Source organism: Microbispora catharanthi (assembly GCF_006334915.2).
Taxonomy (GTDB): Bacteria; Actinomycetota; Actinomycetes; order Streptosporangiales; family Streptosporangiaceae; genus Microbispora; species Microbispora catharanthi.
Genome location: NZ_VDMA02000002.1, coordinates 286,755 through 517,440 on the forward strand (window position 1 = coordinate 286,755; position 230,686 = coordinate 517,440).

General features: G+C 72.2%; 202 protein-coding genes and 1 pseudogene (1 of these 203 running past the window's edge). 81 read left to right on the plus strand and 122 right to left on the minus strand.

Annotated features, from left to right (window positions below):
- Positions 1-98: 98 nt before the first annotated feature.
- Positions 99-716 carry a hypothetical protein gene (locus FH610_RS42715; RefSeq protein ID WP_161627912.1) on the minus strand — a complete coding sequence of 206 codons (618 nt, stop codon included), beginning with the start codon at positions 714-716 and terminating at the stop codon, positions 99-101.
- 113 nt (positions 717-829) lie between these two features.
- On the opposite strand from FH610_RS42715, the gene FH610_RS04530 reads away from it, so the two are divergent.
- Both FH610_RS04530 and FH610_RS04535 read left to right on the plus strand, forming a co-directional pair.
- A complete protein-coding gene (locus FH610_RS04530; protein ID WP_276607628.1) occupies positions 830-1,543 on the plus strand; it encodes a response regulator transcription factor in 714 nt (237 codons plus the stop codon).
- 1 nt (position 1,544) lies between these two features.
- Positions 1,545-2,870 (plus strand): sensor histidine kinase, encoded by a 1,326-nt coding sequence (locus tag FH610_RS04535; protein ID WP_139572984.1) that lies wholly within the window; start codon positions 1,545-1,547, stop codon positions 2,868-2,870.
- 84 nt (positions 2,871-2,954) lie between these two features.
- Here the strand turns inward: FH610_RS04535 and FH610_RS04540 are convergent, their stop codons facing one another.
- The 7 genes from FH610_RS04540 to FH610_RS04570 form a co-directional block, all read right to left on the minus strand.
- Positions 2,955-3,332 carry a GntR family transcriptional regulator gene (locus FH610_RS04540; RefSeq protein WP_139572985.1) on the minus strand — a complete coding sequence of 126 codons (378 nt, stop codon included), beginning with the start codon at positions 3,330-3,332 and terminating at the stop codon, positions 2,955-2,957.
- Complete coding sequence (locus FH610_RS04545; protein ID WP_139572986.1) at positions 3,329-4,144, minus strand: hypothetical protein; 816 nt, start codon at positions 4,142-4,144, stop codon at positions 3,329-3,331. Before FH610_RS04545 ends, FH610_RS04540 begins: the two co-directional genes overlap by 4 nt.
- 411 nt (positions 4,145-4,555) lie before the next feature.
- Positions 4,556-4,756 (minus strand): response regulator, encoded by a 201-nt coding sequence (locus FH610_RS04550; RefSeq protein WP_338104515.1) that lies wholly within the window; start codon positions 4,754-4,756, stop codon positions 4,556-4,558.
- A gap of 76 nt (positions 4,757-4,832) precedes the next feature.
- Entirely contained in the window at positions 4,833-6,350 is a 1,518-nt protein-coding gene (gene dop / locus FH610_RS04555; RefSeq protein ID WP_139573226.1) for a depupylase/deamidase Dop, read from the minus strand.
- Between the two features lie 76 nt (positions 6,351-6,426).
- Positions 6,427-7,671, minus strand: coding sequence for an acyltransferase family protein (locus tag FH610_RS04560; RefSeq protein ID WP_205825549.1), 1,245 nt, complete (start codon positions 7,669-7,671; stop codon positions 6,427-6,429).
- A 222-nt stretch (positions 7,672-7,893) separates the two neighbouring features.
- A complete protein-coding gene (gene arc, locus FH610_RS04565; protein ID WP_139572987.1) occupies positions 7,894-9,657 on the minus strand; it encodes a proteasome ATPase in 1,764 nt (587 codons plus the stop codon).
- Positions 9,658-9,862: 205 nt separating this feature from the next.
- Complete coding sequence (locus FH610_RS04570) at positions 9,863-10,726, minus strand: tRNA (adenine-N1)-methyltransferase (RefSeq protein WP_139572988.1); 864 nt, start codon at positions 10,724-10,726, stop codon at positions 9,863-9,865.
- Positions 10,727-10,832: 106 nt separating this feature from the next.
- On the opposite strand from FH610_RS04570, the gene FH610_RS04575 reads away from it, so the two are divergent.
- The gene (locus tag FH610_RS04575) at positions 10,833-11,945 is read left to right on the plus strand and encodes a GNAT family N-acetyltransferase (RefSeq protein WP_139572989.1); all 1,113 of its coding nucleotides are present in this window, start codon (positions 10,833-10,835) and stop codon (positions 11,943-11,945) included.
- A 113-nt stretch (positions 11,946-12,058) separates the two neighbouring features.
- On the opposite strand, the gene FH610_RS04580 is transcribed toward FH610_RS04575, so the two are convergent.
- Both FH610_RS04580 and FH610_RS04585 read right to left on the minus strand, forming a co-directional pair.
- A complete protein-coding gene (locus FH610_RS04580) occupies positions 12,059-13,282 on the minus strand; it encodes an aminotransferase class III-fold pyridoxal phosphate-dependent enzyme (RefSeq protein WP_139572990.1) in 1,224 nt (407 codons plus the stop codon).
- 49 nt (positions 13,283-13,331) lie between these two features.
- Positions 13,332-14,252, minus strand: a complete 921-nt coding sequence (locus FH610_RS04585) for a carbohydrate kinase family protein (protein ID WP_139572991.1) — start codon at positions 14,250-14,252, stop codon at positions 13,332-13,334.
- 52 nt (positions 14,253-14,304) lie between these two features.
- Between FH610_RS04585 and FH610_RS04590 the strand changes: the two genes are divergently transcribed.
- Positions 14,305-14,895 carry a TetR/AcrR family transcriptional regulator gene (locus tag FH610_RS04590; protein WP_139572992.1) on the plus strand — a complete coding sequence of 197 codons (591 nt, stop codon included), beginning with the start codon at positions 14,305-14,307 and terminating at the stop codon, positions 14,893-14,895.
- A 41-nt stretch (positions 14,896-14,936) separates the two neighbouring features.
- On the opposite strand, the gene FH610_RS04595 is transcribed toward FH610_RS04590, so the two are convergent.
- Together FH610_RS04595 and FH610_RS04600 are read right to left on the minus strand one after the other, a co-directional pair.
- Positions 14,937-16,481, minus strand: a complete 1,545-nt coding sequence (locus FH610_RS04595; RefSeq protein ID WP_139572993.1) for an FHA domain-containing protein — start codon at positions 16,479-16,481, stop codon at positions 14,937-14,939.
- A gap of 187 nt (positions 16,482-16,668) precedes the next feature.
- Positions 16,669-17,838 (minus strand): site-2 protease family protein, encoded by a 1,170-nt coding sequence (locus tag FH610_RS04600; RefSeq protein WP_139572994.1) that lies wholly within the window; start codon positions 17,836-17,838, stop codon positions 16,669-16,671.
- Between the two features lie 232 nt (positions 17,839-18,070).
- On the opposite strand from FH610_RS04600, the gene FH610_RS04605 reads away from it, so the two are divergent.
- The 4 genes from FH610_RS04605 (at position 18,071) to FH610_RS04620 (ending at position 22,090) form a co-directional block, all read left to right on the plus strand.
- Entirely contained in the window at positions 18,071-19,015 is a 945-nt protein-coding gene (locus FH610_RS04605; protein ID WP_139572995.1) for a sensor histidine kinase, read from the plus strand.
- Positions 19,016-19,081: 66 nt separating this feature from the next.
- On the plus strand, positions 19,082-19,942 hold the full coding sequence (locus FH610_RS04610) for a RecB family exonuclease (protein WP_139572996.1): 861 nt from the start codon (positions 19,082-19,084) through the stop codon (positions 19,940-19,942).
- Positions 19,943-20,094: 152 nt separating this feature from the next.
- On the plus strand, positions 20,095-21,309 hold the full coding sequence (locus FH610_RS04615) for a sensor histidine kinase (protein WP_139572997.1): 1,215 nt from the start codon (positions 20,095-20,097) through the stop codon (positions 21,307-21,309).
- A gap of 97 nt (positions 21,310-21,406) precedes the next feature.
- Positions 21,407-22,090, plus strand: a complete 684-nt coding sequence (locus FH610_RS04620) for a response regulator (protein WP_139572998.1) — start codon at positions 21,407-21,409, stop codon at positions 22,088-22,090.
- A 211-nt stretch (positions 22,091-22,301) separates the two neighbouring features.
- On the opposite strand, the gene FH610_RS04625 is transcribed toward FH610_RS04620, so the two are convergent.
- The 8 genes from FH610_RS04625 to metH all read right to left on the minus strand — a co-directional run bounded on the left by FH610_RS04625 (position 22,302) and on the right by metH (position 33,421).
- Positions 22,302-23,339, minus strand: coding sequence for an ABC transporter ATP-binding protein (locus FH610_RS04625; protein ID WP_205825550.1), 1,038 nt, complete (start codon positions 23,337-23,339; stop codon positions 22,302-22,304).
- Positions 23,336-24,361 (minus strand): ABC transporter ATP-binding protein, encoded by a 1,026-nt coding sequence (locus FH610_RS04630; RefSeq protein ID WP_139572999.1) that lies wholly within the window; start codon positions 24,359-24,361, stop codon positions 23,336-23,338. The genes FH610_RS04625 and FH610_RS04630 overlap by 4 nt, the downstream gene beginning before the upstream one ends.
- Positions 24,358-25,377, minus strand: coding sequence for an ABC transporter permease (locus FH610_RS04635; protein ID WP_139573000.1), 1,020 nt, complete (start codon positions 25,375-25,377; stop codon positions 24,358-24,360). The genes FH610_RS04630 and FH610_RS04635 overlap by 4 nt, the downstream gene beginning before the upstream one ends.
- A gap of 90 nt (positions 25,378-25,467) precedes the next feature.
- A complete protein-coding gene (locus FH610_RS04640; RefSeq protein WP_139573001.1) occupies positions 25,468-27,243 on the minus strand; it encodes an ABC transporter substrate-binding protein in 1,776 nt (591 codons plus the stop codon).
- Between the two features lie 52 nt (positions 27,244-27,295).
- The gene (locus tag FH610_RS04645) at positions 27,296-28,288 is read right to left on the minus strand and encodes an ABC transporter permease (protein ID WP_139573002.1); all 993 of its coding nucleotides are present in this window, start codon (positions 28,286-28,288) and stop codon (positions 27,296-27,298) included.
- A 366-nt stretch (positions 28,289-28,654) separates the two neighbouring features.
- Positions 28,655-29,164, minus strand: coding sequence for a cellulose synthase (locus tag FH610_RS04650; protein WP_139573003.1), 510 nt, complete (start codon positions 29,162-29,164; stop codon positions 28,655-28,657).
- Between the two features lie 69 nt (positions 29,165-29,233).
- Positions 29,234-29,875, minus strand: a complete 642-nt coding sequence (locus tag FH610_RS04655) for an HAD family hydrolase (protein WP_139573004.1) — start codon at positions 29,873-29,875, stop codon at positions 29,234-29,236.
- Between the two features lie 81 nt (positions 29,876-29,956).
- Positions 29,957-33,421 (minus strand): methionine synthase, encoded by a 3,465-nt coding sequence (gene metH / locus FH610_RS04660; protein ID WP_139573005.1) that lies wholly within the window; start codon positions 33,419-33,421, stop codon positions 29,957-29,959.
- Between the two features lie 218 nt (positions 33,422-33,639).
- Here metH and FH610_RS04665 point away from each other — a divergent pair, with 218 nt between their 5' ends.
- Entirely contained in the window at positions 33,640-34,494 is an 855-nt protein-coding gene (locus FH610_RS04665; RefSeq protein ID WP_139573006.1) for a PAC2 family protein, read from the plus strand.
- A gap of 23 nt (positions 34,495-34,517) precedes the next feature.
- Here FH610_RS04665 and FH610_RS04670 read toward each other — a convergent pair whose 3' ends face one another.
- From FH610_RS04670 to FH610_RS04730, 12 genes are all read right to left on the minus strand, one after another.
- Entirely contained in the window at positions 34,518-35,453 is a 936-nt protein-coding gene (locus FH610_RS04670; RefSeq protein ID WP_139573007.1) for a PLP-dependent cysteine synthase family protein, read from the minus strand.
- Positions 35,450-36,127 carry a TRM11 family SAM-dependent methyltransferase gene (locus FH610_RS04675; protein ID WP_139573008.1) on the minus strand — a complete coding sequence of 226 codons (678 nt, stop codon included), beginning with the start codon at positions 36,125-36,127 and terminating at the stop codon, positions 35,450-35,452. Before FH610_RS04675 ends, FH610_RS04670 begins: the two co-directional genes overlap by 4 nt.
- The gene (locus FH610_RS04680; protein ID WP_205825551.1) at positions 36,127-37,440 is read right to left on the minus strand and encodes an MFS transporter; all 1,314 of its coding nucleotides are present in this window, start codon (positions 37,438-37,440) and stop codon (positions 36,127-36,129) included. Before FH610_RS04680 ends, FH610_RS04675 begins: the two co-directional genes overlap by 1 nt.
- On the minus strand, positions 37,437-38,711 hold the full coding sequence (locus FH610_RS04685; protein ID WP_139573009.1) for an ATP-binding protein: 1,275 nt from the start codon (positions 38,709-38,711) through the stop codon (positions 37,437-37,439). The genes FH610_RS04680 and FH610_RS04685 overlap by 4 nt, the downstream gene beginning before the upstream one ends.
- Positions 38,708-40,678, minus strand: coding sequence for an ATP-grasp domain-containing protein (locus FH610_RS04690; protein WP_205825552.1), 1,971 nt, complete (start codon positions 40,676-40,678; stop codon positions 38,708-38,710). Before FH610_RS04690 ends, FH610_RS04685 begins: the two co-directional genes overlap by 4 nt.
- 359 nt (positions 40,679-41,037) lie before the next feature.
- Positions 41,038-41,769: a sirohydrochlorin chelatase gene (locus FH610_RS04700; protein ID WP_240808763.1), complete on the minus strand. Its 732-nt coding sequence runs from the start codon at positions 41,767-41,769 to the stop codon at positions 41,038-41,040.
- On the minus strand, positions 41,766-42,929 hold the full coding sequence (locus FH610_RS04705; protein ID WP_139573010.1) for a uroporphyrinogen-III synthase: 1,164 nt from the start codon (positions 42,927-42,929) through the stop codon (positions 41,766-41,768). Before FH610_RS04705 ends, FH610_RS04700 begins: the two co-directional genes overlap by 4 nt.
- Complete coding sequence (gene nirD / locus FH610_RS04710; RefSeq protein WP_139573011.1) at positions 42,926-43,282, minus strand: nitrite reductase small subunit NirD; 357 nt, start codon at positions 43,280-43,282, stop codon at positions 42,926-42,928. Before nirD ends, FH610_RS04705 begins: the two co-directional genes overlap by 4 nt.
- Positions 43,279-45,732 (minus strand): nitrite reductase large subunit NirB, encoded by a 2,454-nt coding sequence (gene nirB / locus FH610_RS04715; protein ID WP_139573012.1) that lies wholly within the window; start codon positions 45,730-45,732, stop codon positions 43,279-43,281. The genes nirD and nirB overlap by 4 nt, the downstream gene beginning before the upstream one ends.
- A 14-nt stretch (positions 45,733-45,746) precedes the next feature.
- On the minus strand, positions 45,747-47,156 hold the full coding sequence (locus FH610_RS04720; RefSeq protein ID WP_139573013.1) for an FAD-dependent oxidoreductase: 1,410 nt from the start codon (positions 47,154-47,156) through the stop codon (positions 45,747-45,749).
- Positions 47,153-49,240: a molybdopterin oxidoreductase family protein gene (locus tag FH610_RS04725; RefSeq protein WP_167538683.1), complete on the minus strand. Its 2,088-nt coding sequence runs from the start codon at positions 49,238-49,240 to the stop codon at positions 47,153-47,155. The genes FH610_RS04720 and FH610_RS04725 overlap by 4 nt, the downstream gene beginning before the upstream one ends.
- Before the next feature lie 236 nt (positions 49,241-49,476).
- Positions 49,477-50,832, minus strand: a complete 1,356-nt coding sequence (locus FH610_RS04730) for an MFS transporter (RefSeq protein ID WP_139573015.1) — start codon at positions 50,830-50,832, stop codon at positions 49,477-49,479.
- A 469-nt stretch (positions 50,833-51,301) separates the two neighbouring features.
- Between FH610_RS04730 and FH610_RS04735 the strand changes: the two genes are divergently transcribed.
- Positions 51,302-52,117, plus strand: a complete 816-nt coding sequence (locus tag FH610_RS04735) for a peptidoglycan recognition protein family protein (protein ID WP_240808764.1) — start codon at positions 51,302-51,304, stop codon at positions 52,115-52,117.
- 94 nt (positions 52,118-52,211) lie between these two features.
- On the opposite strand, the gene FH610_RS04740 is transcribed toward FH610_RS04735, so the two are convergent.
- From FH610_RS04740 to FH610_RS04755, 4 genes are read right to left on the minus strand one after another with little or no spacing between them, the layout of a single operon-like run.
- Complete coding sequence (locus tag FH610_RS04740; RefSeq protein WP_139573016.1) at positions 52,212-53,468, minus strand: nucleotide sugar dehydrogenase; 1,257 nt, start codon at positions 53,466-53,468, stop codon at positions 52,212-52,214.
- A 38-nt stretch (positions 53,469-53,506) separates the two neighbouring features.
- Positions 53,507-54,484 carry a dTDP-glucose 4,6-dehydratase gene (gene rfbB, locus FH610_RS04745; RefSeq protein ID WP_139573017.1) on the minus strand — a complete coding sequence of 326 codons (978 nt, stop codon included), beginning with the start codon at positions 54,482-54,484 and terminating at the stop codon, positions 53,507-53,509.
- Positions 54,481-55,548 (minus strand): glucose-1-phosphate thymidylyltransferase, encoded by a 1,068-nt coding sequence (locus tag FH610_RS04750; RefSeq protein ID WP_139573018.1) that lies wholly within the window; start codon positions 55,546-55,548, stop codon positions 54,481-54,483. The genes rfbB and FH610_RS04750 overlap by 4 nt, the downstream gene beginning before the upstream one ends.
- 37 nt (positions 55,549-55,585) lie before the next feature.
- Complete coding sequence (locus FH610_RS04755; protein ID WP_139573019.1) at positions 55,586-56,101, minus strand: GNAT family N-acetyltransferase; 516 nt, start codon at positions 56,099-56,101, stop codon at positions 55,586-55,588.
- Between the two features lie 248 nt (positions 56,102-56,349).
- Between FH610_RS04755 and FH610_RS04760 the strand changes: the two genes are divergently transcribed.
- Together FH610_RS04760 and FH610_RS04765 are read left to right on the plus strand one after the other, a co-directional pair.
- Positions 56,350-57,324: a glycosyltransferase family 2 protein gene (locus FH610_RS04760; protein ID WP_139573020.1), complete on the plus strand. Its 975-nt coding sequence runs from the start codon at positions 56,350-56,352 to the stop codon at positions 57,322-57,324.
- Positions 57,321-58,055 (plus strand): WbqC family protein, encoded by a 735-nt coding sequence (locus tag FH610_RS04765; protein WP_139573021.1) that lies wholly within the window; start codon positions 57,321-57,323, stop codon positions 58,053-58,055. Before FH610_RS04760 ends, FH610_RS04765 begins: the two co-directional genes overlap by 4 nt.
- Here FH610_RS04765 and FH610_RS04770 read toward each other — a convergent pair.
- The 7 genes from FH610_RS04770 to FH610_RS04800 form a co-directional block, all read right to left on the minus strand.
- The gene (locus FH610_RS04770) at positions 58,022-60,319 is read right to left on the minus strand and encodes a hypothetical protein (protein ID WP_139573022.1); all 2,298 of its coding nucleotides are present in this window, start codon (positions 60,317-60,319) and stop codon (positions 58,022-58,024) included. The genes FH610_RS04765 and FH610_RS04770 overlap by 34 nt on opposite strands.
- Positions 60,320-60,607: 288 nt before the next feature.
- Positions 60,608-61,306 carry a class I SAM-dependent methyltransferase gene (locus FH610_RS04775; RefSeq protein ID WP_139573023.1) on the minus strand — a complete coding sequence of 233 codons (699 nt, stop codon included), beginning with the start codon at positions 61,304-61,306 and terminating at the stop codon, positions 60,608-60,610.
- A 19-nt stretch (positions 61,307-61,325) separates the two neighbouring features.
- Positions 61,326-61,808: a GtrA family protein gene (locus tag FH610_RS04780; protein ID WP_139573024.1), complete on the minus strand. Its 483-nt coding sequence runs from the start codon at positions 61,806-61,808 to the stop codon at positions 61,326-61,328.
- A 113-nt stretch (positions 61,809-61,921) separates the two neighbouring features.
- A complete protein-coding gene (gene rffA / locus FH610_RS04785; RefSeq protein ID WP_240808765.1) occupies positions 61,922-63,076 on the minus strand; it encodes a dTDP-4-amino-4,6-dideoxygalactose transaminase in 1,155 nt (384 codons plus the stop codon).
- Between the two features lie 101 nt (positions 63,077-63,177).
- On the minus strand, positions 63,178-64,305 hold the full coding sequence (locus tag FH610_RS04790) for an ice-binding family protein (RefSeq protein ID WP_139573025.1): 1,128 nt from the start codon (positions 64,303-64,305) through the stop codon (positions 63,178-63,180).
- A gap of 181 nt (positions 64,306-64,486) precedes the next feature.
- A complete protein-coding gene (locus FH610_RS04795) occupies positions 64,487-66,547 on the minus strand; it encodes a DUF4082 domain-containing protein (protein WP_139573026.1) in 2,061 nt (686 codons plus the stop codon).
- A 359-nt stretch (positions 66,548-66,906) separates the two neighbouring features.
- Positions 66,907-68,094: a hypothetical protein gene (locus FH610_RS04800; protein WP_205825555.1), complete on the minus strand. Its 1,188-nt coding sequence runs from the start codon at positions 68,092-68,094 to the stop codon at positions 66,907-66,909.
- 423 nt (positions 68,095-68,517) lie between these two features.
- On the opposite strand from FH610_RS04800, the gene FH610_RS04805 reads away from it, so the two are divergent.
- Entirely contained in the window at positions 68,518-71,817 is a 3,300-nt protein-coding gene (locus FH610_RS04805) for a DUF4082 domain-containing protein (RefSeq protein WP_240808766.1), read from the plus strand.
- Here FH610_RS04805 and FH610_RS04810 read toward each other — a convergent pair.
- The 7 genes from FH610_RS04810 to FH610_RS04840 all read right to left on the minus strand — a co-directional run bounded on the left by FH610_RS04810 (position 71,809) and on the right by FH610_RS04840 (position 80,919).
- Positions 71,809-72,888 (minus strand): glycosyltransferase family 4 protein, encoded by a 1,080-nt coding sequence (locus FH610_RS04810; protein ID WP_139573028.1) that lies wholly within the window; start codon positions 72,886-72,888, stop codon positions 71,809-71,811. The two genes, FH610_RS04805 and FH610_RS04810, sit on opposite strands and share 9 nt — an antisense overlap.
- 53 nt (positions 72,889-72,941) lie before the next feature.
- Entirely contained in the window at positions 72,942-74,234 is a 1,293-nt protein-coding gene (locus tag FH610_RS04815; RefSeq protein ID WP_139573029.1) for a lipopolysaccharide biosynthesis protein, read from the minus strand.
- Between the two features lie 3 nt (positions 74,235-74,237).
- The gene (locus FH610_RS04820) at positions 74,238-75,377 is read right to left on the minus strand and encodes a glycosyltransferase (protein WP_139573030.1); all 1,140 of its coding nucleotides are present in this window, start codon (positions 75,375-75,377) and stop codon (positions 74,238-74,240) included.
- A 9-nt stretch (positions 75,378-75,386) separates the two neighbouring features.
- Entirely contained in the window at positions 75,387-76,667 is a 1,281-nt protein-coding gene (locus tag FH610_RS04825) for a hypothetical protein (protein ID WP_161627913.1), read from the minus strand.
- Entirely contained in the window at positions 76,646-77,749 is a 1,104-nt protein-coding gene (locus FH610_RS04830) for a glycosyltransferase (RefSeq protein ID WP_161627914.1), read from the minus strand. Before FH610_RS04830 ends, FH610_RS04825 begins: the two co-directional genes overlap by 22 nt.
- A gap of 37 nt (positions 77,750-77,786) precedes the next feature.
- Positions 77,787-78,518 carry a class I SAM-dependent methyltransferase gene (locus FH610_RS04835; protein ID WP_152313693.1) on the minus strand — a complete coding sequence of 244 codons (732 nt, stop codon included), beginning with the start codon at positions 78,516-78,518 and terminating at the stop codon, positions 77,787-77,789.
- 142 nt (positions 78,519-78,660) lie between these two features.
- The gene (locus tag FH610_RS04840; protein ID WP_139573034.1) at positions 78,661-80,919 is read right to left on the minus strand and encodes a hypothetical protein; all 2,259 of its coding nucleotides are present in this window, start codon (positions 80,917-80,919) and stop codon (positions 78,661-78,663) included.
- A 240-nt stretch (positions 80,920-81,159) separates the two neighbouring features.
- On the opposite strand from FH610_RS04840, the gene FH610_RS04845 reads away from it, so the two are divergent.
- The 5 genes from FH610_RS04845 to FH610_RS04865 all read left to right on the plus strand — a co-directional run bounded on the left by FH610_RS04845 (position 81,160) and on the right by FH610_RS04865 (position 86,795).
- The gene (locus FH610_RS04845) at positions 81,160-82,359 is read left to right on the plus strand and encodes a glycosyltransferase (protein WP_240808767.1); all 1,200 of its coding nucleotides are present in this window, start codon (positions 81,160-81,162) and stop codon (positions 82,357-82,359) included.
- Positions 82,356-83,300: an NAD-dependent epimerase/dehydratase family protein gene (locus FH610_RS04850; RefSeq protein ID WP_139573035.1), complete on the plus strand. Its 945-nt coding sequence runs from the start codon at positions 82,356-82,358 to the stop codon at positions 83,298-83,300. Before FH610_RS04845 ends, FH610_RS04850 begins: the two co-directional genes overlap by 4 nt.
- A gap of 65 nt (positions 83,301-83,365) precedes the next feature.
- Positions 83,366-84,364 carry an NAD-dependent epimerase/dehydratase family protein gene (locus tag FH610_RS04855; RefSeq protein ID WP_139573036.1) on the plus strand — a complete coding sequence of 333 codons (999 nt, stop codon included), beginning with the start codon at positions 83,366-83,368 and terminating at the stop codon, positions 84,362-84,364.
- Positions 84,361-85,389 (plus strand): glycosyltransferase family 4 protein, encoded by a 1,029-nt coding sequence (locus FH610_RS04860; protein WP_139573037.1) that lies wholly within the window; start codon positions 84,361-84,363, stop codon positions 85,387-85,389. The genes FH610_RS04855 and FH610_RS04860 overlap by 4 nt, the downstream gene beginning before the upstream one ends.
- 5 nt (positions 85,390-85,394) lie before the next feature.
- A complete protein-coding gene (locus FH610_RS04865) occupies positions 85,395-86,795 on the plus strand; it encodes a tyrosine-protein kinase domain-containing protein (RefSeq protein ID WP_139573038.1) in 1,401 nt (466 codons plus the stop codon).
- Positions 86,796-86,867: 72 nt separating this feature from the next.
- Here the strand turns inward: FH610_RS04865 and FH610_RS04870 are convergent, their stop codons facing one another.
- The 3 genes from FH610_RS04870 to FH610_RS04880 form a co-directional block, all read right to left on the minus strand.
- A complete protein-coding gene (locus FH610_RS04870) occupies positions 86,868-87,551 on the minus strand; it encodes an arsenate reductase/protein-tyrosine-phosphatase family protein (protein WP_139573039.1) in 684 nt (227 codons plus the stop codon).
- A gap of 125 nt (positions 87,552-87,676) precedes the next feature.
- Positions 87,677-89,449 (minus strand): DUF4012 domain-containing protein, encoded by a 1,773-nt coding sequence (locus tag FH610_RS04875; protein ID WP_139573040.1) that lies wholly within the window; start codon positions 89,447-89,449, stop codon positions 87,677-87,679.
- A 19-nt stretch (positions 89,450-89,468) separates the two neighbouring features.
- Positions 89,469-90,338 carry a hypothetical protein gene (locus FH610_RS04880; RefSeq protein ID WP_139573041.1) on the minus strand — a complete coding sequence of 290 codons (870 nt, stop codon included), beginning with the start codon at positions 90,336-90,338 and terminating at the stop codon, positions 89,469-89,471.
- Between the two features lie 393 nt (positions 90,339-90,731).
- On the opposite strand from FH610_RS04880, the gene FH610_RS04885 reads away from it, so the two are divergent.
- The 3 genes from FH610_RS04885 (at position 90,732) to FH610_RS04890 (ending at position 92,320) form a co-directional block, all read left to right on the plus strand.
- Positions 90,732-91,364, plus strand: coding sequence for a class E sortase (locus FH610_RS04885; RefSeq protein WP_139573042.1), 633 nt, complete (start codon positions 90,732-90,734; stop codon positions 91,362-91,364).
- 16 nt (positions 91,365-91,380) lie between these two features.
- Positions 91,381-91,521: a hypothetical protein gene (locus FH610_RS43220; protein WP_167538677.1), complete on the plus strand. Its 141-nt coding sequence runs from the start codon at positions 91,381-91,383 to the stop codon at positions 91,519-91,521.
- A 193-nt stretch (positions 91,522-91,714) separates the two neighbouring features.
- Positions 91,715-92,320, plus strand: coding sequence for a snapalysin family zinc-dependent metalloprotease (locus FH610_RS04890; protein WP_240808768.1), 606 nt, complete (start codon positions 91,715-91,717; stop codon positions 92,318-92,320).
- Positions 92,321-92,423: 103 nt separating this feature from the next.
- On the opposite strand, the gene mshC is transcribed toward FH610_RS04890, so the two are convergent.
- From mshC to FH610_RS04920, 6 genes are all read right to left on the minus strand, one after another.
- A complete protein-coding gene (gene mshC / locus FH610_RS04895) occupies positions 92,424-93,635 on the minus strand; it encodes a cysteine--1-D-myo-inosityl 2-amino-2-deoxy-alpha-D-glucopyranoside ligase (protein ID WP_139573043.1) in 1,212 nt (403 codons plus the stop codon).
- 10 nt (positions 93,636-93,645) lie between these two features.
- Positions 93,646-94,410 carry an NRDE family protein gene (locus FH610_RS04900; protein ID WP_240808769.1) on the minus strand — a complete coding sequence of 255 codons (765 nt, stop codon included), beginning with the start codon at positions 94,408-94,410 and terminating at the stop codon, positions 93,646-93,648.
- A 94-nt stretch (positions 94,411-94,504) separates the two neighbouring features.
- Positions 94,505-95,266: an SCO1664 family protein gene (locus FH610_RS04905; RefSeq protein ID WP_139573045.1), complete on the minus strand. Its 762-nt coding sequence runs from the start codon at positions 95,264-95,266 to the stop codon at positions 94,505-94,507.
- 57 nt (positions 95,267-95,323) lie between these two features.
- Positions 95,324-95,890 (minus strand): DUF3090 domain-containing protein, encoded by a 567-nt coding sequence (locus tag FH610_RS04910; RefSeq protein WP_139573046.1) that lies wholly within the window; start codon positions 95,888-95,890, stop codon positions 95,324-95,326.
- Positions 95,891-95,900: 10 nt separating this feature from the next.
- Positions 95,901-96,602: a histidine phosphatase family protein gene (locus FH610_RS04915; RefSeq protein ID WP_139573047.1), complete on the minus strand. Its 702-nt coding sequence runs from the start codon at positions 96,600-96,602 to the stop codon at positions 95,901-95,903.
- Positions 96,599-97,417, minus strand: a complete 819-nt coding sequence (locus FH610_RS04920; RefSeq protein WP_139573048.1) for an undecaprenyl-diphosphate phosphatase — start codon at positions 97,415-97,417, stop codon at positions 96,599-96,601. The genes FH610_RS04915 and FH610_RS04920 overlap by 4 nt, the downstream gene beginning before the upstream one ends.
- A 35-nt stretch (positions 97,418-97,452) precedes the next feature.
- Between FH610_RS04920 and FH610_RS04925 the strand changes: the two genes are divergently transcribed.
- The 3 genes from FH610_RS04925 to FH610_RS04940 all read left to right on the plus strand — a co-directional run bounded on the left by FH610_RS04925 (position 97,453) and on the right by FH610_RS04940 (position 100,352).
- A complete protein-coding gene (locus FH610_RS04925) occupies positions 97,453-98,391 on the plus strand; it encodes an aldo/keto reductase (protein WP_139573049.1) in 939 nt (312 codons plus the stop codon).
- 151 nt (positions 98,392-98,542) lie between these two features.
- Complete coding sequence (locus FH610_RS04930) at positions 98,543-99,553, plus strand: hypothetical protein (protein WP_139573050.1); 1,011 nt, start codon at positions 98,543-98,545, stop codon at positions 99,551-99,553.
- Positions 99,554-99,707: 154 nt separating this feature from the next.
- A complete protein-coding gene (locus FH610_RS04940) occupies positions 99,708-100,352 on the plus strand; it encodes a DUF2690 domain-containing protein (protein WP_161627915.1) in 645 nt (214 codons plus the stop codon).
- 163 nt (positions 100,353-100,515) lie between these two features.
- Here FH610_RS04940 and FH610_RS42720 read toward each other — a convergent pair whose 3' ends face one another.
- From FH610_RS42720 to fabG, 3 genes are all read right to left on the minus strand, one after another.
- A complete protein-coding gene (locus FH610_RS42720) occupies positions 100,516-101,463 on the minus strand; it encodes a helix-turn-helix domain-containing protein (protein ID WP_161627916.1) in 948 nt (315 codons plus the stop codon).
- 240 nt (positions 101,464-101,703) lie between these two features.
- Positions 101,704-102,468 (minus strand): enoyl-ACP reductase FabI, encoded by a 765-nt coding sequence (gene fabI, locus FH610_RS04950; RefSeq protein WP_139573053.1) that lies wholly within the window; start codon positions 102,466-102,468, stop codon positions 101,704-101,706.
- A gap of 29 nt (positions 102,469-102,497) precedes the next feature.
- Positions 102,498-103,202, minus strand: coding sequence for a 3-oxoacyl-[acyl-carrier-protein] reductase (gene fabG / locus FH610_RS04955; RefSeq protein WP_139573054.1), 705 nt, complete (start codon positions 103,200-103,202; stop codon positions 102,498-102,500).
- A gap of 77 nt (positions 103,203-103,279) precedes the next feature.
- On the opposite strand from fabG, the gene FH610_RS04960 reads away from it, so the two are divergent.
- Both FH610_RS04960 and FH610_RS04965 read left to right on the plus strand, forming a co-directional pair.
- A complete protein-coding gene (locus FH610_RS04960; RefSeq protein WP_139573055.1) occupies positions 103,280-104,773 on the plus strand; it encodes a TldD/PmbA family protein in 1,494 nt (497 codons plus the stop codon).
- A 5-nt stretch (positions 104,774-104,778) separates the two neighbouring features.
- The gene (locus FH610_RS04965; protein ID WP_139573237.1) at positions 104,779-106,152 is read left to right on the plus strand and encodes a metallopeptidase TldD-related protein; all 1,374 of its coding nucleotides are present in this window, start codon (positions 104,779-104,781) and stop codon (positions 106,150-106,152) included.
- A 248-nt stretch (positions 106,153-106,400) separates the two neighbouring features.
- On the opposite strand, the gene FH610_RS04970 is transcribed toward FH610_RS04965, so the two are convergent.
- Complete coding sequence (locus tag FH610_RS04970) at positions 106,401-106,616, minus strand: dodecin (protein ID WP_139573056.1); 216 nt, start codon at positions 106,614-106,616, stop codon at positions 106,401-106,403.
- 85 nt (positions 106,617-106,701) lie between these two features.
- Here FH610_RS04970 and FH610_RS04975 point away from each other — a divergent pair, with 85 nt between their 5' ends.
- Positions 106,702-107,025 carry a DUF3099 domain-containing protein gene (locus FH610_RS04975; RefSeq protein WP_240808770.1) on the plus strand — a complete coding sequence of 108 codons (324 nt, stop codon included), beginning with the start codon at positions 106,702-106,704 and terminating at the stop codon, positions 107,023-107,025.
- Between the two features lie 306 nt (positions 107,026-107,331).
- On the opposite strand, the gene FH610_RS04980 is transcribed toward FH610_RS04975, so the two are convergent.
- From FH610_RS04980 to FH610_RS04995, 4 genes are all read right to left on the minus strand, one after another.
- On the minus strand, positions 107,332-107,604 hold the full coding sequence (locus tag FH610_RS04980; RefSeq protein ID WP_139573058.1) for a DUF6457 domain-containing protein: 273 nt from the start codon (positions 107,602-107,604) through the stop codon (positions 107,332-107,334).
- An 11-nt stretch (positions 107,605-107,615) separates the two neighbouring features.
- The gene (mobA, locus tag FH610_RS04985; RefSeq protein ID WP_205825557.1) at positions 107,616-108,236 is read right to left on the minus strand and encodes a molybdenum cofactor guanylyltransferase; all 621 of its coding nucleotides are present in this window, start codon (positions 108,234-108,236) and stop codon (positions 107,616-107,618) included.
- 66 nt (positions 108,237-108,302) lie between these two features.
- Positions 108,303-109,292, minus strand: a complete 990-nt coding sequence (moaA, locus tag FH610_RS04990) for a GTP 3',8-cyclase MoaA (RefSeq protein WP_139573059.1) — start codon at positions 109,290-109,292, stop codon at positions 108,303-108,305.
- Positions 109,293-109,523: 231 nt separating this feature from the next.
- Positions 109,524-109,946: a YjdF family protein gene (locus tag FH610_RS04995; protein ID WP_205825558.1), complete on the minus strand. Its 423-nt coding sequence runs from the start codon at positions 109,944-109,946 to the stop codon at positions 109,524-109,526.
- Positions 109,947-110,214: 268 nt separating this feature from the next.
- On the opposite strand from FH610_RS04995, the gene FH610_RS05000 reads away from it, so the two are divergent.
- Positions 110,215-110,544, plus strand: a complete 330-nt coding sequence (locus tag FH610_RS05000; RefSeq protein WP_139573060.1) for a cupin domain-containing protein — start codon at positions 110,215-110,217, stop codon at positions 110,542-110,544.
- 98 nt (positions 110,545-110,642) lie between these two features.
- Here the strand turns inward: FH610_RS05000 and FH610_RS05005 are convergent, their stop codons facing one another.
- Both FH610_RS05005 and FH610_RS05010 read right to left on the minus strand, forming a co-directional pair.
- Positions 110,643-111,077 carry a hypothetical protein gene (locus FH610_RS05005; protein ID WP_139573061.1) on the minus strand — a complete coding sequence of 145 codons (435 nt, stop codon included), beginning with the start codon at positions 111,075-111,077 and terminating at the stop codon, positions 110,643-110,645.
- 277 nt (positions 111,078-111,354) lie between these two features.
- Positions 111,355-112,383 carry an aminoglycoside phosphotransferase family protein gene (locus tag FH610_RS05010; RefSeq protein ID WP_139573062.1) on the minus strand — a complete coding sequence of 343 codons (1,029 nt, stop codon included), beginning with the start codon at positions 112,381-112,383 and terminating at the stop codon, positions 111,355-111,357.
- A gap of 116 nt (positions 112,384-112,499) precedes the next feature.
- Between FH610_RS05010 and FH610_RS05015 the strand changes: the two genes are divergently transcribed.
- A complete protein-coding gene (locus FH610_RS05015; RefSeq protein ID WP_139573063.1) occupies positions 112,500-113,654 on the plus strand; it encodes an RtcB family protein in 1,155 nt (384 codons plus the stop codon).
- Here the strand turns inward: FH610_RS05015 and FH610_RS05020 are convergent.
- Together FH610_RS05020 and FH610_RS05025 are read right to left on the minus strand one after the other, a co-directional pair.
- Positions 113,642-114,937, minus strand: coding sequence for a cytochrome P450 (locus FH610_RS05020; RefSeq protein WP_139573064.1), 1,296 nt, complete (start codon positions 114,935-114,937; stop codon positions 113,642-113,644). The two genes, FH610_RS05015 and FH610_RS05020, sit on opposite strands and share 13 nt — an antisense overlap.
- Positions 114,938-114,995: 58 nt before the next feature.
- Positions 114,996-116,138 carry a cellulose-binding domain-containing protein gene (locus tag FH610_RS05025; protein WP_161627917.1) on the minus strand — a complete coding sequence of 381 codons (1,143 nt, stop codon included), beginning with the start codon at positions 116,136-116,138 and terminating at the stop codon, positions 114,996-114,998.
- A 151-nt stretch (positions 116,139-116,289) separates the two neighbouring features.
- Here FH610_RS05025 and FH610_RS05030 point away from each other — a divergent pair, with 151 nt between their 5' ends.
- Positions 116,290-117,303, plus strand: coding sequence for an NAD-dependent epimerase/dehydratase family protein (locus FH610_RS05030; RefSeq protein ID WP_139573066.1), 1,014 nt, complete (start codon positions 116,290-116,292; stop codon positions 117,301-117,303).
- Between the two features lie 12 nt (positions 117,304-117,315).
- Here FH610_RS05030 and FH610_RS05035 read toward each other — a convergent pair whose 3' ends face one another.
- A complete protein-coding gene (locus FH610_RS05035) occupies positions 117,316-118,581 on the minus strand; it encodes a hypothetical protein (RefSeq protein ID WP_139573067.1) in 1,266 nt (421 codons plus the stop codon).
- 104 nt (positions 118,582-118,685) lie between these two features.
- Here FH610_RS05035 and FH610_RS05040 point away from each other — a divergent pair, with 104 nt between their 5' ends.
- The 4 genes from FH610_RS05040 (at position 118,686) to FH610_RS05055 (ending at position 122,314) form a co-directional block, all read left to right on the plus strand.
- Positions 118,686-119,330, plus strand: coding sequence for a glycosyltransferase family 2 protein (locus tag FH610_RS05040; protein WP_139573068.1), 645 nt, complete (start codon positions 118,686-118,688; stop codon positions 119,328-119,330).
- Entirely contained in the window at positions 119,327-119,989 is a 663-nt protein-coding gene (locus FH610_RS05045; RefSeq protein ID WP_139573069.1) for a TIGR04282 family arsenosugar biosynthesis glycosyltransferase, read from the plus strand. The genes FH610_RS05040 and FH610_RS05045 overlap by 4 nt, the downstream gene beginning before the upstream one ends.
- The gene (locus FH610_RS05050) at positions 119,986-120,606 is read left to right on the plus strand and encodes a methyltransferase domain-containing protein (protein WP_205825559.1); all 621 of its coding nucleotides are present in this window, start codon (positions 119,986-119,988) and stop codon (positions 120,604-120,606) included. Before FH610_RS05045 ends, FH610_RS05050 begins: the two co-directional genes overlap by 4 nt.
- A gap of 169 nt (positions 120,607-120,775) precedes the next feature.
- Positions 120,776-122,314: a DUF2079 domain-containing protein gene (locus FH610_RS05055; protein WP_161627918.1), complete on the plus strand. Its 1,539-nt coding sequence runs from the start codon at positions 120,776-120,778 to the stop codon at positions 122,312-122,314.
- A gap of 9 nt (positions 122,315-122,323) precedes the next feature.
- Here FH610_RS05055 and FH610_RS05060 read toward each other — a convergent pair whose 3' ends face one another.
- Positions 122,324-123,067 carry an AraC family transcriptional regulator gene (locus tag FH610_RS05060; protein ID WP_139573071.1) on the minus strand — a complete coding sequence of 248 codons (744 nt, stop codon included), beginning with the start codon at positions 123,065-123,067 and terminating at the stop codon, positions 122,324-122,326.
- 75 nt (positions 123,068-123,142) lie between these two features.
- Here FH610_RS05060 and FH610_RS05065 point away from each other — a divergent pair, with 75 nt between their 5' ends.
- Entirely contained in the window at positions 123,143-124,300 is a 1,158-nt protein-coding gene (locus FH610_RS05065) for an MFS transporter (protein ID WP_240808771.1), read from the plus strand.
- A gap of 23 nt (positions 124,301-124,323) precedes the next feature.
- Here the strand turns inward: FH610_RS05065 and FH610_RS42725 are convergent, their stop codons facing one another.
- The gene (locus FH610_RS42725) at positions 124,324-124,476 is read right to left on the minus strand and encodes a hypothetical protein (RefSeq protein WP_161627919.1); all 153 of its coding nucleotides are present in this window, start codon (positions 124,474-124,476) and stop codon (positions 124,324-124,326) included.
- A 261-nt stretch (positions 124,477-124,737) separates the two neighbouring features.
- Positions 124,738-125,244, minus strand: coding sequence for a hypothetical protein (locus tag FH610_RS05070; RefSeq protein ID WP_139573072.1), 507 nt, complete (start codon positions 125,242-125,244; stop codon positions 124,738-124,740).
- A gap of 708 nt (positions 125,245-125,952) precedes the next feature.
- Here FH610_RS05070 and FH610_RS42730 point away from each other — a divergent pair.
- Complete coding sequence (locus tag FH610_RS42730; protein ID WP_161627920.1) at positions 125,953-126,129, plus strand: hypothetical protein; 177 nt, start codon at positions 125,953-125,955, stop codon at positions 126,127-126,129.
- A gap of 226 nt (positions 126,130-126,355) precedes the next feature.
- Here the strand turns inward: FH610_RS42730 and FH610_RS05075 are convergent, their stop codons facing one another.
- Positions 126,356-127,534: a serine hydrolase domain-containing protein gene (locus FH610_RS05075; protein WP_161627921.1), complete on the minus strand. Its 1,179-nt coding sequence runs from the start codon at positions 127,532-127,534 to the stop codon at positions 126,356-126,358.
- 43 nt (positions 127,535-127,577) lie between these two features.
- Between FH610_RS05075 and FH610_RS05080 the strand changes: the two genes are divergently transcribed.
- Complete coding sequence (locus FH610_RS05080; RefSeq protein ID WP_161627922.1) at positions 127,578-128,168, plus strand: TetR/AcrR family transcriptional regulator; 591 nt, start codon at positions 127,578-127,580, stop codon at positions 128,166-128,168.
- Positions 128,165-128,332: pseudogene (locus tag FH610_RS44210) on the plus strand (nucleotidyltransferase domain-containing protein); the annotation flags it as partial. The gene FH610_RS05080 and the pseudogene FH610_RS44210, both read left to right, overlap by 4 nt.
- A 400-nt stretch (positions 128,333-128,732) precedes the next feature.
- Here the strand turns inward: FH610_RS44210 and FH610_RS05090 are convergent.
- The 4 genes from FH610_RS05090 to FH610_RS05105 all read right to left on the minus strand — a co-directional run bounded on the left by FH610_RS05090 (position 128,733) and on the right by FH610_RS05105 (position 131,882).
- Complete coding sequence (locus FH610_RS05090; RefSeq protein ID WP_139573075.1) at positions 128,733-129,266, minus strand: hypothetical protein; 534 nt, start codon at positions 129,264-129,266, stop codon at positions 128,733-128,735.
- A 491-nt stretch (positions 129,267-129,757) separates the two neighbouring features.
- Positions 129,758-130,153: a DUF899 family protein gene (locus FH610_RS05095; RefSeq protein WP_139573076.1), complete on the minus strand. Its 396-nt coding sequence runs from the start codon at positions 130,151-130,153 to the stop codon at positions 129,758-129,760.
- Between the two features lie 191 nt (positions 130,154-130,344).
- Positions 130,345-130,986: an isocitrate lyase/PEP mutase family protein gene (locus tag FH610_RS05100; protein WP_205825560.1), complete on the minus strand. Its 642-nt coding sequence runs from the start codon at positions 130,984-130,986 to the stop codon at positions 130,345-130,347.
- Between the two features lie 323 nt (positions 130,987-131,309).
- Positions 131,310-131,882 (minus strand): sigma factor-like helix-turn-helix DNA-binding protein, encoded by a 573-nt coding sequence (locus FH610_RS05105; RefSeq protein WP_205825561.1) that lies wholly within the window; start codon positions 131,880-131,882, stop codon positions 131,310-131,312.
- Positions 131,883-132,012: 130 nt separating this feature from the next.
- On the opposite strand from FH610_RS05105, the gene FH610_RS05110 reads away from it, so the two are divergent.
- Positions 132,013-132,360, plus strand: coding sequence for an MFS transporter (locus FH610_RS05110; protein ID WP_167538673.1), 348 nt, complete (start codon positions 132,013-132,015; stop codon positions 132,358-132,360).
- Positions 132,357-132,908, plus strand: a complete 552-nt coding sequence (locus FH610_RS05115) for an MFS transporter (RefSeq protein ID WP_139573078.1) — start codon at positions 132,357-132,359, stop codon at positions 132,906-132,908. Before FH610_RS05110 ends, FH610_RS05115 begins: the two co-directional genes overlap by 4 nt.
- Before the next feature lie 614 nt (positions 132,909-133,522).
- Here the strand turns inward: FH610_RS05115 and FH610_RS05120 are convergent.
- Positions 133,523-134,527, minus strand: a complete 1,005-nt coding sequence (locus FH610_RS05120) for a UbiA family prenyltransferase (protein ID WP_139573079.1) — start codon at positions 134,525-134,527, stop codon at positions 133,523-133,525.
- A gap of 118 nt (positions 134,528-134,645) precedes the next feature.
- On the opposite strand from FH610_RS05120, the gene FH610_RS05125 reads away from it, so the two are divergent.
- From FH610_RS05125 to FH610_RS05165, 9 genes are all read left to right on the plus strand, one after another.
- Positions 134,646-135,713 (plus strand): type III polyketide synthase, encoded by a 1,068-nt coding sequence (locus tag FH610_RS05125; protein WP_139573080.1) that lies wholly within the window; start codon positions 134,646-134,648, stop codon positions 135,711-135,713.
- A 12-nt stretch (positions 135,714-135,725) separates the two neighbouring features.
- Positions 135,726-136,301, plus strand: a complete 576-nt coding sequence (locus FH610_RS05130; RefSeq protein WP_240808773.1) for an isoprenylcysteine carboxyl methyltransferase family protein — start codon at positions 135,726-135,728, stop codon at positions 136,299-136,301.
- On the plus strand, positions 136,298-137,362 hold the full coding sequence (locus FH610_RS05135) for an NAD(P)/FAD-dependent oxidoreductase (protein ID WP_139573081.1): 1,065 nt from the start codon (positions 136,298-136,300) through the stop codon (positions 137,360-137,362). The genes FH610_RS05130 and FH610_RS05135 overlap by 4 nt, the downstream gene beginning before the upstream one ends.
- A 269-nt stretch (positions 137,363-137,631) precedes the next feature.
- The gene (locus FH610_RS05140; RefSeq protein ID WP_139573082.1) at positions 137,632-138,354 is read left to right on the plus strand and encodes a sensor histidine kinase; all 723 of its coding nucleotides are present in this window, start codon (positions 137,632-137,634) and stop codon (positions 138,352-138,354) included.
- 372 nt (positions 138,355-138,726) lie between these two features.
- The gene (gene lanKC / locus FH610_RS05145) at positions 138,727-141,354 is read left to right on the plus strand and encodes a class III lanthionine synthetase LanKC (protein WP_139573083.1); all 2,628 of its coding nucleotides are present in this window, start codon (positions 138,727-138,729) and stop codon (positions 141,352-141,354) included.
- Positions 141,355-141,361: 7 nt separating this feature from the next.
- Positions 141,362-141,490 (plus strand): SapB/AmfS family lanthipeptide, encoded by a 129-nt coding sequence (locus FH610_RS05150; protein WP_139573084.1) that lies wholly within the window; start codon positions 141,362-141,364, stop codon positions 141,488-141,490.
- Positions 141,491-141,560: 70 nt separating this feature from the next.
- On the plus strand, positions 141,561-141,692 hold the full coding sequence (locus FH610_RS05155) for a SapB/AmfS family lanthipeptide (protein ID WP_139573085.1): 132 nt from the start codon (positions 141,561-141,563) through the stop codon (positions 141,690-141,692).
- A 126-nt stretch (positions 141,693-141,818) separates the two neighbouring features.
- On the plus strand, positions 141,819-143,558 hold the full coding sequence (locus tag FH610_RS05160; protein ID WP_139573086.1) for an ABC transporter ATP-binding protein: 1,740 nt from the start codon (positions 141,819-141,821) through the stop codon (positions 143,556-143,558).
- The gene (locus tag FH610_RS05165) at positions 143,555-145,363 is read left to right on the plus strand and encodes an ATP-binding cassette domain-containing protein (protein ID WP_139573087.1); all 1,809 of its coding nucleotides are present in this window, start codon (positions 143,555-143,557) and stop codon (positions 145,361-145,363) included. Before FH610_RS05160 ends, FH610_RS05165 begins: the two co-directional genes overlap by 4 nt.
- On the opposite strand, the gene FH610_RS05170 is transcribed toward FH610_RS05165, so the two are convergent.
- From FH610_RS05170 to FH610_RS05185, 4 genes are all read right to left on the minus strand, one after another.
- Entirely contained in the window at positions 145,265-145,921 is a 657-nt protein-coding gene (locus tag FH610_RS05170) for a response regulator transcription factor (RefSeq protein WP_139573088.1), read from the minus strand. The two genes, FH610_RS05165 and FH610_RS05170, sit on opposite strands and share 99 nt — an antisense overlap.
- Positions 145,922-146,110: 189 nt before the next feature.
- Positions 146,111-147,031 carry a hypothetical protein gene (locus FH610_RS05175; RefSeq protein WP_139573089.1) on the minus strand — a complete coding sequence of 307 codons (921 nt, stop codon included), beginning with the start codon at positions 147,029-147,031 and terminating at the stop codon, positions 146,111-146,113.
- 169 nt (positions 147,032-147,200) lie between these two features.
- Complete coding sequence (locus FH610_RS05180; protein ID WP_139573090.1) at positions 147,201-148,097, minus strand: hypothetical protein; 897 nt, start codon at positions 148,095-148,097, stop codon at positions 147,201-147,203.
- A 106-nt stretch (positions 148,098-148,203) separates the two neighbouring features.
- Positions 148,204-150,045, minus strand: coding sequence for an AMP-dependent synthetase/ligase (locus FH610_RS05185; protein ID WP_139573091.1), 1,842 nt, complete (start codon positions 150,043-150,045; stop codon positions 148,204-148,206).
- Positions 150,046-150,757: 712 nt separating this feature from the next.
- Here FH610_RS05185 and FH610_RS05195 point away from each other — a divergent pair.
- The gene (locus FH610_RS05195; protein WP_139573092.1) at positions 150,758-152,263 is read left to right on the plus strand and encodes a peptide MFS transporter; all 1,506 of its coding nucleotides are present in this window, start codon (positions 150,758-150,760) and stop codon (positions 152,261-152,263) included.
- Positions 152,264-152,320: 57 nt separating this feature from the next.
- Here FH610_RS05195 and yczR read toward each other — a convergent pair whose 3' ends face one another.
- Positions 152,321-153,766, minus strand: a complete 1,446-nt coding sequence (gene yczR / locus FH610_RS05200) for a MocR-like transcription factor YczR (RefSeq protein WP_139573093.1) — start codon at positions 153,764-153,766, stop codon at positions 152,321-152,323.
- A gap of 64 nt (positions 153,767-153,830) precedes the next feature.
- On the opposite strand from yczR, the gene yczE reads away from it, so the two are divergent.
- The 3 genes from yczE to FH610_RS05215 all read left to right on the plus strand — a co-directional run bounded on the left by yczE (position 153,831) and on the right by FH610_RS05215 (position 158,303).
- Positions 153,831-154,469: a membrane protein YczE gene (gene yczE, locus FH610_RS05205; protein ID WP_139573094.1), complete on the plus strand. Its 639-nt coding sequence runs from the start codon at positions 153,831-153,833 to the stop codon at positions 154,467-154,469.
- 216 nt (positions 154,470-154,685) lie between these two features.
- Entirely contained in the window at positions 154,686-156,479 is a 1,794-nt protein-coding gene (locus FH610_RS05210) for a glycoside hydrolase family 15 protein (RefSeq protein WP_139573095.1), read from the plus strand.
- Between the two features lie 51 nt (positions 156,480-156,530).
- A complete protein-coding gene (locus FH610_RS05215; RefSeq protein WP_139573096.1) occupies positions 156,531-158,303 on the plus strand; it encodes a glycoside hydrolase family 15 protein in 1,773 nt (590 codons plus the stop codon).
- 96 nt (positions 158,304-158,399) lie between these two features.
- Here FH610_RS05215 and FH610_RS05220 read toward each other — a convergent pair whose 3' ends face one another.
- Positions 158,400-159,383: a LacI family DNA-binding transcriptional regulator gene (locus FH610_RS05220; RefSeq protein WP_139573097.1), complete on the minus strand. Its 984-nt coding sequence runs from the start codon at positions 159,381-159,383 to the stop codon at positions 158,400-158,402.
- Between the two features lie 135 nt (positions 159,384-159,518).
- Here FH610_RS05220 and FH610_RS05225 point away from each other — a divergent pair, with 135 nt between their 5' ends.
- Together FH610_RS05225 and add are read left to right on the plus strand one after the other, a co-directional pair.
- Complete coding sequence (locus FH610_RS05225; protein WP_139573098.1) at positions 159,519-160,472, plus strand: nucleoside hydrolase; 954 nt, start codon at positions 159,519-159,521, stop codon at positions 160,470-160,472.
- Positions 160,469-161,476 carry an adenosine deaminase gene (add, locus tag FH610_RS05230; protein ID WP_139573099.1) on the plus strand — a complete coding sequence of 336 codons (1,008 nt, stop codon included), beginning with the start codon at positions 160,469-160,471 and terminating at the stop codon, positions 161,474-161,476. The genes FH610_RS05225 and add overlap by 4 nt, the downstream gene beginning before the upstream one ends.
- Before the next feature lie 65 nt (positions 161,477-161,541).
- Here the strand turns inward: add and FH610_RS05235 are convergent, their stop codons facing one another.
- Entirely contained in the window at positions 161,542-162,447 is a 906-nt protein-coding gene (locus FH610_RS05235; RefSeq protein ID WP_240808774.1) for a hypothetical protein, read from the minus strand.
- Between the two features lie 43 nt (positions 162,448-162,490).
- Positions 162,491-163,453 (minus strand): S66 peptidase family protein, encoded by a 963-nt coding sequence (locus FH610_RS05240; RefSeq protein WP_139573100.1) that lies wholly within the window; start codon positions 163,451-163,453, stop codon positions 162,491-162,493.
- Between the two features lie 31 nt (positions 163,454-163,484).
- On the opposite strand from FH610_RS05240, the gene FH610_RS05245 reads away from it, so the two are divergent.
- Positions 163,485-164,363: a sulfotransferase family protein gene (locus tag FH610_RS05245; RefSeq protein WP_139573101.1), complete on the plus strand. Its 879-nt coding sequence runs from the start codon at positions 163,485-163,487 to the stop codon at positions 164,361-164,363.
- 76 nt (positions 164,364-164,439) lie between these two features.
- Here the strand turns inward: FH610_RS05245 and FH610_RS05250 are convergent, their stop codons facing one another.
- The 5 genes from FH610_RS05250 to FH610_RS05270 all read right to left on the minus strand — a co-directional run bounded on the left by FH610_RS05250 (position 164,440) and on the right by FH610_RS05270 (position 170,254).
- The gene (locus tag FH610_RS05250; RefSeq protein WP_139573102.1) at positions 164,440-166,326 is read right to left on the minus strand and encodes an ABC transporter ATP-binding protein; all 1,887 of its coding nucleotides are present in this window, start codon (positions 166,324-166,326) and stop codon (positions 164,440-164,442) included.
- A 103-nt stretch (positions 166,327-166,429) separates the two neighbouring features.
- Positions 166,430-167,284 (minus strand): enoyl-CoA hydratase/isomerase family protein, encoded by an 855-nt coding sequence (locus tag FH610_RS05255; RefSeq protein WP_139573103.1) that lies wholly within the window; start codon positions 167,282-167,284, stop codon positions 166,430-166,432.
- 199 nt (positions 167,285-167,483) lie between these two features.
- Positions 167,484-167,699, minus strand: a complete 216-nt coding sequence (locus FH610_RS05260) for a helix-turn-helix domain-containing protein (RefSeq protein WP_030507271.1) — start codon at positions 167,697-167,699, stop codon at positions 167,484-167,486.
- Between the two features lie 115 nt (positions 167,700-167,814).
- Positions 167,815-169,413 (minus strand): ABC-F family ATP-binding cassette domain-containing protein, encoded by a 1,599-nt coding sequence (locus FH610_RS05265; RefSeq protein WP_139573104.1) that lies wholly within the window; start codon positions 169,411-169,413, stop codon positions 167,815-167,817.
- A gap of 145 nt (positions 169,414-169,558) precedes the next feature.
- Positions 169,559-170,254 (minus strand): acVLRF1 family peptidyl-tRNA hydrolase, encoded by a 696-nt coding sequence (locus FH610_RS05270; RefSeq protein ID WP_139573105.1) that lies wholly within the window; start codon positions 170,252-170,254, stop codon positions 169,559-169,561.
- 117 nt (positions 170,255-170,371) lie between these two features.
- On the opposite strand from FH610_RS05270, the gene FH610_RS05275 reads away from it, so the two are divergent.
- Entirely contained in the window at positions 170,372-171,715 is a 1,344-nt protein-coding gene (locus tag FH610_RS05275; RefSeq protein WP_240808775.1) for an EAL domain-containing protein, read from the plus strand.
- 163 nt (positions 171,716-171,878) lie between these two features.
- Positions 171,879-172,871: an aldo/keto reductase gene (locus FH610_RS05280; RefSeq protein WP_139573106.1), complete on the plus strand. Its 993-nt coding sequence runs from the start codon at positions 171,879-171,881 to the stop codon at positions 172,869-172,871.
- 24 nt (positions 172,872-172,895) lie between these two features.
- On the opposite strand, the gene FH610_RS05285 is transcribed toward FH610_RS05280, so the two are convergent.
- From FH610_RS05285 to FH610_RS05320, 8 genes are all read right to left on the minus strand, one after another.
- The gene (locus FH610_RS05285) at positions 172,896-173,501 is read right to left on the minus strand and encodes a response regulator transcription factor (RefSeq protein ID WP_139573107.1); all 606 of its coding nucleotides are present in this window, start codon (positions 173,499-173,501) and stop codon (positions 172,896-172,898) included.
- Positions 173,498-174,667, minus strand: a complete 1,170-nt coding sequence (locus FH610_RS05290) for a sensor histidine kinase (protein ID WP_139573108.1) — start codon at positions 174,665-174,667, stop codon at positions 173,498-173,500. The genes FH610_RS05285 and FH610_RS05290 overlap by 4 nt, the downstream gene beginning before the upstream one ends.
- A 113-nt stretch (positions 174,668-174,780) precedes the next feature.
- Complete coding sequence (locus tag FH610_RS05295) at positions 174,781-175,518, minus strand: ABC transporter permease (protein ID WP_139573109.1); 738 nt, start codon at positions 175,516-175,518, stop codon at positions 174,781-174,783.
- Between the two features lie 2 nt (positions 175,519-175,520).
- Positions 175,521-176,405 carry an ABC transporter ATP-binding protein gene (locus tag FH610_RS05300; RefSeq protein WP_139573110.1) on the minus strand — a complete coding sequence of 295 codons (885 nt, stop codon included), beginning with the start codon at positions 176,403-176,405 and terminating at the stop codon, positions 175,521-175,523.
- 120 nt (positions 176,406-176,525) lie between these two features.
- Positions 176,526-177,092, minus strand: coding sequence for a hypothetical protein (locus FH610_RS05305; protein ID WP_139573111.1), 567 nt, complete (start codon positions 177,090-177,092; stop codon positions 176,526-176,528).
- A 55-nt stretch (positions 177,093-177,147) separates the two neighbouring features.
- Positions 177,148-177,993 carry an ATP phosphoribosyltransferase gene (gene hisG, locus FH610_RS05310; RefSeq protein ID WP_139573112.1) on the minus strand — a complete coding sequence of 282 codons (846 nt, stop codon included), beginning with the start codon at positions 177,991-177,993 and terminating at the stop codon, positions 177,148-177,150.
- 61 nt (positions 177,994-178,054) lie between these two features.
- Positions 178,055-178,318, minus strand: coding sequence for a phosphoribosyl-ATP diphosphatase (locus FH610_RS05315; protein ID WP_030507281.1), 264 nt, complete (start codon positions 178,316-178,318; stop codon positions 178,055-178,057).
- Between the two features lie 129 nt (positions 178,319-178,447).
- Complete coding sequence (locus tag FH610_RS05320) at positions 178,448-179,413, minus strand: acetylxylan esterase (protein ID WP_139573113.1); 966 nt, start codon at positions 179,411-179,413, stop codon at positions 178,448-178,450.
- Positions 179,414-179,744: 331 nt separating this feature from the next.
- Between FH610_RS05320 and FH610_RS05325 the strand changes: the two genes are divergently transcribed.
- The 3 genes from FH610_RS05325 (at position 179,745) to FH610_RS05335 (ending at position 183,015) form a co-directional block, all read left to right on the plus strand.
- On the plus strand, positions 179,745-181,001 hold the full coding sequence (locus FH610_RS05325) for an extracellular solute-binding protein (RefSeq protein WP_139573114.1): 1,257 nt from the start codon (positions 179,745-179,747) through the stop codon (positions 180,999-181,001).
- A gap of 140 nt (positions 181,002-181,141) precedes the next feature.
- Positions 181,142-182,056 (plus strand): carbohydrate ABC transporter permease, encoded by a 915-nt coding sequence (locus FH610_RS05330; protein WP_161627923.1) that lies wholly within the window; start codon positions 181,142-181,144, stop codon positions 182,054-182,056.
- The gene (locus FH610_RS05335) at positions 182,056-183,015 is read left to right on the plus strand and encodes a carbohydrate ABC transporter permease (RefSeq protein ID WP_139573116.1); all 960 of its coding nucleotides are present in this window, start codon (positions 182,056-182,058) and stop codon (positions 183,013-183,015) included. The genes FH610_RS05330 and FH610_RS05335 overlap by 1 nt, the downstream gene beginning before the upstream one ends.
- On the opposite strand, the gene FH610_RS05340 is transcribed toward FH610_RS05335, so the two are convergent.
- From FH610_RS05340 to FH610_RS05385, 10 genes are all read right to left on the minus strand, one after another.
- Positions 182,978-184,801, minus strand: a complete 1,824-nt coding sequence (locus FH610_RS05340) for an alpha/beta fold hydrolase (protein WP_139573117.1) — start codon at positions 184,799-184,801, stop codon at positions 182,978-182,980. The two genes, FH610_RS05335 and FH610_RS05340, sit on opposite strands and share 38 nt — an antisense overlap.
- A 543-nt stretch (positions 184,802-185,344) precedes the next feature.
- Entirely contained in the window at positions 185,345-186,922 is a 1,578-nt protein-coding gene (locus FH610_RS05345) for a DEAD/DEAH box helicase (RefSeq protein ID WP_139573245.1), read from the minus strand.
- Between the two features lie 433 nt (positions 186,923-187,355).
- The gene (locus tag FH610_RS05350) at positions 187,356-187,745 is read right to left on the minus strand and encodes a metal-sulfur cluster assembly factor (RefSeq protein WP_139573118.1); all 390 of its coding nucleotides are present in this window, start codon (positions 187,743-187,745) and stop codon (positions 187,356-187,358) included.
- 67 nt (positions 187,746-187,812) lie between these two features.
- The gene (gene sufU / locus FH610_RS05355; RefSeq protein WP_139573119.1) at positions 187,813-188,250 is read right to left on the minus strand and encodes a Fe-S cluster assembly sulfur transfer protein SufU; all 438 of its coding nucleotides are present in this window, start codon (positions 188,248-188,250) and stop codon (positions 187,813-187,815) included.
- 3 nt (positions 188,251-188,253) lie between these two features.
- Positions 188,254-189,516, minus strand: coding sequence for a cysteine desulfurase (locus tag FH610_RS05360; protein ID WP_139573120.1), 1,263 nt, complete (start codon positions 189,514-189,516; stop codon positions 188,254-188,256).
- Positions 189,516-190,265 carry a Fe-S cluster assembly ATPase SufC gene (gene sufC, locus FH610_RS05365; RefSeq protein ID WP_139573121.1) on the minus strand — a complete coding sequence of 250 codons (750 nt, stop codon included), beginning with the start codon at positions 190,263-190,265 and terminating at the stop codon, positions 189,516-189,518. Before sufC ends, FH610_RS05360 begins: the two co-directional genes overlap by 1 nt.
- A 6-nt stretch (positions 190,266-190,271) precedes the next feature.
- Positions 190,272-190,601 (minus strand): non-heme iron oxygenase ferredoxin subunit, encoded by a 330-nt coding sequence (locus FH610_RS05370; RefSeq protein WP_139573122.1) that lies wholly within the window; start codon positions 190,599-190,601, stop codon positions 190,272-190,274.
- Entirely contained in the window at positions 190,598-191,722 is a 1,125-nt protein-coding gene (gene sufD / locus FH610_RS05375; protein ID WP_139573123.1) for a Fe-S cluster assembly protein SufD, read from the minus strand. The genes FH610_RS05370 and sufD overlap by 4 nt, the downstream gene beginning before the upstream one ends.
- A complete protein-coding gene (sufB, locus tag FH610_RS05380; RefSeq protein WP_030507291.1) occupies positions 191,722-193,134 on the minus strand; it encodes a Fe-S cluster assembly protein SufB in 1,413 nt (470 codons plus the stop codon). The genes sufD and sufB overlap by 1 nt, the downstream gene beginning before the upstream one ends.
- A complete protein-coding gene (locus FH610_RS05385) occupies positions 193,131-193,883 on the minus strand; it encodes a helix-turn-helix transcriptional regulator (RefSeq protein WP_139573246.1) in 753 nt (250 codons plus the stop codon). Before FH610_RS05385 ends, sufB begins: the two co-directional genes overlap by 4 nt.
- A gap of 336 nt (positions 193,884-194,219) precedes the next feature.
- Between FH610_RS05385 and FH610_RS05390 the strand changes: the two genes are divergently transcribed.
- The 3 genes from FH610_RS05390 (at position 194,220) to FH610_RS05400 (ending at position 197,032) form a co-directional block, all read left to right on the plus strand.
- A complete protein-coding gene (locus FH610_RS05390; RefSeq protein ID WP_139573124.1) occupies positions 194,220-195,176 on the plus strand; it encodes an ABC transporter ATP-binding protein in 957 nt (318 codons plus the stop codon).
- A gap of 56 nt (positions 195,177-195,232) precedes the next feature.
- Complete coding sequence (locus tag FH610_RS05395; RefSeq protein ID WP_139573247.1) at positions 195,233-195,949, plus strand: ABC transporter permease; 717 nt, start codon at positions 195,233-195,235, stop codon at positions 195,947-195,949.
- A gap of 171 nt (positions 195,950-196,120) precedes the next feature.
- Positions 196,121-197,032 (plus strand): EamA family transporter, encoded by a 912-nt coding sequence (locus FH610_RS05400; RefSeq protein WP_139573125.1) that lies wholly within the window; start codon positions 196,121-196,123, stop codon positions 197,030-197,032.
- A gap of 23 nt (positions 197,033-197,055) precedes the next feature.
- On the opposite strand, the gene FH610_RS05405 is transcribed toward FH610_RS05400, so the two are convergent.
- Positions 197,056-198,003, minus strand: a complete 948-nt coding sequence (locus FH610_RS05405; protein ID WP_139573126.1) for a GNAT family N-acetyltransferase — start codon at positions 198,001-198,003, stop codon at positions 197,056-197,058.
- 71 nt (positions 198,004-198,074) lie between these two features.
- Positions 198,075-198,800: a GntR family transcriptional regulator gene (locus FH610_RS05410; RefSeq protein ID WP_139573127.1), complete on the minus strand. Its 726-nt coding sequence runs from the start codon at positions 198,798-198,800 to the stop codon at positions 198,075-198,077.
- Between the two features lie 162 nt (positions 198,801-198,962).
- On the opposite strand from FH610_RS05410, the gene FH610_RS05415 reads away from it, so the two are divergent.
- Together FH610_RS05415 and FH610_RS05420 are read left to right on the plus strand one after the other, a co-directional pair.
- Positions 198,963-199,970, plus strand: coding sequence for a COX15/CtaA family protein (locus tag FH610_RS05415; protein WP_139573128.1), 1,008 nt, complete (start codon positions 198,963-198,965; stop codon positions 199,968-199,970).
- A gap of 6 nt (positions 199,971-199,976) precedes the next feature.
- Positions 199,977-200,717 (plus strand): SanA/YdcF family protein, encoded by a 741-nt coding sequence (locus FH610_RS05420; protein ID WP_240808776.1) that lies wholly within the window; start codon positions 199,977-199,979, stop codon positions 200,715-200,717.
- 366 nt (positions 200,718-201,083) lie between these two features.
- On the opposite strand, the gene FH610_RS05425 is transcribed toward FH610_RS05420, so the two are convergent.
- Together FH610_RS05425 and FH610_RS05430 are read right to left on the minus strand one after the other, a co-directional pair.
- Positions 201,084-202,175, minus strand: coding sequence for a lytic polysaccharide monooxygenase auxiliary activity family 9 protein (locus FH610_RS05425; protein WP_139573129.1), 1,092 nt, complete (start codon positions 202,173-202,175; stop codon positions 201,084-201,086).
- A 201-nt stretch (positions 202,176-202,376) separates the two neighbouring features.
- Positions 202,377-203,786: a PrsW family intramembrane metalloprotease gene (locus FH610_RS05430; RefSeq protein WP_139573130.1), complete on the minus strand. Its 1,410-nt coding sequence runs from the start codon at positions 203,784-203,786 to the stop codon at positions 202,377-202,379.
- A gap of 140 nt (positions 203,787-203,926) precedes the next feature.
- Between FH610_RS05430 and FH610_RS05435 the strand changes: the two genes are divergently transcribed.
- The 4 genes from FH610_RS05435 (at position 203,927) to FH610_RS05450 (ending at position 209,294) form a co-directional block, all read left to right on the plus strand.
- Entirely contained in the window at positions 203,927-205,480 is a 1,554-nt protein-coding gene (locus tag FH610_RS05435) for a N,N-dimethylformamidase beta subunit family domain-containing protein (RefSeq protein WP_139573131.1), read from the plus strand.
- A gap of 105 nt (positions 205,481-205,585) precedes the next feature.
- Positions 205,586-205,984 carry a nuclear transport factor 2 family protein gene (locus FH610_RS05440; protein WP_139573132.1) on the plus strand — a complete coding sequence of 133 codons (399 nt, stop codon included), beginning with the start codon at positions 205,586-205,588 and terminating at the stop codon, positions 205,982-205,984.
- Between the two features lie 2 nt (positions 205,985-205,986).
- Positions 205,987-206,988 (plus strand): zinc-dependent alcohol dehydrogenase family protein, encoded by a 1,002-nt coding sequence (locus tag FH610_RS05445; RefSeq protein WP_139573133.1) that lies wholly within the window; start codon positions 205,987-205,989, stop codon positions 206,986-206,988.
- A 203-nt stretch (positions 206,989-207,191) separates the two neighbouring features.
- Positions 207,192-209,294 (plus strand): MMPL family transporter, encoded by a 2,103-nt coding sequence (locus FH610_RS05450; RefSeq protein ID WP_139573134.1) that lies wholly within the window; start codon positions 207,192-207,194, stop codon positions 209,292-209,294.
- On the opposite strand, the gene FH610_RS05455 is transcribed toward FH610_RS05450, so the two are convergent.
- The 3 genes from FH610_RS05455 to FH610_RS05465 form a co-directional block, all read right to left on the minus strand.
- On the minus strand, positions 209,261-209,947 hold the full coding sequence (locus FH610_RS05455; protein ID WP_139573135.1) for a response regulator: 687 nt from the start codon (positions 209,945-209,947) through the stop codon (positions 209,261-209,263). The two genes, FH610_RS05450 and FH610_RS05455, sit on opposite strands and share 34 nt — an antisense overlap.
- Positions 209,944-211,155, minus strand: coding sequence for a sensor histidine kinase (locus FH610_RS05460; protein ID WP_205825562.1), 1,212 nt, complete (start codon positions 211,153-211,155; stop codon positions 209,944-209,946). The genes FH610_RS05455 and FH610_RS05460 overlap by 4 nt, the downstream gene beginning before the upstream one ends.
- Positions 211,156-211,248: 93 nt before the next feature.
- Positions 211,249-212,202: a heme o synthase gene (locus FH610_RS05465; RefSeq protein WP_139573136.1), complete on the minus strand. Its 954-nt coding sequence runs from the start codon at positions 212,200-212,202 to the stop codon at positions 211,249-211,251.
- Between the two features lie 213 nt (positions 212,203-212,415).
- Between FH610_RS05465 and tkt the strand changes: the two genes are divergently transcribed.
- From tkt to pgl, 6 genes are all read left to right on the plus strand, one after another.
- Positions 212,416-214,557 carry a transketolase gene (tkt, locus tag FH610_RS05470; protein WP_205825563.1) on the plus strand — a complete coding sequence of 714 codons (2,142 nt, stop codon included), beginning with the start codon at positions 212,416-212,418 and terminating at the stop codon, positions 214,555-214,557.
- A 10-nt stretch (positions 214,558-214,567) separates the two neighbouring features.
- Positions 214,568-215,671 carry a transaldolase gene (tal, locus tag FH610_RS05475; RefSeq protein WP_139573137.1) on the plus strand — a complete coding sequence of 368 codons (1,104 nt, stop codon included), beginning with the start codon at positions 214,568-214,570 and terminating at the stop codon, positions 215,669-215,671.
- A 7-nt stretch (positions 215,672-215,678) separates the two neighbouring features.
- Positions 215,679-217,304: a glucose-6-phosphate isomerase gene (locus FH610_RS05480; protein ID WP_139573138.1), complete on the plus strand. Its 1,626-nt coding sequence runs from the start codon at positions 215,679-215,681 to the stop codon at positions 217,302-217,304.
- Positions 217,305-217,509: 205 nt separating this feature from the next.
- The gene (gene zwf / locus FH610_RS05485; RefSeq protein WP_139573251.1) at positions 217,510-219,030 is read left to right on the plus strand and encodes a glucose-6-phosphate dehydrogenase; all 1,521 of its coding nucleotides are present in this window, start codon (positions 217,510-217,512) and stop codon (positions 219,028-219,030) included.
- A 49-nt stretch (positions 219,031-219,079) separates the two neighbouring features.
- Positions 219,080-220,003 carry a glucose-6-phosphate dehydrogenase assembly protein OpcA gene (locus FH610_RS05490; protein WP_139573139.1) on the plus strand — a complete coding sequence of 308 codons (924 nt, stop codon included), beginning with the start codon at positions 219,080-219,082 and terminating at the stop codon, positions 220,001-220,003.
- Positions 220,000-220,779, plus strand: a complete 780-nt coding sequence (gene pgl, locus FH610_RS05495; protein WP_139573140.1) for a 6-phosphogluconolactonase — start codon at positions 220,000-220,002, stop codon at positions 220,777-220,779. Before FH610_RS05490 ends, pgl begins: the two co-directional genes overlap by 4 nt.
- Positions 220,780-221,018: 239 nt before the next feature.
- Here the strand turns inward: pgl and FH610_RS05500 are convergent, their stop codons facing one another.
- Positions 221,019-221,984, minus strand: a complete 966-nt coding sequence (locus tag FH610_RS05500; RefSeq protein ID WP_139573141.1) for a hypothetical protein — start codon at positions 221,982-221,984, stop codon at positions 221,019-221,021.
- 16 nt (positions 221,985-222,000) lie between these two features.
- Between FH610_RS05500 and FH610_RS05505 the strand changes: the two genes are divergently transcribed.
- Positions 222,001-222,549, plus strand: a complete 549-nt coding sequence (locus FH610_RS05505; protein ID WP_139573142.1) for a YciI family protein — start codon at positions 222,001-222,003, stop codon at positions 222,547-222,549.
- Between the two features lie 71 nt (positions 222,550-222,620).
- On the opposite strand, the gene FH610_RS05510 is transcribed toward FH610_RS05505, so the two are convergent.
- Entirely contained in the window at positions 222,621-223,697 is a 1,077-nt protein-coding gene (locus FH610_RS05510) for a GNAT family N-acetyltransferase (protein WP_139573143.1), read from the minus strand.
- 196 nt (positions 223,698-223,893) lie between these two features.
- On the opposite strand from FH610_RS05510, the gene FH610_RS05515 reads away from it, so the two are divergent.
- Together FH610_RS05515 and FH610_RS05520 are read left to right on the plus strand one after the other, a co-directional pair.
- Complete coding sequence (locus tag FH610_RS05515) at positions 223,894-225,309, plus strand: NAD(P)/FAD-dependent oxidoreductase (protein WP_139573144.1); 1,416 nt, start codon at positions 223,894-223,896, stop codon at positions 225,307-225,309.
- A 10-nt stretch (positions 225,310-225,319) separates the two neighbouring features.
- A complete protein-coding gene (locus tag FH610_RS05520) occupies positions 225,320-226,924 on the plus strand; it encodes an amidohydrolase (protein ID WP_139573145.1) in 1,605 nt (534 codons plus the stop codon).
- A gap of 101 nt (positions 226,925-227,025) precedes the next feature.
- Here the strand turns inward: FH610_RS05520 and FH610_RS05525 are convergent, their stop codons facing one another.
- Positions 227,026-227,919: an MBL fold metallo-hydrolase gene (locus FH610_RS05525; protein ID WP_139573146.1), complete on the minus strand. Its 894-nt coding sequence runs from the start codon at positions 227,917-227,919 to the stop codon at positions 227,026-227,028.
- A gap of 116 nt (positions 227,920-228,035) precedes the next feature.
- Here FH610_RS05525 and FH610_RS05530 point away from each other — a divergent pair, with 116 nt between their 5' ends.
- Positions 228,036-228,923: a LysR family transcriptional regulator gene (locus FH610_RS05530; RefSeq protein ID WP_139573147.1), complete on the plus strand. Its 888-nt coding sequence runs from the start codon at positions 228,036-228,038 to the stop codon at positions 228,921-228,923.
- Between the two features lie 117 nt (positions 228,924-229,040).
- Positions 229,041-230,686, plus strand: the 5' portion of a protein-coding gene (locus tag FH610_RS05535; RefSeq protein WP_139573148.1) for a serine/threonine-protein kinase. It continues 7 nt past the right edge of the window; the window shows 1,646 of its 1,653 coding nt (coding positions 1-1,646); its start codon is at positions 229,041-229,043; its stop codon lies beyond the right edge, outside the window.

Below are 230,686 nucleotides of genomic sequence, written 5' to 3' on the forward strand. Positions count from 1 at the left end.
GAACTGCTCGCACGCGCTGACCGGCGGAAAGGTCCCGCCGGTGAGGTGGCCGACGGGACGTTCGCATGGAGTGGTCAGCGCCTGCGGCGAGTCGTGTGTCAGTTCGGCGTGACGGTCACCGGGGCGTCGTCCCCGAGGTGCACGTCATCCATGCCCTCACCGAGCTCCTTGGGCAGGGGGCACTTGAAGCGCGCCTTACCCTCCGGGGCCGGCTTGCCGCCGACGTAGACCTTCTCGTCGCTCGTGCCGAACTCGCCGCTCCCGTCGCCCTTGACGTGCACGATGCAGACGACGCCCTTGCCGGGCAGCGGAGGCTGCTTGCAGAGGGTGCGCAGCTTGCTCTTCGGGACCTCCTTGCCGTCCACGAAGACCTTGCCGCCCCTGAACTTGTCCTCCCAGAACTTGCCGCCCTTGTCGGCCCTGTCGCCCTTGGCCTTCATGATGCAGGCGACGCCCTTTCCGGGCAGCGGAGGTCGCTTGCAGAAGGTGCGCAGCTTGCTCTTCGGGACCTCCTTGCCGTCCACGAAGACCTTGCCGTCCTGGTCGACCTTGACGGTGGTCTTGCCCTCCCCCATGGCCGTCGGCCCACCCTTCACGGCGCAGCCGACCCCCGGCTTCGGGGCGCCGGTGGAGGTCGCGGACGCGGCCGTGGCGCCGCCGATGCCGAGGCCCACCGTCATGACGACCCCCGCGAGGATCATGCTCCTCTTCTTCATTCTGCTGGTCACTCCCCTAGATCGGCTGCCCGTGGGGGGCTGCCCGTGATCGGTTGACGGAACGCTCAGCAGTTTGGGCCCCTACACCTGAAGCGAGCCTGAAGAGGTAAGCGATGATCTTCATGTTCACCTTAGGTTCTTACCTTCACCCTGTTGCCGTGCGCCTACTTCTGGTGGAAGACGAACGCAGGCTGACCGAGCTGCTCAAAGACGGCCTGACCAAAGAGGGCTTCGCGGTCGATCTCGCCTACGACGGGCGCGAGGGCCTGTGGATGGCGACCGAGCATTCGTACGACGTGATCGTGCTGGATGTGATGCTGCCGTTGCTGCACGGCTATGGGGTCTGCGCGAAGCTGCGGAAGGCCGGGAACTGGACGCCGATCCTCATGCTGACCGCGAAGGACGGAGAGTACGACGAGGCGGAGGCACTGGACATCGGCGCGGACGATTATCTGACCAAGCCATTTTCGTACGTCGTACTGCTGGCGCGACTCAGGGCACTGGCCCGGCGCAAGGTGCGGGAGCGGCCGACGGTGCTGACCATCGGGGATCTCCGGGTCGATCCGGCGGGGCTGAGGTGCAGTCGCGGGGACGTACAGATCGCGTTGACACCCAAGGAGTTCGCGATCCTGCACTGCCTGACCCGGCACGCGGGCGAGGTGGTGACCAAGTCCGAGCTGCTCGCCCGGGCGTGGGACTTCGCGTACGACGGCGATTCGAACGTCGTCGAGGTCTACATCAGCGCGCTGCGCCGCAAGATCGACAAACCGTTCGGACGGACGACGCTGAAGACCGTGCGGGGCGTGGGCTACCGGCTGGAGGGCTGACATGGGCGTACGTCTACGCACGACGCTGACGGCCACCGCCGCGGTGGCGGCGGCGCTCTGCCTGGCCTCGATCGCGCTGTTCGCCGCGCTGGACTCGAGCCTGACGGCCTCCACCAAGGAGTTGGCGGCGAACGACGCCAAGAAACAGATGCAACATCTGAAGGCGGAGTCGGAGCCGGGCGACCCGGGGTACGGAAAGGGAATGGTGCCACCGCTTGGAAAGGGAGCGGTGCCGCCGGGCGGGAAGGGACCGTTGCCGGGCTCGGCTGCCACCGGCGAAGACGACGGCCCCCCGTTACCCGACGAGGCCGTGCTCGTGGTCAGACGGACGTTCGAGACCGAGGACGGCCCGGTCACCGTCCTCGGAAAGGCCTCCAAGGGACCCGCCCTGGCGGCGATGACCACGCTGAGGAACCTGCTGATCCCGGGGGTTCCGGCGCTCCTCACGGTGGTCGCGCTGTTCACCTGGCTGGCGGTCGGCCGCGTGCTACGGCCGGTCTCCGCGATCAGGGCGAAGGTCGCCGACATCACCGCGTACGGCCTGCACGAACGCGTGCCGGAACCGGACACCCGAGACGAGATCGCGGCACTGGCCCGTACCGTCAACGCGACCCTCGACCGGCTGCAGACCGCCGTCGACGCGCAGCGACAGTTCGTCGCCGACGCCGCACACGAACTCCGCAGCCCACTGGCGATCCTGCGAACCCGACTGGAGCTGGCCCTGCCCGCCGAGAAGCCGCTGGCGACTGCGGCACTGGACGATGTCGCACGCCTCCAGTCCCTTTCCGCCGACCTCCTCCTGCTGGCCCGGCTCGACGCCGGCGAACCCCTGTCGCGGGCCGAGGAACTGGACCTGGCCCAGGTCGTCGCCGAGGAGGCCGTCCGCAAACGCCCTCGTCCGGACGTCCACGTGTACCTCGACCTCACCCCCGACCTGCTCGTCAACGGCTCCGCCGACCAACTCCGCCGCCTTGTGGCGAACCTCGTCGACAACGCGGTCCGCCACGCCTCCACGTCAGTCCACGTCACCCTCACGTCTCCGGACGACCACGCCGTCCTCGACGTCGTGGACGACGGCCCCGGCATCCCCCCGGAACACCACACCATCGTCTTCGACCGATTCACCCGCCTGGACCACGCCCGCACCCGGGACACGGGAGGCTCGGGGTTGGGGCTGCCGATCGCCCGGGATATCGCGCGGGCTCACGGGGGGACCCTCCATGTCGTCCCGCACAGCCCGGGCGCACGGCTACGCGCGGTCTTCCCGTTGTCCGGACGGTCTGTTGCGTACCCGCTGGGTGACCTTGCGGTGCGGGCCCGCGTGTAGGAGGCGCAGCCGCGGGGGGTACTGACTTCTCGCCCCATGCGCTCGCCGGCATCGCCGCCCGACGCGCCCGCGGCCGGGTCGCGGTCACGACGAGGCCGGTGTCACCGTGCCGGATGTCAGAGCCGCCTGCACGATGCGGATCGCCTCGCCCGTATCGATGCCGACGCTGGCGACCACGGCCGCGTAGTCGGCGGCGGCCCGGCGGGCCCGCTCCAGGCCATCCTCGCCGGCGGCCGACACGAACGAGCCCGCCCGCCCGCGCGTCTCGATCAGTCCTGCCTCCTCCAGCTCCCGGTACGCCCGGCCGACCGTGTTCACGGCCAGGCCAAGGTCGGCCGCGAGCTGGCGGATGGTCGGAAGGCGGGTGCCCACGGCCAGCGTGCGATCCTGAATCTGCCGGGCGAGCTGGGCCCGCAGCTGCTCGAACGGCGGCACCGGCGAGGCCGCGTCGATGACGATCATCGGACGCTCATCACCCGCCGGGCCACCGTCGCGCTCGACGGCGTCCTGACGCGGAGCGCGACGCACGCGACCACGCCCAAGATGACGTTGGCGACCGCAGCGGCGCTCAACCAGCCGGGCGCGGTGCCGAACAGCAGCACCATGGGCAGCGACCACTGCACGCTCGGCGTGGTGAGGTCGCGGGCGTCCTCGACGCGCATGATGACGTCGGCGATCAGCGACTCCTCGTCCTCCGCCACGACCGGGCGCCGCAGCAGGTGGCGCAGTTGCATGGCGCTGATGGCTGTCACGCCGAGCAGGCCGATCAGCAGGACGACGGCCAGTTGCCGCACGGTGGGGTCGGGAACGGCCAGGGCGCTCCCGGCCAGCACCATCGCGCCGGCGAACGTGGCGACCGCGAAGACGGCGTACGGCAGGCCGAGCACGGCCCGCCAGCCGGGCTGGATCGGATGGGCGGCCCTGCGGGACAGCGACGCGCCCGCCCGCTGATCGACGCGTCGCACCCACCAGTCGAGCAGCGACTGTGCGAGCAGCAGCCCGGCCACCAACGCGGTCAGGGCCAGCAGCGGCAGCGGGCGATGCGACTGGAAGCCACCGAAGGCGGAAGTGGCGGCGAGCGCACTCGCGATGATCAGCACGGCCAGGATGAGGTGAGCGGCGAGGCGGGCGCGTCCCCGGACCGCCAGCCGGCTGGCCAGCAGCGGGGTCGGGCGGGCACCGGACAGGCCGTGCCGGGAAAGCCACTCGCCCGCCAGTCGCAGATCGGCGGCACGCGCCGACGGGCCGGCGTCCGGTAACGGTTCATGGGCCATAACCCCTCCTTTGTCGCAAGATTTGTAGCAACATCATGAGACATACCTTGAGACAAAGTCAACGCCCCGTGAGCTCCTCATCGGGACGTGGCCGTTCGGCCGGTGCGTGAATGCAGCGTCGGCGCGGAGGCGGGTTGTCGCGAGAGCCCTCACGCGCCGTACTCGTCGGTGTCGGCGATCTCGGCTATCCGTACGCGGTCCAGCTGCAGACCCCACCAACGGCCGACGTCCGCGGGGTACGGCAACGTCTCACGCCTCTGCCGACACCACCAGTTCCACGGCAGCGCATCGGCGGCGGATGCACGGTCATCATGGGTCACCCACGCCGGTCGGCGTCGTTGTCGTCCTCGGCAGGCAGGGCGCCGCAGTGCCCGCACTCGCCCCTTCCGCGCTGGGCTTCGCGGCACGTGGTCAGCTCGGCTGTACAAGCGCGGCCAGCCACGCGGCGCTGTAGGGCTTGACCACGTAACGGTCGGTACCGGCGTCGAGCAGGCGGACCATGTCGGCCTTCCCGTCCCTGGCGGTGGCGACGATGACCGGGCCACGGCTCGCCGCGCGGAGCATGCGCAGCAGGTCGGCGCCGTCCATGTCGGGCAGACCGAGGTCGAGCACGATCGCCGGCGGGGTGCCGGTCCCCCCGGATCACCCGGCACGGCTGATCGGGGTCACCGGCCGGCGCCGGTCTCGCTCAGCCCTCGCCGGTGAGGGCGGCGACGAGGTCGGCGGCCGTACGGCACCGGTCGAGCAGGTCGCCCACATGCGCCTTGGTGCCGCGCAGCGGCTCCAAGGTCGGCACGCGCTGCAGTGACTCGCGGCCCGGGATGTCGAAGATGACCGAGTCCCAGGAGGCGGCGGCGACCGACTCGCTGTACTGCCGCAGGCACCGGCCGCGGAAGTAGGCCCGGGTGTCGGTGGGCGGCATCTCGACCGCGCGGTCGACGTCCTCGTCGGTCACCAGACGCTGCATCCGGCCCCTGGCGACCAGCCGGTTGTACAGGCCGCGGTCGGGGCGGATGTCGGAGTACTGCAGGTCGACCAGTTGCAGCCGCGGATGCGACCACGGCAGGTTGTCGCGGGTGCGGTAGCCCTCAAGGATCTCCAGCTTGGCGACCCAGTCGAGCTCCCGGGACAACTGCATCGGGTCCTCCGCGAGCCGGGTGAGCACCGACTCCCAGCGGTTGAGCACGTCCTTGGTGAGGTCGTCCACGCCCGAGCCGAAGCGGTCCTCGACGTACTTGCGGGCCTGCTCCAGGTACTCCATCTGCAACTGCACGGCGGTCATCTTCCGCCCGTTGCGCAGCGCGATCTCGTACTTGCAGGTCGGGTCGTGGGAGACCGCGCGCAGCGCCGCGACCGGCGACTCGGGGGTCAGATCGATGGTGAGGAACCCCTCCTCGATCATCGCCAGGACCAGCGCCGTCGTGCCCAGCTTCAAATATGTCGAAATTTCCGACATGTTGGCGTCGCCGATGATCACGTGCAGCCGCCGGTACTTCTCCGGGTCGGCGTGCGGCTCGTCGCGGGTGTTGATGATCGGCCGCTTGAGCGTGGTCTCCAGCCCGACCTCGACCTCGAAGAAGTCGGCCCGCTGGCTGATCTGGAAGCCCTCGCCGCGCGAGTCCTGGCCGATCCCGACCTTGCCCGCGCCGCAGACGACCTGCCGCGACACGAAGAACGGCGTCAGGTGCCTGACGATGTCGGCGAACGGCGTCGCGCGGCGCATGAGGTAGTTCTCGTGGCAGCCGTACGACGCGCCCTTGGCGTCGGTGTTGTTCTTGTACAGCTGGATGGGGGCGTTGCCGGGCACGGCGGACGCCCGCACGGCGGCGTCGTACATCACCCGCTCGCCCGCCTTGTCCCAGAGCACCGCGGCCCGGGGGTTGGTGCACTCGGGTGTGGAGTACTCCGGGTGGGCGTGGTCGACGTAGAGGCGCGCGCCGTTGGTGAGGATCACGTTGGCGAGCCCGAGGTCCTCGTCGGTGAGCTGGCTCTGGTCGGCCACCTCACGGGCCAGGTCGAACCCTCGGGCATCGCGGAGCGGGTTCTCCTCCTCGAAGTCCCACCGGGCCCGGCGAGCCCGGGCGGCCGACGCCGCCAGGTACGCGTTGACGACCTGTGAGGAGGTCACCATCGCGTTCGCTCCCGGTTGACCGGGCACGGCGATGCCGTACTCGGTCTCGATGCCCATCACCCGCCGAACCGTCATTCGCACCCCGCCTGCTTCAGGCCGTCGTAGTCCATATCCGAGCCTAGCCCTTTCTCTATGCCCTGCTACCGAACAGTTACGGCACAGATGCCTCGGGACTTTGCGCCGGAATGGCCGTCGCAGTCCGGGAGGCACCCCCACGGCCCCGGGGATGGGACCTCCGGGACCGGTCGAGCAGGGCCCCCAGCCTGGCACGAAGCCAGCGCTGACCGGGCTTGTCCACCATACGGTAGATCAGGTACGCGAGCCCGATCGAGACCGCCATCGTGATCGCGACCAGCGGCCACGGGTCGATCACGTCCCGGTACGCGGGGATCACGACGGCCGAGACCGTCTGGTGCAGGAGATAGAGCGGATACGTGAGGGCCCCCAGGGTGACGAGGCGGCGCCAGCGCACCCACCGCAGCCAGCCGAGGGCGACCGCGGCCATCAGAAGGTAGACGACCGTGATCGCGACGACGACGGCCTCAGGGGGCGCGGGGTAATGCTTGATGCCGACCAGGCGCACCCGCTCCCCTACGCGCTCCATGGCGGCGTACAGGGACATTCCGTAGCCCGCGGCCACGAGCAGCCACGGGATGAAAGCCCCCGAACGCACCCCGAAGCGATGGATCAGGAAGAAGGCCATGCCCGCGATGAAGTACGGCGCCTGCCGCGGCATGAAGACGAAGACCAGCGTCTCGTTCTGGGTGAACTCGGCCAGCAGCGCCAGGCCGAACCAGGCCGCCAGGAACACCAGGCAGCGCCGCAGCGTGATCCCCACGAGAGAGAACAGCGCCACGAGGACGTAGAACCGCAGCTCCACCCAGAGTGACCAGAAGACGCCGCCGGCGTGGCCCACGCCGAAGGCCCCCTGGAACATGGTCAGGTTGAGCAGGTACTCACCGTCGCTGAGCTTGGGGTCGAACCCGGCGACCCCGCTGAAGCGGTACATGATGAAGATCACGAGCACGGCGAACCAGTACGCCGGATACAGCCGCGACACCCGGGAGACGGCGAACTCCCCGATCGTGTGCCCCCAGACGCTCATCAGGATGACGAACCCGCTGATGAGGAAGAACAGCTCGACGCCGAGGATGCCCAGCGTGGTCAGGCGGGCGACCGGCTCGAACAGCTTGGTGGGGAACTCGTCCCACAGCGACTTGCTGGCCGCCATGAAGTGGAAGGCCATGACGGCGAAGGCGGCCACGAAGCGCAGGACGTCGAGCTCGACCAGGCGGCGGCTCCCGACGGCCGCGGCGGCGGCCCGGACGGGGACCGCGTCCGGCGCGGCCGAGGCCGGATCGGACCGGCGCACCGGCTGTCTTACAGGCTGTCCCACAGCGGTCACCCGCGCGAGCCAAGGAAGATCATGCCTTCTTTGACGTGATCACTCAGGGTTTCGGTTCCCTCGGATCACGATCGTCACGAAAGGTCACTTTTGTCCCGCCTGCTGCCGCCTGTCTGCGTGCCGACGCCGGAAAGGGCCCGGAAAGCCGGAGGAGCGGCGCGACCCGGGGTCGCGCCGCTCCTCGATGGCACCGGTCCGGCCGGAGCCGGGGTGTTACAGGTACTGGCCGGTGTTGGCGACCGTGTCGATCGACCGCCCGGCCTCGGTGCCCTGCTTGCCCTGCACGAGGGTGCGGATGTAGACGATCCGCTCGCCCTTCTTGCCGGAGATGCGGGCCCAGTCGTCGGGGTTGGTGGTGTTGGGCAGGTCCTCGTTCTCGGAGAACTCGTCCACGCAGGCGGCCAGCAGGTGCGAGATCCGCAGGCCCTTCTGCCCGGTGTCGAGGAACTCCTTGATGGCCATCTTCTTGCCCCGGTCCACGATGTTCTGGATCATGGCGCCGGAGTTGAAGTCCTTGAAGTAGAGGACTTCCTTGTCGCCGTTGGCGTAGGTCACCTCGAGGAAGCGGTTCTCCTCGCTCTCGGCGTACATCCGCTCGACGACCCGCTGGATCATCGCGGCGATCGTGCCGTCGCGGCTGTCGCCGTGCTCGGCCAGGTCGTCCGGGTGCAGCGGCAGGTCGCTGACGATGTACTTCGAGAAGATGTCCTTGGCCGCCTCGGCGTCGGGCCGCTCGATCTTGATCTTGACGTCCAGGCGGCCGGGCCGCAGGATCGCCGGGTCGATCATGTCCTCGCGGTTGGAGGCGCCGATGACGATGACGTTCTCCAGGCCCTCGACACCGTCGATCTCCGAGAGGAGCTGGGGGACGATGGTGTTCTCGACGTCGGAGGACACACCGGAGCCGCGGGTGCGGAAGATCGAGTCCATCTCGTCGAAGAACACGATCACCGGGGTGCCCTCGGACGCCTTCTCACGCGCCCGCTGGAAGACCAGGCGGATGTGCCGCTCGGTCTCACCGACGTACTTGTTGAGAAGCTCGGGGCCCTTGATGTTGAGGAAGAAGCTCTTGCCGGACTGGCCGGTCTTCTCCGCGACCTGCTTGGCCAGGGAGTTGGCCACCGCCTTGGCGATGAGCGTCTTGCCGCAGCCGGGCGGGCCGTACAGCAGCACGCCCTTCGGCGGCCGGAGCTTGTGCTCGCGGAACAGGTCGGCGTGCAGGTAGGGCAGCTCGATGGCGTCCCTGATCTGCTCGATCTGCCGGCCGAGGCCGCCGATCTCCTCGTAGGAGATGTCGGGGACCTCCTCGAGGACGAGCTCCTCCACCTCGGACTTGGGGATGCGTTCGTAGACGTAGTTGGAACGGGGTTCGAGCAGGAGGGAGTCGCCGGCCCGCAGCGGCTGGTCCAGCAGCGAGTGGGCGAGCTTGACGACCCGCTCCTCGTCGGCGTGCGAGATGACGAGCGCGCGGTCGCCGCTCTCCAGCAACTCCTTGAGCATCACGATCTCGCCGACGTCCTCGTAGCCGAGGGCCTCGACGACGTTGAGCGCCTCGTTCAGCATGACCTCCTGGCCACGCTTGAGCGAGTCGACGTCGACCGCCGGACTGACGTTCACACGGAGCTTGCGCCCGCCCGTGAACACCTCGATCGTGCCGTCATCCCTGGCCTCGAGGAAAACGCCGAATCCGGACGGCGGCTGTGCCAGCCGGTCGACCTCCTCCTTGAGGGCGACGATCTGATCCCTGGCCTCCTTGAGGGTGGAGACCACACGCTCGTTCTGGCTTGTGAGGGCGGCCACCTGTGCCTGCGCCTCGTGGAGACGCTCCTCGATGACCCTGGCCTGCCGGGGAGACTCGGCCAGCTTCCGGCGCAACGCGGTGATCTCCTCTTGCAGGAAGGAGACCTGTGTTGTGAGATCCGCGACCTCCCGTTCGCGCTGCGCGGCTCGAGCCTCAGCGTCGTCGCGAGCTGCCACGCCCCGTCACCTCCTTCCCCGTCGAGAACGACTACTCAAGACCCTACCTATCTTGGCGCTGTACGTAACCTGGCCGGGCAGTGTTCGTGTAGTTACGTTGGGTGTTCGGCGTTTGATACCTTATGGACCGATTGTTCGGTTCACCATTAGGAACACACCCATATGTTCCCGTGTCACGCGGCTTTGCCGGGTTGTGGCTGAATCGTCACACTTGTTCGATCCCCTCTCCATACGCCCCCTTGGCGGGACGCCTGCGCCGCGGCGGGGGCGTGACGCCGTCCGCCATGCGACGGGCCATGACGAGAAATCCCGTGTGGCCGACCATCCGGTGGTCGGGCCGTACGGCGAGACCTTCGACATGCCAGTCGCGAACCAGGGTCTCCCACGCGTGAGGCTCGGTGAAACTCCCGTGCTCCCGCAGGGTTTCCACCGTTCTGGACATCTGGGTCGTTGTCGCAACATAGCAGCAGATAACTCCCCCGGGGGTAAGGGACTTCGCCGCCGCGTCAACACACTCCCAAGGCGCGAGCATGTCGAGGATGACGCGGTCGACGTCCGCCTCGTCCAGCGCGTCGACGAAGTCACCGACCACCAGGCGCCACTGCCCCATCGGGCCGCCGAAGAACTTCTCCACGTTCTTGGTGGCCACCTCGGCGAAGTCCGCGCGCCGCTCGTAGGAGGTGACCTTCCCCTCCTGGCCGACCGCGCGCAGCAGGAAACAGGTGAGCGCGCCGGACCCCACGCCGGCCTCGACCACCCGGGCGCCGGGGAAGATGTCGGCCATGGCGACGATCTGGGCCGCGTCCTTCGGGTAGACCACCGCGGCGCCGCGCGGCATCGACACCGCGTAGTCGGCGAGCAGGTGCCGGAACGCCAGGTAGGCCGTGCCGCCTGAGGACCGCACCACGGACCCCTCGGGCTGTCCGATCAGGTCGTCGTGCGGGATCGACCCCTTGTGCGTGTGGAAGACGCCGCCCTCTTTCAGCGTCACCGTGTGCCGCTTGTTCTTGGGGTCGGTGAGCTGGACCTGATCTCCGGCCCGGAAGGGGCCGTGCCTGCGAAAACCCATGCGGAAAAGGCTAGTGCCGCGACCGACGAGATTCGCCCGGACGGGGAGCGGCGACGGCCGGGAAAACACCTGGCCGGTGCGGTGTCACTGCTGGTAACAATGGGACATGTTGCCCCAAGAGGCGATCCCCGCCGGGCCGGCCGTTCTGCGCCTGCCGGTCGAGGGGGACGCCGACCAGATCGCCCGAGCCTGCGCCGACCCCGAGATCGCGAGGTTCATCCCCTTCGTTCCCTCGCCGTACACGCGTGACGACGCGCTGGCGTGGATCACGAAGGTCGTCCCCGCCACCTGGGAGAACGGCGGCGCCGACTTCCTCATCGCCGACGCCGCCACCGACCAGGTGCTCGGCACCGCCGGGCTCAAGCCGCCGGACCGGTTCGGCGCGACGGAGGTGGGCTACTGGCTCGCGCCCTGGGCTCGCGGGCGCGGCGTCGTCACGGCCGCCGTGCGGGTGCTCGCCGAGCGGGCCTTCGCCCGGGGTGTCCCCCGCATCTCGCTGATCGCCGAGGTGGACAACGTCCCGAGCCAGCAGGTCGCCCACCGGTGCGGTTTCACGCACGAGGGCGTGCTGCGCGCGGCCGGCTCCACCGGTGGGGAGGTCCGCGTCGACCTGGCGGTGTTCGGGCGGCTGAGCACCGACCCCGGCGACCCGATCGCGCCCTTCCTGCCGTTCTTCCCCGGAGGGTTCCCCGGCGGCTCGCTCACCGACGGCGTCGTCCGGCTCACGCCGCTGACCACCGCCGACGCGGCGGACTATTTCGCGCTGGCTTCGGTGCCCGACGTGATGGACTCGCACGTGCCGCCCACGCAGCCGGAGTACGCGGACACCGAGGTCGTCTGCCGGTACGCCGGGCACCGGTGGCTGACCGGCCAGCGGGCGGACATCGCCATCAGGGACGCGGCGACCGGCGAGTTCGCCGGGGACATCCAGCTCACCGGCGTCATCCCGCCGCTCGGCCAGGCGATGCTCGGCTACAGCCTCCGTCCCGACTTCCGCGGCAGGGGCCTGGTGACGCGGGCGGCGAACCTGCTGGTCGAGTGGGCGTTCGCGAACACGCCGCTGAGAAGAATCGTCGCCGGGACCTCGCCCGGCAACACGGCCTCCCACCGCGTGCTCGAACGGGCGGGATTCACCCGGGAGCACCTCGTCAAGGGGCTGCTGCCCGGCCCCGGAGGCACCCGCCTGGACGACATCCAGTGGGCCAGGACACGCCCCTGAGCGGAACGGACCTCCCGCGCTCGGGCGCCGCCCGGAACCCGGCGCCCGAGCGCGGGGGCGTCCGCGGCACGGCACGCCCGTCGGGCGTCCCGGCCACGCCGGTGCAGGCCGCCTCAGTCGGCTCCGTACGCGGCCCTCAGCTTGGCGAAGGCGGCGTCGGCGCCCTGGAGGGCCCGGTCGATCTCCTCGTCGGTGTGCGCGGCCGACAGGAACCAGTTGTGCCAGGGATGGAGATAGACCCCCTCCTCCAGGCAGGCTCCGGCCCAGGCGATGCCCTTCTCCAGGGTGTCGTCGCCCTCGAACGACAGCCACGGCACCTGCACCGGGCCGGTCTGGCGGACCACGAAGCCGTGCGCGGCCGCCTGGGCGGCGAGCCCCTCGCGCAGCCGGGTCCCGGCCCGGTGCATGAGCGCGACGCCGTCGGTCTCGCGCAGGATCTCGATCGTCGCCTTGGCGGCGGCCATGGCCGTGGCCGAGAACCAGAAGGAGCCGGTCGAGTACAGCGTCTGGGCCGCCCCGCGCAGCGCGTCGGTCCCGGTGAGCGCCGCGATGGGGAAGCCGTTGGCCATCGCCTTGCTCCAGGCCGTCAGGTCGGGACGCACGCCGAGCGGCTCCCACGAGCCGCGCAGGTCCAGCCGCCACCCGGCGCGTACGTCGTCGATGACCAGCGCCGCGCCGATCCGGTCGGCCAGCGCCCGCACGCCCCGGGCGAAGTCCGCGTCGGCGTGCTCCTGGTCCTCGAACGAGTCGTGCTTGAACGGGGTGACCAGGATGGCGGCGACGTCGCCGTCCGCCTGGGCCGCGGCGGCCTCGGCGCCGGCGAGGTCGTTGTAGGTGAACTCGATCGTGTCCGCCCGCTGGTCGGGGGTGACCCCCGACAGACCGGGCGTGCACCAGGGGTCGGCGCCGTGGTAGGCGCCGTGGGCGACCAGCGCCTTGGTCCTGCCCGTCGCCGCCCTGGCCACCATCAGGGCCTGGGTGGTGGCGTCGGTGCCGTTCTTGGAGAACATGGCCCAGTCGGCGGAGGGGATGAGGTCCACAAGCAGCTCGGCGAGCTCCACCATGACCGGGCCGGGGCCGTTCAGGCAGTCGCCCTCCGCCTGCTGCGCCGCGGCGGCGGCCTCCACCCGCGGGTTGCGGTGGCCGACGATCATCGGTCCCCAGCTGCACATCAGGTCGACGTACTCACGGCCGTCGGCGTCCCACTGCCGGGCGCCCTCGGCCCGCACGAAGAACTGGGGGTAGCGGTCCCCGTGCAGGGCCGCGTTGAGGTGGCCGTACATGCCACCGGGGATGACCTTCGCGGCACGGGCCCGCAGGGAGGCGTCGAGGGACATGGGCGGCACTCCTGAGATCGGGGGAATCGGGGAGGTGGGGAGCCGGGGATCAGGCGTCCGGGCCGGGGTCGTCAGCCACGAAGCCGTCCAGCCCGGCGTCGGAGCCGAGCCCGCCCGCGACCCGCGCGGCGACGGCCGTGCCGAGGCGGGCGGCGCCGAGGACGTCCCGGCCGCGCAGCAGTCCCGCGGCGAATCCGGCGCAGTACGCGTCGCCGCAGCCCGTGGTGTCGACCACCGGCACGTCCAGGGCGGGCACACGGGTGAGCCCCGCGGCGGTGGCCACGAGGCTGCCGGCCGCCCCGAGAGTGACGATCACGCCCTTCGGGCCCTCGGCGAGCAGCGCGGTCGCGGCCTCCTCCGGCGTCGACGCCCCGCTGAGCATGAGCGCCTGCTCCTCGTTCGGCAGAAGGTAGTCGACGTGGGGCAGGAACGCGCGGACGCCGGGCATGAGGTCGGGCATGTTCGACAGCAGGTCCAGCGTGACGGCCGTGCCGCCCTCGCGGGCCTTGTCGAGCAGCGCGAAGAAAGCGGGGTCGTGCAGGCCCCAGGTGACGTCCATGCCGCCGAGGTGCACCACCTGCGCGCCGGTGAGACGGTCCGCGTCGAGGTCGGCGGTCGCCAGGCCCAGGTTGGCCCCGGGCACGTGGAACGACGGCCGTCCGCCGTCGGGGCGGATGGGCAGGATCGAGGCCGCCGTCTGCTCCCCCGCCCTGCGCACCACGCCGCTCACGTCGACGCCGCGCCGCGCCATGATCATCAGGAGGAAGTCGCCGAGCTCGTCGTCGCCGACGGCGCCCATCGAGGCGACCGGCACGCCGATCTTCGCCAGGGCCACGGCCGTGCCCGCGGCCGCACCGGCCGCGGTGATGCGGATCTGCTCCAGCAAGTGGGTGTCCTGACCGGCCGGGATGGACTCGACCGGGCGGGCCAGGACGTCGACGATATGCACGCCGACCGTCACTACCGTCATGAGCGGATAATAGACGGGCGCCCGACTAAAATGTCAACCGAGGTGGTGGACCATGCCGAAGATCGTCAATCACGAGGAGCGCAGGGGTGAGGTCGTCGCGGCGGCCCGCCGGATCATCCTGCGCGAGGGCATCGAGGCCGCGACGACGCGGGCCATCGCCAAGGAGGCCGGCTACTCCAACGGGGTGCTCACGCACTACTTCGCCGACAAGGACGAGATCCTGCTGTCGGCCCTGGAGGCCTCCCATCGCCGGATCGCCGACCGGCTGCGGGAGAAGCTGTCGGGCCGCACCGGCCTGGCGGCGCTGCGCGAACTGCTGCTCGACAACGTGCCCCTCGACGAGGAGCGGGCCGGGGAGACCGGGCTGGAGGTGGGCTTCTGGGGCCGCAGCCTGACCAGCCCCGCGCTGCTGGAGGTCCAGCGGCGGGAGGCCGCCGAGCTCCGCTATCTGGTGACGAGCCTGCTCAGGTCCGCCGCCGAGGCCGGTGAGATCCGTACGGACGAGGACCTGGAGGACGTGGCGGAACGGCTGCTTGCGCTCGTGGACGGGCTGAGCGTGCACCGGCTGCTGTATCCCGCGCACGTCACAGGCGAGCGGCTGGAACGGCTGATCCTGAGCGAGATCGACCGGCTACGCCCCTGATCCGGCCGCCGGAGCCGGTGGCCCCGGCGGCCTCGGGATCGTCAGGCGTTGCGGTGGGGCTCGTACCTCATCGTGCGCGAGACGCCGACACGCACGGTCGTGCCGGGCAGGATCGGCACCGGCTCGTTCGGCGGGATGTCGTAGAAGTTGGGGTCGCCGGGCGGCTGGATCTGGGTGCCGTTCACCGAGCCCAGATCGAGCAGGTTGACGTCCCAGTTGTCCAGGAAGACCCGCAGGTGGCGGCGCGACACCGAGCCGTCGGGGCTGGTGACCCTGGCCGGCCTGGCCTCGCCCGACTGCACCTCGGGCGCGCGCTCGGGGTCGCGGCCCAGCAGGTAGTCGGCCTCCAGCGGCAGCGCCATGCCGTCGTCGAGCAGCAGCACGCCGAGCAGCGGCCGCGGACCCTTGTACGGCACCACCGCCCGCTGGTCGATAGGGATGCCGCAGACCGCGCAGTAGGGCGCGCGCGGGTCGTTGAAGTGGTCGTTCTTGCAGTCGACTCCGTAGACCATCGGCCGCTGCTCCAGCTCGGGCGCCGCGTCCATCTGGGTCGCCTCGCCCGGCTCCTCGTCGGCGGGTGCGTGCGGCACCGGCTCGAACGGCCCGCTCGGCGGGCCGTCCGGCCCGCCCAGATCATGCGGCCCACCCAGGTCGTGTGGCCCGCCCAGGTCGTGCTGGAGGTTCAGGTCGTGCGGCGGGTTGAGGTCGTGCGGAGCGCCCCGATCCTCGGCGGGTTCGGGCAGCGGGGGCAACGGCTGCGGCCCCGAGTGGTGCAGCGGATTCGGGTCGGAGAGGGCGGGCGGCAGCGGCGGCAGCGGCTGGGAGACGTGGGACGGCGGCTGGACGGGCGGCGGCGCGAGCGGCTGGGAGGATCCCGGGGACGGCGCCCCCTGCTCGGCCGACGGCCCGCCGCCCGGCATGGGACCGGACGGGAACGGCGACACGGGCGGCGGCGGCACTGGCGACGGCACTACGGGCCCGCGCGGGGCGATCGGCTCAGGAGCACCGATGGGCGGGGGCTGCACGCCCTGCTGCTGCCCCTGCTGCTGTGGCTGGGGCGGGCGCGGAGGCAGCGGCGGGAAGGCGAGGTCGCCGTGCCGGGTGAGGTCGCACTCCAGCCCCGCCCCGGTGACCACACCGCCGTCCAGCCTGGCGTACGGGCTCGACGGGCCCGCTCCGGGCAGGCGCAACTCGACCCGGGACACCGGGCCGTTGACGAGACGGTCGGTCCAGGTCAGCGCGTCGTGCCCGGCGAGGCGGACCTCGCCGTCGGGGCCGCCCGACACGGTCGCGTACGCGGCCCCGCTGACCAGCACGGCCACGCCGCCCCCGGCCGGCCCGGCGACCGCGCAGGCCACCGGCTCACCGCCGATCGACCTGTCCATGGCGCGCGCGAGGACCTGGGCCACCCGCCGGGCCAGCGCCCGGCCGTCCCCGCCCGTCGTGGCGGTCTCGCTCAGCGCGCCCAGCAGGTCGTCGACCGGCTGGTCGCCGCCGGTGGCGCACACGAGCAGCAAACCGTTCAGATGGGCGACCACGCCCTCCCCCGGCAGCGGGCGGACCACCCCCACGCCCTGTTCCGTCACAGAAGTTCTCCCTCCGGAAACGCCACCGGATGACCGGCACCATCGCCGGCACGCCATGTGCCGGATCGATCACCCCAGAAAGTAGCAAAAAAGAGTGATGAACCGGCCTGCCGGAGTCCGCGGCGGGCGGCCGGACGGCGCCCGGCCCCGGTCTCGATCAGCACCCTAGTCCCCGGCGACGCCGCGCTCACACACCGCTGAACATGCGGTTGACGTCGGCCGTGGCGAGCACTCCGTAGATCTCGCCGCCCCGCTCGACGAGCAGGTACTCCGGCGCGGGGGTGTCCCGCATGGCGTCCAGCAGGGGCTCCCCCTCCAGGTCGGCGCCGAGCACGAGCGAGGGCTCCAGGGCGCGTGACAGGGCGCCGACGTTCACCCACGGCCTGCGCTGCTCGGGAGTGGCGTTGACCGCCGCCTCGTTGACGATGCCGACCGGCCTCCCGTCGTGGTCGACCACCACCATGGCCCCCGCCCCCGCCTCGCGCGCCCGGCGCAAGCCCTCCGACAGCGGCACCTCGGCGGTGACCGGGATCGCCCGGCGGGCCAGCACCCGGGCCCGCAACTGCGGCAGCCGGGCCCGTACGCGGGCCACCCGCAGCGACTGGGAGGCCCCGAGCCAGATGAACGACGCCAGCACCACCGTCCAGAGCATGCTCCCGATGCCGGGCTCCTGCCCGGCCATGAGGTTCATGAGGAGCGGCACCACGACCACCGCGACCGCGACGCCGCGGCCGACCCAGGCGGCGGCCATCGTGCCCGTGCCCGCGTCACGCCTGATCTTCCACACGGCCGCCCGCAGCATCCGCCCGCCGTCGAGCGGCAGCCCGGGCAGCAGATTGAAGATCCCCACAATCAGGTTGGACGACCAAAGCTGCCAGATCAGCACCGGCACGAGCCCGTCGGGCGGGTGCAGGAACATCGACAGCGGGTCGACGGGACCGGTCACGAACGCGACTGCGGACACCAGGTAACCGATCGTCGCAAGGCCCAGCGAGAGCAGGGGCCCGGCGAGCGCGACGTTGAACTCCCGGCCCGCCGTCTCGGGCTCACGTTCGATCTCCGAGACGCCGCCGAGCATGTAGAGGGTGATCCGGCGCACCGGCAGGCCGTAGTACTTGGCGACGACGCAGTGCGCCAGTTCATGGAGAAGGACCGAGGCGTAGAGCAGGACGGCGAAGACGAGCGCCACCGCGGAGCTGCCTATGAGCCCGTATCCGGGAAGACTGGCGGCGAAAACCGGCTGGAAGCTGAACGTGATGAACGCCGCCACGATGAGCCAGGTGGGTGAGACGTAAACCGGGATGCCGAACGGCCGTCCCATCCGAAGTCCGGTGGACTCCTTGACCGGTGTGCTCATGTGGCCGCCTTCCCCTCCCACGCCCCTCGATGCTACGCGCCGGGCCGTGAGGTCAGCCTAAGAGCTCGCCCGCCCCTCGCGCACCGTGTGATCGTCTCGGCGCGCGGGTCTGGGCGGCGGCCGGCGGACCGGCGCGGCGGCCGATACGGATTCCCGCGTGCCGCGGGTAAAAATTCGCACACACTTTCGCGCCGTGTGGGTCACTCCCGCTCTCCTGGGTAGGCGGGCGCACATGGGCCTGCGCGCGCGCCTGTCCGACAGCATGACCAGCGCCCTGACGTCGGCGCTGCTCGTGCGCGTGGGGTGGCTGGCGCATCGGCTCGTCCGGCCCGAACCCGTCCTCGTCGAGCGGTTCCGCCGACGCCTCGACGAGATCAACAGCGGTGACGGCAGCGGGCGGATCCAGAAGCCGGAGCACCGCACGGGAATGGCCCCGCTGGCCGAGGGCATCAACGCCGCGCTCGACCACGCCGCTCGGTGCTCCCGGTTCGCCTCCGACGTCTCGCACGAGCTCCGCGGCCCCCTCACCGCCCTCCGGGTGAGATTCGAGGAGGCGCAGCTTCACATTCCGGAGACCGAGCTGGATGAACTGCTCCGCGAGGGCTTGCGGGACATCGACCGGCTGGAATCCATCATCGACGACCTCCTCACGTCGTGCCGGCTGCGGGCGGGGATCTCGATCACCCGGCCGCGCCCGGTCGACGTCTCCGAGGTGGTGAAGGAGGACGTCTCCCGGCAGAGCGGACCCGTCCCGGTCCTGCTCCGGCTCCAGCCCGGCGTGTACGTGAACGGCGTGCCTACACAGCTCGGCCGGATCCTGCTCAACCTGCTGAGCAACGCCCAGCGGCACGCCAGGCGATCGATCGTCGTCACCGTGCGGCGTGATCGTGACATCGCCGAGATGGCCGTCGACGACGACGGGGACGGGGTGCCGCCCGCCGATCGGGAGCGGCTCTTCGAGCGGTTCTTCAGGTCGGAGAAGTCGCTCCGAGTCGATCCTCACGGCGCCGGGCTCGGTCTGGCGATCTGCCGGGAGATAGCCTCGGCGCACGGCGGCACCATACACATCGAGGACTCCGCCGCCGGCGGCGCGCGCTTCGTGGTCCGGCTGCCCGCCATCGATCCGGTGAGGCGTGATGTGCCGGTCCTCGCCGCCGCGGGGTCGGGCTCGGCCTGAGCTCGCCACGGCGCGCGTGGAGAGGGGCGGGAGCGTTCTGTCGGCCCGGTGTCCTACAGTTCCGGCATGACCCTCGCCGAAGAGCGCGCCGTCATCGGGGCGCTTTCCCCCTCCCGGGCCGGTGACTTCATGACCTGCCCCCTGCTCTACCGGTTCAGGGTGATCGACCAGCTCCCCGAGCGGCCCTCGGCCGCCGCGGTCAGGGGCACGCTCGTTCACGCCGTGCTGGAACGGCTGTACGACCTGCCGGCGGAGGCGCGGACGGTCGCCGCCGCCCAGGATCTGCTGGAGCCCCAGTGGCGGCGGCTGCTCGCCGAGGAACCCGACTACGCGGGGCTGTTCGAGGACGACGGGGAGCGGGACGCCTGGCTGGCGCAGGCCCGTGGCATGGTCGACCGTTACTTCACGCTGGAGGACCCGCAGCGGCTGGAGCCCGCCCAGCGCGAGATGTACGTCGAGGTCGTGCTCGACAGCGGGCTGCTGCTGCGCGGCTACATCGACAGGCTCGACGTGGCCCCGACCGGCGAGATGCGGGTCGTGGACTACAAGACGGGCACGGCGCCGGGTCGCGACTGGGAGGCCAAGGCGCTGTTCCAGATGAAGTTCTACGCGCTGGCGCTGTGGCGGCGCAGCGGCCAGGTCCCCCGGATGCTCCAGCTCATGTACCTGGGCAACGGCGAGATCGTCCGTTACGTCCCCGACGAGGCGGACCTACGGGCGACCGAGCGCAAGGTCGAGGCGCTCTGGGCGGCCATCGAGCGCGCCGTGCGCACCCGCGAGTGGCGCGCCCGCCGCTCGCGGCTGTGCGACTGGTGCGACCACCAGGCGCTGTGCCCGGAGTTCGGCGGCACCCCGCCGCCCGTACCCGACCGCGAGCCCGGGCTGTCCGCCCGCGTGAGCAGAAGGTCGGCCAGCGACGAGCTGTGACTGTGTCTCCCGCTTCGCTCATCGGGCGCTCACATCCGCCGATCGTGTCGAAGGCTCGCTCGGACTCCTCCTTTGGGCTCCTTCGTGGGGAGGAGGGGGGATATCCCTCCCGGGCAGGGTGGACGCGGGCGGCGAACGCCTAGATTTGGTACGTGCGCACCACCCCCGGCAGTACGCGGTCCTGGCTTCGGGCTCATCCCCTGATCTACGACTCGATCCTCGCGGTGGTGCTGACGACCGCGTCCCTGTGGTGGATCGCCTCGGCCGCCCCCGGGCAGGAGGCCGGTTGGCTGCGCTCCGCATCGCCGCGCCCGACGGACGCGCTGAACCTGATCCTGGCGGCGGCCTGCACGCTGCCCGTGGCCCTGCGGCGTAGCCGGCCCTTCGTGCTGCTGGTGGCCACCTGCGTCCCTCAGGCGGCGCTCGACACGCTCCACTACGACCCCGGCCTGAGCGAGTTCGGCGGGCTCGTGCTGCTCTATTCGGTGGCCGCCTGCCGGGGGCTGGCGCTGAGCCTGGCCGCCCTCGTCGTCTCCTTCGCCTCCTACGTCGCCAGCGCCGTCGCCGGGGTCATCACCCCGTCCTGGACCGACCACGTCGTCGTCACCGCCGTCCTGCTGCTGTGCTGGGTGTGCGGCCGGGCGCTGCGGCTGCGCCGCGCCTACCTCGCGGAGCTGGTCCAGCGGGCCGACCGGCTGGAGCGGGCGCGGGAGGCCGACACCAGGGCCGCCCGGGCCGAGGAGCGCTCCCGCATCGCCCGGGAGCTGCACGACGTCGTGGCCCACCACGTCAGCGTGATGACGGTCCAGGCCGCCGCCGCCCGCAGGATGCTCGACACCAAGCCCGACGTGGCGCGGGACGCCCTCACCGCCATCGAGGAGATGGGCCGTACGGCGATGGCGGAGATGCGCAGCATCGTCGGCGTGCTGCGCACCGACGGCCCGGCCGAGCGGGGGCCGCAGCCGGGCATGCACGACCTGCCGGCGCTGGTGGAGCAGATGCGCGAGGCGGGGCTGCGGACCCAGCTGTGGATCGAGGGCGAACGGCGCGGCCTGCCGCCAGGGGTGGATCTGGCCGCCTACCGGCTCGTGCAGGAGGCGCTGACCAACAGCCTGCGGCACGCCGGGCCCGCCGCCCGCGCCTGGGTGACCGTACGGCACGAGCCGAACGAGCTGAGCATCCACGTGGAGGACGACGGGCGCGGCGCGGCGGAGGAGTCGGCGCGGATCGGAGGCAAGGGACACGGCCTCGTCGGCATCCGCGAGCGTGTGGCGCTCTATGGTGGAGTTCTGCGGATCGGTCCCCGCGCCGGGGGCGGGTTCGAGGTCCGCGCACACTTCCCCCTCAATCACAGCCCCCTCAAGTAGAGCCCCCTCAAGCAGAGCCCCTTCAAGGACAGACCATGACGATCAGGGTGTCCCCCTCCACCCGGCGGCCCGCCGCCCCTCTCAGGACGGACGCATCATGACGATCCGGGTGTTGCTGGTCGACGACCAGCCGCTGCTGCGCACCGGGTTCCGGTTCATCCTGGAGGCGGAGCCGGACGTCACCGTCGTGGGCGAGGCGGGTGACGGCGCGGTGGCCATGGAGCAGTCCCGGGCCCTGCTGCCCGACGTGGTGCTCATGGACGTCCGCATGCCCGGCACCGACGGCATCGAGGCGACCCGTCGCATCGTGCGGGAGGCCGCGCCCAGCGCCCACGTGCCGAAGGTGCTCGTGCTGACCACGTTCGACCTGGACGAGTACATCGTGGAGGCGCTGCGCGCGGGCGCGAGCGGGTTCCTCCTCAAGGACGTGCCGCCGGACGAGCTGGTCCAGGCGATCCGCGTGGTGGCGGCCGGCGACGCGATCGTGGCGCCGAGTGTCACCCGGCGGCTGCTGGACAAGTTCGCCACCCGGCTGCCCTCCGCCCACCAGCAGGCCACCCCCGCGCGGCTCGACCGGCTCACCGAGCGCGAGCTCGAGGTGCTGCGCCTGATTGCGAAGGGCATGTCGAACGCCGAGATCGCCGCCCAGCTCGTGGTCAGCGAGACGACCGTGAAGACCCACGTGGGCAACGTGCTGACCAAGCTGGGGTTGCGCGACCGGGTCCAGGCGGTCGTGCTCGCGTACGAGACCGGCCTGATCGTCCCCGGCGCCTTCTCCTGACCTTCGGTCTACGACCACGGGAGTAGCGAGGCGGGCCCCGGTCCTCCCACGGTCGCGGGCGAGAGCCGTACGGGAGGCCGATGCCGGGTGGAGGCACGCCCCGATACCGTCGTAACAGGGGCGTGGCCGAGGTGGCGGAACACGCCCCGCCGGTACGGCTCCCGCGGACCGTCTGGGGGGAAGACGGCGGGGGCCGTACCGGCGGAAAGACTCAGTCCGCGGGAGCGGCGGCCGTCTCCGGCGAGGCCGCGGACCCGCCGCCCGAGGGGGCGTTCTCCGGGAAGTGGCAGGCCACCTGGTGGCCGGGGGCGAGCGTCTCCAGCGGCGGCTCGACCTGCTTGCAGATCTCCTGCGCCTTCCAGCAGCGGGTGTGGAACCGGCAGGCGGGCGGCGGGTTGAGCGGAGAGGGCACGTCGCCCTGCAGCCGGATCCGCTCCCGTTCCTTGCGCCGCTTCGGGTCCGGGATCGGGACCGCCGACAGCAGCGCGTTGGTGTACGGGTGCATCGGCGCGTCGTACAGGCCCTTGCGGTCGGAGATCTCGACGATCTTGCCGAGGTACATCACCGCGACGCGGTCGCTGATGTGCCGCACCACCGACAGGTCGTGCGCGATCACCACGTAGGTGAGGTCGAGCTCCTTCTGCAGGTCCTCGAGCAGGTTGACGACCTGGGCCTGGATCGACACGTCGAGGGCCGACACCGGCTCGTCCGCGATGATCAGCTTGGGCTTGAGCGCGAGCGTCCTGGCGATGCCGATGCGCTGCCGCTGACCGCCGGAGAACTCGTGCGGGTAGCGGTTGTAGTGCTCGGGGTTGAGGCCGACCAGTTCCAGGATCTCCTGGACCGCCTTCTTGGTGCCCTGCTCGGTCTTGATGCCCTGGATCCGGAACGGCGCGCCCACGATGGCGCCGACCGTGTGCCGGGGGTTGAGCGAGCTGTAGGGGTCCTGGAAGATGATCTGCACGTCCCGGCGGAGCGGACGCATCCGGCCCTGGGACATGTGCGTGATGTCGTTGCCCTCGAACAGGATCTTCCCGCCGGTCGGCTCGATCAGCCGCGTGATGAGGCGTCCGGTGGTGGTCTTGCCGCATCCCGACTCGCCGACCAGGCCGAGGGTCTCGCCCTTCTGCACGTCGAAGCTGATGCCGTCGACGGCCCTGACCGCGCCGACCTGCCGCTTGAGCAGGCCCTTCGTGACCGGGAAGTGCTTTTCCAGCCCCTGTACGGACAGCAAGGGCTCCTCGTTCACGAAGCCTCCAGGTTCGGCTTGATCTCGTTCTCCCAGATGGCGCGCCGCCGCTCGCGCGGCAGGTGACAGCGCACGAGGTGGCCGCCCTCGGTCTCCAGCAGCTCGGGGACCTCCGCCTTGGCCCGGCCGCCCGTACGCTCCTCGAACACGCAGCGCGGGTGGAAGGCGCAGCCGGACGGCACGTTGATCAGCGAGGGCGGCGAGCCCTTGATCGGCATCAGCCGCTCGGTCGGCTCGCGGTCCAGGCGCGGCATCGAGCCGAGCAGGCCCCAGGTGTAGGGATGCTCGGGCCGCTCGAAGATGTCCTCGGACGTGCCGTACTCGATGCACTTGCCGCCGTACATCACGAGGATGTCGTCGGACAGCTCGGCGACGACGCCGAGGTCGTGCGTGATGATGATCAGCGCGGCGTTGAAGTCGCGCTGCAGGTCGCGCATCAGGTCGAGGATCTGCGCCTGCACGGTCACGTCGAGCGCGGTCGTCGGCTCGTCGGCGATCAGCAGCTCGGGGTCGCAGCTCAGCGCCATCGCGATCATGGCGCGCTGCCGCATGCCGCCGGAGAACTCGTGCGGGTAGCTGTCCACCCGCCGGTCCGGCTGCGGGATGCCCACCCGGCCCAGCATGTCGATCGCGTGCTTGCGCGCGACCTTCTTGCTGACGTCGTTGTGGATGCGGTAGGCCTCGATGATCTGGTCGCCGACCGTGTAGAACGGGTGCATCGCCGACAGCGGGTCCTGGAAGATCATCGCCATCTTCTTGCCGCGCAGCGTCCGGACGTGCTCCAGGCTGGCGCCGACGAGTTCCTCGCCGTCGAGCCAGATCTCCCCGGAGATGCGGGCGCGGCCGCCCTTGTGCAGGCCGAGGATGCCGAGGCTGGTCACGCTCTTGCCGGAGCCGGACTCGCCGACGATGCCGAGCGTCTTGCCCCGCTCCAGCGTGAACGACAGCCCGTCGACCGACTTGACCAGGCCGTCGTCGGTCGGGAAGTGGATGCGCAGGTCCTTCAGTTCCAGGAAGCTCATCCCAGCCTCACCCTCGGGTCCACGACGGCGTACAGGAGGTCGACGATCAGGTTCGCGAAGACCACGAAGAACGCGGCGACGAGCGTCACGCCCATGACCTTCGGCAGGTCCTGGGCGAGGATCGCGTCGATCGCGTACTTGCCCATGCCGGGCAGCGAGTAGGTGCTCTCGGTGAGCACGGCGCCGCCGAGCAGCAGGCCGAGGTCGAGGCCGAAGATCGTGAGAATCGGGGTCAGCGCGCCGCGCAGGCCGTGCTTGACCACGACCGCCCGCTCGTTCAGGCCCTTGGCCCGTGCGGTGCGGATGTAGTCCTCGTTCATCGTCTCCAGCATGCCCGCCCGGGTGAGCCGCGCGTACCCGGCGGCATACAGGAAGGCCAGCGTGATCCACGGCAGGATCAGGTTGTAGGCCCACATGGCCGGGTTCTCCTCGAACGGCGTGAAGCTGCCGCCCGGGGCGGTGATGCGGAACGGATTGCCGTAGCTGAAGACGACGAGCGAGACGATGCCGGTGAAGAAGATGGGCAGCGAGACGCCGGCCAGGGCGACGCCCATCGCGGCCCGGTCGAACAGGCTGCCGCGTTTCAGCGCGGACAGCACGCCGGTCGCCACACCGGCTATCACCCAGATGACGGCGGCCCCGATGGCCAGTGAGATCGTCACGGGCAGCCGGTTGAGCAGGTCCGGCCAGACCGGGAGCCGGGTGAGGAAGGAGTAGCCGAAGCAGGGCGCGGGGCAGTGCTCCACGCCGGGGCCGTAGTCGTAGTCGGCGCCGGCGACGATGCCCTTGGCGAACCGCCCGTACTGCACGACCAGCGGATCGTTGAAGCCGAGCTTCTCAGCCGCGATCTTCACCTGTTCCGCCGAGGCGGTGCGCCCCACGTAGCGCGCGGCCAGGCTCTCCGAGGTGGCGCCCGCCAGGCGGGGCACCAGGAAGAAGATGGCGAACGTGGCGATGCTCACGATGGTGAGCATCACGACCGCCCAGATCAGCCGCCGGATGATGTATGTGACCACAGTCCCCCCGGCTCCGGGGGCCGGCCCGGTCGGACCGGCCCCCTTGCCGCGTTCACGCGTCTATCGGATCTGTCTGGTCTCGGCGGGCGCTTACTTGACGCCCATGCCGAGGTAGTCGTACATGCCGTACGCCTCGTTGACGAAGATGTTCGTGGCGTTCTTGCTGCGCACGAGCAGGGTCTTCGTCCAGACGTTCGGCAGGATGAAGGAGTCCTCCATGACCTTCTTGTCGATCTGGGTCCAGATCGCGTTGCGGGCGTTGGTGTCGGTCTCCTTCATCGCCTGGTCGATGAGCTTGTCGACCTCGGGGTCGCGGACGCTGATGTTGGAGGAGCCGCCGGTGTCGCGGATGACGCGGCTGTCGACGATCTGCTGCAGGAAGCCGAAGCCGTCGGGCCAGTCGGACATCCAGCCGTTCATGGCCAGGCCGATCTTGTTGTCCTTGGCGTAGCCCGGCTTGCCGGCGTACAGCGCGAAGTAGTCGGCCTGCGGGAACGGCTTGAGCGTGAGCTTGATGCCGACCCGGCCGAGGGACTGCTGCAGCGCCTCGGCGGCCTGCTTCTCCTTCGGCCGCTCGGCGCGGTAGGAGATGTTGGTCTCGAAGCCGTTGGGCTGGCCGCAGGCGGTCAGCGCCTCCTTGGCCTTGGTCAGGTCGCCCTTGTTGTCGGCGCCCGGCGGGTAGAGGTTGAAGTCCTCGTGGCCGGGGATCGCCGGCGGCAGCAGGCTGGTCGCGATCTGGCCGCCGGAGAACTCGCCGCCCCAGGCGGTCTGGAGGGCCACCTTGTCCGTCGCGTACTGGACGGCCTTGCGGCAGTCGATGTTGTCGAGCGGCGGGACGTTGCCGTTGATCGAGGTGTACCAGAGGCGGGTGCTGGTCGGGTTGTCGGAGTTGGCCTTCATCGCGGGGTCGGGCAGGACCCGGCCGAGGGCCGCCGACTGCACGCCGATGCCCGCGACGTCGACGTCGAGGTCGCCGGCGATGATCCGGTTGTCGATGTCATCGGCGTTGACGTTGGTGGAGACCTCGTAGCCGTCCGGCAGCGCCTTGCGGTTGGGGTCGGTCGCCGGGTCCCACTGGTCGTTGCGGACCAGCGTGAAGCCCTTGCCGATCTCGTTCTTCTCGAACTTGTACGGCCCGGTGGAGATGATGTGCTCCTTGTACTTCGCGCCGGTGTCCTTGTCCTTGGGGACCGGGATCGTGGCGGGAAGCTGGGCGAAGTAGTCGAAGTTGCTCAGCGGCTGCTTCAGGTGGAAGACGATCGTGCTGTCGTCGGGCGTCTCGATCGCGCTGTCGGTGTTGACGTCCTTGGACTTGTACGCGCCCTTGTAGTCCTTCGGCCAGGCGAGGAAGTCGTTGAAGTAGGTGTACCCGTCGGGGAACACCTCCTTGTCGAACGACCGCTCCACGGCGTACTTCACGTCCTTGGACGTGACCGGGGTGCCGTCCTCGAACTTGATGCCCTGCTTGAGCTTGTACGTCCAGGTCTTGGCGTCGTCGCTCGGCTTGCCCATGTCCTCGGCGAGGTCGGGGACGAGCTGGTTGCCTTCCTTGCCCACGCCGGACTTGAACATCAGCAGCGAGCGGCCGTACAGGCGGATGAAGTTCCAGGAGTAGCCGTAGTAGGTGTCGCCCGGGTCGAGGGAGTCCCAGTCACCGCCGTTGGCGAACTTGAGGATGCCGCCCTTCTTGTCCGACGGGTTGACCACCTGCGTCAGGGCGGCGTTGAACTCGCTCTTGGTGTCGGAGCCGGCGGCGGCGCCGCCGGAGGACGACGGCGCGCTACTGCCCGAACCGCCGCCGCAGGCGGCCACGGCGAGGGCGAGCACGGCGCCGGTGGCCGCCACACCCAGTCTTCTTCTTAGCATTGCAAACCCCTTGGTGATAGGAGCCGGGGGACTTTACGGGGAAGGGAGGGGCTCAGCGGGCCTTCGGGTCGAGAGCGTCCCGCAGGCCGTCGCCGAACAGGTTGAACGCCAGGACCGTGATGAAGATCGCCATGCCGGGGAAGAACATGAAGTGCGGGATCGTGTAGAACCGCACCGCGTCCGACAGCATGCCGCCCCAGGTGGGGGTGGGCGGGCGCACGCCGACGCCGAGGAACGACAGCGCCGCCTCGAACAGGACGTTCGTGGGGATCAGCAGCGTCGCGTAGACGAGGATCGGCGCGACCAGGTTCGGCAGCAGCTCGCGGAAGATGATGTACGGCCCGCGCGCCCCGAGGCTGCGCGCCGCGTCCACGAACTCCCGCTCGCGCAGCGACAGCGTCTGCCCCCGGATGATGCGCCCGATGTACGGCCAGTTGAAGAAACCGATGATGAACACCAGCAGCGAGACGCGCAGCGTGTCGCCGGTCAGGCCGAACGCCGAGTCGGGGACGATGCCCGCCAGCGCGATCGCGAAGACCAGGATCGGGAACGCCAGGAAGACGTCCATGGTCTTGCTGATGATCGAGTCGACCAGACCGCCGAAGTATCCGGCGGTGACCCCGAGCAGGGTCCCGATGACCACCGAGAGCAGCGTGGCCAGGAAGGCGATGAGCAGCGAGATCCGGGCGCCGTACACGACCCGGCTGAAGATGTCGCGTCCGTTGACCGGCTCGATGCCGAACAGATGGTCGGCGCTGATGCCGGTGCCCGTCTTGGGCGCCATCGTGGAGGAGTCGATGAGGTCGGAGTTGAACTGCGTCGGGTCCTGTCCGAACGCCCCGGCGATCACCGGCGCGAAGACCGCGACCAGGATCAGGAAGATGACGATCAGACCGCCGGCCAGGGCGACCTTGTCGCGCTTGAGCCGCATCCATGCGATCTGACCGAGGGACCGGCCCTGGATCGCCTTGCCGCCCGACGCGTCGACGACGGCCTCCGGCGTGGCCTGCGCGTCCCCACCGGTGACGTCCATCGGCGCGGTCATCGATCCTCCTTCGCCCTGCCCGAGCGGACCGCGCCCGCGGTGACGCGCTCGGGGTAGCCCGGGATCGATCCGGCGACAGAGAAGCGGCGGCCGCTCACGACCTTGCCTCGCACGGCCATTTGGTGCAGGCCCCCTGGATCCCAGACGACATTGTCCGAAGGGGCCGCGTGGTGTGCGACCCCCGGAGGCAGAATCTATGGTCTGAGCTGGGCTGACCAGTCCCCAGAGGCGCCCTGTGGCTCAACTGTGATTCACGCGAAACTCATTCGTGTTGATCTTGAAGGGTTTGTCCGCGTCCGGTTTCGATTATGTCGTGGAACTGTAACATTGCACTGGCCGGTAACTTCGTCCCACGATGTGGGATGATCAGCTGATTCCCCGGCGCTTGAGAATGGCCTCGATGTCGGAGAAATCATCCCCTGCGGGCTGTTCCACCTGTCGTGGTGCCGTCTTCCCGGTCTGTGCCGTTTTAGGCGTGGCCGTTTGAGACGTGGCCGCTTTAGGCGCGGCAGGCCGCTCAGGCGTCGCGGCGGCGCCGCCCGGCTCCGGCCGTGCCGTACGGGTCCGGGACAGGGCACGGCCGCGCAGCGTGCCGGAGACGACGAACAGCAGCGCCGACAGCCCGGCCAGGACCACCCCGGCCCACACCGCGGGCGACAGGACCAGGCCGGTCACGAAGCCCACCGCCGCCGCGCCGATGTTCCAGAGCGTCTGCAGCGCGCCGGTGAGGTAGGCCGCCAGCGGCAGCAGGGACCATGCGGTGGCCCGCAGGCCGGCCGTCACCCCCCTACGCCGGAAGGTCAGGTAACTGAGCCCGACGCCCACCGCGGTGAGGCCGGCGCACAGCGGCAGCCAGGCGATGTCGTTGAATGTCATGGCGGGTCCCCTTCGTCCACGGCGTACCCCCATCCTGGCACCCCGAAGGCGGGGACGCGGGGGCCCGCGCTACCGGACGAGCGACCGCAGGAAGTCCACGTCGACGTCGAGCAGCGAGGGCATGACGACCCGCCCGGGCGCCTGGGCGATCGGCAGGACGCCCGGCACGGCGACGACGCGGCAGCCCGCGGCGGTCGCCGAGGCGACGCCGTTCGGCGAGTCCTCCAGCGCCACGCACCGCTCCGGGTCCACCGACAGCAGGCCGGCCGCGGTCAGGTACGGCTCCGGGTGCGGCTTGGTGCGCGTGACGTCGTCGGCCGTCACGACGATCTCGAAGTGCTCCCGGCCGACGGCCTTGAGCACGGCGTCGGCGATGATCCGCAGCGACGAGGTGACCAGCGCCGTGCGCACGCCCTGGTCGCCGAGCCCGCGCAGTAGGTCGAGGGCTCCCGGCATGGGCTCGACGCCTCTCGACAGCCGGCTCTCCATGCCGTCGATCAACCACTCCCCCACGACCATGGGGTCGACGTCGGCCTGCGTCAGCTCCAGCATGTACGCGACGGTGCGGTCCCAGGAGCCGCCCACGAGCTGCTCCTGATGCTCAGGGCCCCAGGCCCCGCCGAGGCGGGTGACCACCTCGGTCTCGACCTCGAACCACACCCCTTCGGTGTCGACGAGCAACCCGTCCATGTCGAACAGCACGGCGTCCACGTGGCCCCTTCCCCCGGTGAGACCCCCGATCAGGGGGGGACCAACATGGTAAGGGGGGCACGTGAACGCCCATGCGGCCGGTCAGACGTTGAAGTACTTCGCCTCGGGGTGGTGGACGACCAGGGCGGAGGTCGCCTGCTCCGGGTGGAGCTGGAACTCCTCCGACAGCGTCACGCCGATGCGCGCGGGGTCGAGCAGCTCCACGACCTGCACCTGGTCCTCCAGGTTGGGGCAGGCCGGGTAGCCGAAGGAGTAGCGGCAGCCGGCGATGTTCACCTTGAGCATGTCGGCCAGCGACTCGTCGCCGCCGATGCCGAGCTCCGACCGCACCCGCGCGTGCCAGTATTCGGCCAGCGCCTCGGTGAGCTGCACCGACAGACCGTGGAGCTCCAGGTATTCGCGGTAGGCGTCCTTGGCGAAAAGCTCGGCCGTGGCCTCGCTGATCCGGTTGCCCATCGTGACCACCTGGAAGGCGACGACGTCGGTCTCCCCGGACTCGCGGGAGCGGAAGAAGTCGGCAAGGCACAGGTGCCGGTCGCGCCGCTGCCGCGGGAAGGTGAAGCGGGTCCGCTCCTTCCCGTCGTCGTCCAGGATGATGAGGTTGTCGCCCTCGCTGACGCAGCGGAAGTAGCCGTAGGCGACCGCCGCCTCCAGCAGGTTCTCCGTCTGCAGCCGCTCCAGCCACATCCGCAGCCGTGGCCTGCCCTCGGTCTCGACCAGTTCCTCGTACGACGGGCCCTCGCCGCCCCGGGCGGCCTTGAGGCCCCACTGGCCCATGAACGTCGCCCGCTCGTCGAGGAAGGCGGCGTAGTCGGCCAGCGGGATGCCCTTCACGATCCGGTCGCCGAGGAACGGCGGGGCGGGCACCGGGTTGTCGGCCGCGACGTCGGAGCGGGCCGGCAGGTCCTCCTCGGCGGTCCGCTTCAGCACGGCGCCGGTCTTCACCCGCCGCGCGCGCAGCGGCGGCAGCGTCGCGCCGTCCTCACCTCGCTTGACCGCCATGAAGGCGTCCATGAGGCGCAGGCCCTCGAACGCGTCACGCGCGTACCGGACCTCGCCCCGGTAGAGGTCGGCCAGGTCCTGCTCGACGTACGCCCTGGTCAGGGCGGCGCCGCCGAGCAGCACGGGATACCTGTCCGCGATGCCCCGGGAGTTCATCTCCTCGAGGTTCTCCTTCATGACCACCGTGGACTTGACCAGGAGCCCGGACATGCCGACCACGTCGGCGCGGTGCTCCTCGGCGGCCTCCAGGATCGCCGACACCGGCTGCTTGATGCCGAGGTTCACCACGTCGTAGCCGTTGTTGGACAGGATGATGTCCACGAGGTTCTTGCCGATGTCGTGGACGTCGCCCTTGACCGTGGCCAGCACGATGCGGCCCTTGCTGCTGCCCTCGACCTTCTCCATGTGCGGTTCGAGGTAGGCCACGGCGGTCTTCATCACCTCGGCCGACTGCAGCACGAAGGGAAGCTGCATCTCGCCGGAGCCGAACAGGTCGCCGACGACCTTCATGCCGTCGAGCAGCACGTCGTTGATGATCTCCAGGGCCGGCCGCTGCGCCAGGCCCTCGTCGAGGTCGGCCTCCAGGCCCTTGCGCTCGCCGTCGATGATCCGCCGCTTCAGCCGCTCCCACAGGGGCAGCCCGGCCAGCTCGGCCGCCTTGCCGGCCTTCATGGACGCCGCGTCCACGCCCTCGTACAGCTCCATGAACCGCTGCAGCGGGTCGTAGCCCTCGCGCCTGCGGTCGTACACGAGGTCGAGCGCGACCTGCCGCTGCTCGTCCGGGATCCGGTTCATCGGCAGGATCTTGGAGGCGTGCACGATCGCGGAGTCGAGCCCCGCGTTGACGCACTCGTTGAGGAAGACGCTGTTCAGCACCATGCGGGCCGCCGGGTTGAGGCCGAACGACACGTTGGAGACGCCCAGCGTGGTCTGCACGCCCGGGTAGCGGCGCTTGAGCTCGCGGATCGCCTCGATCGTCTCGATGCCGTCGCGCCGGGTCTCCTCCTGACCGGTCGCGATCGGGAACGTCAGGCAGTCGACGATGATGTCCTCGACCCGCATGCCCCAGGTGTTCACCAGGTCCTCGATGAGCCGGGTGGCGATGCGCACCTTCCCCTCGGCGGTGCGGGCCTGGCCCTCCTCGTCGATGGTCAGCGCGACCACGGCCGCGCCGTGCTCCTTCACCAGGCGCATGATCTTCTGGTAGCGCGAGTCCGGGCCGTCGCCGTCCTCGTAGTTCACCGAGTTGACCACGGCCCGGCCGCCGAGCATCTCCAGCCCGGCCTCCAGCACGGCGGGCTCGGTGGAGTCGATCACGATCGGCAGCGTCGAGGCGGTGGCGAACCGGAACGCCAGCTCCTTCATGTCGGCGACCCCGTCGCGGCCGACGTAGTCGACGCACAGGTCGAGCATGTGCGCGCCGTCGCGGGCCTGCGCCCTGGCGATCTCCACGCACTCCTCGTAGTCGCCGGCCAGCATCGCCTCGCGGAACGCCTTGGAGCCGTTGGCGTTGGTCCGCTCGCCGATGGCGAGGTAGGAGGTGTCCTGCCGGAACGGCACGTGCTGGTAGAGCGACGCCGCCCCCGCCTCCGGGCGGGGCCGCCGCTCGCCGCGGGCGCGCCCGCCCACCCGCTCGACCACCTGGCGCAGGTGCTCGGGCGTGGTGCCGCAGCAGCCGCCCACGAGCGCGAGCCCGTAGTCGCGGGTGAACGCCTCGTGCGCGTCCGCCAGCTCCCCCGGGCTCAGCGGGTAGTACGCGCCGTCGGACGTGAGCTGCGGCAGCCCGGCGTTCGGCATGCAGGAGATCGGGATCCGCGAGTGCCTGGCCAGGTAGCGCAGGTGCTCGCTCATCTCGGTCGGGCCGGTGGCGCAGTTGAGGCCGATCAGGTCGACGCCGAGCGGCTCGATCGCGGTCAGCGCGGCGCCGATCTCGGAGCCGAGCAGCATCGCGCCGTTGGTCTCGATGGTGACCTGCGTGATGATCGGCACGTCCCGCCCGGCGGCCTCGACCGCCCGCTTCGCGCCGACGACCGCCGCCCGCACCTGCAGCAGGTCCTGGCAGGTCTCGATGATCAGGGCGTCGGCCCCGCCCGCGATCAGGCCGGCGGCGTTGTCGCGGTAGGCGTCGCGCAGCGTCTCGTACGGCAGGTGGCCGAGCGTGGGGAGCTTCGTGCCGGGGCCCATCGAGCCGAGGACGAACCGGGGCCTGTCCGGCGTCGACCAGTGGTCGGCGCGCTCCCTGGCCAGCCGCGCGCCGGCCTCGGAGAGCTCGAAGATGCGGTCCGCGATGCCGTACTCGCCCAGGGCCGCACGGTTGGCGTTGAAGGTGTTGGTCTCGACGCAGTCGACGCCCACCTCCAGATACGCGTCGTGCACGGCCCGCACGATGTCGGGACGGCTCACGTTGAGCACGTCGTTGCAGCCCTCGTGGCCCTGGAAGTCGTCAAGGGTGGGGTCGTAGGACTGCAGCATCGTCCCCATGGCTCCGTCGGCGATCAGAACTCGCTCGGACAGCACTTTTCGGAACGACGGTCTGCTGGTCATGGAGGCAAGCCTATCGGCCCCGCCGGATGGAATATCGTCCGCGCGCGCGAAACGGGAATACCGGTTGCGTGAGGGACGGCGGGCCCACGTCCGCCGGCGCGGCGCCGCAGGTCGGCGCAGCGCGACGGGCCGGTGCCCGGCGGAGGTGACGTACGGGGCCCCTCACCGAATAGTCTTGGACTGAGCCATACTGCACAAGGCCAGTGAGGAGGCGGCGCGTGATCGAGTTCGAAGGGCTCCCCGAGCTCGTCGACCCGGTGCTGATCGCCGCGTTCGAGGGATGGAACGACGCCGGCGAGGCGTCCAGCGGTGTGCTCGCGCACCTCGAGTCCGAGTGGAAGGCCACCCCGCTCGTCGAGCTGGACCCCGAGGACTACTACGACTTCCAGGTGACCCGGCCGGTGGTCGAGCTCGGCGACGGCGTGACCCGCTCCATCGTCTGGCCGACGACCCGGCTGCTGCTGGCCCGCCCGCCGGGCGGCAAGCGCGACGTGGTGCTGCTGCGCGGCATCGAGCCCAACATGCGGTGGCGGTCGTTCTGCGCCGAGATCGTCGGGCTCTGCCACGATCTCGGCATCGAGCTGGCCATCCTGCTCGGCGCGCTGCTCAACGACTCGCCGCATACCCGCCCGGTGCCGATCACCGGCTCGGTCAGCGACCCCGGCATGGCCCGCGCGCTCAACCTGGAGCTGACCAAGTACGAGGGCCCGACGGGCATCGTGGGCGTGCTGCAGCACACCCTCGGCACCGCCGGGCTGCGGACGGTGTCCCTGTGGGCGTCGGTCCCGCACTACGTCGCCCAGCCGCCCAACCCCAAGGCCACCCTGGCGCTGCTGCGCCGCATCGAGGACATGCTCGACATCCCGATGCCGTACGGCGACCTGGCCGAGGAGGCGCGGGCCTGGGAGCACGGCGTGGACGAGCTGGCGGCTCAGGACAGCGAGGTGGCCGAGTACGTGCGGGAGCTTGAGGAGCGGAAGGACGCGGCCGAGCTGCCGGAGGCCAGCGGCGACGCCATCGCGGCGGAGTTCGAGCGCTACCTGCGCCGCCGCGACCGCGGCACCGACCGCTGACCTACTGGGACATCGTCGACGGGTCAGGCCGGCCACCAGCTGAGGTAGCGCTCACCGGTGTCCGGGAAGATCGTCACGATCGTCCGCCCCGACAGGTCCTCGCGGCGGGCCAGTTCCGCGCAGCCGTACGCCGCCGCGCCCGAGGAGACCCCGACCAGCAGCCCGGTCGTAGCCGCGATGAGCCGGGTCATGGCGGCCGCCTCGCCGTCCGGCACCCTGATCACGTCGTCGACGAGGGTGACGTCGGTGACGGGGCTGGTGAAGCCGCCGTTGAGGCCGGGGATCCGGTGCGGCCCGGGGGCGCCTCCCGACAGCAGGGGGGAGCCCTCCGGCTCGACCGCGACGACGCGCAGGCGGGGGTTGCGCTCGCGGAGGTAGCGGGCCGTGCCGGTGAGGGTGCCGCCGGTCCCGACTCCACACACCAGCACGTCGACCTCGCCGCCGGTGCCGGCCCAGATCTCCGGCCCCGTGGTCGTGTAGTGGGCCATGACGTTGGCGGGGTTCTCGTGCTGGCGGGCGTACCAGGACCCGGGAACGGCGGCGTGCAGCTCCGTCGCCCGGTCGACGCATCCCTGGAAGCCGAGGACGTGGTCGGTGAACTCGACCCGGGCGCCCAGCATGCGCAGGATCAGCGTGCGCTCCCGCGACGCGTTGTCCGGCATCACGACGACGCACGGGTATCCCCGGCTGACGGCGAGCGCCGCCAGGGCGATTCCGGTGTTGCCCGACGTCGACTCGATCACCGTCGCGCCGGGGGTCAGGGCCCCGGACGCCTCGGCCTCCTCGATCATGCGCAGCGCCACCCGGTCCTTGATGCTCGACAGCGGGTTGGCCGCCTCCAGCTTGGCGAGCACGGTGGCGGACGGGGGCAGGCCGTCGAGGGCGAGGCGGAGCAGGGGCGTGTCGCCGATGAGATCGTCGATTCTGGCCGCTATGTCACGGCCGATCAGGGGGATCATGCCTGCTCCTTCGCGGCCACCAGCAGGTATTCGTGCGAGCGGTTGGTCAGCATCGGGTCGTCGTCGCTCACCGGCCGGTCGTAGCAGTGGATCCGCTCGTCGCCGAGGGTCAGGTGCCGGCCGAGCACCCGGGCGACGTCCCAGGCCAGCGGCACGAATCTGCCGGCCAGGCGGCGGTTCTGCACGGCCAGCACCGCCCGCGCGCCGGGCCGCATGACCCTCGTCACCGCGGCGAAGGCCTCGTCGAGCGCGCTCAGGTAATCGTCGTAGTCCCGCAGCGCGTAGAACTGGCCCTCCACGGAGGAGTCGGTGTCGAGGTCGGTGCCGAAATAGGGCAGGTCCGCCAGGACGAAGTCCACCGACTCCTCCGGCAGCGGCGGCGTGCGGGCGTCGGCGCACAGCATCGTCTGGCCGGGATACTCCTCCAGGCGCTTTCGCGCCTGCTCCGCGCGCTCCGGCGAGACCTCCAAGCCGATCCCCTTCCGGGACTCGACCGCGCACGCCACCAGCGTCGTCCCCCAGCCGGCGAACGGGTCGAGCACGACGTCGCCCGGCCGGCTCATCTCGACGATCAAGGGCCGCAACTGGCTCACCCAGCCGCACTGGCCGGCGGCCTCCGGCAGCGCGTACGCGGGGTCCTCTCCCTGCAGCACATGCCAACTCGATCTGCCCATCAGTCCACACCAGCCTTCTGTGTCGCCGTCGCATCGGGACGGATGTCTGTCTCTTCCGGGTCTTCGGGGTCTTCTGTGTCTTCGGGGTCTTCGGGGATCCGCGCGTGGACGGCCCGGGCGGGCAACCGTGACTCCAGGCGGAGCATGGTGAGCGCCGAGCAGGAGACGCCTCCCGCGAGCAGCAGCCACATGGAGACCGGCGACAGGCTCAGCAGCGCGGTCAGCACGGCCGGAGCCAGCGTGATCGGGATCGCCCAGGAGAACTGGTAGACCGCCATGTACCTGCCGCGGGTCTCCTCGGGAGCCGCGCTCGACACGAGCGCGGACAGCGGCGCGCCGTGCAGCATCTCCCCCAGTGTGAACAGCGCCGTCGCGGCGAAGACCCCGGCCAGGGCGACCGGCCGCGCGGGGACCCCGGCCAGCAGGGCGAACGCCGCGAACGACGCCGCGAACGTGGCGGCGCCCGCCGCGACGGTGCGGGTGCGCCGATAGCGGATCAGCCGCCGCGTCACCGGGATCTGCAGCAGCGCGATGCCGACGGTGTTGACCGCGTACAGCACGCCGACCAGCGACGCGGGGACGTCCAGTTCCTGGGTGACGTAGACGGGCAGCGCCACCGACAGCACCATGTAGCCGAAGGCGGTCGGCACGTTCTGCAGGGTCAGCGCGAGGAACGTGCGATCGCGCAGGACGAGCCGGTATCCCCCGCTCCGCCGATCCGTCGCCGCCCGCGGGACCGTAGGAGCCCGGCCGCCGGGAACAGGGATCGTGCGGAGGATCAGCGCGGCGCCGACGAACGCGACGGCGCTGACGAGGACGATCACCCGGTAGGCGGCGTCGCTGCCCAGGCCGAGCGCGGCGCCCGCGATGAGGCCGCCCGCGCCGAGTCCGGCGTTGCGCAGGCTGCGCTGCGCGGCGAGGAGCCTGTCGCGGTCCGCGCCCCGCGCGATCGAGGCGACGAACGATTGGATCGACGGCGGGTAGGAGCCGTCGCCGAGCGCCACCAGCGCCACCGCGAGGAACATCGTCAGCGGCGAGTCCACCAGCGGGTAGGCGGCGAACCCCACGGCGCGCACCAGGTAGCCGCCCACGACGACGGCCCGCGCGCCGAAGCGGTCGACGAGCACGCCCGCGATCGGGTTGCCGACCAGGCTGAACAGCGCCGCCCCGGTCATGATGACGCCGACCCGCTCGATCGGCAGCCCGGTGACGTGGTGGAAGAACAGCAGGGACAGGGGCAGGTACATGCCGCTGCCGGTGGCGTCGACCACCATTCCGGCCATGTAGCGCGCCTGCGTCGACGGACGGGTCACGACGGCACCGCCCCGATCCGCACCTGCTCCTCCAGCCGCGCGCCGAGCGAGCGCAGCCTGCGCTCGCACTCCGCCCGGGAGGGGGCCGAGGCGATGGCCACGGTCAGGAAGTCGGCCGAGCCCGAGGCGGGCGGGACCACCTGGCCCGGCTTCGCGTAGAGCCAGAAGCGCTCCACCCAGGGCTCCCGCGGGACGTCGGGCAGCGCGTGGATGAATCCCGGCCGCTTCATCATCAGCACCTGACCGGCCATCCGCGCCGGCTCCGGCCGCCGCCCGGGGCGTACGGCCCGCTCCACGTCGGGCAGCGGCAGGCCGAGCTGGGCCCGGATGGAGCACTCGGCGAGGTTGACCCCGAACAGGGTGTGGAAGACCTCGCGGATCTTCCCGCCGCCGGACCGGCAGGCGATCTCACACAGCACCAGCCGGTCGTCGGGCGTGTGGAAGATCTCCGCGTGGAAGGCGTGGTCGCGCAGCCGGCCGCCGGGCCGCCGCAGCGCCGCCAGCGTCCGCCCGGTCAGCTCCAGCAGGCGGCCGGTGAGCGGGTCGCCGGGGTCGAGCGCCAGGTCGACCCGGGAGCCTAGGTCGGTGCCGAACGACGCCAGCTCGTACTGGTACTGCGAGGGCCAGGCCAGCACGACCTCGCCGTCCACCACCAGCCCGTCGACGTGGCACATGCGGCCGGGCACGTACGCCTCCAGCAGCAGGTCGTCGCGCTGCTCGTCCCGCTGCGAGCCGTACGCCTCGGCGAGGAAGGCCGTCAGCGCGTCCCGGTCGCGCAGGATGCGCAGGCCGATGGAGTTGAAGCCGGCCCTGTTCTTGACCACGAGGGGGAACCCGTGGACGCCGGCGAAGGCCAGCACGTCCGCCGCGGTCCGCGGCACGGCGTGCGGGGCGACCTCCACGCCGGCCCGCGCCGCGTGCTCCTTCATCAGGGCCTTGTCCCGGAACGGCAGCACGTCGGCGGCCCGCGCGCCGGGCAGTCCGAGCTCCTCGCGCAGGGCTGCCACGCGCAGCACGTCGGCCTCGTGCTCCCCGATGAGGTGCGTGGCGCCGTACTCGGCGGCGAGGCGCGCGACCCGCCCGGCCACCTCGTCGTCGTGGTCGAAGAGCTCCAGGTGCGTGTAGCCGAGGTTCCCTTCGGGGATCCGCTCGCCGAACGGCTCGAACCTGTCACGGGCGGCGAGGATCACCACCGGGCCCTCGTGGTCGCGCAGCCAGCGGTCGTACGGGAACGGCTCCAGCGGGTTGCGGTGCACAATAACAACGCTCATGCCGGCACCTCCGCCAGGGATCGGGCCTCGGCCGCGTGCGCGAGCCAGGTCCGCCCGTCCTCGCCCACGATCCGGATCCGGATGGCGTCGTCGATGACCTCCGCGCCGCGGCGGACGGCCGCGTCCGTGTCGGGGCCGGTCACCGCCACCAGGCCGAGCCGGTCCCAGTTGTCGCGCAACGCGTGCACGGTGTCGCCGGGCTTGGCGGTGACGCGCACGTCGAGGACGCCGTCCCGCGCCGCGGCGTCGGCGACGCCCTCCACCGACTCGACCCGGCCCGGCTCGCTCACCAGAGAGCGGACGCTGGCCCCGGCGTGCGCCTCCGGCCGGTCCGGCAGCTCGGGGACCAGCCCGAACGGCCAGCCCAGGGCATATTCGACCAGGTCGATGCCGTACGCGCCGCGCACGAGCTCCGGAATCATGTCGCCGGCGACGCGGTTGTGGCTCTCGATGATCACCGGGCCGTGCGGGCCGAGCCGCAGCTCGGTGTGCGTGACGCCGTCCCTGAGACCGATCAGGTCGAGGAAGCGGCGCACGCTCGCGCGGATCCGCTCCCGGACCGGCTCGTCCAGCCGGGCGGGCACGGCGTGGCCGAGCTCCGCGAACCGGTCGGCGTGCACGAACTTCTCGGTGATCGCCACGACGACGTGGCGGCCCGCGAAGCTGAACGCCTCGACGCTGAACTCCGGTCCCTCGACGTACTCCTCGATGAGGAAGTCCCGCAGGAGGTACATGGTCGAGACCCGGTCGGTCCGGGTGCCGCGCAGCCCTTCCACCGTGGCCCAGACCTGCTCGGCGTCCTCCGGCCCCCCGACCCGGAAGACGCCGATGCTCGCGGTCGCGTCGGTCGGCTTGACGATGAACGGGTAGCCGTGGACGGCGCCGAAGTAGTCCAGGTCCTCTCGCCGCAGGAGCGGCGCGGCGGCCACCGCGGAGGGGTCGAGCTCCGCGCCCGGAACCGACGCGAGATGGCGGCGCATGGCCAGTTTGTCGCGGAACCTCCTGGTGACCTGGTAGCCGGTGCCGCCCAGGCCGAACAGGTCGTTGACCCGTCCCGCGTTCTCCAGCCCCGGCTCGGTGATGGACAGCGCGACGCGGAACCCCGGCTCCTGCCACAGTTCCCTCGCGACGGGCTCGACGGCCGCCCAGTCGGTGTAGTCCAGGACGCGCAGGACGTCGGCGAGCTCCTCCTGCTCGGGGCTGACCTTGGTGGGGTGCTGGAGCAGCAGGACGGTCAGGCCCAGCTCCTTGGCCTTGCGCACGGTTTCGTCCGTGGCGCCGACTATCAGGACCGTGCTGTCCGGATTCATCGATCCATTCCTTTCTTCGGGGGGTCGGGGCAGGCCGGCTCGGGCCGTACGGGAGGCCGTGCCGGCGCGAGGCGGTGACACGGTCCCGGCGGAGGCGAGGACGCGCGCGCCGGCGGGCACGTCGCCGAGGACGAGCGCCCGCGCCCCGATGACGGCGTCGTCTCGCACGCGCACCGGGCCGAGAACGGTCGCGCCGACGCCCAGCACCACGCGGGCTCCGATGACCGGGTGCCGCCGTTCCCCTTCCGCGCGCAGGTTGTCGCGCCACCAGCCGACCGCCCCCAGGGTCACCTGGTGGTAGATGGTCACGTCGTCGCCCACGACCGCGGTCTCCCCGATCACCACGGCCGCGCCGTGGTCGACGAAGACCCTGCGCCCGAGCACCGCACCCGGGTGGATCTCCACCCCGGTGGCGCACCGGGCGAGGAGCATCAGCAGCCGGGCCGGCAGTCGCCTGCCGTGCCGGTGCAGCCGGTGGGCGACCCGGTGCAGCCACAGCGCCGGGAGCGCCGGGTGCAGCAACGCCTCCTTCCGGTCGCGCACGGACGGGTCCCGCTCGACGATCGTCCGCAGGTCCTCGGCCAGGAGGCGCAGCAGTCCCTCCTGCCGTTCGCTTCCCGGGGGCGGCGGAGAAGACCTGAAATCGGCATGCGGCATCTTCGCCTCCTCACATTCACCTCGGCGAATAAACCATGAATGAAAGCCCGGATCGATTGAATGGCAGACCGCCACTGGCCTGGGGTACCCCACGGCCATTTCCGGGGCAGTGAATTACGGACCCTTTTTCCTCGGTTATTGGGTAAGCGTGAGGGCCCTGGAACCACAGGTCAACCCCTACCCGACCGGCCTTCGACCGGTAATCAGCGGGCCGACAACCCCAACCGGACAGGCGTCCTACCGAATTCTCCGAGCCCAAGGGGGTGAATTCTCCGGGCGACGGAGTCGCAGAATGCGCACGCGCCGGCCTGCGAACAGACCGGCGCGGCAAAAAAGAGAAAGGCGCGGACGCGGTCCGCTCAGGCCCGGGTGCCGGCGGGGTGCGGCGCGCGGGCGGGCGGGACGGCCGCGGCGGGCCGGGCGAGGGCCTCGTCGAAGCGGGCCCAGACGAGGGCGGCCAGGTCGTCGTCCACGCCGAGGGGCGCGCTGACCAGGTCGGCGCCGCTGCTCACCACCCGGTCGTGGAAGAAGCCGGGCGCGAGCAGGTAGGAGGCGACGGCCACGCGCGGGGCGAGGCCGGCCCTGGTGCGCTCAAGCGCCTCGGCGAGCGTGGGCGTCCCGGCCGAGGCGAAGGCGGCGGTGACGGGACGCGAGAGCCGTACGGACAGCAGCCGGGCGGCGGCGCGGACGTCGTCGAGCGCGACGGGGTCGGACGAACCGGCCGCGCCCAGGATCACGGCATCGCAGGGCCGCAGGCCGGCCTCGGCCAGGCGGCGCGCCAGCACCGAGGTCAGCAGCGGGTGCGGCCCGAGTTGCCCGGCGACGACCGCGTCGGGCCGGGTGCGGGCGACGACGGCCGGCAGGTCGATGTGCGCGTGGTATCCCCCGGCGAGCAGCATGGGGACCACCACGACCGGCCCGGCCACCCGTGACAGCACGTCGGACAGCAGCGGCGCGCTGATCTCCAGGAACCCGAGTTCGACCGGCGCGCCGGGCCTGCCGCGGCGCACCCGGGCCGCCAGGGAGTCCATGACCGACTCCCAGTGGCCGCTGCGCGCCCCGTGCGCCGCCATCACGAGGGTCGGGGTCACCGCTCGTCCCGGCCGCAGGCGAGGCGGTAGCCGCGCTTGACGACGGTCTCGACGATGCCCGAGGGGCCGAGCGCCCGGCGCAGGCGGGTGATGGCCATCTCGACCGCGTGCTCGGCCGAGTCGCGGGAGGGACCGCCGGGCAGCACGACCCGCAGGTCGGCCCGGTTCACGACGTGCCCTGGGCGCTCCGCGAGCCGCTTGAGCACGGCCATAGGGGCGGGCGGCAGCGGCTTGAGCTCGCCGTCGACCACCACGGCGTGGCCACGGATCTCCAGCTCGTGCCCGCCGGCGACGAGCCGCGTGACGCCGCTTTCCGGCAGGTGGCGGGCGAGGGTCCGGGCGAGCGCGCCGAGGCGGGCCCGGTCGGGCTGGACGACCGGCACCCCGCGCTGGGTCAGCGGCCCGGCCGTGACCGGGCCCACGCAGGCCGCCACCACGCGGGTGCCGAACGCGGCGAGCAGCGCGTCCTCCAGCCCGTCGGCGCGGGCGGCGCCGAGCATGGCCAGCACTGCGGGGGCACTGGTGAAGGCCACCGCGTCCACCGAGCCGGTGATCGCCTGGCTGATCAGGCGGCGCAGCGGCGAGGTGTCGCGGTAGGGCAGCCACCGGTAGACCGGCACCTCGATCACCTCGGCGCCCGCCTCCCGCAGCGACGCGACGAAGCCGTCTAGCGGCTCGCCGTGCAGCTGCACGGCGATGCGGCGGCCGTGCAGGTCCTGCGCGAGCAGGTACTCCTTGACCTCCTCGCACGACTCCGTGGCCGGAGTCCAGAAGTCCACCAGGCCGGCCGCGCGGACGGCCCCGCGCGCCTTGGGGCCGCGGGCGAGCAGCCGCGCGCGGCCCAGGTGCGCGTTCAGGTCGGCGGACAGGCCCCAGCCCTCCGCCGCCGCCATCCACCCGCGGAACCCCACGCCCGTGGTGATGACCACGTCGTCGACGGGCGCCTCCAGGCAGGCCCGGGTCGCGGCGAGCAGCCCGGCGTCCTCCGCGAGCGGCACGATGCGGATCGCGGGCGCCCGCACGACCCGGGCGCCCCGCCGTTCGAGGAGCGCGGCCAGCTCCTCGCTGCGGCGGGTCGCCGTCACCCCGATCGTGAACCCGGCCAGCGCGTCCGGCGCCGTCTCCAGGCTCATCGGGGTCTCGTCCACCAGCGCGGTCATACCACGCTCACCTCCACGGTTCCGTCGGTGACTCGGATGGGGTAGGTCGGCACGGCGACGCCGGAGCCGTCCGCGCACACACCGGTCACCAGCGAGAACACCTGCTTGTGCATGGGCGAGGCCACGGTCGGCTCACCGTTCCTGGTGCCGACGATGCCCCGGGACATCACGTACGCCCCGCTGAACGGGTCGAGGTTGCCCAGGGCGTACAGGGCGCCGTCGAAGGTGCGGAAGACCGCCACCTGCCGGTCGCCGACGAGCACCGCCGCGCCCTGCTCGGGCAGCAGGTCGGTGTAGGAGCAGACCGGGGTCCAATGGCCGGCAAGGGCCGGCGTCGCGTCGAGGATGGTCATCTGCGGGTCACCTCCAGTGAGATTGGCATCGGCTTGATCTGGTCGCGCTCGGTCTCGAAGGAGATCGAGGGGTCGGGCACGCCGGGGGCGTTGACGAAGCTGACGAAGCGGCGCAGCTTGTCGGGGTCCTCGATGGTGGCGCGCCACTCGTCGACGTACGTGGACACGTGCCGCTCCATCTGCGCGTCGAGTTCGGCGCAGATGCCGAGCGAGTCCTCCATGATCACCTCACGGAGGTAGTCGAGCCCGCCGTCCAGGTTCTCCAGCCACGCGGCGGTGCGCTGGAGCCGGTCGGCGGTGCGGATGTAGAACATCAGGAACCTGTCGATCGTCCTGACCAGGTCGTCGGTGGACAGGTCGGACGCGAGCAGGTCGGCGTGGCGGGGAGTGAAACCGCCGTTGCCGCCCACGTAGAGGTTCCAGCCCTGCTCGGTCGCGATGATGCCGAAGTCCTTCGACCGGGCCTCGGCGCACTCCCTGGCGCAGCCGGACACGGCCGACTTCAGCTTGTGCGGCGAGCGCAGCCCCCGGTAGCGCAGCTCCAGGGCGATGGCCAGGCCCACCGAGTCCTGCACGCCGTACCGGCACCAGGTGGACCCGACGCAGGACTTCACCGTCCGCAGCGCCTTGCCGTACGCGTGGCCGGACTCGAAGCCGGCGTCGACGAGGCGGCGCCAGATGGCGGGCAGCTGCTCGACCCGGGCCCCGAGCAGGTCGATGCGCTGCGCTCCGGTGATCTTCGTGTAGAGCCCGAAGTCGCGGGCCACCTCTCCGATCACGATGAGCTTGTCCGGGGTGATCTCGCCGCCGGGGATCCGCGGGACGACCGAGTAGGTGCCGTTCTTCTGGATGTTGGCCAGGAACTGGTCGTTGGTGTCCTGCAGCGCGGCCTGCTCGCCGTCGAGGATGTGGCCGCGGCCCAGGGAGGCGAGGATCGAGGCGACCGCGGGCTTGCAGATGTCGCAGCCGCGGCCGGTCCCGTGCTCGGCGATGAGCTGGGAGAACGTCGTGATCCCCCGGACGTTGACGATGTCGAACAGCTCGGCCCTGCTGTGCGTGAAGTGCTCGCACAGCGCCTTGCCGACGTCGACGCCCGACTTCACCAGGATCTGCTTGAGCATCGGCACGCAGCTTCCGCAGGTGGTGCCGGCCCGGGTGCAGTCCTTGATGCCCTGCACGTCGGTCAGGCCCTTGTCGGCGATGGCCGCGCAGATCTTCCCCTTGGTGACGTTGTTGCAGGAGCAGACCTGCGCGTCGTCGGGCAGGTCGACCGACGCCTTGCCCGCGCCGGCGAACAGCAGATCGCTCGGCGCGCCGGGCAGCGGCTTGCCGACGAACGGCCGCAGCGCGTTGTACGGCGCGGCGTCGCCGACGCAGATGCCGCCGAGCAGGGTCTTGGCGTCGTCGCTGATGAACAGCCGCTTGTAGACGCCGCCCACGGGGTCCATGTAGGTGACGTCGAGCGCGCCCGACATGGCGCCGAACTGGGCCACGTCCACGCCGAGCAGCTTGAGCTTGGTGGACATGTCGGCGCCGGTGAAGGCGGCCGGCCCGTCAAGGATCCGCTCGGCGGCCACCTCCGCCTGCGTGTTGCAGGGCCCGACGAGGCCGTAGACCATGCCCCCGGCCAGGGCGCACTCGCCGATCGCGTAGATGTGCTCGTCGGAGGTGCGCATGCCCGCGTCGACCACGATGCCGCCGCGCTCGCCGACCTCCAGGCCGCAGGCGCGGGCGAGCTCGTCCCGCGGCCGGATGCCGGCGGAGAAGACCACGACCTGCGCGTCGATCGCCTCGCCGTCGGGCTTCACGAGCGAGGTGACCCGGCCGTCCGGGCCGGCCTCGATCGACCGCACGCCCGCGCCCGTGTGGATCGTCAGCCCGAGCCCCTCGATGTGCCCGCGCAGCACCGAGCCGCCGCCCTCGTCCACCTGGCGCGGCATGAGCCAGCCGCTCATCTCGATGACGTGCGTGTCGAGGCCGAGCCCGCGCAGGGCGTCGGCCGCCTCCAGGCCGAGCAGGCCGCCGCCGATGACCACGCCCGCGCGGGCGTCCCGCGACGCGTCCCTGATGGCGTCCAGGTCGTCGATCGTCCGGTACACGAAGCAGCCCGGCAGGTCCCGGCCCGGCACCGGCGGCACGAACGGCGCCGACCCGGTGGCCAGCACCAGCACGTCGTACGGCTCGCTGTCGCCGGCGTCGGTGGTGACGGTGCGGTTCGCGCGGTCGATCGCGGTGACGCGGACGCCGGTCCTGAGCGTGACGCCGTCCGGCACCGGATAGGTGAGGTCCTCGACGCTCTTGCCGCTGAGATAGGAGGTCAGCGCCACCCGGTCGTAGGCCGGGCGGGGCTCCTCCCCGAAAACGGTGACCGTCCCGTCGAAGCCCCGGCCGGCGAGCGTCTCGATCAGGCGGTGTGCCGTCGGGCCGTGTCCTACAACGACGAGTCTCATCCGCTTACGGTCCTTCATGCGCTCACGCCTTCCTGCTCACACAGCCAGCCGACGATGCCCTCGACCGCGTCGCGGCAGCTCCCGCAACCGGTGGTGGCCCTCGTCGCGGTGGCCACGGCCTCCACGTTCCGCGCGCCGGATTCCCAGCACGCCCTGATCTGGCCCTTCGTCACGTTGTTGCACTGGCAGACCCGGGCCGAGTCCGGCATCCGGGTGGGGCTGTCGGCCACCGCGGCGCCGCCCACGCCCGCGAGATCGGGGAACAGCAGCCCGGTGCGGTCGCCGGGCAGGGGACCTCCCCGGTCGAAGAGCTGGGTCAGCGTGCCCACCGCGGAGGTCTCGCCCAGCAGGATCGCGCCGACCAGCCGGCCGTCCCGGATGACGAGTTTGCGGTAGGTGCCGTTGTGCCGGTGGGAGAAGCGGACGATCTCCGCCTCGTCCTCCGTCAGCTGGGTCTCCCCCATCGCCGCGAGCTCCACGCTCCTGGCCTTCAGCCGGGTGACCAGCCGCGAGCCCCGGTAACGCGCGCCCTTGTCGGCGCCGGTGACGAGGTCGGCCACGACCGACGCCTGCTCCCAGCCGGGGGCGACCAGTCCGTAGACGCGGCCGGCGTGCTGGGCGCACTCCCCGATCGCGAAGATCGACGGGTCGTCGGTGCGCAACTCGTCGTCCACGACGACGCCGCGCTCGACCTCCAGCCCCGCGTCGCGGGCGAGCCCGACGACCGGGCGCACGCCGCAGGCCAGCACGACCAGGTCGGCATCGATCAGCTCACCGCCGGCCAGCTCCACGTGCCGCTCCCGGATCGCGCTCACGGTGATGCCCGTGCGGATGGCGACGCCGAGCGCGCCGAGCGTCTCGCGGAGGATGAGCCCGGCCTCCTCGTCGAGCTGGCGCTCCATCAGGTGCCCGGCCAGGTGCAGCAGCGTCACCGGGACGCCCCGGCCCGCCAGGCCCCGCGCCGCCTCGATGCCGAGCAGCCCGCCGCCGACCACGACCGCGCTGCGCGCGCTCGCGGCGGCCTCCCTGATCCGCTCGCAGTCGTCCAGCGTGCGGAACGCCGTCGCCCGCTCCACGCCGGGGATCGGCGGGACGACCGGCTCGCTGCCCGTGGCCAGCACGAGCACGTCGTACGGCTCGCGCGTCCCGTCGGCGGCGACCACCGTCTGGCAGTCCCGGTCGATCGCGGTGACCTCGACGCCGAGGCGGACGGTCACGCCGTGGTCGGCGTACCAGCGGGGGTCGAGGAGCCGGACCTGGTCCGGGCTCGACGTGCCGGCCACCACGTTCGACAGCAGGACCCGGTTGTACGGCTGCCACGCCTCGGCGCCGAACACCGTGATCTTCGCGTCCTTGTCCCGGGCGCGGACCTCGCTCACCAGGCGCGAGCCCGCCATCCCGTTCCCCACCACGACGAGCCTCACGCGACACGCTCCCCGTCTTCGGCGCACCGCTCGATCGCGGCGGCGCAGACCTTGAACTCCGGCATCCGCGACGTGGGGTCGAGCGCCGGGTTGGTGAGCAGGTTGACGCCCTCCCAGTGGAACGGCATGAACAGCGTGTCCGGCCGGATCGAGGCGTTCACGCGCGCCACGCCCTCGGCGGCGCCCCGGCGGCTGCGCACCCGGACGCGGTCGCCGGGGGCGACGCCGAGCCGCTCGGCGAGGTCCGGGTGCAGCTCCACGAACACCTCGGGCGACGCCTGCGTGAGCGGGCGGATGCGGCGCGTCTGCGCCCCCGACTGGTAGTGGGCGAGCACCCGCCCCGACGTCAGGTAGAGCGGGAACTCCTCGTCCACGTCCTCGGCGGGCGGGCGGTGGTCCACCGGCACCAGGCGGGCCCGGCCGTCCGGGGTGGCGAAGCCGTCGAGGAACGGCCGCGGCGTTCCCGGGTGTGGCTCCCCCGCCGTCTCCGGACACGGCCAGAACACGCCGGTCTCGGCCGCGATGCGCTCGTAGGTGATGCCGGAGTAGTCGGCGACGCCCCCGGCGGAGGCCCGGCGCAGCTCGTCGAAGACCGTGCGCGGGTCGGCGGGGAACTTCTCGCCGCAGCCGAGCCGCTCGGCGAGGCCCCGCAGGATCTCCAGGTCGCTGCGCGCGCCCGGCGGCGGCGCGGCGGCCTGGCGGCGCAGCAGGACCCGGCCCTCCAGGTTGGTCATCGTGCCCGCCTCCTCCGCCCACTGGGTCGTGGGGAGCACGACGTCGGCCATGGCCGCGGTCTCCGACAGCACGAAGTCGGAGACCACGAGCAGGTCGAGCGCGTCCAGCCGCCGGGCGACGTGCCCGGCGCGCGGCGCGGAGACGACGGGGTTGGAGCCGAACAGCAGCAGCGCCCTCGGTCCCTCCGCCGTGCCGAGGGCGTCCAGCAGCTCGTACGCGGACCGGCCGGGGCCGGGCAGGTCGGCCGGGTCGATCCCCCACACGGCCGCGACGTGCGCCCGCGCCGCCGGGTCGTCGATCTTGCGGTAGCCGGGAAGCTGGTCGGCCTTCTGGCCGTGCTCCCTGCCGCCCTGGCCGTTGCCCTGGCCGGTCACGCAGCCGTAGCCGGAGCCCTCACGGCCGGGCAGCCCGAGGGTGAGCGCCAGGTTGACGAACGCCGTGACCGTGTCGGTGCCCTTGGCGTGCTGCTCGGCGCCCCGGCCGGTCAGCACCATCGCGCGCTCGGCCTCGCCGAGGATCCGTACGGCCTCGCGCATCCGCGCGACCGGGACGCCGGTGACGCGCTCCACCCGCTCGGGCCACCAGGCCGACACCGAGGTGCACACCTCCTCGAAGCCGGTCGTGCGGGCGGCCAGGTAGTCCAGGTCGGCGTACCCTTCGGCGATCGCGATGTGCAGCAGGCCGAGCGCGAGCGCGAGGTCGGTGCCCGGGGTGACCTGCAGGTGCAGGTCGGCCATCTTGGCGGTCTGGGTGAGGCGCGGGTCGACGACGACGAGCCGGCCGCCTCCGGACCGCATCGCGATCAGGTGGCGCACGAAGGGGGGCATGGTCTCGGCGACGTTGCCCCCGGCGAGCAGGACGGCGTCGGCGCGGGCGATGTCGGTGATGGGGAACGGCAGCCCCCGGTCCATGCCGAAGGCCCGGTTGACCGCGGCCGCCGCCGAGGACATGCAGAACCTGCCGTTGTAGTCGATCTGGCTGGTCCGCAGCGCGACCCTGGCGAACTTGCCGAGCTGGTAGGCCTTCTCGTTGGTCAGCCCGCCGCCGCCGAACACCGCCACGGCGTCCGGTCCGTGCGCGGCCCCGATGGCCTCGATCCGGGCGGCGACGTAGTCGAGCGCCTCGTCCCAGCTCACCGGGCTGCCGTGCAGCAGCGGGGCGGTGAGCCGTTCCGGCGAGGTCAGCAGCTCGGCCGCCGTCCAGCCCTTCTGGCACAGGCCGCCGGCGTTGGCCGGGATGTCCTCCCGTGGACTGATCTCGCCCTTCGCGACGTACATGCCGCACTGGAGCGCGCAGTACGGGCAGTGCGTGGCGGAGCCCACGGCGGTGCCCGCGGAGGCCTGTGACATCACAGGACCGGGAGCGTGCAGTGAGATCGGCATGGATCCGATGGTGCTGACAGGCGGTTTCACCGCTGGGTCCCTTCTGTTACCGCTGTGCTACAAGGCGCCAACCGCGCTAACTTCGGCGAGCGCCGCGTGTGAGAGACCCCGTCGTCTCGAAAGCTCACTTGTGCTGTCGCCGCTTGTGAGTCATGAGCCCGGAAAAGGCGGGCGCCGCGTGGGCGCCCGCGAAAGGCCGCGTCTCAGACCCGGGCGGCCGCCAGGCTCGGCGCCGACTTCGCTCCGAGGGTGCGCATGTAGCAGAACCAGGTGAGCGCGAAGCAGACGGCGTAGAAGGCGGCGAAGGCCACCAGCGCCGCCCCCGCGCCGCCGGTGGCGGATATGGAGCTGCCGAACCCGCGGTTGATGAAGAACCCGCCGAAGGCGCCCACCGCGGAGATGAACCCGATGGCCGCCGAGGCGTCGCGCTTGCCGGTCGCCAGCGCCTCCTCGTACGCGGGGGTGCCGTGCTCGACGCCGGCCACCGCCTTCGCCCGGAAGATCGCCGGGATCATCCGGTACGTGGAGCCGTTGCCGACGCCCGCGGTGCCGATCAGCAGCATGAACGCGGCGAAGAACAGCACGATGCTGTGGGCCGACATGGCCCGCCAGACGAGCAGGACCGAGGCGATCATCGCGGCGAAGTTCCAGAACGTCACCGAGGCGCCGCCGAGGCGGTCCGCCAGCCAGCCGCCGACCGGCCGGATGAGCGACCCGACCAGCGGGCCGAGGAACGCCAGCGAGGTGAGCGAGGCGTGCTCGGGGAACTGCGACTTGATGAGCAGCGGGAACGCGGTCGAGTAGCCGATGAACGAGCCGAACGTGCCGATGTAGAGGACCGACATGATCCAGGTCTGCGCCCGGCCGGCCGCCTTGGCCATCTCCCTCGGCTCGGCCTTGGCCGAGGTGAGGTTGTCCATGCAGAAGTACGCCCCGGCGGCGGCGGCCAGGACGAAGGGCACCCAGAACAACCCGGCCGCGGCCAGCCCGAACCCGGCGATGACCAGCGGCATCAGCAACTGCACGGAGCTGACGCCGATGTTGCCGCCGGCCGCGTTCAGGCCGAGGGCGGCGCCCTGCCTGTTCTGGGGGTAGAAGTAGGTGATGTTGGCCATGCTGGAGGCGAAGTTTCCGCCGCCGAGCCCGGCCGTCGCCGCGATCAGCAGGAAGGCCCAGTAGGGCGTGCCCGGGTCGTTCACCGCCACCGCGAGCAGGACGGCGGGCACCAGCAGCAGCGTCGCGCTGACCACCGTCCAGTTCCGGCCGCCGAACCGGGCGGGCGCGAAGGTGTAGGGGATGCGCAGCGCGGAGCCCACGAGGTTGGGCAGCGAGACGATCCAGAACAGCTGGTCGGTGGAGAACTTGTAGGCGCCGAGCTTGACCGCGACGATGCTCCAGACGGTCCACAGCGTGAAGCCCAGATGCTCGGCCAGGATCGAGAACGCCAGGTTCCGCCGGGCCACCTTCTTGCCGGTGCTCTCCCAGAAAGCGGGATCGTCCGGTCGCCAGTCACCGATCCAGCGGCCCTTCCCGTGTGTCGCCGCCTGCGTCGCCGTCATCGTTCCTCCTGCGTCCTCATCAGCTGGGGCCGGTAACAGAAGCTAGGAAGAGCGCGTTACGCACTTTGACCATGCGTGACCGTGCGGCCGTTACATGTGCCGCACCCGCGAAACATGCAATCCACACGCATAACGGACGCAACATCGAGTTAACACGGGCGCGCCCCTCACGCGGCCCGCGTTTCATCCGTGTGTCGTCCTTCGTGCCGTCCCCGGCCGGTCGCCGTCACACAAGGTCAGCAGCCCCACCGCGACCCGTACGCGGGTATTTCGGGAAATTCCCGCGATCGCAGTAGTGCCATTCCATGACCGGACTACGGCATTTTCCGCTGTGGCATGGCGCGGACATTTCGGTTGACATGTGACCGGTTTTCCGCTCGCAGGAATATCGCGGCGGGGAAAGGGGATATCGATGCCGCCTCCCGCCGTACGAGGGCCCCCGAGGGCCCCGCGCACTCGGGGAGGACGGATGCCAGCGGTCTCGCGCCGCGCGTTTCTTTCGACGGGGCTCCTCTGGTCGGCGTGCCTGCCCGCGGCGATGCTGACCGCGCAGGGCGGGCTCGTCGCCACGGCCACGCCCGTCTGGGCCGGGAACCGCCCGCGGCGGCCGCGTGTGTACACCCGGTCCGACTGGAAGGCCGATCCGCCCAGGAGCAAGGCCGAGGTGCTCGACCGTGCGCCCGACCGGCTCGTCGTCCACCACACGGCGACGGCGAACACGGGCGCGACCGACCTCGATGCGGCCTTCCGGCTGTCGCGGACGATCCAGCGCTACCACATGAAGCACAACGGCTGGGAGGACATCGGCGAGCAGTTCACCGTCAGCCGGGGCGGATACGTCATGGAGGGCCGCAACCGCTCGCTGCCGGCCGTCGAGGCGGGCAAGCACGTGATGGGCGCGCAGGCCGCCGACCACAACGACCACACGCTGGGCATCGAGACCGAGGGGACGTACACGTCCTGCCTGCCCTCGGACCGCCAGCTGTCCGCGCTGACCGCCCTGCTGGCCTGGCTGTGCGACGCCTACGAGCTCGACCCGCACGAGGCCATCGTCGGACACCGTGACCTCAACAGGACCGCCTGCCCCGGCGACCGCCTCTACGCGTACCTGCCTCGGTTGCGCGACGACGTCGCGCGCCGCCTGGGCGGGCGCGGGGACGGGCGGGCCGAGCCCCCGCCGCCGCGGCTGGCGCTGCCCGACGGTCCGTACGAGGGGGCCGCTCTCATCGGCGACCTGCCGTTGGAGCACGGTCCCGCCGTCGGCCCGCACGACCTGTCCCGCTGAAACGGCCCTACTCAAACGGCCTCGCTGAAACGGCCCTACTCAAGCGGCACGGGCGGTCCCCTCCGAGAGGGGACCGCCCGAGTGGCGCCTTGCGTCAGATCCGCTCGACGTTCGGCCCCCGGCAGCGGTTGCGCGTGTCGAACACGAAGGCGCTCTCGCGCTGGACCAGGGCGTAGTCGAAACAGTCGTGGTCGGTGAGGACCACGACGGCGTCGGCCGCCGCGATCTCCCGCGGCGACGCCTCGGCGATCGCCACGCCCTCGGGCACGAGGGCGAGGTCGACGTGCGGATCGGCCGCACGCACGTCCGCGCCCAGCTTGCGCAGGTGCCTGGCCACCTCGAGCGCCGGGGACTCGCGGCAGTCGCCGGTGTTCTTCTTGTACGACAGGCCGAGCAGGAGCACCCGGCTGCCGTTCAGGGCCTTGCGCCGGTCGTTCAGCGCCAGCACCAGCCGGTCGACGACGTGCGCGGGCATGTGGTCGTTGACGTCGTTGGCCAGCTCCACGAACCGGAAGTTGTGCCCCAGGCTGCGCTTGACCTTCCAGGACAGGTACGACGGGTCGATCGGCAGGCAGTGGCCGCCGACGCCGGGCCCCGGGGTGAAGCGCATGTAGCCGAACGGCTTGGTGGAGGCGGCGTCGATGGCCTCCCACACGTCGATGCCGAGCTGCCCGGCGAAGACCGACAGCTCGTTGACCAGGGCGATGTTGACGTGCCTGAAGGTGTTCTCCAGGAGCTTGCACAACTCGGCCACCTGCGGCGAGGACACCGGGACGACCCGCTCGACGACGGCCTCGTAGAAGGCGCGGACCCGCGCGAGGGCGGCGGCGTCGAGGCCGGAGACGACCTTCGGCGTGTTCTCCAGGCGCCACCGCGCGTTGCCGGGGTCGATCCGCTCGGGGCTGTAGCCGAGGTGGAAGTCGCCGGGGGCGCGCAGGCCCGATCCCTCCTCCAGGATCGGGCGCAGGTACTCCTCCGTCGTCCCCGGATAGGTGGTCGACTCCAGCACCACGGTCGCGCCCGCCCGCAGGCGCGGGGCGAGCGACCGGCCGGCCGCCGCGATGTGGCTGAGGTCGGGCACGCCGTCGGTCAGCGGCGTCGGCACGGTGATCACGCAGACGTCGAAGCCCTCGGCGTCGGCGTAGTCCGCGCTGGCCCGGTAACGACCCGTCGCGTGCGCCGCCGCGAGCGCGTCGTCGCCGATGTCCTCGACGTACGACTGGGCGGCGTTGAGACGCTTGACCCGCCACTCGTCCACCTCGACGCCCACCACGTCGAACCCGGCGTGCACGGCGCGCACGGCCAGCGGCAGGCCGACGTAGCCCTGCCCCACCACGACCAGCTTCTCCATCAAGGACCCCCGTCCCTTGTCTGTCACGATGTGCCGTCTCAGCCGCGGCGGTTCACGAGCGGGCGCCACCAGTCCTGGTGGTCCCGGTACCAGCGCACGACGCCGGCGAGTCCCTCGTCGAAGTCCACCCGGGGCGCGTAGCCGATCGCCCGGATCTTGCCGCTGTCCAGCGCGTAGCGCCGGTCGTGCCCCGGCCTGTCGGGCACCTGCTCGACCATCTCCCATCCCGCGCCGAAGGCGTCGAGGATGCGGCGGGTGAGGTCGAGGTTGCTCAGCTCGACCCCGCCGCCGATGTTGTAGACCTCGCCGGGCTCTCCCTTGTCCAGCACGAGCTGGATGCCCCGGCAGTGGTCGTCCACGTGCAGCCACTCCCGCACGTTGCGCCCGTCGCCGTACAGGGGCACGGGCCGCCCGTCGATCAGGTTGGTGACGAACAGCGGGACGACCTTCTCCGGGTACTGGTACGGCCCGTAGTTGTTGGAGCACCGGGTCACCCGGACGTCCAGTCCGTACGTGCGGTGGTAGGCGCGGCAGAGCAGGTCGGCCCCGGCCTTGGCGGCCGAGTAGGGCGAGTTCGGCAGCAGCGGCTCCGCCTCCGTCCACGTCCCCTCGTCGATCGAGCCGTACACCTCGTCGGTGGACACCTGGACGAACGTGCGGACGTCCGCCTCCAGAGCGGCCTGCAGCAGCCGCTGCGTGCCCAGCACGTTGGTCGTCACGAAGTCGCCCGCACCGGTGATCGAGCGGTCGACGTGGGTCTCGGCGGCGAAGTTCACCACCACGTCGTGTCCGGGGACCAGCTCGCGCAGCAGCTCCGCGTCGCACACGTCGCCGTACGCGAACGTGAAGGCGGGGTCGCTCTCCACGGGGGCGAGATTGGCCGGGTTGCCGGCGTAGGTGAGCGTGTCCAGCACCGTGACCCGGGCGTCCTCATATCCGGGGTAGGCGCCCGACAGCAGCGAGCGGACGTAGTGGGAGCCGATGAAGCCGGCCGCGCCGGCGACGAGGAGCTTCATGCGCGAACCTGCACCTTGCTGTGGTCTCCGATCATGAGCTGGTAGGCGTTGGGCACCCCGGTCGCCTTCGTGACCTCCGCGTTGCGGCCGATCAGCGAGTGGGTCATGCCGCGGACGCCGCGGATGGCCGAGTCGGCGAGCACGATGCTGTAGTCCACCTCGGCGTCCTCGATCACGCAGCCCTCGCCGATCGAGGTGTACGGCCCGACGTACGACCCGATGATCTTGGTGTCGGCGCCGATCACCGCCGGGCCGCGGATGACCGAGCCCTCGACCACGGCGCCGGGGGCGATCACCACGCGCCCGCTCACCTCCGACAGCCCGTCCACGGTCCCCGCGACGTCGGGCTCGACCGCCTCCAGCACGATGCGGTTGCACTCCAGCATGTCCTGGAGGCGGCCGGTGTCGCGCCAGTAGCCGGTGACGAAGTGCGACCGCACGCGGTGCCCGGTGTCGATGAGCCACTTGATCGCGTCGGTGATCTCCAGCTCGCCCCGCGCGGACGGCCTGATCGCGCGGACGGCCTCGTGGATGGCCGGGGAGAACGTGTAGACCCCGACGATCGCCAGGTCGCTGCGCGGGTGCTCGGGCTTCTCCTCCAGCGCGACGATCTCCCCGTCCGGGCCGAGCTCGGCCACGCCGTAGAACTGCGGCTCGGCCACCCGGGTGAGCAGGATGCGGGCGTCGCACTCCTCGGCGCGGAAGGCGTCGACGAGGCCGCGGATGCCGCCGACCAGGAAGTTGTCGCCCAGGTACATGACGAACGGGTCGCCGGCCAGGAACTCCCGCGCGACGAGGACGCAGTGAGCCAGCCCGAGCGGCGCCTCCTGGGGGATGTAGGTGACGTCGAGCCCGAACGCCGAGCCGTCGCCGACGGCCTCGCGGACCTCCCGGCCCGTGTCGCCGACGATGATCCCGACGTCGGTGATGCCGGCGTCCCTGATCGCCTCCAGCCCGTAGAAGAGCACCGGCTTGTTGGCGACCGGGACGAGCTGCTTGGCCGAGGTATGGGTCAGCGGGCGCAGCCTCGTGCCCTTGCCGCCCGCCAGGACGAGTGCCTTCACCGCTGTTCGCGTCCTTCCCCGATATCCGGTGGGCGGCTCATCGCGGCTCACCGCGGAGCAGCGAGTAGAGGACCTGGTCGTGCCAGCCGCCGTCGCGCCACTGGGCTCGCCGCAGGACTCCCTCACGCACGAACCCGATCTTCTCCACCGCGCGCTGCTCGCCGATGTTGGCCACGTCGGTGAAGCACTGGAGGCGCTCGGCCCGGGTGTGCGCGAACAGGTAGTCCGCCAGCAGGCGCTGCGCCTCGGTGCCGATGCCGCGGTTGCGGAAGCCCGTGAAGACGCAGATTCCGATCGCCCAGCACCAGCACGTCGTCTCGGGTCCCCAGGCCGTCTTCCACCAGGCCACCCATCCGGCGGTGTCCCCGCCGGAGTCGATGGCCAGCCGCCCGTAGTCGTCGCCGAGCAGGCCGTTGTCCGCGAACTGACGGCGCAGTGCCCCGGAGTGGCGATATCCGTACCACTGGAATTCGCCCCGCGCCTCGGGCGTCGCCCGTTCCGCTTCGAAAACGTCGAGGTCCGCCTCGCGGACCGGCCTCAATGTGACGTCCATGATCTCCCCTCATCGGGCATGCGGGAGCCGCGCAGAGGGAACGGAATCGTCCCGCGCCTTTTCTCCCCGGCGGGGCCGCGGAATTCCGTTCGGCCGCCCGCCAGTCGCCAATGCTATGCGCGGATCCGCGCGGACCCGGCGGGCCACATTGCGAACGAGCGTGAAAGGTGCGGATCGGGTTTCTCAATATCCCGCAAATTCGGATGTGCGACATGAGGAGGCCGACAGCCGCTCATCACAATGACGCCATGACCAACGTATCCGTTGTGATCCCCTGTTACCGATCCGCCCGGACGCTGCCGGCCCTGGTGGAACGCCTTCTCGCCGTTCTGCCCGCCGCCGCGAACCTCTTCGAGGTCGTGCTCGTCGTGGACGGCTCGCCCGACGACACGTGGGAGGTGGCCCAGGGCCTCGTCGAGCGGCACGACAGCGTCCGCGCCGTGCTGCTGGCCCGCAACTACGGGCAGCACAACGCCCTGGTCGCGGGCATCCGATGCGCGCGTTACGAGGTCATGGTGACGATGGACGACGACCTGCAGCATCCGCCGGAGGAGATTCCCCGGCTCCTGGCGGGCCTGGGGCCCGACCTCGACATCGTGTACGGAGTGCCGAGCGGCGGAACCCACGGGCGAATCCGCGATTTCGCCTCCAAATCGCTGAAGTCTGGCCTTTCCGGGCGGTTCGGCGCGGAAAACGGCGCGGACATCTCCGCGTTCCGCGCCTTCCGGAGTTTCCTGCGGGAGTCGCTGGACGGCGTCGGGGGTCCGCACACGCAGATCGACATCGCCTTCTCCTGGGCGACCACCCGGGTCGGCACCGTAGAGGTGCGGATGCAGAGCCGGCTCGTCGGCCGCTCCAACTACACGCCCGCGATGCTCGTCCGCCACGCGATCGGCGTGTTCGTCGGATACAGCACGCTCCCGCTGCGCCTGGTGACCTATTTCGGCCTGCTGACCGGGGCGTTCGGCATCGTCCTGCTGACGGTCTTCCTGTGGACATACTGGTCGGGCGACAGCACGGTCAAGGGCTTCACCTCGACCGCGTCGATGATCGCGTTGTTCGCGTCCGCCCAGATGATCGCGCTGGGCATCATCGGGGAGTACCTCGGCAGGATCCACGTCGAGAGGATGGGACGCCCCACCTACATCGTCCGCACCCGGGTGGAGAGCGGTGCGGCGCAGCCGATGACGGTGACGGGCGGGCCTGAGGGGTGGAGCGCGTGAAGCGGGTCGCCATCGTGCAGTCGAACTACATCCCCTGGAAGGGGTACTTCGACCTGATCGCGCACGTCGACGAGTTCATCCTGTTCGACGACGTGCAGTACACCGACAGGGACTGGCGCAACCGCAACCTGATCAAGACGGCGGCCGGCCCGAAGTGGCTGTCGATCCCGGTACGGCGGGGCCCGCGCAGCCGCCTGATCAACGAGGTGGTCGCGAGCGACATGGAGTGGCCCCGCGCGCACTGGCTCCTGCTCGCGCAGACCTACCGCAAGGCCCCCTGCTTCGAGGAGGTCGCACCGGCGGTCGAACGGCTCTACCTCGACTGCCGGGGAGACCGGCTGTCGGACATCAACCGGCACTTCCTGGAAGGATTGCTGGGTCTGCTCGACATCCCGGCGACCCTCAGCAGCGCCGAGGACTACGGCGCGGCGGGCGCCAAGACCGAGCGTCTTGTGGACCTGTGCCGCAAGGCGGGCGCCGACGAGTACCTCACCGGCCCGGCCGCCCGCGCGTACCTGGACGAGAGTCTGTTCGACCGGGCCGGGATCGGGGTCCGGTGGTTCGACTACTCCGGCTATCCGGAGTATCCGCAGGCGCACCCGCCGTTCGACCACCACGTCAGCGTGCTCGACCTGATCTTCAACACCGGGCCTGCCGCCGCCCGATATCTCAAGAGCGCGCAGTGTCTCAAGAGCGCTCAGCGCTCCACGGCCGGGCCGGCGATCTCGTAGACGGTGAAGTCCCCGGCGCGGAACCGCGGGGCGGCGACGTCTCCGAGCCTCGCGCCGGGGACCGTGAGCCGCTCGTCCACGAACAGCCAGCGCACCCCGTAACGGTCCCGCAGCGACCGGGCCGCCTGCGCCGAGGGCGCGGCGAACAGCGCCTCGTTCGCCCGGAGCCGCTCGCGGTCCCAGAACGGCAGATACCAGAGCACCTGGCCCGGACTCCACCGGTCCAGGTTCGCCGTCGCATACGCCCATCCCTCGACGAGCATCCGCCGCTCGGTCAGCGCCGACACCCAGGCCGCCCGGCTGTCGCAGGGGCCGTCGACGCCGAGGCGGCAGTGCAGGTTCGTGGCGACGACGTCGCCGGGACGGGAATGGTCGCGCAGCCACCGTGCGGCGGTGACGACGCCCTGCGGCATCGCCTCGGCCCGCGCCCCGCGCTCGGCGTCCTCCGCCGCGACCACCGGGGCCTTGTAGGTCACCGGAAGCACCCGGGTGAACCAGGCGGCCGGCGCGGCGAACGCCGAGGTCACGGCCAGCGTGAGAGCGAACGAGCGCGGCCCGCCGCGCCGCGCGGCCACCAGCCCGACCGCGGTCAACCCCACGAAGACCAGCAGGGCGGCGTACGGCAGGGCGAGCACCCCGAGCGGCTCGCCCGCGGGCAGCGGGACCCGGACGTCGCACAGGATCCGGACGCAGTAGGCGGCGACGGCTCCGGCGCCGGCGGCGCACACCATGGACAGCGGCGACGTCCCCGACCGTCGTGTGACGACGACGAGGCCGTAGACCGAGACGATCGCCAGGTAGGGATAGGGCGCCTGCAGGAAGTAGATCTCCGACAGACCGGGATGCCCGAAGAGCAGCGCCACGCCGAGCCCGGCCAGGCCCAGGCCGAGGGACAGCACGACGGCGGGCCGCGTGAGCGTCCTGGGCCGGCTGAGCAGGCCGAGCGTCCCGCACCAGGCGACGGCTCCGGACAGGACGCACAGCAGGGTGAGCCCGCAGACCGCGGCCACGGACGCCTCGAGCGGCCCTCCGTCGCCGACCACGCCGCCCCAGGTCACCCGCATGAGGGACAGCGGGGCGACCGTCGTCCCCCCGCGCACCCCGCCGTACAGGACGAACTGGGCGTACATCAGGAAGGCGGCGCTCATGCCGACAGCCGCCAGAGCCGGGCCCGGCGGGCGGCGGCGCCGCACCGCCTCGACGACGGCCACCGCCGCCAGGCCAGCTGTCAGCAGGGGCAGGTAGGTCGCCTTGGCCCCCATGACGGCCGCCAGGAAGACCCCCAGCAGGAGCCACTCCCGCGGATTCCGCCGCCGGTTCTCCAGCAGATCGGTCAGCAGGAGGAAGACCGGGACGAACAGCAGCGCGCCGAAGGTCTGAGTCGGGCTCGACCACGACTGCACGGGCTTCCAGACCAGAGCCCCGCCCACCGAGCCGAGGTAGAGGTTGGGCGCCGCGACGAGGAAGACGGCGGCGAGGGCGATCAGCGCCGCGGCCCGCGACCCGGTCACGCGCCGGGCGGCCATGCCCAGCAGGACCACGAGCGCCGCGATCATCGGCAGCATGCCGAGGCGGAACAGCAGCACCAGCGGCTCGACGCCGGTCACCCAGCTCGCCGCGGCGTAGTGGGCGTAGACGAACCAGTGGTATGGCAGGGACTCCCCCGCGACGATCGGCATCGTCGGAGGCACGTGGTGCCGCATCTCGCCGATGAACGCCAGGTGCAGGGGCATGTCGGGGTAGGACGCCCCGAGCGCCGGCCAGGTGAGGGCCTGTGTCCGGAAGAAGTTGACGGCGCTCCAGATCACGAGATAGGCGACGACGAGGGCCAGCGACCAGGACCACCAGACCGGCGAGCGGGCCGTGGCGGGGGCGCTCCTCCAGTGCCGCCGCAGGCGGGGCACGAGGAGGAAGGCGGCGTACGTCGCGACCGGCCACGCGAGGACGAGCAGCGGCGCCCCCACGGCGCGGGCCGCGACGTAGGCGAACACCTCCAGCGCGTATCCGAGGGCCAGGCCGAGCGCGACCTCCTCGGCCCGGGAGCGGTCACCTCGGTAGAGGGCCCGGACCAGCAGCGTTCCCGGCACCGCGAGACAGGCGACGACGTAGCCGCAGAAACGGGCCATGTCGGAGACGCGGACGCCGTAGCGGCTCAGCGCGACCGCTGTCAGCGCGAGCACCACGACGGCCGGCGCCCATCTCCTCAGCGTTCGCCGCGCCGGTGCGCCGTTCGTCGGCGCGGCGTTCATCGCCGCACCGGTCATCGATTCTTCCGGGGATTCAATCGGGTTCCGGGTCCGCGGACCTCCCCCGGTCGCGCTCCTCGCGACCGAATCGAACAGCGCTTTCCCATTCGATCGGGACGGGCCCGTCGCAGGGATTTCCCGAGGCGAGGTGTCAGCCATGCGTGCGATTCTCGCGGCGGCGGCACCGCGAATTCGCCCGCGACCTCGTCCCGGGCGGAATCCTGGACATTCTTTTGCGGGTGTCCCGCTCACCGGCGGCGAATGCGGAAATCGCGGATCGCCTTTCCGGCGTCCCGCGAACCTCCGTCACGAAGGACGGTGCGCCCGCACGACCAGGGTGACTCCCGGAAGCGATTTGACGGGCAGATATCTCTCGGCCGCGACCACGGCGCCCAGACCCAGGTTGACCAGGCGCGGCACGTCCGTGACGTCGGAGCCGCTGGTGCGCTTCCTGCGCCAGGCGACGATCGGCCGCATCAGCACGTTCCAGTTCCACATGCGGTCGACGACCAGTCCGGCCCCGCGTAGCAGGGCGGTCAGCTCCTCCCGGGCGTACCTGCGGAAGTGGAAGGACGCCACGTCGTGCGCCGACCACAGCGCCATGTCGCACGGGACCGTGATCAGCGCGCGACCACCCGGCCGCAGCACGCGCACCAGCTCACGGGCGGCCGTGTGGTCGTCCTCGATGTGCTCGAGCACGTCGAACGCGAGCACGAGGTCGAAGGACTCGCCGGGCAGCGGCAGGTCGCACGCGTCGGCGTGGATCGCCCGCAGGCCCCGCCGGACGGCCAGCTCGACCGCGGTCTCGGAGTAGTCGGCCGCCAGCGCGTCCCACCCGTGCGCGACCAGCACGCGCGTGTTGCCGCCGCCCGCGGCGCCGATGTCGAGTGCCCTGCCGGGCGGGCCGAGCCGCCGCAGCTCCCGGGCGAGCATGGCGCGCCGCTCCCGGTACCACCAGTGCCGGTCCTCCAGCTCGACCGTACGGCGGATGTCAGTGGCCTCCATGGGCAGCCTTCCCTGTTGATCAGTTCTTACGGCGGGCCGGAAACGTCCAGAGTCCGTGCACGAGATAGCTCAGCGGCACGTTCACGACGATGACCACCGCCTGCGCCACCATGATCGGAACCCCGGCGAGCTCCACCAGGAGCGGAACACCCGTGACCGACGCCGCGAGAAAGCCCAGCCCGACGGCGTAGAACCGCAGGTGGCCCAGCACCCAGGACGATCCGGACACGCGGAAGACCATCAGCCGATACCACGGATAGACGACGACCGAGGCGGCGAACTGGCTGGTCACGAGCAGGATGAGGTAAGGGACCCGGTGCCCGAGCGCGGCCAGTTGGACGCCGAGGATCGCGTAGTAGACCACGGCCGACATCGCGCCGCCGCCCAGGTAGAGCACGCGCCGCCGGTCGAGCGCCACGGACAGGACCCGCCGCGCGAGATTACGGCGCGCCGCAGGCGGGCGGCCTCCGGCGTCCGTGCCGCGCCGATCGTCGAAGGGCACGGCCGGCCGGCGATCGTGACGCGGACCGGGACCAGGGCCGTGACGCCGGGTGGATCCCGGCGCGTGCCCTGACGTGGATTTCGGGGCGAACCCGGCGGCGTTCCGTCCCACTGTCAGCGCACCTCGTAGCCACGCACCACGTCGACGACACGAGCCGCGCCGGCCTCGCCGAGACCCGCGAACAGCGGCAGCCGTACGAGCCGGTCCGCGACGTTCTCGGTGACCGGGCAGCCGCCGGGGGCGGTCCTGCCGTGCCGCAGGCCGGCCGGGGAGCTGTGCAGCGGCTGGTAGTGGAACGCCGCCTGCACGCCGTGCGCCGCGAGGTGGGCGATGAACGCCTGCCGGTTGCGCAGGTCGGGCAGGAGCAGGTGATAGAGGTGCGCCGGATGCGCGCGGTCGCCGGGAACGGCCGGCTGCGCCACCCCGTTCTCGGCCGCCCAGTCCGCCAGGCCCTCGTGGTAGTCGCGCCAGACCGCCTGGCGCAGCCGCTGAATCGTGCCGAACGACTCCAGCTGGGCGGTCAGCATGGCGGCCAGGACGTCCGAGGGCAGATAGCTCGACCCGATGTCGACCCACTGGTACTTGTCGACCTGTCCCCGGAAGAACCGGCTGCGGTCCGTGCCCTTCTCCCGGATGATCTCGGCGCGGGCGGCGAGGGCGGCGTCGTTGACGAGCAGGGCGCCCCCCTCCCCGCACTGCACGTTCTTCGTCGCGTGGAAGCTCTGCGCCGCCATGCACCCGAACGACCCGAGGGGCCGCCCCCGGTAGGAGCCGCCCAGCCCGTGCGCGTTGTCCTCGATCAGGGCCAGGCCGTGGCGGCGCGCCACCGCGCCGATCGCGTCCATCTCGCAGCCCACCCCGGCGTAGTGGACGACCACCACGGCCCTGGTCCGCTCGGTGATCGCGGCCTCGATCAGGCGTTCGTCGATGTTCAGGGTGTCGGGCCTGCTGTCCACGAACACCGGCACCGCCCCGCGCAGGGCGTAGGCGTTGGCGGTCGACACGAACGTGAACGACGGCATGAGGACCTCGTCGCCGGGCCGCAGGTCCAGCAGGATCGCCGACATCTCCAGGGCGTGCGTGCACGAGGTCGTCAGCAGGGCGTGGCCGGCGCCGGTCAGTTCGCACAGGAGCCGGCCGGCCCGCTCGGTGAACGGCCCGTCCCCGCAGGTGGACCCTCGGCGTATCGCCTCAGAGAGGTAGGCGAGTTCGTTGTCCGCGACGTGGGTCCGGTTGAAGGGGACAGCCTTCAGGCTGGTTGTGCTCACCGCCGTAGTGAACAACGGCCCCGCACCCCCGCCCCGCCGCCGCCGCGCGTGGTTGGCCAATCATGGCGCAAGCCTTACGACGGGGGCGGGGGCCGGCCGGGCTACCTGGCGTTGACGACCTGCACCACCTCGTTCGAGGTGCTGGGTGCGAAGCGCACCCACGCCTCGGCCTGCGCCGTGAGACCGCCGAGGTAGACGGCGGTGATGTGGTGCTCCCCCACCGACAGCGCCGAGGTCGTGAACGTGGCGGGCGTGTCGGCGCCGGTCTGCATTCCCGAGCCGATGACGACGCCGTCGTCCTTGAAGACCACCCTTCCTGCGGGCACCAGCGTGCCGCTGCGGGGACGCACCCGCGCGGTGAACGTGACCGGGAACTTCGCCTGGGAGGGGTTCGGCGAGGAGGTCAGCTCGGTCGTGGTGGCGGGGTGGAACGGCAGCGTGACGCGGGTCGGCGGCGGGACGACCGCGTTGATCTCGTTCGCGCCGTCACCGACGTTGTCGGCCTCGGTGGTGCCCTCGATCGTGACCGTGTTGTCGAGGAGGAGGGTCCGTCCGTCGGCGACGGCGCCCTCCGCGACCTTGATCGAGCCGCGGGCCAGGACGGTGCCGCGGAAGGTGGAGTAGGTCCCGAGGGTGGCGCCCTCGGTGGCCTGCCAGAAGATGTTGTCCGCCTGTGCCCCGCCCACGAGCATGACGTTGCTGACCCTGGCCGTGGTCAGCGTGCTCGCGCGGAAGATGAAGACCGCGTCCGGGTTCCCCCCGGCGTCGATGGTGAGCGTCCCGTCGATGCGGAACGTCCCGTCCGCAGAATCGTAGACGCCCGGGGTCCTGCGGGTTCCGCCGAGCTCGGCGGGCACGGTGACGGAGGGGCCCCGATCGGAGACGTCGTCGTACGCGGCGGTCGCGTCGGCCATCACCTGCGCCGCCTCGGCGTCACCGGTGTGGATCTCCCCCTCGACCACGCCCGGCGGGAAACCGGTGACGGTGGTGCCTGGGCTCACGTCGACGTCGCCGGTGATCAGGGTCGCGTTCGCGCTGATGACCGTGCCCGCCGCCAGCACCGCCGTGTGCTCGGCGGCGCCGAGGTCGACCGGGGGCTGGTCCGCGCTCGCGCGGCCGTCCATCACGACGAGGACGCCCGCGATCAGGGCGGCGACGAGGGCCGCGTACAACCACACCGCGGTGGCGCCGCGTGGGAGAAACCGGCGGTGACCGGCGACTGCCGCCATGAGAGGACTCCTCCTTCTCGGGATCCGGCCGTGCCGCGTGATCGGCCCGGACGGGTCGATCGGCGGGACGCGGCGGCCTGCCCGCGGGTAAGCATTGGGTAAGGGACCCGGCAGGGGCGCGGCCGGACACCGGGCGGAGGCGTTTCGTTGCCCGTTCTTTGCCCGGCGCCGGCCGTTCCGTTCAGCCCTGCTGGAACACGACGTCGACCCAGTAGTTCGACGAGCGGAAGCTGCTGGCCGGGAAGGTGTCGGTGGCGCTGTAGGCGTACACCCCGTTGCCGCCCGACGCGCTGTCGGAGGGCGCGGTCAGGGGTCCGTTGCTGCGCGGCGAGGTGAAGTACGGCCTGGTCAGCGAGTAGCGCCCCGAGGTGTGGTACGAGACGACATAGGTGGTGCCCGCGGTGATGGGAACGGGATCGGGGAAGTCGACCTGCTGCCACCCGCTGGCGGTCTCGTTCGTGAAGGTCGCGGTCGCCAGTTGCGTGCCGCCGGCCGTCCACAGGCTGCCGACGTGGGTCCCGGTGTTCTGCGGGCCCTTGTAGAACCGGACGCCGGTGACCAGGCCGCCGGTCGCGGAGGTGAACTTCACGCCGAGCACCGCGTCCTGGTCGTCGGGCTGGTTGGCGACCGCGGGGGTATCGGTGTTGTCCCAGAGCGTCTGCGAGGGAGTGAACATCACGTCGACCCAGTAGTTCGACGCCCGGTAGCTGCTGGTCGGGAAGGTGTCGGTGGCGCTGTAGGCGTACACCCCGTTGCCGCCCGACGCGCTGTCGGAGGGCGCGGTCAGGGGTCCGTTGGTGTACTGCACGGCGAAGTACGGCCGGTTCATCGCGTAGAAGCCGGACGTGGTGTGGTACGACGCGATGTACGTGGTGCCGGAGCTGATGGCGACGGGGTTGGGGAAGTCCATCCGCTGCCACCCGGTGGCCGTCTCGTTCGTGAAGGTCACGGTGGCGAGCTTCTGGCCGCCGGCCGTCCATAAGCTGCCGGTGTGGGTCCCGGTGTTCTGCGGGCCCTTGTAGAACCGGATGCCCGTGATCACGCCGTCCACCGCCGGCTGGAACTTCACGCCGACCACCACGGCCTGCGGATCGTTCCGTGACGCCTGGTCGGGGGTCACGCTGTCGCTCCACAGACTGACGCTGGACACGCTCTGCACCAGTTCCGGCGATGTGCTCGGGGCGAAGTGGATGACCTCCTCGCCGTTGAAGGTGTCGCCGCCGAGGTAGACGGCCGTGATCCGGTGCTGCCCGGCGGCGAGGCTCGACGTGGTGAGCCTGGCGGGATGCCCGTCGTCGTGGTAGTCGGTGCCGATGACCGTCGTCCCGTCCTTGAACGCCACGTAGCCCGCGGGGACGATCGACCCGGACTGCGCCTGGACGTTGGCCGTGAAGGTCACCGCGTCACCCGTGTCGGACGGGTTGAGCGAGGAGGTCAGGGTCGTGGTCGTGGGCGGGTTGTTCGGCACCGTCACGCGGGTGGCCGGGGGGCTCGTGGTGCCCTGCAGGCCGATCGTGTTGTTGAGCGAGAACAGCCGTCCGTACACCGCGGCGCCCGAGCTCACCGACACCGCGCCGGAGGCGAGTACGTTCCCGCGGAAGGTGCAGAACGTGCCCAGCGACGCGGTGCCCGTGAGCTGCCAGTACACGTTGTCTTCCTGGGCGCCGTTGATCAGGGCGATGTTGCTCACCCCGGCGGCGGTGAGGGTGGAGCCCCGGAAGACGAAGACGGCGCCGGGGTCGGCCTGCGCGTCGAGCGTGAGCGTGCCGTTGATCGTGAAGGGGCCGCTGCTGGAGTCGTAGACGCCGGGGGTCCTGGTCGTCCCGCCGAGGGCGGGCGGGATCGTGGCGTCCGAGGACATGGCGGCGATGGCGTTGTACGCGTCGACCACGTCGGCCTTCGCACCCGCGGCGGCGGCGCCGGTCCGGATGGAGCCGCTCACGGTGCCCGGCGGGAAGCCGGTCACCGTGGTCCCCGGGCTCACCCCGAGGTCTCCGGTGATCGAGGTGAGGTTCGTGTTCGTCACCGACGTCCCCGCCAGCACCGCGTAGGTGTCGGCGTCGCCGACGGTCAGGGACGGGTCGGCGCTCGCGCCTCCGGGGATCGCGACCCCCAGTGCGAGGACGGCGAGCAGAGCCGTGAGGGTGGCCGAGAGGCGGCGCCGGACGGTTCCGCCGCGGCGTCCGCCACCCGTCTTCCGCGGGGCGGGCTCCCGCCCGCGTTTCATCGCGTTGCCATTCATTTTCCGACCTTTCTCGCGTAACCGGACGAATGCCACATAACCATGCGCGTCGCAGCGGACTTTCTATGCGAATCGACTCGCGGAGCCGACAGATGCGATGCGCAAACGATGACGCGAAGAAGGCCGTCACGGAATGGGTGATTGCCTCGCCGATGAAGAGGATCTATGCGCGGGCGAAAAAGATCTACGAAATGCCCGCTCGGGTTGGATAGTACTCCAGGGCCTTCGGAGTTTCCATACGGTGCGCTCCCTTTGCTGCGTCCGCCTCGCCTTTCATCGCATTTCCAGATAAGCGAATCGCCTTTTCCGCCCTCGACGTTCCGACGGGCCGAGCGGGAGCGCCGCCCGGCCCCGGACGGTCAGGACAGGACGGTGAACGGACGGCAGTTGCCCGGCCAGGCGGGGACACCGCCGGTGCCCGGCGCCGGGAAGACCGTGCACCGGGTCTGCGCCACCCGATCCGCGGCGGCCACGGTCACGTACAGGTCGTTGCCCGTGCCCGCGAGCTCGGCGTCCACCGAGACGGCCAGCACGCCGCCGGGGTAGCCCGCGACGTGGGACAGGTCGTACCAGGTGTTCGTACGGGGATCCCGGACCAGGGTCCTGCCGTCACCGGGGACGCGGCCGAGGAACGTCAGGAGCGAGCCTGGATTGCCGACGAACGAGCTCGAGTCCACGCTCGTCGTGGGGCCGGCGGGCCCCGCGGGGCCGGGCGGCCCGGCCTGTCCCGCCGGTCCGGCCGGTCCCTGAGGTCCTGCGGGACCCGCGGGCCCGGGTGGTCCTTCCGGCCCGGTCTTTCCCTCGGGTCCTTCCGGTCCTGCGGGTCCGGCCTTTCCCTCCGGTCCTTCCGGACCTCTCTGCCCTTCCGGCCCGGGTGGCCCCTGCGGCCCCCGCTCGCCGGTCTCCCCCGCCGGCCCGGCCGGGCCCGCGGCTCCCCGCTCGCCGGACGAGCCGAACGGCACGAACGGACCGGCAGGCCCGCCGGCTCCGGACAGCCAGGGCGGCGCGGACATGAAGGGCCCGGCGACTCCACTCGATTCGCGGGGCCCGCCGTCGTCGTCCCCCAGAGGTACGGCTGCCGCGGGGCCGGCCGGCCGCACCGGCGCGGCGGCCTTCGTCGCCCCCGGCGGCGCTGACGGCGGAGCGGCGGCGACGCCTTCTCCGGCCTCGTCGTCCCACGGCCAGGGCGGCGCGGCGAACGTGTCGGTGGTCCCTCCCCGTGCGCCCCGCCCGCCCGTCGCGCGTGCGCCCCGCGGCGCGCACGACCGCTTCTTCGCCTTCTTCGCGCCGCGGTTCGCCGACCCGTGCGGACGCCCGGACCCGGGACCGCATTCCGTGTCCGCCTTCGGCCCTCGCGGGCCGTGGCCGAGGGTCGCGGACGCGGTCACGCTCGCCGTGACGCCCGCGCCGGCCGGAGCGGACAGCGCCATGACTCCGCCGGCGACCACCCCGGCGACCACCGTGGCGACCACCGTGGCGACGGCACGGCGCAGTGCGCCCGTCCCGCCGGGCGACCGCCACGTCGCCCCACTTTCCCGAGGATTCACGCGAACCCGTCCTTCCAGTGAGAAATCCAGCTTCTGATGCCCACTCCCGGGCCGGCGCGAAATCCCGGCGGAATCTTTTCCCGGGTAAACCGCCACGCGGGTGTTCCGGCCGCCGGACGGCCGGGGCGCGCCGATTTCACACGCATCCCTCGCCCCGCTCTTTGACGGCGGTTTACCCGGCCCCGCGCCGGCGGCGCGCACAGAGCGCGCGAAATGCGAAACGGCATCCGCCCTGCAGGGAACTCTCCGCTTCTGCGCATGTCGCCGGGCGAAATTCGGTCACCGCTATCCTTCGCTAGCCGTCCTCAGCTTAAGGCGTTCCGTCGCGCGAACCAGAGGTTGTACATGCCAGGCGAATGGAAAACAATCGGCGCTGCCCGGAAAACAGGATTTCCCCGCACCGCGCGTATCTTCGGCACCGTCATGACGGCCGCGACCGTCCTGCTCGCCACAGCCTGGGCGCCGGTGTCCGCCGAAGACTCCGCCGAAGACCTGGGCCAGAGCGATGTGAAGATCGTAGGCACGCACCCCTCCGGCTCGCCGCAGGGCACGCCCACGCCCGACGCCAAGGTTTCCCCGCAGCACACCACAGACGCCACCACGAGCGGCCCCACGCGGGCCCCGCGCCTCGGCGGCTGGCGGCGCCTGCGTCTCGGCCACGGCCGGGCATCCCGTCAGACGTGCCCGCCGGGGTCGATCATCTGCGTCGAGAACAGCCTGCCGGGCAGTCCGCCCTCCGAGTGGGACGTGCCCGGTGCGGGCAGCCCGACGATCACCGGCTACGCCACCCAGATGAGCGTCAACGCGGGACAGACCCAGCAGTTCAAGGTGAACGCCCCCTCGATCACCTCCTACCGGATCGACATCTACCGGGTCGGTTACTACAGCGGCCTGGGCGCGCGGAAGATCGCCACCGTCAACCCCTCGGTCCCGCTGCCGCAGTCGCAGCCGGCCTGCCTCAACGACACGGCGACGGGACTGGTCGACTGCGACAACTGGAGCGTCTCGGCGTCCTGGGCCGTCCCGGCCGACGCCGTCTCCGGCGTCTACCTCGCGAACTTCGTCCGTACGGACGGCACAAGCGGCGTCAGCCAGAACATCTTCGTCGTCAGGAACGACGCGCGTAATTCCGACATCCTCGTGCAGACCTCCGACGCGACCTGGCAGGCGTACAACACCTACGGCGGCAACAGCCTGTACAAGGGCCTGCCCGTGGGCCGCGCCTTCAAGGTCAGCTACAACCGCCCGGTCATCACCCGCGCCGGATGGCCGGAGACCTATTTCTTCAACGCCGAATACCCGATGATCAGATGGCTGGAGTCCAACAGCTACGACGTGAGCTACACCAGCAGCGTCGACACGGTGACCAGCGGCTCCCAACTGCTCAACCACAAGGTGTTCTTCTCCTCGGGGCACGCGGAGTACTGGTCGTCGGAGATGCGCGACAACGTCGTCAACGCCAAGAACAAGGGCGTGAGCATCGCCTTTTTCACCGGCAACGAGATGTTCTGGAAGACGAGGTGGGAAAGCAGCATCGCCCCCTCGGCGACCCCGAACCGGACGCTGGTCTGCTACAAGGAGACCGTCGCCAACATGAAGATCGACCCGAGTCCCACCTGGACCGGGACCTGGCGGGATCCGCGATTCGCCCAGCCGCCCAACGGCGGTTATCCGGAGAACGCCCTGACCGGGACGCTCTTCATGATCAACGGCAACGTCAACAACGCGATCACCGTTCCGGCGGAGTACGCCCCGATGCGCCTGTGGCGCAACACCTCGGTCGCGAACCTGCAGCCCGGGCAGGTCGCCACGTTCCCCAACGGGACGCTCGGCTACGAGTGGGACGAGGCGCCCGACAACGACTTCGCTCCGGCGGGGCTGGTGCTGCTCTCCCGCACCACTCTGGCCAGCCCCAACAAGTTCCTGCTCGACTTCGGCGCGACGTACGGCGCCGGGGTCGCCACGCACAGCCTCGTCCTCTACCGCGACCCGAGCGGCGCGTACGTCTTCGGCGCGGGGACCATCCAGTGGTCGTGGGGGCTGGACGCCGTCCACGACCGGCCGGGCACGCCGACCGACATCCGGATGCAGCAGGCGACCGTCAACCTGCTCGCCGACATGCGGGTGCAGCCGGCCACCCTGCAGGCGGGTCTGGTGCCGGCCACGCCGTCGGCCGACACCTCTCCCCCGACCTCGACGATCACCACCCCGTCGAGCGGCGCCTCGGTGCCGGGCGGCACCACCGTGACGATCTCGGGGACCGCCTCCGACACCGGAGGCGGCGTCGTGGCGGGCGTCGAGGTGTCGGTCGACGGCGGCACCACGTGGCATCGGGCGACCGGCCGGACCAACTGGCAGTACGCGTGGACGACGACCAGCAACCAGGGCCCGGTCACGATCCAGTCCCGTGCCGTCGACGACATCGGCAACGTCCAGCGCACCCCGGCCAGCAGGTCGGCGACCGTCAACGCGGGATGCCCGTGCTCCATCTGGTCCCCGGACACCGTGCCCGCCACCATCACCAAGGACGACAGGCAGCCCGTCGAGCTCGGCGTCCGGTTCCGCGTGCGGACCCCCGGCTACATCTCCGGGATCAGGTTCTACAAGGGACCGCTGAACACGGGGACGCACGTCGGCAGCCTGTGGACCAACACCGGTCAGTTGCTGGCGCAGGCGACCTTCACCGACGAGACGGCGAGCGGGTGGCAGCAGGTCAGCTTCTCGACGCCCGTGCCGGTGAACAACGACGTCACCTACGTCGCCTCTTATCACACCAACACCGGGAACTACTCCGTCAACCGGGACTACTTCGTCACGCAGTACTCCAACGGCCTCATCACCGGACTGGCGGACGGCGCCGACGGCGGCAACGGGCTCTACACCTACAGCAAGACGAGCACGTTCCCGACCAGCACCTACCGGGCCAGCAACGCATGGGTCGACGTGGTCTACTCGCAGGCGACCACGCTGTGGGACGAGTCGGCGACGCCGGACGTCATCGCCCAGCCCGACAACAAGGCGGTCACGCTCGGCGTCAAGTTCCAGTCCTCCGTCTCGGGCGCCATCCGGGGGATCCGGTTCTACAAGAGCACCCAGAACACGGGTGTCCACGTCGGCAGCCTGTGGACGACCGACGGCCAGCTGCTGGCGAGCGTGACGTTCACCAACGAGACGCCGTCCGGGTGGCAGCAGGCCCTCTTCTCCACACCCGTGAACGTCACGCCGGGCACCACCTACATCGCGTCGTACTTCACCCCGACGGGGTTCTACGCGCTGAACCGGGACTATTTCACCACCCAGTACAGCCGCGGCCCGCTCACCGCTCCGTCCAGCACCGCGTCCGGGGGCAACGGCGTCTACACCTACGCCGGGACGAACACGTTCCCGACCGCCACCTACCGGGCCTCCAACTACTGGGTGGACGTGCTGTTCGACCCCGCCCAGATACAGGCCGCCGCCCGCCGGGCCCTGCGCTACGGAGTGGACCGGGCGTACGGGAACCCGGGGCCGCAGTCGGTTCCGCACTCGCTTCCGCACTCGCTTCCGGGGCGACGGCCCGCGGCGCCGTACGCACCGGCACCGCTCGCCCGCAGGATCGGCCGGCCGCAGCACGGCACCGCGCGGGCGCCGATGCTGGAGAGGCTCCCGTATCTGGTCTCCGGTCCGGTGAAGGACAGGAAAGGTCACAGGGCCCGCCCGCGATCGATCACCCGATCACGGTGACCCGTACCAGTCCTCGATGCGGGCCGCCACAAGCGGCCAGTCGAGGCCGGCGACGGCCGCCCTGGCGCGCCCGGTCATCCGGGCGCGGGCCTCGTCCCCGTCCAGCACCGAGAGCAGGCAGGTGAGGAGGTCGTCGGCCGATCCGCTGCGGAAGACGCGGTAGGCCTCGCGGTCGGCCACCACCGGGTCCAGCGTGGCGTCGGAGGAGACGACGACCGCGGTGCCCAGGGCGAGCGCCTCCAGCGCGGCCGTGGGCACCCCCTCCCCGAGGGAGGAGAGCCTGCGTGAGGAGAGCACGAACACCTGCGCCCGGCTCACCAGCGCGTAGACCTCGTCGCCCGGAAGATGCCCGGTGAACTCCACGCCCGGTTCCGGGCCTGCGAGACGCTCGAGGCGGGCGCGCTCGGGTCCCTCGCCGACGATGACGAGGCGCACCCCGGGCCGTGCGGCCCGCAGCCGGCGGAACGCCTCGATCGTCAGGGCGTGGTTCTTCACCGGGACGAGGCTGCCCACGCTGACGATCAGTCCGGGCTCCGGGGTGGCCCGCGACCGGAACGCCTCGAGCCGGGGCAGGTCCACCCCGCTGGAGATCGTGAGGATCGCGTGCGCCGGCACGCCGGCTCTGCGCAGGTCGGCTGTGGGCCGGGTGCCCAGCGCGGTGAACCCGGCGACGTGGCGGAAGGCCCACGGCATGATCGCCCGATGCCGCATCGCCAGCGCGCCGTGCACGGTGACCAGCAGCGGCACCCCCAGCCTCCGGGCGACCGGGCCGAGGAAGAGCGCCTCACGGTGGTCCCCGTGCAGGTGCACGACGTCCAGCGGCCCCAGGCGCGGGAGCGCGCGGGCGCAGTCCATGGCGAACGCGAGGGGGTCCGACCTTCTGGCGACGGCGCGGGTCACGCGGCTACGCGCCGGCGTCACCGCCGCGACGCCCGGTGGGACCCCTCCGTGCCGGAGGGCCACCAGCACCCGGTGCCCCCGGAGCGCCTGCTCCTGGGCGACACGCGCGGTGTGGCGTTCCTTGCCTCCCGGCTCCGGAGGCATCCGGTATGAGATATGGAGAATCCTCACGTCATCCTCTCCGATGGATTCCGCGCCCGCCCTCGGCGTGCGCGGGTCGGCTCCTACGCGGATCCGCGCGCGCTCACCGGATCGCGGGCCGCACGCCCGCGCCCGCGCAGCGAGGCCGCGACCCACCGCACATCGGCGGCGCGCGGCAGCAGATCCCCCGCGCCGAGTCCGGCGACCCTGGCGAACCACCCGACCTCCACCGCGGCCATGGCGCCGTAGCTCAGGGTCGAGGCGAGGGCCGCCCCGGCCGCTCCCCACAGCGGTATGAGCACGGTGTTCAGCGCGACGTTCGCCGCGAGGGCGCACACGGCGACGGCGGTCATCGTCATCGGACGGCCCAGCCGCACCAGGTACTGCTCCACCGGCCGCAGCAGAGACCAGGCCACCGTGCCCGGGGCGAGGGCGAGCAGCGGCGTGAGGCTCCCCGAGAACGCCGCGCCGTACAGGGTGGGGATCAGCAGGGGCGAGACGCACGCCAGCGAGCAGACGACGGCCGACCCGAGCATGAGGTTGAGCCGGACGGTCCGGGCCGTGACGGCCCGGGCCTCGGCCTCGTCCCTGACCGCCTGGCGGGCGACCACGACCTGCGCCAGCGCGTCGGTGGGCACCCTCGACAGGGACAGGAACGAGGTCGCGACGGTATACAGGCCCACCTCGGCCGGCGTCACCCAGACGTTCAGGAGCAGCACGTCGACGGTGAGCAGGAGATGAAACGCGACCGCGCCCAGGTGGTAGCGGCCCGACAGCGCGAGCTGGCGGCGGGCGAGCGCCGCCTCCCCTCGCGCCGGCAGCCCGAGCGGCCGGACGTACAACGCGAAGGGGAGGATCGTGGAGACGGCCCAGCAGGCGACCACCGCCGTCAGCGTGAGCGTCCCCGTGACCGCGAGCAGCAGGATCGGGACGTACAGCACCACGGCGGACAGCACGGTGGCCCTGTTGGCCAGGCCGACCCGGGACTGGAGCAGCAGGACGCCCTTCAGGTTGAGCGCCGCGACACCGAACGGCACGGCGAGCAGGGCCATGACCATGAGCTGGGGGGCGACCGGCAGACCCATGACGGTCACCACGCAGAAGGTCGCCGCCCCGGCGGCGGCACCGAGGACCAGCCCGAGGACCATGGCGTTGCCGACGAGAGTCCGATGGCGGTCGAGGACCGGCCACAGCGCCGTCTGCGACCTCCCGACCGACAGGTGGCCCACGACCGTGGCGATCCCCGCGGTCGTGGTGACGGTCGCGTAGACGCCCCGCCCCTCAGGCTGCAGGCCGCGGGCGAGGAAGACGCCCGCCACGGCGGCCATGGCCAGCGGGAACGCCTGGCTGGCCATGGTCTGCAGGAAACTCCGCACGTCCTAGCTCCGCCGGCGAGCCGTGAGCAGCCGCTGGTACAGGTCGAGGTGTTCGTCGGCCACGGTCTCGATGTCGAGGTTCTTCCACGCCCAGGCGCGGGCCGACGCGCCCAGCGAGGCCGCGAGCACCGGGTCGTCGACCAGCCGGGCGATGCCGTCCGCCAGGGCGCGCGGCGCCCGGGAGGGCACCAGGACGCCCCGGTCCCGCAGCAGCTCGGGGGTGCCTCCGACCTCGGTGGCGACGATCGGCCTGCCCGCCGCCATCGCCTCCATGACCGCGTTGCTCAGGCCCTCCGCCGTCGAGGGCAGGGCCACCACGTCGGCGCGGGCCAGCAGTCCCGCGGTGTCCTGGCGGAAACCGAGGAATCGGACGTCGACCCCCGCCTCGGCGGCCTGCCGCTCGAGCCGCTCGCGCTCCGGGCCGTCCCCGGCGAGCACGAACGTGCAGGGGCGGCCCCGGCGGGCGAGGAGCGCGGCGGCCTCGACGAGGAAACGCTGCCCCTTGTTCTCGCTCAGGCGGGCCACGCACAGGACCACGGGCAGCGCGGTGTCGACGGGCTCGGGCGCGGCCCGATCGAAGGCCGAGGGCGGAAGCCCGTTGTAGATCACACTCACCTTGCGGCCCGCAACGGCCTCGACCTCGCGCGTGCCCTGGGCGATCACCGCCGAGTTGGCCACGATGTGGTCGGTCATCCGGTTCACCACCCGCTCGATCGCCGCCGTCCACGGCTTCTTCGGCCGCAGGTAGCCCTGGGTGCGCCGGGCGGTGACGACCACAGGCACCCGCGCCAGCCGGGCCGCGGGAGTCCCCAGGAGGTAGCACTCCCACAGGTAGCCGTGCAGGACCTCGGGACGGAGGTCCCGCAGCAGCCCGACCAGGCGGGCGAACGCCCGCACGTTGCCGGGCGGCGGGACGACGCCCCTCGGATTGCGGGAGAAGCCCAGGCGGTGCACGTCGATCCCGGCCGCGCGCAGGTCCTCGGCGTGCGGGCCGCCCCTGGACATGACGAACACGTGGACCTCTACTCCCCTGTCCCGCAGCCGCTCCGCGAGCAGGCACAGTTGCCGCTGGGCGCCTCCGAGGCCGAGGTGCCCGATGAAGAGCACGACGCGCCGCACTTTGCCTTCGTCTGTCGGTGGCATCGGACGACCTCACGTTCCGCGTACGAGTGAGCCGGAGGCTTCGGGATCGGCGGCGCGCTCCTCCGGTGGCCCGCCGTAGGTCGGCGTCCTGGTCCACGCGATCGCCGACAGCAGGCTCGTCACCATCACGATCGGGATGCGCTGCCGGAACATCAGGCCGATGTTCGACATGGTCGTCGCGTACGCGATGGAGGCGGGGACCAGGAACAGCAGCAGGATCAGGAGCGTCCTGCGGTCGTGGCGCCACAGGCGGCGCGCGCCCTGGACGGCGCAGAAGAGCAGCCAGTACCAGATCAGCGTGTCGATCTTGCCGAGCTGGAGCGCCATGCTCCCGCTCGCCCACGGGAAGGGCGACAGCAGCGTGTAGGCGAGCTTCGGTCCCAGGTCGCTCCACGCGTTGCCGCCGTCGTCGAAGACGACGCCCGACCCGCCCTCGGCGTTCGCCAGCCGGGTGTGCTGCGACTGCCCGCGGTCGAGTTGCGCCTGCATCGTGCCGAGCGGCCCGTCGCTCTGGTCGACGCCCTGCAGCAGGACGAGGACCGGGATCAGCACGACGGCGAAGACGACGAGGCTCCGGCCCGACAGCGCGCGTCTGACCCGGAAGACCCCGGCGAGCAGCGGCAGGCTGCACATGAACACCATGTAGGGGCGCACGTTCCACAGCGCCCAGAGCAGCGGGCCGAGCGCGACGACCTTGAGCGGGTCGAAGCGCCGCAGGTTGGACACGGCGAGGCCCAGGCACGCCACCACGAGGAACGCGTTGAAGCCGTCCTTGAACATGTCGGAGGTGTGCAGCAGGAACCCCGGCAGGAACGCCGTGAGCACGAGGAGCCGGAACGCCGCCCGCTCGTCGGCGCCGAGGAGCCGGGCGAACCTGTACAGGACGACGCACAGCGCGCAGCCGAGCAACGCCACGACCGCGGTGCAGGCCAGGGGCGCCTTCCCGCCGCACAGGTACATGATCAGCGCGAAGACGTGGCACGGGACCGCCACACCGTAGACCGAGCCCAGTTCGTCGGAGGTGACGTAGTGCACGCCGTTCCGGTGCCACAGCTCGACGATGCCGAGCGCTCTCGCCTCGTAGGAGTAGTTGTCACCGCCGTATCCGAGGCCCGACCGCATCAGCAGGACGTGGACGGCCAGCCGCAGGGCGAAGGCGGCAAGCAGCACGGGGAGCGCCCGCCAGGCCACCTGCGGCTTGAGGCCGGCGTGCACGACGACGACGAGCAGCACCGCGGCGGCGATGACGACGATGTACTCCACCGGCGTCACCTCGCGTCCCTCGGACACGCCTCGGCGTACAGCGCGTCGAACCACTCCGCGGCCCGCCTGATGTCCACCAGGTCGGCGCTCTCCCGGGCGCCCGCCCTGAGCCGGGCCAGCGTGCCGGGCCGCATCGCCCGCAGGATGCCCTCGGCGAGCGCGTCCGCGCTGCCCGGCGGGGTGAGGATGCCGTTGCGCCCGGTCTCGATCAGGTCGGGCACGCCCCCGACGGCGGTGGAGACCACGGGGACCCCGGCGGCCAGGGCCTCCATGACGACGACCGGCAGCCCCTCCCAGGAGGAGCTGAGGACGAGCAGGTCGGCGGCGGCGATCAGCCCGGCCGCGTCGGACACGTGGCCGGCGATCCGGACCGCGGCGTCGAGCCCGAGCGCCGCGATGCGGCGGCCCGTCGGCTCCAGTTCCGGGCCCGACCCGGCGAGCAGGAACACGGCGCGCGGCTCGGCCGCGACGACCCTGGCGGCGGCGTCGACCAGCAGCCCGTGGTTCTTCTGCGGCCGGAAGTTGGCGACGTTCACGACGAGGAAGGCGTCGTCGGGGACACCCCACTTCCGACGGGTGACGGCGGCCAGCGCGGCCCTGTTCCGCTGCTCCGCCACGCGCACCCCGTGCACGCAGGTGGCCGGGGCGCGACCGCGCCTGCCGGTACGCGCCCTGGCGACCTGGGGCGAGACCGCCACGGTCCGGCTGTCCAGCCATCCGGTCAGCCGGTCGAGCAGCATGGTCACCGGTCGGTAGCGCACGTTGTGCACCGTCGAGACCAGGACCGGCCGGGGCCGCCACAACCGGGACACCGGCCGCAGCAGCGCCCCCGGCAGCGGCGAGTGCAGGTTGACGACGTCCGGCCGAAGGCGCCTGACCTCGTGGAGCAGGCGCGCGAGCCGCAGCGGCCGTGGGCGGGCGGTGAGGTCGACGACCTCGATCCCCGCCGACCTGAGCCGCCCGGTCAGCTCGGAGGTGGAGGCGCTCAGGCACACGACCGTGTAGCGGTGCGCCTGCCTCGAGGCGGCCAGCAACCGCTCCACGAGGAGCACCTCCGCGCCTCCGACGTCGAGCGTCTTGATCACTTCACAGACATGGACACCGCGCATCGCGCTCGATCCCCTCGAAAGGCGTTCCATCGGGGTGCTAGCGGCGCTCGACGGCCCGCAGCCCCGAGCCCGTGACGCCGATGTACTTGCCCTCGTAGGCGAAGACGCGGAAGAGCGGCTGCCGCTCGGCGTACTCCCGGAAGACCAGGTTGTCCTGGATGTCGTCCATCACGAGCACGTGCCTGCCGGTCAGGTGGGACCGCACCCGCCGGATGAAGAATTCCCGCCCGTGCCTGGTCTTGTCCGAGTCGTAGTGGACGAGATCGACCATCGTGTCCGGGGACAGGAAATCCTCGAGATTGCGACGGTCGCCCTTTATCCGCAAGGTCCATCGGCTTTTCAGGTCGTTCGGCACGACATATCCGATAAAACGCTCCGGGTTGGCAAGCCGGAAGAACGGGAAATCGCTGGACATCAATCGGCCGGCTCCGTTGACCCGCATCGCGGCGAGCATCGCCGCGGTGGACCAGCCGGCCGCCACCCCCGTCTCCAGGGCGAGCGCGGGCCGGACGACCCTGGTCAGCAGGTAGAGCAACTCCATGCCGCCCGCGCCGCCCAGGTGCACCCCCGCCGCGGCGAGCGCCTCCATGCGCGGCCGGGCGAGGTCCGCGAGGGACTCGGCGAACTCCTTGCCCTCCCGCCACAGGACCGGGTCGACGCCGTTGCCCCAGGCGTCCATGTCCTGCGCGTGTTTCGCGGCCCAGGCGCGCGCGGCCTTCCTCTCCCGGTCGTGTCCATGGCTCAGCCGAGACCATATTTTCCGCGTCATCACGGGGAGATAAGCGGGGCGGGCGGCATTTCTGGCGACGACGCGAATATTCATGATCGAAGGATACGCGGGCGCTTTATTCGAGAGCCGGAACGCCACCGGAATATCTCGGGAAAACAAGCGAGCGGCGGTGTCCGGGAATTCACCCGACACGGTAGATCGTGTAATCGCCCGCGCGATATGCGGGGGCGCCGCCCGGATTTCCGCCCAGCCGCTCGAAGACGAGCCAGCGCACGCCGTAACGGTCGCGCAGGTGCCTGCTCGCGGCCGGAGAGGGAGTGAGGAACGCGGCGTCGTTGTCCCGCAGCCGCTCGCGATCCCAGAACGGGATGCTCTGCACCGGCAGGCCGGGACGCCAGCGCGCCATGTTCGACGAGGTGTACGTCCAGCCCTCGACCAGCACCCGTCGTTCGGCCAGCGCGGCCAGCCAGAGATGGCGGCTGTCGCAGGGGTTCCGATATCCCCACCGGCAGTGGGCGTTCGTGGCGACCAGGTCGCCGGGGTCCGAGTGCGCCCGCAGCCACCGCGCCGCCGCCATGGTCCCGGCGGGCACCGCCTCGGCGGAGGCCCCGGCCCGGTGAGCGGCGGCGCCCGCGCCCCCGCCGTACGGGACGGCCCTCGCGATCCACGCGCCGGGCAGGCCGACGGCGCTGACCATGAAGACGACGAAGGCCCAGACCCGCGCGCGGCCCCATCCCCTGACGAGGAGCACGAGGGCGGCCGACGCGACGGCGACCGCCAGCGCGACGTACGGCCGGAAGAGGAGGACCTCCGGACGGCCGGGCTCCAGCGGGACCACGACACCGAAGACGACCCGGAGCACGACCTCCACCAGCACCCCGGTGCCGACGGCCACCGCCGCCGCCGTCTTCGTGAGCCTCGCCCGGCGCCGCACCTCGGACAGCCCGCGGACCGCGACGATCGCCAGGTAGGGGATCGCCCCCGCCAGGAAGTAGATCTGGCTCATCTGGCAGTGCCCGAACACGACCACCGCCCCCAGGCCCGACACCCCCATGCCGGTCAACAGCAGCGGCCCCGGGCCCATCGGCGCCCGCGACCGGCGCACCAGCCCGGCGGCCCCGAACCAGACGGCCGTCCAGCACAGCGCGTAGAGAAGCGCGCCCCCGAGCGGCGCCGTGCCGCTCCCCGGCCGGCCGGTCAGCTCTCCCCAGGTGAAGCGCATGAGCGAGAGCGGATCCACGACCATCCCGTTGCGCGCGCCGCCGAACAGCACGAACTGCGCGTAGAGGAGGCACGCCCCGGTCATCGCCGCCGCGCCGAGCAGCGCCGGGGGAAGGCGGCGCCGCCTGACCGCCTCCACCGCGCCCACCGCCGCCAGCCCGGCGGCGAGCAGCGGCAGTTGCGTGGCCTTGGCGCCCATGACTCCGACGAGGAAGGCGCCCAGCAGGACCCACCGGCCGGCGCCGCCGCGGCGTTCCAGAAGATCGGCCACCAGCAGGACGACGGGCGCGAACAGCAGCGCCCCGAACGTCTGCGACGGGCTCGTCCACGACAGGACCCGCCAGGTGAACACCCCTGTGGACGCACCCAGGTACAGGCTCGGGGCCGCGACGAAGAACGTGCCCGCGACGGCGGCGAGCGCGCCCGCCCGGGAACCGGTGACGCGTCGCGCGATCATCGTGAGCAGGACGACGAGCGCGGCGAGCACGGGAAGCATGCCGAGGCGGAACAGCAGCACCACCGGCTCGATTCCGGTCACCCAGCTCGCCGCCGCGAAGTGCGCGTACACGAACCAGTGGTAGAGCAGCGGCTCTCCAGCGACCATGGGCACGGTGGGCGGCATGTGGTGCTTCAGCTCGCCGATCAGCGCCAGGTGGTACGGCAGGTCGACGTTGGCGGCCGCCATGAGCGGCCAGGTGAGCGCCGCCTGCCGGTAGAAGGTGACCGCGCTCCAGGCGACCAGGACCACGACGGCCAGCGACAGGGCCCACGACCACCACAGCGGCGCCCGTGTCCTCGGCGCGCGTGACACGCGCCGGCGCAGCCGCGCCGACGCGGCGACGGCCGCGTAGGTGGCGGCCGGCCACGCCAGGACGAGCAGCGGCGCCCCGGCGGCCCGGGCGGCGGCGTAGACGACGACCTCGGCGACGTAGCCGAGCGCGACGCCCAGCGCGATCTCCTCGGCCAGGGTGCGGCGGCCCCGATACAGGGCACGCACCAGCAGCGTCCCCGGCAACGCCACGCAGGCGGCGAGGTAGGCCGCGAAGACGAGCAGGTCCCGCGTGGACACTCCGTAGAACATCGCCACGCCTGCCGTGAACGCGGTCGCCGTCGCCGCCGGCAGCCATCTGCCGAGACGGCCCGGCCTCCCGTCGCGCTCGCGGACAGGGGCGGTGTCCCCCGCCCGTGGCGGCAGTGTGGCGAGCGCTGTCTTGGCCATGGGGGCAAGCCTGACGAGCGCGGGCGCGATGCCGTGGCCGCGGCGCGGGCGGCCGGTGGACTCCTTGCCACTCTTTTGTACGGGCTCCCGGTTCGGACCGTCGCTTTACTTTTCCGTCGAAGCGCCTCGGGACGGGCTCCGGAGGTCCTCGATCATGCCTCGGTAGGGAATGCGAAAAGGCTTCGCCGCCGCCGTGACGGTGTCGGCGAAAAGCTCAAATCGCGGGTTAGCTTCTCCGTCGTGAACAGGCTCATCACCGAGGAGCCCGTGATGAGACCGGTCGGCCGAATTCGGGTCATGGAAATCATCGCGCGCATGAACATCGGCGGCCCGGCGACCCAGATCCTGGGGCTGTACGAACGGCTGAACACCGAGGAGTTCGACCACCGCCTCTACACCGGGCAGGTCGAGGAGGCCGAGGGCGACCGGCTCAGGGAGACGGCGGCGCGGGTGCACCGCGTCCCCGGCCTCGGCCGCTCGATCCGGCCGGGCGACGACTGCCGCGCGCTGCTGCGACTGGCCGCCGAGATGCGGGCCTTCCGGCCGCACATCGTGCACACCCGGACGGCCAAGGCGGGCGCGCTCGGCCGGGTGGCCGCGCGCCTCGCCCGGGTCGGTTCTGCTCGGGTGCACGTCTTCCACGGCCACCTGCTGGACGGCTACTTCTCGCCGGCCAAGCGTCGCCTCTACGTATGGACGGAGCGGCGGCTGGCCGCCATGACCGACCGGCTGGTGACGGTGGGCGCCAACGTGCGCGACGACCTGCTCGCGGCCGGGATCGGCCGGCCCGGGCAGTACGTCGTGATCCCGCCGGGCGTACGGCTGGGCCGGGTGCCCGGCCGGGAGGCCGCCCGCGCGGAGCTGGGCCTTCCCCAGGACGCGCCGGTCGTCGCCTTCGTCGGCCGGCTGACCGGGGTGAAGCGGCCCGACCGGTTCCTCGCGGTGGCGCGGGCCGTGCTCTCCCGCCTGCCCGCCTGCCGGTTCGTCGTCTGCGGCGGCGGCGAGCTCACGGACGAGGTGGAGCGGGCCGCATCCGCCACGCCGGGCGCCTTCCATCTGCTGGGGTGGCGGGCGGACGTCGAGGCCGTCTACGCGGCGGCCGACGTCGTCCTGCTCACCTCCGACAACGAGGGCACGCCACTGACGTTGATCGAGGCCGGCATGGCGGGCACTCCCGTCGTCGCCACCCGCGTGGGCAGCGTCGAGGAGGTCGTCCGGCACGGGGTCACCGGCCTGCTGGCGGCCCCGGACGCGGGCGAACTGGCCGAGCACGTCTTCCGGCTGCTGACCGACCCGGTGCTCGCCTGCCGCATGGGCGAGTCCGCCCGCCGCTGGACGACGGAGTCCTTCGCGGTCGAGCGCCTGGTGGCCGACACCGAGGCGCTCTACCGGTCGCTGTACGCCGCGTCCCGCCCGTCGTTCCCAAGGAGCATCGCATGAGAGTCCTCGTCACCGGAGGCGCCGGGTTCATCGGCGCCAACCTCTGCCGGGCGCTGACCACCCGGCCCGAGGTCGAGAGCGTCACCGTGCTGGACGACCTGAGCAGCGGGGACGCCGCCAACCTCGCCGACGTCGGGGCCGACCTCGTGACCGGCAGCATCCTCGACCGGGACCTGCTGGCCGAGCTCGTGCCCGGCGCGACGCACGTGATCCACCTCGCCGCGCGGCCCTCGGTGCCCCGGTCGGTGAAGGACCCGCTCGCCTCGCACGCCGTCAACGCGACGGGGACGCTGCACGTCCTGGAGGCGTGCCGGGCCACCCGCCCGCACGTGATCCTGGCGTCGTCCTCCTCGGTGTACGGCGACAGCGACGAGGCGTGCAAGCACGAGGACCTGCCGACCCGGCCATTGAGCCCGTACGGCGCCAGCAAGCTCGCCACCGAGGCGTACGCGCTGGCGTACGCCGCCAGCTACGGCCTGCCGGTGCTGCCGTTCCGCTTCTTCAACGTGTACGGCCCGCTCCAGCCGGCCGGGCACGCCTACGCCGCGGTGATCCCGGCGTTCGTCAGCGCCGCGCTGGCGGGCCGGCCGGTCCCGATCAACGGCGACGGGCGGCAGGCGCGCGACTTCACCTACGTGGGCTCGGTGGTGGACGTCATCACCGACGCCGCCGTCCGCCGGGTCACCGGCGACACGCCGGTGAACCTGGCCTTCGGCACCCGCGTGTCCCTGCTCCACCTCAAGGACGCCCTGGCCGCCGTACTCGGCCGGCCGGTCGAGGCGGAGTTCCTGCCGCCCCGCGCGGGCGACATCCGCGAGTCGCAGGCGTCGGCCCGCCTGCTGCTCGACCGGTTCCCCGGCGTCCGGCCGGTGCCGCTGGAGGAGGGCCTGCGCCTCACCGTGACCTGGTTCGAGAAGACGTCCGGCGCCTGGGGTGCCTGACATACCACCTTTGCGCACGAAGTCCTATTGCGATCCTGTCAACCTCCACTTGCTGGGAGAAGGCCTTGACCACGTCAAGCGGGAACACCTATCTGATCACGGGCGGGAGCGGCTTCGTCGGATCCCACCTGACCGATGCCCTGCTCGCTCGCGGCGACTCGGTCGTCGTCCTGGACAACATGTCGACCGGCCGCCCGGCCAACCTCGCGCACCACGCGGGTGACCCGCGGCTGCGCGTGGTCCGGGGCTCGGTCCTGGACGAACTCGTGGTGGACGAGCTCGTGCACGAGTGCGACGTGGTGGTCCACCTTGCCGCCGCCGTGGGGGTGAAGCTGATCGTCGAGCAGCCGTTGCGCTCGCTCACCACCAACGTCCGCGGCTCGGAGATCGTCATCGAGGCGGCGCACCGCTACCGGCGGAAGATCCTGGTGACCAGCACGAGCGAGATCTACGGGAAGAACTCGGCCGGCCCGCTCCCCGAGTGGTCCGACCGGATCCTGGGCAGCCCGGACGTCGTCCGCTGGGCCTACAGCACGGCCAAGGCGGTGGAGGAGATCCTGGCCAACGCCTACCACGGTGAGCGCGGCCTGCCGACGGTCGTCGTCCGGCTGTTCAACACGGTGGGGCCGCGGCAGAGCCCGGCGTACGGCATGGTCATCCCGCGGCTCGTCCGGCAGGCGCTGACGGGCGTGCCGCTCACCGTGCACGGCGACGGCACGCAGACCCGTTGCTTCGCGCACGTACGCGACGTCGTGCGGGCCCTTCTCCTGCTGCTCGACGACGACCGCGCGGTCGGCGGGACGTTCAACGTCGGCTCCAGCGACGAGGTGAGCATCCTGGAGCTGGCCAAGCTGATCGTCGAGCTCACGGGGAGCACGTCCGGCGTCGATCTCGTTCCGTACGCCGAGGCGTACGGCAAGGGCTTCGAGGACATGACGCGCCGGGTTCCCCACACCGGCAGGCTGCGCGCGCTCACCGGGTGGACACCGGCCCTGTCGCTGGACGACATCCTGCTGGAGACCATCGCCGACGCCCGCGCCGAACTCGCGGCCCCGGGCCGGTGAACGGCACCACCGCCCTGGTCACCGCGATCAGCGCCTTCGCCGGCTGCGCGACGGCGACCCCCGTGGTGCGGCGCCTCGCGCTGCGCTGGGGACTCACGGACAGGCCCGGTGGGCACAAGTCGCACCGGCGGCCGACGCCCTATCTGGGCGGGATCGCCATCATGCTGTGCACCGTCGTCCCCCCGGTGGCGCTCGCCGGCGCGGCCGGCCAGCGGATCGCCGGCATCCTCGTCGGCGCCGTGGCCATGGCCCTGCTCGGGCTGATCGACGACGTCGCGCCCCTGCCCCCGCCGACCCGGCTGGCCGTACAGGCGCTGGCGGCCGGGGTGGCCGTGACGAGCGGGGTCGTCGCGCCGGTGACCGGATCCTGGCCCGACGTGCCGATCACCCTGCTGTGGATCGTCGTGGTGACCAACTCGTTCAACCTGCTCGACAACATGGACGGCGCCCTGGGCGCGGTCACCGTGGTCAGCACCGCGCTCCTGGCCGCCGCCGCCTTCGTGTCCGGGCGTCCGGAGCTCGGCCTGCTCCTGGCCGCCCTGTCCGCCGCCGCCCTGGGGTTCCTGTTGTACAACTGGGCGCCGGCACGGATCTTCATGGGGGACGCCGGTTCGCTGTTCATCGGGTTCGTACTGGCCTCCTCGGCGGCACTGGTGATCACCGGCACCGGAACCGGAACGGCGGTCGCGGGCCTGCTCCTGCCGACCTTCGTCGCGACCGTCGACACCGGGATCGTGCTGCTGTCGAGGCGCAGGGCGGGCCGGCCGCTGCTGCAGGGCGGCAGCGACCACCTCTCACATCGACTGCACCGGCTCGGTCTCGGCAAGCGGCTCACGGCCCTCGCGCTCGCCGTGCTCGCGGCCGCCGCCGGCCTGGTCGACCTGGCGATGACGCTGGGCTGGATCGCGCCGGTCGGCGCGGCGATCGGCGGCGTCGCCGCCGCCTGCGTCGCCGTCGTGCTGCCGCAGCGCGTGCCGGTCTACCCGCCGACCCGTCCCCGGACCTCTATCCCTGTAAGGGGCTGACACCGATGGAACTGCTCTATTACGCGCGACTGATGCGCAGATACTGGCCGCTCCTGCTGCTGTCCGTGCTGGCAGGAGTGGGAACCGCCCACCTCGTGACCGTCAACACCCCGCCGAGGTACCTCGCGTCGATCACGATGCTGGTGTCCGCCGACGCCAGGGATGGCGGTCTTTCGACCGCGCTCCAGGCGGGGGCGCTGTCCCAGCAGCGGGTGCAGTCGTACGCCACCCTGCTGACCAGCCGCCAGGTGGTCGGCCGGGTCGCCCGCGGGGAGGACGTCGCCGACCTGCAGGCCAGGATCACGGCCGAGGCGATCCCCGACACCGCGTTGCTGCGGGCCACGGTCGCCGACAGCGTCCCGGTGCGGGCGGCCGCCCGCGCGAACGCGCTGGGCGCCGTGTTCGCCCGGCTGATCGACCAGATCGAGCGGCCCACGCCGAAGAGCCCGCCCACGATCCGGGTCACGGTGGTCGACGAGGCCGAGGTCCCCAAGGAGCCGGTCGCCCCGCAGCCCCTGACCGACATGGTGCTCGGCGCCCTCATCGCGCTGTTCGCGGCCGTCGCCGGCCTCGTTCTGCGCGACCGTCTCGACACCACCGTCAAGACGGCGGAGATGCTGCAGCGGGTCGCGGAGAGCTCGGTCCTCGGGGTCATCGGCTACGAACGGGACGCCAAGCGGCATCCGCTGGTCCTGCGCGACCAGGGCCGGTCGTCGCGGGCGGAGGCGTTCCGGTCGTTGCGGACGAACCTCCAGTTCATCGGCGTGGACAGGCAGCCCAAGTCGCTCGTCGTGACCAGTTGCCTGCCGGGCGAGGGCAAGTCGTCCACGTCCGCCAACCTCGCGATCACCATGGCCCAGGCGGGCTGGCGGGTGGTCCTGGTCGACGCCGACCTGCGGCGTCCCAGTGTCCCCCGCTACCTCGGCATCGAAGGCGGCACCGGGCTCACCGACGTGCTCATCGAGCGGGCGCGGCTGCACGACGTCATCCAGACGTGGGGGCAGCCGGGCCTTTCCGTGCTGCCCAGCGGCCGGATCCCGCCGAACCCCAGCGAGCTGCTCGGCTCGCGGGGCATGCGCTCGGTGCTGGCTCAGCTCACCGAGGAGTACGACATGGTGATCATCGACGCGCCGCCGCTGCTGCCCGTCACCGACGCCGCCGCCCTCGGGGCGATCTGCGACGGCGCGCTGCTCGTCGTGCGGCACGGCAAGACCCGGCGCGAGCAGGTGCTGCGGGCCGGTGAGCTGCTGTCGTCGATCAACGCCCGCCTCGTCGGCACCGTGCTGAACTTCGTGCCCGCCAAGCAGGGCTCCTACTACGGCTACGGGTACGGATACGGGTACGACTCGGCGGGCCAGGAGACCGCGTCGGAGACGCCGCAGCCCCAGGCGCCCATGCCGGTGTAGCGGACGAACCACGTGCGTGGGGCCGCGTCAGGTGACGCGGCCCCACGCGTTCGTGTGCGGCGACCGGCCGCGTCAGGCCGGCGCGTGCGTCAGCAGGCGGATCGGGACGGCGAGCGCGTCCGCGATGCGGCGGGCCGCCTCCCGGTAGGCCCTGCGCGGGCCTCCGTAGGGGTCGGCGATGTCGGGCCGCTCCACCCGGACCAGCCCGCGCAGCGCTCCGGTCTCCTCCAGCAGAGCCCGCGCCCGGCGCACGGGATCCCCGTGGCCCAGCACTCGTCCGGCGGGGACGGCGCGGGCCAGCGCGCCGAACTCGACGATGGTGAACGCGCGCGCGGCCGCGACGGGATGCAGGGCCACCGCCCCGGCGCGGTGCTCGGACGAGGCGGCCAGCACGAGATCGGCGCGGGCCACCTCCTCGGCCGTGAGAGGCCGTGAGGCGAAGTTGTCGGGATCGCCGCCGAGCCGCAGCAGCACCGCGCAGGCCCGCTCGGCCATCGGGAGCCCCGCCCGGGCGTGGGTGCCCGCGCTGCCCACGAGGATCGGCGAGCCCGGCCCGAGCGCGGCCAGGGTGAGCCGCTCGGCCATGGCCGACCTGCAGATGTTCCCCGTGCACACGAACAGGATGCGGAAGCCGGCCCCGGGAACGGAGCCGGCACGGTCATGAGAGTCATGGGCAGGGTCACGAGTGTGCTCACACGCAGGGTCATGAGCGGCAGCACAGTCCGGGACACGGTCACAGTCACGCGTACGCTCCATGTAGCGGGACGCTAGGACGCGGCGGGCAGCGCGACCGCGCACGGCACGCCGCTCTTTACGGTCTCTGGCCCGTCACCGGTCTCCGCGGCGGAAGGCGCGGACCGCCCCATGCGGCCCGCGCCTCGTCACCTCGCGGGGCAGCCCTCGTCGTTTCGCCGGATCACGGTGTCCTGCGGGCGGACGAGCGGCTGCACCGGAACCACCGGCGCGGCCGCGGAGTAGGGCTCGAGCAGGTCGAGCTCCACCGTCCTCGTCTGCCGGGGGGCGAACTCCAGCACCGACGAGAAGATCGGATGCGACCGCTCGTACTCGGTGTAGAACCCGGAGGGGCGGCCGTCCACCCGCATGCCGGTCGCCTCCGCGCCGACGGCGCCGTACAGCGACACCCACAGCAGGTTCGACCCGGGGACGTGGGGCCGTCGCGGAGAGTCGAGCCGGTCGGTGACGTAGCCGGGCAGTTGCCCGCGCGGCACGTCGTTGGCGAGCCCGATCCGCACGGTCGCCTGGCGCATCCCGTCAGGGCGGCAGGGCCCCAGCTCATAGGTGAGCGACCGGCCCAGGTAGTAGTCGAGCTTGGTCCCGGCCGAGTTGTTGACGACGAGCGCCGCGTACGGCCCCGGCCGCTCGGGCAGCACACCCCCGAGCGGGGTCGCCGCGAGCCGCCGCTCCTCGTCCTCCCTGCGGTTCCAGATCTGGACCCTGCGTTCGGCCGCCAGCCGGGACAAGACCGGCAGCAGCCGGGCCGGCTGAGGATCCGACCCGATCAGCGCCTCGCTCACGGCGGCGGCGATCCTGATCAGGTACTTCTTGCGCTCCGCCGGATCGGGATAGCGCTCGTACGCCACCCGCTCGGTGAGGTCGACGACGTTGCCGGCGGTGACGGTCTCGCCTCCCGGCAGCCGGACCGGCCCGACGATCTCCAGCATGCGGGCAAGACCTACCGGGTCGGTGGCGATGGCGCCGTCCACCGACTGGCCCGTCTGCCGCCGCCACAGGCCCGCCCAGGTGCTCGCGGCGTACGGGAAGTGCGGCGACAGGTTCGACACCGACAGCAGGGTGGTCGCGCCCGGCCCGTAGCGCGCCAGGAAGCGCGGCCCGTAGTCGGCCACGGGCTTCGAACTACTCGCGAGACCGTTGTTGGCCGACAGCCGCGCGATCGCGAGCTTGCCTCGGTCGGCGGTGAGGATGCCGAACGCGCCGACCAAGCCGCCCGTCCCGCGTGCCTCGGCGTTGGTCTGGAACGCCAGGAAGTACCGGCGCGGGCCGTCGCGGCCGAGCATGGGCGGCGCGAGCGCCGCGACGTTCGCCGCCGCGCCCACCCAGCCCTCGATCCTTCCGGTCTCCCTCAACAGCGTGTCGCGTGCCCGGTTCACGGCCTCCAGGCCGGTCCTGGCCGGAGTGTGCGCCAGTTGCGACCGCGCCGCCGCGATGCGCACGCCGGCGCGGTCGAGGACCGGCGCCAGGGCGTCGAGAACCTCCAGCGTCCGGCTCTGGTCGCCCCCGGCGAGGGCGCCGCCCCCCGGCATGAGCGGCGCGGCCGCCCGCTGGACCCCGGCCAGCACGTCGGTGAACTCCGCGGCCGCCCATGCCAGGCCGCGGATCGTCGTCGCCGCGTCCCCCACCAGCGGCACGTGTGTGAGCAGAGCCCAGTCGGGACCGCTGGTGAGCCGCCACGCCTCCGCCGCGTGCCGCCGGGCGTCCGCGAGTGTCACGCCCAGCGAATCGCCCGGCGACGCGAGGCGGGCGGTACGCAGCCGGAGCAGAGCGTCCCGCGTCGCCTCCAGGTGGTCGCGCACGCTCAGCCCGAGATGCACGGACCAGCCCCCGGCCAGCACGAGGCCGAGGGCCAGCGACGGCAGGCCGGCGACGACCAGCCTGCGCTTCCTCCTCCTTGGCACCGGTCTGCTCGACACCTGTCTACTTGGCGTCGGTGGACCGGCGGCGCCGTGCGGAGAGCAGGGTGCAGCCGAGCGCGACGGCCAAAAGGCCCGCGCCCGCCGCGGCGATCCCCATCGGCGCGCCCGTGAACGGCAGCTGAGGGCCTTCGGCGGCCGCAGCCGGTGCGGGGCCACCGCCGCCCATGGTCTCCTCAGGTCCCATGCCGGCGGGCGCCCCCTCGTCGGAGCTCTCCTCCTCGATGCCCTCCTCGGGCTCCTCCTCCGGCTCCTCCTCGGAGAGGTTCTCGCCGGGGGCCCCGGCGACGCCGGCCGGCGCCCCGTCGGCGCTCTGCACGGCGTTCTGCACCGGGACGACCCCGCCGTTGCCGCCCGCGCCGACCGGCGCGACGACGGGCTGGCTCGGCTCGTTCTTCGTCTCGTTGGTGGTCCAGGCGCCGGGCCCGGTGTTGTTCCACCCCGGGCTGCCCCACCACATCGGCCCGTTGTTGTTGCAGTTGCCGTTGGGGCAGTTGTTGTTGGTCGACGTCTCCGGCTCCGCGACCTGCACCTGCTCGGCCGGAACCACGCCGGCCACGACCGGCTCGACGACCTGGTCGACGCCGTCCGCGCCGCGACCGCCCCTGCCGTCCGCACCGCCACCGCCCGCGCCGCGACCGCCCGAACCCCTGCCGTCCACGCCTGGAAGGCCGCCACCGAGCAGCTCGCCCTCCCTGGCGAGACCGGTCAGGGCATCGAAGGGATCATCCGCGAACGAGCCCAGGAACACCAAGGCGTACGGGTCGAAGGGCCTGGGCGGGTACGGCTTCATGGCGACCTTCGGCGCCGCCGCGTAGGTCTGTGCAGCGGCCACCCCGGCGCTGCCGAGCGTCAGGCCGCCCGCGACCGTCACCGCCAGAAGAATAGGTACTGTATTTTTTCGCGCCACTTTGGACTCCCGATAACGGCCGCTCAATTATTTGAGCATTTGCCCGGATTGCCAGCGATATTTCGCTGCTCGACTGTTATATGCGCCCGGCGAAGAGCCGCCCCATCGCGGCGCACGGTGCTTACCGAAGGATCGTCCAGGTTTTCGCTTCGTTGACCGCGGTCACGTCGCCCCAGGTGATCGGGCATATGAGCCAACCGTACGGGCCTGCGCGGGCGATTGCGGGGCGGGACACGCACCACGCCCATGCCCCTGTGTCCGGCGAGCCAAAGAGTTCGCCAACACCTCCTGCGGGACCGCCGCCGGCGGATGGCCGAAGGCCATACTCGGTCCGTGCGCGGAGCAGACGACGGAGCCGTGAGAACGGTCACGCGGGCCATCGGCGAGCTGTGCCTGCCCGTGGGGCTGGTCCTGCTGCTGTTCTACGCGTACCTGCTGTGGGGCACCGGCGCGGAGACCGAGCGGGAGCAGCGCGTCCTGCAGCGACGGCTCGGCGAGGTCTTCGGCAGGCACGACGGGCACGCGGGTTCGGGCGTGGGTGCGGTGCGGCTCGGCGACGCCCTGGCGCTGCTGCGCATCCCGAGGCTGGGCGCTCATTACCGGTTCGCCGTCGTCGAGGGCGTCGGCTCGGCGGAGCTGCGCAAGGGCCCCGGCCACTTCCCCGGCACGGCGCTGCCCGGCCAGGTGGGCAACTTCGTGCTCTCCGGCCACCGCACCACCTACGCCGCGCCGTTCAACCGGATCGACGAGTTGCGGCGCGGCGACGACATCGTGGTGGACGCGCGGGACGCCCGCTACACCTACCAGGTGACGCGCAAGGAGGTCGTGGACCCTGCCGAGGTCGACGTCGTCGATCCCGTCCCCGGCCACCCCGGGCAGCGGCCCACGACCGCGTTCATGACCATGACCACCTGCCACCCCAAGTTCTCCGCGGCGCAGCGCCTGGTCGTCCAGAGCGTGCTCGTGCGCCGCGAGGAACGCCAGGACTGACCGAGGGAGATCCGGCGTGTACAGGTTCCTCTGGCGGCGGCTGCCCGGCGGCACCGCGCTCCGGCTGTCCGTCGTGCTGCTGCTGACCGGCGTCGCCGTGGCCGTGCTGTGGTACGTCGTGTTCCCCTGGCTGGCGCCGCGGGTGCCGCTCGGGTAGCGAAGCCGTCTGCGGCTGTCCCCTGTGCCCCATAACTCGGAAGTAGGGGAAAAGTGACCTGTCCCCTGCCGGGCCCGCCGGACGTACGTTTGCGGGTGCCTCACCCGGGACTCCACCGATCACCGGCGTGCCAGTGCCGTCGGTCCTTCCGGTGCGCCTCGTGGTGGTCATCCCCCGACCGAGGAGACTCCGAATGCACATGTCCCCGATGCGATTGTCACGGTTCCTTCGGACCGTCTCGGCCCTGCTCCTGGGACTGGCCGTGCTGTTCACGGTGTCGCCGGCCAGGGCGGCCGCGCCGGCCGGCGAATCGGCGGCGAGCGCCGTGCGCGTGCTGCGATACGACGCGAGCCGGGCCGCCGAGTTCCGCGCGGTGATGGACCAGGCCGCACAGGTCTGGAACGCCGGCGTCGCCAACGTCCGGCTCGTGGCGGGCACGCCCGCCGACTTCGTGGTGCTCGCCGACAACGGCTGGCCCCGCACGAGCGTCACCAGGCTCGGCCGGGGCACCGTCTGGATGGGCAGGGAGGCGACCGCCCAGGGGTACTACCCGCTGCGCATCGCCACTCATGAGATCGGCCACATCCTCGGCCTGCCCGACCGGCGCACCGGCCGCTGCACCGACCTGATGTCCGGTCACAGCGCCCCGGTGAGCTGCACCAACGCCAACCCCAGCGCGGCCGAGCGCGGCGAGGTCGACGCGAACTTCGCCAGCTCCGCCCTCGCCGCCGGCGAACGCGCAGGCCGACTCTTCGTCGACCGCGCGGACGCCGCCGGCGACCTGGTCCCCGCGCCGTAACGGGCTCCAGGGGAGCGCCGTCCGAGGGGGCGGTTCAGAGGTTCGGTTTCGAGGGGCACCGTTCGAGGGTTCGGTTGACAGGGTGCCGTTCAGGGAAGCGCGGTCAGAGGGCGACACCGAGGAGCGCGTCGGCGACGTCGCGCACCAGCGCCGGAGAGGAGGCGTCGTCGCCCTCCTCCGCCGCCCAGGCGTCGATCGCCGCGAGCGCGCCCGGGGCATCGAGATCGTCGGCGAGGCGCTCGCGCACCGCCGCCAGCACCGGGGCGCCCGCGGGGCCCGCCGGGCGGGCCACCGCCGCCCGCCACCGCGCCAGCCTGTCCTCGGCCGCGGCGAGCTGGTCCGGTGTCCACTCCCAGTCCGCGCGATAGTGGTGCGCCAGCAGGGCCAGCCGTATGGCGACGGGGTCGGCGGTCTGCCGCAACCTGGAGACGAACACGAGGTTGCCCCTGGACTTCGACATCTTCTCGCCGTCCAGGCCGACCATGCCCGCGTGGACGTACGCCCGCGCGAACGGCCACTCGCCGGTGGCCACGTGGCCCTCGCACGCGCCCATCTCGTGGTGGGGGAAGATCAGGTCCGAGCCGCCGCCGGCGACGTCGAAGCCGCTGCCCAGGTTGCGCAGGGCGATGGCCGTGCACTCGATGTGCCAGCCGGGCCTGCCGCGGCCGAACGGCGACTCCCAGGACGGCTCTCCCGGCCGTTCCGCCCGCCACAGCAGCCAGTCGAGCGGATGGCGCTTGCCCTCCCTGCCGGGGTCGCCCCCGCGCTCGCCGAACAGCTCCAGCATGGTCTCCTCGGTGTAGCCGGAGACCGCGCCGAACTTGGGCGCGGACGCGACCGAGAAGTAGACGTCCCCGTCGATCTCGTACGTGGCGCCCCGCTCGGCCAGCCGGGCGATCAGTTCGGCGATCTCCCCGACGGTCTCGGTGACCCCGACGTACTCGCGGGGCGGCAGGATGCGCAGCGCCTCCATGTCGGAGCGGAACAGCTCGATCTCGCGCTCGCCGAGGGAGCGCCAGTCGGTCCCGGTCGCCTCGGCCCGCTCGAGCAGCGGGTCGTCCACGTCGGTGGCGTTCTGGGTGTAGTGCACGTCGTGGCCGGCGTCCCGCCACACTCGGTTGACCAGGTCGAAGGCGAGGTAGGTGTTGGCGTGCCCGAGATGGGTGGCGTCGTACGGCGTGATGCCGCAGACGTAGAGCCGGGCCTCGCCGGAGGGGGCCGTCTCCCGCACCTCACGGGCAGCGGTGTCGTACAGACGGAGCGGAAGGCCCGGACCAGGCAATCTGGGGACATTCGGAGCAGACCACGATCGCATGGTGTGAAGCCTATCCGCGCGGCCGGCGGACCGGTTCAGCCGGTGTGCTCCACGAGGTGTCGATCTCGTGCCAGGTGGCGGGGTCGTCCGGCTGAGGGCAGAAGTCGTAGCGCAGCCCCTCCTCCGCGAGGGCGACCAGCGTGATCGAGAGGCTGGCGAAGACCCGCCCGTCCGCCAGCCGCTGCCGCATGACCAGCGCACGGGGATCGTCCCAGGGCACCCCGGCGCCCGACGCGGGATCGAGCCACTCCCCCCAGAACCGCTCGGACGAGCCGCCCGTGGTCCACGGGGGCCGCGCCGCCCGGGCGAAGCGGGGCCGGAACCAGGCGGTGCGCGGCCGGCTCTCGCCGCGGTCCCAGCCCGAGTTCACGATCACGTGCACGCCCTGGGGCAGCTTCTCCTCGGCCAGGGTCTCGCCGTCCCAGCTCCACAGCCGTACGCCGTCGAGCCCGCCGAGGACGAGATGAAAAGGGTCATACCAGGACAGGTCGACCGGGGGAAGTTCTCCCGCGGCGGCGGCGAGGAGCGGCAGCTCGCCGCGCGAGTGGCGCCTGCCCGCCGGGGCCGCGACGCCGTCGCCGTTGAGCAGCGCGGCCACGCGCCGCGCGGCGGGGTCGGCGGCCAGCCAGGTGCCGCCCGCCTCCAGGTCGCGGCCTCCGATCAGGCCGGGGTACGCGGGCCAGTGCCGGTCCGGCGACATCCACGGCCGCGTGACGAACTCGTCACGCACTCCCGCCAGGAGCACCGGCGCGCCGGCCTCCGGCTCGACGCTCACGACGACCGTACACAATGCGTGTTCCCTCCTATATCGGTAGAGACCCCTGCAGAGTGCACAATTCGCACGTTTTGCGCAAGCCTGTCTGCGGCGATCAAATCGGGGGCCACGGGATCGCCGGCCAATCCTCGGAGGGATGCGGGTGTACCCCGGTGGCCAGCAGCCTCTTGACCCGCTCCCACGTGGCCTCCACCTCGGCCTGGGTCAGCAGCTCGCGCAGGCGCCGGCCGAGGCGCCCCCTCTCGATCTCGCGCTCCAGCCGCACCAGCACGTTGACCGCCTCGCGCGGGAGCGTCTTGCCGCGCCACTGCCACAGCACGGTGCGCAGCTTGTCCTCCACCGCGAAGCAGACCCCGTGGTCGACCCCGTACACGTGCCCGTCGGGCAGCGGCAGCAGGTGGCCGCCCTTGCGGTCGGCGTTGTTCACCACGGCGTCGAACACGGCCATGCGGCGCAGGGCGGGGTTGCGGCTGCGCATCAGGGCCATCAGGTCGGTCTCGGGATCGGCGTCGATCCACAGCTGCACCATCCCCGGGCCGAAGGGGCCGTCCCGGTAGACGGTCGGCGGCACGATGCGCCATCCGGTGACGGCCGCAACCTCGTAGGCGGCCACCTCCCGGGCCGCGAGCGTGCCGTCGGGGAAGTCCCACAGGGGGCGCTCCCCGCGCACCGGCTTGTACACGCACGCCGCCGCGTGCTCGCCGTTCCTGATGGAGCAGTAGAGCGTCATGTTCGTGGCCTCGACGAGTCGTCCGGCCACTTCTAAGGTGCCCTCCCGCAGCAGGCGCATGGCCGCCGCGTCGTCCAGCCCCGGCCCGTCCACGTCGCTGATGCTCGCCTCGCCCTCGGCCGTCATCCGGTTCCTCGCCCGCGCGGCGCCAGGCCGCTCTTCCACCCGTTCACGCCGCGCCTCTCATGCCGACAACCCTCCGGGGTGGTGACCGTTGAGGCGGACGCATATATGGCCCTCGGACTCGAGAGGCCGGCCGCACAGCGGGCACGGCGGACGGCCCGCGGCGACCACCTCCAGCGCCCGGCGGCTGAACGCGCGGGCGGCGGCGGCGCTGATCCGCACCCTGAGGACGGCGGGCTCGGGCCGGTCGTCCAGCGGCGGCTCGTCCTCCTCGTCGTCCTCGGTGGCCTCCTGCGCCTCGATGATCACCTGGGCGGTCTCGGGATCCCAGGCGAGCGCCATCGTGCCCACCCGGAAGTCCTCGTCGATCGGCAGATCGAGCGGTCCCTCGTCGGCCAGCTCCGCGGGGGCCATGGCCGGGACCGGCGCGCGCCCGCCGCTGCGCCGCAGCACCTCGTCGAGCAATTCGTCGAGGCGGTCGGCGAGCACGGCGACCTGGAACTTCTCGAGCGCCACCGTGGTGATCCTGCCCTGGCCTCGGGCCTGCAGGAAGAAGGCTCGCGCGCCCGGTTGCCCCACGGCACCGGCCACGAACCTGTCAGGCGGATCGTAGTCGAAGACCGGCATAGCCCCGACCCTATGTGGTCCCGGGTCCACCGCCGACGGCGGCATCGCTTCCGGTGATGGTTTCTCCCCCGTCTCGGTCCTCCGACACCTCCGGCGGGGGCACCAGGTTGGCCACTCCCCCGCCCACGTCGTTCGCCCTGAGCAGGAAGGGACGCAGGGGGGTGTAGCGGATCACCGTGACGGACGCGGGGTCGGCCGTGATCCGCTGGAACTGGTCCAGGTGCACGCCCAGCGCGTCGGCCACGATCGCCTTGATCACGTCCCCGTGGCTGCACACCAGATAGGTGGCCTTCTCGCCGAGCCGCTCGTTCCAGTCGCGTACGGCCCGCACGGCCCGGTTCTGCACCTCCGCCAGCGCCTCCCCGCCGGGGAACACCGCCGCGCTGGGATGGGCCTGCACCACCCGCCACAGCGGCTCCTCGGCGAGCTCCTTCAGCGGCCTGCCCGTCCAGTCGCCGTATCCGCACTCGCCGAACCTGTCGTCGGTCTGCACGGAGACGGGGCGGCCCTGCGCGATGGCGGCGGCGGTCTCCCGGCACCGCTCCAGCGGGCTGGACACGATGGCGTCCAGTTCCAGGGGCGCGAGCCGCTCCGCCACCGCGCGGGCCTGCTCCCGGCCGCGCTCGTCGAGGTGGACCCCGGGGGTCCAGCCGGCCAGCACGGGGCCGGTCATCGCGGTGAGGCCGTGCCGTACGAGGAGGACGGTCGTCATGACTGCACCACCCCGAGGGCCAGCAGCGTGAGGAGGAACGTTCCGGCGAAGACGCGGTAGACGACGAAGACGGTGGTCGAGTGGCGCGCCACGTAACGCAGCAGCCAGGCGATCGAGGCATATCCGACGACGAACGACACGACGGTCGCGATCAGGGTGGGCGCGACCGGCGGGCCGCCGCCGTCGCCGACGTGCCGCAGCTCGAACAGCCCCGAGAGGATCACCGCCGGGATCGACAGCAGGAAGGAGTAGCGGGCGGCCGCCTCGCGCGTGTATCCGAGGAACAACGCGCCGGTCATCGTGGAGCCCGAGCGGGAGGCGCCGGGGATCAGCGGCAGCATCTGCCAGGCGCCGATGACGAGGCCGTCGCGCATGTTGAGGTCGGCGACCTCCTTCTTCTTGCGCCCCATCTGGTCGGCCACGAGCAGCAGCAGGCCGAAGACGATGAGCATGGCCGCGTTCAGCCACAGGTTGCGGGCCGGGCCCTCGATCGCGTCCTTGAACAGCAGGCCGGCGACGCTGATCGGGATCGTGCCCAGGCCGATGTACCACCCCATGCGCGCGTCGAGGTCGCCGCGCAGCTCCGGGGTCCACAGGCTGCGCAGCCAGGTCCAGGTGATCCGGACGATGTCCCGCCAGAAGTAGATGAGCACCGCGAGCATGGTGCCGAGCTGGATCACCGCGGTGAACGCGGCGCCGGGGTCGCCCCATCCGGCCAGCTTGGGCACGATCAGCAGGTGGGCCGAGCTGGAGATGGGCAGGAACTCGGTGAGACCCTGCACGAGCCCGAGCACGATCGCCTGTAGTACGTCCATGGTGCGGACAGCCTATCGGCTAGTCTGTCCGCACCATGGACCAGCGACTAGTCGGGCGCAGCGGTCTGTCGGTGTCCAGGATCGGGCTCGGCACGATGACCTGGGCCCGCGACACCTCCGCCGAGGAGGCGACGGCGCAGCTCACCGCCTTCGCCGAGGCCGGCGGCACGCTGATCGACACCGCCGACGTGTACGGCGGCGGCGACGCCGAGCGCCTGATCGGCCGGCTCATCCGCGACGTGGTTCCGCGCTCGGAGCTGGTCATCGCCACAAAGGCCGTGCTCACCCCGGGAGGCGAGCACGACGCCTCCCGCCGTCACCTCATCCGCGCGCTCGACGCCTCCCTGGCCCGGCTCGGGCTGGAGGAGGTCGACCTGTGGCAGCTCCACGCGTTCGACCCCCGGGTGCCGCTGGAGGAGACGCTCGCCGCCGTCGACTTCGCCGTCTCCACCGGGCGTACGGCCTACGCGGGCGTGTGCAACTACACGGGTTGGCAGCTCGCCGCCGCCGCCACGTGGCAGCGGTGCGGCGACTCGCGGGCCCCGATCGTCGCGGCGCAGGTGGAGTACTCCCTGCTGGCCAGGGACGCCGAGGAGGAACTGCTGCCGGCCGCCGGGCACGTGGGCGCCGGTGTCCTCGCCTGGTCGCCGCTGGGACGCGGCGTGCTGACCGGCAAATACCGCACCGGCATTCCCGCGGACTCCCGCGCCGCCACCCCGCACTTCGCCGAGTTCGTCCGCCCATACCTGGACGAACGGTGCCGCAGCATCGTGGAGTCGGTGACCACGGCGGCCGAGGGGCTCGGCGTGTCGCCGCTCGCCGTGGCGCTCGCCTGGGTGCGCGACCGCCCGGGCGTGTCGTCCGCGATCGTCGGCGCGCGCACCCACGCGCAGCTCCTCGGCGTGTTGCAGGCCGAGAAGCTGACACTGCCGTGGGAGATCCGCGAGGCTCTGGACGACGTCTCCGACCCCTGATCGCCGCCCCGGATGTGGGAGGCGAACGAGAATCGTCCTCACGTATCACACATCGATACCGAACTGCAACTTTCTACTGCATAACCCCGCGCTCCGGCGAAGAGTGGCGGGTATGTCGGGGGATGGACCAGAGCACTGCGGAAGGGGACACATGGGGATCGTAGGCAAGGCCTCCGCGATCTCCGCCGGGGCTCTCGCGATCACCCTGGCCGGAGGACTCCCTCTCGCCGCATCCCCGGCACAGGCGCTCGACTGCACGGGCGGCGGCGGCCTGGTCTCGGGCATCACCGGCGGCGTCTGCTCCCTGGTGGACGGCGTGAGCCGCCTTGCGGACGGCGTCACCGACGTCGCGGACAAGGCCACCGGCGGGGTGACGGCACCGGTCACGAAGGCCGTGGACGACACGCTGAAGACGACCACCGAAGCCACGGGCACCGCGGTGAACGACGTCGGCAAGGCGGTCGACACGGCCGGACAGACGCTCACCGGGGCGGCCGGCACCGCGGCCGGTGCGGCGAGCGGAGCGGCGGACGACGCGAGCGGAGCGGTGAGCGGAGCGACCGGAGCTCTGACGGGCGACGGATCCGGAGCCGCCCACAGCCCCGCCCCCGGCGTCCAGAAGCTCACCGACGGGCTGACCCGCGCCGTCCAGGACACCTGCCTGCCCCTGGTCGCCGGCGAGGACTGCGCGTCCCATGAGCACCGCGAGAGCGGCGAGGGCGCGCGGAGCGCCGGAAAGACGCGGCCGGCCGACAACAAGGCGACACGGCCCAAGGCGCCCATGACACCCGAGGGCACCCTTTCGCCCGAGCCGTACCGGCCGCGTCTCGTCGCGGCGCTCGACGACGTGCCGGAGACGGGCCGCGCGGCGAAGGTGGACCCCGACGAGGACGGCGTGATCCCCCTCCTGTGGCCCGGGCAGAGGATGCCCGAACTGCCCGGACTACGCGGCGATTCGGCGGGGGCGCGCGCTCGGGGCCACCGGTCCTACGACGCGGCGGGGACGGCCCTCACCGCGGCTCTGCTGCTTTCGGCGCTGCTCGCCACCCGCGTGGTCTCGGCCCGGCGGGCACGCGCCGGGCAGCAGGAGCCGGACGAGTCGATCCCGTTCGAGGGCGGCCTGCGGCTGCCGGGGAAGGCGGGCCGCCACCGGCTCGCCTGAGGGCGACACGCGTGGGCCGGGCCTGAGCTACTTCTTGCCGGTTGATGGGTTGATACGAACCCGTGCCGGGTGATCGCGCATCAACCGCAGACCGGGTTATCCATGCCGTGGAGGCACCGCGAGGTGCCCGGGGCCACGGAAGGAGCAGCTCGAGATGAGATGGAGCATCGTCCTCAAGGCGCTGGCCGTCCCGGCGGCGGCCGTCGTGCTGACGACGACGGCGACCGGCGCGGTCGCCGGATCGGGAGACGGGCCGGGGTTGGGGTCGGGGTCGGCGCCCGGATCGGGGTCGGTGTCCGGATCGGCGTCCAGGTCGGCGTCGGGCCGGACCGGCACGGTGCGGCCCGACGACATCCCGCGGGGCGGGACCGCCAAGCTCCCGCCCCGCGCCTCCGACTCGCTGTGCGACCGGGGCCGGAAGAGCGCGCAGACGTGTGACGGGACCGACCCGATCCGGAGCCGCTGCGCCGACGGGGCGTACACCGTGGCGAGTTCGCCGCTCTGGTATCACGACGGCCGCGGACGGGCCACGCGGCCCGCCGGCGCCACCGTCGAGTTGCGGTACTCCCCCCGGTGCGGGACCAACTGGTCGCGGGTCACGCTCGACGAGGGGCGCACTGCGCCTGTGCGCGTTCTCGTGTGCCGGGGCGAGGGCTCCGGCGACTGCACCGAGACCTACGCGACCCGCGGTGGCACCGCGTACTCCGACCAGCTCTACGCGAAGGACGTGGAGGCGACGGCGTACGCGCTGTGCTGCGGCACCTCGCCGGACATCGCCTCCGCCTGGGCCCGGGGCTGAGCCCGCCGCGGAACCGTCGATCCGCCGCCCGTACGCCGCCTCGTGCGGGGGAGCCGGGCGCGGGAACGGGGGCCGGCCCCACGGCCGTCCGGCCTCATCGCACGCCCGCGAGGAGCCGAGGGCGGAGCGCGCGAGGCGAGGGGGCGCGCGCGGGTGTGCGGGGTCAGCGGGCGCAGCGGGTTCTCGCGTGGGGGCCTTCCCCTTGCCCGGTGACCACCCAGCCCTCCACCCAGACGCATCCGCGCGCGAGGGAGAGCATGTCCCCGTAGGCGCCAGGCGGCGTGTTGTTCGACCATTGGGAGCGCACCTGGGCGCTGTCCGCCGGACGATGCGCGGCGAGCCACACCGTGTAGAGATGCGGATTGTCGAAGTACGCCGAGGCCCAGGCCGTGTCGCAGTCGGGATTGCGCCGCAACCGCAGCGTCCCGAAGCGGGTGCCGTCGGGCAGGTTCAGCGGGACGGCGTCGAGTATGTCGACCGCCTCGAGGTCGTCTGCGCACCCGCGGGCCCGGGGGTCGTCGCCGTCCATGTCCTCGGCCCGGCTCCCATCCCCCGCCCTGTCGGTGACGTGCTGGTTACGCGAGGTCCAGCCGGGCGCGAGCCCCACGCCGCGCATGGCGGCGGCCAACGCCACCCCGCCGGCGAGCACGACGACTGCGGCGAACACGAGCAGGCGCCCGCGCCGCCGCACCCAGGCCGCGAGGCCGCCGTCGTGCGCGCTGCCCCGCCCGCCACCGCGAACTCCGCCGTGTTCGGCCGGTGAGACCACCTCGGCGGCGCCGCGAGCCGGGGACGAAGGCCCTTCACCGGCCGGGGCCGGTTCCGGCGGTTCCGCCGTCCGCCCCGAGATCTCCTCGCTGACCCGATGCCAGCGCCGCGCCCACGCGTCCTCGTCGCCCCCGCAGGCCTGTACGAAGGCGAGGGTGACCTCCAGGCTCGGGAAGACACGGCCGCCCGCGGCCCGTGACAGCACCGTTGCCGAGTAGTGCGCCCTCTCCGAGAGGGCCCGGTAGGTGGGCGACCCGGCCTCCTCGCGCAGCCGCCGCAACGCGACGGCGAACGCCTGTACGGGCCCATCCTCGGGGCTGAGGTCGCGCTCTGGTCGTCCCATGGTCCCCACACGAGTTCGGCGGCCACGTCGCCACGGGCGCCGCCGTCCGGGGGCGTACGGGGACGGGGCGGCCCGGGCACCACGCTCGCGTCTGACGGTCCATGCCCGCTCCGGAGAACGGGCGGGCGTCAGACACGCCCAGATGCTAAGCGCAGGGACGGGCCGCGGCAAGATTCGCAAGCCGCCGCGGCCCGTGCGCCCGCCCGACGCGAGAGGCGGGATGTCGCGAACGGGGTGCCGTCAGGCGCCCATCGCGTGCACGCCGCCGTCGACGTGGACGATCTCACCGGTGGTGGCGGGGAACCAGTCGGACAGCAGCGCGACGCACGCCTTGGCGGCGGGGGCGGTGTCCGCCAGGTCCCAGCCGAGCGGCGCGCGCTCCGGCCAGGAGTCCTCGAACTCCTTGAACCCGGGGATGCTCTTGGCCGCCATCGTGCGCAGCGGGCCGGCGGCGACGAGGTTGACCCGGATGCCGTGCTTGCCCAGGTCCCGGGCGAGGTAGCGCGAGCACGACTCCAGCCCGGCCTTGGCCACGCCCATCCAGTCGTACACGGGCCACGCCTTGGTGGCGTCGAAGTCGAGGCCGACGACCGCGCCGCCGTCCTTCATAAGCGGCAGGCAGGCGACGGCGAGCGACTTGAACGAGAACGTCGACACGTGGACCGCCGTGGCGACGTCCTCCCACGAGGTGTTGAGGAAGTTGCCGCCCAGGCAGGACTGCGGCGCGAATCCGATGGAGTGGACCACCCCGTCCAGCCCGTCGAGGTGCGCGCCGACGCGGTCGGCGAGCGCGTCGAGGTGATCGTTGTTCTGGACGTCCAGCTCGATCACCGGAGGCGGCTCGGGCAGCCGCTTGGCGATGCGCTCGACCAGGCTCAGGCGGCCGAAACCGGTCAGCACGACCTGGGCGCCCTCCTCCTGCGCCAGCTTGGCCACGTTGAAGGCGATCGACGCGTCGGTGAGGACGCCGGTGACCAGCAGTCGCTTCCCGTCCAGCAAACCCATGTCCAGCTCCAGTCAGTCGGGTGTCCGGCTCAGTGGCCCATGCCGAGGCCGCCGTCGACGGGGATGACCGCCCCGGTGATGTAGGAGGCGTCGTCGCTCGCCAGGAACCTCACGACCCGGGCGATCTCCTCGGCCTGCGCCTGCCGCCCGAGCGGGATGCTCTTGCGGATCTGCTCCTGCTGCGTCTCGTCGAGCACCGCGGTCATGTCGGTCTCCACGAACCCGGGCGCGACCACGTTGACCGTGATGCCGCGCGAGCCGAGCTCGCGGGCCAGCGACCGGCCGAAGCCGACCAGGCCGGCCTTGGAGGCGGCGTAGTTGGTCTGGCCGGCGGAGCCGGACAGGCCGACGACGGAGGAGATCAGGATGATGCGCCCGCGCCGCAGGCGCAGCATGGGCCGCACGGCCCGCTTGGCGACGCGATAGGCGCCGGTCAGGTTCGTGTCGATGACGTCGGTGAAGGTCTCCTCCTTCATCATCGGCAGCAGCGTGTCCTTGGTGATCCCCGCGTTGGCGACGACCACCTCGACCGGGCCGTGCTCGGCCTCGGCCTTCTCAAAGGCGGCGTCGACGTCGGCGGAGCTCGTCACGTCGCAGCGAACCCCGAACAGCCCCTCCGGGGGCTCGCCGGAACGGTAGGTGACGGCGACGGCGTCTCCCGCGGCGGCGAGCTCGCGGGCGATCGCGAGGCCGATGCCGCGATTTCCGCCGGTGACGAGTACAGAGCGAACCATGCGACCGACCGTATCGGCTACTTGGGGGTAGTCCACTTGTCCGCAGGGCACAAGATCACAGGGTTAGGATCGTGGACATGCGCCAGATCGACCCCGACTTCCTCGCCCTGCCACTGCGGCGGCTGGCGGACGCGGCCCTGCAGCGCGCCCGTGACCTGGGAGCCGAGCACGCCTCGTTCCGGCTCGAACGCGTGCGCGCCGAGACGCTGCGCCTGTTCGACGCCCGGCTCGAGGGGTCCTCGGACGCCGACGACCTGGGCTTCGCCGTACGGGTGATCAAGGACGGCACATGGGGCTTCGCCTCCGGGATCGAGCTGACCCCGGAGGCGGCGGCCCGGGCCGCCGAGGAGGCCGTGCGGGTGGCGGCGGTCAGCGCGCCCATCAACCGCGAGCCGGTGGAGCTCGCCTCCGAGCCGGTGTACGACGACGTGACCTGGGTGTCGGCCTACAAGGTCGACCCGTTCGACGTGCCGCTGCCGGACAAGGCGGCGCTGCTCGCGGAGTGGTCGTCCGGCCTGCTCGGCAGGGTCGACCACGTCTCGGCCTCGCTCATGCAGGTCAAGGAGCAGAAGTTCTACGCCGACACGGCGGGCACGGTGACCACGCAGCAGCGCGTGCGGCTGCACCCCGTCCTGACCGCGATGCGGGCCGACGGCGACCGGTTCGACGACATGCGCACGCTGGCCCCGCCCGTCGGCCGGGGGTACGAGTACCTGACCGGCACCGGCTGGGACTTCCCCGCCGAGCTGGCCGAGATTCCCGACCTGCTCGACGAGAAGCTCAAGGCGCCCTCGGTCGAGGCCGGGCCGTACGACCTGGTGATCGACCCGTCGAACCTGTGGCTGACGATCCACGAGTCGATCGGCCACGCGACCGAGCTGGACCGGGCGCTCGGCTACGAGGCGGCCTACGCCGGCACCTCCTTCGCCACCTTCGACCAGCTCGGCAGCCTGCACTACGGCTCGCCTGTGATGAACGTGACGGGCGACCGCACGGTCGAGCACGGCCTGGCCACCGTCGGCTGGGACGACGAGGGCGTGGCCGGCCAGTCGTTCGACATCGTCCGCGAGGGCACGCTGGTGGGCTACCAGCTCGACCGGCGGATGGCGCTGCTGAAGGGCCTCGGTCGGTCGAACGGCTGCGCGTTCGCCGACTCCCCCGGGCACGTGCCGATCCAGCGGATGGCCAACGTGTCGCTCCGGCCGGCGGCCGACGGCCCCTCCACCGACGAGCTGATCTCGCGGGTCGAGCGCGGCGTCTACGTCGTCGGCGACAAGAGCTGGTCGATCGACATGCAGCGGTACAACTTCCAGTTCACCGGCCAGCGGTTCTACCGCATCGAGAACGGCCGCCTGGCCGGTCAGCTGCGCGACGTGGCCTACCAGGCGACCACGACGGACTTCTGGCGCTCCATGGAGGCCGTCGGCGGCCCGGAGACGTACGTGCTCGGCGGCGCCTTCAACTGCGGCAAGGGCCAGCCGGGTCAGGTCGCGCCGGTGAGCCACGGCGCCCCTGCGGCGCTGTTCCGCGGCGTGCGGATCCTCAACACTGCCCAGGAGGGTGGGAAGTGACCGACATGGTGACCACACCGCAGGAGACGGTGGAGCGGGCGCTCGCGCTGAGCGAGGCCGACGGCTGCGTCGTCATCGTGGACGAGGGCTCGACCGCCAACCTGCGCTTCGCCGGCAACACGCTGACGACCAACGGGGTCGCGCGCTCGTCCCAGATCACCGTGATCTCCGTCGCGGGCGCCGGGGTGGGGGTCGTCTCGCGCTCCGCCGTACGGGCCGACCAGCTGGCCGACGTGGTGGCCGCGGCGGACCGCGCCGCGCGGGAGGCCCGGCCGTCGGAGGACGCCCGGCCTCTGGTGGAGGGCACCGCCGGTGCGGGCTGGGAGCGCCCGGTGGAGCCGACCTCCATCGGCGTGTTCGGGGATTTCGCCCCCGCGCTCGGCGAGGCGTTCGCCGCCGCCGACGCCTCGGGACGCAGGCTGTACGGCTTCGCCGAGCACAGCGTGACCTCGACGTTCGTCGGATCGTCCACGGGCCTGCGGCTGCGTCACGACCAGCCGACCGGGCGGCTCGAACTGAACGCCAAGTCGGCGGACATGACGCGCTCCGCGTGGACGGGCGTGGCCACTCGCGACTTCTCCGACGTGGACGTGGCCGCCCTGGACGAGACGCTCACCCGGCGGCTCGACTGGGCCAAGCGGCGGATCAGCCTGGAGCCGGGCCGCTATGAGACGCTCCTGCCGCCGACGGCGGTCTCCGACCTGATGATCTACCTGTACTGGGCGGCCGGCGCGCGGGACGCCGCCGACGGCCGCACGGTGTTCTCCCGGCCGGGCGGCGGCACCCGTGTGGGCGAGCGGCTCTCGACACTGCCGATCTCGCTGCACAGCGATCCGGCGCGGGCCGGCGTCGAGTGCGCGCCGTTCGTCGTCGCGCACTCCTCCAGCCGGGAGCAGTCGGTGTTCGACAACGGCCTGCCCCTGGCCCACACCGAGTGGATCAGCGACGGCACGCTGGCCAACCTCGTGCAGACCCGGCACTCCGCCGGGCTGACCGGGCTCGCCACCACCCCGCAGATCGACAACCTGATCATGACGGGCCCGGAGGACGGCCGCTCGCTGGAGGAGATGATCGCCTCGACCGAGCGGGGCCTGCTGCTGACCTGCCTGTGGTACATCCGCGAGGTCGACCCGCAGTCGCTGCTCCTGACCGGGCTGACCAGGGACGGCGTCTACCTGGTCGAGAACGGCGAGGTCGTGGGCGAGGTCAACAACTTCCGGTTCAACGAGTCGCCGGTCGACCTGCTCGGCCGCCTCAGCGAGGTGGGCCCGAGCGAGCAGACGCTGCCGCGCGAGTGGAACGACTGGTTCACCCGCGCCGTCATGCCGCCTGTCCGGGTGCCCGACTTCAACATGTCGACGGTCAGCCAGGCCAGCTGAGCCGTTCTGTGACCGGAAACGGTCACCGCGCCGAGGTCCCACGGAGCCGGTCGAATGTCCCCGGCTCCTCCCCGCCGGTTGATCGGCATCGGCCGGGAGGCGCCATGGCCCCCGGGGAGTGACGCCCACCGTGGCCGGTGCGCTCCAGTGGCGGCTGAGCGCCTCCCCGGCTGCTCGGACATGAGCCGCCCATCCGACCGGCTCTGCGGACCGCGGACGGTGCCCGTCCCCAGTCACAGCACCAGGCCCTATTCGGTGTCCTCGAGACGGAAGCCGACTTTCATGCCGACCTGGAAGTGGGCCACCTCGCCGTCCACGATGTGCCCGCGCACCTCGGTCACCTCGAACCAGTCCAGGTGCCGCAGCGTCTGAGCGGCTCGCCTGACGCCGTTGCGGATGGCCTGGTCGACGCTCTCGGCCGAGGTGCCCACTATCTCGGTCACCCGGTAGGTGCGGTCCGACATCACGTCCTCCTGCCTGTGCCTGTCGCGTGATCGTATCGCCGTGCGGGAGTCACCCCCGCCATCCCCGGGGTCTACCGTGGAAATCGTGAATCCATGGCGCTGGTTGCGAAAAGACCGCCCGGTCGTTCACCAGGTGACGGACGCCCAGCCGTCGCTGTCCGACGACGTGCGCAAGCGGGAGATCAGTTACCTCATCAAGATGGGCATCCGGCTCGTGTGCCTCATTCTCGCGGTGGCTGTGCCGGCCCCCTGGCCCGTCAAGGCCCTGTTCGTCGCGGGGGCGGTTCTTTTGCCATACCTTGCCGTTATCGGGGCCAATCAGAGAGGTCACGAGCCTCCCCCGCCCCCGGACTTGACCTCGCCTAACCAAAACGAGATACCACGCCATCGACGCGAGATCGGGTCGTGACAAAGTCTTGACGCAACCCATGGGTTGGAGGTGTACAGTTTAGCCAAGCGCTCTGGTCCCCCGTCGGAGCGCTGGTGCCGGCGTTCCGGGCCCCCGTCGGAACGCCGATGAAGCGGCGCCGGGTGGTTTGCCCCCGTAACCACCCGGCGTCGCCCTTTTCTGACACTTTGCACAGGTCTCGACTTCGCACAGGTCTCACGGACCGGCCGTCGCGGTCGTCCCCGGCAGGGACGGCCCTTCCGCCGAGCGGCCCCCGGCGCCCGCCCTTCCCCTCTATGCGGCGCGCCGGGGCCGTGGAAGCCGGTGTCAGGAGTCGGGGGTGTCAGGGGCCGCGCGCGTCTGCGCGGTCGCCTCCGCCCAGTCCTTGGCCATCCGGGACAGCCGCTCCACCACATCCGGCGGCGCGCTGCCGGCCCCCTGCGCCAGTCCCACCAGGTAGGCGGTCAGCGGGGCGGCGGGCCGCGCCACTCCGTGCGCCACATCCCTGGTCAGGTCGAGCACCGCGGCCCGGTCCACCCGGGCGGGGTCGATGCCGAGCTCGCGGCAGACCAGTGCCGTCCATTCCTCCAACACGTTCACGCGCACTCCCTTCACCCGCGCCCTCGGGCCCGCTCGCGGGCCGCGCGGAGATCGTCGACGGTGTCGCAATCGAACCACGGCGGGGTCTCCCCGGGTGCCACCGGCGGGCGCACGAGCGCCGGCCCCAGCGGGCCGAGCAGCCCGCGCAGCGACCGCCCCTCGTACGCGCCGAGCGCGGCCCGCAACGCGGCCGTCCGCCAGGCACCGGTCAGCCACTGCTCGCGGCCCTCGTCGTCCACGAGCACCGCGCCCGCGCCGTTCTCCTCCACGGCCGCCAGGAGCGCCCTGACGTGGCCGGCGACGACGAACGGCAGGTCGGCGGCGAGCAGGACGACCAGTGGGGACGTCACCTCGGCGAGTCCGGCGCGCAGCGCCGGCACCGGCCCGCCGCCCGGCGGGTCCTCACGGGCGAACAGCACACCCGGCATGTCCCTGGGCGGGCCCACCACGACCACCGCGCGGGCGTCGCGGACCGCCGCCGCCACCCGCTCGACGAGGGGCAGCCCGCCGACGAGCGCACCCGGCTTGTCCGCCCCGCCGAGCCGCTCGGCCCGGCCCCCCGCCAGGATCACGGCGTCGTACGGCGGCGGGGAAGCCGCCTCACCGGCGCCGGTTCCGGAACGGGGACGCACGGGTGCTCCCTGAACTCTCTCTCGTGGCTCTCTCGATGGCTCTCTTGCGGCTCTCTTGGGGCTCCGTCAGCCGCCGATGGCCGACATCGGGCGGGCCGGTTGGAGGAACGCTGGGTCGTCGATGCCGTGCCCGGCCCTCTTCCCCCGCACCGCCGCGACCCACCGCGCCACCAGCTCATCGTCCGAGGCGCCCGAGCGCAGCGCCGAACGCAGGTCGGACTCCTCGGTGGCGAACAGGCAGTTGCGGACCTGGCCGTCGGCGGTGATCCGGACGCGGTCGCAGGCGCCGCAGAACGGCCGGGTGACCGAGCCGATCACGCCCACCCGGTGCGGACCGCCGTCCACCAGGAACAGCTCGGCGGGGGCGCTCCCCCGCTCGCGCGGGTCGTCCTCGGTGAGGTCGAAGGAGTCCTTCAGCAGCCCGAGGATCTCGTCGGCCGTGATCATGTCGTCGCGGCGCCAGCCGTGCTGGGCGTCGAGCGGCATCTGCTCGATGAAACGCAGCTCGTACCCCTGGTCGAGGCAGTAGCGCAGCAGCGGCGCGGCCTCGTGCTCGTTGACGCCGCGCATCAGCACCGTGTTGACCTTGACAGGCGTGAGGCCCGCCGCCGTCGCCGCGGCGAGCCCGTCCAGCACGTCGCGCAGCCGGTCGCGGTGCGCCAGCCGGACGAACACGTCGCGGTCGAGCGTGTCCAGCGAGACGTTGACGCGGTCGAGACCGGCCCGCGCGAGCGGCTCCGCGAGGCGGGCCAGGCCGATACCGTTGGTCGTCAGCGACACCTGGGGACGCGGGCGCAGCGCGGTGGTCGCGGCCACGATCTCGGCGAGTTCCCGCCGAAGCAACGGCTCGCCACCGGTGAAGCGGACCTCCCGGATGCCGAGCCGCTCCACGCCGACCGTCACCAGGCGGACGATCTCCTCGCCGGTGAGCAGTTCGGGCTTGGGCAGCCAGTCGAGGCCCTCGGGTGGCATGCAGTACGCGCACCGTAGGTTGCACCGGTCGGTCAGCGACACCCTCAGATCGGTCGCGACCCGGCCGAACGAGTCAACCAGCACGAGAGGACCTCCAACCCCAGAGAGCCTCAAGCCTAAGCCCTGCCGTCACGATGACGGCAACCTCGGTGTCCCCGGCGTGATTCCCTCACCCCGGGACGGAACGGGTCCGTTCCCGGAACGGGGTCGCGACGGTGCGCCGCCGTCGGCCGCTCCGCGTCCCCCGGCCACGACCGGCGAGCGGACCTCGGGCGGCCTGCGGACCTCGGGCGGCGTGTCCACCGCCGCGCGCGGTCACCGGTCGCGGCGGCGCTCGATCCGCTTGCGGTGGGCGACCTCCCGGCGGTGCTCGGCCAGCGCGCGCTCGCGCTCGCGCCGGTTCACGCGCGCCTGGCTCTTGGTGCGCTCCAGTTCGAGCCGCAGCGCCTCCTGAGCGGCCGTGCCGCGCCGCGTGACCCGGGCCGCCGCACGGGCGGCCAGCTTGGCCGCGCGCTTGGGATTGACCCGCCGCTCCCCGCGCTCCCCCACAGGTACGGCGGGGGCCGCCTCCGCGCGTTCGAGCAGGGCGACCCCGTGCCGCATGAGGAACTCGTACAGCTCGGGGTCGGTGGGTTCCGCGCCGAGGACGAACCGGGTCGCGCGGAGTTCGCCGTCCTCGACGATCTCCAGGACGCCCACCCAGAACGGGCTCTCGAAGTAGACGGACAGGGAAATCACGATGCCTCCACAGGTATGCCGACAGGCGGCTTGGCGAAGCCGCTTTCCGGCACACCGGACATCCTCCGAGGCTCCCCGAGGGGACACGAGAGGCGGATACGAGACCGCCGGCACCGGTTCCACACCAGTTCGCACCAGGGCCGGCGGGTGCCCGGGCTACCAACCGGGGACCGCGTTTTCGTGTGCGCGGCCCAGCTTAACGGCCGCCTCCCGCCACGGCCATCGCCTTCCCGGGACGCAGCACGGAGCACGGGGCAGACTGATGGGCATGGAACCGATCTCTCTCGACATGCGTGCCAGGGAACTGCTCGAACGCGCCGCCGCGTCCAGCGGGCGCGCGGCCGACACCGTGCACGGCGGCCACGAGCACGCGCTGCGCCAGACGCTGCTCGCCCTCACCGCCGGGACCGGCCTCGCCGAGCACGAGAGCCCGGGTGAGGCGACCCTGCTGGTGCTGCACGGTCATGTACGGCTGAGCAGCGGCGACGCCACCTGGGAGGGGCGGTCCGGCGATCTGCTGGCCATCCCCGACGCACGCCACGCGCTCGACGCCGTCGAGGACAGCGCGGTCCTGCTCACCGTCGTCAAACGCCCCTGATCGCGCCCGTCCAGGGACCTCTGGCAGGTCCTCATGACAGGTCGCCGGCCCCGGTGGTCCCCCGCCTCGCTCGATGCGGCCGCGGGCGGAAGGAACGGCTACACCGCCTGGAGGACGCAGCCCAGGGCGAGCAGCGCCAGGACCTTCACGAGCTCCAGCGCCACGTAATACAGGTGCGCCCTCGACCTGTGCCGCGCCGGATCCTCGCCGGACAGGACGCGGTCGGACCTGCGGTTGAGCGGCGGGCGTACGGCGGCGATCTGGATCACCAGGACGGCCGCGGCGACCGCCGTGAGCGCGACCGCGGGAATGGCGGGCGATCCGGTCGCGACCGCCACGATCACGACGACCGCCAGCACGGCCTCGGCGGCGTTGAGCGCGCGGAAGACGAGCCGGCCGATGCCGAGCCCGATCGGGACCGTCACCCCCGGAGCGCGGAACTTCAGCGGCGCCTCCAGGAAGGAGATCGCCAGCACCATTCCGAGCCAGACGAAGGTGGCCGCGCCGCCCACGGCGGCCGAGGCGGGGTTCATTCTCGCTCTCCTCTCGCGCACGCGAAACCGGCGGGGGCGGGCGGGGCCGCGCTCAGGTGGGCGTCCCGCCGGTCACGGTCCGCCCTCGCCCTCCCTCGCCCAGGGTTCCACGCGGGCCCCCCGGTTCCCGATCCAGGGTCACGTGCCAGCGGGAGATCGCGGCTCCCTGTCTTCCCCTCCGCGTGCCCTCTGTCCGCCCCTCCGGCGCCCTCATGACCCCGTGGCGCTCGTCAGCCGGACCGCCGGCACGGGTCCGATCGCGGCGCGGTCGCCGGCGTCACTTCCAGCCGGTCCGTCGCCGCAGCCAGGCCAGCGCCGCCCGGCCCTGCGCGAGCTGGAACGCGCGGAGCGTCGGCAGGCCCGGCGGCGGGGGGAGGCTTCCCCGCTGCAGGAAGAAACCGGTCACGGCGGCCAGGACCGCGGTGACCGCGTCGCCGTCCGCCTTCGCCGCGACCGGGTGACCGTCGAAGACCTCGGCGGGCGGCGGCCCGCCCTGCATGGCCACGCTCGGCAGCATCCCGAGCAGGTCGAACCACGGCGCCGCCAGGCACGCCCAGGGCCAATCCACCACGCGAACGCGCCCGTCCGCGGTGAGCAGCAGGTTGTCGGCCCGGAGGTCGGCGTGGGCCAGCGTGTCGCCCTCCACCGCCCGGCCCCAGGCCGCCTCCAGCTCCGCCAGCCGGTCCAGGTGCCGCCGGGCCCACGCGGCGTCGGATCCGTCCACGCCCAGGCCGTCCGGGCCGGCCGCCAGGCGCCGCCATCCCCGGTATTCCTCCGCGAGCCGCTCGGCGGCCGGCGGCACGGCCACGGGCGCGGGAGTGAGCGACTCGGCCAGCTCGGCCATCGCGCCGAGCACGAGGTCCAGCTCGGCCGGAACCCAGGGCTGGGCCGGCGTGCGGCCATCGACGTCCTCGAACAGCAGGACCACCCAGCCGTCCTCGTCGAACGACGCGAGCAGCCGGGGCGCGGGCGCCGCGGCCGGCAACGCCGCGGCCACCCGGGCCTCTGCCCGGTGGATGCCGGGGCTGACCGGGTTCGGCTCGGGCCCGACCGCCTTGACGAAGGCCCTGCCGCCACCCGCGAGCCGCAGGCGGGCCGCCACGCCCGGGGAGAATCCGCCCGGCTGGGTGACGGCCTCGGTCACGCGGTCGCCGAGGTGCAACTCGACGGCCAGCCGCAGGTGCGCGGGCACCGCGGCCCACGGCAGCCGTACGCCGCCGGCGGGCGGGGGCGGGCCGTCGTCATCGGGGCGGCGACGCCGCTCCTCCTCGTCCCGACAGCCGGGGTCCCGGGAATCGTCGCTCATCCCGGCATGATGGGCGGCGGGCGGGCAGGGCGGCAAACGACTTTCCGCCGCGATATTCGGTTGGGATTCCCGCCGGTCCCCGGCACAGTGGATCTCGATTGAGGAGGAGAACCACGATGCCGAAGCACATCGCCCCGAAGCTGCTGTCCTGGGCGAGCGAGATCGACGACGGGACGATCGACCAGGCCGCCCGGGCGGCGCGCCTGCCGTTCGTGCCCGGTCACGTCGCGCTCATGCCGGACGCGCACGTGGGCATCGGCGCGACGGTCGGCTCCGTCATCCCCACGGAGGGCGCGATCATCCCGTCCGCCGTCGGCGTGGACATCGGCTGCGGCATGGTCGCGACCGAGACCACGCTCACGGCCGCCGACCTGCCCGACTCGCTCGACCCGCTGATGCGGCTGGTGGAGCGGCGCATCCCGGCGGGCGTGGGCAAGGGGCACGACGACCGCGCGGTGGACCGCGCGCTCGGCGAGCTGGGCCGGCCGCACACCGGCCTGACGCCCAAGCAGGAGAACACCGTGGCCTGCCAGTTCGGCACCCTCGGCTCGGGCAACCACTTCGTGGAGGTCTGCCTCGACGAGCGCGACCGGGTCTGGACCGTGCTGCACTCGGGCTCGCGCGGGATCGGCAACCAGCTCGCCACCGCGCACATCAACGGCGCGAAGCGGCTCATGCGGAGCCTGGGTGTCGGGATGGAGGACTACGACCTGGCCTACTTCACCCAGGGCACCCCGGAGTTCACGGCGTACATCGAGGACATGCTGTGGGCACAGCGCTACGCCATGGCGTCGCGGGCGCGGATGGACAGGGTGCTGAGCGAGGCGCTGTTCCGCGTCGTCGGCGCCGGCGCCCGGGTCCGGACGATCAACTGCCACCACAACTTCACCCAGATGGAGACCCATCAGGGCAAGGAGCTGTGGATCACCCGTAAGGGCGCGATCAAGGCGGACACCGGAGACGAGGGCGTGATCCCGGGCTCGATGGGCACCCGGTCCTACATCGTGCGCGGGCGGGGCAACCCGCTGTCGTACAACTCCTGCTCGCACGGCGCGGGGCGCAGGATGTCCAGGAGCCGGGCCAAGCGCGAGCTGTCGCCGGCCTCGCTCAGGGAGGCGATGCGCGGCCGGACCTGGAACTCCGACCGGGCCGCCGCCCTGGTCGACGAGCACCCCGAGGCGTACAAGCCGATCGACCAGGTGATGGCGGACCAGAAGGACCTCGTGGAGGTCCGGCACACGCTGCGCCAGGTCTTCAACTACAAGGGATGAACGGAGGGGCGCCGCCGTTCCGCCCCCACGGTCTCGCGGGGCGCTGCGCCGGCTGGACGGGCGCCGGCCGGACGCAGGACGAGACCGCTCGCCACCCGGGCCGGGATCCGGTAGGGCGAGATGGTGAGGTCCTGCTCCGGCACGGTGTAGTCCAGCCGGGCAAGCCGCGGCGCGAGAGCCTCCAGCAGGCCCACGGTGACCGGCTCGCCCGGGCATCGGTGGCCGGCAGCCGGGTCGCCCCCGCCCTGCGGGATCAGGTCGTACGGGCCGACCTCACGCCCGACGAAGCGGCGCGGGTCGAACGCGCACGGATTCGGCCAGAGCGCCGGATCGTGGTTCTGGTCCCAGATGTCGAGCAGCACGAGCCAGTCGGCCAGGATCGGCTCGCCCTTCCAGGTGAGGTCCTTGACGGCCTTCCCCGCCACGAACGGCGCGAAGGGGTAGAAGCGCCGCACCTCGTGCGCGAACGCCTCGGCGTACGTGCCGTCGGCGTCCTCGGCCAGGCGGACCCGGGTGACCGGCCAGCAGTGCAGCGCGTGCGCGGCGAACGTGAGGAACCAGCTCACGGCGACGGTGGGGCGCACCAGGTTGAGCAGTTCGACCGCCGCGATCCGGGGCGCGAGCGGCTCCCCGTCGGGCTCCCGGTGGCGGGCGGCCACGGCGAGCGCCGAGGCGTCCGGCACCCGCACGGCCCCGCGGCGCACGTCCTCGACCAGTCCCGCCAGCCACGCCTCGCGGCGCCTGCGGGCGGCGCGGGCCCGCCAGTGCCGCGGGCCCGGTGACCCGAAGCCGTCGACCAGCGCGACGAGGTCGGCGGCGAGGGGCCCGGTCTCCTCCTCGGTGAGCGGGATGCCCGCCCACCGGCAGGCCCCCCGGGTGATGACGCGGGCGGCCTCGTCGAAGAGCACGACGTGTCCCCTGTCCGGCCACGTCGCCACCGCCGCGTCCCACGCCGCGGTGGTCTCGCCCACCAGAGCGGCGACGCTTTCCGGCGTCATGAGCGACAGGAACATGCCCTTGCGCGCCCGGTGCGCGGCCTGGTCGAGCGTGTGCACCGCGCCGTGGCCGAACAGCGTGCTCTTGATCGGCTCGGGCAGCGCGGGAGCCCGCTGGACGTGGTTGTCGTCGTAGAAGAAGCGGACGGCGTCCGGCCCGCGCAGCACGACGGCGCGCTGGCCCATCAGCCGGGTGTGGACCATCTCTCCCTGGGTCTCCCGCCAGCGGGCCGGCAGCCAGGCGTAGCCCTCGAGCAGCAGGAGCAGCGTGGTGTCGAGCAGCGGCATATCGTGCTGCCTGCCCCGATTCGCCCCGGGGAAACGGCCCACCGGGCCGGTACGGCGGTCAGCCCCGGATGCAGACGCCGCCGTTCAGCGTGAAGCCGGTGGGATCGGGGTTGGCGCCCGTGAGGGTGCCGTTGAAGCCGATCTGCAGCGACCCGCCGCCCTGGATCACCGAGTTCCACGGCATGGCCGAGGCGGTGACGTCCTTGCCGGACTGCGACCAGGCGGCCGACCAGCCGTTGGCGACCTTCTGTCCCGCGTCGGGAAGGACGAAGCGCAGCGTCCAGTTGTTCATCGGCGTCTGACCAAGGTTGATGATCTTCACGGTGGCCGAGAAGCCGCCGCTCCACGACCACGCCGTGTACTCGATCTTGCAACTGACCGGGGGCGGCGAGTACGTCGGGTAGCCTCCCGACGCCCGGGCCGTTATCAGGTCGGACGGCAGGCTGAGGTTGCCCGCGGCGTCCTGCGCCACCATGAAGTAGACGTACGACTGGCCGGTGACGAGGTTGCCCTCGGTGAAGTGCGTGCCGATGGCGGTGCCCACCGGGATCCAGGCGGTGTCGGTGCGCCGGTAGACGTCGTAGCCCGTGACGCCGACGTCGTCCGTGGACGGGGTCCAGCAGAACGACGTCCCCTTGAAGTCGGGCAGGCAGTCGGCCTGGATCCCGGCGGGCTTCGTCGGCGGGGTCGTGTCGCCGGTGCCGGGGCTCGGCGACACGGACATGCCGGTGACCGCCGCGGTGCTGAACGGCGCGGTCGGCCTGCTGGTGTTGCCCGCGGCGTCCTTGGCCACGATGTAGAACGTGTAGGTGCGGCCGATGGTCAGGCCGGTGATCACGGTAATCGTGGACGTGGTTGAGGTCGCCTTCACGAAACCGTCGGGCGTGAGGCGGTAGACCTCGTAGCCGGTGACGCCGACGTCGTCGGTGGACGCCGTCCAGCACAGGCCGACCACGCCCTGGGGCGTGCCGCCCGTGGGCAGGGGCGGCGGGCAGGGCCGCACCTCGCCCGGGGCCGTGGGCGGCGTGGTGTCCGTCCCGGGGGACCCGCTCGGCTGCGGCGTGGGTTCACCGGTGGACGCCGAAGCCGCGTACACCACACTCGTCGCGAGGACGGGCGGCGCGGCGATGTTGGCCGCAAGCAGCGCGGCGGCGACGGCGCCCGCCGCGGTCCACGCGGCCGGCCACGACAATCTGGACACGAGCCACCCTCCGGAACGACGATCCGCCGACGACATCGCCCGGATCATCAGGTCGGCGCCGCGGGCCCGTCAAGCTTGCTCGCATCCGTGCCGGTCGTTCCGTAAGGAATATGAAAGTTTCAGCGAGGTGGGCCGTTGTTACCGTCGCGGGATGAAGATCGTGGTCACCGGCGCGGCCGGTTTCATCGGAACTCGCGTCGCCGGGCTGCTGCGCGACGCCGGGCACGAGGTGCGGGGCTTCGACCTGCGCGGCGGCGAGGACGTCACGGCCGGTGACGTACGGGACGAGGACGCCGTCGGCCGCGCCATAGACGGCGCCGACGCCGTCGTGCACCAGGCGGCCAAGGTCGGCCTCGGCGTCGACGTGCGGGACCTCCCGGAGTACGTGTCGGTCAACGCGCTCGGGACCGCGGTGCTGCTCGCCGCGATGGCGCGGCGCGGGATCGCCCGGCTGGTCCTGGCGTCGTCGATGGTCGTCTACGGCGAGGGCGTCTACGACTGCGCGGAGCACGGCCGCCTGCGCCCCGGCCCCCGGGACGAGAAGGACCTGGCCGCGGGGCGGTTCGAGCCGGCGTGCGCGCGCTGCGGGCGGGCGCTGACGCCGGGGACCGTGGACGAGGACGTCCCGGCCGATCCGCGCAACGCGTACGCCACGAGCAAGCTCGCCCAGGAGCACCTGGCGGCCGGCTGGGCGCGTGAGACCGGCGGCGCGGCGGTCGCCCTGCGCTACCACAACGTGTACGGCCCCGGCATGCCGCGCGACACCCCCTACTCGGGGGTGGCCGCGATCTTCAGGTCCGCGCTGGAGGCCGGGCGGGCGCCATTGGTGTTCGAGGACGGCGGCCAGCGCAGGGACTTCGTCCACGTCGGGGACGTGGCGGCGGCCAACCTCGCCGCGCTTCACGCGCTGGAGTCCGCTCCGCCCGGGCGGCTTCGCGCGTACAACGTGGCCAGCGGCGAGCCCCGCACGATCGCCGACCTGGCGGACGCGCTCAGCGCGGCCCGGGGTGGACCGGCCCCCGAGGTCACCGGCCGCTACCGGCTCGGCGACGTGCGGCACATCGTGGCCTCCCCGGACCGCGCCGCCTCCGGTCTCGGCTTCCGGGCCCGGGTCCGGTTCGCCGACGGCATGCGCGAGTTCGCCTACGCGCCGCTGGCCGGCTGACCTACGGCCCACCTACCAGGGCGACCGGACGAACCCCTGCAGCAGCAGGCCTGCCACCGCCTGCACGGCCAGCAGACGGCGGTCTCCCGCGCGCCCGGCTCCCGTACGCCCGGCCGCCGCGACGATCCACAGGGCGTACGGCAGCCAGATCCGCTCCACCTCGCCCCGGGTGACGCCGCTGACGTCGAGGGCGAGCACCGCGGCCAGCGCCGCCACGGGCAGGATCCGCTCCCCGGCCCGCCCCGGCGCCGCCAGTCCGGCGGCGGCGGCGGGGCCGGTCACCAGGGCGAGCACGGCCAGGTCGGCGACCAGGAAGTACAGGTAAGGCCGGGCCGCGCCGGGGTCGGCCGCCCACTCGGCGTGGGTGGCGAGCACTCCGGCGGGCCACCAGAAGCCCCCGGCGGCGAACAGGGCGCTCACCCCCGCCATCCCGCCCAGGCAGGCGGCCACGGTCGTGCGCGGCACCTCCGCCGTGACCGCCGCCACGAGGGGGACGACCAGGTAGGGCACCAGGCCGTAGCTGAGGTAGGGCAGCGCGCCCAGGGCCAGCCCCGCGCCGAGGCCGAGCGTCACCCGGCCCGTCCGGCTCCGCGCGCCGAGCACCAGCAGCGCCGTCCCCCACGCCCCCACGCCCGCGAAGAACGCGTCCATGGTCGTCGCGATCCACACCGCCGCCGGGCACAGGGCGAGGTACGGCAGCGCCCGCCTGGCCGCCTCCTCCCCCGCGACGCGCCACACCGCCAGCCCGATCGCGACCGTGGCCGAGCATCCCGTCACGACCACGAGGACGGCGGCCCAGAACGGTCCCGGCAGCCCGGCGGCCGCCAGTGCCCACAGCACCAGCACCGGCAGCGGTGGATGGCCGCGCACGTGCGTGGGATAGGCCGGCAGGTCGCGGGTGAACCCGGCGAGCCAGCCGAGGGGGTCGTCGCCCACGGCCCCGAGCCCGGCCAGGTATTCCTGCGGATGGGTGAACGGCCACGCCAGCCCCTCCCCCGACACGGCCAGCAGGACCGTCCACGCGAGCGACGCGCCGAAGGCCGCCGCCAGCGCCGCGCGCATCGGCAGGTGCGCGGTCAGCCGGGGCAGCGCGGGGACCGCGACCACGGCGAAGGCCGCGGCCGGAAGCAGCGCGAGCGTGGGCAGGCGCGCCAGCGCGTGCAGCGGCGGGAGGTGGTCGATGCGCAGCACCCCTCGGGCGTGCAGCAGACCGCCCACCGCGAACGCGACCGCCACCAGCGCCGCCCAGGCCGCCAGTGCCCGTCGTCGTGTGATCACGGGCCACACGCTAGGCGCGCCGGAGCCGCCGTCCCCGCCTCGTGGACCGCCCCGTAGTCACTTCGTAAGAACTCGGCGGCCCCTGCGGCCCTAGCTTCTGCGACATGCAGATCGATGTGGTGCTTCCCTGCCTCGACGAGGCGGCGGCGCTGCCCTGGGTGCTCGGCCGGATGCCGGACGGCTGCCGCGCCATCGTGGTGGACAACGGGTCCACCGACGGGTCGGCCGAGGTCGCCGCCCGGCACGGCGCGCTCGTGGTGACCGAGCCCAGGCCGGGCTTCGGCGCCGCCTGCCACGCGGGCCTGACGGCCGCGACCGCCCCCCTCGTGTGCTTCATGGACGCCGACGCCTCCCTCGACCCTAGACAGGTCCCGTACGTCGCGGAGGGGGTGGTGAGCGGCGCGGCCGATCTGGTGCTGGGCCGCCGCAGGCCCGTCACCGGATCGGCGTGGCCTCCACACGCCCGGCTGGGCAACCGGGTGCTCGCCTGGCGGCTGCGCCGCCGCACCGGCGCCCCGCTGCACGACCTCGGCCCGATGCGCGTGGCCCGGCGTACGGCGCTGCTGGCCCTGGGCCTGCGGGACCGGCGGTTCGGCTACCCGCTGGAGATGGTGCTGCGGGCGAGCGAGGCGGGCTGGCGCATCGGCGAGGTCGAGGTCGACTACCTGCCGCGAGTGGGCCACTCGAAGGTGACGGGCACCGTACGCGGCACCGTGCGGACCGTCCGCGACATGTGGCGGGCGGCGTGACGCCGGCCACGAGCGGGAACGCGACCCAGATCGTCGTCATCGCCAAGGCGCCCGCCCCGGGGGCCGTCAAGACGCGGCTCACGCCGCCTTACACGGCGCGGGAGGCCGCCGCGCTCGCGGAGGCGGCGCTGCGCGACACGCTGTCGGCCGTCGCCGCGGCCCCCGCCGCGCGCCGGGTGCTGGCCCTGCACGGCGAGCCGGGGCCCTGGCTGCCGGCGGGGTACGACGTGGTCGCGCAGCGGGGCGACGACCTGGCCGCACGGCTGACCGCCGCCTTCGCCGACGCGTGGGCGGCCCTTCCCGTCCCGGTCGTGCTGATCGGCATGGACACCCCGCAGGTCACCCCCGCTCTGCTGGCCGAGGCCGGGCGGTTGCTGGGCGGGCACGAGATCGTGGTCGGCCCGGCCGCCGACGGCGGGTTCTGGCTGCTCGGGCAGCGCAGGCCCGATCCCGCGCTGCTGGCCGGGCTGCCGATGTCCCGGCCCGACACCGGGGCGCTGCTGATGGAGCGGATCCGCGCCGCGGGCGTGCGGGCCGCCCTGCTGCCCGAGCTGACCGACGTGGACACCGCCGCCGACGCGCGCGCGGTGGCCGCGCGGGTCCCCTCCTCACGGTTCGCGGCGACGCTGGCGGCCCTCGGCGCGGACGCCCCCGCGTGATCGGCCCCCTCTACGCCGAGTCGCTGGACGGCGCACGGGTCGAGGTCGAGTCGGCCGACGGCGGGACATGGCCGCTGGAGTCGTGGCGCTGGCTCCACGGCGCCGAGGGGGACGAGGCCATGCTCGCCCGCTGCGCCGACCCCACACTCGACGTCGGCTCGGGACCGGGGCGGCTGACCGTGGCGCTGACGAGGCGCGGAGTGCGGGCGCTCGGCATCGACGTCACCCCCCGGGCCGTCCGGCTCACCCGCCTGGCCGGCGGGCGGGCCCTGTGCCGTGACGTGTTCGGCCACGTGCCCGGCGCCGGCCGCTGGGGCACCGTGCTGCTGGCCGACGGCAACATCGGCATCGGCGGCGACCCCGACGCCCTGCTGCGGCGGGTCCGCGAGCTGCTCCGGCCCGGCGGCGAGGTCGTCGCCGAGCTCGATCCGCCCGGTGCCGCGACCCGCGCGGAACGGGTCCGGCTGCGCCGGGAGGGCAGGGTCACCGGGTGGTTCGCCTGGGCGCGGGTCAGCGTGTCCGACATCGCGCCGCTCGCCGGGCGCACCGGCTTCCGCCCGGAGGAGGTGTGGACCGAGGCCGGCCGCTGGTTCTCCGTCCTGAGCCGGCCCCGTTGAGACAGGCCGGAGCGAGGCAGGCCGGAGTTTTGACCGCCGATGACGGGAAACGGGGGCGACGGTCCCGGTCCGTGCGGCGGCACCGCCGATAGCCTGCGCGGGGAGCAGGCGGAAGCGGACGACACGGATGCCGGGGATCGCGCGGATTGCCGCGGGGATGGTCGCGTGGGTGCGGACACGGCCCTCGCGGGCGCGGCACGGAAACCTCGTCGGCGGTGACCCCGCCCGCGGGAACCTCTCCGCCGAGAACCGTGTCACCGAGAACCGTGCCGCCGAGAAGCCTGCCGGCAGGGACCTCGCATTCGTCTCGGTTCTCACCGTCGCGGCGGCGACGCTCTACGCGTTCTACTCGTGCGTGACGCTCGCGCGGTTCCGGGCGGGCGCGTACGACCTGGTGATATTCGACCAGGCGATCCGCTCGTACGCGCGCTTCCAGCCACCGGTGTCGATGCTGAAGGGAGTGCACAACGGGTTCGGGCCGGGGTTCTGCCTGCTCGGCGACCACTGGTCGCCGGCGCTCGCGCTGCTGGCGCCGCTGTACTGGATCCACGACGGGCCCGCGACCCTGCTCGTCGCGCAGGCCGTCCTGCTCGCGCTGTCGATCCCGTTCGTGTGGGCGTACGCCTTCCGCGCCTCCTCGGCGGTCACGGCCGGGCGGCGCGTCGCCTGTCCCGTCGCGGTCGCCTACGCCCTGTCGTGGCCGATCACCGAGGCCGTGGCCTTCGACTTCCACGAGGTGGCGTTCGCGCCGCTGCTCACGGCGGTCATGCTGGAGCGATACCAGGCCGGGCGCAGGCGGGCGGCGGTCCTCGCGGGGCTGGCACTACTGCTGGTCAAGGAGGACATGGGCCTGCTGCTGGCCGGGTTCGGGCTGTTCCTCCTCGCCCGCCGCCGCGACCGGAGGCCGGGCGCGCTGCTCGTCCTCGGCGGGGTCGCCGCGACCCTGGTGGCGACACGGGTCCTCATCCCGCACTTCGGCGGCAGGGCCGGCTACTACTGGGCGTACTGGACGCTGGGCCCGGACCTGCGCCGGGCCGTGGTGCACGCCGTGACGCGGCCCGGCGACGTCGTCGCGCTGCTCGCCGATCCGCCGCTGAAGCTGCGCACGCTCGTGCTGACGCTCGCTCCCGTGCTGTTCACCGCCGTGCTGTCCCCGCTGGGCCTCGCTCTGCTGCCGCCGCTGCTGGAACGGATGCTCGCCAGCACCTACCCGAACTGGTGGACCCCGAGATACCACTACACCGCCTTCGTCGTCGCGGTCGTCTTCGCCGCCGGGATCGACGGCGCGCTGCGGGCGGCCGCCCGCTTTCCGGGGCGGTCCGGAAGGCTCGTGCGCGGATGGGCGCTGCTCGTGCTCGCCACCGCGCTCGCGCTCGTGCCGTTCTTCTCGTTCGGGGCGCTGTTCACGCCCTCCTTCCACGCGGAGACGGCGCGGACGCGCGCGGCCGGGCGCGCCGTCGCGGCCGTGCCCGACGGCGTGCTGGTCGAGGCGGCCGGCTCCCTCGCCCCGGCCCTGTCGCCGCGTACGCGGACCCTGCTGTGGGACCGCACCCCGCGCGGGGCGCCGTGGGTCGCCGCCGACGTGGGGGCCAGGGACTTCCCGTTCGACTCGGTCCGCCGGCAGCTCGCCAGGGTCGAGACGCTGCTTCGGCAGGGCTACCGGGTGGTGTTCCGGGAGGCCGGCTACGTGGTGCTCACCCGGCCGTAGCCGGCCGCCTCACGAGCGTACGTACGCGTGCGGAGTCGTGCCGAAGGCGTGCTTGAACGCCTGGATGAACGCGCTGGGGCCGCTGTAGCCGCAGGCGGCGGCCGTCGAGGTCACCGACCGGCCGCCGGCCAGCAGAATGAGCGCGCGATGCAGCCGCAGTTGGGTGCGCCACTGCGGGAAGCTCATGCCGGTCTCCGCGCGGAACAGCCTGCTGAGCGTGCGCTCTGAGGCGCCGACCGCCGCGCCCAGCTCGGCGAGCGTCCGGCCGTCCGCCGGGTCCGCGTCGAGGATCGCGGCCACGTCGCGCAGCCGGGAATCGGACGGCGCCGGCAGGCACAGCGGGAGCGCCTCGACCTTGCGGAGCTGGTCGAGCAGCACGCGTTCCAGGTTGGCCCGCTGCGTCGCGGTCAGCTCGTCGTCGCCGGTCAGGGCGACCACCACCTCCCGCAGCAGCGGCGTGATCGCCAGGACCGTGGGCCGGTCCAGCCGCAGCGGGTTGACCGGGGGGTCGAAGACCAGCGCCCGCATCTCGGTCGGCCCGTACGCCTCGTGCGCGTGCGCCACCCCTGCCGGTATCCACACGCCCCGATGGGGCGGCACCACCCAGTCGCCGATCGGGGTCGAGATCCGCAGCACCCCGCGGTGCGGGTGGATGAGCTGATGCGAGGCGTGGTCGTGCCAGTCGATGCGCTGGCGGTGGGCCAGCGGCACGCGGGACGGGCCGCCGCTCGCGGGATGGCGGGTTGCCGACATGACTCGGCAGAGTATCGCTAGTTCGCCGACTCGGTCGTCCGGGATGCTCGACGGAGCCTCTCAAGGAGACGATCGGTGACAGAGACATCCGTGCAGGCGCCGGCGGCGCGGGCGACGTCCGCGTGGCGGCGCATGTGGTTATGGGCGGCCGCGCACGCCGTCGACGACCTCTACCAGGGACTGGTGCCGGCCTGCGTGCCCTATTTCGTCCTCGACCGGCACTACGGCTACGTGGCGGCCTCCGGCCTGACGCTGGCCGCGGCCCTGGGCAGTTCGATCCCGCAGCCGTTCATCGGCCTGGCGGTCGACCGTTTCCGCCTGGGCTGGCTGGCCGCCGCCGGCGTCGCGCTGGCCGGGCTCGGCCTCGGCCTGTCCGGGCTGATGGAGCCGTATCCCGCGGTCTGGGCCCTCGTCCTGCTGTCCGGGCTCGGCGTGGCCATGTTCCACCCGGCGGCGGGCAAGGGGGCCAGGGAGACGGCGGGAGACAGCGCCACGGCGATGAGCGTCTTCGCGGCGGGCGGCAGCGTCGGCTTCTTCCTCGCGCCGGTGCTGGCCACGCCCGCCCTCATCGCGATGGGCGTCGGCGCCACGGTCCTGTTCATCCCGCCGGCCCTGCTCGTCGCGTTCGCGCTGCTCAGGAACCGGCCATCGGCCCGGACGGCCACGGCGGGCACGCGCGCCGGCACCGACAGGTGGGCACCGTTCATGGTCCTCACCGGCATCGAGGTCGTCAGGTCGGTGACGTTCTTCGGCGTGCTCACCTTCATCGAGCTGTTCTGGATCAGGCACCTGAACGCCGGGCGCGGCCTCGCGGGCGCGGCGCTGGCCTGCTTCCTGGTCGGCGGGGTCGCGGGCACACTGATCGGGGGGCGCCTCGCCGACCGGATCGGGCTCGTGCGCACCGTGCAGATCGGCGGCCTGCTGGCCATACCCGCGCTCGCCGGGCTGCGCCTGCTGCCGGGGCCCTACCTGCCGCTGGTGTTCGCCGTGGCGGCGGGCATCGCGATCAACATCCCGTTCGCCGTGCTGGTGAAGCTGGGCCAGGACTACCTGCCGAACCGGCCCGGCACCGCGGCCGGTGTCACGCTCGGGCTCGCCGTGAGCGTCGGCGGGCTCGCCGCGCCGGTGCTCGGCGTCACGGCGGAGGCGTACGGCCCGCAGGGCGTCTTCACGATCCTCTGCCTGGTGCCGATCGCCGCCGTGGGACTGGGGCTCTTCCTTCCCCGGAGGTGACCCCCACGGGCGCTTCCCCGGCCTCAGCCTCCGGTGACGACGCCCGGCGTGGCCGCGAGCAGCAGGACGTCGATCCCGGCGGCGCCGATCGCGGCGGCGAAGGGCGCCACGGGCACACGCCGGCCGAGCAGCAGGCCGGCCGCGGCGCAGCGCCCACCCCGGCGAGCGCGAGCCATCGGATACCTGGCGGGTCACCTACGAGAAGACCAGCAGAGCGGCCGCGCCCGAACGATCCTCGGATCGAGCGTTCGCTGTTGGGAACGGCAGACGAACGACAACGCCCCTGCGCTCGTGAAGGGGGCGGATGCAACTTGCGCAGGGGCGGGCGTCAGCGGGAGTCGGCGGTGAATCCCGCCGTGGCCGGGTCGCTGGTCTGGCTGGCCACGACCGAGGCGCGCAGACTCACGATGGCAGCCAGGCCGGCGATTGCCTTCTGACTACAGGCCCCCACGCTTGGAGTCGAACGCCGTTAGCCGGGCGACCACCTTGTCCGGGTCATCCGGGTAGATGAGGTCGACGGGCCGGGTCAGCTTGTAGAGATCACCCCTGGGTGGGAACTGGGTGAGGTCCGCCTCGCTGATCATGGGCTCCTTGGTCGTCAGTACCACCGGCTCGCCGAAGTCGAAGACGACGGTGAAGCTCTCCACGTCGTGGTGCTGGAACTTGGGCGGGAACTGCTGAGTCACCTTCAGGAAGCTCTGGGGGTCGACATCGACGTCGTTCTGTTCGATGGTGATCGTCCCCTTGTCCGTCTCTGCGCTCACCCTGAAACCGACGGTGCGCAGACGAACGCTGTTCATGGGGTCGGAGGGGTTGATGTCGACGCGGTGCTTGATGCCGCCTCTGAAGTCGCAGGTGATCTTTGTGTTCTGGTACTCGATGGTGCAGTTGATCGCGAGGATGGAGCAGGGGATCTCTGCGCCGATGGGCGGAAGCATGGGCATGGGTGGTCCTTCCGGTAGAAGACGCGCGGGGTTATCTGCCGGTCTATCCAGACCGGGACCCGACCACCCGCGTGATGCGCAGATTTACCCGGGCGTGTGACCAACAGTTGCCCTCCTAAGTGCCCGTCAGCGGGAGGGGGGCGTGGGCGCTCCTTCAGAGTCGGTCGTGGGGAGCAGCCGGCCCAGGCGCCTCGCTCCCCGCTGACGGTCGCATGGGCGGCGGCGAACCCGGCCACCAGCAGAGCGGCGGCCAACGCGACGCCGACGAGGGCGCGGAACGAGAGCCTCAACATGTCCTCCTTCTAGTCGTGACGCGAGGGGTGGGGGACGCTGTCCCAGCCGCCTCCTCGATGTCGTTATCGACGCCGAAGCCTTGTAGTGCGCTCTGGTGACCAAGTTGCAGTTGACATGGAACGACAACCGCAGGACTGCCGGAGGGAACGTGGTTGTTCGGCCGGTGCGGTGAATGCAGCGGGCTGCGCGAGGAGCACGCGTCGGAGCCGTGTTCGATACCGTTCGAATCGTGGAGCAGATGCGGGTGAGTGGGCACAACTGGCCCGACGACGAGTCACTGATCGGCGGCTGGGTGCTCCCCCACGGCGAGCTCCTGGACTACTGGACCGTAACCGCCGTGGTCACGTCCACGCCCGCTACCTCGCACCCGCGCTGTACGCGCCCTGGACAGATCTGTGGGGGCGGACGGGGCAGGTGCGGCGCCGAAAACACCTGCTCGCCTACCACGTCGGCCTGAAGGGCCGATATGCGCTACCCGACCGCTCGGACATGCTGCTGTACCAGATCCCGCCGACCGGGCGCTGGATGCTGCGAGACGCCGACGAGGAGCGCCTCAGCCGGTACGAACAGCACCGAGTGCCCGGTCCCTGAGTAACGCTTGAGGCGCGGGACGCGCGGCTCATACCGCACCCCCGAAGCCGCTGGCACCGCTCACCGAGGCACCTGTGTCCGTAGCAATCGTGCGCGTGCCAACAGCCACGCACCGCGCCGCAGGTGTGGCAGGGCGAGGGCGGCTGTCTCACCATAGGACCATGGCCAGCTCGTGCGCTAAGCACCACCTGACGCACAGGATGCGTACGCCTGGCGCACCCGGACTTCAGCCGGGGGTGACGGACGCCAGCCGGTCGGCCAGTCTCTGGAGGGTGGCGGCGATCTGGATGTTGGTCTGGTAGTCGTCGCCCATGCGGACGATCACTGTCCGCGTGGACGGTGACACCACCATGATCTGACCGTGCGCGCCCATCGCGGCGAGGTCGCGTCCGCCGTCGCCGCGGGGGAGGATCCACCAGCCGTTGCGGTATCCGACGCCGATGCCGGCGAAGGTGGTCACGAGCTCACGGTCGGCCGGCTCGAGGCTGCGATCCAGAAACGCCCCGGGCGCCACCTGGCGTCCGGCGACCTGTCCCCCGTCGAGCATGAGCTGGCCGATCCTGGCCAGGTCACGGGAGGTCACCACGAGACCGCTCTCGTGGTAGGGGAACCCGTGGTCGTCGACGCACCATTCGGCGGGATGCTCCGCGCCCAGGTCGTCCCACAGCCGTTGCAGCGGCTGCCGCGTGAGAAGCGTTCCGGTCAGCCGCCGGTACGCGAGGCCGACGAGGTTGGGCGCGTAGTCGTTGTAGGTGAACGGTCCCGGCGGGCTTGCGATCCTCGGCCGCCGCACGACGGTCCCGGCCAGGTCGGTCGCGTAGTAGACCGACGGATAGTCCCGATCGACCCACGGGAACGAGATGTCGTCGGAGAAGGCGATGCCTGAGCGCATGTCGATCAGGTCGCCCAGCCGAATGGCGGAGAACCGGGCGTCCCTGGCGCCCAGTTCGGGAACCGCCCGGGTGATCGGCAGGTCGAGGCCCCCGATCGTGCCGTCCGCGACAGCCCGCGACACGAGCAACGAGATCACCGTCTTGGACACCGAGAACGCGGCGGCCGGGCGATCGGGCGCCCCGCCGTTGCCGTACCACTCGCACACCAGCATGCCGTCGTGGATGACGACGATGCTCTGCGCCTTCTGAGTGGGCAGTGACTGGCGGATCGGGCAGTCGCCGGCCGCCCTCGGCCATGACCGGGGCGCCGTGGCCGCGCGTACCGACGTGTGCTGTTTCCATTCGACGTCGGTGATGCTCGAGTCCTGGCGCGTCAGCACCCGCAGGACATACCTGACATCACCCTCGGCCAGGATCAGGAGGAAGATCATGACGAACGCGACGAACGCGGCGACGGACAGCGGGAGGACCCAGACGGTGTGCCGCGGCACCCGGCGGAAGTACGGTCGCACAGGGTAAGTATACGATATATACATACATGCGTTGGAGGTGCGAGTGCCACGCCCGAAAACGATCGACCGGACGGCGATCCTGGCTGCCGCGCTCGACGTGGCCGACGCCGACGGCGTGCCGGCCGTGAGCATGCATTCGATCGCCAAACGGCTGGCGGTGACCCCGATGGCGCTCTACCGGCATGTCGCGAACAAGGCCGATCTGCTGGACGGCATCGTGGAGCTGCTGATGGCCGAGATCATGGCGGACGTGCCGGCGCCGGGCCCCGCTGCCGAGCGGGACGCATGGCTGGACGCCCTCATCCGCATCGCCGACCGTGCGCGGGCGGTGGCGTCCCGGCATCCGGCGGCGTTCACCCTGCTGCTGAGCAGGCCGGCGGCCTCCGCGGCCGCGCACGAGGTCCGCGCGCACATCCACGACCTGCTCCGTCGGGCGGGCGTCGGCGGCGACCACGTCGAGAGACTCGAACGCATCGTCACCACCACCGTGCTCGGCATGGCGGCCGGGCAGGCGTCGCAACGGTTCGCCCACCATCCACCCGGCGTGCTCGACGAGGACGTCCGCGCCTTGGCCACGTTCGTGACGGCCGGCATCGAACCCTTCCGCGCCCCAGAAGAGAAAGCGTGTCCATGACCGATCAGGCGTTCCTCGACCACGTCGCCGACCGTCTCGCCGCCCTGCCGGGCGTCCGGGCCGTCACCCTCGGCGGCTCTCGCGCGCAGGGCACCCACACCCTCGGCAGTGACTGGGACATCGCCCTCTACTACCGCGGCCACTTCGACCCGGCCGACCTGCGTGCCGTGGCGCCACACCGACGTGCACTACCGGAACCTCGACGTCGTCCGACGGAAGGATCATCGTGGACAAGGGCAGACGGTTACGTACGGCAAGAGCAAACGCTCCGCTCAGTGCCGAAAACCTCGAACGCAACCTCGTCGGCGGGTGGGCGGCCGGGCCCCACTTCCGCATACGGCAGGCCGCGGCCCCCGATCTCAACGCAATCAGCGAACTGGTGCCCCTCGCCGGCGTGAAGCTCGAAGATGCGCTCGCCGACGCAGTCAGCAGGGGTGTCAGCGGCGGCAAGCCTTTCATAGGCACCTGGCCGAGCAGTTCGCAACCTAGGATGCGAGGCAGGCCTACCTGAACGCCTCGCTGGCACTGGTCGCGGAACATCGCGACCGCGACGTCGCCGGGCAGTCAGTCGCGCTGCTCGATTTCATCTCGCATCTTCAGGAATTCCGCCGCAGCCTGGTCGCCGGACTTGAAGTACATGGCGATCATGCCTCTGGTGTTGCTGTCGGCCCAGACGCACACGCCGCTCGGAACGTTCTCGGCGAACTTGGCGTCACCACATCTTGCAACGCCACCGAGCGGTCCCGGCCGGACCTGCTTCATATGGCTGGCTTTCGCTCCCATTGCGGCGACGAATCGTTCGATTGTGGTGTTCGGGTTGGAGACAGGAGCCGACACGGCGAAGGCCATGACCATATCCTTCTCCCCCGGGTCGCCGTAAAAAGCGGCTACTGTGCCAGTCGCTTGCGGAATCGCCTTCTTCAACGCGGCAAGTCTCCGATCGGTCGCCCTACGAAGGTTGTCAGTCACGCGCTTGGCACGCCCGCCGAGTGTCTTCGGCTCGACAACGTGCGTCTGCATGGGGCTCTGGCTGTTATCCGTCTTCTCGGCGCCGTCTCTGAGAGAGAAATAGACCACAAGGCCGACAGCAGCCACCACTCCGGCAAGGAAAACAGGGGCGATCCTGCTGACGGTGCCCCTTGTCGTCGGAGGTTCCGAAGGCGGTGGGTAGCCGGGATGGGGCGGCTGGCCGCCGTTATGGTCTGCGGGCTGACCGTCTGACTGCCCGTATGGCGAGTGGGATCGGACATCCGGGTTCGGGTAGCCCGGCGGGTCGAATGGGGGTTGCGACACGGACTCTCCACGAGTAGCCAGGTGCGGGGCGCGGCAACCTTATCCTCGATCCACATGCCACCACAAAGCAGAGCAAATATGGCTATGTAATCTCAGTCGTCTCACTCCATAACTGGTCACGTGAGTACTCCTTTCGGGGCGGTCGAGGAACACTGCACACGCGCCCGCTGGCCATCGCGTCTGCCGTCGCCCCACTGCGGAGCGGTAGCGGGCCGGCGGAGAAGGCGGACCCTGCCGCACGTCCGGCCGTCGTGGAACCGGACGTCCGTCTCGAAGGCGTCACCCGTCGTGCCAGCTCAGCAGTGGTGGGAATGGCCCGCTTCGCTGCCGTACATGTCGTGGTAGGGCCATTGGTTGACGTAGCGCGGGCGGCGCATCGGGGTCAGGTCGAGAAACTGGTAGGTGCTCATCATGAACTCGGTACCCCGCCCGTACGTCGTGTAGGTGTGGAAGACGGAGTCCTCGTCGCGAACGAAGACGCTTATGGCCTGTCCGCCACCGTTTACCACGAACGCGGTTTTCATGCTGCGCTCCAAGGTCGCCTTGTCCTTGTAGTTGAACTCGACGGGCGCGACCGACTCGTCGTTGGTGACGTGGAAGTCGTAGTTGAAGTCGCTTCCGGCCGAGGAGTACCACGGGATTGTCCAGCCCATCCGCGCCTGGAAAATCTCGATCTTGGCCAGGCAGGGCATCCGTCTGTACCGGCGGACCGGCCATGCGGTCAGTCGTCCCGCGCTGGAAACCCGCGAACGCGGCCAACCGGGACAGCGGGTTGTGCTCCCCCTCGACGAGCACGACGTACAGGAAACCCACCCGTCGGCCGAAGTTGACGATCCAGCGGCCGAGCAGCGATCACCGTCAGTTGTGATGGCATCGTCGTAGGTCAGGCCAGCAGCTCCTGGACAGCGGTTTTCAGGTCGGCCAGGGCCGCGCGGTAGAAGCGGGGTCCGTAGGACACTCGTGCCACGCCCATTTCCCTGAGCGTGGCCAGGTCCAGATATTCACCGGTGTTGCCGTTGACTGGGCCGGGCAGTTCGGTCACGAGGGTGGCGATGTCGCGCTTCTGGCGCACGCCGATCGGGTAGATGCAGTCGGCGCCGGCGTCCCGGTAGAGCCGGCCCCGTCGTATCGCTTCCGCGACCCGATCCGGCTCAGGTATCCCGCTGGCGGGTAGGAAAGTATCGACGCGGGCGTTGATGACGATCGGCACTTCGGCATCGTCTGCAGCGGAGCGGATACCCGCGAGCCATTGGGCGTGCGCACCGGCCTCGACCAGGCCGCCCGCCCGGTGGTCGGTGTCCTCCAAGTTGCAACCGACCGCGCCGATGTCCAGCAGCCGATCCACCAGTTCACGTGGCTGCATGCCGTATCCCGCCTCGGGCATCCACCGTGACCGGGACCGACACCACCCGGGCGACCCGCCCGGCCGCGGCGAACATCTCCTGCCATGGCGCTGCATCTCTTCACTGTGCAGCTCGCGGAGCCTTTCGGCGCGAGCCTTCAAATCCGCCACGTCAGCGGCCATCGGTATCCTCCACGTCAAAAGAATGGCGCGTCACAGGGGTGACTGTGTTCGCCATGTGCACGTAGTCGGTACTCACCGTTTCTCCTTCTGCCCGAATCTTTTCTAGATACTTGGGCAGATACTGTTTGTTGGCAATTCAACAACTCTGCCGTCTCTCTTCAGGCATGACTCTTTGCACGCGCTCCCTGGACGTGCTGTCGGATACATGCGTAGGACTTCCAGTCCATACGCAACCGCTTAGACGCGTAGCGATCGTGGAAGTCCGAATATTGTCAGAAGTGAGTTGTCATGGAATCGTGTAAGCGCGGTGATCCGGTTGTCGGTCAGGTCAGTACGAGCACTCCGTGTGCGTGCAGGATCGGCGTCCGCGGATCACGTTGGTAGACGCCGAAAGCCGGTTGGCCGTTTGCCCGCGTCGAGATCAGCACGTGTCGGTAGCCGTTGCCCAGCGCAACTGTGGCCAGGAAGTGCCGGATGGCGCCCCGACCCTGGTATTCCAGCGGCAGTGGCGGCATAGTCAGCCACGCGTCGTTTGTCAGCATGGCCACGATTGCATCGACGTCTCCGGCCTCGAATGCGCGGCTGAAACCAGCCACGATCCGGCGTTCTCGTGGCGAGTTCGGTAGCGGAGCGGTCTCCCGGTCGGGATCCGGTGGCTCATGCGCCAGCGCACCCCGTGCTCGTTTCAGCGCGCTGGTGACCGCGTTTTCGGTCGTGTCGAGAATGTTTGCCACCTCGGCGGCCCGGGATCCCAGTACGTCCCGCAGCACCAATACGACTCGTTGCCTCGGCGGCAATTGCTGCAGCGCTGCCACGAACGCCAGCGACACCGACTCTCTGACCTCGTATCGCCACTCCGGTCCAGGCATGTGGTCGGCGATCTCGTCGAGCAGCACATCCGGGTACGGCTCCAGCCAGCTCGGTTCCGCTCGGCGTCGCGATGGCCGTGCATCTGGCGCATGATTCGTTTCGTCTTGGTGTTCACGCCTTCGGTGCCGCGCCGCGATCGGCTGCCTGACGTTCGGGATGATTCGCGCCGACGAACTCGGCTGGGAGACCACGAGCTGCTGGGTGGCGCTCTGCGTCGGTGCGGCGTTGCTGCTCACGTTCGTGGTCGTCGAGACGCGGATCGCCGAGCCGCTGCTCGAACCGTCCCTGTTGCGCAACCGGGTCTTCAGCGGCGTGCTCATCGCGGCTGTACTGCTGAACTTCGCCGCGTACGTGTCGTTGACCTATTCCTCGATCTGGATGCAGTCGGTCTTGGGTCTGTCGCCGGTGACCGCCGGTCTGGTCGCGCTGCCGATGCCGGGAGCCGCGTTCGTCGTCTCCGTCTCGTTCGGACGCGTCATGCACCGGCTGCCGCCGGGGCGGTGATCGGCAGCGAGATCCTGCTCATCGGCGTCGGTGACCTTCTCGGTTTCGCGCTCGTGCACGTATGGGCATCCTGGCCGGCAATGCTGCCGGCCTTCTTCGTCGTCGGGCTCGGGGTCGGCCTGGCCACGCCGCCGCTGAGCTCGACCGGCACGGCCGCGGTGCCGGCCCAGCGCGCCGGGATGGCGGGCGGTGCCGTCTACACCGCCCGACAGGTGGGTTTCGCCTTCGGCACCGCGCTCCTCGGCAGCGTCTTCACCGCCGGCGCGCACCACACTCTCGCCGACCGGCACATAGAGTCCGCGGGCTCGGTCGCGCACGACATCGCCGGTGCGCGCAGCGCTGACCTGTTGCGCACGGTGCCCGCAGGCGCACGCCAGCTGGTCGACGAGGCGATCCACGCTGCGGCCGCCAACGGTATCGCTGTGCTTCTCGCCGTCGCCGGGCTCCTGGGCGTCGCCGGGGCCGTGGTCTCGTTCGTCATGCTTCGAGAGCGACCCGTGCCGGAGACCGCCGCCGAAGCCAGACCGGAGGCTGCCCTGGCCGAGTAGCGTTCGCGCACGCGACGCGCGGCCAGGGTCCGCGCGTATCGGTGCCCAGGCAGGGAGTTCTGTCCCTGGCCTGGGCATTCGCCGCCATCGGCACACGCCGACCTGGGTACGAACAACGGACGGTTGCTTCGTGTCCAAGCTCAGAGAAGCGGCCGCTCACCACTGCAGGACCCGGACGGGGAAACGCGCCAGGTGCGGTAAGGCCCATTCACCGTGAAGTTCCTGTTGGTGCTCGGTACCGAGATACTGCTCTTGTCCTTGGTGTTTCCCCGGGGCCGCCTCGACCCACTGATCGAACTCGCGCCACATCTGCGCGGGATCCGTCGCCCCCATCCGCTCGAGCTCGGCTCTTTTGGCCGCGATGTCGAAGCCGCCCGGCAAGTGCTGTTCGTCGTATCCGATCGCCCAGGGCGGCGAGCAGGTACACGATCTCGGGGCGTGCCGGTGTCAGGCAGAATCCCATGACCCCGCCCTCCTTCCCAGTCGTGGCGGGTGGGCGCCCTCTCCCTTGCCTGTGAGCCCCGGTTGCCGTCACCTACGGGCAGATGTCGCGGTCGGTGGACCGCCCGCAGGTGACTTCCCGCGATGATCCTGAGCCTGGCCGCGGCGGGGAGTCAGCCGGCGGTGACGACGCCCGGCGTGGCCGCGAGCAGCAGGACGTCGATCCCGGCGGCGCCGATCGCGGCGGCGAAGGGCGCCACGGGCACACGCCGGCCGAGCAGCAGGCCGGCCGCGGCGCACGCGGCCACCCCGGCGAGCGCGAGCCACCGGGCCGGGCCGGCCGGTCCCGGAGGCGCGACCACCAGCAGCGCGGACGCGGCCAGCAGCGGCAGCGGCAGGAGAATCCGCACCCGGGCGGAGCCGAGACGCTGCGGCCAGCCCCGCACCCCCGTCGCCACGTCCGCCTCGATGTCGGGCAGCACGTTGGCGAGGTGCGCCGCGCAGCCGAGCAGCGCCGCCGCCAGCACGGCCCACCACGCCGGCAGGGCGTGTCCCGGCGTTCCGGCCGACACGAACACCGGCACCGCGCCGAACCCGGCCGCGTACGGCGCCCACGAGGCCGCCGTGCCCTTGAGCCACAGGTTGTAGACCCAGGCCGCGGCGACGGCCGACAGGTGCGTCGCCCCGGCCACCACGCCGCAGGCCAGCGAGAGCGGCACGCAGGCCGCCAGCGCGGCGAACGCCGCGACGCGCACCGTACGCGCGGACACCAGGCCCGCGACGATCGGCTTGGCGGTCCTCCCGGCCGCGGCGTCCCTGGCGGCGTCCACGGCGTCGTTGCACCAGCCCACGGAGAGCTGGCCGGTCAGCACGGCGAGGACCGTCAGCGCCGTCCCCGCCGGACCCCACCCGGCGACCGCCACGAGCGCCGCGACCAGGGTCGTCACCGCCGCTGCCGGACCCGGGTGGCACGCCCGGGCCAGCCCGGCCGCCGTCCGCGCCGCCGTCCGCGCCGCCGTCCGGGCCGCCGTCCGGGCCGCCCGGCGGCGCCCATCCGCCGCCTCGCCCGCGAAGTCCGCCGAGGCGAGGCCCGCGCGACGCGTGCGGCGAACCGGCGCGGCGGCACCCGCGCCGCCGACGGCCGCCGTTTCGTCGGGCGGTTCCGCTGAACCGGTCACGATCCCGAGCGTAACCGGGCATCCCAGGAACAGATCACGATCGGCCCCGGAAGGTATGCGACGGCCGCCAACGGGCAAGAGAGACTTGTCACGGTTTTCGCCTGCACGGGGATGTGAGATGACGCGGATCGCGGCCGTCCATGGTGTCGTTCCCCCGCATCGCCACTCACAGGCGGAGATCACGGACGCGCTGGCGAGGGTTTGCCTTCCGCCGGGCGCCGATCGCCGGCTTCTCGACCGGCTGCACGCCAGTGCCCGGGTGGAGCACCGCAACCTGGTGCTGCCGCTCGACCAGTACGGCAAGCTCGACGGCTTCGGCGCGGCCAACGACCTGTTCATCGAGGCCGCGCTCGACCTGGGTGCGCAGGCCGTCACCGGGGCGCTGGAGGCGGCCGGCCTCACCCCGGCGGACGTGGACATGATCATGTGCACCTCGGTCACCGGCGTCGCCGCGCCGTCGCTGGACGCCCGGTTGGCCAACCGGATCGGGCTGCGCCCGGACGTGAAGCGGGTGCCGGTGTTCGGTCTCGGGTGCGTGGCGGGCGCGGCGGGAATCGCCCGGCTGCACGACTACCTGCGCGGCTGGCCCGGCCACGTGGCGGTGCTGCTCTCGGTCGAGCTGTGCTCCCTCACGTTGCAGCGCGACGACACCTCCACGGCCAACCTCGTGGCGGGCGCCCTGTTCGGGGACGGCGCCGCCGCGGTGGTCGCGTACGGGGACGAGCGCGAGCCGCCCCCCGCGGATGCGGCGCGGCCCGTTGTGGTGGCGACGCGCAGCCGTCTGTATCCCGGATCGGAACGTGTCATGGGCTGGGACGTCCGCGACAGCGGCTTCCGGGTCGTGCTGGACGCCGGGGTGCCCGACGTGGTCCGCACCTATCTGGGCGACGACGTGCACGGGTTCCTCGCCGACCACGGCCTGACCGCGGGCGACGTCACCGCCTGGGTCTGCCACCCCGGCGGCCCCAAGGTGCTGGAGGCCGTCGCGGAGACGCTCACGCTCCCGGACGGCGCGCTCGACCTCACCTGGCGTTCGCTGGCCGCCAACGGAAACCTGTCGTCGGCCTCGGTGCTGCACGTGCTGCGCGACACCCTCGCCCTGCGGCCCCCGCCGCCGGGCACGCCGGGCCTGTTGCTGGCGATGGGCCCGGGGTTCTGCTCCGAACTCGTCCTGCTGCGCTGGTAGGGAGGAGGAGCCGTGTCATCCTGGCCCGTGTCACTTTGGTACGTGCTGCTCGTCGCGCTCGTCGCGGTGGAGCGCCTCGCCGAACTGGTCGTCGCGCGCCGCAACGCCCGCTGGAGCCTCGGCCGGGGCGGCGTGGTGTACGGCAGGGGTCACTATCCCTGGATGGTCGCCCTGCACACCGGGCTGCTGGCCGGATGCCTGCTGGAGGTGTGGCTGGCGGACCGGCCGTTCGTCCCCGGCCTCGGCTGGCCGATGCTCGGGCTGGTCCTGGCCGCGCAGGCGCTGCGGTGGTGGTGCGTCACCACGCTCGGCCCCCAGTGGAACACCCAGGTCATCGTCGTGCCCGGCCTGCCGCTCGTGACGCGCGGGCCGTACCGGTTCGGGTGGCTGCGCCACCCCAACTACGTCGCGGTGGCGGTGGAGGGCGCGGCGCTGCCGCTCGTGCACTCCGCCTGGCTGACCGCGCTGGCCTTCACCCTGCTCAACGTGCCGCTCATGGTCGTGCGGCTGCGCTGCGAGAACGCCGCGCTCGCCACCGCGGCCCCCGGATCCGCCGCGCGTGACGCCGGAGCGGGGACCGCGGCGTGATCGACGTGCTGGTGGCCGGCGGCGGGCCCGCCGGGCTGGCCACGGCCATCCACGCGGCGCTGGCCGGCATGGAGGCGGTCGTGGTGGAGCCGCGGCCCGGCCCGGTCGACAAGGCGTGCGGGGAGGGTCTCATGCCCACCGGCGCCGCCGCCCTGGCGGACCTCGGGGTGGCCGTGCCGGATGGCAGGCCGTTCCGCGGCATCCGTTACGTGGACGGGCCGCACCGGGTGCAGGCGGAGTTCCGGGACGGCCCGGGGCTGGGCGTGCGCCGGACGGCCCTGCACACCGCGCTCGCCCACCGCGCCCGGGACCTCGGCGTCCGCGTGGTGACCGGCCGGGTGGACGCGGTGCGCGCCACCGGCGGGGGCGTACGCGCCCACGTGGCGGGCGGGCCGGAGCCGTGTGGGCCGGACCTGTGTGGGCCGGAAGAACTGGGCGCGCGGTGGCTGGTCGCGGCCGACGGGCTGCACTCGCCGATCAGGGCGCGGCTCGGGCTCGACCTGCCTTCCGGCGGCCCCCGCAGATACGGCCTGCGCCGCCACTACCGGGTCGCGCCGTGGACGGACTTCGTGGAGGTGCACTGGGCGCCCGGGGGCGAGGCGTACGTCACCCCGGTGGGCGACGACCTGGTCGGCGTGGCCGTGCTGAGCAGCGAGCGGCGGACCTACGAGGAGCACCTGGCGCGGTTCCCCGGCCTGCTCGCCCGGTTGGACGGCCCGCCCGCCACCCCCGTGCGCGGAGCCGGGCCGCTGCGCCAGCGGGTGCGGCGGCGGGTGGCCGGGCGCGTCCTGCTCGTCGGTGACGCCGCGGGCTACGTGGACGCGCTCACCGGCGAGGGGATCTCGCTCGCGCTGCTGTCGGCCCGCGCCCTGGTCGGGTGCCTGCGGGCGGGCCGCCCCGAGGAGTACGAGACCGCCTGGCGGCGCCTGTCGTGGCGATCCCGCCTGCTGACGGCCGCGCTGGTGCGGGCCAGGCGGCATCCCCCCGCGGCCCGGATGATCGTGCCCGCCGCGCGGCGCCTGCCCGCGGTGTTCGGGGCGGCGGTGCGGTCGCTCGCCTGAGCGCCGCGTCCTCCGCGACCCCGCGCCTTCCGCGCTCCCCAGGCCTTCCGCGCGAAACAGGCACGGTGCCCGTGAATTGTTACAGCCGGATTCACAGTTCATGAACGCCCGTTTTTAGGGCGCCTCCGGAGATCCCTATACGCGGCAGTAATAGAACCTACTTCGACATGAATGAAGTGGCCATATTTCGTGACCGGTATGCAAAGATCTAGCCTGTGTACCGAATGGCGAGGCCGATGTTACGGCAAGGATGACTGGAGGGTCGTCACTTGCCCCACTTGCCGCACATCGCCGTGCTCGCACTGCTAGCCCTGCTCGGTACGCTCCTGATCGCCGCGCTGGTCGTCCTCGCGATGCGCCTGCGCCGGCTGCGCGTTATGCAGGCCGAGGCCGTGCGGCAGGCCGCGGCCGAAGCCCGCGAGCAGTTCGGCCGCGACGTGCACGACCTCGTGAGCAGCCGCCTGTGGCTGGCCACCCTGCGCAGCGAACTCGCCTACCGGCTCGCGGACGACGACAGCCCCCTGCGACCGGCGCTGGCCGACGTGGTGCAGTCGATCCGCCAGGCGTCCGCCGACATCCGCAACGTGACCCGCTCCTTCCGGGACGTCTCGCTCGCCTCGGAACTGGCCAACGCGCGGGCCGTGCTCCGCGCGTACGGAACCGACTGCAAGGTCGAGGCGACCGAGGCGGAGCTGGGCGACGAGATGAGCGCGGTGCTCGCGATCATGGTGCGGGAGGCGGTGACCAACGTCCTGCGCCACAGCAGGGCGACCCTGTGCACGATCGAGATCGTCGTGCGTGGCGGCATGGCGACGCTCACCGTCGCCAACGACGGCGTCGACCCCTCCGTGCCGCCCGGCGACGGCACCGGGCTGGACAACCTCCGCAACCGGGCGGCGGCGCTCGACGGCGTCGTGGGAACGATCCTCGACCCGGACGGCTGGTTCCGCCTCATCGCCGAGATCCCCCGCAAGGGCGGGGACCGCCGCTGACGCCGGCCGTGCTCACCCGCCGGGCGGCCCGGCGTCCAAGGCGCGATGCTCGGGCCTCCGCGCCCTCCGCGCGTTTCTGAGCGACCGCCTGCCGGGCGTGTGCGCCTCGCGCACCGCCCGGCCCCCACCCGCTCGCCGCCCCGCACAAGGCCCCGGCCGGCCCCGCACCGCGGCGTGGCGCGTTTGACCAGCCCCTTGACCGAATAGTCCACACGGCATCCCGGAGACGACCGTGAAAAGCATCACCGTCGACCCATGACTGCGTCACGGTTCGTTATGTGCAGATTTCACATAGCGCAGTTGACGGGCGTAACTTGGCCCTTCTCTTTATTTCCGGAATTCTTTGATGTGACCGGCCTAAGGGGACATCTGGTGATTAGTAAGTACGAGATTTACTGCCTCGCAGATCCCTTGTTCTACGACACCCTCGACACCAAGCGCGCGGAGCATCCCGACTTCGCCATCGCCGCCCGGCCCACGCCCGACGGGTGGGCGCACGCCGAGAGCGAGACCTGGCTGCACTACGCGCCGGCCGGCGCGACCCTGCCCACACAGGGCTGGAAGATCCACATCTCCTCCTCCGTGCCGGAGGCGGAGCGGGTGATCGCGGCGGCCTGGGACTACTGCGTGCCCCGCGGGCTGGCCTTCAAGTTCCTGCGCGGCCGGCGCGTGATGACGATGCAGAACTCCAAGTACGCCTTCCGCGGGTCGAGCGGCAAGCTGGTCACCATCTATCCCGTGGACGAGGCTCAGCTGGAGCTGACGCTCAAGGAGCTGGCCGAGATCCTCGACGGCGTCGAGGGCCCGTACATCCTCAGCGACCTGCGTTACGGCGAAGGACCCCTGTTCGTCCGGTACGGCGGGTTCGCCGAGCGCCACTGCCTCGACGACAACGGCGAGCGGGTGCTGGCGATCGAGGACGCCGACGGCAACCTCGTCCCCGATGTGCGCGGTCCGGCGTTCGCCCTGCCCTCCTGGGTGACCCTGCCGGCGTTCCTCGAACCACACCTGGCCGCGCGCAACGCGGTGACGTTCGAGGGCGTGCCGTACGCGGTGGACAGCGTCCTTCACTTCTCCAACGGCGGCGGCGTCTACCTGGGGCACGACAGGCGCACCGGGGAGAAGGTGGTGCTCAAGGAGGCCCGCCCGCACGCCGGGCTCGACGTCGAGGGACGCGACGCCGTCACCCGCCTGCGGCACGAGGCCGCGATCATGGAGCGCCTGGCCGGGCTCGACGTCGTGCCGGCGCTGCGCGACTACTTCACCGTCGGCGAGCACCACTTCCTGGTGCAGGAGTACGTCGACGGCACCTCGCTCAGCCAGCTCATCGCCCAGAAGCACCCCCTCACGCGGGCCGACCGCACTCCCGAGCTGGACGAGGACTACGCCGAGTGGGCCATCGGGATGCTCGCCAAGGTGCGGGCCGCAGTCTCGGCGCTGCACGAGCGCGGCGTGGTGTTCGGCGACCTGCACCCCTTCAACATCCTGGTGGAAGGCGGCGTGGACGGCGACCGCGTGGTCCTGATCGACTTCGAGGTCTCCTCGCCCGTCGAGGAGCGCAGACGGCCCACGCTCGCCAATCCCGGCTTCGTGCCGCCGCGCGAGCTGGCCGGCGTCGAGGCCGACGAGTACGCGCTGGCCTGCCTGCACCTGGGTGTGTTCGCCCCGATGACCACCATGCTGCTGCAGCTCCACCGGCCCAAGGCCGCCCAGCTCGGCCGGCTGATCGTCGAGACGTTCCCCGTGCCCCCCGCGCTGATCGAGGGAGCCGTACGGACGATCCTCGGTCAGGATCCGCCCGCGCCGGAGCCGAGCCGGCTCCCTCGGCCGGGCCGGCTCACCGAGGGGTGGCCCGCCGTCCGGGAGGCCCTGGCGAAGGCGATCCTCGCCTCGGCGACACCGGACCGCGAGGACCGGCTGTTCCCCGGCGACATCGTCCAGTTCGAGCCCGGCGGCGGGGTGAGCCTCGCCAACGGCGCGGCCGGCGTCCTGTACGCGCTGGCGGCGACCGGGGCGGGGCGCTTCCCCGAGCACGAGGAGTGGCTGCTCAGGCAGGCCGCCAGACCCGGCATCGGGCCCGGCTTCTACAACGGCCTCCACGGGGTGGCGTACGCGCTGGAGGCCCTCGGCCGCCGCGAGGAGGCGCTCGACGTGGCGCGGCGATGCGCGCGGGAGCTGCCCGAGGGGCTGGACCTGAGCCTCTACCGCGGCCTGTCCGGCATCGCCCTCGCCCTGATGCACCTGCACGACGCGACCGGCGAGCCGGAGTTCCGCGAGCGGGCCGCGCGTGTCGTGGCGACGGTGGCCGACCGGCTCGGCGGCCCGGACGACGTGCCCGAGATCAGCGGCGGGAAGTACCCGCACGCGGGGCTGATGTACGGCTCGTCGGGACCCGCCCTGATGTTCCTGCACGCTTACGAGCGCACCGGCGACCCCGGGCTGCTCGACCTCGCGGCCACCGCGCTGCGGCAGGACCTGCGCCGGTGCGTCGGCCGCGAGGACGGTCAGCTCCAGGTGCAGCAGGGCTGGCGGACCAACCCCTACCTCGACGAGGGGTCGGCCGGCGTCGGCCTGGTGCTGGACCGCTACCTGACCCACCGGCACGACGAGACCTTCGCCGAGTCGCTGGCCGCCATCCGGCCGGTCGCGACCCTGCACTACTACGTCCAGTCGGGGCTGTTCGCGGGCCGGGCCGGCATGATCGCCTGCCTGTCGTCCGGCTCCCGCCCCGACCCGGAGGCCGCCGCGGCGCAGATCGCCCGGCTGGCCTGGCACGAGCTTCCCTACCAGGACGGGCTGGCATTCCCCGGAGCCCAGTTGCTCCGCCTGTCCATGGATCTCTCCACCGGGAGCGCCGGCGTGCTGCTCGCGCTCGGCACCGCGCTGCACGACGAGCCGGTTCACCTCCCGTTCCTCGAGCCCCCCGGACGGTCCCAGGCGCAGGGGCCCCTGCGCACCGCCGCCGGGTCGAACGTCCCGACCAGCCCCGGAAGGAGGTGAACGCACAATGGCGCTTCTCGACCTGCAGACCCTCGAGGCCCCCGGCGGCCACGGCGGTGGCGACGGCGGCAGCAACCTGAGCCTGCTCGGATGCACCCCGCACGAGAACAGCAGCCTCAGCATCGTCTGCGGCTGACGACCCTCCGGTGAACACGAACTTCAGCCGCATCCCCGGCTGATGGAACCCATACAAGGAGCTGATCCAGATGGCGCTTCTCGACCTGCAGACCCTCGAGGTTCCCGGCGGCCACACCGGCGGCGGTGGCGGCGGCAGCAACCTGAGCCTGCTGGGCTGCACCCCGCACGAGAACAGCAGCCTCAGCCTGATCTGCGGCTGATAGCACGCTGAGGGAGTCCTGGGCGGTCGTCGCGGCCGCCCAGGCTTCCGCGTTTCCGGCCCCGGCCGGCCGCCGGAGCCGTCCCCGTCCCCCGTCCTGTCCGGCCTTTCACCTCTGGAGGACCCGGTGAGCTCTCGTCCGGCGGACCTGCTGATCGCGCGGGCCGTACGGCGCGGCGGCCCGTGGCTCGCGGCGCTGGCGGCGACGGCGCTGCTGGGCGCCGCGGCCGACCTGTTGCTCCCGGCGGCGCTCGGCCGCGCCGTCGACGCCGTGGTGCGGACCCAGGCGCGGGCCGGGGCCGAGGCCGGGTTCGGGCTCACCGGCCCGCTCACGACCGCCGCGCTGCTGGTCGCGCTGGTCGTCGCGTGCGACGCGCTGGGCGTGCTCGCGGCCGGGGTGAGCGGGGCGCGGGCCGCGCGGTGGCTGCGCTCCCGGGTGGTGGCCCACACCCTGTCCGTCGGCACCGGCATGACCCGCCACTTCACACCGGGTGAGATCGTCACCCGCGCCGGGGTGAACGTCGAGGAGGCCGGACGGACCCCCGAGGCGGTGGTCACCGCCGCCACGCTGATCGTTCCGGCGGCCGGCAGCGTCGTCGTCCTCGCGCTGATCGACCCATGGCTCGCGGTCACGCTCGTGGCCGGTCTGCTCCTGATCGTGGCCGTGCTGCGCGCGTTCATGCGCAGGACGACGGCGGCCTCCGGCGGCTACCAGCAGGCCCAGGGGGAGATCGCGGCCATGCTGGTGGGCGCGCTCGCCGGGGCCCGCACCATCACCGCGGCCGGAACCGAGGACCGCGAGGCCGCGCGCGTGCTCGCCCCGCTCCCCCGCCTGCGCGCCCACGGCCTGGCGCTGTGGCGCCTGCAGGCGCGGGCCGGCGTCCAGGCCGCCGTCGTCGTCCCGCTCTTGGAGATCGCCGTGCTCGCCGTCGGCGGGCTGCGCCTGTCGGCCGGCGGCCTCACCGTCGGGGAACTGCTCGCCGCCGCACGCTACGTCGTGCTCGGGGCGGGCCTGGGGTCGGCGCTCGGGTACGCGGCCCGCATCGCCCGCGCCCGGTCGGCCGCCCAGCGACTGGAGCAGCTGTTCGCCGTGCCGCCCCCGGCGTACGGGGACCGGCCGCTGCCGCCGGGCTCGGGCACCCTGGAACTGCGCGACGTGACCGTGCGGGCCGACGGCGTGCGGCTGCTGAGCGGCGTCAGCCTGGTCGTGCCGGGCGGCACGTGCACGGCGGTGGTGGGCCGCTCGGGCTCGGGCAAGTCGTCGCTGGCCGCCGTCGCCGGCCGGCTCGTCGATCCCGAACGCGGTGCGGTCCTGCTGGACGGCGTGCCCCTGCGCGAGATCGGCCGGGAGCCGCTGCGCCGCGCGGTCGGGTACGCGTTCGAGCGGCCCGCGCTGTTCGGCGAGACGCTGGGCGAGGCCATCGCCTTCGGCCTCGGCGCAGGGGACGACGCCGGTGAGCGGAGCGGAGACGCGGCGCGGGCGGCCGCGACCGCCGCCCGCGCCGACGCCTTCATCCGGCGGCTGCCGCTCGGGTACGCCACCCCGGTCGGCGAGGCGCCGATGTCCGGGGGCGAGATCCAGCGGGTCGGCCTGGCCCGCGCGTTCGCCCAGGCCGGCCGGCTGCTGATCCTGGACGACGCGATGTCGAGCCTGGACACGGTGACCGAGCGGCAGGTCGGGCGGGCGCTCACCGGGAGCCTGTCCGACCGCACCCGCCTGGTGGTGGCCCATCGCGTGACGACGGCGGCGCAGGCCGACCAGGTCGTGTGGCTGGAGAACGGGCGGGTCCGCGCCACCGGCACGCACGAGCGGCTGTGGGACGATCCCGGTTACCGCGCGGTCTTCCGGGCGGAGGAGGCCTCATGAGGCGCCGCGCGCCCGCAGGAGGGCGGCCGGGAGCGGCCGCCGGGCAGGTGGTCGTGGGCGCCCTGCGGCGCGAGCCCTCCCGGCTGCTGTGGCTGGCCTGCTGGTCGGTGGCGGAGGCCCTGCCCGCGCTGACCGGCGGGTACGCGATCGCGCGGGCCGTGGACGACGGCTTCGCCGCGGGGCGGCCCGGCGCCGGCCTGATGTGGCTGGGTGTGCTGGCCGCCGCGTGGGCGGTGGCCGCGGTGGCCGCCCGGCAGGTGCTGCTGCTCATCGCCGGGATCGTCGAGCCGTTCCGCGACGACCTGCTGGAGCGCGTGGTGACAGGGGCGCTGCGGGCCGGGCGGGGCGGCGACAGCGCGGCGGTCGCCCGGATGAACCACCAGGTCGAGCTGGCCAGGGACGCCTTCGGCGCGATCATCACGGTGGTCAGGACCTTCGTGTTCACGGTGGCCGGCGTGGCGGTGGGGCTCACGACCCTGGCCCCGGAGGTCGTCCCGCTCGTGCTGACGCCGGTGGCCCTGGGGCTCGGCCTGTTCCTGGTCTCCCTGCCCGCCCTGGCCCGGCGTCAGCGCGAGTTCATCGTCGCCGACGAGCGTACGGCGGCCGCGGTCGCGGCGATGGCGAGCGGCCTGCGGGACGTGACCGCCTGCGGCGGCGAGGCGCGCGTCGCGGCGAGCGTCGGGCGGGAGGTCTCCCGGCAGGCGGGGGCCGCGCGGGCGCTGGCCCGGGTGACGGCGTCACGGGCGCTGTCGCTGGCGGTGGGAGCGTGGCTTCCGGTCGTGCTCCTGCTCGCGGGCTCGCCCTGGCTGGTGCGCCAGGGGGTCACCGGCGGGGTGATCCTCGGCTCGCTGACCTACGTGATGCAGTCGCTCTCCCCCGCGCTCGGCGGCCTGGTCCAGGGCCTCGGCGTCAGCGGCGTCCGCCTGGCCGTCACGCTGGAGCGCATCCTGCACGCGCCCGGCCCGCCCGCGCCGCACGGTGACCGGGAGCCCGGCGGGGTCCGCCTGGAGCTGCGCGGGGTGCGCTTCGCCTACGGCGCCTCCGGGCAGAAGGCCCCCGAGCCGGTGATCGACGGCCTGGACCTCGACGTGCCCGAGGGCGACCATCTGGCCGTAGTCGGCCCGAGCGGGATCGGCAAGTCCACGCTGACCGCGCTCGTCGCCGGCCTGCTGACCCCCGACGAGGGCGAGGTCCTCGTCGGCGGCGTCCCCGCCGCGCGGGTCCACCCGGCCGCCCGCGCGCTGATCCCCCAGGAGGCGTACGTCTTCCCCGGCACCCTGGCGGAGAACCTGACGTACCTCGCGCCGGGGACGCCTCCCGAGCGGGTGGACGAGGCGGTGGCGGCGTTCGGGCTGGCGGAGCTCGCGCAGCGCACCGCGGGCGGCCCGCTCGACCCGGCCGAGTTGTCCGCGGGCGAGCGGCAGCTCGTCGCGCTGGCCAGGACCTACCTGTCCCCCGCCCGGCTGGTCGTGCTCGACGAGGCGACCTGCCATCTCGACCCCGCGGCGGAGGCGCGCGCGGAGGCGGCCTTCTCGGCGCGCGGGGGCACGGTGATCGTCGTGGCGCACCGGATCTCCTCGGCCCTGCGGGCCCGGCGGGTGCTGGTCATGGACGGCACCCGCGTCCTGCTCGGCACGCACGAGGAGATGGTGACCTCCTCACCGCTGTACGCCGACCTGGTGGGTCACTGGGAGGGCCCGGGGAGGCTAGCGGCGGGAGCGGTAGCGCAGGATGCCGATGTCGCGGCCGGCCGAGGGCCACAGCCAGCCGCACTCGGAGGCGATCTGGATCGCCTCGACGCGTGAGCGGGCACCGACCTTGGTGAGGATGCGGGACAGGTAGTTGCGGACCGTGCCCCGCGACAGCGACAGGCGGTCGGCGATCTCGCCGACGGTGGCGCCGCCGGCCGCGGTCTCCAGGACGTCGAGCTCGCGGGCGGTCAGCGGGTTGCTGTCGGCGTCGAGCGCGGCCACCGCGAGCTCGGGGTCGATGACCCGCTCCCCCTTCGCCACCCGGCGGATGCAGTCCACGAGGTGGCCCGGCGAGGCGTCCTTCACGACGAAGCCGCGCACGTTGGCGTCCAGCGCCTTGCGCAGCGCCATGGGCGTTCCGAGCCCGGTGAGGACGACGGTCCTGCAGGAGGGTAATCGGCGGTGCAGCTCGGCCGCCGCGGTGAGGCCGTCGACACCGGGCATCCCGATGTCGAGCACCGCGACGTCGGGGCGCCGCAGGCAGCCGAGCCGGACGATGTCCTCGCCCTTGTCCGCCTCGGCCACCACCTCGAGGTCGTCCTCGCTCGACAACAGAGCGACCAGCGCCTTGCGGATGAGGTGCATGTCCTCGGCGAGCATCAGTCGGATCAAACCAGACCCCCTACACGCGGTGCGAGCGGATGCTCGCCGTTGGTGACCGCGGCGCTTCACTCACTATGAAGGTTCCGCGCACATGCCGTGACTGCTCTACCCGAACTGTCACCTTTAATCAGGAACCGCGTCAGAGAAAAGCCGGACGCCCGGCCCCTTCACGGGAACCGGGCGTCGCGGTCGGGTGTTCTAGTGGCGCCAGACCTTCACGTAGTCGGTCGCCTCGGAACCCTTGAGCCGGCGGTTGCCGTCGAACCGCACGGCCCAGGTGCCGGACCGCCAGGCCCGGACGCTGGTGGCGAAGTCGCCGTCGCCGTCGGTCTCGATCGTGTCCACGTACTGCCACCTCGGGGAGCCCGAGGGCTGGAAGTAGACCTCCACGTCCTGCGAGCCCAGCCAGTGCCAGTCGTTCCAGTAGTCGCGGCTGTCGAAGCAGTAGCGGTCGCCGCCGCGACGGCCGGAGAAGTTGTCCCAGTCGTCGTAGTACCAGTCACCCCAGCACTGGGCGACCTGCAGCGTGCCCTTGAGGGTCAGCGCGCGGCCCTTGCGGACCGGCTCGGGCGTGGCGTCGAAGCCGGCGATGCGGGTCGCCTTCGGGCTCGACGGGCGCGGCGCGTGCCACTCCCTGCGCTTCACCGTGAAGGAGCGGTCCTCGGTGTACTTCTTGCCGTCGAGCCCGATGGCCTCGACGTGCACGCGGTAGGTGCCCGCCCGGTCGCTCCAGTCGAAGCTCCACGAGCGCGAGGCGCGGTCGAACTTCGGACCGTCGTCGTGGCCGCCCCGCCGCTTGCCGAACCAGTGGTCGCCGCCGTGGTCGCCGTGGCCCCACGGACCCCACAGGTCGATGTCCACGCTCTGGACGTCCTTGGTGGTGACCCGGGCGGTGACCTGGGCCGACCGGCCCCTGCTCACCACGACCACGTCGGGGTCGACGTCGACCGACACGATGCGCGGGTCGGGTGTGTACGGCTTGTGGAAGTTCTCCCCGGCGGTGGGGCTCGGCGTGGGCGACGACGTAGGCGCGACAGTGTCCGCGTACGCGGGCGCAGTCGCGAGCGCCGTGGCGCCCATGGCGACCGCTACCAGGGTGGTAGCAGCTCGTTTCACCATGAGGGTGTTCCTCTCCCCGTTCAGGAACGCGCCCCCGGTTTGGGACGCGCCTACGTCATAGACGTCACAAGGGAGAGAAAAGTTGCCTCACTCGTTCATTAAAGAGATAACAAAACGGTAACTGTCCTTTACGTCTAAATTATGCCCTTTTGAGGTAATGACGGCCTTTTCACGCTTCTCGTTGCGGGCTGGCATCGGCGGCATACCGGGACGTACCTGCATATTCGGCACGCCATGCGCCCTCGCCCTCCGCGCGGACCCGGGCCGTGAACCAGCCGTCCCTGCGGGTGACCGCCTCCCCGACGGTCTTCCAGCGGGACGACCCCGCGGGGCGGAAGCAGATCCTGACCCGCTGCCCGGCGAAGGGCCGGTAGTCGACCTTCCCGACCGGGTCCACCCGCAGCAGCGTCCCGGTGACGCGCACGCCGTCTCCGTCGCGCACCACCTTGAGCCCCTCGATCTCGGTCGCCCTGCGCAGGTTGAACCCCACCCGGGCGACGGCCCGCTCGCCCCGCGCGTTCACCGCGGTCGCGGTGACCGTCCACGGGCCGCTCGGATACCACCGCGACAGCGGCTTGTCCGGGAGGAACCGCCAGGTCTCCCACTCCCCCGACGAGATCCGGCGGACCGGCCGGCCGGCCCGCGACGCGCCCACCATGCCGGGCATCGCGGCGGACGCCAGTCCGCCCAGGCCCGGCAGGGGCACACCCGCGGGTACGGCGGCGTCCGGGGGGACCATCGGGTCCGGGGAGCCGGGCGGCACCGGCACGGCGTCGCCGGACGGCGGCGAGGGGGTCGCGTCCGGCTCGGGCTCCTTCCCGGGCTCCCCTCCGGGCTCGTCGCCTCCCGAGGGGGCGCGGCCGGGTTCCAGGACGACGGAGACGCGGTCCGCGCCGCGCGCCACCACGTCGACGACCAGCCGCACCGACCCGCTCGGGCCGACCACGGGGTCGGACGGGCGCACCTCGACCGAGCGGATGGCCAGGTCACCGGAGGCGGGGGCCGGCGCGGCCGCCGCCGTCGTCGCGGTCGCGAGGACCAGCTTCGCGAGCAGAGGTCTCATCATGCCCCGTGACCGTACGCACGCCCGCGGGCCGCCCCGCCCCCGACACACTCCCGGCCCGGTAAAGATTCGGCTCGTAAAAATTCGGCCGGGAGAACCCGCCTCGTGATCAGCCGGTCGTGTACAGCTCCTCGATCACCTCGGCGTACCTGGCGTGGACGACCCGGCGCTTGAGCTTCAGGCTGGGGGTGAGCTCGGCGGTCTCGGCCGTCCACTCGACGGGCAGCAGCCGCCACCGTTTGACCTGCTGCACCCGGGCGAGCTTGCGGTTGGCGGACTCGACCGCCGCCCCGACCTCCTTCAGCACGTCCGGATGCGCGGCCAGGTCGGCAAGGGAGCCGAAGGCGATGCCGCGCGCCCGCGCCCACTCGGGCGCCACCTCGGCGTCCAGAGTGAGGATCGCCACCGGGTAGGGCCGGCGGTCGCCGTACGCGAGGGCCTGCCCGATGAGCGGATGCTCCTTCAGGTGACCCTCGATGGCGGCCGGGGAGACGTTCTCCCCGCCGGAGGTGATGAACAGCTCCTTCTTGCGGTCGACGATGCGGACGAAGCCGTCCTCGTCGATCGACCCCACGTCGCCGGTGTGCAGCCAGCCGTCGTCGTCGAGGAGCTCGGCGGTCGCCTCGGGCAGGCCGAGGTAGCCGCGGGTGTTGAGCGGGCTGCGGGTGAGGATCTCGCCGTCCTCGGCGATCCGCACCTCCACGCCCGGCTCGGCCCGGCCCACCGTGCCCAGCTTGAAGACGTCCGGCGAGTTGACGGTGAAGGCGCCGGTCGTCTCGGTCATGCCGTACACGTCGATGACCTTCAGGCCGAGGCCGGCGAAGAACCGCTGCACCTCGACCGGCATCGGCGCGGCGGCGGTGGCGCACCAGCGTGCCTGGTCGAGCCCGATCAGGCCGCGGACGACCGACAGCAGCGCGGCGTCGGCCCGCTCGTACGCCTCGCGCACCTCGGGCGTGACCGTGTGGCCGTGCTGCAGCCCCTCGACGTACGCGAGCCCGGCGGCCATCGCGGCGCGCACGCTCTCCTGCTGCTCGGGCGGCTGGGTGGCCAGCAGCGCCTGCAGCCGGGCCGTCATCTTCTCCCAGACGCGGGGGACGCCGAAGAACAGCACGGGGCGCACCTGGCCGAGCGTGGCGCCGAGGTTCGCCATGTCCGTGCAGAAGTAGACGTGGTTGACCTTGACCAGCGGCAGGTACAGGCTGAGCACCCGCTCGGCGATGTGGGCGTAGGTGAGGTAGGAGATCTGCGTGCCGTGCGTGGGCAGGCGGATCATCCGCTGGGTCGTGACGATCTCGAACAGCACGTTCGCGTGCGTCAGCGGGACGCCCTTGGGGTTGCCCGTCGTGCCCGAGGTGTAGAGGACGGCCAGCGTGTCCTGCGGGGTCACCGCGCGCCAGCGCGCGTCCACCGAGGCGGGGTCGGCGGCCAGCGCGTCGGCGCCGAGCTTCAGCAACGCCTCCCAGCTCAGGAAGCGCTCGTCGCCTTCGGGGGCGCCCTCCAGCATGACGATCCTCGTGAGCGCGGGCAGCTCGCCGAGGACCGGCTCCCAGCGGGCCAGGTCGGCCGGGCCGCCGAGCACCGCGATCCGCGCCCCGACGTCGCGGGCGACGTACGCGACCTGCTCGGGGGCGAAGGTCGCGTAGATCGAGCAGGGGACGGCGCCCGCGTGGACGGCCCCGAGGTCGGCCAGCACGTGCTCGCTGCGGTTGACCAGCATCAGCGCGACGGCGTCGCCCGGCCGCAGGCCGAGCGCGGCGTAGCCCGCGGCGATCTGCAGCACCCTCCTCCGCGCCTCGGCGTAGGTCAGGGTCGTCCAGCCGTCGCCGGCCGGGTCGGAGTAGGCCGGCGAGTCCGGATGCTCCTGCGCGGCCCACCTGAGCTGCTCGCACACCGTCCTGCCCGCGATCTCCCGCTCGATCGCGGCCCGTTCCTCAAGTACGCCGGTCATCGCGCCTCCCAACGGGCATATCGCACGCGTGGCATGCATCGCACCACACGAGATCGCCACGGACAAGACCCGGGCGGTGAGCGGGCGCGGGCGAGCGGGTGAGAACGCCGCCGCCCGAGCGGTTCTAGGGCGACGAGTGCGGTCCCTGGTCCGTCCCCGGGCCGAACCGGCGCCGGTACTCCACAGGAGTGAGCCCGGTCTTGCGGCGCATCAGCGCACGCAGATTGGCGGCGGTCCCCAGCCCAGTGTGCCGCGCGACCGCTTCCAGTCGCGACTCGCCCCGCTCGATCACGCCAAGGCGAGCCGTTCCCCGGTGAGCCACGCCAGCGGTGTGGTGCCCAGCTGCGCCCGGAAGCGCCGATGCAGTGTCGCCGGACCCTCCTGCTCACGGAGTTGGCGATCTCCGCTCCGTGGTCGCGACCGACGATGTACAGGCCGAGGTCGAGCGCGGCCGCGCTCCCCGCGGACGTCAGGATGTCGCCGTCGTCCACGAACAACACGTCCGTTTCCAGCCGGACGGAAGGGAAGCGGGCCCGGAAGGAATCCGCCCACTGCCAGTGCGCCGTGGCCCGGCGCCCGTCGAGAACCCCCGCCTCCATGAGCAACGAGCCCGCCCTTCGCCACCCTGCACTTCGCGCCACCAGCACATTCGGACAAACGGGATATAAAGCCAGGTAAGGTACACGGGATGGTGCGTGATCGGGGGGATCGCATGGCATCCGGAAGATCGGGTCCGCCGATGGGCGAGCGGACGTTCTTCGGCCATCCACGGGGACTGGCCACGCTGTTCGGCACGGAGATGTGGGAGCGCTTCAGCTACTACGGCATGCGCGCCGTCCTCGTGCTGTTCCTGACCGCGCCCGCCACGCGCGGCGGCATGGGCCTGCCCGAGACGACCGCGGTCGGCATCTACGGCGTCTACATCGCCTCGGTCTACCTGCTCGCCCTCGCGGGCGGCTGGCTCGCCGACCGGCTGCTCGGGGCGCGCAGGACCGTGCTGTGCGGCGCTCTGGTCATCATGGGCGGCCACGTCAGCATGGCGATGCCCATGGGCGGCGGGTTCGTCTGGCTCGGCCTCGTGCTGATCGCGCTGGGCAGCGGGCTGCTCAAGCCGAACATGTCGGCGCTGGTGGGCGAGCTGTACCGGCACGAGGACGACGCCCGGCGCGACTCCGGCTACACGATCTTCTACATGGGAATCAACCTGGGCGCCTTCCTCGGCATCATGATCGTCCCCTGGCTCCAGACGGGCGGCCGCTGGCACCTCGCCTTCGGCGCGGCGGCGCTCGGCATGGCCATCGGCCTGACGCAGTACGTCCGGGGCCGGGCCACCCTGTGCGGCGCCGGCGAGGAGCCGGACCACCGCCTGACGCCGGACGAGGAGAGGCGCTTCAAGGTCGTCGCGGGCGTCTCGCTCGCCGTCGGCGCGGGCGCGCTGGCCCTGTGGGCGCTCAGCGGCACGCTCACCGTGGATCGCTTCGCCCTCGTGCTCACGATCGTGACGGCGGCCGTGCCGGTCGCGTACTTCGCCTTCCTGTTCTCTTCTCGCGAGGTCACCGAGGAGGAGCGGACCGGGCTGTTCGCGTACGTGTGGCTGTTCCTGGCCGCCGCGATCTTCTGGCTCGTCTACGACCAGGCCGGCAGCGCCCTGCTGCTGTTCGCGAAGAACGACACCGACCTGAACGTGCTCGGCTTCACGATCCCCCCGGGCTGGGTGGGCAACGTCAACTCGCTCGCGATCATCATCGTCGCCCCCCTCTTCGCGGAGATGTTCCTCAAGGCGGGCACCCGGATCAGCACGCCGCTCAAGTTCGCGGTCGGCCTGGTGATCGTCGGGCTGAGCTTCGTCGTCATGTCGGTCGCGGCCGGCGTCGCCTCCGGCGGAGTGAAGGTCTCGATCATGTGGCTGCTGTCGGTCTACCTCATCCAGACCGTCGGCGAGCTGTTCCTCAGCCCGGCCGGACTGTCGGTCACCAACAAGCTCGCCCCCCGGGCGTTCGAGAACCAGCTCATGGGCCTGTGGTTCCTCTCCATGGCCCTCGGCGACTCCGTCGGCGGCCAGGCCTACCGGCTGACCAAGGTCGTGCCGATGCCCGTGTACTACCTCGCCCTCGCGCTCGCCGCGATCGCGGCGGGGCTCGTCATGCTGATGTTCGTCCGCAGACTCCGCACGCTGATGGCCGAGCACCACATGCCGCCCGTGCCCACGCCCAGCTGAACAGAGACAGGGCCGAACGGAGACAGGGCTGAGCGGAGACAGGGCCGAACCCGGCGCTCACAGGGTCGGCGTGAGCGGCTCGCACGGGCGATAACGGGCGGGGTCGCGGGCGATGCGGCGCACCGCCTCCTCCATCACGGCCGGCGGCTGGGTGAACGGCAGCCGCAGGTAGCGCTCCAGCGTGCCGTCCACGCCGAACCACGGGCCCGGAGCCAGCCGTACGCCACGGGCGGCGGCGGCCTCGGCGACCGAGCTCGCCACCGGCCCGTCGAGCCGCACCCACAGCGAGCCGCCGCCGCGCGGCACCGTGAACGCCCAGCCGGGCAGCTCCTCGCGCAGGACCGCGGCGAGCGCCGCGCAGGACGCGCCGAGCGCACGGCGGCGCTCGGCGCGCGTCTCCTCGATCCGCTCGAACAGGCGCGCGACCACAAGCTGCTCGAAGACCGCGCCCGCGATGTCCACGGCGGCCCGCAGCGCGGCCAGGCGGCGGACGGTCGCGGCGCTCGCCCGGATCCAGCCGACCCGCAGGCCGCCCCACCACAGCTTCGAGGCCGAGCCCACGCTGATCACCCGGCCGTCGGTGTCGAACGCGGCCAGCGGCGCCGCACGCGCCGTCTCGTCCAGCACGATCTCCGCCCAGCTCTCGTCGGCGATCAGCGTGACGCCGTACCGGCGGGCCGCCTCCACCAGTTCGGCGCGGGCGGCGTCGGCCATCAGGTGGCCGGTCGGGTTGTGGAAGTCGGGGATGACGTAGGCCAGACGGGCCGCCGACTGGCGCATCGCACAGCTCACCAGGTCGAGGTGCCAGCCGTCCTCCTGCACGCCGACCGGCACCAGACGGGCTTCCCGCATCCGGGCCGCGTCGATCGCGTGCGGGTAGGTCGGCGACTCGACCAGCACCGGGTCGCCCCGCCCGACGAACGCCGACATCAGCAGGTGGACGGCCTGCTGGGCCCCGGCCGTGACGAGGATCTGCTCGGGCCGCGTGGGCAGCCCCCGCTCGCCGTACCTGCGGGCGATCGCCTCGCGCAGCGACGCGAGCCCGGCCGGGTGGTAGCCCATGCCCAGCGCATACCTGTGGTAGGCCCGGCCCACCTCCTCGATGGCCTCGCCGAGCAGGGCGCTCGCCGGAGGCGCGGCCGCGTGCAGCGGCAGCAGCCCGTCGTCGTCGGACGCCAGCCACGGGTTGTCGGTGCCGAGCGCGCCCGGGTCGGGCAGGGCCGCGCGGCTGCCGGATCCCTGCCTGCTCTCCAGGTAGCCCTGCTCGCGCAGCCGGTCGTACGCGGCGGTCACGGTGGTGCGGCTCACACCGAGGGCCTCGGCCAGGTGCCGCTCGGCCGGCAGGCGCACCCCGACTGCGAGCCTCCCGTCCAGGACAAGGCCGCGTACGGCCTCCGCGAGCGCCCGGTAGTAGGGCCGGACGTCCGGTGTGTCTCCCGTGCCTTTTCCTGTGCCGCTCCGGACGAGCCTGGCGAGCTGAGGAGCGCTGAGGTACCGGTCCATAAAGGCCAATTTCTCTGATTGGCCCTTTTCCCGCAACCCCGCCTGCCTGCACGATGGGCCGACTATGACCGAACTCTCCCTCCCCCGCCCCCGTTCGCTCCCGCTGCGGCTCATCCGCCTCTACACCGGCCTGGCGCTGTACGGCGCCGGGATCGCCCTGCTCGTCAGGTCCGGGCTGGGCCTCGACCCGTGGGAGGTCTTCCACCAGGGGATGTCGGTGCGCACGGGGTGGTCGATCGGCCTGTGCATCAACCTGGTGGGCGCGCTGGTGCTGCTGCTGTGGATCCCCCTGCGGCAACGGCCCGGCCTCGGCACGATCAGCAACGTCCTGGTGGTCGGCACCAGCGCCGACGGGGTGATGGCGCTGGTCCCCGCGCCCGCGGCCTGGCCGGTCCAGTGGGCCTTCCTCCTGGGCGGCATCGTCGCCATCGCCGCCGCCTCGGGGCTCTACATCCACGCGGGCTTCGGTCCGGGGCCGCGCGACGGCCTGATGACGGGCCTCAACCGGCTCGGGCTGTCCATCCGGCTCGCCCGCACGGTCGTCGAGATCACCGTGCTCGCCGTGGGCTGGCTGCTCGGCGGGACGGTCGGGATCGGAACGGTGGTGTTCGCCCTGACGATCGGCCCGGTGACGCAGGTCTTCATGAAGCTGTGGGCCCCCACGGGGGACACCGCGCGGCCATCGGGCACGAAGCCGGCTTGATGAGGCGAGCGCTCTGGGAAGGCCTGGTCGCCGGGGTGGCCGGGGCCGCGGCGACGACCCTCGGCGAGAAGATGGAGCAGCGCCTGACCGGGCGGCCCGGCCCCTACGTCCCGGCGCGGGTCCTCGAACGCCTGACCGGCATGGCCGCCTCCGCGGGACGGGAACGTGGTCCTGCGCTAGGCGGGACACGCCGTCCGGCGCGGGTAGGTGAGCAGCATGCGGATCGAGGACTACGCCCTGATCGGGGACACGCAGTCGGCCGCCCTCGTCGGCCGGGACGGCTCGATCGACTGGCTGTGCCTGCCGCGGTTCGACTCCCCCTCCTGCTTCGCCCGGCTGCTCGGCGACGAGTCCAACGGCTTCTGGCGGCTGGCCGCCGCGGGACGTGACAGGGCCGCCCGGCGAGCGTACGTCGAGGACTCGCTGGTGCTCGCGACCGACTGGGAGACCTCCACCGGGACGGCCAGGGTGGTCGACTTCATGCCGGTTCGCTCAGGCAACCCGGACCTGGTCCGGGTGGTGGAGGGCCTGTCCGGGGTCGTCGAGATGACGACGGAGATCCGCATCCGCTTCGACTACGGCCGGATCGTGCCGTGGGCACGCCGAGCGGGCGGCCATCTGCACGCCGTCGGCGGCCCCGACTCGGTCTGGATCCACTCGCCCGTCCCGCTGCGAGGCGGCGACTACCGGCACGAGGCGACGTTCACGGTCGCCGCCGGGCAGCGGCTGCCGTTCGTCTTCACCTGGCACCCCTCCCACCAGCCGCAGCCCCAGGCCATCGCCCCCCTCGCCGAGCTCGGCCTGACCGTACAGGCGTGGCGGGACTGGGCCGCCCGTTGCGGCTACCGGGGCCCCTGGCGGGACGCGGTCGTCCGCTCGCTGATCACGCTCAAGGCGCTCACCTACAGCCCGACCGGCGGCATCGTCGCGGCGCCGACCACGTCGCTGCCCGAGCACCTGGGCGGGGTGCGCAACTGGGACTACCGCTACTGCTGGCTGCGCGACGCCGCGATGACGCTCGACGCGCTCCTGCGGGCGGGGTACGTCGAGGAGGCGGACGCCTGGCGCGTGTGGCTGCTGCGCGCCATCGCGGGCCGCCCCCAGGACCACCAGATCATGTACGGCGTGGCCGGCGAACGCCGCCTGCCGGAGATGACCCTCGACTGGCTGTCCGGGTACGAGGGCTCACGCCCCGTCCGCATCGGCAACGGCGCCGCCGGCCAGTTCCAGCTCGACGTCTACGGTCAGGTGGTCAACGCCCTCTACAAGGCACGCAAGAAGGGCATGCCGCCCGACGACTACACCTGGTCGCTGTTGATGAAAGGGGCCGAGTTCCTCGAACACAACTGGGACCGGCCCGACGAGGGACTGTGGGAGGTGCGCGGCCCCCGCCGCCACTTCGTCCACTCCAAGATCATGTCGTGGCTCGCCATGGACCGCATGACCCGGGGGGCCGCGGAGCTGGGCCGCACCGGGCCGTTCGGCCGGTGGTGCGCCCTGCGCGACCGCATCCACGCCGAGGTCTGCGACAAGGGCTACGACCCCGGACGCAACACCTTCACCCAGTCCTACGGCTCCCGCGAGCTGGACGCCGCCCTCCTGCAGATCCCCATCGTCGGCTTCCTCCCGCCCGACGACCCCCGCGTCACCGGCACCATCGAGGCCATCGAACGCGAACTCATGACCGACGGCTTCGTCCTGCGCTACCCCGTGGCGGAAGACAACCCCGTCGACGGCCTCCCCGGCGGCGAAGGCGCCTTCCTCGCCTGCAGCTTCTGGCTCGCCGAAGCCAGAGCGATGACCGGCCGCCACGACGACGCCGTCGAACTGTTCGAACGCCTCGTCGCCCTGTCCAACGACGTCGGCCTCCTCGCCGAGGAATACGACCCCAGAACAGGCCGCCAACTCGGCAACTTCCCCCAGGCCTTCAGCCACATCCACCTCATCCACACCGCCCAGGCGCTGAGCCGGGAGGTACGCGGCGCAGGCACGGCGAAGGTGAACATCTGACAGCCACGCTCGCGGGTGAGAGGACGGCCTGCGCCCGGTAGCGTGACGGGCATGCGGATCGAGGACTACGCCCTGGTGGGCGACATGCAGTCGGCCGCCCTCGTCGGCCGGAACGGCTCGATCGACTGGCTGTGCCTGCCGCGGTTCGACTCCCCCTCCTGCTTCACCCGGCTGCTCGGCGACGAGTCCAACGGCTTCTGGCGCCTGGCCCCCACGGGACACGAGCAGGCCACGCGCCGGGCGTACGTCGAGGACACGCTCATCCTCGAGACCGTCTGGGAGACGCCCACGGGCGCGGTCAAGGTCATCGACTTCATGCCGCCCCGGCACGCCAACCCCGATCTCGTACGGATCGTCGAGGGCCTGTCCGGCACCGTGGAGATGACGACGGAGATCCGGATCCGCTTCGACTACGGCCGCATCGTCCCCTGGGTGCGCCGAAGGAACGGGCACCTGCACGCCATCGGCGGCCCCGACTCGGTCTGGATCCACTCCGCCGTCCCGCTGCGGGGCGGCGACTACCGGCACGAGGCGACGTTCACGGTCGCCGCCGGGCAGCGGCTGCCGTTCGTGTTCACCTGGCACCCCTCCCACCAGCCGGAGCCGGAGCGGATCGACCCGCTGGAGCAGCTGGCCGAGACCCGGCTCCTGTGGGAGGAGTGGGTCTCGCGATGCGGTCACCGGGGTCCCTGGCGCGAGGCCGTGGTCCGCTCGCTGATCACGCTCAAGGCGCTGACCTACAGCCCCACCGGCGGCATCGTGGCCGCGCCGACCACGTCGCTGCCCGAGCACCTGGGCGGGGTGCGCAACTGGGACTACCGCTACTGCTGGCTGCGCGACGCCGCGATGACGCTCGACGCGCTGACCGGCGCCGGATATGTCGAGGAGGCCGCCGCCTGGCGTTCCTGGCTGCTGCGCGCCATCGCCGGCCGCCCCGAGGACGTCCAGGTCCTGTACGGCGTGGCCGGCGAACGCCGCCTGCCGGAGATGACCCTCGACTGGTTGTCGGGCTACGAGAACTCGGCGCCCGTGCGGATCGGCAACGGCGCGGCGACCCAGCTCCAGCTCGACATCTACGGGGAGTTCGTCGACGCCCTCTACCAGGCGCGCAAGCAGGGCATGGCGCCGGACGACCACGCCTGGGCCCTGGTCACGAAGGTCATGGAGTTCTTCGAGCACAACTGGGACCAGCCCGACGAGGGACTGTGGGAGGTGCGCGGCCCCCGCCGTCACTTCGTCCACTCCAAGGTCATGGCCTGGGTCGCGGCCGACCGCATGGTCCGCGTCATCGAGGAGCTGGGCCGGCGCGGCGACGTGGAGCGCTGGCGTGCCCTGCGCGACCGCATCCACGCCGAGGTCTGCGACAAGGGCTACGACCCGGGACGCAACACCTTCACCCAGTCCTACGGCTCCCGCGAACTGGACGCCGCCCTCCTGCAGATCCCCATCGTCGGCTTCCTGCCCCCCGACGACCCCCGCGTCACCGGCACCATCGAGGCCATCGAACGCGAACTCATGACCGACGGCTTCGTCCTGCGCTATCCGCTCGCGGAGGACAACCCCGTCGACGGCCTCCCCGGCGGCGAAGGCGCCTTCCTCGCCTGCAGCTTCTGGCTCGCCGAGGCCCGCGCCCTGACCGGGCGGCACGACGAGGCCGTCGAACTGTTCGAACGCCTCGTCGCCCTGTCGAACGACGTCGGCCTCCTCGCCGAGGAATACGACCCCAGGACAGGCCGCCAACTCGGCAACTTCCCCCAGGCGTTCACCCACATCCACCTCATCCGCACGGCCCAGGCGCTGGCCCGCCACGCCGAGCGGCGGTAGCCGGGGCTCCTGGCGCACTCGCGGAATCCGGGCGACCGTTACAGCCGGGCGGGCATCGGATGGGCGTCGCCGCCGCGCGCCCTTTCGGCGCGGCGGTCATGCGTCGCAGCCGCAACTGCGCCGCGCGACCAGGTGGGCCGCGGGAAGCGACGCGGACGCGGGCGCGCGGTCGAGGAGCAGTGCGACCGCCTGCTCGGCCATGGCGTCCAGCGGCTGCTCCATGACGCTGAGCGCGGGGGCCGTGTAGGCGCTGTCCGGAGTCCCGTCGCAGCTCATCAGGGCGAGGCGGCCGGGGATGGGCAGACCGGCGGCCGACGCGGCCGCGAGGACTCCGATGGCCTGTTCGTCGGTCGCCGCGATGAGGGCGCGCGGCATCGTCCCCCCGGCGATCAGCTCCGCCGTCAGCCGCGCCGCCGCCTCCCGCGAGTAGTCGCAGCGCAGCAGCAGGGGTTCGGGGCCGGAAGAGGAGGCGGCGCGCTGCCAGGCGTCCCGCCGCTCGGCGACCGGGCCGGCGTCGTGCGGACCGGACAGGAAGGCGATGCGCCGGTGCCCGTGGCCCCGCAGGTGCTCGACGGCCGCGCGGACCGCAACGTCGTTGTCGGCGGACACGAGCGGGGCCTGGCCGGGAACCGGCCGGTGGTGGACATAGGCGGAGGGCACGCCGGCCGCCACCGCCTGGGCCGCGACGTCGGCGCCGCCGTCGGCGGAGACGACGATCAGGCCGTCGACCTGCGCCGCGAGGAAACGCTCGACCATGTGCTGCTGCCTGCCCGGGAGGTAGCCCGCGTTGCCCGTCATCATCAGCGTGTCCCGCCTCTCCAGCGCACGCTCGACGCTCCGCGCGAGGGCGGCGAAGTAGGGGTTGGACGCGTCGGCCAGGACCAGGCCGACGACCCCGGTGGTGCCGGCTCGCAGCGCCCGCGCGATCCGGTTGGGGCGGTAGCCCAGCTCGGCGGCCGCGGCGAGAACCCGCTCCCTGGTCGCGGGGGCCACCGGGCGCGGGCCGTTGTTCATCACGTAGCTGACCACCGCCGTGGACGTGCCGGACCGGCGGGCCACGTCCGCGAGCGTGACGGCCATGAGAGGCTCCTTTCCTCGTACGGCTTGCATCCTCTCATCTAAACGATTAGAACTGCCACGTGAGCCGTCCGCCGACGGCCAGACCCACCCTCGCCCGCATCCGCCGTCCCGCCCCCGTACGAGGAAAGCCCCCATATGCCCCCGACACCTCTCCTGGTCGACACCGACACCGGATCCGACGACGCCGTGGCCCTGCTGCTGGCCGCCGCCAGCGGCCTGGGCGACGTGCGGGCCGTCACCACCGTGGCCGGCAACGTCCCGCTGCCGACGGCCACCCGCAACGCGCTGATCTCCCTGGAGATCGCGGGAGCGGCCGACGTCCCCGTACACGAAGGGTGCGACCGCCCGCTGTTGAGGCCCTTGTCCACCGCGCAGCACGTGCACGGGCAGGACGGCATGGGCGACATCGGCCTGCCCGGCCCGCGGCGCGGTCCCCAACCGGGGCACGCGGCCGACGTCCTGCTCTCCTACGCCCGGCGGTTCCCCGGCGAGCTGACCCTGGTCACCCTGGGCCCGCTGACCAACCTGGCCGCCGCCCTCCTGCGGGAGCCCGGCCTGCTCGGCCGCTTCCGGCACGTGTACTGCATGGCGGGCGCGGCGGACGCCCACGGCAACATCACCGCCACCGCGGAGTTCAACGTGTGGGCGGATCCCGAGGCGGCCGGCGTCGTGCTGCGGGCGGCGCACCCGGACACGGTCACCTGGGTCGGCTGGGACGTCTCCCGCAAGTACGCCGTCATGACGCCGGAGGACCAGCGGCGTCTCGAACGGCTCGGCACTCCCGTCGCCGCCTTCGCCCATCGGATCAACCGGACGGTCGCCGAATGGGCGCGCGAGGTCACCGGCCTGGCCGGGTACGACCTGCCCGACCCGATCGCCATGGCCGTGGCGCTGCGGCCCGATCTGGTCCTCGAAGAGGAGCGGGCGCATGTGACGATCGCCCTCGGCGACGAGACCCGGGGGCAGATGATCGTCGATCGCCGCCGTGCGGCCCGTGAACCCAATCTGACCATGGTGCGCCGCGTCGACGAGGCCGGCTTCAAGGACCTGCTGTTCGCCACGTGCGCCGGAACGGGTCGGGCCGCATGACGCTCACATCGTCCACCCCGCGGCCGGGAGGGCGCTTCGAACTGCACTGCCATCTCGACGGTTCGGTCCGCCCCGCCACGGTCGCGGATCTCGCCAGGGCTCAGGGGATCACGCTGACGCGGCCCGCGCACACGCTCGTGACCGCGCCCGCCCGGTGCGGCAGCCTGACCCGGTTCCTCACCTTCATCGACCTCCCGTTGCGCCTCCTGCAGACGCCGGACGCGCTGCGACGCGCGGCGCGCGAACTCGTCGAGGACTGGCACGCGGACGGCGTGGTGTACGGGGAGGCGCGTTTCGCCCCGCAACTGCACGGCCGGCGGGGCCTGACCCTGGACGAGGCGGTCGAAGCGGTCGCCGGCGGTCTCGCCTCCGGCGCGGCGGCCACGGGCGTACGCACCGGGCTGGTGCTGTGCTGCCTGCGGCATCAGACGCCGGACGAGAGCGTCGCCGTCGCGGAGACCGCGGTGCGGCACCGCGACGTGGTGGCGGGGCTCGACCTGGCGGGCGACGAGCGCCTGTTTCCCGGCGCGCCGCACCTGCCCGCCTTCGCCGTCGCGCAGGCGGCGGGACTGCCCTGCACCGTGCACGCGGGTGAGGCCGCGGGGCCGGAGAGCGTCTGGGAGGCGATCGACGTCCTCGGCGCGCGCCGCATCGGCCACGGCGTGCGGTCCGCCTCCGACCGGGCCCTGCTCGACCGGCTCGGACGCGAGCGGATCGCCCTGGAGATGTGCCCCACCAGCAACGTCCAGACGGCCGCGGTCCCCCGGCTGGCCGATCACCCGGCCCACGCGCTCCTGGCGGCGGGCCTGAACGTCACCATCAGCACCGACACGCGGACCACCTCGGGGACGACGCTGCGCCGGGAGTTCGGCGCGCTGCGGGAGACGTTCGGCTGGACGGCCGACGAGGAGACGGCCTGTCAGGCGCACGCGGCCGCCGCCGCCTTCGCCTGGCCCGCGGCCCGGCCGGACTTCCCGCAGGGCATGAGCCGGGGGACGGCCTGACCGCGGCCTTCCTCGGCGCCGCCCCTCCCGTTGCCCGTCGCCCCCGCCCGGGCCCGGGGCGGGGGTTACGACTGGCCGGCGATGCGGGCGAGGAGCCGCGCGAACTCCGGCGGCGGCGCGACGACCAGCCGGGTCTGCCCGTCGTGGCTGATGAGGTCGGCCTGGATGCGGGTCAGCTTGCCCCGGCGCCACCAGTACACGTGGGGGCTGAGCCCGTCGGCCCGGCCGGCGTGCTCCCGGTGGGCGAAGATGCGCAGGCGCTCGATCGCGCGGACCACGCCGATGCCGGCCACCGGGTGCACCGCGACCATGCCCCGGTGCGGCAGCACGGCGAGCATGCCGTCCTCGGGCACGTCCATGTACGCCGTCAGGCGGCGCAGGTGGGCCGCCGCGCTGGGCGCGGTCAGCAGCGAGACCTCGGTCCCGGCGAGGTCGAGCCGCGACACGGTGGGCCGCTCGTCGGTCAGGGCGTTGCCGATCGCCACGTCGAGCGCCTCGGCCGGCGGGATGGGCCAGCAGAACGCCTCCTCCGGGCGCACCGGACGGGCGCCGACGGTCAGCACCTCGATCAGGTCGGCGCTGAGGTGGCGGCCGATGATCCGGGAGGGGTCGGGGAAGGCCGGGTCGTCGGCGGCGTGGACCCGCGTGCGCAGCAGCGGCTTGATGGGCGTGAGGTTGCAGGCGTCGAACGGCTCGCCCGACACCGCGTGGGCCAGATGCTCGGACACCAGCATCGGCCAGTCCTCGCGGGCGCGGCGACCGGCCTCCCGGCGCAGGCCGACGAGGTTCACCACCCGCTCACGCTCGGGCGAGGTCAGCGCCAGCGACGTGCCGTCGCCTGCGAACGCGCAGGTGTAGCCCATGGTCTCGGCGACCAGGGCCAGCAGGGAGTCGAGATCGACATCCTCGACGGCTCTCGGGGCGGGATGATCCGGCCGCGTCCGGCTGAGCAGTCGCCGCAAGAGTCCCAACGCACCATCCCTTCGCCACGGCCCGGGCGCATCCGGGCGCGTCTCAGGTTGCCGCGTCAGAGTCGCGGAAGGTGCCCGCGACAGAGCACGATTCGGTCACAATAGCCACATTCGTCTCCAACCACATCGACATCTGTGGTGCGCCGTGGCCGACGGGCAGGCCCGCGACGGTCGGGACGCCCAGCGGGGCCAGGAGTTCCGTCAGCACGGGCAGCGGGTCGCCGCAGTCCACCCACGATCCCAGCACGATGCCCGCCGCGCCGTCGAGACACCCGGCCTGCAGCAGTTGCGTCACCATGCGGTCGATCCGGTAGGGCTCCTCGGTGACGTCCTCAAGCAGCACGATACGGCCCCGCGCGCGCAGCGCGTACGGCGTGCCGCACAGGGCGGCCAGCAGTGCGAGGTTGCCCCCGGTGAGCCGGCCCTCGGCCCGGCCCGGCACGATCACCCGGTCGCCCGTGACCGGCGCGGGCGCGCCGCCCTCGAACAGGGCCTCGCGCAGGTGGGCGAAGGTGACCTGCTCGGGCCCCTCCGGGTCGCTGATCGTCGCGCACGCCGGCATCGGCCCGAACAGCGTCGCCAGGCCCAGCCGGTCGGCGAAGGCCCGGTGCAGCGCGGTGATGTCGCTCGACCCGAGCAGGATCTTGGGACCGGCCGCCGCCATGGCGTCCCAGTCGAGCAGCCCGAGCAGCCGGGTGGTGCCGTAGCCGCCCCTGGCGCAGATGACCGCCGCCACTTCGGGATCGCACCACGCGGCCTGGAGGTCGGCCGCCCGTGCGGCGTCCGGCCCGGCCAGGTAGCCCTCCCGCGCGAGGATCGACGCCCCGTGCACGACCCGCAGCCCGAGCCCGGCCAGGACCTCGGTGCCGCGCTCGAGCCGCACGGGATCGACGGGGCCGGCCGGCGCGACCAGCGCGACGGTGTCGCCGGGCCGCAGCCGCCGGGGCAGGCTCGGGACCGTTACAGAGGCGTCACCGCACGCCCCGCCGCGGAAGCGCTCGCTCACCCTTCAAAGGGTGTCAGACTTAGCGGTATCTATGCGACCTCCGACGCACATCCTCGTGGTCAACGGTGTCAAGGTCCGTCGTCCGGTGTTCGTTGTCGCGGCGCCGCACTCCGGCGCGGACCTGCTGGGCCGCGCCCTCAAGCGCTCGCCCGGTTTCCACGTGACCATGGGCAGGGGCCCGGTGGCCCGGGTCGTCTACGCCTTCGCCAGGAGACCGTCGATCGCCCGCAGCGGCGGCGCCCCGCAGGTGCTGCGCGACGTGCTGGCGGAGGCATGGCAGGTGGTCCCGGCGGCGTGCGCGGAGTGCACGACCGCCTGCCGGGAGGCGGGCGGCATCGTCGGCGCGGGGCCGTGCGTCGGGCCGGGCACGCTGTCCCGGTTCGGCGACGCCAGCCCCGACCTGCTCTACAGCGCGCCGGTGCTGCTGCGGGCGTTCCCCGACGCCCGGCTCATCCAGATCATCCGCGACGGCCGCGACGTCGTCGCCGACATGCTCGCCGACCCCGCCTGCATGACCTGGGTCAAGCCCCACATGCTGAGCGAGGACGCGGAGTTTCCCAACCCGTTCCTCGGCGTGCGCTCGGCCGAGCACCGCGAGCGCTGGGCCGGGATGCCGCCCGCGGGCAAGTGCGCCCTGCGCTGGCGCGGCGCCGTACGGCTGAGCGCCGCCCTGCGCCGCGAACTGCCCGGCGAGCACCTGCTCACCCTGCGGTACGAGGACATCGTGGCCTCGCCGGGAGAGGCGATCGACGCGGTGTCGTCCTTCCTGGAGGCCAAGATCTCCACGATCGCGCTGTACGGCACGACGATCCCCCGGCCGGGAAGCTGGCGCAGGCGGCTGTCGGCCGAGGACGCCGAACTGGTGGAGAAGGTGGCCAGGGAGGAGCTCGCCCGCCTCGGCTACCGCTGAACGGCGTCTCAGGCGTGCTCAGGCCGTCTCAGGCCTGATCAGGCGTCTCAAGACCTGATCAGGCGTCTCGGGCGCCTCAGGAACCGCCCGGGCCCGAGCCGGTGAACTGCGTGCGGTACAGCTCGGCGTAGGCGCCGCCCCGCTCCAGCAGCTCCTCGTGCCGGCCGCGTTCGGCGACCCGGCCGTCCTCGACCACCAGGATCGTGTCGGCCTCGCGGATGGTCGACAGCCGGTGGGCGATCACCAGCGACGTCCTCCCCCGCAGGGCGGTCTTCAGCGCCTGCTGCACCGCGGCCTCGGACTCCGAGTCCAGATGGGCGGTCGCCTCGTCCAGCACCACCACCCGCGGCGCCTTCAGCAGGAGCCGGGCCAGGGCGATGCGCTGCTTCTCCCCTCCCGACAGCCGGTAGCCGCGGTCGCCGACGACCGTCTCCAGCTCCTCCGGCAGGTTCTTGACCAGGTCGGCGATCTGGGCCGCGCGCAGGGCATCCCAGATCTCCTCGTCGGTCGCCTCAGGACGGGCGTAGCGGAGGTTGTTGCCGATCGTGTCGTGGAACAGGTGGGCGTCCTGCATGACCACTCCCACCGTGTCCCTGATGCCGTCCAGGGTGACGTCGCGGACGTCCACGCCGTTGATCCGGACGGTCCCCTCGTCCACGTCGTACAGCCGGGACACCAGTTGGGTGATGGTCGTCTTGCCCGCGCCCGAGTGGCCGACGAGCGCCACCAGCTCGCCCGGGTGCGCGGTGAACGACACGCCCTTGAGCACCTCCTGCGAGGGCCCGGTGTCCGGGCGGGCCACCGACTCGAGCGACGCCAGCGACACCTCGGAGGCGGCCGGGTAGCGGAAGCGGACGTCGTCGAACTCGATGGTCACCGGCCCTTCGGGGATCGGCCCCGCGTCCGGCTTCTCGGCCACCATCGGCTTGAGGTCGAGCACCTCGAAGACCCGGTCGAAGCTCACCAGCGCGGTCATCACGTCCACGTGGACGTTCGACAGGCTGGTCAGCGGGCCGTACAGGCGCATGAGCAGGGACGACTGGGCGACCAGGGTGCCGAGCGCGAAGGCCCCGGAGATCGCGAGCACGCCGCCGAGACCGTAGACGAGCGCGGTCGCCAGCGCGGCGACCAGGCCGAGCGCGATGCGGAACACCGTGCCGTACATGGCGACGATCACACCCACGTCGCGGACCCGGCCCGCGCGCTCCGCGAAGTGGGCCGCCTCGTCGTCCGGCCTGCCGTACAGCTTGGCGACCATGGCCCCGGCCACGTTGAACCGCTCGGTCATCACCGAGCTCATCTCGGCGTCGAGCTGCATCTGCTCGCGGGTCAGCGCGGACATCCGGCGGCCGACCCACTTGGCCGGGAAGATGAAGATCGGCAACAGGACCAGCGCGACCAGCGTGACCTGCCACGACAGCACGAGCATGGTGCCGAGCACCATGACCAGGCTGATGACGTTGGACACCACCGACGACAGCGTGCTGGTGAGGGCCCGCTGCGCCCCGATGACGTCGGTGTTCAGCCGGGAGACGAGCGCGCCGGTCTGGGCGCGCATGAAGAACGCTACCGGCATGCGCTGCACGTGGTCGAAGACCTCGGTGCGCAGGTTGTAGATCAGGCCCTCGCCGATGCGGGCGGAGAACCACCGCTGCACCAGGCCGAGCCCGGCGTCCAGCACCGCGAGCGCTCCGATCGCCGCGGCGAGCCACACCACGACGTCGACCCGCCCGGGGGTGATGCCGTAATCGATGATCGCCTTCATCAGCAGCGGGTTGGCGACCACGATGACCGCGTCGACCACGACCAGCGCGAGGAAACCGGCGATCTGGGCGCGGAACGGCCGGGCGTAGCCGGCGATACGCCGGACTGTCCCCGGCGTGAGCCGCTCCTTCGTCACGGAGCTGTCACGCCGTAAGGACCGCATCACCTGAAGGCCGTAGCCCCCGTTCATCATCGACATATGTCGTACATCCTCCCAGCCGTGCAGCGGTGGGAGGACTCCCCCGATTCCCCCGTCAGCTCGAAGCGAACAGCACTTATCCGTGCGACCCGAACAGTGCCCCTCAGTTCGCCCCGAACAGTGCCCGGATGCGCGCCACCTGCTCGGCCCGCTCGGCGGCGGCCTGCTCCTCCAGCGTGCGTCCCGGCGCGGCCTGGAGCAGCCGCTTCGTGGCGGCCGCGGCGGCGCGGTCGGTCGAAAGCAGCGCGGCGGCCAGGTCCTGTACGGCCTGGGCCAGCTCGGACGCGGGCACCGCGATCTCGGCCAGGCCGAGCCGTACGGCCTCGGCGGCCCCGACGGTACGCGCGGTCAGGCACATCTCGATGGCCCGGGGAACCCCCACGATGTCGGCCAGGGGCTTGGTCCCGGTCAGGTCGGGAACCAGCCCCAGCGCGGGCTCCTTCATGCAGAACTTCACGTCGTCGGCGACGACACGCAGGTCACACGCGAGTGCGAGCTGGAAGCCCGCCCCGATCGCGTGGCCCTGCACGGCCGCGATCGACACGATCTCCGGCTTGCGCAGCCACAGGAACCCCTTCTGGGCCTCAGCGATCCGCTGCTCGAACTCGGTGTCGCCGAGCGCCGCGGCGCTCGCGAACGATCCCTGTCCGGGCACCCCCTCGGGCCTGAACATGCGCAGGTCGATCCCGGCTGAGAAGGACGGCCCCTCGCCTTTGACCACGACCACTCTCACCTGCTCCGGAAGGGTCTCCCCGATCCGGGCCAGGGCCGACCATGTCGCGAACGTCTGAGCGTTGCGCTTGTCCGGCCGGTCCAAAGTGACGGTCGCGATCTCGCCGTCCACCTCAAAGCGCAGTCCGACCTCGGCCGGCGCGGCCGCCGAGATCGTCGACACATCGGAGCCGTCGCCCGTCTCACGGGCGTGCTCCAGATTCCCCCCCATTGCCGCTTCCGCCATGCCCTGCTCCTGCTCCGGTGCGGAGCGGCGTCGCCTCGCACGGCCGGTCCGGTGCGGCGCACCGTCCGTGCCGGGCGTCCGCCCTCCTGTTCATCTCGCGGTCGCGTCCGAGCTTACCGAATATCGTTCTGGCGAGTCGGACGCGACCGCTCCTCCTGCAGGAACGAGCGGCTGCGGTCGCGCGTCTTGAGGTGGATCTCTAGCGCTTGGACTTGCCCCGGGTCGCGCCGCCGCGTCCGCGCAGAGTCACCCCGGACTCGCTCAGGATGCGGTGGATGAACCCGTACGAGCGGCCGGTGGAAGCAGCCAGAGCGCGGATGCTCTCACCCGCGGAATAGCGCTTCTTGAGATCAGCGGCCAGCTTTTCCCGGTCGGCCCCGGTCACCCGGGTGCCCTTCTTCAGAGTCTCGGCCACGAGTACCTCCTGTAGTGCCAGACTTCCGCAGCGTTACTTCAGCCCATGATCAGTCATTTCGACGGGATCGGCTACCTACTCCGCGGGAAAAGATCCCTACCCGCTCAAATTAAGATCAGGCAAGCGCCACAAGATCGGAAAATTCGTCGCTCCATGCGTCTTCTACTCCGTCTGGCAACAGAATCACCCTATCGGGCTGCAGCGCCTCCACCGCCCCCTCGTCGTGCGTGACCAGCACAATCGCGCCCGTGTAGGAGCCGAGGGCCGTCAACACCTGATCGCGGGAGGCCGGATCGAGGTTGTTGGTGGGCTCGTCGAGCAGCAGCACGTTGGCGCTCGACAGCACCAGCGTCGCGAGGGCGAGACGGGTCTTCTCCCCGCCGGACAGGACCCCGGCGGGCTTGTCCACGTCGTCTCCGGTGAACAGGAACGACCCCAGCACCTTGCGCAGGTCGACGTCGGCCAGGTCGGGCCCGGCCGAGCGCATGTTCTCCAGGACCGTGCGCCCGGGGTCGAGCGTCTCGTGCTCCTGCGCGTAGTAGCCGAGCTTGAGCCCGTGGCCGGGCAGAACCTCGCCGGTGTCGGGCGTCTCGATGCCCGCGAACAGACGCAGCAGGGTGGTCTTGCCCGCGCCGTTCAGGCCCAGGATGACGATCCGCGAGCCCCGGTCCACCGCGGCGTCGACGTCGGTGAACACCTCCAGCGAGCCGTACGACTTGGACAGGCCGCGGGCCGTCAGGGGGGTCTTCCCGCAGGGCGCGGGGTCGGGGAAGCGCAGCTTGGCGACGCGGTCGGAGCGCCGCTCGCCCTCGACGCCGGAGAGCAGCCGCCGGGCGCGCCGCTCCATGTCCTGGGCCGCCTTGGCCTTGGTGGCCTTCGCCCGCATGCGGTCGGCCTGGGACAGCAGGGCGGACGCCTGCCGCTCGGCGTTGACCCGCTCACGCTTGCGCCGCTTCTCGTCGGTCTCCCGCTGGGCGAGGTACGCCTTCCAGCCGACGTTGTAGGTGTCGATCACGCAGCGGTTCGCGTCGAGGTGGAGCACCCGGTTTACCGTCGCATCAAGAAGGTTCACGTCATGGCTGATGATCACCAAGCCGCCCTGGTGCGAGCGCAAAAAATCACGAAGCCAGCCGATCGAGTCCGCATCGAGGTGGTTTGTCGGCTCGTCAAGCAGGAGAGTCTCCGCTCCGGAGAACAGGATGCGGGCCAGTTCCACCCGGCGTCGCTGGCCGCCGGAGAGGGTCGCCAGCGGCTGGCCGAGGACGCGGTCGGGCAGCCCCAGGCTGGAGGCGATCGAGGCCGCCTCCGACTCCGCCGCGTAGCCGCCGAGGACGTGCAGGCGGTCCTCCAGGCGGCCGTAGGCGCGCACCGCCCGGTCGCGTACGCGCTGGTCGTCGGCCGCCATCCCGGCCTCGGCCTCGCGCAGTTCGCGGAGCACGTCGTCGAGGCCGCGGGCCGACAGGATCCGGTCGCGCGCCAGCACGCTCAGGTCGCCGGTGCGGGGGTCCTGCGGCAGGTAGCCGACGCTGCCGGAGATCGTGACCGTGCCCGCGGCGGGCAGGCCCTCTCCCGCCAGGACCTTGGTGAGGGTGGTCTTGCCGGCCCCGTTGCGGCCGACCAGACCGATCTTGTCGCCCGGGTTCACCCGGAACGAGGCGCCCTCGATGAGCAGGCGCGAGCCGGCGCGAAGTTCGATGTCGGTAGCGATGATCATGGTTAAGGGGACACTCCCGTAGGTGATGGGGTCAGGATCGGCACCGGGAGCGATCAATCGGGAGTGCGCATGGGCTCAAGTGTAGTGCCGCCGTGTCCACCACCGCCTGCGATGAAACCCCGCCCTCGCCCCGCCACGCGGCCGGTCAGGGGTCGATCACGCGGATCCGTACGGCGCGGAACAGCGCGGGGGCGCCCTCCAGGACCGCCAGCCGGGGGTCGGGGACGGTGAGGAAGGGGCCGGTCTCCAGGGCGAACAGCGGCGCGAGGCGCCGGTCGCGCCTGATCTCGTCGATCGAGCGCCGGTCCCCGCCGAGCACGACGGCCTCCAGGTCCGCGAGCCTCGGCAGGAGCACCCGGACGGCCACGTCGGCGGCGGCCCCCAGTGCCTCGGCCGACTGCTTGTCCCTGCGCCGGGCGAAGCGCTGCTGCGACCACCCGCCGGCCGCGCTGCGCCCGTGGACCTGACGCGAGCCGACCTTGCCCGTCACGAGGCGGGCCCCGGCGAAGACGCCGGCGGCGTGCCCCCCGAGCCGGGCCAGCAGCACGCCGACTGTCCGCTCACGGCACACGTGGGCCACCAGCGCCGCCGCAGGCGGGGGAAGGCGGAACTCGCCCTCGTGCCCGCCGTCACCTTCACCGTCGCGGGAGGGGCGCAGCGGCGGGAACGGCACGTGGCACTCGGCGACCGCGCCGTCGGCGGCGTCGAGACGGACCAGGTCGGGCAGGACGACGGCCTCGATCGCGCCGTGCCGCTCGGCGAAGCGCGCGATCCATCCGGCGAGCCGCTCGGGGGCGACCGAGATCCATCTGCCGCCTCCCGCGGCGGGCCCTGCCGTCATGGCTGATCAGCCTACTCGTGCACCGTCTGTCGGATTCCGTCCAACTGACGGGGAAATATAGGTGAATTTCCTTCTGTGGACGGCAAGTCCGGGGGCCCGGCGTCCCACAATTCAATCGTGTCGCTCCCCTCCCCCTCGGCGGCGCCGCTCGCCGCGACCTCGCAAATCGCCCCGGCGTCCGGCCCGGCCCCGGCGACCCCGTTCCCCCCGGACAGCGCGCGGGAACACGCCCCGGCGGACACCGTGTGGGAACACGGCCCGGCCACCATGGTGCGGAGGTACACCCCGGCGGCCGCCGCCCAGCCGTACGACCAGCGCGCGTACGCGCCCGCGGGTCCCGCGCCCGGCTTCCCCGGCCCGGCCGCCCCGTTCTTCCTCCCGGTGGTCGACCTCGACACCGGCGGCGCCGTGGCCATCGAGGTGATCGCCGAGGGCGCCTCCTCCGGCGGCCCGGGCGTGGCGGGCACGGTGAACGGCCTGCTGGCCGCCGCCCGCGAGGAGGCCCTGCTGCCGCTGGTCCTGCCGATCTCCGCCGCCGCCGTGGCCGGGGGTACGGCCGGCCTCGCGGCGCTGCATGAGGCGATGCGCATGTGCAACCGGCGTCCCCGCGAGGTCATCCTCGTGATCGAGGGCGATCCCGCGCCCGTGGAGCGCACGGCCCTGCTGTCCGGGATCGACGGTCTGCGCGCGGTGGGCTACCTCATCGCGTTCGGCGGGGTCGGCACCGCCGCGCTGCCGCTCGACCTGCTCGCCGACGCCTCGCCGTACGTGATCGCGCTGTCCCCCGACCTGGTGGCGCGGGGGCCGCGCGATCCCCGGCGCAGCGCGCTCGCGGAGTCGCTGGTCCGGCTCGCGCGCGGCGTCGGCGCGCACGTGCTCGCCCCGGGCGTGCGGGACGAGACGGAGCTGGCGGCCGTACGCGGCTGGGGCATCCGGCTCGCGCAGGGCCCCCTGCTCGCGCCGTCGGACTGGCGGCCCTCCCACGGGTACAACCGCGTCCACGTGCCGCTGCCGGTGCCCGAGGCGGCCGCGGTCACCGCGTCGCTGGGCCCCCGGGTGCAGGAGCTCCTGCTTCCCGCGGTGACGCTGCCGGCCGGGTCGACGGCCGAGGAGGTGGTCGCCGTGCTGAGCGCCGAGCCCTCGATCACGAGCGTGATCCTGGTGGACGAATACCAGCGGCCGCAGGGCAGCATCGACCGCAGCCGGTTCCTGCTCTTCATGGCCGGGGCGTACGGCCACGCGCTGCACGCGAAGAAGTCGGCCGGCCGCCTGGCGGACACAGCGAAGATCGTGGCGAAGACGACCCCGGTGATCGCGGCCATGCAGGTGGCGGGGCGGGACAACGCCCGCGTGTACGACGACCTCGTGGTGGTCGACGAGGTCGGCAGGTGCATGGGCGTGGTGCGGGTCGGCGACCTGCTGCGGCACGCCGCCGACCTCCAGGCGCAGCCGGCCCGCTGAGGCCACCACGGGACCACGGACGAGGGCGCGTCCGGCCTTCTTCAGGGGCAATACTACGGCGGCGTCGCCGTTCACCTCAGACTTGCGACACATATGTCGCAAGTTGTAGCTTCACTGCGTCCCGCTTGATGCGACCAGTGACGCCCCTGAGAGGGAGAACCACGTGGAGTACACCCGCCTCGGCCGCAGCGGCCTTTCGGTGTCCCGGCTCGTCCTCGGCACCATGAACTTCGGGTCGCGTACGTCCGAAGAGGACAGTCACGCGATCATGGACCGTGCGCACGAGCACGGTCTCAACTTCTTCGACACCGCCGACGCGTACGGCGCGCAGCAGGGCGAAGGCGTCACCGAGCAGATCATCGGCCGTTGGTTCGCCAAGGGCGGCGGCCGGCGTGACAGGACCGTGCTGGCCACGAAGGTCTATCAGCCGATGGGGAACTGGCCCAACGAGCAGTTCCTGTCCGCCCTGCACATCCGGCGCGCGTGCGAGGCGTCGCTCAGGCGACTGGGGACCGACCACATCGACCTTTACCAGATGCACCACATCGACCGGAGCACGCCGTGGGAGGAGATCTGGGAGGCGTTCAGCGTCCTTCGCCGGCAGGGAAAAGTGCTCTACTTCGGCTCGTCCAACTTCGCCGGCTGGCACATCGCCCAGGCGCAGGAGGCGGCGCGGTCCCGGCACTTCCTCGGGCTCGTCAGCGAACAGTCCATCTACAACCTGATGTCGCGCTGGGCCGAGCTGGAGGTGCTGCCCGCCGCGCGGCACTACGGGCTGGGGGTGATCCCATGGTCGCCGCTGCACGGCGGCGTGCTCAGCGGCGTCCTGCGCAAGCAGCGTGAGGGGGTCGCCGCCCGCAGCGGCTCGGGGCTCTGGGCCGCCGCGCTGGCCGAGCACCGGGACTCCGTCGAGGCGTACGAGAAGTTGTGCGCCGACCTCGGCGAGGACCCGGCCCACGTCGGACTGGCATGGCTGCTCGCCCAGGACGGCGTGACCGGACCGATCGTCGGGCCGCGGACGGTCGAGCAGCTCGACGGCTCGCTGCGCGCACTGAGGATCACGCTCGACGACGGCACGCTCGCCACGCTGGACGCGCTCTTCCCGCCCCCCGGCCCCAACGGAGCCAGGCCGGCGCCCGAGGCGTACGCCTGGTGATCACGCCCCGTCCTGCCTCGCCGGTCAGAGCCAGCCCTGCGCCTGGGCCTTCTGGACGGCCTCGATCCGGTTGCGCGCGCCGGTCTTGTGGATGGCCGCCGAGAGGTAGTTGCGCACCGTGCCCTCCGACAGGTGCAGCCGCAGCGAGATGTCGTTGATCGTCGAGCCGTCCGCCGCGGCGGACAGCACGTCGCGCTCGCGCGGCGACAGGGGGTTCGGCCCGGCGCTGAGCGCGGCGGCGGCCAGACCCGGGTCGATCACGCGCTCGCCCCGCAGCACCCGCCTGATCGCGGCGGCCAGTTCGCTCGCGGGGCTGTCCTTCACCAGGAAGGCCACCGCCCCGGCCTCCATCGCGCGGCGCAGATATCCGGGCCTGGCGAAGGTCGTGAGGATTACCACCCGGCACCCGGGAACCCGGCGGCGCAGCTCCTCGGCGGCGGAGATCCCGTCCCTGCCGGGCATCTCGATGTCGAGCAGCGCGATGTCCGGTGTGGTCGCCTCGGCGACGGCGATCACCTCGTCCCCGTTCGCCGCCTCTCCGACCACCTCGATGTCGGGCTCCAGGCCGAGCAGGGAGGCGAGCGCTCCCCGCACCATGCTCTGGTCCTCCGCCAGCACGACCCTGATCACTCGCCCAACCTATCCGCGATCATCTCCGCCTTTTGGCCCAGGGGCGGCGGAACCGCGACCCGCACCCTGAATCCCCGCTTGCCGGCCTCGACCTCCAGGTCTCCGCCCGCCGCGCGCACCCGCTCGCCGAGCCCGGTGAGGCCGTTGCCCGGCTCGTGCGCCCCGCCGCCGCCGTTGTCGGCGATCTCCAGCACCGCGCCCCCCTCCCCGTACGACACGTCGATCTCGCAGCGGGTGGCCCCGGAGTGCCGTACGACGTTGGTGGTGGCCTCGCGTACGGCCCAGGCGAACAGGCCGTCGAGATCCTCGGGCAGCGGAGTGCCGCGGGTGCGCACGGTGAGGGCGACGTCGGCGGCGCCCAGCGCCGACCTGGCGCCGTCGATCTCCTCCGACAGGCGGCGCCGGCGGTATCCGCCGACGGCCTCGCGCACCTGGGCCAGCGCCTGCCGCGCCACCGACTCGATGTCGGCCACCTCCCCGGCGGCCTTCGGCGAGCCCTGCTCGCCCAGGCGGCGGGCCAGCTCGCTCTTGAGCACGATGAGCGAGAGGCTGTGCCCCAGCAGGTCGTGCAGGTCGCGGGCGATCCGCAGCCGCTCCTCGGTCGCGGCCAGCCTGGCGACCTCGCTCTGCGCCTGCTTGAGCTGGACGACGAGGACGCGGGTGTTGCGGACACTCATGAACAGCACGCCGAGTGTGACGATCTGCAGCACGAGCGCCCACACCGTGCCGTCGTCGGCGCCCATGACCTTGCCCTCGGCGACGACGAGCGCGGCCATGGCCGCGAGACCCAGCAGGGCGCGGCGGGGCGGCAGGCCCATCGCGTAGACGACCATCAGGTAGACCGGGAGGGTCAGCCAGGAAGGGCTCCGGAAGATCAATGGGAAGACGGCCCCCATCACCGTCGCGACGCCGAGCAGGGGGAACATCCACCGGGGGTGATCGTCGAGTTCGCGCGGGCCCAGCACGATCGTCAGGTAGACGGCTATGAAGACCACGAGCGCGGCCATCGACCAGGCCGCCCGCGCGCCGCGCACCGTGCCGTCGACCACCTCGGACACCGGGTAGAAGAGGTAGATCAGGCCCAGCGACATGCCCATCAGGCGCCTCAGGCGGGAGGGACGGTCGTCCATCCCGCCGAAGGTGAACACTCTGGCCAGCCGGCTCATCCCGCTGTCCCTCCGAACGTGGTGGATATCAGGCGCGCACCGTCGCACGGTGTCGATCAGGTGCGCGCCGTTGCAGTGTGTCCGATCAGGCGCGCACTGTCGCACTGTGCCGATCAGGCGCGCACTGTCGCACGACGGTAGGCGACGAGCGCCAGTGCCACCAGGGCCACTCCCCAGGCGAGGATGCCGGCCGCGTCGGCCGCGTGCGGGGTCTCACCCGCCGCGATCCGCCATCCGATACGCGCGTAGTCGTACGAGGGGGTCACGTGGGCGATGCTCTTCATGGCCGCGGGCATGATGCTCTCGGGGAACCAGAGCCCGCCGAGCAGGGCCAGCCCGAACATGCCGATCATCGCGACGGGCTGCGCGGTGTCGGGCGGCAGCAGGGATCCGATCGCCAGGCCCAGCGCCGCGAAGGGGATCGTGCCGGCCCACATCACGAGGATCAGTTCCACCCACCGCACCGGCGACAGCGACACGTGCTGGGTCAGCACCGCGGCCAGGCCGACCAGCAGCAGCGACGGCAGCACCAGCAGCAGCGAGGAGATCAGCTTCGTCAGGATGATCGCCCGGCCCGGCAGCGGGGTGATCTGGAGCTGCCGCAGCCAGCCGCTGTGCCGCTCCTGCGACCAGGGCACGGCCGTCGACATCATCGCGGCGGCCAGCGCGCCGTACGCGGCCATCGAGACCATCAGCAGGACGCTGCCGCGCAGCCCGGTCGCCTGGTCGGAGTCCGACCCCCAGAGGTTGGAGTAGAGGAGGTAGAAGCCGACGGGGAAGGCGACCACGAAGATGACGTAGCGCTTGTTGCGCAGCATCCGCAGCAGTTCGACCTTGATGTAGTGCCGCATCGTCAGGCCTCCTTGGTGAGGGCGAGGAAGGCGTCCTCCAGATCGGCCCCGTGGAGCTGGAGGTCGCGGATGTCGAGGGTGGTCTTGCGGTACAACGCGGCGACGGTGGCGTCGAGGTCGATGGTGCGCAGGGTGACCCGGCCGCCCTGGAGTTCCACGCCGGTCGTCCCCGGCAGGGCGTCGAGCCCGGCGACCGGCTGCTCGCCCAGCAGGAAGCTCACCGCCTGACCGGCGACCCCGGCCTTGATCTCGGCGGCGGTGCCGTCGGCGACGACCCGGCCGCGGGCGATCACGACGACCCGGTCGGCGTTCTCGTCGGCCTCCTCCAGATAGTGGGTGGCGAACAGGATCGTCCGGCCCCGCGCGGCATACGCCCGCATGTTGTCCCAGAACGTACGGCGGGACTCGACGTCCATGGCCGCGGTCGGCTCGTCGAGCAGCAGCAGCCTCGGCCCGCCGGCGATCGCCAGCGCGAACCGGACCCGCTGGGTCTGGCCCCCGGACAGCCGGTCGGCCCGCCGCCGGGCGAGCTCGGTGAGGTCGGCGAGCCGGAGGATCTCCTCCAGCGGCAGCGGACGCGGGTAGAGCCGCCGGACGAAGTCCACGGTCTCGGCGACGGTCAGCTCGGGGATCAGCGCGCCCTCCTGGAGCATCGCGCCGATCTCCCCGTTGGCGACCGCCGTCTCCGGCGGCTCGCCGAAGACCCGGATCTCGCCGGAGCTGGGCCGCAGCAGGCCCAGCAGCATGTTGATCGAGGTGGACTTGCCGGCCCCGTTCGGCCCGAGGAGGGCGACCGTGGCGCCGGCCGGGACCTCCAGGTCGAGGCCGTCGACCGCGAGCACGTCCCCGTACCTCTTGGTGACGTCGGTGAAGGCGATGGCGTTCATGCCCTCACGGTAGGGATCGGGCGGGTCCGATCATCAGTGCCGCGTCTCCGGCCTTCGCGGTGACATTTGTCATCCGCCTCCCTCCCCGCACGAGAGGGGAGGGAGGAAACACAGGGGTCGTCAGGCCACTCGTCTCAGGTCCATCTGGAAGTTCTGCCGCCAGGTGACGCCGCCGTCGAGGGTGTACTCACCGACCTCGTGCCACGTTCTGCCGGTGAAGCTCAGGGTGTACCGGATGGTGGGCCCCCCGGTGTGAAGGCTCCACTGGAAGAAGTGGTCGCCGACCACGGGCACGGCCTCGGTGACGTGCCCCTGGGAGAACGCCTCCCACCGGTACTGCCCGGTCTGGTCGCTGTAGCCGACGACCGCGAGCGCGGTGTCCACGATCCTGCGCGGATCGGCCTTGTCCCGCCCCTGGCCCTCCACCGTGAGCACCTGGCCGCCCGCCTTGTAGGCCACCTTTTCGGTCTGGAGGAACTCCTGCCGGCCGGAGGCGGTGTCGACCCATCCCGAACCGGCCCATCGCCCGACCATGAAATCGAGCCTGCGGATCGCGTCGAGTTGCGTCGCGGGGACGTCCGCCGCCCCCGCGCTGGTCGCCGAGTGCTCCGCCGCGACGGCGGGCGCGCCCGCCGCGAGGGTGAGCGCGCAGATCAACGGCACCAGCAGACGATGTAATCGCATCATGACGCGATCTTGGCACACGGCGCGCCACGGTGACAGCGCGTCGAAAAAGCCTGATTCAGAGGCGGCAGGCGAAGATCGCGGTGACGAGGATCGCCTTGGCGCCGATCTCCCAGAGCTGGTCCATCACCTGCTGGTGGCCCTTGCGCGGGACCATCGCCCGCACGGCCACCCAGCCCTCGCGGTGGAGCGGGGAGACGGTCGGCCCCTCCATGCCGGGGGTGATGGCGATGGCCTCGTCGATGCGCTCGGCCCGGATGTCGTAGTCGATCATCACGAAGTCGCGGGCCACGATCACGCCCTGCAGGCGGCGGATGAGCTGCTGGAAGCCGTTGGCCTCGGGGGCGCCGGCCCGCTTGATCAAGATGGCCTCGGAGTGCGCGATCGGCTCGCCGAACACCTCCAGGCCGACGTTGCGCAGCGTCGTGCCGGTCTCCACCACGTCGGCGACCGCGTCGGCGACGCCAAGCCTGATCGCCGTCTCGACCGCGCCGTCGAGCTTGATGACCCGGGCGTCCACGCCCTGGTCGGCGAGGTGCTTGCCGAGCAGCCCGGCGTACGAGGTGGCGATGCGCAGGCCGGACAGGTCGGAGACGCCGGAGTAGGCGCCCGCCGTGGAGGCGAAGCGGAACGTCGACCGGCCGAACCCGAGCGGCATGACCTCCTCGGCCGGGGCGCCGGAGTCGAACAGCATGTCGCGCCCGGTGATGCCGGCGTCGAGAGTGCCCTCGCCGACGTAGACGGCGATGTCGCGCGGGCGGAGGAAGAACAGCTCGCAGGAGTTCTCGGAGTCGACGACCACGAGCTCCTTGCTGTCCCTGCGCTGGCGGTAGCCCGCCTCCTTCAGCATGGTCTGGGCGGCTTCGGAGAGCGCGCCCTTGTTCGGTACGGCGATGCGCAGCATGAGTGGGAGATCCTTTCGGGCAAGAACGAGGTCGATGGACGATCTGTGGCCGCCGCGGCGGCTACAGATGCTTGTAGACCTCGTCCAGCCCGATTCCGCGCGCCAGCATCAGGACCTGGACGTGGTAGAGCAGCTGCGAGATCTCCTCGGCCGCCCGGTCCGCCGACTCGTGCTCGGCCGCCATCCAGCTCTCCGCGGCCTCCTCGACGACCTTCTTGCCGATGGCATGGACGCCGGCGTCCAGGGCGGCCACGGTGCCGGACCCCGCGGGCCGGGTGCGCGCCTTCTCTGCCAGCTCGGCGTACAGCTCTTCGAAGGTCTTCATGGTCTCTCTCGGGTCGTGTGCCTGCGCGTTCAGGGTATCGGCCCCAGGGTAGTCGCGGGGGCGGGCCACCGCGCCCCGCGTCCACCCTGCGAGATCGGGCCCCTGCCCGGGCCCTCTGCGAGACCGGGTTCAGCCGAGGATCTTCCTGGCCAGCCTGAGCTGCTCGAGCGCCTGCTGCGACTCCCCGCCCTCGTGGCCGTTGAACGGCCAGACCGTGATGTCCTTGGGGCCGGCGTAGTGGTTGTAGGCCCCGAAGACGGTCGAGGCCGGGGTGACCCCGTCGCGCAGGGCGACGGAGAACCGGGCGGGCGTGCGGGCCCTCGCCGCGAAGTGCAGTCCGTCGAAGTAGTCGAGGGTCGCGAAGATGTCCTCGACCCGCGTCCTGTGGATCCCGCAGAACCGGCCCAGCTCGCCGTACGGGTCCTCGTCGGTGATCTCCACGGCGCGCCGGATGTCGCACATGAACGGCACGTTGACGAACGCGTAGGCGAGGTCCGGCACGAGCGCGGCGGCGGCCAGCGCCATGCCGCCGCCCTGGCTGCCGCCGGCCACGACGACCCGCCCGGCGTCCACCAGGGGGTGCGACCTGGCCGCCTCGACCGCGCGCACGACATCGGTGTAGAGCCGCCGGTAGTAGTAGTCGTCGCGGTCGAACACCCCCTGGGTGAGCTTGCCGGGGATCTGCGCGCCGTTGCCGCCCACCGGGTCGGGGGTGTCGCCCGAGCGCCAGGTGCCGCCCTGCCCACGGGTGTCCATCACGAACGTCGCGTATCCGGCGGCCGGCCACAGCAGCCAGTCGTGCGGCCGGCCGCGGCCGCCGCCGTACCCGATGAACTCGACCACGCAGGGCAACGGTCCCGACGCGCCCGCGGGCGCGATGAACCACCCCTTGATCGGATGCCCGCCGAATCCCGCGAACGTCACATCGGCCACGTCGACCAGCGCGAGGTCGGCCTCGTACGGCTCGAAGACGGGGTTCAGTTCGTGCACGCGGGCTTCGGCGAGCGTGCGGTCCCAGAAGGCGTCGAAGTCGGCGGGCTCCCGGCGCTCGGGCAGGTACGCACGCAGCTGGTCAAGGGGCATGTCGACGAACATGGGGGCTCCCGTGGGGTGGTCGGCCTGGCTCGTGTACGCCGCAAGGTTACACAAGTGCCCTGTTTCAGACTTCTGACCCGGTTAAGAGTCGTCCGCCGGAATCCGCCTCACCATCCTTCACCCATATGAGCTGGGAAATCGCGCCTTGAACGGCGTGACGTCCGGATTGACGGGATGAAACACCCTCTTGAAACTAATCCGGTTTAGTGCTGGACTCTGCACGAATTCGAAGCGTGGGAGGTGCGCCGCGCGGGCAGGGCCTCGCGGCCGGCCGCCTCTCGGGGGGCACGACATGTCAGTCGATCACTTTCCGTAGAGATCGGAGACGTCCATGCGACGAACGACGGCGGCCACCTGCGCCGCCCTGATCGCCGCCTTCGGCGCGGGCTGCGCGACCAGCGGCACCTCGGAGACCAAACAGGCCGACGCGAACGCCCCCGCCGCGATCACATGGTGGTCCACCGGGGGCGACGACGAGAGCGCGGCCTTCCAGAAGGCGGCCGACCTGTACACGAAGTCGCACCCCAACGTGACGATCAAGGTGCAGACGCTGGCCTGGGACGACGCGTACGCCAAGCTGCTGGCGGCCTCGACCAGCCGCAGCGGGCCCGACATCATCTCCGGCGGCATGACCTGGACCATCCAGTTCGGCCTGCGCGGCGGCATGGTCGACCTGCGCAAGTACGGCATCGAGCAACTCCAGGCCCAGGCGCAGCCCGCCCAATGGAAGTCGGCCGTCTCCCCCGACGGCACCGTCTACGGCATCCCGCTCGACATGTCCACCGAGGCGCTCTATTACCGGACCGACCTGTTCGACAAGGCCGGGCTCAAGGAGCCGCCCAAGACCTGGGAGGAACTGACCGCCGACATCGAGAAACTCAAGAAATCCGGGGTGAAGACGCCGTTCAGCATCGACTGGGGCAACCTCGACTGGATCGGCTACTTCAACTTCCTCTACCAGGCCGGCGGCAGCTTCTACACGCCGGACTGCAAGCCCTCGCTCGACACCCCGCAGGCCGAGCAGGCGCTGTCGTACTGGATCGACCTGCACCGCAAGTACGGCGCGCCGACCGACACGGTGACGACCTCGGACGCGCTCGACCAGGGCATCGCGATGGTCTACGGCGGCAACTGGAACGCCCTCGGCATCGACACCAGCAAGCCCAAGATGAAGGGCAAGTGGACGATCGCCCCGCTGCCGGCCGGCCCGGCGGCGCCCACGACCTTCATCGGCGGGCGGGCCGTCGGGGTCACGTCGTACAGCAAGCACATCCAGCAGGCGGCGGACTTCGTCAAGTTCCTCTACACCGACGAGGCCGTCGACGCGGTGACGGCGGAGTCGAAGGCCCGCAACATCGCCTACATCCCGCCCCGCCCGGACAAGATCGCCGACTCCCCGTTCACGCCGGAGCACTCGGCGGTATTCGCGGGGATCATCAAGACCGGCGCCGCGGCGCCCGGATGCCCCGGCTGGGACGAGAGCGCGTCCGACGTCGCCAAGCAGTTCCAGGCCGCGATCCTCGGCAAGGCCGACGTGAAGACGGCCCTGGCCGAGGCCGCCAAGGTCATGGAGCGCAACGCCGGATAGCCGGGACGGCCGTGGCTCGCCGGTGCCGCCCGACCCCGCACCGGCCGCGGCCTCCGTCCTCCGCACCTGCCCGGGCCGGTGCCGCCCGACCCCGCACCGGCCCGGGTCCGCCCACGGTTCCCCTCCGGATGGAGAACGACATGGCAACCCACACCGCCGCGCCCCGGCAACGATGGCGCCGCTACGGCACCTCCTATCTGATGCTGCTGCCGTTCCTCGGCCTGTTCGCCGGGTTCCTCGTCTGGCCTTTGGCCAACTCGCTCTATCTCAGCTTCACGAAGTTCGACGGGGTGAACGCCCCCGAGTTCCAGGGCCTGGAGAACTTCCGGCACCTGCTGTTCGACGACGACCGGTTCCGGCACGCCCTCGGCAACACGTTCCTCTACGTCGTGGCGTCCGTCGGGATCGGCACGCTGCTGTCGCTCGGCCTCGCGCTGGCCTTCAGCGGGTCGAGCTGGCCACACCGCATCATGCGGACGATCTTCTTCCTGCCCTCGGTGACCTCGTCGATCGCGCTCATGCTGCTCTGGAAGTGGATCTTCAACCCCGGCGACTTCGGCCTGGCCAACACCGCCATGACCTGGTTCGGCGGCAGGGCCGTCGAATGGCTCGCCACCCCCGGGCTCACGATCCCCATCCTCGTGCTCATGTCGGTGTGGGGCGGGATGGGCTACGGGATGGTCCTGTACGTCGCCGGGCTCAACACGATCCCGCAGGAGTACTACGAGGCGGCCCGCATCGACGGCGCCGGCACCTGGCAGCAGTTCCGCCGGGTGACGCTGCCGCTGCTGCGTCCGGTCACCACATACGTGGTCGTGACCGGCCTGATCGGAGCCTTCCAGGTCTTCGAAGCCGTCTACATCGTGTTCCGGGGCACCAACAACATCGGCGGCGTGCTCGACTCGGGCCTGATGATCGTGCCCTACCTCTACGACCAGGGCTTCACGCACTTCAAGCTCGGCTACGCCTCGGCCATCGCCTGGGTGCTCTTCCTGATCATCTTCGCCCTCAGCATGGTCAACCTCCGCATCGGCCGCGCCCTGAAGGAGCTGTGATGGCCGTCGCCCCCACGACCACACCGATCGTCGCCGACCCGGCCGCCGCGCCCCGGCAGGCGCCCGCCGCCGGGGCGGGCACCACCTGGCGCGGCCACCTGCTGCGCCTGCCGTTCTACCTGCTGTCGCTCACCATGATCGCGCCGTTCTACTGGATGCTGATCACGGTGTTCAAGCCGGTGACGGAGCTGAACCGGCAGCCGCCGTCGTTCGTGCCCGAGCATCCCACGCTGAACAACTTCTACGACCCCGGCTACTCCCCCACCCAGGTCAACCCCGGCCATCTCCAGGGCATCTTCCAGCGGTTCCAGGTGGACTTCGGGTTCGGCCGCTTCATGTTCAACAGCCTGGTGATCACGGTCGCGATCACGGTCGGGTCGCTGCTGGTCGCCTCGCTGGCGGCGTACGTGATCACCAAGCATCGAGTGCCGGGGCGGCGGCTGATCTTCCTGCTGATCGTCGCCTCGATGATGGTGCCCTGGCAGACCACCCTGGTGCCGAACTACGTCATCATGCGGAACCTGGGCTGGCTGGACACCTACCAGGGCTACATCGTCCCGGCGCTGGCCAAGGCGTTCGTGCTGTTCTTCCTGGTGCAGTTCCTCCACTCGGTCCCGGACGAGCTCATCCAGGCCGCCCGGGTCGACGGCGCCGGGGAGTGGCGCATCTGGTGGCAGATCGTGCTGCCGCTGCTGCGCCCGGCCCTCGCCGCGATGTCGATCTTCATCGTGCTCGCGGAGTGGAACAACTTCCTCTGGCCGCTGATCATCGTGCAGAGCGACGAGATGGCGAACATCCCGGTCGCGCTGGCCCGCCTCAACTCCTACTTCACCGGCGCGCAGAACCAGGGCGCGATCATGGCCGGCGGCCTGCTCGCCTCCCTGCCGTCGATCGCCTTCTTCCTCGCCTTCCAGCGCTACTTCACCCGCGGGATCGTGCTGAGCGGCCTGAAGGGCTGAACGGCTCGCGCCCCCGGGGACGGGTTCCGAGCGCGACGGCTCGGGCGACCTCCTCGGGGTGCGTCAGCTGGGGGTGATGGCCCGCGCCCGCAATCACCGTCACGGTGGCCCGCGCGAGCGTGTCCAGAAGGGCCCGCCCCTCCGTGCTGAGAGGGTCGCGGGAGCCCACGACGACGTGCACGTGTCCCGGGTAGCGCGTCAGCTCGGCCCGGAGGTCCGCCCTCCACCGGGGCGACGCCGTGGCGGCCAGGAGCCTGGCGGCGGTGGCGGCGGCGCCGCGGCGCAGATCCTCCACGCTCGAGTGGAGGGCGGCCGCGTGCGCCGGGTCTCCGGTGAGCCGCTCGGCCAGCGCCCGGGGTGAGACCCGGTCGAGGTACCGACGGGCCAGGAGCCGGGCGGCGCGAGCGGGGCGCGCCTGGAGGAAGAACGGCGCCACGAGCGTGAGCCGGTCCACCGCGTCCGGATGGGCGGCCGCGGCCTCGACGGCGGCCGCGGCGCCGATGGAGTGACCGACCAGGTGGCGTGCGCCGGTCTCGGTGACGAGGGCGGTCAGCCAGGACGGCCAGTCGTCGCGGCCTCCCGCGCTCATCCCCAGCCCCGGCAGGTCGGCGGCGCGGGCCTGGCCCAGCGCCGCGACGACCGGCGCCCAGGTGTCGGCGTTGACCGGCAGGCCCGGCAGCACCACCGTGGGCGCGTCCGGCTGGCCGAGCTCGAACGTCCGCACCCCACCCGGGCCGGTGAACCGTCTGCCGCCGGCGGGGGCGTCCCCGAACCGGCTCGCCGCCAGGCGGTCGGCCCAGCGGCGGATCGTCGTGGCGGTGTCCGGCATGGTCAGCCCGTGACGGGCGGCGAAGGCCCGCGCCGAGCCGGTGGGATAGCGGTCGCTCGACAGGAACGTCAGCGTCTCCGGGTCGGCCTTCGTGAGCCGGCGGGGCAGGCGCTTCAGCACGGCTACCGGAACCCGCGCCCGGGGCGCCTTGACCCGGTAGTGCTCCGCGACGAGCGCGAGCAGGCCGGGCAGGGCGGGCGTGTCGTCGTCCAGCAGCCAGTAGGAGGCGCGCTCGGCCGTCTCGTCCACCGGCAGCAGGGTCATGAACCGGGCGAGGTAGTCGACCGCGACCACGGGGACGAACGTCCGCGCGTTCCCCGGAACCGCCGCGAGGCCGCCCCGCCAGAGGTCGCGCAGGGTCGACGCGAGCCCAAGGTACTGGCCGGACTCACCGGTGACGCTGTCGCCGATCACGCTGGCCGGATTGACGACCGACCAGGGAACGCCCAGCCGCTCCGCCTCGGATTGGAAGACGGCGTCCGCCTCCACCTTGGACGCCTCGTACGCGCCCAGGGCCCGGTAGGTCTCCCGCCGCTGCTCCTCGCTCCAGGGACGGGGGTCCTGCCCGCCCACGCGATAGCCGGAGACGTGGACGAGGCGGCGCAGCCGCGGCAGTCGCGCCGCGAAGGCGACGACCGCGCGGACGCTGCCGACGTTGGCACGGCGGGCCTCGTCCGCCGACATGCCGAACCGGTAGGCGCCGGCGCAGTTGTAGACCTCCGTGACGTCGTCGAGCTCCCCCTCGATCAGCGACGGCGTCGTGAAGTCGACCCGGAGGTCGGCCGGGGCCTCGTCATGCCCGTGCTCGGCGAGCCAGCGGGCGAGCCGCCGGTAGGACTCGTGGCTCCGGCCGGCCGTGCTCACCCGGACGCCGGCCTGACCGAGCGCGAGCACCAGGTGGCGTCCGACGAAGCCGGTCGCGCCCAGGACCAGCGCGTGCCGGTCCCCGGCGCTCACGACGACACCTCCGTACGCTCACCCAGGGACGCCTCGTTGTCGTGGAAAGCGCCGTCGATCGGTACCGCGAGCGCCCGGGCCGCGCAGTGCGGCATCGTCCCCGGCGTGACTGCCGGAGCACCGCGGGCCAAGCGACAGCCCTGCCGCCGGATCAGCTCCGGCATCGACTCCACCAGCCGAGCACTTGTCTCGGATCCTTCGGTTCCAGCCATGCGCAAAGACTAGACCGGTCTACATATTTCATTCAAGCGAGCGTCCGCCGCTTGAGCGGGCTGTAGCGTCCGGCCGTCACGGAGGATGAGTTCCGGACTCTGGTCGAGGGCGCCCGCCGGGATGGCGGGGGCGTGCCGGCTGATCAGGTCCAGCTGCTGCGGGAGTTCTTCCTGGAACGTGGTTCGACCGGGTCTGGCGGAGTTCGCGGATTCGGCAGGCGCGCCGAGGTGGCCGCCCCGGGCCCCGGGTGAGGAACAGCCCCCACACGCCACCGGGCCGCCCGTACGGACGGCCCGGTGAGGTGCTTCAAGGCGGGGTGGTGAGGAGGATTCAGCGGCCGGTGAAGCGGCTTCCGCGGCCGCGGCGCCCGCCCTGGCCGCCGTATCCGCCCTGACCGCTGTATCCGCCCTGGCTCCCGTACCCGGCCTGACCGCTGTATCCGGCCTGACCGTGCCCGGCCTGGCCGCCGTGTCCGCCCGTGCGGCCACGGTGGTGGCCGCCGCCGGTCTCGGCGCGGCCCTCGGCACGGCCGTCGCCGGTCCAGGGACCGCGAGGCCGCTCGCCCTGCTCGGACCGCCTGCGCCGGCCGTCGCCGTCACCCGGACGGTCGGCGCCGCGATGACGGTCTCCGCCGTGCCGCCGGCGGCCGGGCGTCCGGTCGTCCCGCGCGGGCCGCAGCGGCCTGCGCACGTCGGGCTCCCACACGGGAACGGCCGCGCCGTTCGGCCGCCGGGCCCCGGCGATCTCGGCCAGGATCGGATCGCCCGGCGCCACCCGGTGACGGGACGGGGTCACCCCCGCCTTGCGGGTCATCGAATCGGTGGCGCGGCGCTCGCTCGGCAGGACCAGAGTCAGCACCACGCCGCGCTCGCCCGCGCGGGCCGTACGGCCGCCCCGGTGCAGGTAGCTCTTGTGGTCGGCCGGCGGGTCGACGTGCAGCACGAGGCTCACGTCGTCCACGTGGATGCCGCGGGCGGCGACGTCGGTGCAGACGAGCACCCCGATGGTGCCCTCGCGGAACCCGTCGAGGATGCGGGTGCGCTGGTTCTGCCGCTTGCCGCCGTGCAGACCGCCCGCGCGGACCCCCGACCGGGCGAGTTGCTTCACGACGCGGTCGACGCCGTGCTGGGTGCGGACGAACAGGATCGTACGGCCGTCCCGGTTGGCGATCTCCGCCGTCACGTCCGCCTTGTCGTCGCGGTGCACCTGGATCAGGTGGTGCTCCATCGTCTCCACCGAGGAGGTGGCCGGGTCCAGGGAGTGGATCACCGGGTCGGTCAGGAAGCGGGTGACAAGCCTGTCCACGTCACCGTCGAGCGTCGCGGAGAACAGCAGGCGCTGCCCGTCGGCGGGCGTACGCGCGAGCAGCGCGCTGACCACGGGCAGGAACCCGAGGTCGCACATGTGGTCGGCCTCGTCGAGGACGGTGATCTGGACGTCGTCCAGCGCGCACTCGCCCTGCTCGATGAGGTCGGTGAGGCGGCCGGGCGTGGCGACGACGACGTCGACCCCCCGGCGCAGGTCCTCGATCTGGCGGCCCATGGACATGCCGCCGACGACCGTGCGGGTGCGCAGCGACAGTCCGCGGCCGAGCGGTTCGAGGGCGTCGGCCACCTGCAGGGCCAGTTCGCGGGTGGGCACCAGGACGAGGGCCCGGGGCCGGCCGGGGCGTGCCTTCTCCCCCGCGATCCTGGTCAGCGTGGGCAGGCCGAAGGCGAGCGTCTTGCCGGAGCCGGTCTGGCCCCGGCCGAGGACGTCGTACCCGGCGAGGATGTCGGGGATGGCCGCCCGCTGGATCGGGAACGGCGCGGTGATGCCCTGCCGGGCCAGCCCCGCCACGAGCGGCTTGGGCAGACCCAGCAGTGCGAACTCGGCGCGGGTCTCGGTGCCCTCACCGAGGTCAAGCATGGTCACGAAATCGTGCCTTTCGTAGAAAGAACGTGCCGGAACACGTGGGCGCGTCACTTCTGCGAAAGGACGAGCCTGTACAGGTACGGCAGGCGAGCCGTACCGATCGGGGCGCCGGGGGCCGGAGAATGAAGCGGCCTGCGCCCGGGTGATGCCGTGAGCGCGTCCCGCAGAAGTGGAGACCGCCGGGTGGCGGCATCCCACGGACGCCCGTCACTCACGTCGCACAATGCAAAGCAAAGAACAACTGTACGGCATTCCCGCGCCGCGACGGCGATTTGCCGGGCGGACTGCGGCGGGAGCGCCGCGTCGTGAGCACCCGCGTCGCGAGCACCGCGTCGTGAACGCTCCGGGAAACGATCGCCGGAACGCGTGTGTCCGGGGCACGAGGCCCCGGACACGCGGGTGGCGGGACCGGACCCGGCCCGGCCGGTCAGACGTTGAAACCGAGCATGCGAAGCTGGTCGCGGCCCTCGTCGGTGATCTTGTCGGGACCCCACGGCGGCAGCCAGACCCAGTTGATGACCACGTTGGAGACCAGGTCGGCGAGCGCCGAGTTGGCCTGGTCCTCGATCACGTCGGTCAGCGGGCAGGCGGCGCTGGTCAGCGTCATGTCGATGGTGGCGATCGGGCGCTCGCCCTCGCCGGCCGGGTCGAGGTTGACGCCGTAGACGAGGCCGAGGTCCACCACGTTGATCCCCAGCTCGGGGTCGACGACGTCCTTCAGCGCCTCGAGCACGTCGTCAAGGGAGCTCTCCCCGTCGTAGGTCCCGGTCGCCGCCTCGGTCGCGGTTCCCGTCGGGGTCTCGGTCGGCTTGCTCACGTCGTCTCCTCACCTCGCGGCGCCCGCGGGGCGGCGCCGTACTTCCCAACGCGGCCGGGGCGGCCGGTCATCCCTGGCTCCTCATCAGCGCGTCCTTGTAGGCCATCCAGGCCAGCAGCGCGCACTTGACGCGGGCGGGGAACTTCGCCACACCGGCGAACGCCACCGCGTCGCCCAGCACGTCCTCGTCGGGCTCCACCTGGCCCCTGCCCTGCATGAGCCGGGTGAACTCCTCCACCACCGACAGCGACTCCTCCACCGTGGAGCCGGTGGCGAGCTCGTGCAGCACCGAGGCGGCGGCCTGGCTGATGGAGCAGCCCTGGCCGTCGTAGGACACGTCGAGCACCTTGCCGCCGTCGGCCACCTTCACCCGCAGCGTCACCTCGTCGCCGCAGGTGGGGTTGACGTGGTGCACCTCCGCGTCGTACGGATCACGCAGGCCCCGCCCCTGGGGATGCTTGTAGTGCTCCAGGATCAGCTCCTGGTACATGGATTCACCGATCATGGCTCAGCCGAACACCTTCTGCACGTGGTGGAGGCCGCGGACCAGTGCGTCGATCTCGGCCGTCGTGTTGTACAGGTAGAAAGACGCCCGCGTGGTCGCCGGAATTCCGAACCTGAGGTGGAGCGGCCGGGCGCAGTGATGACCTACCCGCACCGCGATCCCGTACACGTCGTCGAGGATCTGCCCCACGTCGTGCGGGTGGATCCCCTCCAGCGTGAACGAGATCGTGCCGCCGCGGGCGATGGGCGTGCGCGGGCCGATGATCCTGAGCCCGGGGACCTCCGGCAGCGCCTCCAGCGCGTACGCGACCAGTTCCTTCTCGTGCGCCTTGATCTGGTCCATGCCGACGGCGGTCAGGTAGTCGGCCGCCGCGCCGAGGCCGATCGCCTCGACGATGGGCGGCGTTCCCGCCTCGAACTTGTGCGGCACCGGCGCGTACGTCGAGCGGTCCATCCAGACCGCCTCGATCATCTCGCCGCCGCCGAGGAACGGCGGCATGGCGTCGAGCAGCTCACGGCGGCCCCACAGCACGCCGATGCCGGACGGCCCGACCATCTTGTGGCCGGTGAACGCGACGAAGTCGACGCCCAGCTCGGTCACGTCCACGGGCTGGTGGGGCACCGACTGCGACGCGTCGAGCATCATCAGCGCGCCGACCTCGCGCACGCGGGCCAGGATCGGCGAGACCGAGTTGACCGTGCCGAGCACGTTCGACTGGTGCGCGATCGAGACGATCTTCGTGCGCTCGTTGACCAGCTCCTCCAGGCCCCCGATGTCGAGGCGGCCCTCGTCGGTCACGGGGAACCAGCGCAGCGTCGCGCCGGTCCGCTGCGCGAGCAGCTGCCACGGCACGATGTTGGAGTGGTGCTCCATCTCCGAGATGACGATCTCGTCGCCGGGGCCGATCCGGAACCGCTCGTCCTCGCCGACGGGGTTGCCGAAGGCGTACGCCACGAGGTTGAGGGCCTCGGAGGCGTTCTTGGTGAAGACGATCTCGTCACGCGACGGGGCCTTCACGAACGCGGCGATCTTGTCGCGCGCGGCCTCGTACGCCTCGGTCGACTCGCTGCCCAGCACGTGCAGCGCCCGGCCGACGTTGCCGTAGTGCCAGGTCAGGTGATCGCGCATGGTCTCGATCACCTGGGTCGGCTTCTGGGAGGAGTTGCCGGAGTCGAGGTAGACCAGCGACCTGCCTCCGGGGAGTTCGCGGCCGAGGACCGGGAAGTCCTTCCTGATCCTCTCCACGTCGAAGCCGGGCGCACTCATCAGGCGGACGCCTTCGACGTGTACGCCTCGTAGCCCTCGGCCTCCAGCTTGTCGGCCAGCTCGGGGCCGCCCTCCTCGACCACGCGCCCGCCGGCGAAGACGTGGACGAAGTCCGGCTTCACGTAGCGCAGGATGCGGGTGTAGTGGGTGATCAGCAGCACGCCGGTGTCACCGGAGGCGCGGAACCGGTTGATGCCCTCGGACACGACGCGCAGGGCGTCGACGTCGAGGCCGGAGTCGGTCTCGTCCAGCACCGCGATCTTGGGCTTGAGCAGCTCCAGCTGGAGGATCTCGTGGCGCTTCTTCTCGCCGCCGGAGAAGCCCTCGTTGGTGTTGCGCTGGGCGAAGGCCGGGTCGATGGACAGCGCGTCCATGCCCCCCTTCAGCTCCTTGGCGAACTCGCGCAGCTTGGGCGCCTCGCCGCGGACCGCGGTGATCGCCGAGCGCAGGAAGTTCGACACGCTGACGCCGGGCACCTCGACCGGGTACTGCATGGCGAGGAACAGGCCGGCGCGGGCGCGCTCGTCCACCGACATCTCCAGCAGGTCCTCGCCGTCGAGCAGCACGGTGCCGGAGGTGACGGTGTACTTGGGATGCCCCGCGACGGCGTACGCCAGCGTGGACTTGCCCGAGCCGTTGGGGCCCATGATGGCGTGCGTCTCGCCGCTGCGGACCGTCAGGTCGACGCCGCGCAGGATCTCCTTGTCGCCCACGGCGACGTGCAGGTCACGAATCTCAAGGGTGGACACTTGTATTTACTCCTTCGAGAGCGAGACGTACACGTCGTCGCCTTCGATCTTGACTCGGTAGACGTTGACGGGCCTGGTCGCGGGCGGCCCGGTGGGCTTGCCGCTGCGCAGGTCGAAGCAGGAGCCGTGCAGCCAGCACTCCAGCGTGTGGTCGTAGACCTCGCCCTCGCTGAGGCGGACCTCCGCGTGGGAGCACACGTCGTGCAGGGCGAAGACCTCGCCGCCGGTCCGCACCAGCGCGACCGGCGTCTCCCCGACCTCCAGGCCGATGACGCCGCCGTCGGGGATGTCGCCGACCTGGCAGACCTTCTCCCAGTGGGCGGTCTCGGCGCTCATCGAGCCAGCTCCGCCTCGACCGCGGACAGGACGCGCTCGCGGATCTCCGGCACCTCGATCTTCTCCAGCAGCTGGGCGAAGAAGCCGTGGATGACCAGGCGGCGGGCCTCGTCGAACGGGATGCCGCGGGCCTGCAGATAGAAGATGTGCTCGTCGTCGAGGCGGCCGGAGGCGGACGCGTGGCCCGCTCCCGCGACCTCGCCGGTGAGGATCTCCAGGTTCGGCACCGAGTCGGCGCGGGCGCCGTCGGTGAGGATGAGGTTGCGGTTCAGCTCGTAGGTGTCGGTGCCCTCGGCCTCGGCCCGGATGATCACGTCGCCGATCCAGACCGCGTGGGCGCCGTCGCCCTGTAGCGCGCCCTTGTAGGTCACGTTGCTGCGGCAGTTGGGCACGCTGTGGTCCACCAGCAGGCGGTGCTCCAGGTGCTGGCCCTCGTCCACGAAGTACAGGCCGGTCAGGTCGGCGTCGCCGCCCGGGGCGGTGTACGACACCGAGGGCGACAACCGTACGAGGTCGCCGCCGAGGGTGACCACGAACGAGCGGAACGTCGCGTCCTTGCCGAGCCGCGCGTGGTGGTGGGAGACGTGCACGGCGTCGTCGTCCCAGTCCTGCAGGCTGACGACCTTGAGCGTCCCTCCCTCGGCCACATCGAACTCGACGTTGTCGGCGTAGACGGCGCTGCCACGGTGGTCCAGGACCAGCACGGCCTCGGCCATCGGCTCCACCGACACGAGGATGTGCCCGTAGGCGGCGGCGCCCGCCCCGGACCCCCGCAGGGTGATCACGGTGGGCCGGGAGGCGGCCGTCATCTTCGGCACGGTGACGACGGTGGCCTTCTCGAACGACGAGTAGGCCTGCGCGCTCACCCGGTCGGCCGGCGTGTAGGCCTTGCCGAGCCGGGCGTCGTCACGGCCGACGGTCTCGACGCGCACCTCGGGCGCCGCCTCGACGTCCACCACGACGCCGCCGGTGACGGCGGCCGTGCCGTTGTGCAGCCCCTTCAGCCGCGACAGCGGCGTGAAGCGCCACTCCTCCTCGCGGCCCGTCGGCACCGGGAAGTCGGCCACGTCGTACGACGACTTCTCGTGCAGCGTCGACAGCGGCTTGGTCTCCAGGCCCATCAGCCGACCGCTCCTTCCATCTGCAGCTCGATCAGGCGGTTGAGCTCCAGGGCGTACTCCATGGGCAGCTCGCGGGCGATCGGCTCGACGAAGCCGCGCACGATCATGGCCATCGCCTCGTCCTCGCCGAGGCCGCGGCTCATCAGGTAGAAGAGCTGGTCCTCCGACACCTTGGAGACCGTGGCCTCGTGGCCCATCGACACGTCGTCCTCGCGGACGTCCACATAGGGGTAGGTGTCGGAGCGGCTGATCTGGTCGACCAGCAGCGCGTCGCACTTGACGGTCGAGGCCGAGCCGGCCGCGCCCTCCTCGATCTGCACCAGGCCCCGGTAGGACGTGCGGCCGCCGCCGCGCGCCACGGACTTGGAGATGATCGTCGAGGACGTCTTGGGCGCGAGGTGCACCATCTTGGCGCCCGCGTCCTGGTGCTGGCCTTCGCCGGCGAAGGCGACCGACAGCGTCTCGCCCTTGGCGTGCTCGCCCATCAGGTAGACGGCCGGGTACTTCATCGTGACCTTGGAGCCGATGTTGCCGTCGATCCACTCCATGGTCGCGCCCTCGTACGCCACCGCGCGCTTGGTGACCAGGTTGTAGACGTTGTTCGACCAGTTCTGGATCGTCGTGTAGCGGCAGCGGGCGCCCTTCTTCACGACGATCTCGACGACCGCCGAGTGGAGCGAGTCGGACGAGTAGATCGGCGCGGTGCAGCCCTCGACGTAGTGGACGTAGGAGTTCTCGTCCACGACGATCAGGGTCCGCTCGAACTGGCCCATGTTCTCGGTGTTGATCCGGAAGTAGGCCTGCAGCGGGATCTCGACGTTCACGTTCGGCGGCACGTAGATGAACGAGCCGCCCGACCACACGGCGGTGTTGAGCGCGGCGAACTTGTTGTCGCCCACCGGGATCACCGTGCCGAAGTACTCCTTGAAGAGCTCCTCGTGCTCACGCAGGCCGGTGTCGGTGTCGACGAAGATGACGCCCTTCTCCTCGAGGTCCTCACGGATCTTGTGGTAGACGACCTCGGACTCGTACTGGGCGGCGACGCCGGCGATGAGGCGCTGCTTCTCCGCCTCCGGGATGCCGAGCTTGTCGTAGGTGTTCTTGATGTCGGGGGGCAGCTCGTCCCAGGACGCGGCCTGCTTCTCCGTCGAGCGGACGAAGTACTTGATGTTGTCGAAGTCGATGCCGGTGAGGTCGGAGCCCCAGGTCGGCAGCGGCTTCTTCCCGAACAGCCGAAGGCCCTTGAGGCGCAGGTCGAGCATCCACTCCGGCTCGTTCTTGAGCGCGGAGATGTTGCGGACGACCTCTTCGGACAGCCCACGCCGGGCGGTGGCCCCGGCCACGTCCGTGTCGGCCCAGCCGAACTTGTAATTCCCGAGGCCTTCCAGCTCCGGGCGGTCGGTGACAGTCACCTTCCGGACTCCTTGCTCGTCGATGTGCTCGATAGGTGTGCGGCCGATAGATCGGCGATCGATGAATCGGCGGTCGATAGATCGGGACGCGCGTGCCGTGCGGCGAGCGCGTGTGAACTCACGTGGGTGGTGCAGACCCCGTCGCCGTTGGCGATCGTGGCGAGCCGCTGCACGGGCGTGCCCAGCAGCCGGGCGAAGGCCTCGGTCTCCGCCTCGCACAGCTGGGGGAACTGCGCCGCGACGTGCGCGACCGGGCAGTGATGCTGGCACAGCTGCTCGCCGCCCTTGCCCGTCGCGGACGCCGACGCCGCGTAGCCCTCGGTGGACAGCGCCTCGGCCAGCACGCGGACCCGCTGGTCGGCGGGGACCTCGCGCATCAGCGCCTCGAGCCGGCCGACCAGCCCGGACACCTGCGCCCGCGCGAACTCCGACACCGCCTCGCCGCCCAGGCGCTCGGCCAGGAAGCGCAGCGCGCTGCCGGCGAGGTCGTCGTAGGCGTGGACGAAGGCGCTGCGCCCCGCGTCGGTGATCGCGAACATCTTCGCCGGCCTGCCGCGCCCCCGCTGGGCACGCGGACGGGCCGTACGCGGCTCTATCATGCCCTCGGCCAGCAGCGCGTCGAGATGGCGGCGCACCGCGGCCGGGGTCAGCCCGAGCCGCTCACCGAGCGCCGCCGCGGTCACCGGGCCATGCTCCAGGATGAGACGCGCCACCCTGGCCCGGGTGCCGCGCTCGGCACTGATGTCCATGTGCACAGGGGATGCCGGAACGGGCCGCGTCACCACGGCCTTCTCGGCGTTCTGCTTCCCCTGCACGTTTTTCACAACATCAGTGTGCCGTAATTCCTTCCCCGGCGACAAACCCAAGGCGGGGTCGACGGAGATGCAATTTCTCACGCAGGTAAGCCTTACCTAACCTGCGGCGATGGGACTTTTCCGCATCCTTTACCTCCCTGGGCTGGAATGGCGGCACTCGCCGACGAGAGCGCGCCTCCCGCTCCCTAGACTCGATGCCGTCGACGACTGACAGGGCGGCCCGCATCCGGCCGCTCCGGCGGTCGGTCCTGTGAGGGGAGGCCGGTGGGAGTGCCGGGGGTTGACAGCACGTTCGAGAGCACGCTCGGCAGCGCGGGCGACGGCGCGCCGGCGGTCGAGATCGACGGGCTGGTCAAGCGCTACGGAGGCACCACGGCCGTCGACGGGCTGACCCTCACCTGCGCGCGGGGCGCCGTCACGGCGATCCTCGGGCCGAACGGCGCGGGCAAGACCTCCACGATCGAGATCTGTGAGGGCTTCCGGCGGCCGGACGGCGGGACCGTGCGCGTGCTCGGCCTGGACCCGGCCGACCCCGCCCTCAGGCCGCGCCTGGGGATCATGCCGCAGACGGGAGGCGTGCCTCCCGCCGCCCGCGCGGGCGAGTGGCTGCGGGTGGTCTCCCGGTTCTACGCCCACCCGCTCGACCCCGACGCCCTCCTCGGCGTGCTCGGCCTGACCGGCCACACGCGCACGCCGTACCGGCGGCTGTCGGGCGGCCAGCAGCAGCGCCTGTCGCTCGCGGCGGCCGTGATCGGGCGGCCGGAACTGGTCTTCCTGGACGAGCCGACCGCCGGGCTCGACCCGCAGGCACGGCACGCCTGCTGGGACCTGGTCGCCGCACTGCGCGCCGCCGGGGTGTCGGTGGTGCTGACGACCCACCAGATGGACGAGGCCGAGAAGCTCTCCGACCACGTGGTGGTCATCGACCACGGCCGGGTGGTGGCCGAGGGCACGCCCGCATCGCTGACCGGCGCCGAGCGCCAGCTCAGGTTCCGCGCGCGCCCGGGACTCGACCTGGAGGAGCTGCTGGCCGCGCTGCCGCCGGGCAGCGCCGCCAAGGAGTCGCCCTCGGGGCACTACATCATCGAGGGGCAGGTCGGCCCGCAGCTGCTCGCCACCGTCACCGCCTGGTGCGCCACCGAGGGCGTCACCACCGAGGACCTGCGCATCGAGCGGCGCACGCTGGAGGACGTCTTCCTCGAACTGACCGGCAGGGAGCTGCGGTGAGCACGATCGCCACGCTGGATCTCACGCCGCGGCCGGGAGCCGCGCCGCTGCACCGGATGGTCCTCGCCCAGGCGGGCGCGGAGATCCGGGCCATGCTGCGCAACGGCGAGCAGCTCCTGCTCACCATGATCATCCCGGTCCTGCTGCTTGTCGGCTTCTCCACCGCTCCGCTGGTGGACATCGGCGGCGGCGCCCGCGTCGACTTCGTCGCCCCCGGCATCCTCGCGCTCGCGGTCATGTCGACCGCGTTCACCGGGCAGGCGATCGCGACCGGCTTCGAGCGCAGGTACGGCGTGCTCAAGCGCCTGGGCGCGACCCCGCTCTCGCGGGCCGGGCTGCTGCTGGCCAAGACCGTCGCGGTCGTCGCCGTGGAGGCGCTGCAGGTCGTGGTGATCGTCGCGGTGGCGCTCGCGCTCGGCTGGTCGCCGCACGGCGACCCGCTGTGGGCCGTGCCGCTCCTGTTGCTGGGCACGGCGGCCTTCAGCGGCCTCGGCCTGCTCATGGCCGGCACACTGCGGGCGGAGGCCACGCTGGCCGGGGCCAACCTCGTCTACCTGGTGCTGCTCGGGCTCGGCGGCGTGCTGTTCCCGCTGGACCGGTTCCCGGCCGGGGTGCAGCACGTGCTCGGGCTGCTGCCGATCAGCGCGCTCACCTCCGGCCTGCGGACCGTCCTGAGCGACGGCGGCGGCTTCCCCGGCGGCGCGCTGCTCGTGCTGCTGTGCTGGACGGTGGCCGCGCTCGCCCTGGCCGCCCGCACGTTCCGCTGGGAGTGACACCCGGGCCGCCGGAATGACACGGGTGGCCGGAAATGACACCGGACCGCAGGGAGTGACACCGGACCGCAGGGAGTGACGACGCCCGGGGCCCTACCTGCGGCCTGACGGCCGGCGCATATGATTGCGGCGTTTGTCCGTGATCAATGCCATTTTTGTGGGGTCGCCGGCATGACCGCTGAATCCCTTCCGGGAGCCGAGCCGTATCGCATGAGGCCGTCGCCGGGCAGGGCCCTGCGGGCCACCTCGGACGCGATACCGCCGTCGGGGCTGGTGCTGCTGGGCATCCTGTCGGTCCAGGTGGGCGCCGGACTGGCCAAGAACCTGTTCACGCAGCTGCCCCCTTCGGCCGTGGTCTTCCTGCGCATCGCCACCAGCGCCGTCATGCTGCTGGCCGTCGTCCGGCCCAGGGTGCGCGGGCTGTCGCGGCGCGACCTCGCCGTCGGCGTCGCGTTCGGGCTCAGCCTCGGCCTGATGAACCTGTCGTTCTACGAGGCCCTCGCCCGGCTGCCGATCGGGATCACGGTGGCCATCGAGTTCATCGGGCCGCTCACCCTGGCCGTGGTGTCCTCCCGCCGCCGGCTCGACCTGCTGTGGGTGGCGCTGGCCGCCGCGGGCGTGATCCTGCTCGCCCCCTGGGGAGGGGCGGGCACCGCGAGCTGGGTCGGCATCGGGTGCGCGGCGCTGGCGGGGACGTGCTGGGCCGCCTACATCGTGTTCTCCGCGGCCACCGGCGCCCGCTTCCCCGGAGCGAGCGGGCTGTCGTTCGCCATGATCGTGTCCACGATCGTCGTCGCGCCCATCGGGGTCACCGCGGGCGGGAGCGACCTGCTGCGGCCCGAGATCCTGCTGATCGGTGCCGGGGTCGGCCTGCTCTCCTCGGTCATCCCCTACTCGCTGGAGCTGGAGGCCCTGCGCCGGATGCCCAAGCGGGTCTTCGGCATCCTGATGAGCCTGGAGCCCGCTGCCGCCGCGCTCGTCGGCCTGTTCGTCCTGCACGAGGTGCTCCAGGTCCGCGAGTGGGCGGCGATCGGCTGCGTGGTCGTCGCCTCCATCGGCGCCACCCGCGCCGGCGACGGCTGAGCCGTACGGGTCAGGCCGGTGGACTACAGCCGGAGGACGGCGTCGGTCCAGGTGGACACGGGCCGGAACCCGAGCGCCCGGTTGACCGCGAGGATCGCGGCGTTCGACGCGTCGTTCGCGGTGGTCACCAGGGCGACGTCGGGCCGGTCCGCGGCCAGCAGCCGCAACGACTCCCGCTTGATCCAGGTGGCCAGGCCCCTCCCCCGGTGCGCGGCGACGACCGCCGTGTCGTCCACGCCCGCGACGGCTCCGGTGTCGGGCGACACGCGCAGCTCGGTATAGCCCGCGACCTCTCCCGCGGCATCCAGGGCGACCGTGACGCGCTGCCGGCGGCCCCGCAGCACCAGCGCCTCCTCGAAGTCGCGCACCGTCTCGACGGTCCACCGGGGCTCGTCGGCCCCCTCCGTGTGCGGTGCGTCCGAGATCGCGTTGCGGGCCCGGGCGTACGATTCGACGAGGTCGTCCGGGGCCCGGGTGATCCACGAGCACAACCGGTATCCGGGCACCGGACGCGCGTCGCCTCTCGGCGGAAGGGTCAGCACGGAGACGATCTGGCTGTTCCCCGGCGTCGCGCCCACGGCGGCGGCGAAGGCGGCGCCGCTCGGGCCCGCGTGGCGGCCCACCAGACGGGCGCACCCGAGCGTCCGCGCGTGCACGGCGACGGTCTCCAGCAGCGCCCGGCCGAGGCCGCGCCGTCGGCGGGACGGCGCCACACAGATCTCCACCGAGGCGCCCGCGGCCCCGCGGATCCACGACAGCCCGGCGTACCCGCCCTCGCCGGCTCCCCCCTCGACAACCCAATGCAGGCGGGTCACGAGCGCCGGCGGGTGCAGCACGACGCCCCGCCACACCTGCTCGGTCGCGAACGGCTCCTCCGGCGCGTCGAGGCGGTGGCACTCCGCGCGCAGGCGGTAGATCTCCGGCAGCGGATCGCGGTCGGCGGCGAGGTCGACCGGGCTCGGCGTCTCCACGCGGTGATCCTAGGAACCGCGCACCCGTCGGCGCCTCCGGTTTTCCGGAGGCCACGCCGGCCGCGTTACGCCTACCCGTGCGGCCCGGCCTCCGGCTGCGCCGGGTCGGCCGACCAGATCGCGCGCACGTGCTGGAGATGGTGGTTCATCAGGCGCTCGGCCGCCTGGACGTCGCCGCGTACGAGGGCGTCGAGAAGGTCGAGGTGCTCACGCGCCGAGGCCGCCATCATCCGCGCGTCGGGCAGCCCGCGCAGCCCGTAGAGCCGGGCCCGGGCGCGCAGGTCCCTGACCGTCTCGACCAGCCGGACGTTGCCCGACAGGGCCAGCAGCGCGAGGTGGAACCGCTGGTCGGCGGCCACGTAGGCGAGCAGGTCACCCCTCCCGGCGGCCGAGACGATCTCCTCGGCGAGCGGGCGCAGGGCCTCGGCCTCCGCGCCCCGGGACTCTCCGGCGAGCCGGGCCACCGTGGGCACCTCGATCAGCCGCCTGATCTCGATGATCTCGTCGAGGTCGCGCTCGGACACCTCCGCGACCCGGAAGCCCTTGTTGCGCAGGGCCTCGAACAGGCCCTCCTTGGCGAGGTCGAGCATCGCCTCCCGCACCGGCGTGGCCGAGACCCCGAACCTGACCGCCAGCGCGGGGGCCGAATAGACGACGCCGGGCCGCATCTCCCCGGCCACCAGCGCGTCGCGCAGCGCCTGCGCCACCTGCTCGCGCAGGTTCTGCCGCGCTCCGGCGCCCGGCGCGCGGAGGCCGTCACGCTCGCGGCCCGCCGGTCCGTCCCACGCCCCGCCCATCGACCGGCCACCGCCCTCCTCGGTCCCGTACGGCCGATCGTACCGGCCCCTGCCAGGGAAACGATCAGCGCGTACCCGGGCGGGCCCGAAGGAGCGGGGCGGCGCTGAACTCGCCGGACGGCGCGCGGCCCGGAGAAGGGACCACCCACACGGCCGCCTACGATGAATTCCGTGAATCCCACGACTGACCGGATCCGCGGCACGCTGCTCGCCTTCTATCGCTCGTTCATGTTCCCGACGAGCGAGTCGATGCGGCGGTGGGCCCTGGCGGCGATCGTGGTCAACGTCGGCATCACCGTCACCGGCGCCGCCGTCCGCGTCACCGGCTCCGGCCTCGGCTGCCCGACCTGGCCGCGCTGCACGCCGGACAGCTTCGTGCCGGCGAGGATCGACACCCACGCGCCCCTCAACATGGCGATCGAGTTCGGCAACCGGCTGCTGGCGTTCCTCGTGCTCGCGGTCGCGGTCCCCTGCGTGATCGCCGCGTGGCGGCTGTCGCGGGGCGAGCGCGGCCGCCCGGTTCTGCTACGGCTCGCACTGCTGCAGCCGGCCGGCGTCCTCGTCCAGGCCCTGTGGGGCGGCGTCGTGGTCCACACGATGCTCAACCCGGTGACCGTCAGCGTCCACTTCCTGCTGTCCATCGGCATGATCGCCGCCGCCGTCGTGCTGTTCGCGCGGGCGGACGAGGGCGACGCCCCTCCCGAGCGGGTGGTCCACCGGGACATCCGCACGCTCGGATACGTGCTGACCGCGGCCGCCCTCGCGCTGCTGCTGGCCGGGATGGTGGTGACCGGCACCGGGCCGCACTCGGGAGACGAGGCGGCCTCCCGCTTCGGCTTCGACATCCAGAGCGTGGTGCGGCTGCACACGGACATCGCCTACGTCGTCGTCGGGCTGACGTTCGCCCTGGTGTTCGCCCTGCACGTCACCGACTCCCCCGGCCGCGCCCGGCGCGCCGCGCTCGTGCTGCTCGGGGTGGAGCTGTCCCAGGGCGTGGTCGGGTACGTGCAGTACTTCCTCGCGGTCCCCGCGGCGCTGGTGCTCCTGCACGTGCTGGGAGCGACGCTCGTGTGGGTCTGCGCGCTGCGCGTCGTCTTCCTGATGCGGACCCGGGGCCCCGCGCCCGCCCCCGCTCCCGAGCGGCCGGAGCTCCACCACGCGGGCGTGTGACCCGAGGTGGCCGGCTTACCGGGCTCCTCGTCCCGCAAGGGCGTCCTGTCCCAGGTCATCCGCCCCTGGACCTGGTCACGTACGGCCCTGCGCCGGGGTTTCCAGGGGCTGGTCGCCCTGAGCGTGCTGCCGCTGGCGCCGATGACCTGGGCCTGGCTGACGAGCGCCGCCCACCGGGTGACGGCGGAGCCGGGCACGCGCTGGACCGCCGAGGTGCCCGCGATGCCGGCCGCGCTCGTGCTGGGCGCGGGCGTCTGGAACGGGCAGCCCAGTGCGATGCTGGGCGCCCGGCTCGACATCGCCGCCGAGCTGTACCGCACGGGAAAGGTGCGGGCCCTGCTGCTGTCAGGCGACAACAGCCGCAGGGACTACGACGAGCCTTCGATCATGCGTGACTACCTGATCGCGCACGGCGTCCCGGCCGGAAAGATCGTGCTCGACTACGCCGGGTTCGACACGTGGGACTCCTGCGTACGGGCCAAGGAGATCTTCGGCGCGTCCCGTCTCGTCGTCGTGACCCAGGTGTTCCACCTCCCCCGGGCCGTCGCGCTGTGCCGCGCGGCCGGGCTGGACGCGTTCGGCGTCGGCGACGACTCCAGCCGCGACTGGCCGATGGAGACGGTGGCCTACGCCGTCAGGGAGTTCCCCGCCTCCGCCAAGGGCCTGCTGGACAGCATGGTCCTGCACTCCTCCCCGCGTTTCCTCGGCCGTCGCGAGACCGCGCTCGACCGCGCGCTGGCCGGCTGAATCGCGCCTCGCCGGGCGGCCTCCACGAGCGGCACGGCGGGCGGCACGGCGGGCGGCTCGGCGGGCGGCACGGCGAAACTTTCATCGGGCGGCACGCCCTGAGCTGGGCGGACAGGACCGGCGGAGGCCCGTCCACTGGCCGGTGACGGCGCGGCACGTTAGGGTCCGGGCCACGTGGGAGCGCTCCCACCATCCCCAGAGGGAGGTGAGGCCACACCCACAGTGGCTATCGCACCGCGGGTACGAGGCGGATCCTCCTCCGCCCACCCATCGCGCAACGCCCGGGGGCCGCCGTGACGGCATCCCCGGGCGTCTCCCGCGGACTCACCCCGGCGCCGGGCCGTGCCCGGCGAGATCAGGCCCCGCTCAGCCGCAGCTGATGTCGCTGATCGACGGCGTGGCCGACCCGCTGCCGAGGAACCCGGCCGTGGCCGAGGCCCCCGGGGCCAGCGAGGAGTTCCACGCCGGAGCGTGGATCATCGCGAACGGCCCGCTCTGCATGGACGTCCCGTTCCACGCCTGGGTGATCGTCGCGCCGTTCGACATCTGCCACTGGACGTACCAGCCGTTGAGCGGGCCCGTGCCGGTGTTCTTGATCGTGACCTCGCCCTGGAAGCCGCCCTGCCAGGTGTTGGTCAGCTTCACCGTGGCCGTGCACGCCGGGTTGCCGGACGTCGGGGAGGCCGAGGGGCTCGGCGACGGGCTCCTGGTGGGCGAGGCGCTCGGCGAAGGGCTCGGCGAAGGGCTGGGCGAGGCGCCGTCGTTGAGGAAGTTCACGTCCGAGCAGCCGTAGAAGGTCTCCTGGCTGTCGGACCGGTACCAGACGGCGTAGATGATGTGCCGGCCGCTCTTGTTGGGCAGCTTGCCGGAGAAGCGGTAGGCGCCGTTGGTGACCGCGGGCTCGGGGTCGACCGTGAGGAACGGCTGCTCCTCCATGTCGGCCCACGTCAGCGGCTTGGTCGGGTCCCATCCGTCTTTGGTGACGTAGAGCTTGAAGCCGCCGGGGTGCGGCACCCACGCGCCGTAGACGAAGTCGTAGGTGCTGTTCGCCTTCAGCGTGGTGGTCGGCCAGTCGGTCCTGGGCGCGTCGTAGGCGGCGTACTTGCTGAAACCGCCGCTGCACAGCTGGCCGTCGGGGATGAAGCCCCGGGTTCTGCCGCCTCCGTCGGAGCGGAGCACGCCATACCAGTCGTAGAGAGGCTGGGTGCCGCCGGCCGCCACGGCGTCCTTGCAGGCGGGGTTGTTCGGGATGATCTGGCCGCCGGTGAGACCGTCGGTGTAGCACGCGTACGTGCGGCTCGCGGGGGCCTGCAGGGCGCCGTGCGCCTCTGCCGCGGTCTGCGTCAGGACCGCGACGAGACCGGCGAGCACGGCCGCCACCGCGGCGAGTACGGCGAGCTTTCGCCCCGATCTCAGGGACAGCGATCTCCAACGCGGGGATTGCGCTGTGGTGCTCATGATGGGGGGTTCTCCTCATGGTGGGCGGGCACGCCTTCGGGGAAGGTCGCGCCGTCTTGGGCTGTCGTACGAGAAGAACGCGTGCGACATCGCCGCACGCCCTCCTGGAGCCCACCCATCAAGTGGCCACCGCGCACAGTGATTGAAACACGCACCGGCCGTCCGGGCCAAGCGGTACCGCGATCGTGCCGCGGCGCGGAATCAGCGCCGCGGGTCGCCGGGCCCGGCACCCGGCCCGGCGCCGGGGCCGCCCTGTGGCGGGCCGTGTGGCGGACCCTGTGGCGGGCCCGGCGGCTGTCCGGGACCGCCCAGCGGGTGCCCGTATCCGGGCGGCGGCCCGCCCGGCGGCGGACCGTAGCCCGGCCCGCCCGGTTGCCGTCCATACCAGGGCGGCACCGCGGGGCCACCGCCGGGCCACCGGCCCGGGGGCGGGGCGCCCGGCGCGTACCCCGGCGGAGGCACCCCCCGCGCGGCGTTCGCCTGGTGACGCTCCGGCAGCGGGAACGACAGCCTGGCGTAGGCCATGAGGTCCGCGAGCGACCGCTGCTGGACGCGGAAGGTCTCCTCGTCCACCCCGCCCCGGGCCGCGCGGGCGTGCAGCAGCCCGAGCTCGGTGGAGGCGACCTGGTAGTCGATCATCGCCCGTGCCCCGGCCCTGCCGCCGTGGGCCTTGGCCCACGCCCTGGCCTGCCGCCGGCGGCGCAGGGACGACAGCATGAAGATGTCGGCCTGGTTGATCAGCCCGTTGCGCTCGTACGGCGGCAGGTAGTGCTGGATCAGGCCGACGATCCGCCGTCTGTCCCGGAAGATCACGATGAGCTCGACGATGAGCAGGATCATCAGCAGCAGGTAGGCGATGGCGAGCCCGCCGAGGCCGCCGAAGGAGGCGAAGCCGTTCCAGAGGCCGTGCAGCAGCATGGCGCCGATCCACCCGATGACGATGACGACGACCCCCACCGCGCCGCCGCGCTGGGCGGCGTACGCGACGGCGATGCCGATCAGGGAGGTGAACAGCGGATGGGCGAACGGCGACAGCACGGCCCGCAGCACGAGCGTGGCGGCCAGCCCCTGCGCGCCGTTCTCCTCGAGGGCGGCGAGGTAGTAGCTGACGTTCTCCGACATGGCGAAGCCGAGCCCGACCATGCTGGCGTAGATGATCCCGTCGGTGGGCCCGTCCAGCTCCTGCCGCCGGAACCACAGCAGCCCGAGCAGGACCAGCCCCTTGGCCGTCTCCTCCACGGGCGGGGCGCCGAACGTGGCGACGAGGTTGCGCGCGCTGGTCGTGTCCCCGAGCTGATGGGCCACGTAGACGAGGTTGAGCGAGTTGAGCACGCCGGCGAGCAGGACGGCGATGCCGGCGCCCCAGGCGAACGCGAAGATCAGGTTGCTGCGCGGTTCCGGTTCCATCCGGTCGAGGGCGAGCACGCCCGCGAGCAGCAGCGGCACGGGGGCCACGGCGAGCCCGAGCGCGATGAAGAACTGGACCGGCTCGCCGTTGATGATGTCGAAGGAGAACGACACCAGGGCGCAGATTCCGGCGACGACCAGACCCACGATGAGGCCGATGGACGGACGCTCCCTGAGAACGGCGCGGGGGTCGAGGCCTGCCACTGTGCGACTGTAACCGACCACGCCCGCCGCGGTCCTCCTCCGGCCTCAAAAGATCCCCATGCATTCCGTGCCGAGGCAAGTATCTCGCAGGCGTGCCGGCCGTCCCCGGCACGTCCCCGTTGCGGGCACAATGGGCGATCATGGATGTCGCACCACGTGACGGGCTCGGACGACGCGGTTTCCTCCGTGTCGCGTGCGCCGCCGCCGTCGGCTCGGTCGCCGCCGCATGCGCGCCCGGGTCCCGGGAAGGCTCCACTCCCGCCTCCCCTTCGCCCTCCTCCACCTCCACCTCGCCGGGCAGGAGGCCGGTGGCGGAACGGCTGCTGCCCGGCGACCCGGACTGGCGGGTGCGCAGGCGGGGACCCGACGAGGCGATCGAGGGCTACGGCGACCGCGCGAGCGTGCTGCCCGGGGAGTCGTTCGGGCTGCACGTCTCCACCGCCGAGGGCCGCTACCGGGTGACGGCCTACCGGATGGGCTGGTACGGCGGGACGCTCGCCCGCAGGGTGTGGCGTTCGGGGTGGATGAGGGGACGCGACCAGGGCCGCGGACGGCTCGCCGGCGACACCCGCACCGTACGCGCCGGGTGGCGGCGCTCCCTGACCGTGTCCACGGAAGGCTGGCCGGAGGGGGCCTACCTGCTGCGCCTGGACACCGAGCGCGGCCACCAGCGGTACGTGCCGCTGGTCGTGCGCTCGGCCTCCGGGGCCGGCCGCACGGTCCTGGTCCACGCCACCCCCACCTGGCAGGCGTACAACCGGTGGGGCGGCTACAGCCTCTACTACGGCGAGGACGGCCGCTACGAGAGCCGCTCGCTCGCGGTCAGCTTCGACCGGCCCTACGACAGCACCGGAATGGAGAAGTTCCTCATCCACGAGCGGCCGGTGGTGGCGCTTGCCGAACGACTCGGCCTGCCCCTGGCGTACACGACGGGCGGCGACCTGGAGGCCGGCGACGACGTGCTCAGCGGCGCCTCCTCGGTGATCTTCCTCGGGCACGACGAGTACTGGACGCCCGGGGTGCGCCGCACGGTGACCGAGGCCCGCGACGCCGGGGCCAACCTGGCCTTCCTGGGCGCCAACACCTGCTACCGCCGCGTCCGGATGGAGGAGGACGGCAAGCTGGTGGTCTGCTACAAGACCGCGGTGGACCGCGACCCGCTGCTCCGCACGCGCCCGTCGCTGGCGACGACCGACTTCCGGGCGGCGCCGAAGGCCGATCCCGAGTCGTCGCTCATCGGGGTCTACTACGACGGCTATCCCGTGGACGCGCCGTTCGTGGTGCACGAGCCCCGTCACTGGATCTTCGCGGGCGCCGGCGTGCGCCGTGGCGACGCGTTCCCGCACCTCGTGGGCGTGGAGTACGACCGGGTGAACACCGACGTGCCGACGCCCAGGCCGCTGCAGATCCTCGCCCACTCGCCGGTGACCTGCGTGGGGCGGCCCAGCTTCGCCGACGCGGCCTACTACACGGTCCCGAGCGGGGCCGGGGTGTTCGCCTCGGGGACCATGCGGTGGGCCGAGACGCTCATGGCACGCACCCGCGACCTGCCGCGGGCCCACGGGATCGACGCGCGTACGCGGGCCTTCGTCACCACCGCGACGACCAACCTGCTGAAGGGCTTCGCCGAAGGCCCCGCCGCCGAGCGCCTTCCCACACCCGACGACAACGTCCGCCGCACCTACCGCGCCTGACGCCGAGAACCCGGCCTGACGGTGGGGCCGGCCCTGTTGACGAGTAGATCGATTGGTCGATATAAAAGCATAGACCGAACGTTCTATTCATACGAAGGAGCCGAAGTGCCGCAACGGACCACGGCCGAGGTCATCGACCGTTTCAACCACGCGTTCGTCCACCACGCCCCCGAGGTCCTCGACGACCTGATCGCCGAGGACTGCGTGATGGAGGCGATCCAGCCGGCTCCGGACGGAGAGCGCGTCGAGGGACGCCAGGCGTGCCTGACGTTCTGGCGGGCGCTCGCCGACGACCGCACCACCCAATTCGGGCCCGAGGACGTCTGGGTCGACGGCGACCGCGCGACTATCCTGTGGCGCTACCGCTTCGGCGACGGCCCCGAGGACTCGGTGCGCGGAGTCAACCTCATGCGGGTCCGGGACGGGAGAATCGTCGAGGCCCTCGGCTACAGCAAGACCGGCGCCCCCGTCCCGCTCGCCACCGACTCCGAGGCCCGGGCCTGACGATGCGCAGCTACCACCTGGACAGCGGCGCCGGGCTCGCGGGTCTGACGATCAGAGACCACCCCGATCCGGTCCCCCGCGCCGGTCAGGTCGTCGTCGCCGTACGCGCGGCGTCTCTGAGCTTCCGGGAACTGATGATCGCCCGCGGCGACTACGTCCTGCCGGTGAAGCCGGACGTGGTCCCGGTGTCCGACGGGGCCGGCGACATCGTGTCGGTCGGGCCCGGGGTCGGCTCCCGGCGGATCGGCGAACGGGTCACCGCCACCCTCTTCCCGAGCTGGCAGGACGGCCCGTTCGGCATCGAGCACCTGCCCCAGCGCGGCGGCTCGCTGGACGGCATGCTCACCGAACGCGCCGTGGTCGACGAGGACGCGTTGGTGCCGGTCCCCGGCCATTTGTCGTACGAGGAGGCGGCGACGCTCCCGTGCGCCGCGGTCACCGCCTGGAACGCCGTGACCGGCGCGGACGGCCTGCGTCCTGGCCAGACCGTGGTGACGCAGGGATCGGGCGGGGTGTCGCTGTTCGCCCTGCAGTTCGCCAAGACGCTCGGCGCCCGGGTGATCGCCACCACCAGCGGCCCCGAGAAGGCAGCCCGCCTGCTCGGCCTCGGCGCGGACGAGGTCATCGACTACCGGGCCGTCCCCGACTGGCCCGCGAGGGTCCGCGAACTCACCGGCGGGCGGGGCGCCGACCGCGTCATCGACGTCGCCGGCCTGTTGGAACAGTCCCTCAAGGCGGTGGCGGTGGCAGGGCACGTCGCCTGCGTGGGCTTCGTCTCCGACACCGCGCCTCCGCTCGATGCGCGCACGCTCTTCGCCTCCGGCGCCACCGTGCGCGCCGTCGCGGTCGGCAGCCGAGCCCAGTTCCTCGCCATGAACCGAGCCGTCGAGGTCAACGACCTGCACCCGGTCATCGACCGCGTGTTCCCCTTCGATCAGGCTCACGACGCCTACCGCTATTACGCCTCAGGCAAGGCGTTCGGCAAGGTCGTCATCACCGTGTGACCTCGGCGCGTACGTCACCGGGCGACCCGGTCGCGACCGCACCGGATCAGCGCGGCCGCACCTACCGCGCCTGATCCGTACGGCGGACGGCCCGACGGCGTACGCGCCGCGCCGTAGCGGCACATGACGTTCCACGGGGGACGCCCGCGACGCCCCCCGCCCACCACCGTTGATCTCCCATCGAGGACGACGAGAGGTGCGGAATGGAGACGTTGCGGCGCCTGGCCGGTCTGCCGGCCGGGCGGATCGGCAAGTGGGCGGTGATCGCCGCCTGGCTGGTGATGCTCGTTCCCCTCGGCGCGCTGGCCGGGGGCATCGGCCGGGTGCAGGACAACGACGAGACCAACTGGATGCCCGCGAGCGCCCAGTCGACCCGGGCCGTGGAGCTGGCCAGGTGGGAGTTCCCCGCTGGGAGCGACAGCACGCTGGTCCTCGTGTACGCGCGGGAGGGCGGCCTGAGCGCCGCCGACCGCGAGACCGTGCTGGACGATCGGGACCGGCTCCGGGCCCTCGCGGGCGGGAACGTGACCGGCCCGGCGCCCTCGGCCGACGGGGAGGCGCTCACGCTGACCGTCCCGGTGCCGGGCCGCGCCATGGAGACCGGCGAGGCCGGGGAGATCGTGGCCCGGGCCCGGGAGATCATGCGGGCCGGACTGCCCGCCGGGCTCGCGGCGGCCGCCACGGGGCCCGCCGCCTTTCGCGCGGACGCGACGGCAGCCAACGGGCGGATCGACGGGACGCTGACCCTGGTCACCGTGGGGGTGGTCGCGCTGCTCTTGTTCGTCACCTACCGCAGCCCGGTCCTGCCGCTCGTCCCCCTCGCCTGCGTGGCGGCGGGCGTGGTGGCCGCGCAGGCCGGGGCCGTGCTGGCCGGCAGGGCGGGCGCCGAGGTCAGCGGCTCCGGTTCGATCCTGATGATCGTCCTGGTCTTCGGGCTCGGCACCGACTACGCGCTCCTGCTGATCTCCCGCTATCGGGAGGAGCTGGCGGAGCACGCCGACCGGCACCGCGCGATGGCGCTCGCGCTGCGGCGCACCGTGCCGTCCGTGGCGGCCTCCGCCGCGACGATGGCCCTCGCCGCGCTGGCGCTGCTCGCGGCGGACATGAACTCCACCAAGGGGCTCGGCCCGCTCGCCGCGGTCGCCGTCATGGCGGCGCTGCTGGCGATGACCACCCTGCTGCCGGCGCTCCTGACGGCGCTGGGCCGGGGCGTCTTCTGGCCCGCGATCCCCCGTCGTCGGGCTCCCGGCGCCCGCAGCACGCGGATCTGGCAGCGGATCGGGGCGCTCGTCTCCCGTCGGCCGCGCCGCGCCTGGGCCCTGGCCGGGCTCGCGCTCGCCGCGCTGACCTGCGGCACGGTCTTCCTGCGGGCGGGCGTCCTCGACGGCGGCGACAACTTCACGCGCAAGCCCGAGTCGGCGGCCGGGCAGGAGATCATCCGCGCGCACTTCCCCGGCGGCACCACCGCTCCCGCCCTCGTCTACGCCCCGGTGCGGGCCGCCGCGTCCGTCGCCGCCCTGGCCAGGACGGCGCCCGGGATCGCCTCGACCGGCTCCGCCGAGACCTCCGCTTCGGGCCGCTGGGTGCGGATCACCGCCGTGCTCGCCGACACCCCGGCGAGCGAGCCGGCCAGGCGATCGGTGGCGGGGTTGCGCGCCCGGCTCGCCCGGGCGGCGCCCGGCGCGCTGGTCGGGGGCCAGACCGCGGCGCTGCTCGACCGCGACGCCGCGATGGACCGCGACCTGGCGGTGATCGCCCCTCTCGTCATCGGCGTCGTCACCCTCGTCCTCGGCGTCCTGCTCCGCGCGGTCGTCGCGCCCCTGCTGCTGCTCGGCTGCGCCCTGCTCTCGTCCGGCGCGGCCGCCGGTCTGTCCACGCTGCTGTTCCACGCCCTCGGGTTCCCCCGCACCGACCAGACCGCGCTCACGCTCGGCTTCCTGTTCTTGGTCGCGCTGGGCGTGGACTACACGATCTTCCTCATGGCCCGGGCGCGCGAGGAGGTCGCGCGGCATGGTCACCGGGAGGGAACGGTGACCGCGCTCGTCGCGACCGGGGGCGTCATCACCGGCGCCGGCGTCGTGCTCGCCGCGACGTTCCTGGTCCTGACCATCACCCCGGTGGTCCTCAACATCCAGCTCGGCCTGCTGGTCGCGCTCGGCGTGCTCGTCGACGCGTTCGTGGTGCGCACGATCCTGGTCCCCGCCCTGGCCCTCGACATCGGCCCCGCGACCTGGTGGCCCGCCCGTCCCGTGCCCGCGCCGCGCCCGCGAAGTCAGCCCTCCGGGATCGGCAGCCCGCCCTGGTAGGCGAACACGACGAGCTGGGCGCGGTCGCGCGCGCCCAGTTTCGTCATCGCACGGCCCACGTGCGTGCGCACGGTGGCGGCGCTGACCACGAGCCTGAGCGCGATCTCGTCGTTGGACAGGCCCGCGGCCACCCACCCAACCACCTCGCGTTCGCGCTCGGTGAGCGCGGACAGCCGCGCCCTGGCCTCGCCGGGCGGCCCCGGCCGCCCGGCGAACCGTGCGATCACCCGCCGGGTGACCGCGGGCGACAGCAGGGACTCGCCCTCGGCCACCACCCGCACCGCCCGCAGCATCTCGTCGGGCTCCGCGCTCTTCAGCAGGAAGCCCGAGGCGCCCGCCCGCAGCGCGTCGAACACGTGGTCGTCCAGATCGAACGACGTCAGCATGACCACCCGGGTCGTGGGGGCCTCGGCGACGATCCGCCGCAACGCCTCGATCCCGTCGAGCACCGGCATCCGGATGTCCATGAGAACCACATCGGGGCGCCACCGGCGGACGGCGGCCACCGCTGCCGCCCCGTCGGCCGCCTCGGCCACCAGGTCGATGTCCGGCTCGTCCTCCACCAGCATGCGCACGCCCATGCGTACCAGCGCCTGATCGTCCACCACCGCCAGCCGGATGACGGGCCCGGGTCCGTCCCCCGCCGGCCTCATCCGCGGGTCCCGCCGCCGGCGCGTGGTTCGCAGGGCAGGACGGCCAGGACCCGGAAGCCGCCTCCCGGGCACGGGCCCGCCTCCAGAGCGCCGCCCACCGACGCCGCGCGCTCCCGCATTCCGGGCAGGCCGTGCCCGCCGCCCTGTCCTGCGCCATGCCCGCCGCCCCGGACGTCACCGTCATGCCCCGGGCGGCCGGTCCCGTCGTCGGTCACCGTCACCGACACCGTGTCCGGCCCGTACGTCACCCGCACGTCCGCCCGGGACGCACCGGCGTGACGCACCACGTTGGTCAGCGACTCCTGCACGATCCGATATCCGGCCAGATCCACCGCGACGGGCACCCGGCGTCGCGCTCCCTCGACGACCAGGTTCACCGGCAGGCCTCCCCGCCGCACCGCCTCGACGATCTCCGGCACCCGCTCCAGGCCCGGCGCCGGGGCCAGGCCCTGGTCCAGCGTCCCGGGCAGCGTCCGCAGCGCCACCCGCAGTTCCTCCAGCGCCTGGGCGCTGACCTCCCGCACGGCCCGCAGCGACTCCTCCGCCCTCTCCGGCCGTCTGTGCAGCACGTGCAGGGCCACCCCCGCCTGCATGTTGATGACCGCGAGGCTGTGGCCCACGATGTCGTGCACCTCCCGGGCCATCCGCAGACGCTCCTCCTGGACGTGGCCCAGGCGCTCGGCCTCGGCGGCCCGCGCCCTGACCCGGCGGTACGCACGCACGGCCACCCCGGCCGCCCACGGCGCGAGGAGCCACAGGGCGGCCAGCGCGGGCACGCCCATCTCCGGCGCGGCCGGCGCCGCAGTCCAGGACGAGAACGACAGGTAGGCGACGGCCACCGCCGCCAGCGCCGCCGCCGACACCCGTTCCGGGCGCCAGGCGGCGACCGAGTAGACCGCCACCGACGTCAGTTCGAGCACCGGGGCGTACGGATGGCCGCGGGCCAGGAAGGCGATCGTCGCCGTGAAGGTCGTCGCGAGGGCCGCGAGCGGCCACGCCCGCCGCGCCACGAGCCCGGCCGCCGCCACCGCGACCAGCGCGTACCCGGCCGCGTCGAGCCGCAGGCCACGCTCGGACAGGGCGGACGCCGAGCCCAGCGCGGCGAGGACGCCGAGGACGGCCGCGAACAGGGCGTCGAGCGGTTCCAGCCGGCGCGGTTCGCCGCCGGGCCCCGCCCATGCGGCACGCCACACCGCCATCCGTTCCATGGCTCGAACGTACGCAAGGACGCGGCCGGCGGCATCAGCGCTGCGACGTATTCCGGCGGCACGCCCGACGTAGGCGGGCCGGGCGGGAAGGGATCAGGCGACCAGGGAGTCGAGCGCGACGGCGAGGAAGAGCAGCGCCAGGTAGATGTTCGACCAGTGGAAGAACCGCATCGGGCGCAGGTCGACGCCGGTCTTGCCGGCGTTCACCCGGCCGAGCAGGCGGTAGACCTCCACCAGGCAGACCGCGCCGAGCACGAGCGCGGCGGCCGGGTAGAGCAGGGAGGTGCCGGCGATCGGCCACAGCAGCAGCGAGCACAGCACGGTGGCCCAGGTGTAGGCGACGACCTGCTGGACGACCCGGCGCTCGGTGGTGACCACCGGAAGCATGGGCACGTCGGCGGCCGCGTAGTCCTCGCGGTAGCGCATGGCGAGCGTCCAGGTGTGCGGCGGCGTCCAGAAGAACACGACGCCGAACAGCACGACCGGGGCCCACGACAGCCCGCCGGTGATGCCGGCCCAGCCGATCAGCACCGGCATGCAACCGGCGATGCCGCCCCACACGATGTTCTGCGACGTGCGCCGCTTGAGCACCAGCGAGTACACGAAGACGTAGAACAGGATCGCGCCGAGCGCCAGCGCGGCGGCCAGTCCGTTGACCGTGAGCGCGAGCCCGAGCGTGGAAAGAGTGCCGAGAATCACACCGAAAATCAGCGCGCCCATCGGCGACACGTCGTGCTTGGCGAGCGGCCGCCTGCGGGTTCGCCGCATCGTCCGGTCGATGTCCCGGTCGATGTAGCAGTTCAGGACGTTCGCGCTGCCCGCCGACAGGGTGCCGAACACCATGGTGGCGGTCGCGGCCCACAGGTCGGGCAGGCCATGCGCCGCGAGGAACATGACCGGCAGGGTCGTGATCAGCAGCAGCTCGATGATCCGGGGCTTGGTGAGCGCCACGTAGGCCTTCACGAGCGCCCCGATGGAGCGGGGAGCCGTGGCCGTCGCGGCGGACCCGAGGGGGGCCACCGTCTGCTTGTTCGTCAAGACAGTCAAGGCGCTTCCAACACGTGCGGGGTCAACGCGTAACCTCTGATTAGGGCGGATCTCCGGGCAGCCTGTCTCCGGGCAGCAGCCGGCACTTGCGAAATCACTGTAGTCGCCACCGCAGGTGGTCCCCGAACCGGGGCCGAAGCCGCAGGCACCGTTACCGAGGTGGCTACCAAACGGTATTACGAGGAACCCGTTAGGGTCCCCTGTGGGCGGGAAATGCCAGAACCGGCGCGAAAACAAGAGGGGATCGAGCAGTTGAGCAGCGGAAGCCTTGAGTGGAGTGACCTTGACCGGCAGGCGGTCGACGTCGTGCGGGCCCTGGCGATGGACGCCGTGGAGAAGGCGGGATCGGGTCACCCCGGCACCGCGATGAGCCTCGCGCCCGCCGCCTACCTTCTGTTCCAGCGGGTCCTGCGTCATGACCCCTCGGATCCCAAGTGGGCGGGACGAGACAGGTTCGTCCTTTCCTGCGGGCATTCGAGCCTGACGCTTTACATTCAGCTCTACCTGTCCGGCTACGGCCTGACCCTGGACGACCTCAAGGCGCTCCGGCAGTGGGGCAGCCTCACCCCGGGCCACCCCGAGTACGGCCACACGGCCGGCGTGGAGACCACGACCGGCCCGCTCGGCCAGGGCATCGGCAACGCGGTCGGCATGGCCATGGCGGCCCGCCGCGAGCGGGGCCTGTTCGACGCGGACGCCGCCCCCGGCGCCTCGCCGTTCGACCACATGATCTGGTGCTTCGCCTCCGAGGGTGACCTCGAGGAGGGCATCAGCCACGAGGTCAGCGCCCTGGCCGGCCATCAGAAGCTCGGCAACCTGGCCGTGGTCTTCGACTCCAACCACATCTCCATCGAGGACGACACCCAGATCGCCCTGTCCGAGGACATCACCAAGCGCTACGAGGCGTACGGCTGGCACGTCCTGGAGGTCGACTGGACCGCGACCGGCGAGTACGAGGAGGACGTCCAGGCGCTGTACGACGCGCTTGAGGCGGCCCGCGCGGAGACCGAGCGGCCGACGTTCATCAAGCTCCGCACGATCATCGGCTGGCCGGCGCCGAACAAGCAGAACACCGGCAAGATCCACGGCTCGGCCCTGGGCGCCGACGAGGTCGCGGCGACCAAGCGCGTCCTCGGCATGGACCCCGACAAGAGCTTCGCGGTGCCCGCCGAGGTGCTCGACCACGCGCGTGAGGTCGTCGAGCGCGGCCGGGCCCTGCGCGCCGAATGGGACAAGGGCTACCAGAGCTGGCGCGAGGCCAACCCCGAGCGGGCGGAGCTGTTCGACCGGATCTCCAAGCGCAAGCTGCCGGAGGGCTGGGACAAGGCGCTGCCGTCGTTCGAGATCGGCTCGCAGGTCGCCACCCGGAAGGCGTCCGGCGAGGTGCTGAGCGCGCTCGCGCCGGTGCTGCCGGAGCTGTGGGGCGGCTCGGCCGACCTCGCGGAGTCCAACAACACCACGATGAAGGGCGAACCGTCCTTCATCCCGGACGAGTACCAGACCAAGGAGTTCCCCGGGAACCGGTACGGCCGGACGCTGCACTTCGGCATCCGCGAGCACGGCATGGGCGCGATCCTGAACGGCATCGCGCTGCACAACGGCACCCGCCCGTACGGCGGCACGTTCCTGGTGTTCAGCGACTACATGCGGCCGTCGGTGCGGCTCGCCGCGCTGATGAAGCTGCCGGTGACCTACGTCTGGACGCACGACTCGATCGGCCTGGGCGAGGACGGCCCGACCCACCAGCCGATCGAGCACCTGTGGGCGCTGCGCGCGATCCCCGGCCTGGACGTCGTCCGCCCGGCCGACGCCAACGAGACGGCGGCCGCGTGGAAGGCCGTCCTTGAGCACGACGACCGCCCGGCGGGCCTCGCCCTGACCCGGCAGAACGTCCCCACCCTGGACGGCGCGGGCGACCCCGACGCCGTCGCGCGGGGCGGCTACGTCCTGCAGGACGCGTCCAACGGCCAGCCCGCGGTCGTGATCATCGGTACCGGCAGCGAGGTCCAGCTCGCCGTCGAGGCCCGCACGATCCTGGAGTCGCAGGGCATCCCGACCCGCGTGGTCTCCATGCCGTGCGTGGAGTGGTTCCGGGAGCAGGACGCCGCCTACAAGCAGACCGTGCTGCCCCCCGCCGTCAAGGCCCGGGTCGCGGTCGAGGCGGGAATCACGCTGGGCTGGCGCGAGTTCGTTGGAGATGCGGGCGAGGTCCTGGGGCTCGAGCACTTCGGCGCCTCCGCGCCGTACAAGACGATCTACGAGCAGTTCGGCCTCACCGCCGACCGCGTCGTCGCCGCCGCCAAGGCCAGCCTGGCCAAGACGGGCGCCGACAAGGGCGAGACGACCGGAAACTGAGGGACGAAGGATGAATGAGAATCTGAAGCGGCTGACCGACGCCGGAGTCTCCATCTGGCTGGACGACATCAGCCGGGAGCGGCTGCGCTCCGGCAACCTCGCCGCCCTGATCCGCGACAAGAACGTGACGGGGGTCACCTCCAACCCCACGATCTTCGCCTCCGCGCTGAGCAAGGGCGACGCCTACGACGCGCAGCTGCGCGACCTCGCCGCCCGCGGGGTGACGGTCGAGGAGGCCGTACGCGCGATCACCACGTTCGACATCCGCTGGGCGGCCGACGTGCTGCGGCCGGTCTTCGACGCCACCCGCGGCGTCGACGGGCGCGTGTCGATCGAGGTGGACCCGCGCCTGGCCCGCAAGACCGAGGCGACGATCGCCGAGGCCCGCGCGCTGTGGTGGCTGGTCGACCGGCCCAACGTGCACATCAAGATCCCGGCGACCGTCGAGGGCCTGCCGGCGATCACCCAGGCCATCTCCGAGGGCATCAGCGTCAACGTCACGCTGATCTTCTCGCTGGAGCGGTACCGCCAGGTGTTGGACGCCTGGCTGAGCGGCCTGGAGAAGGCGAAGGCCAACGGCCTCAACCTGGCCACGATCGAGTCGGTCGCGTCGTTCTTCGTCAGCCGCGTCGACACCGAGATCGACAAGCGCCTCGACAAGATCGGCACGCCGGAGGCCGCCGAGCTGAAGGGCAAGGCCGCCGTGGCCAACGCCCGCCTGGCGTACGCCGCGTACGAGGAGGTCATGAACTCGCCGCGCTGGCAGACGCTGCGCGCGGCCGGCGCGCACCCGCAGCGCCCGCTGTGGGCCTCCACCGGCGTGAAGAACCCCGACTACCCCGACACCCTGTACGTGGAGCAGCTGGTCACGGCCGGGATCGTCAACACCATGCCGGAGAAGACGCTGGACTCCTCGGCCGACCACGGCCGGATCTCGGGCGACACGATCCGCCCCTTCTATCAGCACGCGTGGGACGTCATGGCCTCGCTGAAGCAGGCCGGCATCGACTACGACGACGTCGTCCGCGCGCTGGAGGAGGAGGGCGTCGAGAAGTTCGAGACGTCCTGGACCGAGCTTCTCGAAACCGTCGACGGCGAGCTGCGGAAGGCCTGAGCTGCATATGACAATCGAGGTAACCCTCGGCGACGAGGCGGACGCCGTCACGGCGGTCAAGGACAAGCTCGTGGCCGAGGGGGTGCCCGCGGCCCTCGCCGCGGGCGACTCCACGCTGTGGGGCCCGCAGGCGCAGTCCGAGGCCGCGATCCGGCTGGGCTGGCTCGACCTGCCCCGCAGCAGCCGGGAGCTGCTCCCGGAGATCGCCAAGCTGGTGGAGCGGGCCCGCGCCGAGGGCCTTGACCACGTGGTGCTCGCCGGCATGGGCGGCTCCTCCCTCGCACCCGAGGTGATCTGCGCCACCGAGGACGCGCCGCTGACCGTCCTCGACACGACCGACCCGCACCAGGTGCGGCGCGCGCTCGCCGACCGGCTCGACCGCACGATCGTCGTGGTGGCGAGCAAGAGCGGCGGCACGATCGAGACCGACAGCCACCGGCGCGTCTACGAGCAGGCGTTCCGCGACGCGGGGATCGACCCGGCCGAGCGGATCGTGGTCGTCACCGACCCCGGCTCCCCGCTGGAGCGGACGGCCATCGAGGCCGGATATCCGGTCGTGCTCGCCGACCCGAACGTGGGCGGCCGCTACAGCGCGCTCACCGCGTTCGGCCTGGTCCCGAGCGCCCTGGCGGGCGCCGACGTGACCAGGCTGCTCGACGACGCCGCCGCGGTGGCGCCGCTGCTCGCGCAGGACGAGGGCAACCCGGGCCTGGAGCTCGGCGCGCTGCTCGGCGCGCGGGCGCTGCACGGGCGCGACAAGCTGATCCTGCGCGACGCGCCGTCCGACATCACGGGCCTGCCCGACTGGATCGAGCAGCTCATCGCCGAGTCGACCGGCAAGGAGGGCAAGGGCATCCTGCCCGTCGTCGGCGCCGAGGCCGCCGAGGCGGACGACCAGTTCCTCGTCACCATCGGGCCCGACAGCGGCACGACCGTCGACGGCCCGCTCGGCGCGCAGTTCCTCGTCTGGGAGTACGCCACGGCCGTCGCGGGCCGGGTGCTCGGGATCAACCCGTTCGACCAGCCCAACGTCGCCGAGTCGAAGGAGAACACCACCCGGATCCTGCAGGAGGCCGGCGACGGCCCGCTGCCGACCGGCACTCCGGTGCTCACCGACGGCCCGGTCGAGGTGTACGGCGACCTGCCCGGCGACCTCAAGAACCTGGCCGACGTCCTCACCTGGCTGCTGCGCGCGATCCCCGAGCGCGGCTACCTGGCGATCATGGCGTACCTCGACCGCGAGGCCGCGTTCGACGCGGCGGTCGTCGGCGAGGCGTCCTTCGAGGAGATGACCGAGACCTGGGCGAGCGCCGACGTCGCCACCCTGCGGGCGCTGCTCGACTACCGCACCGACCACGCGGTCACGTTCGGCTGGGGCCCGCGATTCCTGCACTCCACCGGCCAGTACCACAAGGGCGGGCCGGCGTCGGGTGTGTTCCTGCAGATCACCGGGGCGGTGACCGACGACGTCGAGGTCCCGGGCAAGCCCTACACGCTGGGCAGGCTGCAGCTCGCGCAGGCGCTGGGCGACCTGGGAGCCCTGACCTCCCGCGGCAGGCCGGCCGTGCGTCTGCACCTCACCGACCGCGTCGCCGGGGTCAGGCACCTGCTCTCCGTGGCGGAGGAGCTCTGACCATGCGATGCGTTACTGGCGAAGGGCCCGTCCGCGGGGAGGACACATGACGGAGCAACAGGAGCCGCAGGCCCCCGCCGGCGACGCCCTGCAGACGCAGGAGTCGCGCAGCGCCGCGCAGGAGGCGGGGGACGACCTGACGAGCGCGGAGCGGGCGGTCCTGGCCGCCGCTCAGGCCGCCACGACCGCGACCACCGAGCTGACCATGGCCGCCAACCCGCTGCGCGACCCGCGCGACCGGCGCCTGCCCAGGGTCGCCGGGCCGTGCGTGCTCGTGCTGTTCGGCGTCACCGGCGACCTCGCCAAGCGCAAGCTGCTGCCGGCGATCTACGACCTGGGGAACCGGGGGCTGCTGCCCCCGGGCTTCTCCCTGGTCGGCTTCGCCCGCCGCGACTGGGCGCACGAGGACTTCGCCCAGGTCACGTACGAGGCGGTCAAGGAGCACGCGCGGACGCCGTTCCGCGAGGAGGTCTGGAAGCAGCTCAGCGAGGGCATCCACTTCTGCCCGGGCGAGTTCGGCGACGACGGCGCCTTCGACGTGCTCGCCATGATGCTCAAGGAGATCGACGAGACCCGGGGCACCGGCGGCAACTACGCGTTCTACCTGTCGGTGCCGCCGAAGTTCTTCCCGCTCGTGATCGAGCAGCTCAAGCGGACGAACCTGGCCAAGGGCCCCGAGGGCTCCTGGCGCCGGGTCGTCATCGAGAAGCCGTTCGGGCACGACCTGAAGAGCGCTCAGGAGCTCAACGCGATCACCAGCGCGGTGTTCCCGGAGAGCTCGGTCTTCCGGATCGACCACTACCTCGGCAAGGAGACCGTCCAGAACATCCTGGCGCTCCGCTTCGCCAACACGCTGTACGAGCCGATCTGGAACCGCGGCTACGTCGACCACGTCCAGATCACGATGGCCGAGGACATCGGCATCGGCGGCCGGGCCGGCTACTACGACGGCATCGGCGCGGCCCGTGACGTGATCCAGAACCACCTGCTCCAGCTTCTCGCGCTGGTCGCGATGGAGGACCCCACGTCCTTCGACGCCGACGCGCTGCGCCGGGAGAAGGAGAAGGTGCTGCGGGCCGTCAAGCTGCCCGCCGACCTGGCCGCCGGCACCGCCCGCGGCCAGTACGTGCGGGGCTGGCAGGGCGGCGAGCCCGTCGTCGGCTACCTGGAGGAGCAGGGCATCTCCCCCGACTCCGCCACCGAGACGTACGCCGCGGTCAAGCTGGAGGTGGCCAACCGCCGGTGGGCCGGGGTGCCGTTCTACCTGCGTACGGGCAAGCGGCTCAGCCGCCGCATGACCGAGGTGGCCGTCGTCTTCCAGCGGGCGCCGCACCTGCCGTTCAGCAAGGACGACACCGAGATCCTCGGGCACAACGCGCTGGTCATCCGCGTCCAGCCGGACGAGGGCATCACGGTGCGCTTCGGCTCCAAGGTGCCGGGCACGGCCATGGAGGTCAGGGACGTCAACATGGACTTCGCCTACGGCGAGTCGTTCATGGAGTCCTCCCCCGAGGCGTACGAGCGGCTGCTGCTCGACGTGCTCATCGGCGACCCGCCGCTGTTCCCGCACCAGCGGGAGGTGGAGCTGTCGTGGAACATCCTCGACCCGATCGAGGAGTTCTGGGCCTCCCAGGGCCAGCCCGAGGGGTACGCGTCCGGCTCCTGGGGTCCCGCCTCGGCCGACGCGATGCTGGCCAGGGACGGACGCGCGTGGAGGCGGCTGTGAGCGTGGCTGTCAGCGCGGCGCATCTGGGGTGGAGCGAGCGGAGAGCGGTGTGACGACCTTCAACCTGACCGAGACGACCGCGTCGAAGATCTCTTCGACGCTCACCCGCCTGCGGCACCAGATGGGCGCGCCCGCCGTCGGCATGGTGCTGACCCTCGTCGTGGTGGTGGACGAGGCGGGGCAGTACGACGCCCTGCGCGCGGCCACCGACGCGGCGCGGGAGCATCCCTCGCGCATCCTCATGGTGATCATCCGCGATCCCGCCGAGTCCAACCGGCTGGACGCGGAGATCCGCGTGGGCGAGTCGGCGCCGGGCGAGGTCGTGCTGCTGCGCCTGTACGGCGAGCTGACCGAGCACGCCGACTCGGTGATCACGCCGTTGCTGCTCACCGACACGCCGGTGGTGGTGTGGTGGCCGGGCGAGTGCCCGGAGATCCCCGCCAAGCACCCGATCGGGCACCTGGGCAGCCGCCGGATCATGGACGCCAGATCGGCCGGAGACGCGGTCGCCGCCATCTCCTCGCGGGCCGGCAGCTACGTCCCCGGCGACACCGACCTGGCCTGGACCCGGCTCACGCCGTGGCGCAGCCTGCTGGCCGCAGCCTTCGACCAGCCCATGGGGAAGATCACCGGGGGCGTGGTGGAGGCCGCGGCGGGCAACCCCAGCGCGCCGCTGCTGGCCGCCTGGCTGTGCGACCGGCTGGAGGCGCCGATCGAGATCGCCGACTCCGGCGGCCCCGGCCTGACGGGCGTGCGGCTGTCCATCGAGGGCGGTGGCGAGCTGACGGTGAGCAGGACCGACGCCAGGCTCGCCACGCTGTCGCGGCCCGGCAACCCCGACCGGCGGGTCGCCCTGGCCCGCAGGCCGACCTCGGAGCTGCTGGCCGAGGAGCTGCGCAGGCTCGATCCCGACGACATCTACGCCGCCTCGATCCGCCGGCTGGCGGAGATGAAGGGGCGGGGACGGGCGTGACCGGCGTTCCCACCGTCATCGTCCACCGCGACGCCGAACTGCTGGCCCAGGCCGTGGCCGCCCGCCTCATCACGCGGCTGGTGGACACGCAGGCGGCCCGCGGTTCGGCGCACCTGGTGCTGACCGGCGGCACCGTGGGCATCGCGACGCTGGCCGCCCTCGCGGGGACGGCGGCGCACGACGCCATCGACTGGCGGGCGCTCGACATCTGGTGGGGCGACGAGCGGTTCCTGCCGACCGGCCATCCCGAGCGCAACGAGACCGGGGCACGCCAGGCCCTGCTCGACCACGTCGACGTGGACCCGGCGCGGGTGCACCCGATGCCCGGCCCCGACTCGGGGATGACCGCAGAGGAGGCCGCCGACGCGTACGCGATGGAGCTGGCCAAGGCGGCCAGGCCGGAGGACCACGGGCCGGTGCCGTCGTTCGACGTGCTGCTGCTCGGCATGGGCCCCGACGGCCACGTGGCCTCGCTGTTCCCCGGCCAGCCGGCCGTCTACGAGGAGGAGCGGCCGGTCGTGTCCGTGCACGGCTCCCCCAAGCCGCCGCCGACCCGGCTGTCGCTGACGTTCCCCGCGCTGCGGGCCGCCAGGGAGGTCTGGGTCGTCGCGGCGGGCGAGGAGAAGGCTCAGGCGGTCAGGATGGCACTGTCCGACGCCGGACCGTTCCAGGTGCCGGCCGCCGGGGCGCACGGGCGGCAGCGCACGCTGTTCCTGCTCGACCGCGCCGCCGCGCACAAGATCCCACCGTCGTTGGGGCGGATCGCCTCCCCCTGACGGGAGATCACAACGGAACGGACGGGCCGGGGCACACGCCTCCGCCCGGCCGTTCCACTTCCCGCCGACCGAGCACGCCGGCAGATAACTGTCACAGTCGGAGGCCGCAGGCGGAGAGACGTCACTGCGGAGAGACGTCACTGCGCCGGGCGGAAGCTCCGGTCCTCGCGAAGCCCGCTGCGCTGGGCCTTCGCTGCGGTCCTCCCTCCCGCCCGCTCCGCTCCTTGAGTGCCGCGCCATCATTCGTCGGCGGATCGTGCCCCGTCGAGGGTGGCGCGGGCCTGCTCGGCACGCTGGCGGGCGGATCGGGCGGCGCGTTCGGCGTTCGTCTCCTCCCGGCGGGCGACCTCCAGCCGGTGTTCGGCCGCGTTCAGCTTGTCCTTGGCCTTGGCCAGCCTGGCCGTGAGCGTCTCGACCTTGGCCGCGCGCCGGTCGTGCTCGCGTACGGCCTCGGCCCGCTCGGCCTCCCAGTCGGCGCGGCCGCGCTCCGCCTCCTGCGCGGCCTGCTCGGCCTCGGCGAGGGCGTTTTCGAGGTTCTCGATCCGGCGACGGCGTTCGGCTTCCCGGCGCTCGGTTTCGCGCCGTTCGCGCTCCCGCCGCTCCTCGTCGCCGGCGTGGCGCTCGGCCTCGGGTTCGGCCTTCGGCGTGGGCTTCGTGCGTGCTGCGGGTTCGGGGGCGGGCCGTACGACAGGGGCGGGGGTGAAGCCGCTGTAGCTCAGGGGGCGGGTCAGCTGCCCCAGGCGCACCTGCTCGGCCGCCTCCTCGTCCACCACGGCGGCGTCGAGGGTCTGCTCGATCTCCAGGTCGGCCGCCGGGGCGAGCGGATGCCCGGCCTCCTCCGCCGCCTCGCGTACGGACCGCACGAGACGGGCGACGAGCGGGGTCCGTTCGCGGCCCGCCTCGGCCAGGGCGTCGGCGTCCTGGCCCCGCCAGGCCTCCCGCAGCCGCCGGCCGAGGTCGAGCAGCCGGCCGAGCTCCGGGCTCCGTTCGCGGGCCGTCCGGTTGACGGCCCAGGCCACGACGGTGGGCTTGCGCAGCGCCTTGATCCGCTTGGCCAGCGCGGCGTCACCGGCCGCCTTCGCCTCCTTGGCCAGCGCGTCGCGGGCCGAGGTGAACTCCTCGGGCACCATGCCGTAGAGCCGGTCGGCCGCCTCGTCGAAGTCCACAGACCACGTGTACCCGAGTTCCTCCTGGTGTTCCAGCATGGTAGGTAGTCTCCGCATGGAGTTCTTCTGTTATCACCGCGATCGGCCCGGCTCGGGGGCGCTGCGCGACGAGCTGCTGGAAGAGCACTGGTCCTACATGGACCGGTACGACGCGGAGATGATCGCCCGTGGCCCGACCTTCGACCGCGTCACCGGCATCGCCACAGGCAGCGTGCACATCGTCGACTTGCCGGATCCCGCCACGGCGCGTGCGTTCGCCTTCGACGAGCCCAACTACCAGGCCGGTGTGTATCGGGACGTGATGGTACGGCGATGGCGCGACGTGCTGGGGCGCACCATGTGGGACTTCCCCGGCGGCAGGGACGGCGGCAACCGATATCTGGTGCTGGGTCTGGGGTCCGGGGAGGCCGTCGACCTCGTCCCACCGCCCGAACGGGACGAGCTGATCGCGTATGGGCCGCTGCTGTCCGACGACGGCGCCACCTGGCTGGGTACGGCGGTGCTGGTCCGGGCACCGGACCCGGACGCGGCACGGGCCGTCCTGACCCGAGACCGGTACGCCGGCATCGAGGTGCATGATTGGCAGTTCGGCGGGCGGCGGTGACGCACCGCGGCGACCCGTCCTGGTCCGGTGCCCTGAGCTACACCGGACCAGGAGGATCACCCGTGAGGACGTCAGCTCGGGGATGCCGTCGCCATCACGCCCACGGCGATCCGCGCCTCCATCACACCGGGATCCTCGGTGTGGGTGAGCGTCGCGCCGAGGGAGCCGAGCAGCCTGCGCATGCGCGTGTTGTCGTACAGAAGGGTCGCCCGCACCTCGGCGAAGCCGAGGTCCCTGGCCTGGGCGAGAAGCATCCGGGCCAGCCGGCCGCCGAGGCCCCGGCCCTGCCAGCGGTCCTCCACGAGAAGGGCGATCTCCGCGATGCCGGGATCCGCGGAGAACATCAGCGACGCGAGCGCGACCACCTGGCCGTCGCGCCCCGCGACGAGCGACTGGCCGCGGGCCCGGTCGCACAGCCGGTCGAACATGTGCGGCGGCAGGGTGGGGTTGGCGGTGAAGTAGCGGAACCTGCGCGTCTCGGGTGAGCAGCGCTCGTGCAGGTCGCGCAGCGCCTCGCGATAGAGCGAGGTCAGCGGCTTGACCTGCACCTCCGCGCCGTCGGCGAGCCGCACCGGCCCCTCGGCCGCGGACGGTTCCGCCGGCGGCTGCGCCAGCCTCACCATCGCGGCGGCGCGGGCCGCCTCGGTCAGGGTGAACGGGAGCCCGGAGCGGCGCAGCCGGATCGACCGCCGCGGCGCCACGGGCACCACGAGCAGGGTCGGGTCGGGCAGCTCGAGAGCCTCCCCATCGTCGCGCTCGCCGTCCTCGGTCCGCGAGCGTGCGGCGGTCGCGCCGTACACCCAGCGGGCGTCGTCGGCGCGCAGCAGCTCGCCCAGGATCTCCGGCAGGCGCCAGGGAGCCGAGCGCAGCCGGGCGGCGAGCAGCAGCGTACGCGTCGGCTCGTCGGTCAGTTCGTGCGCGGTGGCGGGCACGATCCGCACCCGCCTCCCGCCCGCGGCCTCCAGCGCCTCGCGTACGGCCTCGGGGGAGGCGGGGATGTCCGTGACGAACTCGTCGACCGTGCCGTCCGTGTCGGGCTGCACCGAGAGGCCGAGGATGTTGCCGCCCTTGTCGGCCAGGGCGGTCGCCAGCGACGCCAGCCGCCCGGGCCGCTCGTCCACGGTCGTACGGATCCGGAAGAACCCCATCGCTACCCGCTCCCTCCGTTGCGCTGGTCTTCAGCGTGCCGGAGGCCTGTTACACGTTTGCTACACGGCGGTGAGCCGATCGTTTCCTTTCGATGGAGGACGTTACGACTACGGTTATCCGCATGTGTCTCCACGGATCTCCACGACATCCGTCGCCGAATAGCGAGATGAGCACGGATATAGCAGGATGTGCCCCATGACCGCTCCCCTGTCCCCCGGTTTCGTCAACGGTGAGGTGTCCTTCTGGTACCGGTCACTGGGGGTGCCCGCGCCCGGAGAGCCGCTCGGCGGCGACCTGCAGGCCGACGTGGCCGTGGTCGGCGCGGGCTACACCGGGCTGTGGACCGCCTACTACCTGAAGAAGGCCGACCCGTCGCTGCGGGTCGTCGTGCTGGAGAAGGAGTTCGCCGGGTTCGGCGCGTCGGGACGCAACGGCGGCTGGCTGACCGGCGCGCTGGCCGGCTCACCGGAGCGGTACGCCAAGACCCACGGACGGGAGGGGGCCCGGCGGCTGCAGCGCGCGATGTTCGAGGCCGTCGACGAGGTCATCCGCGTCGCCCGCGAGGAGGGCGTCGACGCGGACATCGTCAAGGGCGGCCTGCTCACCGTCGCCCGCGGCCCCGCGCAGGACCTGCGGCTGCGCGAGGAGCTGACGGGCCAGCGCGCCTGGGGCTGGGACGTCGACGACGTCCGGCTGCTGACAACCGACGAGATGAACGACCGGCTGCGCGTCGCGGACGCCACCGGGGCCACCTGGAGCCCGCACTGCGCCAGGATCCAGCCGGCCAAGCTCGTCCGCGGCCTGGCGCGGGCCGTACGGGACCTGGGTGTAGAGATCTACGAGCGGACCCCGGTGACCGCGATCACGCCGGGCCGGACGACACACCCGGCAGCGGCGGTCACGCCGTACGGGACCGTGCGGGCGGACCACGTGCTGCGCTGCACAGAGGGGTTCACCGCCACCATCACCGGTCACCATCGCGACTGGCTGCCCATGAACAGCTCCATGGTCGTCACCGAGCCGCTGCCCGAGCGGGTCTGGGCGGAGATCGGCTGGCAGGGCCGCGAGCTGCTCGGCGACATGGCGCACTACTACATGTACGCCCAGCGGACGGCCGACGACCGCATCGCCTTCGGCGGGCGCGGCAGGCCCTACCTCTACGGGTCGAGGATCGACGAGCGGGGGCACACGCACGACTGGACCGTGGACGCCCTGTGGGACCTGCTGGTCGCGTTCTTCCCCGCCGTCGCCGGGTCGCGGGTGGAGCACGCCTGGTCGGGCGTGCTCGGCGTGCCGCGCGACTGGTGCTCGGCCGTCCACGTGGACCCCGCGACCGGCCTCGGCTGGGCGGGCGGCTACACGGGCCACGGCGTGACCACCACCAACCTGGCCGGGCGCACGCTGTGCGACCTGGTGCTGCGCCGCGACACCGACCTGACCCGGATGCCGTGGGTGGACCGGCGAGTGCGCGCCTGGGAGCCCGAGCCGCTGCGGTGGCTCGGCGTCCACTCGATGTACCGTCTCTACCGCCTGGCCGACGCCCGCGAGAGCAGGGGTATGACCAGGACGTCCGTACTGGCCAGGATCGCCGACAAGATCACCGGGCACTGAAAGGCTTCACGTGAGTTCCTCCCTCCTGTTCCGCGGCGGCCGCGTCTTCGTCCCCGGCGGGTTCGCCGAGGCGGTCCTCGTCCGCGACGGCGTCATCGCCGCCGTCGGCGCCGAGTCCGACCTGGTACGGCTGGCGCCGGACGCCGAGCCGGTGGACCTCGGCGGCGGCCTGCTGACGCCGGGGTTCACCGACGCCCACATCCACCCGGTGCAGGCCGGGCTGGAGCGGGCCAAGTGCGACCTGTCCGAGGTGTACGGGCTCGACGCCTACACGGCGGAGATCGGCGGCTATGCCGGGAGAAATCCGGACAAGGCGTGGATCGACGGTGGCGGCTGGGACATGTCGGCCTTCCCCGGCGGCCTCCCCCACCGGTCCCAGCTCGACTTCCTCGACCGCCCGGCGTACTTCGTGCAGCGCGACCACCACGCCGCCTGGGTCAACACGCGGGCTCTGGAGCTCGCCGGCATCACGAAGGACACCCCCGACCCCGCGGACGGCCGCATCGAGCGCGACCCGGACGGCACGCCGAGCGGCGTGCTGCACGAGGGGGCCATGGACCTCGTCGGCCTGCTCACCCCGCGCCCGACCCCGGCCGACGTCGACGCCGCCCTGATGGACGCGCAGGCCCATCTGTTCTCGCTGGGCATCACCGGCTGGCAGGACGCCATCGTCGGGTCGTACGCCGGGTCGGACGACCAGCTGCCCGCCTACATCTCCGCGGCCTCCTCCGGGCGGCTGAAGGCGCGCGTGGTCGGCGCCCTGTGGTGGGACCGCGCGCAGGGCGCGGAGCAGATCCCGAGCCTGGTCGAGCGGCGCGCGACGGCCGAGGGCCTGGACCGGTTCCGGGCGACCTCGGTCAAGATCATGCAGGACGGCATCCCGGAGAACTTCACCGCCGCCGTCATCGAGCCCTACTGCCGCTGCGGCGGCACCGGCCTGTCGTACATCGACCCCGCGCTGCTCGGCGGGTATGTCAAGGAGCTCGACGCCCTGGGCTTCCAGGTGCACTTCCACGCCATCGGCGAGCGGGCCGTGCGCGAGGCGCTCGACGCGCTGACCGGCACCGACCCCGCCAACCGGCACCACATCGCGCACGTGCAGATCATCACGCCGCAGGACGTGCCGCGCTTCGCCGAGCTCGGTGTGACGGCCAACCTGCAGGCGCTGTGGGCCACCCACCACCTGCAGATGGACGAGCTGTGCATCCCCTACCTCGGCGAGGAGCGCGCCTCCTGGCAATACCCCTTCGCCGACCTCGTACGGCACGGCACCCGCTTCGCCGGAGGCTCGGACTGGCCGGTCTCCTCGGCCAAGCCCCTGGAGGCCATGCACGTGGCGGTCAACCGCACCGAGCCGGGCGGCTCCGTCCACGCGACCTACCCCACCGCCCAGACCCCGTTCCTGCCGGAGCAGAGCCTCGACCTGCGGACCATCATGACGGCCTACACCGAGGGCTCGGCCTGGATCAACCGCTCCCCCGCCGGGGTGATCGAGGAGGGCCGCCCGGCCGACCTCGTCGTGCTCGACCGCGACCCCTTCGCCCTCGACTCGAAGGACATCTGGACGACCGAGGTCGTCATGACGTTCCTCGACGGCGAACAGGTGCACGGCTGACCAGGACGGTGCTTCGGGGGCACGCGACCGGATCCGGGCGGTGGTGCCGGCCTACGAACGCGGCCTGTGACGCGCTCCCCGCGCAGGCGCCGCCGCGCGCATCACGCGGGGTGCTCGGCGCACAGGCAGCCGACGCCCTTCTCGATCCATTCCCGGCCGGCCCACTCCGGGTGCCGCTCGATCATGAGCGCCCCGACCTCCTCGACGATCGTCCGCTCGCTCACGGCCGAGTCCCGGCGCGCCCAGGTCTCGTCGCGCAGCAGCTCGAGGTAGTCGCGGACGTCGGCGAGCAGCCGCGGGCCGCCGACGTCGCCGTGGCCGGGCACCACCACCCGCGGCGACGCGTCGGCGAGCCGCCGCATCACGCTGATCCAGCGGATGCCGGACACGTCGGTGTCGTGTGGCGGGAACCACGGGAAGATGGCGAACTGCCCGGCCTCCACGAGATCGCCGGTGAACATCACCCCGGCGTCGGGGACCGTGATCACCTGATCGCCCCTGCTGTGCGCCCGGCCCGCGGCCCGCAGCCGCACCACCCGGCCGCCCAGGTCGAGGTCGTACGCGTCGTCGTAGACGACGTCCGGGGTGGCGATCTCGACACCCTCCAGCTGCCGGGCGACCGGTTCGCCGAGTCCCCTGAACATGTCGAGGTAGGCGGCGCCCTTCGTGGCCAGGTCCTCGGCCTGCGCCCGGTTGACCAGGAACGTCGCCTCCCCGGCGAACGCCTGCGCCCCGAACGCGTGCTCCGGGTGGAAGTGCGTCGTGGTCAGGTACAGCCTGCGGCCCGCCGCGTACTCCGCCGCGAACGCGAGCACGGTCTCGGCGTTTCGCGGGCCCATTCCGGTCTCGACGACCAGCACGGAGTGCGCGCCGCCGATGACGCCGATGTTGGGCACCAGCTGCACCCGGCGGTTGGGGATCACCACCAGGTCGCGGGCGAGCTCCCGCACCTCCTCGATCCGCACGACGGGCTCGGGCAGCATGTGTTCGGACATCGCATCCAATCCTTGGAGAGCCTGGCAACAGGGCCGCTCCAGTCCATTACGGGATGCTCCGGCGCGTCCAACACCGCTTGCGCACGCCCGATACCGTGCCGGTATCGTCGCCGGTGATGGACCTACGCTCGCTGCGCTACTTCGTGGCGGTCGCCGAGGAGCGCCACTTCGGGCGGGCCGCCGCGCGCCTGCACATGACCCAGCCGCCGCTGAGCCGCGCCGTACGGCATCTGGAGGCCGATCTCGGCGCCCTCCTGCTGCATCGGTCGCCCTCCGGCGTCACGCTGACCGCCGCCGGCGCCGCGCTCTACGACGAGGCGCGCGCGCTGCTGGAGCAGGCCGAGCGGGTGCGCGCCCGGGTCGCCGCCGCGGCCGGCGCCGCCACCCTCACCATCGGCACTCTCGCGGACAGCGCCGAGCAGGCCGGTGCCCGGCTCGCCGCGGCCTTCCGCCGGCGTCACCCGGGAGTCCAGGTCCGCGTCCGTGAAGCCGACTTCACCGACCCGACCACGGGCCTTCGGGCCGGCCTCGTCGACGTCGCCCTCACCAGGGAGCCGTTCGACGACACCGGGATCACCACCCGCCTGCTGCGCTCCGACCCCATGGGGGCGGTCCTGCGGGCCGACGATCCGCTCGCCCGCCGCGAGACCCTGCGGCTGAGCGATCTCGCCGACCGCCCGTGGTTCCGGCTGCCCGACGGCACCGATCCCGTCTGGCGCGCCTACTGGAACGCCACCACGCCCGGCGGCGGACTCAGGGACGGCCCGGTGGTGCGCACGGTCCACGAGTGCCTGCAGGCCGTTCTGTGGAACGGCACGGTCGGGCTGGCGCCGACGGCCCACGCGCTGCCCGAGGGGCTCACGTCGGTGCCGCTGGCCGACATGCCGCCCAGCCGCCTCGTCCTGGCCTGGAACAGCGCCGACGCGAACCCGCTGATCCGCTCGTTCACCCGCATCGCCGCGGCCGTGTACCGCGCCCCGAGCCGGGAGTCGGCGCATACGTGACGGCCCTTCGGCCGCCCTCCCCTACGAGTCCGGGTGCGTGATCCGTAGCACCGGACCGCGCATCCGGGCGGCGTATCTTCCCCGGGAGGACCACCCCTCCTTCACCGGAGCCGCCCGATGCCGTCCGTACCGCCAGAGCCGTCGCCCTCACCGGTCTTCCAGCCGCTGGGCGACGACGACCCGCGAATCGTGGGCGGATACCGGCTCCGGGCCAGGCTGGGCGCGGGCGGCATGGGGAGCGTGTACCTGTCCGCGACCCCCGGCGGCAAGCCCATCGCGGTCAAGGTGGTGCGCCGCGAGCTCACCGAGGACCCCGAGTTCCGCCGGAGGTTTCACCAGGAGGTGGCCGCGGCCCGGCGCATCCACGGCCTGTTCACCGCCCAGGTGCTCGACGCCGGCCCGGACGACCCGCTGCCCTGGCTGGCCACGGCCTACGTGCCCGGGCCCTCGCTCCAGCAGGCCGTCTCCCGGCTCGGCGCGCTGCCGCCGCGCACGGTGCTGCTGATCGCGGCCGGGATCGCCGAGGCCCTGCAGGCGATCCACGCGGCGGGGGTGGTGCACCGCGACCTCAAACCCTCCAACGTGCTGCTCGCGGCGGACGGCCCGCGGGTGATCGACTTCGGCATCGCCAGGGCCGCCGACGCGAGCGGCCTGACCGCCGCCGGGTTCCGTATCGGGTCCCCCGCCTTCATGGCGCCGGAACAGGCCCTCGGCGCGACCTGTGAGGCCCGGACCGACGTCTTCGCGCTGGGCGTCCTCCTCGCCTACGCGGTGAGCGGACGGTCGCCCTTCGGAGGCGGTCCCGATCCCGTGGTGCTGTACCGCATCGTGCACGAGCCGCCCGACCTGTCCGGCTGCCCGGACGGGATGCGGGGCATGCTGGCCCGCTGCCTGGACAAGGACCCCGGCAGGCGTCCGCTGCCACGGGAGGTGCTCGCGACCGTACGGGACCTGCTGGGCGGCGACGTGGTGTTCGGCGAGGGCTGGCTGCCCCGTGTGCTCGACGCCGAGCTGACCCACCGGGCGCGGTTGCCGGAGACGCCGACGCCCGCCCCGCTCCGGCCTGCCGCCCCCACCGTTCCCGCCACGCCCTCCGGCTCCGCGTACGGCAACGGGAACGCGCGGGGCGTGAGCCGCAGGACGCTGGCGCTGTCCGTCTCCGGAACGGCCGTGCTGGCCGCCGTGACGGCGCTCGTCGTCGTCCGGCCGCAGGACCTGCCCACCGGGAGCGGCGCGTCCTCCCCTCCGGTCACGGCGGCCGGCTCGTCCGTCCCTCAGCCGCGGACGCCGCTCCCCACTCCCCCCACTCCCATGGTCTCCCCGTCCTCCGTGCCGGCCGCGCCCCGGTACGACATCGTCTACCGGGACCGCCCGATCACGCTTCCCCCGATCAAGGAGGAGGGCCAGTGGGTGCCCTCCCCGTACGCGATCGGCGACCTGGAGATCGACCTGACCGGCGGCAAGGCCGTACGAGCCTTCAGCGGGGGCTGGAGCCTGGGCTACGGGCTGGGGGACGACCGCCGCGCGTTCTTCAGCAAGGCGTCGGACACGACCGCGGCCGTCGTCAAGGGCGAGGCGTCGCCCGACGCCTGCGACCAGGCCATCGACGAGCGGCCGGTGACCGACCTGCCTTTCGGCAGCGTGCCTGCCGGCCGGACGATCTGCCTGCGCGACGACTCCGAGGGCGATCTGGCGGCGGTCTCGGTCAAGCGCGCCGACCGGGCCACCGGCGGCGTCTCGGTCCGGGTGTCGGCCTGGCACAA

Excerpts from the sequence above, each read along its gene's own strand:
- FH610_RS04645 (WP_139573002.1), bottom strand. The coding sequence starts at position 28,288 with ATGACCGCGCCGATGGACGTCACCGGTGGGGACGCGCAGGCCACGCCG.
- FH610_RS05020 (WP_139573064.1), bottom strand. The coding sequence starts at position 114,937 with ATGCCGCTGCTCGACACCACGCTGCTCCTGCTGCTCGAGGGCTACGCC.
- FH610_RS05000 (WP_139573060.1), top strand. The coding sequence starts at position 110,215 with ATGGAACCGATCTCTCTCGACATGCGTGCCAGGGAACTGCTCGAACGC.
- FH610_RS05060 (WP_139573071.1), bottom strand. The coding sequence starts at position 123,067 with ATGTCGGCAACCCGCCATCCCGCGAGCGGCGGCCCGTCCCGCGTGCCG.
- FH610_RS05270 (WP_139573105.1), bottom strand. The coding sequence starts at position 170,254 with ATGACGGCAGGGCCCGCCGCGGGAGGCGGCAGATGGATCTCGGTCGCC.
- FH610_RS05155 (WP_139573085.1), top strand. The coding sequence starts at position 141,561 with ATGGCGCTTCTCGACCTGCAGACCCTCGAGGTTCCCGGCGGCCACACC.
- FH610_RS05185 (WP_139573091.1), bottom strand. The coding sequence starts at position 150,045 with ATGACCGGCGTACTTGAGGAACGGGCCGCGATCGAGCGGGAGATCGCG.
- FH610_RS04735 (WP_240808764.1), top strand. The coding sequence starts at position 51,302 with ATGCCAGCGGTCTCGCGCCGCGCGTTTCTTTCGACGGGGCTCCTCTGG.
- FH610_RS05425 (WP_139573129.1), bottom strand. The coding sequence starts at position 202,175 with ATGAGCACCACAGCGCAATCCCCGCGTTGGAGATCGCTGTCCCTGAGA.
- FH610_RS05095 (WP_139573076.1), bottom strand. The coding sequence starts at position 130,153 with ATGCCCTGCCTGGCCAAGATCGAGATTTTCCAGGCGCGGATGGGCTGG.
- FH610_RS05015 (WP_139573063.1), top strand. The coding sequence starts at position 112,500 with ATGCCGAAGCACATCGCCCCGAAGCTGCTGTCCTGGGCGAGCGAGATC.
- FH610_RS04690 (WP_205825552.1), bottom strand. The coding sequence starts at position 40,678 with ATGCCGCATGCCGATTTCAGGTCTTCTCCGCCGCCCCCGGGAAGCGAA.
- FH610_RS05410 (WP_139573127.1), bottom strand. The coding sequence starts at position 198,800 with ATGGGCGGGGCGTGGGACGGACCGGCGGGCCGCGAGCGTGACGGCCTC.
- add (WP_139573099.1), top strand. The coding sequence starts at position 160,469 with ATGACGCTCACATCGTCCACCCCGCGGCCGGGAGGGCGCTTCGAACTG.
- zwf (WP_139573251.1), top strand. The coding sequence starts at position 217,510 with ATGGCCGCCAACCCGCTGCGCGACCCGCGCGACCGGCGCCTGCCCAGG.
- FH610_RS04870 (WP_139573039.1), bottom strand. The coding sequence starts at position 87,551 with ATGGAGCGTACGCGTGACTGTGACCGTGTCCCGGACTGTGCTGCCGCT.
- FH610_RS04610 (WP_139572996.1), top strand. The coding sequence starts at position 19,082 with ATGACCCTCGCCGAAGAGCGCGCCGTCATCGGGGCGCTTTCCCCCTCC.
- FH610_RS05325 (WP_139573114.1), top strand. The coding sequence starts at position 179,745 with ATGCGACGAACGACGGCGGCCACCTGCGCCGCCCTGATCGCCGCCTTC.
- FH610_RS05385 (WP_139573246.1), bottom strand. The coding sequence starts at position 193,883 with ATGGACATCAGTGCCGAGCGCGGCACCCGGGCCAGGGTGGCGCGTCTC.
- FH610_RS04670 (WP_139573007.1), bottom strand. The coding sequence starts at position 35,453 with ATGATCCCCCTGATCGGCCGTGACATAGCGGCCAGAATCGACGATCTC.
- FH610_RS05305 (WP_139573111.1), bottom strand. The coding sequence starts at position 177,092 with ATGATGCGATTACATCGTCTGCTGGTGCCGTTGATCTGCGCGCTCACC.
- FH610_RS05070 (WP_139573072.1), bottom strand. The coding sequence starts at position 125,244 with ATGCCCATGCTTCCGCCCATCGGCGCAGAGATCCCCTGCTCCATCCTC.
- FH610_RS05175 (WP_139573089.1), bottom strand. The coding sequence starts at position 147,031 with ATGGTGAAACGAGCTGCTACCACCCTGGTAGCGGTCGCCATGGGCGCC.
- FH610_RS04545 (WP_139572986.1), bottom strand. The coding sequence starts at position 4,144 with ATGGCCCATGAACCGTTACCGGACGCCGGCCCGTCGGCGCGTGCCGCC.
- FH610_RS05455 (WP_139573135.1), bottom strand. The coding sequence starts at position 209,947 with ATGAGGCCGGCGGGGGACGGACCCGGGCCCGTCATCCGGCTGGCGGTG.
- FH610_RS04930 (WP_139573050.1), top strand. The coding sequence starts at position 98,543 with ATGGGGATCGTAGGCAAGGCCTCCGCGATCTCCGCCGGGGCTCTCGCG.
- dop (WP_139573226.1), bottom strand. The coding sequence starts at position 6,350 with ATGACGGTTCGGCGGGTGATGGGCATCGAGACCGAGTACGGCATCGCC.
- FH610_RS05505 (WP_139573142.1), top strand. The coding sequence starts at position 222,001 with ATGGAGTTCTTCTGTTATCACCGCGATCGGCCCGGCTCGGGGGCGCTG.
- metH (WP_139573005.1), bottom strand. The coding sequence starts at position 33,421 with ATGACCAGCAGACCGTCGTTCCGAAAAGTGCTGTCCGAGCGAGTTCTG.
- tal (WP_139573137.1), top strand. The coding sequence starts at position 214,568 with ATGAATGAGAATCTGAAGCGGCTGACCGACGCCGGAGTCTCCATCTGG.
- FH610_RS42715 (WP_161627912.1), bottom strand. The coding sequence starts at position 716 with ATGAAGAAGAGGAGCATGATCCTCGCGGGGGTCGTCATGACGGTGGGC.
- FH610_RS04890 (WP_240808768.1), top strand. The coding sequence starts at position 91,715 with ATGCACATGTCCCCGATGCGATTGTCACGGTTCCTTCGGACCGTCTCG.
- FH610_RS04640 (WP_139573001.1), bottom strand. The coding sequence starts at position 27,243 with ATGCTAAGAAGAAGACTGGGTGTGGCGGCCACCGGCGCCGTGCTCGCC.
- FH610_RS05330 (WP_161627923.1), top strand. The coding sequence starts at position 181,142 with ATGGCAACCCACACCGCCGCGCCCCGGCAACGATGGCGCCGCTACGGC.
- FH610_RS05510 (WP_139573143.1), bottom strand. The coding sequence starts at position 223,697 with ATGGGGTTCTTCCGGATCCGTACGACCGTGGACGAGCGGCCCGGGCGG.
- FH610_RS04585 (WP_139572991.1), bottom strand. The coding sequence starts at position 14,252 with ATGACGGTAGTGACGGTCGGCGTGCATATCGTCGACGTCCTGGCCCGC.
- FH610_RS05225 (WP_139573098.1), top strand. The coding sequence starts at position 159,519 with ATGCCCCCGACACCTCTCCTGGTCGACACCGACACCGGATCCGACGAC.
- FH610_RS05125 (WP_139573080.1), top strand. The coding sequence starts at position 134,646 with ATGACGCGGATCGCGGCCGTCCATGGTGTCGTTCCCCCGCATCGCCAC.
- FH610_RS05250 (WP_139573102.1), bottom strand. The coding sequence starts at position 166,326 with ATGTCGATGATGAACGGGGGCTACGGCCTTCAGGTGATGCGGTCCTTA.
- FH610_RS05290 (WP_139573108.1), bottom strand. The coding sequence starts at position 174,667 with ATGAGCCGGCTGGCCAGAGTGTTCACCTTCGGCGGGATGGACGACCGT.
- FH610_RS05500 (WP_139573141.1), bottom strand. The coding sequence starts at position 221,984 with ATGCTGGAACACCAGGAGGAACTCGGGTACACGTGGTCTGTGGACTTC.
- FH610_RS05005 (WP_139573061.1), bottom strand. The coding sequence starts at position 111,077 with ATGAACCCCGCCTCGGCCGCCGTGGGCGGCGCGGCCACCTTCGTCTGG.
- FH610_RS05530 (WP_139573147.1), top strand. The coding sequence starts at position 228,036 with ATGGACCTACGCTCGCTGCGCTACTTCGTGGCGGTCGCCGAGGAGCGC.
- FH610_RS04650 (WP_139573003.1), bottom strand. The coding sequence starts at position 29,164 with ATGACATTCAACGACATCGCCTGGCTGCCGCTGTGCGCCGGCCTCACC.
- FH610_RS04820 (WP_139573030.1), bottom strand. The coding sequence starts at position 75,377 with ATGCCACCGACAGACGAAGGCAAAGTGCGGCGCGTCGTGCTCTTCATC.
- FH610_RS05525 (WP_139573146.1), bottom strand. The coding sequence starts at position 227,919 with ATGTCCGAACACATGCTGCCCGAGCCCGTCGTGCGGATCGAGGAGGTG.
- FH610_RS05515 (WP_139573144.1), top strand. The coding sequence starts at position 223,894 with ATGACCGCTCCCCTGTCCCCCGGTTTCGTCAACGGTGAGGTGTCCTTC.
- FH610_RS05245 (WP_139573101.1), top strand. The coding sequence starts at position 163,485 with ATGCGACCTCCGACGCACATCCTCGTGGTCAACGGTGTCAAGGTCCGT.
- FH610_RS05150 (WP_139573084.1), top strand. The coding sequence starts at position 141,362 with ATGGCGCTTCTCGACCTGCAGACCCTCGAGGCCCCCGGCGGCCACGGC.
- FH610_RS04830 (WP_161627914.1), bottom strand. The coding sequence starts at position 77,749 with ATGCGCGGTGTCCATGTCTGTGAAGTGATCAAGACGCTCGACGTCGGA.
- FH610_RS04970 (WP_139573056.1), bottom strand. The coding sequence starts at position 106,616 with ATGTCGGACCGCACCTACCGGGTGACCGAGATAGTGGGCACCTCGGCC.
- tkt (WP_205825563.1), top strand. The coding sequence starts at position 212,416 with ATGCCAGAACCGGCGCGAAAACAAGAGGGGATCGAGCAGTTGAGCAGC.
- FH610_RS04580 (WP_139572990.1), bottom strand. The coding sequence starts at position 13,282 with ATGTCCCTCGACGCCTCCCTGCGGGCCCGTGCCGCGAAGGTCATCCCC.
- FH610_RS05165 (WP_139573087.1), top strand. The coding sequence starts at position 143,555 with ATGAGGCGCCGCGCGCCCGCAGGAGGGCGGCCGGGAGCGGCCGCCGGG.
- FH610_RS05210 (WP_139573095.1), top strand. The coding sequence starts at position 154,686 with ATGCGGATCGAGGACTACGCCCTGATCGGGGACACGCAGTCGGCCGCC.
- yczR (WP_139573093.1), bottom strand. The coding sequence starts at position 153,766 with ATGGACCGGTACCTCAGCGCTCCTCAGCTCGCCAGGCTCGTCCGGAGC.
- yczE (WP_139573094.1), top strand. The coding sequence starts at position 153,831 with ATGACCGAACTCTCCCTCCCCCGCCCCCGTTCGCTCCCGCTGCGGCTC.
- FH610_RS05215 (WP_139573096.1), top strand. The coding sequence starts at position 156,531 with ATGCGGATCGAGGACTACGCCCTGGTGGGCGACATGCAGTCGGCCGCC.
- FH610_RS04630 (WP_139572999.1), bottom strand. The coding sequence starts at position 24,361 with ATGAGCTTCCTGGAACTGAAGGACCTGCGCATCCACTTCCCGACCGAC.
- nirB (WP_139573012.1), bottom strand. The coding sequence starts at position 45,732 with ATGAGACTCGTCGTTGTAGGACACGGCCCGACGGCACACCGCCTGATC.
- FH610_RS05445 (WP_139573133.1), top strand. The coding sequence starts at position 205,987 with ATGCGCAGCTACCACCTGGACAGCGGCGCCGGGCTCGCGGGTCTGACG.
- mshC (WP_139573043.1), bottom strand. The coding sequence starts at position 93,635 with ATGCGATCGTGGTCTGCTCCGAATGTCCCCAGATTGCCTGGTCCGGGC.
- FH610_RS04850 (WP_139573035.1), top strand. The coding sequence starts at position 82,356 with ATGAGAGTCCTCGTCACCGGAGGCGCCGGGTTCATCGGCGCCAACCTC.
- FH610_RS04775 (WP_139573023.1), bottom strand. The coding sequence starts at position 61,306 with ATGGAGGCCACTGACATCCGCCGTACGGTCGAGCTGGAGGACCGGCAC.
- FH610_RS04905 (WP_139573045.1), bottom strand. The coding sequence starts at position 95,266 with ATGACGGCCGAGGGCGAGGCGAGCATCAGCGACGTGGACGGGCCGGGG.
- FH610_RS05320 (WP_139573113.1), bottom strand. The coding sequence starts at position 179,413 with ATGTTCGTCGACATGCCCCTTGACCAGCTGCGTGCGTACCTGCCCGAG.
- FH610_RS05030 (WP_139573066.1), top strand. The coding sequence starts at position 116,290 with ATGAAGATCGTGGTCACCGGCGCGGCCGGTTTCATCGGAACTCGCGTC.
- FH610_RS04675 (WP_139573008.1), bottom strand. The coding sequence starts at position 36,127 with ATGGGCAGATCGAGTTGGCATGTGCTGCAGGGAGAGGACCCCGCGTAC.
- FH610_RS04835 (WP_152313693.1), bottom strand. The coding sequence starts at position 78,518 with ATGACGCGGAAAATATGGTCTCGGCTGAGCCATGGACACGACCGGGAG.
- FH610_RS04570 (WP_139572988.1), bottom strand. The coding sequence starts at position 10,726 with ATGGGTTTTCGCAGGCACGGCCCCTTCCGGGCCGGAGATCAGGTCCAG.
- fabG (WP_139573054.1), bottom strand. The coding sequence starts at position 103,202 with ATGGTTCGCTCTGTACTCGTCACCGGCGGAAATCGCGGCATCGGCCTC.
- FH610_RS04605 (WP_139572995.1), top strand. The coding sequence starts at position 18,071 with ATGGGCCTGCGCGCGCGCCTGTCCGACAGCATGACCAGCGCCCTGACG.
- FH610_RS05315 (WP_030507281.1), bottom strand. The coding sequence starts at position 178,318 with ATGAAGACCTTCGAAGAGCTGTACGCCGAGCTGGCAGAGAAGGCGCGC.
- FH610_RS42725 (WP_161627919.1), bottom strand. The coding sequence starts at position 124,476 with ATGGCTCGCGCTCGCCGGGGTGGGCGCTGCGCCGCGGCCGGCCTGCTG.
- FH610_RS05300 (WP_139573110.1), bottom strand. The coding sequence starts at position 176,405 with ATGAACGCCATCGCCTTCACCGACGTCACCAAGAGGTACGGGGACGTG.
- FH610_RS04790 (WP_139573025.1), bottom strand. The coding sequence starts at position 64,305 with ATGGCGGCAGTCGCCGGTCACCGCCGGTTTCTCCCACGCGGCGCCACC.
- FH610_RS04540 (WP_139572985.1), bottom strand. The coding sequence starts at position 3,332 with ATGATCGTCATCGACGCGGCCTCGCCGGTGCCGCCGTTCGAGCAGCTG.
- FH610_RS04840 (WP_139573034.1), bottom strand. The coding sequence starts at position 80,919 with ATGGCCAAGACAGCGCTCGCCACACTGCCGCCACGGGCGGGGGACACC.
- nirD (WP_139573011.1), bottom strand. The coding sequence starts at position 43,282 with ATGACCATCCTCGACGCGACGCCGGCCCTTGCCGGCCATTGGACCCCG.
- FH610_RS05265 (WP_139573104.1), bottom strand. The coding sequence starts at position 169,413 with ATGATCATCGCTACCGACATCGAACTTCGCGCCGGCTCGCGCCTGCTC.
- FH610_RS05110 (WP_167538673.1), top strand. The coding sequence starts at position 132,013 with ATGATTCGCGCCGACGAACTCGGCTGGGAGACCACGAGCTGCTGGGTG.
- FH610_RS04910 (WP_139573046.1), bottom strand. The coding sequence starts at position 95,890 with ATGCCGGTCTTCGACTACGATCCGCCTGACAGGTTCGTGGCCGGTGCC.
- FH610_RS04575 (WP_139572989.1), top strand. The coding sequence starts at position 10,833 with ATGTTGCCCCAAGAGGCGATCCCCGCCGGGCCGGCCGTTCTGCGCCTG.
- FH610_RS04865 (WP_139573038.1), top strand. The coding sequence starts at position 85,395 with ATGGAACTGCTCTATTACGCGCGACTGATGCGCAGATACTGGCCGCTC.
- FH610_RS05220 (WP_139573097.1), bottom strand. The coding sequence starts at position 159,383 with ATGGCCGTCACGCTCGCGGACGTGGCCCGCCGGTCCGGCACGTCCACG.
- FH610_RS04730 (WP_139573015.1), bottom strand. The coding sequence starts at position 50,832 with ATGACGGCGACGCAGGCGGCGACACACGGGAAGGGCCGCTGGATCGGT.
- FH610_RS05460 (WP_205825562.1), bottom strand. The coding sequence starts at position 211,155 with ATGGAACGGATGGCGGTGTGGCGTGCCGCATGGGCGGGGCCCGGCGGC.
- FH610_RS05180 (WP_139573090.1), bottom strand. The coding sequence starts at position 148,097 with ATGATGAGACCTCTGCTCGCGAAGCTGGTCCTCGCGACCGCGACGACG.
- FH610_RS05360 (WP_139573120.1), bottom strand. The coding sequence starts at position 189,516 with ATGAGTGCGCCCGGCTTCGACGTGGAGAGGATCAGGAAGGACTTCCCG.
- FH610_RS04600 (WP_139572994.1), bottom strand. The coding sequence starts at position 17,838 with ATGAGCACACCGGTCAAGGAGTCCACCGGACTTCGGATGGGACGGCCG.
- FH610_RS04740 (WP_139573016.1), bottom strand. The coding sequence starts at position 53,468 with ATGGAGAAGCTGGTCGTGGTGGGGCAGGGCTACGTCGGCCTGCCGCTG.
- FH610_RS05415 (WP_139573128.1), top strand. The coding sequence starts at position 198,963 with ATGAATTCCGTGAATCCCACGACTGACCGGATCCGCGGCACGCTGCTC.
- FH610_RS05335 (WP_139573116.1), top strand. The coding sequence starts at position 182,056 with ATGGCCGTCGCCCCCACGACCACACCGATCGTCGCCGACCCGGCCGCC.
- FH610_RS04795 (WP_139573026.1), bottom strand. The coding sequence starts at position 66,547 with ATGAATGGCAACGCGATGAAACGCGGGCGGGAGCCCGCCCCGCGGAAG.
- FH610_RS04535 (WP_139572984.1), top strand. The coding sequence starts at position 1,545 with ATGGGCGTACGTCTACGCACGACGCTGACGGCCACCGCCGCGGTGGCG.
- FH610_RS05480 (WP_139573138.1), top strand. The coding sequence starts at position 215,679 with ATGACAATCGAGGTAACCCTCGGCGACGAGGCGGACGCCGTCACGGCG.
- FH610_RS05295 (WP_139573109.1), bottom strand. The coding sequence starts at position 175,518 with ATGCGGCACTACATCAAGGTCGAACTGCTGCGGATGCTGCGCAACAAG.
- FH610_RS04920 (WP_139573048.1), bottom strand. The coding sequence starts at position 97,417 with ATGGACGTACTACAGGCGATCGTGCTCGGGCTCGTGCAGGGTCTCACC.
- rfbB (WP_139573017.1), bottom strand. The coding sequence starts at position 54,484 with ATGAAGCTCCTCGTCGCCGGCGCGGCCGGCTTCATCGGCTCCCACTAC.
- FH610_RS05195 (WP_139573092.1), top strand. The coding sequence starts at position 150,758 with ATGGCATCCGGAAGATCGGGTCCGCCGATGGGCGAGCGGACGTTCTTC.
- FH610_RS05435 (WP_139573131.1), top strand. The coding sequence starts at position 203,927 with ATGGATGTCGCACCACGTGACGGGCTCGGACGACGCGGTTTCCTCCGT.
- FH610_RS04965 (WP_139573237.1), top strand. The coding sequence starts at position 104,779 with ATGGTGACCACACCGCAGGAGACGGTGGAGCGGGCGCTCGCGCTGAGC.
- FH610_RS05400 (WP_139573125.1), top strand. The coding sequence starts at position 196,121 with ATGACCGCTGAATCCCTTCCGGGAGCCGAGCCGTATCGCATGAGGCCG.
- FH610_RS05100 (WP_205825560.1), bottom strand. The coding sequence starts at position 130,986 with ATGGCCGCTGACGTGGCGGATTTGAAGGCTCGCGCCGAAAGGCTCCGC.
- FH610_RS04770 (WP_139573022.1), bottom strand. The coding sequence starts at position 60,319 with ATGACCGGTGCGGCGATGAACGCCGCGCCGACGAACGGCGCACCGGCG.
- FH610_RS05370 (WP_139573122.1), bottom strand. The coding sequence starts at position 190,601 with ATGAGCGCCGAGACCGCCCACTGGGAGAAGGTCTGCCAGGTCGGCGAC.
- FH610_RS05255 (WP_139573103.1), bottom strand. The coding sequence starts at position 167,284 with ATGGCGGAAGCGGCAATGGGGGGGAATCTGGAGCACGCCCGTGAGACG.
- FH610_RS04805 (WP_240808766.1), top strand. The coding sequence starts at position 68,518 with ATGACGGCCGCGACCGTCCTGCTCGCCACAGCCTGGGCGCCGGTGTCC.
- FH610_RS05450 (WP_139573134.1), top strand. The coding sequence starts at position 207,192 with ATGGAGACGTTGCGGCGCCTGGCCGGTCTGCCGGCCGGGCGGATCGGC.
- FH610_RS42720 (WP_161627916.1), bottom strand. The coding sequence starts at position 101,463 with ATGGGACGACCAGAGCGCGACCTCAGCCCCGAGGATGGGCCCGTACAG.
- FH610_RS04725 (WP_167538683.1), bottom strand. The coding sequence starts at position 49,240 with ATGTCACAGGCCTCCGCGGGCACCGCCGTGGGCTCCGCCACGCACTGC.
- FH610_RS05395 (WP_139573247.1), top strand. The coding sequence starts at position 195,233 with ATGGTCCTCGCCCAGGCGGGCGCGGAGATCCGGGCCATGCTGCGCAAC.
- FH610_RS04755 (WP_139573019.1), bottom strand. The coding sequence starts at position 56,101 with ATGGACGTCACATTGAGGCCGGTCCGCGAGGCGGACCTCGACGTTTTC.
- FH610_RS04590 (WP_139572992.1), top strand. The coding sequence starts at position 14,305 with ATGCCGAAGATCGTCAATCACGAGGAGCGCAGGGGTGAGGTCGTCGCG.
- sufU (WP_139573119.1), bottom strand. The coding sequence starts at position 188,250 with ATGATCGGTGAATCCATGTACCAGGAGCTGATCCTGGAGCACTACAAG.
- FH610_RS05010 (WP_139573062.1), bottom strand. The coding sequence starts at position 112,383 with ATGAGCGACGATTCCCGGGACCCCGGCTGTCGGGACGAGGAGGAGCGG.
- FH610_RS04760 (WP_139573020.1), top strand. The coding sequence starts at position 56,350 with ATGACCAACGTATCCGTTGTGATCCCCTGTTACCGATCCGCCCGGACG.
- FH610_RS04940 (WP_161627915.1), top strand. The coding sequence starts at position 99,708 with ATGAGATGGAGCATCGTCCTCAAGGCGCTGGCCGTCCCGGCGGCGGCC.
- FH610_RS04620 (WP_139572998.1), top strand. The coding sequence starts at position 21,407 with ATGACGATCCGGGTGTTGCTGGTCGACGACCAGCCGCTGCTGCGCACC.
- FH610_RS04530 (WP_276607628.1), top strand. The coding sequence starts at position 830 with ATGATCTTCATGTTCACCTTAGGTTCTTACCTTCACCCTGTTGCCGTG.
- FH610_RS04685 (WP_139573009.1), bottom strand. The coding sequence starts at position 38,711 with ATGAGCGTTGTTATTGTGCACCGCAACCCGCTGGAGCCGTTCCCGTAC.
- hisG (WP_139573112.1), bottom strand. The coding sequence starts at position 177,993 with ATGCTGCGCATCGCCGTACCGAACAAGGGCGCGCTCTCCGAAGCCGCC.
- FH610_RS05345 (WP_139573245.1), bottom strand. The coding sequence starts at position 186,922 with ATGCTTGACCTCGGTGAGGGCACCGAGACCCGCGCCGAGTTCGCACTG.
- FH610_RS04915 (WP_139573047.1), bottom strand. The coding sequence starts at position 96,602 with ATGACGACCGTCCTCCTCGTACGGCACGGCCTCACCGCGATGACCGGC.
- fabI (WP_139573053.1), bottom strand. The coding sequence starts at position 102,468 with ATGGGTTTGCTGGACGGGAAGCGACTGCTGGTCACCGGCGTCCTCACC.
- FH610_RS04960 (WP_139573055.1), top strand. The coding sequence starts at position 103,280 with ATGCGCCAGATCGACCCCGACTTCCTCGCCCTGCCACTGCGGCGGCTG.
- FH610_RS04925 (WP_139573049.1), top strand. The coding sequence starts at position 97,453 with ATGGACCAGCGACTAGTCGGGCGCAGCGGTCTGTCGGTGTCCAGGATC.
- FH610_RS05040 (WP_139573068.1), top strand. The coding sequence starts at position 118,686 with ATGCAGATCGATGTGGTGCTTCCCTGCCTCGACGAGGCGGCGGCGCTG.
- sufD (WP_139573123.1), bottom strand. The coding sequence starts at position 191,722 with ATGGGCCTGGAGACCAAGCCGCTGTCGACGCTGCACGAGAAGTCGTCG.
- FH610_RS04705 (WP_139573010.1), bottom strand. The coding sequence starts at position 42,929 with ATGACCGCGCTGGTGGACGAGACCCCGATGAGCCTGGAGACGGCGCCG.